Origin of the sequence: Devosia sp. Root685 (genome assembly GCF_001427875.1) — a bacterium.
Lineage (GTDB): Bacteria > Pseudomonadota > Alphaproteobacteria > Rhizobiales > Devosiaceae > Devosia.
The window spans coordinates 224,193-454,878 of sequence record NZ_LMHK01000003.1 but is presented as its reverse complement, the minus strand read 5'-3'; the positions used below and the strand labels follow the sequence as shown (position 1 = coordinate 454,878).

203 protein-coding genes, 1 tRNA gene and 1 pseudogene (1 of these 205 running past the window's edge) are annotated in these 230,686 nt (G+C 61.7%); 88 read left to right on the top strand and 117 right to left on the bottom strand.

What is annotated here, in order from left to right; translation table 11 throughout:
• Positions 1-100 precede the first annotated feature (100 nt).
• Together ASD83_RS17305 and ASD83_RS17300 are read left to right on the top strand one after the other, a co-directional pair.
• Positions 101-1,009 carry an ABC transporter substrate-binding protein gene (locus ASD83_RS17305; protein ID WP_056313219.1) on the top strand — a complete coding sequence of 303 codons (909 nt, stop codon included), beginning with the start codon at positions 101-103 and terminating at the stop codon, positions 1,007-1,009.
• 72 nt (positions 1,010-1,081) lie between these two features.
• The gene (locus ASD83_RS17300) at positions 1,082-1,996 is read left to right on the top strand and encodes an ABC transporter substrate-binding protein (RefSeq protein WP_056313373.1); all 915 of its coding nucleotides are present in this window, start codon (positions 1,082-1,084) and stop codon (positions 1,994-1,996) included.
• Positions 1,997-2,039: 43 nt separating this feature from the next.
• Here ASD83_RS17300 and ASD83_RS17295 read toward each other — a convergent pair whose 3' ends face one another.
• Positions 2,040-3,047, bottom strand: a complete 1,008-nt coding sequence (locus ASD83_RS17295; RefSeq protein WP_056313371.1) for a zinc-binding alcohol dehydrogenase family protein — start codon at positions 3,045-3,047, stop codon at positions 2,040-2,042.
• 120 nt (positions 3,048-3,167) lie between these two features.
• Here ASD83_RS17295 and ASD83_RS17290 point away from each other — a divergent pair, with 120 nt between their 5' ends.
• Positions 3,168-4,157: an aldo/keto reductase gene (locus tag ASD83_RS17290; RefSeq protein WP_056313217.1), complete on the top strand. Its 990-nt coding sequence runs from the start codon at positions 3,168-3,170 to the stop codon at positions 4,155-4,157.
• Positions 4,158-4,318: 161 nt separating this feature from the next.
• Here ASD83_RS17290 and ASD83_RS17285 read toward each other — a convergent pair whose 3' ends face one another.
• Positions 4,319-6,127 (bottom strand): ABC-F family ATP-binding cassette domain-containing protein, encoded by a 1,809-nt coding sequence (locus ASD83_RS17285; RefSeq protein ID WP_056313216.1) that lies wholly within the window; start codon positions 6,125-6,127, stop codon positions 4,319-4,321.
• Between the two features lie 326 nt (positions 6,128-6,453).
• On the bottom strand, positions 6,454-6,945 hold the full coding sequence (gene rirA / locus ASD83_RS17280; protein ID WP_056313369.1) for an iron-responsive transcriptional regulator RirA: 492 nt from the start codon (positions 6,943-6,945) through the stop codon (positions 6,454-6,456).
• 191 nt (positions 6,946-7,136) lie between these two features.
• Between rirA and ASD83_RS17275 the strand changes: the two genes are divergently transcribed.
• Complete coding sequence (locus ASD83_RS17275; protein ID WP_056313214.1) at positions 7,137-7,436, top strand: HU family DNA-binding protein; 300 nt, start codon at positions 7,137-7,139, stop codon at positions 7,434-7,436.
• 66 nt (positions 7,437-7,502) lie between these two features.
• On the opposite strand, the gene ASD83_RS17270 is transcribed toward ASD83_RS17275, so the two are convergent.
• From ASD83_RS17270 to ASD83_RS17255, 4 genes are all read right to left on the bottom strand, one after another.
• Positions 7,503-8,714 carry an ROK family transcriptional regulator gene (locus tag ASD83_RS17270; RefSeq protein ID WP_056313211.1) on the bottom strand — a complete coding sequence of 404 codons (1,212 nt, stop codon included), beginning with the start codon at positions 8,712-8,714 and terminating at the stop codon, positions 7,503-7,505.
• 175 nt (positions 8,715-8,889) lie between these two features.
• A complete protein-coding gene (locus tag ASD83_RS17265; RefSeq protein ID WP_056313209.1) occupies positions 8,890-9,828 on the bottom strand; it encodes an aldo/keto reductase in 939 nt (312 codons plus the stop codon).
• Positions 9,825-10,355: a hypothetical protein gene (locus tag ASD83_RS17260; RefSeq protein WP_056313206.1), complete on the bottom strand. Its 531-nt coding sequence runs from the start codon at positions 10,353-10,355 to the stop codon at positions 9,825-9,827. The genes ASD83_RS17265 and ASD83_RS17260 overlap by 4 nt, the downstream gene beginning before the upstream one ends.
• Positions 10,328-10,720 (bottom strand): VOC family protein, encoded by a 393-nt coding sequence (locus ASD83_RS17255; protein WP_056313204.1) that lies wholly within the window; start codon positions 10,718-10,720, stop codon positions 10,328-10,330. Before ASD83_RS17255 ends, ASD83_RS17260 begins: the two co-directional genes overlap by 28 nt.
• A gap of 222 nt (positions 10,721-10,942) precedes the next feature.
• Between ASD83_RS17255 and ASD83_RS17250 the strand changes: the two genes are divergently transcribed.
• The 5 genes from ASD83_RS17250 (at position 10,943) to ASD83_RS17230 (ending at position 16,387) form a co-directional block, all read left to right on the top strand.
• A complete protein-coding gene (locus ASD83_RS17250; RefSeq protein ID WP_056313202.1) occupies positions 10,943-12,538 on the top strand; it encodes an ABC transporter substrate-binding protein in 1,596 nt (531 codons plus the stop codon).
• Positions 12,539-12,804: 266 nt separating this feature from the next.
• Positions 12,805-13,812, top strand: a complete 1,008-nt coding sequence (locus ASD83_RS17245; protein WP_056313200.1) for an ABC transporter permease subunit — start codon at positions 12,805-12,807, stop codon at positions 13,810-13,812.
• A gap of 1 nt (position 13,813) precedes the next feature.
• Positions 13,814-14,707 (top strand): ABC transporter permease subunit, encoded by an 894-nt coding sequence (locus tag ASD83_RS17240; RefSeq protein WP_056313199.1) that lies wholly within the window; start codon positions 13,814-13,816, stop codon positions 14,705-14,707.
• 4 nt (positions 14,708-14,711) lie between these two features.
• On the top strand, positions 14,712-15,560 hold the full coding sequence (locus tag ASD83_RS17235) for an ABC transporter ATP-binding protein (protein ID WP_056313196.1): 849 nt from the start codon (positions 14,712-14,714) through the stop codon (positions 15,558-15,560).
• Positions 15,557-16,387, top strand: coding sequence for a dipeptide ABC transporter ATP-binding protein (locus tag ASD83_RS17230; protein ID WP_056313193.1), 831 nt, complete (start codon positions 15,557-15,559; stop codon positions 16,385-16,387). Before ASD83_RS17235 ends, ASD83_RS17230 begins: the two co-directional genes overlap by 4 nt.
• A gap of 181 nt (positions 16,388-16,568) precedes the next feature.
• Here ASD83_RS17230 and ASD83_RS17225 read toward each other — a convergent pair whose 3' ends face one another.
• The 14 genes from ASD83_RS17225 to ASD83_RS17160 all read right to left on the bottom strand — a co-directional run bounded on the left by ASD83_RS17225 (position 16,569) and on the right by ASD83_RS17160 (position 37,512).
• A complete protein-coding gene (locus ASD83_RS17225) occupies positions 16,569-17,600 on the bottom strand; it encodes a Gfo/Idh/MocA family protein (RefSeq protein WP_056313192.1) in 1,032 nt (343 codons plus the stop codon).
• 78 nt (positions 17,601-17,678) lie between these two features.
• The gene (locus tag ASD83_RS17220; RefSeq protein ID WP_082561300.1) at positions 17,679-20,351 is read right to left on the bottom strand and encodes an EAL domain-containing protein; all 2,673 of its coding nucleotides are present in this window, start codon (positions 20,349-20,351) and stop codon (positions 17,679-17,681) included.
• 115 nt (positions 20,352-20,466) lie between these two features.
• Positions 20,467-20,892 (bottom strand): tRNA (adenosine(37)-N6)-threonylcarbamoyltransferase complex ATPase subunit type 1 TsaE, encoded by a 426-nt coding sequence (tsaE, locus tag ASD83_RS17215; protein WP_056313190.1) that lies wholly within the window; start codon positions 20,890-20,892, stop codon positions 20,467-20,469.
• Positions 20,893-23,271: a sensor histidine kinase gene (locus ASD83_RS17210; RefSeq protein WP_162249185.1), complete on the bottom strand. Its 2,379-nt coding sequence runs from the start codon at positions 23,269-23,271 to the stop codon at positions 20,893-20,895.
• Between the two features lie 573 nt (positions 23,272-23,844).
• Positions 23,845-25,887 carry a methyl-accepting chemotaxis protein gene (locus ASD83_RS17205; RefSeq protein WP_056313186.1) on the bottom strand — a complete coding sequence of 681 codons (2,043 nt, stop codon included), beginning with the start codon at positions 25,885-25,887 and terminating at the stop codon, positions 23,845-23,847.
• Positions 25,888-26,192: 305 nt separating this feature from the next.
• Complete coding sequence (locus ASD83_RS17200; protein WP_162249184.1) at positions 26,193-28,220, bottom strand: methyl-accepting chemotaxis protein; 2,028 nt, start codon at positions 28,218-28,220, stop codon at positions 26,193-26,195.
• A 197-nt stretch (positions 28,221-28,417) separates the two neighbouring features.
• Complete coding sequence (gene ahcY / locus ASD83_RS17195) at positions 28,418-29,821, bottom strand: adenosylhomocysteinase (protein ID WP_056313182.1); 1,404 nt, start codon at positions 29,819-29,821, stop codon at positions 28,418-28,420.
• An 88-nt stretch (positions 29,822-29,909) separates the two neighbouring features.
• Complete coding sequence (locus ASD83_RS17190; protein ID WP_056313180.1) at positions 29,910-30,416, bottom strand: DUF2937 family protein; 507 nt, start codon at positions 30,414-30,416, stop codon at positions 29,910-29,912.
• A gap of 40 nt (positions 30,417-30,456) precedes the next feature.
• The gene (locus ASD83_RS17185) at positions 30,457-32,277 is read right to left on the bottom strand and encodes a glycosyltransferase family 2 protein (protein WP_056313177.1); all 1,821 of its coding nucleotides are present in this window, start codon (positions 32,275-32,277) and stop codon (positions 30,457-30,459) included.
• Positions 32,278-32,287: 10 nt separating this feature from the next.
• Positions 32,288-33,004, bottom strand: a complete 717-nt coding sequence (locus ASD83_RS17180; RefSeq protein WP_156386025.1) for an acyl-homoserine-lactone synthase — start codon at positions 33,002-33,004, stop codon at positions 32,288-32,290.
• Positions 33,005-33,253: 249 nt separating this feature from the next.
• The gene (locus tag ASD83_RS17175) at positions 33,254-33,970 is read right to left on the bottom strand and encodes an autoinducer binding domain-containing protein (RefSeq protein WP_056313173.1); all 717 of its coding nucleotides are present in this window, start codon (positions 33,968-33,970) and stop codon (positions 33,254-33,256) included.
• Positions 33,971-34,087: 117 nt separating this feature from the next.
• On the bottom strand, positions 34,088-35,080 hold the full coding sequence (locus ASD83_RS17170) for an Hsp33 family molecular chaperone (RefSeq protein ID WP_082561318.1): 993 nt from the start codon (positions 35,078-35,080) through the stop codon (positions 34,088-34,090).
• Between the two features lie 170 nt (positions 35,081-35,250).
• Complete coding sequence (gene argF / locus ASD83_RS17165) at positions 35,251-36,183, bottom strand: ornithine carbamoyltransferase (protein WP_056313172.1); 933 nt, start codon at positions 36,181-36,183, stop codon at positions 35,251-35,253.
• Between the two features lie 129 nt (positions 36,184-36,312).
• Positions 36,313-37,512 (bottom strand): aspartate aminotransferase family protein, encoded by a 1,200-nt coding sequence (locus ASD83_RS17160; RefSeq protein WP_056313170.1) that lies wholly within the window; start codon positions 37,510-37,512, stop codon positions 36,313-36,315.
• A 366-nt stretch (positions 37,513-37,878) separates the two neighbouring features.
• Between ASD83_RS17160 and ASD83_RS17155 the strand changes: the two genes are divergently transcribed.
• Entirely contained in the window at positions 37,879-38,451 is a 573-nt protein-coding gene (locus ASD83_RS17155; protein ID WP_056313168.1) for a GcrA family cell cycle regulator, read from the top strand.
• Between the two features lie 74 nt (positions 38,452-38,525).
• Here the strand turns inward: ASD83_RS17155 and ASD83_RS17150 are convergent, their stop codons facing one another.
• The 7 genes from ASD83_RS17150 to cfa all read right to left on the bottom strand — a co-directional run bounded on the left by ASD83_RS17150 (position 38,526) and on the right by cfa (position 44,261).
• Complete coding sequence (locus ASD83_RS17150) at positions 38,526-39,140, bottom strand: plasmid pRiA4b ORF-3 family protein (RefSeq protein ID WP_056313167.1); 615 nt, start codon at positions 39,138-39,140, stop codon at positions 38,526-38,528.
• A 21-nt stretch (positions 39,141-39,161) separates the two neighbouring features.
• Entirely contained in the window at positions 39,162-39,428 is a 267-nt protein-coding gene (locus ASD83_RS17145; protein WP_056313165.1) for a hypothetical protein, read from the bottom strand.
• A gap of 158 nt (positions 39,429-39,586) precedes the next feature.
• Positions 39,587-40,789, bottom strand: a complete 1,203-nt coding sequence (locus tag ASD83_RS17140) for a beta-ketoacyl-[acyl-carrier-protein] synthase family protein (RefSeq protein WP_244489218.1) — start codon at positions 40,787-40,789, stop codon at positions 39,587-39,589.
• Positions 40,786-41,130, bottom strand: coding sequence for a phosphopantetheine-binding protein (locus ASD83_RS17135; protein ID WP_056313161.1), 345 nt, complete (start codon positions 41,128-41,130; stop codon positions 40,786-40,788). Before ASD83_RS17135 ends, ASD83_RS17140 begins: the two co-directional genes overlap by 4 nt.
• A 187-nt stretch (positions 41,131-41,317) precedes the next feature.
• The gene (locus ASD83_RS17130; RefSeq protein WP_056313159.1) at positions 41,318-42,475 is read right to left on the bottom strand and encodes a GDSL-type esterase/lipase family protein; all 1,158 of its coding nucleotides are present in this window, start codon (positions 42,473-42,475) and stop codon (positions 41,318-41,320) included.
• Positions 42,472-43,041, bottom strand: coding sequence for a TetR/AcrR family transcriptional regulator (locus ASD83_RS17125; RefSeq protein WP_056313157.1), 570 nt, complete (start codon positions 43,039-43,041; stop codon positions 42,472-42,474). Before ASD83_RS17125 ends, ASD83_RS17130 begins: the two co-directional genes overlap by 4 nt.
• 101 nt (positions 43,042-43,142) lie before the next feature.
• Entirely contained in the window at positions 43,143-44,261 is a 1,119-nt protein-coding gene (cfa, locus tag ASD83_RS17120; RefSeq protein ID WP_056313155.1) for a cyclopropane fatty acyl phospholipid synthase, read from the bottom strand.
• Positions 44,262-44,408: 147 nt separating this feature from the next.
• Between cfa and polA the strand changes: the two genes are divergently transcribed.
• On the top strand, positions 44,409-47,330 hold the full coding sequence (polA, locus tag ASD83_RS17115) for a DNA polymerase I (RefSeq protein ID WP_056313153.1): 2,922 nt from the start codon (positions 44,409-44,411) through the stop codon (positions 47,328-47,330).
• A gap of 32 nt (positions 47,331-47,362) precedes the next feature.
• Here the strand turns inward: polA and ASD83_RS21050 are convergent, their stop codons facing one another.
• The 4 genes from ASD83_RS21050 to ASD83_RS17095 form a co-directional block, all read right to left on the bottom strand.
• The gene (locus ASD83_RS21050; protein WP_156386024.1) at positions 47,363-48,031 is read right to left on the bottom strand and encodes a hypothetical protein; all 669 of its coding nucleotides are present in this window, start codon (positions 48,029-48,031) and stop codon (positions 47,363-47,365) included.
• 231 nt (positions 48,032-48,262) lie between these two features.
• Positions 48,263-48,553 carry a hypothetical protein gene (locus tag ASD83_RS17105; RefSeq protein ID WP_056313148.1) on the bottom strand — a complete coding sequence of 97 codons (291 nt, stop codon included), beginning with the start codon at positions 48,551-48,553 and terminating at the stop codon, positions 48,263-48,265.
• A gap of 164 nt (positions 48,554-48,717) precedes the next feature.
• A complete protein-coding gene (locus ASD83_RS17100; protein ID WP_056313147.1) occupies positions 48,718-50,514 on the bottom strand; it encodes an ABC transporter ATP-binding protein in 1,797 nt (598 codons plus the stop codon).
• A 432-nt stretch (positions 50,515-50,946) separates the two neighbouring features.
• The gene (locus tag ASD83_RS17095; RefSeq protein WP_056313145.1) at positions 50,947-51,612 is read right to left on the bottom strand and encodes an outer membrane protein; all 666 of its coding nucleotides are present in this window, start codon (positions 51,610-51,612) and stop codon (positions 50,947-50,949) included.
• A 467-nt stretch (positions 51,613-52,079) separates the two neighbouring features.
• Here ASD83_RS17095 and ASD83_RS17090 point away from each other — a divergent pair, with 467 nt between their 5' ends.
• Positions 52,080-53,321 carry an aminopeptidase gene (locus tag ASD83_RS17090; protein ID WP_056313143.1) on the top strand — a complete coding sequence of 414 codons (1,242 nt, stop codon included), beginning with the start codon at positions 52,080-52,082 and terminating at the stop codon, positions 53,319-53,321.
• A 116-nt stretch (positions 53,322-53,437) separates the two neighbouring features.
• Here ASD83_RS17090 and ASD83_RS17085 read toward each other — a convergent pair whose 3' ends face one another.
• From ASD83_RS17085 to ASD83_RS17055, 7 genes are all read right to left on the bottom strand, one after another.
• Complete coding sequence (locus tag ASD83_RS17085; protein ID WP_056313141.1) at positions 53,438-53,983, bottom strand: DUF924 family protein; 546 nt, start codon at positions 53,981-53,983, stop codon at positions 53,438-53,440.
• A 45-nt stretch (positions 53,984-54,028) separates the two neighbouring features.
• On the bottom strand, positions 54,029-54,952 hold the full coding sequence (locus tag ASD83_RS17080; RefSeq protein WP_056313138.1) for a VOC family protein: 924 nt from the start codon (positions 54,950-54,952) through the stop codon (positions 54,029-54,031).
• Positions 54,953-55,277: 325 nt separating this feature from the next.
• Positions 55,278-55,571, bottom strand: a complete 294-nt coding sequence (locus tag ASD83_RS17075; RefSeq protein WP_035079451.1) for an HPr family phosphocarrier protein — start codon at positions 55,569-55,571, stop codon at positions 55,278-55,280.
• A gap of 1 nt (position 55,572) precedes the next feature.
• Positions 55,573-55,977, bottom strand: coding sequence for a PTS sugar transporter subunit IIA (locus tag ASD83_RS17070; RefSeq protein WP_056313136.1), 405 nt, complete (start codon positions 55,975-55,977; stop codon positions 55,573-55,575).
• Between the two features lie 142 nt (positions 55,978-56,119).
• Entirely contained in the window at positions 56,120-56,590 is a 471-nt protein-coding gene (locus ASD83_RS17065) for an HPr kinase/phosphorylase (RefSeq protein WP_056313134.1), read from the bottom strand.
• 146 nt (positions 56,591-56,736) lie between these two features.
• Positions 56,737-58,428, bottom strand: a complete 1,692-nt coding sequence (locus tag ASD83_RS17060) for a sensor histidine kinase (RefSeq protein ID WP_056313132.1) — start codon at positions 58,426-58,428, stop codon at positions 56,737-56,739.
• 101 nt (positions 58,429-58,529) lie between these two features.
• Positions 58,530-59,246 carry a response regulator transcription factor gene (locus ASD83_RS17055; protein WP_056313130.1) on the bottom strand — a complete coding sequence of 239 codons (717 nt, stop codon included), beginning with the start codon at positions 59,244-59,246 and terminating at the stop codon, positions 58,530-58,532.
• A gap of 239 nt (positions 59,247-59,485) precedes the next feature.
• Between ASD83_RS17055 and pckA the strand changes: the two genes are divergently transcribed.
• Positions 59,486-61,078, top strand: a complete 1,593-nt coding sequence (gene pckA, locus ASD83_RS17050) for a phosphoenolpyruvate carboxykinase (ATP) (protein WP_056313128.1) — start codon at positions 59,486-59,488, stop codon at positions 61,076-61,078.
• A gap of 261 nt (positions 61,079-61,339) precedes the next feature.
• On the opposite strand, the gene ASD83_RS17045 is transcribed toward pckA, so the two are convergent.
• Both ASD83_RS17045 and ASD83_RS17040 read right to left on the bottom strand, forming a co-directional pair.
• Positions 61,340-62,197, bottom strand: coding sequence for a cell wall hydrolase (locus ASD83_RS17045; protein ID WP_056313126.1), 858 nt, complete (start codon positions 62,195-62,197; stop codon positions 61,340-61,342).
• Between the two features lie 492 nt (positions 62,198-62,689).
• A complete protein-coding gene (locus tag ASD83_RS17040) occupies positions 62,690-63,352 on the bottom strand; it encodes an HAD family hydrolase (protein ID WP_056313124.1) in 663 nt (220 codons plus the stop codon).
• 92 nt (positions 63,353-63,444) lie between these two features.
• Between ASD83_RS17040 and ASD83_RS17035 the strand changes: the two genes are divergently transcribed.
• The gene (locus ASD83_RS17035; protein ID WP_200946529.1) at positions 63,445-64,851 is read left to right on the top strand and encodes a protein adenylyltransferase SelO; all 1,407 of its coding nucleotides are present in this window, start codon (positions 63,445-63,447) and stop codon (positions 64,849-64,851) included.
• 166 nt (positions 64,852-65,017) lie between these two features.
• On the top strand, positions 65,018-65,569 hold the full coding sequence (locus ASD83_RS17030; RefSeq protein ID WP_056313121.1) for a gamma carbonic anhydrase family protein: 552 nt from the start codon (positions 65,018-65,020) through the stop codon (positions 65,567-65,569).
• Between the two features lie 157 nt (positions 65,570-65,726).
• Here ASD83_RS17030 and ASD83_RS17025 read toward each other — a convergent pair whose 3' ends face one another.
• Complete coding sequence (locus ASD83_RS17025; protein WP_056313119.1) at positions 65,727-67,019, bottom strand: sensor histidine kinase; 1,293 nt, start codon at positions 67,017-67,019, stop codon at positions 65,727-65,729.
• An 87-nt stretch (positions 67,020-67,106) separates the two neighbouring features.
• Here ASD83_RS17025 and ppk2 point away from each other — a divergent pair, with 87 nt between their 5' ends.
• Complete coding sequence (gene ppk2, locus ASD83_RS17020) at positions 67,107-67,961, top strand: polyphosphate kinase 2 (protein WP_056313117.1); 855 nt, start codon at positions 67,107-67,109, stop codon at positions 67,959-67,961.
• 165 nt (positions 67,962-68,126) lie between these two features.
• Here the strand turns inward: ppk2 and ASD83_RS17015 are convergent, their stop codons facing one another.
• Positions 68,127-69,038: a sugar kinase gene (locus ASD83_RS17015; RefSeq protein ID WP_056313364.1), complete on the bottom strand. Its 912-nt coding sequence runs from the start codon at positions 69,036-69,038 to the stop codon at positions 68,127-68,129.
• Between the two features lie 158 nt (positions 69,039-69,196).
• Here ASD83_RS17015 and ASD83_RS17010 point away from each other — a divergent pair, with 158 nt between their 5' ends.
• Positions 69,197-70,669, top strand: a complete 1,473-nt coding sequence (locus ASD83_RS17010) for a mannitol dehydrogenase family protein (RefSeq protein WP_056313362.1) — start codon at positions 69,197-69,199, stop codon at positions 70,667-70,669.
• Between the two features lie 226 nt (positions 70,670-70,895).
• On the opposite strand, the gene ASD83_RS17005 is transcribed toward ASD83_RS17010, so the two are convergent.
• The 5 genes from ASD83_RS17005 to ASD83_RS16985 form a co-directional block, all read right to left on the bottom strand.
• On the bottom strand, positions 70,896-72,050 hold the full coding sequence (locus ASD83_RS17005) for an iron-containing alcohol dehydrogenase (protein ID WP_056313115.1): 1,155 nt from the start codon (positions 72,048-72,050) through the stop codon (positions 70,896-70,898).
• 128 nt (positions 72,051-72,178) lie between these two features.
• A complete protein-coding gene (locus tag ASD83_RS17000; RefSeq protein WP_056313113.1) occupies positions 72,179-73,561 on the bottom strand; it encodes an aldehyde dehydrogenase family protein in 1,383 nt (460 codons plus the stop codon).
• A gap of 109 nt (positions 73,562-73,670) precedes the next feature.
• Complete coding sequence (locus ASD83_RS16995) at positions 73,671-75,029, bottom strand: glutamine synthetase family protein (RefSeq protein WP_056313111.1); 1,359 nt, start codon at positions 75,027-75,029, stop codon at positions 73,671-73,673.
• Positions 75,030-75,169: 140 nt separating this feature from the next.
• Positions 75,170-76,714, bottom strand: a complete 1,545-nt coding sequence (locus ASD83_RS16990) for an amino acid permease (RefSeq protein ID WP_056313110.1) — start codon at positions 76,712-76,714, stop codon at positions 75,170-75,172.
• A gap of 42 nt (positions 76,715-76,756) precedes the next feature.
• On the bottom strand, positions 76,757-77,527 hold the full coding sequence (locus ASD83_RS16985; protein ID WP_056313109.1) for an N-formylglutamate amidohydrolase: 771 nt from the start codon (positions 77,525-77,527) through the stop codon (positions 76,757-76,759).
• 89 nt (positions 77,528-77,616) lie between these two features.
• On the opposite strand from ASD83_RS16985, the gene ASD83_RS16980 reads away from it, so the two are divergent.
• The 5 genes from ASD83_RS16980 to ASD83_RS16960 all read left to right on the top strand — a co-directional run bounded on the left by ASD83_RS16980 (position 77,617) and on the right by ASD83_RS16960 (position 82,557).
• Positions 77,617-78,450, top strand: a complete 834-nt coding sequence (locus tag ASD83_RS16980; RefSeq protein WP_056313108.1) for a MurR/RpiR family transcriptional regulator — start codon at positions 77,617-77,619, stop codon at positions 78,448-78,450.
• A 124-nt stretch (positions 78,451-78,574) separates the two neighbouring features.
• On the top strand, positions 78,575-78,958 hold the full coding sequence (locus ASD83_RS16975) for a hypothetical protein (protein ID WP_156386022.1): 384 nt from the start codon (positions 78,575-78,577) through the stop codon (positions 78,956-78,958).
• A gap of 109 nt (positions 78,959-79,067) precedes the next feature.
• Entirely contained in the window at positions 79,068-79,898 is an 831-nt protein-coding gene (locus ASD83_RS16970; protein ID WP_056313105.1) for an amidohydrolase family protein, read from the top strand.
• 81 nt (positions 79,899-79,979) lie between these two features.
• The gene (locus tag ASD83_RS16965) at positions 79,980-80,813 is read left to right on the top strand and encodes a sugar phosphate isomerase/epimerase family protein (protein WP_056313360.1); all 834 of its coding nucleotides are present in this window, start codon (positions 79,980-79,982) and stop codon (positions 80,811-80,813) included.
• Between the two features lie 4 nt (positions 80,814-80,817).
• Complete coding sequence (locus tag ASD83_RS16960) at positions 80,818-82,557, top strand: PAS domain S-box protein (RefSeq protein ID WP_056313103.1); 1,740 nt, start codon at positions 80,818-80,820, stop codon at positions 82,555-82,557.
• Between the two features lie 7 nt (positions 82,558-82,564).
• Here the strand turns inward: ASD83_RS16960 and ASD83_RS16955 are convergent, their stop codons facing one another.
• From ASD83_RS16955 to ASD83_RS16915, 9 genes are all read right to left on the bottom strand, one after another.
• On the bottom strand, positions 82,565-83,476 hold the full coding sequence (locus ASD83_RS16955) for a LysR family transcriptional regulator (RefSeq protein ID WP_056313101.1): 912 nt from the start codon (positions 83,474-83,476) through the stop codon (positions 82,565-82,567).
• A gap of 192 nt (positions 83,477-83,668) precedes the next feature.
• Positions 83,669-84,412 (bottom strand): sulfite exporter TauE/SafE family protein, encoded by a 744-nt coding sequence (locus ASD83_RS16950; protein WP_056313099.1) that lies wholly within the window; start codon positions 84,410-84,412, stop codon positions 83,669-83,671.
• 84 nt (positions 84,413-84,496) lie between these two features.
• Positions 84,497-85,480 carry a DUF1624 domain-containing protein gene (locus ASD83_RS16945; RefSeq protein WP_056313097.1) on the bottom strand — a complete coding sequence of 328 codons (984 nt, stop codon included), beginning with the start codon at positions 85,478-85,480 and terminating at the stop codon, positions 84,497-84,499.
• Positions 85,481-85,643: 163 nt separating this feature from the next.
• Complete coding sequence (gene recQ, locus ASD83_RS16940; protein ID WP_056313095.1) at positions 85,644-87,494, bottom strand: DNA helicase RecQ; 1,851 nt, start codon at positions 87,492-87,494, stop codon at positions 85,644-85,646.
• A 56-nt stretch (positions 87,495-87,550) separates the two neighbouring features.
• The gene (locus ASD83_RS16935) at positions 87,551-87,868 is read right to left on the bottom strand and encodes a hypothetical protein (RefSeq protein ID WP_056313093.1); all 318 of its coding nucleotides are present in this window, start codon (positions 87,866-87,868) and stop codon (positions 87,551-87,553) included.
• A gap of 346 nt (positions 87,869-88,214) precedes the next feature.
• Positions 88,215-88,763: a DNA-3-methyladenine glycosylase gene (locus ASD83_RS16930; protein ID WP_056313091.1), complete on the bottom strand. Its 549-nt coding sequence runs from the start codon at positions 88,761-88,763 to the stop codon at positions 88,215-88,217.
• Between the two features lie 4 nt (positions 88,764-88,767).
• On the bottom strand, positions 88,768-89,829 hold the full coding sequence (locus ASD83_RS16925; RefSeq protein WP_056313089.1) for a D-TA family PLP-dependent enzyme: 1,062 nt from the start codon (positions 89,827-89,829) through the stop codon (positions 88,768-88,770).
• The gene (locus tag ASD83_RS16920) at positions 89,826-90,605 is read right to left on the bottom strand and encodes an SDR family oxidoreductase (protein ID WP_056313087.1); all 780 of its coding nucleotides are present in this window, start codon (positions 90,603-90,605) and stop codon (positions 89,826-89,828) included. Before ASD83_RS16920 ends, ASD83_RS16925 begins: the two co-directional genes overlap by 4 nt.
• Before the next feature lie 169 nt (positions 90,606-90,774).
• On the bottom strand, positions 90,775-91,158 hold the full coding sequence (locus tag ASD83_RS16915; RefSeq protein WP_056313085.1) for a RidA family protein: 384 nt from the start codon (positions 91,156-91,158) through the stop codon (positions 90,775-90,777).
• Between the two features lie 196 nt (positions 91,159-91,354).
• On the opposite strand from ASD83_RS16915, the gene ASD83_RS16910 reads away from it, so the two are divergent.
• Positions 91,355-92,809 (top strand): M81 family metallopeptidase, encoded by a 1,455-nt coding sequence (locus ASD83_RS16910; protein WP_056313083.1) that lies wholly within the window; start codon positions 91,355-91,357, stop codon positions 92,807-92,809.
• Positions 92,810-93,060: 251 nt separating this feature from the next.
• On the opposite strand, the gene nudI is transcribed toward ASD83_RS16910, so the two are convergent.
• The 8 genes from nudI to ASD83_RS16870 form a co-directional block, all read right to left on the bottom strand.
• On the bottom strand, positions 93,061-93,492 hold the full coding sequence (nudI, locus tag ASD83_RS16905) for a nucleoside triphosphatase NudI (protein WP_056313080.1): 432 nt from the start codon (positions 93,490-93,492) through the stop codon (positions 93,061-93,063).
• A 100-nt stretch (positions 93,493-93,592) separates the two neighbouring features.
• Positions 93,593-95,605, bottom strand: coding sequence for a beta-N-acetylhexosaminidase (locus tag ASD83_RS16900; RefSeq protein ID WP_056313358.1), 2,013 nt, complete (start codon positions 95,603-95,605; stop codon positions 93,593-93,595).
• Between the two features lie 164 nt (positions 95,606-95,769).
• Positions 95,770-96,636 (bottom strand): MurR/RpiR family transcriptional regulator, encoded by an 867-nt coding sequence (locus ASD83_RS16895; protein ID WP_056313078.1) that lies wholly within the window; start codon positions 96,634-96,636, stop codon positions 95,770-95,772.
• Between the two features lie 30 nt (positions 96,637-96,666).
• The gene (locus ASD83_RS16890) at positions 96,667-97,743 is read right to left on the bottom strand and encodes an ABC transporter ATP-binding protein (protein WP_056313076.1); all 1,077 of its coding nucleotides are present in this window, start codon (positions 97,741-97,743) and stop codon (positions 96,667-96,669) included.
• 100 nt (positions 97,744-97,843) lie between these two features.
• Positions 97,844-99,046 carry an ABC transporter substrate-binding protein gene (locus ASD83_RS16885; RefSeq protein ID WP_056313356.1) on the bottom strand — a complete coding sequence of 401 codons (1,203 nt, stop codon included), beginning with the start codon at positions 99,044-99,046 and terminating at the stop codon, positions 97,844-97,846.
• A gap of 61 nt (positions 99,047-99,107) precedes the next feature.
• Positions 99,108-99,950 carry a carbohydrate ABC transporter permease gene (locus ASD83_RS16880; protein ID WP_056313353.1) on the bottom strand — a complete coding sequence of 281 codons (843 nt, stop codon included), beginning with the start codon at positions 99,948-99,950 and terminating at the stop codon, positions 99,108-99,110.
• Between the two features lie 113 nt (positions 99,951-100,063).
• The gene (locus ASD83_RS16875) at positions 100,064-100,951 is read right to left on the bottom strand and encodes a carbohydrate ABC transporter permease (RefSeq protein WP_056313352.1); all 888 of its coding nucleotides are present in this window, start codon (positions 100,949-100,951) and stop codon (positions 100,064-100,066) included.
• A 13-nt stretch (positions 100,952-100,964) separates the two neighbouring features.
• Positions 100,965-102,119 (bottom strand): Gfo/Idh/MocA family protein, encoded by a 1,155-nt coding sequence (locus ASD83_RS16870; RefSeq protein ID WP_056313074.1) that lies wholly within the window; start codon positions 102,117-102,119, stop codon positions 100,965-100,967.
• Between the two features lie 374 nt (positions 102,120-102,493).
• Between ASD83_RS16870 and ASD83_RS16865 the strand changes: the two genes are divergently transcribed.
• The 5 genes from ASD83_RS16865 (at position 102,494) to ASD83_RS16845 (ending at position 107,500) form a co-directional block, all read left to right on the top strand.
• On the top strand, positions 102,494-102,988 hold the full coding sequence (locus ASD83_RS16865) for a hypothetical protein (RefSeq protein WP_056313072.1): 495 nt from the start codon (positions 102,494-102,496) through the stop codon (positions 102,986-102,988).
• Positions 102,989-103,134: 146 nt separating this feature from the next.
• Positions 103,135-104,334: an MFS transporter gene (locus ASD83_RS16860; protein ID WP_244489217.1), complete on the top strand. Its 1,200-nt coding sequence runs from the start codon at positions 103,135-103,137 to the stop codon at positions 104,332-104,334.
• Entirely contained in the window at positions 104,334-105,767 is a 1,434-nt protein-coding gene (locus tag ASD83_RS16855) for a M81 family metallopeptidase (protein WP_056313070.1), read from the top strand. Before ASD83_RS16860 ends, ASD83_RS16855 begins: the two co-directional genes overlap by 1 nt.
• 217 nt (positions 105,768-105,984) lie before the next feature.
• Positions 105,985-106,764: a DeoR/GlpR family DNA-binding transcription regulator gene (locus ASD83_RS16850; protein ID WP_244489216.1), complete on the top strand. Its 780-nt coding sequence runs from the start codon at positions 105,985-105,987 to the stop codon at positions 106,762-106,764.
• Positions 106,757-107,500 (top strand): fumarylacetoacetate hydrolase family protein, encoded by a 744-nt coding sequence (locus tag ASD83_RS16845; RefSeq protein ID WP_056313066.1) that lies wholly within the window; start codon positions 106,757-106,759, stop codon positions 107,498-107,500. Before ASD83_RS16850 ends, ASD83_RS16845 begins: the two co-directional genes overlap by 8 nt.
• Positions 107,501-107,812: 312 nt before the next feature.
• Here the strand turns inward: ASD83_RS16845 and ASD83_RS16840 are convergent, their stop codons facing one another.
• The 12 genes from ASD83_RS16840 to ASD83_RS16785 all read right to left on the bottom strand — a co-directional run bounded on the left by ASD83_RS16840 (position 107,813) and on the right by ASD83_RS16785 (position 123,470).
• The gene (locus tag ASD83_RS16840; protein ID WP_056313064.1) at positions 107,813-109,522 is read right to left on the bottom strand and encodes a hypothetical protein; all 1,710 of its coding nucleotides are present in this window, start codon (positions 109,520-109,522) and stop codon (positions 107,813-107,815) included.
• Positions 109,519-110,637, bottom strand: coding sequence for a protein-glutamate methylesterase/protein-glutamine glutaminase (locus tag ASD83_RS16835; protein ID WP_056313061.1), 1,119 nt, complete (start codon positions 110,635-110,637; stop codon positions 109,519-109,521). Before ASD83_RS16835 ends, ASD83_RS16840 begins: the two co-directional genes overlap by 4 nt.
• 13 nt (positions 110,638-110,650) lie before the next feature.
• The gene (locus ASD83_RS16830) at positions 110,651-111,529 is read right to left on the bottom strand and encodes a CheR family methyltransferase (protein WP_082561295.1); all 879 of its coding nucleotides are present in this window, start codon (positions 111,527-111,529) and stop codon (positions 110,651-110,653) included.
• A gap of 55 nt (positions 111,530-111,584) precedes the next feature.
• Entirely contained in the window at positions 111,585-112,046 is a 462-nt protein-coding gene (locus ASD83_RS16825) for a chemotaxis protein CheW (protein WP_056313059.1), read from the bottom strand.
• Positions 112,047-112,058: 12 nt separating this feature from the next.
• Entirely contained in the window at positions 112,059-113,861 is a 1,803-nt protein-coding gene (locus ASD83_RS16820; RefSeq protein WP_056313056.1) for a methyl-accepting chemotaxis protein, read from the bottom strand.
• A gap of 158 nt (positions 113,862-114,019) precedes the next feature.
• On the bottom strand, positions 114,020-116,329 hold the full coding sequence (locus ASD83_RS16815; protein WP_082561294.1) for a methyl-accepting chemotaxis protein: 2,310 nt from the start codon (positions 116,327-116,329) through the stop codon (positions 114,020-114,022).
• 103 nt (positions 116,330-116,432) lie between these two features.
• Complete coding sequence (locus tag ASD83_RS16810) at positions 116,433-118,517, bottom strand: methyl-accepting chemotaxis protein (protein ID WP_082561293.1); 2,085 nt, start codon at positions 118,515-118,517, stop codon at positions 116,433-116,435.
• A complete protein-coding gene (locus ASD83_RS16805) occupies positions 118,514-119,011 on the bottom strand; it encodes a chemotaxis protein CheW (protein ID WP_244489215.1) in 498 nt (165 codons plus the stop codon). The genes ASD83_RS16810 and ASD83_RS16805 overlap by 4 nt, the downstream gene beginning before the upstream one ends.
• A complete protein-coding gene (locus ASD83_RS16800) occupies positions 119,008-121,089 on the bottom strand; it encodes a chemotaxis protein CheA (protein WP_056313053.1) in 2,082 nt (693 codons plus the stop codon). Before ASD83_RS16800 ends, ASD83_RS16805 begins: the two co-directional genes overlap by 4 nt.
• Positions 121,086-121,454 (bottom strand): response regulator, encoded by a 369-nt coding sequence (locus ASD83_RS16795; RefSeq protein WP_056313051.1) that lies wholly within the window; start codon positions 121,452-121,454, stop codon positions 121,086-121,088. The genes ASD83_RS16800 and ASD83_RS16795 overlap by 4 nt, the downstream gene beginning before the upstream one ends.
• 19 nt (positions 121,455-121,473) lie before the next feature.
• Positions 121,474-121,785 (bottom strand): STAS domain-containing protein, encoded by a 312-nt coding sequence (locus tag ASD83_RS16790; protein ID WP_056313049.1) that lies wholly within the window; start codon positions 121,783-121,785, stop codon positions 121,474-121,476.
• A 626-nt stretch (positions 121,786-122,411) separates the two neighbouring features.
• The gene (locus tag ASD83_RS16785) at positions 122,412-123,470 is read right to left on the bottom strand and encodes a LacI family transcriptional regulator (protein ID WP_244489214.1); all 1,059 of its coding nucleotides are present in this window, start codon (positions 123,468-123,470) and stop codon (positions 122,412-122,414) included.
• 337 nt (positions 123,471-123,807) lie between these two features.
• On the opposite strand from ASD83_RS16785, the gene ASD83_RS16780 reads away from it, so the two are divergent.
• On the top strand, positions 123,808-124,908 hold the full coding sequence (locus ASD83_RS16780) for a Gfo/Idh/MocA family protein (protein ID WP_056313047.1): 1,101 nt from the start codon (positions 123,808-123,810) through the stop codon (positions 124,906-124,908).
• Between the two features lie 147 nt (positions 124,909-125,055).
• Here the strand turns inward: ASD83_RS16780 and ASD83_RS16775 are convergent, their stop codons facing one another.
• A complete protein-coding gene (locus ASD83_RS16775; protein WP_082561292.1) occupies positions 125,056-125,430 on the bottom strand; it encodes a VOC family protein in 375 nt (124 codons plus the stop codon).
• Between the two features lie 235 nt (positions 125,431-125,665).
• Positions 125,666-125,989: a hypothetical protein gene (locus ASD83_RS16770; RefSeq protein ID WP_056313043.1), complete on the bottom strand. Its 324-nt coding sequence runs from the start codon at positions 125,987-125,989 to the stop codon at positions 125,666-125,668.
• A gap of 219 nt (positions 125,990-126,208) precedes the next feature.
• Here ASD83_RS16770 and ASD83_RS16765 point away from each other — a divergent pair.
• Positions 126,209-126,298, top strand: a tRNA-Ser gene (locus ASD83_RS16765).
• 121 nt (positions 126,299-126,419) lie between these two features.
• Here the strand turns inward: ASD83_RS16765 and ASD83_RS16760 are convergent.
• Entirely contained in the window at positions 126,420-127,694 is a 1,275-nt protein-coding gene (locus ASD83_RS16760) for an NAD(P)/FAD-dependent oxidoreductase (protein ID WP_056313041.1), read from the bottom strand.
• Positions 127,682-128,617 carry a polysaccharide biosynthesis protein gene (locus tag ASD83_RS16755; RefSeq protein ID WP_200946528.1) on the bottom strand — a complete coding sequence of 312 codons (936 nt, stop codon included), beginning with the start codon at positions 128,615-128,617 and terminating at the stop codon, positions 127,682-127,684. Before ASD83_RS16755 ends, ASD83_RS16760 begins: the two co-directional genes overlap by 13 nt.
• A 435-nt stretch (positions 128,618-129,052) precedes the next feature.
• Between ASD83_RS16755 and ASD83_RS16750 the strand changes: the two genes are divergently transcribed.
• From ASD83_RS16750 to ASD83_RS16705, 10 genes are all read left to right on the top strand, one after another.
• Positions 129,053-130,345 carry an EAL domain-containing protein gene (locus tag ASD83_RS16750; RefSeq protein ID WP_082561290.1) on the top strand — a complete coding sequence of 431 codons (1,293 nt, stop codon included), beginning with the start codon at positions 129,053-129,055 and terminating at the stop codon, positions 130,343-130,345.
• Between the two features lie 171 nt (positions 130,346-130,516).
• Positions 130,517-131,548: a LacI family DNA-binding transcriptional regulator gene (locus tag ASD83_RS16745; protein WP_056313040.1), complete on the top strand. Its 1,032-nt coding sequence runs from the start codon at positions 130,517-130,519 to the stop codon at positions 131,546-131,548.
• Positions 131,549-131,697: 149 nt separating this feature from the next.
• A complete protein-coding gene (locus tag ASD83_RS16740) occupies positions 131,698-132,573 on the top strand; it encodes an ABC transporter permease (protein WP_244489213.1) in 876 nt (291 codons plus the stop codon).
• Positions 132,573-133,472, top strand: a complete 900-nt coding sequence (locus ASD83_RS16735; RefSeq protein WP_056313036.1) for a carbohydrate ABC transporter permease — start codon at positions 132,573-132,575, stop codon at positions 133,470-133,472. Before ASD83_RS16740 ends, ASD83_RS16735 begins: the two co-directional genes overlap by 1 nt.
• A gap of 210 nt (positions 133,473-133,682) precedes the next feature.
• Positions 133,683-135,116, top strand: a complete 1,434-nt coding sequence (locus tag ASD83_RS16730; RefSeq protein ID WP_244489212.1) for an extracellular solute-binding protein — start codon at positions 133,683-133,685, stop codon at positions 135,114-135,116.
• A gap of 218 nt (positions 135,117-135,334) precedes the next feature.
• The gene (locus tag ASD83_RS16725) at positions 135,335-136,504 is read left to right on the top strand and encodes an ADP-ribosylglycohydrolase family protein (RefSeq protein ID WP_056313035.1); all 1,170 of its coding nucleotides are present in this window, start codon (positions 135,335-135,337) and stop codon (positions 136,502-136,504) included.
• Positions 136,505-136,513: 9 nt separating this feature from the next.
• The gene (locus ASD83_RS16720) at positions 136,514-138,610 is read left to right on the top strand and encodes an ADP-ribosylglycohydrolase family protein (RefSeq protein ID WP_056313033.1); all 2,097 of its coding nucleotides are present in this window, start codon (positions 136,514-136,516) and stop codon (positions 138,608-138,610) included.
• 12 nt (positions 138,611-138,622) lie between these two features.
• Positions 138,623-139,690, top strand: coding sequence for an ABC transporter ATP-binding protein (locus ASD83_RS16715; protein ID WP_056313032.1), 1,068 nt, complete (start codon positions 138,623-138,625; stop codon positions 139,688-139,690).
• Positions 139,687-140,883 (top strand): CaiB/BaiF CoA transferase family protein, encoded by a 1,197-nt coding sequence (locus ASD83_RS16710; protein WP_056313030.1) that lies wholly within the window; start codon positions 139,687-139,689, stop codon positions 140,881-140,883. The genes ASD83_RS16715 and ASD83_RS16710 overlap by 4 nt, the downstream gene beginning before the upstream one ends.
• Complete coding sequence (locus ASD83_RS16705) at positions 140,883-141,674, top strand: HpcH/HpaI aldolase/citrate lyase family protein (protein ID WP_056313028.1); 792 nt, start codon at positions 140,883-140,885, stop codon at positions 141,672-141,674. Before ASD83_RS16710 ends, ASD83_RS16705 begins: the two co-directional genes overlap by 1 nt.
• Positions 141,675-141,852: 178 nt before the next feature.
• On the opposite strand, the gene ASD83_RS16700 is transcribed toward ASD83_RS16705, so the two are convergent.
• From ASD83_RS16700 to ASD83_RS16655, 9 genes are all read right to left on the bottom strand, one after another.
• Entirely contained in the window at positions 141,853-142,662 is an 810-nt protein-coding gene (locus ASD83_RS16700; protein ID WP_056313027.1) for an inositol monophosphatase family protein, read from the bottom strand.
• Positions 142,659-143,495: a glycerophosphodiester phosphodiesterase gene (locus tag ASD83_RS16695; RefSeq protein WP_056313025.1), complete on the bottom strand. Its 837-nt coding sequence runs from the start codon at positions 143,493-143,495 to the stop codon at positions 142,659-142,661. The genes ASD83_RS16700 and ASD83_RS16695 overlap by 4 nt, the downstream gene beginning before the upstream one ends.
• Positions 143,492-144,532, bottom strand: coding sequence for an ABC transporter ATP-binding protein (locus ASD83_RS16690; RefSeq protein WP_056313023.1), 1,041 nt, complete (start codon positions 144,530-144,532; stop codon positions 143,492-143,494). Before ASD83_RS16690 ends, ASD83_RS16695 begins: the two co-directional genes overlap by 4 nt.
• A gap of 769 nt (positions 144,533-145,301) precedes the next feature.
• Positions 145,302-146,126: an ABC transporter permease gene (locus ASD83_RS16680; protein WP_056313019.1), complete on the bottom strand. Its 825-nt coding sequence runs from the start codon at positions 146,124-146,126 to the stop codon at positions 145,302-145,304.
• 1 nt (position 146,127) lies between these two features.
• Positions 146,128-147,006 (bottom strand): ABC transporter permease, encoded by an 879-nt coding sequence (locus tag ASD83_RS16675; protein ID WP_056313017.1) that lies wholly within the window; start codon positions 147,004-147,006, stop codon positions 146,128-146,130.
• A complete protein-coding gene (locus tag ASD83_RS16670; protein ID WP_056313015.1) occupies positions 147,003-148,154 on the bottom strand; it encodes an extracellular solute-binding protein in 1,152 nt (383 codons plus the stop codon). The genes ASD83_RS16675 and ASD83_RS16670 overlap by 4 nt, the downstream gene beginning before the upstream one ends.
• A 351-nt stretch (positions 148,155-148,505) precedes the next feature.
• Positions 148,506-149,519 carry a substrate-binding domain-containing protein gene (locus tag ASD83_RS16665; RefSeq protein WP_056313013.1) on the bottom strand — a complete coding sequence of 338 codons (1,014 nt, stop codon included), beginning with the start codon at positions 149,517-149,519 and terminating at the stop codon, positions 148,506-148,508.
• A 60-nt stretch (positions 149,520-149,579) separates the two neighbouring features.
• A complete protein-coding gene (gene fghA, locus ASD83_RS16660) occupies positions 149,580-150,410 on the bottom strand; it encodes an S-formylglutathione hydrolase (RefSeq protein ID WP_056313011.1) in 831 nt (276 codons plus the stop codon).
• 152 nt (positions 150,411-150,562) lie between these two features.
• Positions 150,563-151,672 carry an S-(hydroxymethyl)glutathione dehydrogenase/class III alcohol dehydrogenase gene (locus ASD83_RS16655; RefSeq protein WP_056313009.1) on the bottom strand — a complete coding sequence of 370 codons (1,110 nt, stop codon included), beginning with the start codon at positions 151,670-151,672 and terminating at the stop codon, positions 150,563-150,565.
• Between the two features lie 140 nt (positions 151,673-151,812).
• Here ASD83_RS16655 and ASD83_RS16650 point away from each other — a divergent pair, with 140 nt between their 5' ends.
• Genes ASD83_RS16650 through ASD83_RS16640 form a run of 3 tightly spaced genes read left to right on the top strand, consistent with a single transcriptional unit; the run spans position 151,813 to position 154,035 of the window.
• Positions 151,813-152,631 (top strand): SDR family oxidoreductase, encoded by an 819-nt coding sequence (locus ASD83_RS16650; protein ID WP_056313008.1) that lies wholly within the window; start codon positions 151,813-151,815, stop codon positions 152,629-152,631.
• A complete protein-coding gene (locus ASD83_RS16645; RefSeq protein WP_056313006.1) occupies positions 152,625-153,350 on the top strand; it encodes a FadR/GntR family transcriptional regulator in 726 nt (241 codons plus the stop codon). The genes ASD83_RS16650 and ASD83_RS16645 overlap by 7 nt, the downstream gene beginning before the upstream one ends.
• Positions 153,351-153,354: 4 nt before the next feature.
• Positions 153,355-154,035: an RraA family protein gene (locus tag ASD83_RS16640; protein ID WP_056313004.1), complete on the top strand. Its 681-nt coding sequence runs from the start codon at positions 153,355-153,357 to the stop codon at positions 154,033-154,035.
• Between the two features lie 190 nt (positions 154,036-154,225).
• Here the strand turns inward: ASD83_RS16640 and ASD83_RS16635 are convergent, their stop codons facing one another.
• From ASD83_RS16635 to ASD83_RS16620, 4 genes are all read right to left on the bottom strand, one after another.
• Entirely contained in the window at positions 154,226-155,023 is a 798-nt protein-coding gene (locus tag ASD83_RS16635) for an IclR family transcriptional regulator (protein WP_056313000.1), read from the bottom strand.
• 80 nt (positions 155,024-155,103) lie between these two features.
• Positions 155,104-155,739, bottom strand: a complete 636-nt coding sequence (locus tag ASD83_RS16630; RefSeq protein ID WP_056312998.1) for a DAK2 domain-containing protein — start codon at positions 155,737-155,739, stop codon at positions 155,104-155,106.
• A 3-nt stretch (positions 155,740-155,742) separates the two neighbouring features.
• Complete coding sequence (locus tag ASD83_RS16625) at positions 155,743-156,738, bottom strand: dihydroxyacetone kinase subunit DhaK (protein ID WP_056312996.1); 996 nt, start codon at positions 156,736-156,738, stop codon at positions 155,743-155,745.
• A gap of 63 nt (positions 156,739-156,801) precedes the next feature.
• Positions 156,802-157,737 carry a dihydrodipicolinate synthase family protein gene (locus ASD83_RS16620; RefSeq protein ID WP_056312994.1) on the bottom strand — a complete coding sequence of 312 codons (936 nt, stop codon included), beginning with the start codon at positions 157,735-157,737 and terminating at the stop codon, positions 156,802-156,804.
• Positions 157,738-158,035: 298 nt separating this feature from the next.
• Between ASD83_RS16620 and ASD83_RS16615 the strand changes: the two genes are divergently transcribed.
• From ASD83_RS16615 to ASD83_RS16590, 7 genes are all read left to right on the top strand, one after another.
• Positions 158,036-158,995, top strand: a complete 960-nt coding sequence (locus tag ASD83_RS16615; protein ID WP_056312992.1) for a tripartite tricarboxylate transporter substrate binding protein — start codon at positions 158,036-158,038, stop codon at positions 158,993-158,995.
• 163 nt (positions 158,996-159,158) lie between these two features.
• The gene (locus tag ASD83_RS16610) at positions 159,159-159,611 is read left to right on the top strand and encodes a tripartite tricarboxylate transporter TctB family protein (protein ID WP_082561287.1); all 453 of its coding nucleotides are present in this window, start codon (positions 159,159-159,161) and stop codon (positions 159,609-159,611) included.
• Positions 159,612-159,617: 6 nt separating this feature from the next.
• Positions 159,618-161,132 carry a tripartite tricarboxylate transporter permease gene (locus ASD83_RS16605; protein WP_056312988.1) on the top strand — a complete coding sequence of 505 codons (1,515 nt, stop codon included), beginning with the start codon at positions 159,618-159,620 and terminating at the stop codon, positions 161,130-161,132.
• A 286-nt stretch (positions 161,133-161,418) separates the two neighbouring features.
• Complete coding sequence (locus ASD83_RS16600) at positions 161,419-163,023, top strand: glucan biosynthesis protein (protein ID WP_056312987.1); 1,605 nt, start codon at positions 161,419-161,421, stop codon at positions 163,021-163,023.
• Complete coding sequence (locus tag ASD83_RS21485; RefSeq protein ID WP_274532585.1) at positions 163,020-163,154, top strand: hypothetical protein; 135 nt, start codon at positions 163,020-163,022, stop codon at positions 163,152-163,154. Before ASD83_RS16600 ends, ASD83_RS21485 begins: the two co-directional genes overlap by 4 nt.
• Positions 163,155-163,165: 11 nt before the next feature.
• Positions 163,166-164,917 (top strand): glucans biosynthesis glucosyltransferase MdoH, encoded by a 1,752-nt coding sequence (mdoH, locus tag ASD83_RS16595; RefSeq protein WP_056312985.1) that lies wholly within the window; start codon positions 163,166-163,168, stop codon positions 164,915-164,917.
• Positions 164,910-166,118, top strand: a complete 1,209-nt coding sequence (locus ASD83_RS16590; protein WP_082561286.1) for an OpgC family protein — start codon at positions 164,910-164,912, stop codon at positions 166,116-166,118. The genes mdoH and ASD83_RS16590 overlap by 8 nt, the downstream gene beginning before the upstream one ends.
• Positions 166,119-166,229: 111 nt before the next feature.
• On the opposite strand, the gene ASD83_RS16585 is transcribed toward ASD83_RS16590, so the two are convergent.
• The gene (locus tag ASD83_RS16585) at positions 166,230-167,237 is read right to left on the bottom strand and encodes a LacI family transcriptional regulator (protein ID WP_056312983.1); all 1,008 of its coding nucleotides are present in this window, start codon (positions 167,235-167,237) and stop codon (positions 166,230-166,232) included.
• Positions 167,238-167,537: 300 nt separating this feature from the next.
• Between ASD83_RS16585 and ASD83_RS16580 the strand changes: the two genes are divergently transcribed.
• The 5 genes from ASD83_RS16580 (at position 167,538) to ASD83_RS16560 (ending at position 175,005) form a co-directional block, all read left to right on the top strand.
• Entirely contained in the window at positions 167,538-168,854 is a 1,317-nt protein-coding gene (locus ASD83_RS16580; protein ID WP_156386020.1) for an extracellular solute-binding protein, read from the top strand.
• Between the two features lie 194 nt (positions 168,855-169,048).
• A complete protein-coding gene (locus tag ASD83_RS16575) occupies positions 169,049-169,939 on the top strand; it encodes a carbohydrate ABC transporter permease (RefSeq protein WP_056312979.1) in 891 nt (296 codons plus the stop codon).
• Positions 169,939-170,748: a carbohydrate ABC transporter permease gene (locus ASD83_RS16570; RefSeq protein ID WP_056312977.1), complete on the top strand. Its 810-nt coding sequence runs from the start codon at positions 169,939-169,941 to the stop codon at positions 170,746-170,748. Before ASD83_RS16575 ends, ASD83_RS16570 begins: the two co-directional genes overlap by 1 nt.
• Complete coding sequence (locus ASD83_RS16565) at positions 170,745-173,939, top strand: alpha-mannosidase (protein ID WP_056312975.1); 3,195 nt, start codon at positions 170,745-170,747, stop codon at positions 173,937-173,939. The genes ASD83_RS16570 and ASD83_RS16565 overlap by 4 nt, the downstream gene beginning before the upstream one ends.
• 10 nt (positions 173,940-173,949) lie before the next feature.
• On the top strand, positions 173,950-175,005 hold the full coding sequence (locus ASD83_RS16560; protein ID WP_056312973.1) for an ABC transporter ATP-binding protein: 1,056 nt from the start codon (positions 173,950-173,952) through the stop codon (positions 175,003-175,005).
• Positions 175,006-175,189: 184 nt separating this feature from the next.
• Here the strand turns inward: ASD83_RS16560 and murQ are convergent, their stop codons facing one another.
• Positions 175,190-176,122 carry an N-acetylmuramic acid 6-phosphate etherase gene (murQ, locus tag ASD83_RS16555; protein WP_056312971.1) on the bottom strand — a complete coding sequence of 311 codons (933 nt, stop codon included), beginning with the start codon at positions 176,120-176,122 and terminating at the stop codon, positions 175,190-175,192.
• A gap of 261 nt (positions 176,123-176,383) precedes the next feature.
• On the opposite strand from murQ, the gene ASD83_RS16550 reads away from it, so the two are divergent.
• The 7 genes from ASD83_RS16550 (at position 176,384) to ASD83_RS16520 (ending at position 183,551) form a co-directional block, all read left to right on the top strand.
• Entirely contained in the window at positions 176,384-177,232 is an 849-nt protein-coding gene (locus ASD83_RS16550; protein ID WP_056312968.1) for a MurR/RpiR family transcriptional regulator, read from the top strand.
• 390 nt (positions 177,233-177,622) lie between these two features.
• Positions 177,623-178,687, top strand: coding sequence for an ABC transporter ATP-binding protein (locus ASD83_RS16545; RefSeq protein WP_056312966.1), 1,065 nt, complete (start codon positions 177,623-177,625; stop codon positions 178,685-178,687).
• Between the two features lie 46 nt (positions 178,688-178,733).
• The gene (locus ASD83_RS16540) at positions 178,734-179,975 is read left to right on the top strand and encodes an extracellular solute-binding protein (protein ID WP_056312964.1); all 1,242 of its coding nucleotides are present in this window, start codon (positions 178,734-178,736) and stop codon (positions 179,973-179,975) included.
• 192 nt (positions 179,976-180,167) lie between these two features.
• The gene (locus ASD83_RS16535; RefSeq protein WP_244489211.1) at positions 180,168-181,088 is read left to right on the top strand and encodes a carbohydrate ABC transporter permease; all 921 of its coding nucleotides are present in this window, start codon (positions 180,168-180,170) and stop codon (positions 181,086-181,088) included.
• On the top strand, positions 181,085-181,948 hold the full coding sequence (locus ASD83_RS16530; RefSeq protein ID WP_056312960.1) for a carbohydrate ABC transporter permease: 864 nt from the start codon (positions 181,085-181,087) through the stop codon (positions 181,946-181,948). Before ASD83_RS16535 ends, ASD83_RS16530 begins: the two co-directional genes overlap by 4 nt.
• Entirely contained in the window at positions 181,945-182,616 is a 672-nt protein-coding gene (locus ASD83_RS16525) for an N-acetylmannosamine-6-phosphate 2-epimerase (protein ID WP_056312958.1), read from the top strand. The genes ASD83_RS16530 and ASD83_RS16525 overlap by 4 nt, the downstream gene beginning before the upstream one ends.
• The gene (locus ASD83_RS16520) at positions 182,613-183,551 is read left to right on the top strand and encodes an N-acetylglucosamine kinase (RefSeq protein ID WP_056312957.1); all 939 of its coding nucleotides are present in this window, start codon (positions 182,613-182,615) and stop codon (positions 183,549-183,551) included. Before ASD83_RS16525 ends, ASD83_RS16520 begins: the two co-directional genes overlap by 4 nt.
• 276 nt (positions 183,552-183,827) lie before the next feature.
• On the opposite strand, the gene ASD83_RS16515 is transcribed toward ASD83_RS16520, so the two are convergent.
• The 3 genes from ASD83_RS16515 to ASD83_RS16505 all read right to left on the bottom strand — a co-directional run bounded on the left by ASD83_RS16515 (position 183,828) and on the right by ASD83_RS16505 (position 189,698).
• Positions 183,828-186,137, bottom strand: coding sequence for a Tex family protein (locus ASD83_RS16515; RefSeq protein ID WP_056312955.1), 2,310 nt, complete (start codon positions 186,135-186,137; stop codon positions 183,828-183,830).
• A gap of 241 nt (positions 186,138-186,378) precedes the next feature.
• Positions 186,379-188,934 carry an ABC transporter permease gene (locus ASD83_RS16510; RefSeq protein WP_056312953.1) on the bottom strand — a complete coding sequence of 852 codons (2,556 nt, stop codon included), beginning with the start codon at positions 188,932-188,934 and terminating at the stop codon, positions 186,379-186,381.
• Complete coding sequence (locus tag ASD83_RS16505) at positions 188,934-189,698, bottom strand: ABC transporter ATP-binding protein (protein ID WP_244489210.1); 765 nt, start codon at positions 189,696-189,698, stop codon at positions 188,934-188,936. Before ASD83_RS16505 ends, ASD83_RS16510 begins: the two co-directional genes overlap by 1 nt.
• A gap of 138 nt (positions 189,699-189,836) precedes the next feature.
• On the opposite strand from ASD83_RS16505, the gene ASD83_RS16500 reads away from it, so the two are divergent.
• Both ASD83_RS16500 and ASD83_RS16495 read left to right on the top strand, forming a co-directional pair.
• Positions 189,837-190,352, top strand: a complete 516-nt coding sequence (locus ASD83_RS16500; protein ID WP_156386019.1) for a hypothetical protein — start codon at positions 189,837-189,839, stop codon at positions 190,350-190,352.
• Positions 190,353-190,836: 484 nt separating this feature from the next.
• Positions 190,837-191,052: a hypothetical protein gene (locus tag ASD83_RS16495; RefSeq protein ID WP_056312948.1), complete on the top strand. Its 216-nt coding sequence runs from the start codon at positions 190,837-190,839 to the stop codon at positions 191,050-191,052.
• Positions 191,053-191,347: 295 nt separating this feature from the next.
• On the opposite strand, the gene ASD83_RS16490 is transcribed toward ASD83_RS16495, so the two are convergent.
• The 6 genes from ASD83_RS16490 to ASD83_RS16470 form a co-directional block, all read right to left on the bottom strand.
• Entirely contained in the window at positions 191,348-191,623 is a 276-nt protein-coding gene (locus tag ASD83_RS16490; protein WP_056312947.1) for a hypothetical protein, read from the bottom strand.
• Positions 191,624-191,750: 127 nt separating this feature from the next.
• Positions 191,751-191,948: a hypothetical protein gene (locus tag ASD83_RS16485; RefSeq protein ID WP_056312945.1), complete on the bottom strand. Its 198-nt coding sequence runs from the start codon at positions 191,946-191,948 to the stop codon at positions 191,751-191,753.
• Entirely contained in the window at positions 191,935-192,084 is a 150-nt protein-coding gene (locus ASD83_RS21195) for a hypothetical protein (RefSeq protein WP_200946526.1), read from the bottom strand. The genes ASD83_RS16485 and ASD83_RS21195 overlap by 14 nt, the downstream gene beginning before the upstream one ends.
• A 57-nt stretch (positions 192,085-192,141) precedes the next feature.
• Entirely contained in the window at positions 192,142-192,708 is a 567-nt protein-coding gene (gene phnN / locus ASD83_RS16480) for a phosphonate metabolism protein/1,5-bisphosphokinase (PRPP-forming) PhnN (protein WP_156386018.1), read from the bottom strand.
• Entirely contained in the window at positions 192,705-193,841 is a 1,137-nt protein-coding gene (locus ASD83_RS16475) for an alpha-D-ribose 1-methylphosphonate 5-triphosphate diphosphatase (protein ID WP_056312941.1), read from the bottom strand. Before ASD83_RS16475 ends, phnN begins: the two co-directional genes overlap by 4 nt.
• A 2-nt stretch (positions 193,842-193,843) precedes the next feature.
• Complete coding sequence (locus tag ASD83_RS16470; protein ID WP_056312939.1) at positions 193,844-194,533, bottom strand: DUF1045 domain-containing protein; 690 nt, start codon at positions 194,531-194,533, stop codon at positions 193,844-193,846.
• A gap of 120 nt (positions 194,534-194,653) precedes the next feature.
• Between ASD83_RS16470 and ASD83_RS16465 the strand changes: the two genes are divergently transcribed.
• The 3 genes from ASD83_RS16465 (at position 194,654) to ASD83_RS16455 (ending at position 197,444) form a co-directional block, all read left to right on the top strand.
• Positions 194,654-195,913 (top strand): glycerate kinase, encoded by a 1,260-nt coding sequence (locus tag ASD83_RS16465; protein ID WP_056312937.1) that lies wholly within the window; start codon positions 194,654-194,656, stop codon positions 195,911-195,913.
• A 147-nt stretch (positions 195,914-196,060) separates the two neighbouring features.
• Positions 196,061-196,420, top strand: a complete 360-nt coding sequence (locus ASD83_RS16460; RefSeq protein WP_056312935.1) for a VOC family protein — start codon at positions 196,061-196,063, stop codon at positions 196,418-196,420.
• Positions 196,421-196,505: 85 nt separating this feature from the next.
• Positions 196,506-197,444, top strand: a complete 939-nt coding sequence (locus tag ASD83_RS16455) for a Gfo/Idh/MocA family protein (protein WP_056313334.1) — start codon at positions 196,506-196,508, stop codon at positions 197,442-197,444.
• Between the two features lie 117 nt (positions 197,445-197,561).
• Here the strand turns inward: ASD83_RS16455 and ASD83_RS16450 are convergent, their stop codons facing one another.
• The 6 genes from ASD83_RS16450 to ASD83_RS16425 all read right to left on the bottom strand — a co-directional run bounded on the left by ASD83_RS16450 (position 197,562) and on the right by ASD83_RS16425 (position 205,259).
• Entirely contained in the window at positions 197,562-198,296 is a 735-nt protein-coding gene (locus ASD83_RS16450; RefSeq protein ID WP_056312933.1) for a FadR/GntR family transcriptional regulator, read from the bottom strand.
• 5 nt (positions 198,297-198,301) lie between these two features.
• Positions 198,302-199,276: a galactofuranose ABC transporter, permease protein YjfF gene (yjfF, locus tag ASD83_RS16445; protein WP_056312932.1), complete on the bottom strand. Its 975-nt coding sequence runs from the start codon at positions 199,274-199,276 to the stop codon at positions 198,302-198,304.
• Entirely contained in the window at positions 199,273-200,277 is a 1,005-nt protein-coding gene (locus tag ASD83_RS16440) for an ABC transporter permease (protein WP_056312930.1), read from the bottom strand. Before ASD83_RS16440 ends, yjfF begins: the two co-directional genes overlap by 4 nt.
• Positions 200,274-201,791, bottom strand: coding sequence for a sugar ABC transporter ATP-binding protein (locus ASD83_RS16435; protein ID WP_056312928.1), 1,518 nt, complete (start codon positions 201,789-201,791; stop codon positions 200,274-200,276). The genes ASD83_RS16440 and ASD83_RS16435 overlap by 4 nt, the downstream gene beginning before the upstream one ends.
• 186 nt (positions 201,792-201,977) lie before the next feature.
• Positions 201,978-202,949 carry a galactofuranose ABC transporter, galactofuranose-binding protein YtfQ gene (gene ytfQ, locus ASD83_RS16430; protein WP_056312926.1) on the bottom strand — a complete coding sequence of 324 codons (972 nt, stop codon included), beginning with the start codon at positions 202,947-202,949 and terminating at the stop codon, positions 201,978-201,980.
• Between the two features lie 180 nt (positions 202,950-203,129).
• Complete coding sequence (locus ASD83_RS16425) at positions 203,130-205,259, bottom strand: TonB-dependent receptor domain-containing protein (RefSeq protein WP_056312924.1); 2,130 nt, start codon at positions 205,257-205,259, stop codon at positions 203,130-203,132.
• A 195-nt stretch (positions 205,260-205,454) separates the two neighbouring features.
• On the opposite strand from ASD83_RS16425, the gene hemP reads away from it, so the two are divergent.
• From hemP to ASD83_RS16405, 5 genes are read left to right on the top strand one after another with little or no spacing between them, the layout of a single operon-like run.
• Positions 205,455-205,610 carry a hemin uptake protein HemP gene (gene hemP / locus ASD83_RS20790; RefSeq protein ID WP_082561284.1) on the top strand — a complete coding sequence of 52 codons (156 nt, stop codon included), beginning with the start codon at positions 205,455-205,457 and terminating at the stop codon, positions 205,608-205,610.
• A gap of 10 nt (positions 205,611-205,620) precedes the next feature.
• On the top strand, positions 205,621-206,676 hold the full coding sequence (locus ASD83_RS16420; RefSeq protein ID WP_056312921.1) for a hemin-degrading factor: 1,056 nt from the start codon (positions 205,621-205,623) through the stop codon (positions 206,674-206,676).
• A gap of 10 nt (positions 206,677-206,686) precedes the next feature.
• Positions 206,687-207,562, top strand: a complete 876-nt coding sequence (locus ASD83_RS16415) for a heme/hemin ABC transporter substrate-binding protein (RefSeq protein ID WP_056312919.1) — start codon at positions 206,687-206,689, stop codon at positions 207,560-207,562.
• Between the two features lie 22 nt (positions 207,563-207,584).
• On the top strand, positions 207,585-208,688 hold the full coding sequence (locus ASD83_RS16410) for a FecCD family ABC transporter permease (RefSeq protein WP_200946525.1): 1,104 nt from the start codon (positions 207,585-207,587) through the stop codon (positions 208,686-208,688).
• A 5-nt stretch (positions 208,689-208,693) separates the two neighbouring features.
• On the top strand, positions 208,694-209,506 hold the full coding sequence (locus tag ASD83_RS16405) for a heme ABC transporter ATP-binding protein (RefSeq protein ID WP_056312915.1): 813 nt from the start codon (positions 208,694-208,696) through the stop codon (positions 209,504-209,506).
• Between the two features lie 9 nt (positions 209,507-209,515).
• Here the strand turns inward: ASD83_RS16405 and ASD83_RS16400 are convergent, their stop codons facing one another.
• Positions 209,516-210,418, bottom strand: a complete 903-nt coding sequence (locus tag ASD83_RS16400; protein WP_056312912.1) for a S1C family serine protease — start codon at positions 210,416-210,418, stop codon at positions 209,516-209,518.
• A gap of 168 nt (positions 210,419-210,586) precedes the next feature.
• On the opposite strand from ASD83_RS16400, the gene ASD83_RS16395 reads away from it, so the two are divergent.
• Positions 210,587-210,991 carry a DUF4260 domain-containing protein gene (locus ASD83_RS16395; RefSeq protein ID WP_056313330.1) on the top strand — a complete coding sequence of 135 codons (405 nt, stop codon included), beginning with the start codon at positions 210,587-210,589 and terminating at the stop codon, positions 210,989-210,991.
• Between the two features lie 144 nt (positions 210,992-211,135).
• Here ASD83_RS16395 and ASD83_RS16390 read toward each other — a convergent pair whose 3' ends face one another.
• Both ASD83_RS16390 and ASD83_RS16385 read right to left on the bottom strand, forming a co-directional pair.
• A complete protein-coding gene (locus ASD83_RS16390; RefSeq protein ID WP_056312911.1) occupies positions 211,136-211,735 on the bottom strand; it encodes a dihydrofolate reductase family protein in 600 nt (199 codons plus the stop codon).
• A 222-nt stretch (positions 211,736-211,957) separates the two neighbouring features.
• The gene (locus tag ASD83_RS16385; RefSeq protein WP_082561283.1) at positions 211,958-212,722 is read right to left on the bottom strand and encodes a TetR family transcriptional regulator C-terminal domain-containing protein; all 765 of its coding nucleotides are present in this window, start codon (positions 212,720-212,722) and stop codon (positions 211,958-211,960) included.
• Positions 212,723-212,896: 174 nt separating this feature from the next.
• Between ASD83_RS16385 and ASD83_RS16380 the strand changes: the two genes are divergently transcribed.
• The 11 genes and pseudogenes from ASD83_RS16380 (at position 212,897) to ASD83_RS16335 (ending at position 224,837) form a co-directional block, all read left to right on the top strand.
• The gene (locus ASD83_RS16380) at positions 212,897-214,177 is read left to right on the top strand and encodes an aspartate aminotransferase family protein (RefSeq protein WP_056313327.1); all 1,281 of its coding nucleotides are present in this window, start codon (positions 212,897-212,899) and stop codon (positions 214,175-214,177) included.
• A gap of 66 nt (positions 214,178-214,243) precedes the next feature.
• Positions 214,244-215,740, top strand: coding sequence for a CoA-acylating methylmalonate-semialdehyde dehydrogenase (locus ASD83_RS16375; protein ID WP_056312909.1), 1,497 nt, complete (start codon positions 214,244-214,246; stop codon positions 215,738-215,740).
• A gap of 71 nt (positions 215,741-215,811) precedes the next feature.
• On the top strand, positions 215,812-217,062 hold the full coding sequence (locus ASD83_RS16370) for a Zn-dependent hydrolase (RefSeq protein WP_056313326.1): 1,251 nt from the start codon (positions 215,812-215,814) through the stop codon (positions 217,060-217,062).
• 163 nt (positions 217,063-217,225) lie between these two features.
• Positions 217,226-217,729, top strand: a pseudogene (locus ASD83_RS21510) (endonuclease domain-containing protein).
• 71 nt (positions 217,730-217,800) lie between these two features.
• Positions 217,801-219,252: a dihydropyrimidinase gene (hydA, locus tag ASD83_RS16365; protein ID WP_056312907.1), complete on the top strand. Its 1,452-nt coding sequence runs from the start codon at positions 217,801-217,803 to the stop codon at positions 219,250-219,252.
• Between the two features lie 157 nt (positions 219,253-219,409).
• Positions 219,410-220,195: an ABC transporter ATP-binding protein gene (locus ASD83_RS16360; protein ID WP_056312905.1), complete on the top strand. Its 786-nt coding sequence runs from the start codon at positions 219,410-219,412 to the stop codon at positions 220,193-220,195.
• A gap of 145 nt (positions 220,196-220,340) precedes the next feature.
• Positions 220,341-221,207 carry an ABC transporter permease gene (locus ASD83_RS16355; protein ID WP_056312904.1) on the top strand — a complete coding sequence of 289 codons (867 nt, stop codon included), beginning with the start codon at positions 220,341-220,343 and terminating at the stop codon, positions 221,205-221,207.
• Positions 221,207-222,319, top strand: coding sequence for an ABC transporter permease (locus tag ASD83_RS16350; RefSeq protein ID WP_082561282.1), 1,113 nt, complete (start codon positions 221,207-221,209; stop codon positions 222,317-222,319). Before ASD83_RS16355 ends, ASD83_RS16350 begins: the two co-directional genes overlap by 1 nt.
• A gap of 29 nt (positions 222,320-222,348) precedes the next feature.
• Positions 222,349-223,329, top strand: coding sequence for an ABC transporter substrate-binding protein (locus ASD83_RS16345; RefSeq protein WP_056312902.1), 981 nt, complete (start codon positions 222,349-222,351; stop codon positions 223,327-223,329).
• A 178-nt stretch (positions 223,330-223,507) separates the two neighbouring features.
• Complete coding sequence (locus ASD83_RS16340; protein WP_156386016.1) at positions 223,508-223,702, top strand: hypothetical protein; 195 nt, start codon at positions 223,508-223,510, stop codon at positions 223,700-223,702.
• 238 nt (positions 223,703-223,940) lie between these two features.
• Positions 223,941-224,837, top strand: coding sequence for a hypothetical protein (locus ASD83_RS16335; RefSeq protein ID WP_056312898.1), 897 nt, complete (start codon positions 223,941-223,943; stop codon positions 224,835-224,837).
• Between the two features lie 337 nt (positions 224,838-225,174).
• On the opposite strand, the gene fabB is transcribed toward ASD83_RS16335, so the two are convergent.
• Positions 225,175-226,401: a beta-ketoacyl-ACP synthase I gene (gene fabB / locus ASD83_RS16330; RefSeq protein WP_056312896.1), complete on the bottom strand. Its 1,227-nt coding sequence runs from the start codon at positions 226,399-226,401 to the stop codon at positions 225,175-225,177.
• An 87-nt stretch (positions 226,402-226,488) separates the two neighbouring features.
• Entirely contained in the window at positions 226,489-227,019 is a 531-nt protein-coding gene (gene fabA, locus ASD83_RS16325) for a 3-hydroxyacyl-[acyl-carrier-protein] dehydratase FabA (protein WP_056312894.1), read from the bottom strand.
• A 186-nt stretch (positions 227,020-227,205) separates the two neighbouring features.
• Between fabA and irrA the strand changes: the two genes are divergently transcribed.
• The 3 genes from irrA (at position 227,206) to ASD83_RS16310 (ending at position 229,277) form a co-directional block, all read left to right on the top strand.
• On the top strand, positions 227,206-227,649 hold the full coding sequence (gene irrA / locus ASD83_RS16320; RefSeq protein WP_056312892.1) for an iron response transcriptional regulator IrrA: 444 nt from the start codon (positions 227,206-227,208) through the stop codon (positions 227,647-227,649).
• A gap of 196 nt (positions 227,650-227,845) precedes the next feature.
• Entirely contained in the window at positions 227,846-228,682 is an 837-nt protein-coding gene (locus tag ASD83_RS16315; RefSeq protein WP_056312889.1) for an arylamine N-acetyltransferase family protein, read from the top strand.
• A gap of 4 nt (positions 228,683-228,686) precedes the next feature.
• Positions 228,687-229,277, top strand: coding sequence for a YdeI/OmpD-associated family protein (locus ASD83_RS16310; RefSeq protein ID WP_056312888.1), 591 nt, complete (start codon positions 228,687-228,689; stop codon positions 229,275-229,277).
• Here the strand turns inward: ASD83_RS16310 and ASD83_RS16305 are convergent.
• The gene (locus tag ASD83_RS16305; protein ID WP_056312886.1) at positions 229,274-229,744 is read right to left on the bottom strand and encodes a MarR family winged helix-turn-helix transcriptional regulator; all 471 of its coding nucleotides are present in this window, start codon (positions 229,742-229,744) and stop codon (positions 229,274-229,276) included. The two genes, ASD83_RS16310 and ASD83_RS16305, sit on opposite strands and share 4 nt — an antisense overlap.
• A 107-nt stretch (positions 229,745-229,851) precedes the next feature.
• Here ASD83_RS16305 and ASD83_RS16300 point away from each other — a divergent pair, with 107 nt between their 5' ends.
• Positions 229,852-230,686 carry the 5' portion of an HlyD family secretion protein gene (locus tag ASD83_RS16300; protein ID WP_082561281.1) on the top strand. Its footprint extends 380 nt past the window's final position, so only the first 835 of its 1,215 coding nucleotides appear in the window; the start codon lies at positions 229,852-229,854; its stop codon lies beyond the right edge, outside the window.

Sequence of the window (230,686 nt, the reverse complement as noted above, 5' to 3'; positions counted from 1 at the left end):
CGATGTCAAGAAAAGATGGGAGGGAGGATGGGGCGGCCCTCTGTGCGAGGGCTCCACGATCCGATCTCCAAAGACCGACTATCCCAGAGGAGCTTCTGCCATGTTCCACCGTCTCGTGACCGCTCTTGCCACCGTCGCGCTATTGAGCACACCGGTCTTTGCCCGCGAAATCACCCATGCCATGGGCGTTACCGATGTGCCGGACAATCCGCAGCGCATTGTCGTTTTGACCAATGAAGGCACCGAAGCGCTCCTCGCCGTGGGCATCAAGCCGGTCGGCGCGGTGAAATCGTTTGTGGGCGACCCGTGGTGGGATCACATTGCCAGTGAGATGACCGATGTCGTCGTCGTTGGCGAAGAGTCGGCCGTCAACCTTGAAGTGCTGGTCTCGCTCGAGCCCGATCTGATCCTTGGCAACAAGATGCGCCACGAAAAGATCTACGAACAGCTTTCGGCCATCGCCCCGACCGTCGTTTCCGAACGCCTGCGCGGCGATTGGCAGATCAATCTCGCGCTTTATACCGACGCTGCCGGCAAGGGTGACGAAGGCAAGGCGGTTCTCGCCGCCTATGATGCGCGCATCGCCGCACTTCACGATGCGCTCGGCGCTTCGCTCGATGAAAAGATCTCCATTGCCCGCTTCATGTCCGGCCAGACCCGGATCATGTTCAAGGACAGCTTTTCCGGCCTCGCTTTGTCCCAGCTCGGCTTCCAACGCCCCGCCACCCAGGACAAGGACGAGTTTGCCGAAGAGATCACCAAGGAGCGCATCCCCGAATTCGAGGGCGATCGCCTGTTCTACTTCACCTATGAAACCGGCAATGGCGAAGGCAACAGCCAGGCCCAGGACTGGCTGGCCGATCCGCTCTGGAACAATCTCGCCGTGGTCAAGGCGGGCAAGGCGCATGCCGTGTCCGACGCCATCTGGAACACGGCCGGCGGCATTATTGCGGCCAATCTGATGCTCGACGATGTCGAAAAGATCTACGGGCTGGCCAGCACGCGATAGGCCGCCAGCCTTTTAGCCGGGGGCGGCCCGGTCCGCCCCCGCCAATTGACCTGTGACAAAAAGGAAAGCGCCATGTTCTCGCTTCGCTCCCTTGCCGCCGCCCTCGTCGCCTCGACGCTCATCGCACCCGCTTTGGCGCGCGAGGTCACCCACGCCATGGGAACAACCGAAGTGCCGGACAATCCGCAGCGCATCGTCATTCTCACCAATGAAGGCACCGAGGCGATCCTGGCGCTGGGCATCAACCCGGTCGGCGCCGTGCAAAGCTGGGATGGCGATCCCTGGCATTCGCATCTCCATGACCTTTTGAAGGGCACTGCGGTTCTCGGCACCGAACTGGCCGTCGATCTCGAAGTGCTCGCGACGCTCGAACCCGATCTCATCCTCGGCACAAAGGTGCGTCAGGAAAAGATCTACGAGCAGCTTTCCGCCATCGCGCCCACCGTCATGACCGAAACCATCGGCGGCGAGTGGCAGGAAAATCTCAAATTCTACGCCGGAGCCCTCGGCAAGGAGGCTGAGGCGGAAGCCGTGCTCGCCAGTTTCGAGGCGCGCACCAAGGCTATCCATGATGCCCTCGGCGATCAGGTCAATGAAGAGATTTCCATGGTGCGCTTTTCGCCCAACCGCACCCGCATCTACTACAAGGATACCTTTAGCGGCTTGATCCTCGACCAGATCGGTTTCAAGCGCCCACCCGCGCAGGACAAGGACGAATTCGCCGAGGAAGTGACCAAGGAACGCATCCCCGATATGGCGGGGGATCGCATCTTCTACTTTTCGAGCGACCTCAACGACGCCGAGCCCGAAGCCAATCTCGCCGACTGGCTGGCCGATCCGCTCTGGAACAATCTTGAGGCGGTCAAAGCCAACAAGGCCCAGCGTGTCAGCGAAACCATCTGGAACACGGGCGGCGGTATCTATTCGGCCCATCTGATGCTGGACGATATCGAAGAAATCTACGGGCTCGAAAGCACGCGGAAGTAGTTTTTTGCCATCACCCCCGGGCGCCCAGGGGTGATGCGCCCCCCTAGAACTTTACCAGTATCTTGGTGAAATCACCCGGCCGCGCGTGCCAATCGGCGAGCGCTTCGGCGGCTTCCCCTAGCGTTGCGGTGCGCGTGACGATGAGATCTCCCGCATCCGGACGTTTGCGCAACTCGTCGATGACATCGTCAAAATCCAAGCGCATTGCGTTGCGCGAGCCGCGGATGTCGAGCTCCTTGGTGATGAACACCTTGGTCTCGTAGGCAATCGGGGCCTTGGCGTAGCCGATATAAACGACGCGGCCCGCGGTGGCGACGAGGTCAATGGCCTGGAGGAACGTCGCTTCGGCGCCGACCGCCTCCACCACCACGTCGGGCCCCTCCCCCGTCAGCTCGGCGACGCGGGCTCTTACATCGGTTGAGGCGTTGATGACCTCTTGAGCGCCCAGCTTTTTGGCGACGTCCAATTTTGCGTCGCTGAGATCGATAGCGATGACGCGGGCGCCCTGGCGCAGAGCGCCCAGAATGACCCCGAGGCCGATCATGCCGCAGCCGAGGACGACGACGGTTTCACCCGCTTTCAGCGCGGCACGATGGACGGCGTGAAAGCCGACGGCGCAGGGTTCGACCAGGGCCAGATCGCGCTGGGAAAGGCCTTCAACCGGGATCACCTTCGCCGCGGGGACAACCACGCGGCCGGTCATGGCGCCTTCGCGCTGCACGCCCATGGTCTGATTGTTCGGACAGGCATTGGGCCGGCCGGAACGGCAGGCGCGGCAGGTGCCACAATTGAAATAGGGCAGCACGGTCACAGCGGTGCCGGGAGCGAGATTTTCGACGCCCTGCCCCAATGCGGCAATGGTGCCGGAAATTTCGTGGCCAGGCACGCGCGGATAGCTCACCAGCGGATTGAGGCCACGATAGGAGGTGAGGTCGGAGCCGCAATAGCCGACAAAAGCCAGATCAATGGCGACTTCGCCGGGCCCGGGCACGGGCACTGGCTTTTCGGTGAGAGCAGCTTCGCCGGGACGCAGAATGGTCAAGGCTTGCATGGGTTGATCCTTCATCACCGTAACATGTTAGTGCCTTATATCTTCCATACATGGCGGGTGACAATAGAGGCTTTGGCAGGTTACACCGTGTTGAAGCCAGCAGTTTTGGAAGGACACGCGATGAAGACGCATCTGCCGACACGGGCCTTTGGCAAGACGGGATTGCAGATCACCAAGCTCGGCATCGGCGCCTGGGCCATGGGCGGCAATATGTGGGGGCCGCAGGACGATGCGGAATCCATGGCGGCGATCCGGCACGCGATTGAGAGCGGCATCAACTGGATCGACACGGCGGCCGTCTATGGCAATGGGCACTCCGAGGCCGTCATCGGCGAAGCACTGGCGAGGCTGCCGGCGGACAAGCGACCGCTGGTGTTCACCAAGGGCGGCATTGTGCGCGACGAGAAGGGCGAGAACCCGCGCCGGATCGGGGAGCGCAACCATTTGCGGCAGGAACTGGAAAACTCCCTAAAACGCCTCAAGGTCGAGGTGATCGATCTCTACCAGTTGCACTGGCCTTCGGACGACGCGCCGCTCGAAGAGTATTGGGCGAACATGCTGGAGCTCAAGGCCGAGGGCAAGGTGCGCCATGTTGGCCTCTCCAATCACAACGAAGAGCAACTGGCACGCGCCGAAGCCATGGGCCATGTCGAGACGCTGCAGCCGCCGTTTTCGATGATCCGGCGGGAGACCGCGGCAAAGATTTTGCCCTGGTGCGCTGAGCATGGCACGGGCGTCATCTGCTATTCGCCGATGCAGGCGGGGTTGCTTACGGGCACGATGACGGCCGAGCGGGTTGCAGCCATGCCGGACAATGACTGGCGCAAGGGCAGCCCGGAATTTCAGGGCGACAAGCTTGCAGCCAATCTCAAGCTGGCCGAGAGCCTGAAGCCGATTGCCCAAAAGCATGGGACCAGCGTTTCGAGCGTGGCTTTGGCCTGGTGCCATGCCTGGCCGGGGCTGACGGGGACTATTGTCGGGGCACGCTCGCCGGCGCAGGTCGATGGCTGGATCGATGCGGCGAGCCTGGAACTCGATGCGGGGGATATCGAGGTGATCGCGAAGGCGATCGAGGCGACGGGGGCTGGGCAGGGGCCGGCGCGGGGCTAAAAAGTCCGGTGCTTGCCATCACCCCCTCCCAGCCTCCCCCATCTAGGGGGAGGTGAAGGGATAGTGGCTTTGGCAACATAGTGCCAAATACTCGATGCAGCACCTCCCCCTTGATGGGGGAGGTTGGGAGGGGGTGACGGGGAGGTATCGAAGGTAGCGCTCTACCCTTCCAGTTCTTCCCGCAACATCTCCAGCTCCAGCCATTGCTCTTCGGCCTTGGCCTTCTTGGTCGCCGCTTCGCTCAGCGCTGCGGAATCCTTGGCAAAACCCTGGGGATCGCGGGTGTAATAATTGGGCTGGGCGAGCTTGCGGTTGATCACGACCATCTGGTCGTCGAGCTTGGCGATGTCCTTGGGCAGGGTTTCGAGGGCGTGCTTTTCCTTGAAACTCAGCTTGCGCTTGGACGAGGAAGCGACGCCCGACGACGCGGATTTCTGCTTGGCGACCGCCGCTTTTTCGACGGCGCGCGCGGCAACCCCTGCCCCGCGCTGAGCGACCATGTCGGAGTAACCGCCGGCATATTCGAGCCAGTTGCCATTGCCCTCGGCCATGATGATGGAGGTGGCGACGCGATCGAGGAAGTCACGATCGTGGCTGACGACGATGACCGTGCCGGCATAGTCCGAAACCATCTCTTCGAGCAGATCGAGGGTTTCGAGATCGAGATCGTTGGTCGGTTCGTCGAGGACGAGAACGTTCGATGGCAGGGCCAAAGCGCGGGCCAGCGCGACGCGAGCGCGTTCGCCGCCCGAGAGCTTGCCGATGGGGGTATTGGCCTGTTCGGGGGTGAACAGAAAGTCCTTCATATAACCAACGACGTGCTTGTTCTCGCCGTTGATCTTCAGCGTATCGCTGCCGCCGCCGGTCAGCGCGTCCTTGAGGCGCGTGTCGGGATCGAGCCGGGCGCGGCCCTGGTCGAGCATGGCAAGCTCGATGGCCGAGCCGAGCTTGATGGTGCCGCTATCGGGCTCGAGGAGGCCATTGAGCATTTTGATCAGCGTCGTCTTGCCCGCGCCATTGGGGCCGACGAGGCCGACGCGATCGCCGCGCAGAACGCGGGTCGAAAAATCGTTGACGATGGCGCGGGTGCCATAGGTCTTGGAGATATTTTCGGCTTCAACGACAAGCGCGCCCGAGGTGCGGCCCTCGGTGACCTGCATATTGACGGCGCCGGTGACGCGGCGCTGGTCGCGGCGATCCTGGCGGAGGCCGGCAAGGCGTTCGAGGCGGCCGACATTGCGCTTGCGGCGAGCGGTGACGCCATAGCGCAGCCAATGCTCTTCGCGCACGATCTGGCGGTCGAGCTTGTGGCGGTCCTTTTCTTCCTGTTCCAGCACTTCGTCGCGCCAGCCTTCAAAGGCACCAAAGCCTTTTTCGATACGGCGGGTGAGGCCCCGGTCTAGCCAGACGGTGGAGCGGGAGAGATCGGTGAGAAAGCGGCGATCGTGGCTGATGATGACCATGGCCGAGCGCATGGAATCGAGTTCGGCTTGCAGCCATTCGATAACCGGCAGGTCGAGATGGTTGGTCGGCTCGTCAAGCAGCAACACATCAGGCTGGGGCGCGAGAACACGCGCGAGCGCGGCGCGGCGGCCTTCGCCACCCGAGAGGGTTTTGGGGTCTTCGTTGCCGGTCAGGCCCAGTGCATTGAGAAGATATTGCGGGCGATATTCGTCATCGCCCGAGGTCATGCCTTCCTCGACATAAGCAAGCGTCGTCGCATAGGCCGAGAGATCGGGCTCTTGCGGCAGGTAGCGGATGGTGGCGCCGGGCTCTGCAAAGCGCCGGCCGGCATCCTGCTGGACCATGCCGGCAGCGATTTTCAGCAGCGTCGACTTGCCCGAGCCATTCCGGCCGACAAGCGCGATGCGCTGGCCGGGCGAGACGATCAGTTCGGCGGCCTCGAGCAATTGCGTGCCGCCAAAGGTCAGCTGGATATTCTGCAGGGAGAGAAGAGGAGGCGGGGCCATGGGCAATAAAAGTCCGGGAATTTGCCGCGGATAGAGCACAGGCCCGGCGACATATCAATGCGCCCAAAGCGCGCTGCGCTTCAGGCATTTTTGTAACGCCTGTCTTTATCCCGAAACCGGGACCCACTTTCGGGAGACAGGCTAGGAAAAACAAAGAGGCCGATCAGGACGTTGAGGATCCTGATCGGCCCGGGGAGACGGCAGCAGCAAGCCCCGTCGTTTTGGCGCTGCACCCCACAGGCCCCACGGGGGCGCTGCACCAATGCAGTCTAGTAATCACGGGCAAACATGATTGTCAAACTCATATTTGAGTTTCGCAGTCAGATTTAAGCCGCGACAATGTCGCCAACGATATTGCCGGCAGAATCTGCGTTGACTGCCTCGGTGGTCGAGAGGCCCAGACGCTGGCGGATGGAGCGCTTCTTGGCTGCAAGATCGGCAATGGTATAGCCGGCAAGCACCTCGAAGAAAGCGCCGAGCGCTTCGCGCAGCGCGCCATTGAGATCGCATTCCCCGATCAGCGGGCAATCAGCGCCCTCTTCGAAACATTCAGCGAGGGCGAAGTTTTCTTCGGTCAGGCGAATCGTCTCAAGCAGCGTGATCTGGTCGGCCGGCTTACCCAGCTTGATGCCGCCATGACGGCCGCGCACGGTCTGCAGCAGGCCATTTTCAACGAGCGGCTTGATCAGCTTAAAAAGAAACAGCTCGGAAATCCCATAGGCCCGCGCAATTTCGGCAACCCGGCTCAGTTCTGGATCGTTAACGGCGCAATAGACCAGGGTGCGGATGGCGTAATTGGATTGGCGGGTGAGTCTCACGAGCGGATGGTCCTTTGGCTTTGGCAGCATGCTGCCATGGCTTCGACCCATCCATGGCACGAGCGCTAATTTAAAACCATTCTAAAAAATGTCAACCATATCCTGAACCGACCGATCATATTTAAGACCCAAAAACCGGACTGGACAGCGACTTAACTTCGGAATATGAAATTATTGGGAGGAGAGCCGCCTTGTCTACTACCATTACGCGGGCCATCATCACCGCCTCTGCCAGCGAGGCCACCGGCCTGGCTAAAAACGATGTTACGGCCATTGGCCAGCGCATGTTCGAGTTGATCGGCGATGCGCTCAAGGCCGGGGAAACGGTCAAACTGACCGGCTTCGGTACTCTGGCCGTGCGCTCCCGGGCCGAACGCGTGGGGCGCAATCCGCGCACCGGCACCGAGCATCGGATCACCCCTCGCCACACAGTGACCTTTACGCCCAGCGCGCGATTGCGCGAGGCGCTCGACGAATTGGCGGACACTTAAGCTTTCGGAGCGCGCTACCAAATTGCAGCCAACAAAAAATCCCGCTTCGGCGGGATTTTGTTTGCGCTAGTCCCGGGGCTTTTCCAAAAGATTGCGCGAAAAGAACCGGTGGTAAAGCGGCAGTTCGGCGGCGCCGAGCGCGGGGGCCAGACGACCGACATGGCCGGAGGCAATGCTGACGCGGCGCCGGGCGGGCAGGCGTTCGAAATGCACGGCCAGACGTTCGACAAGGCGGGCCGTGATCGGCGCAGGCAAAATGGTATCGAGCACGACGAGGCTCGCTTCGACCACGGCATTGGTATTGAAGACGACCAGTGCCAGCGCCTCGGCGCAGTCCTCCAGCCAGGGTTCGACGACGGGTTCGAGCGCGGGCCAATCCCAATTTTCGACGGCGGCGAGATCGACGGCAAAGCCGGCGGCACCCAGCCGTTCGACAAGGGCGGAAGCCGAGGCGATGGCATGGGCCGATAGCGGCCCCTTTTCGTTGCGATCAACCAGTATGGCGCCGAGATCGGCCGAATGGCCGGTGGGCCCCTGCCAAAGCCGGCCTTCCCCGATGAGGCCGGCGGCGAGATAGGTCGAGACGAGGAGATAAATGAAGCTCGCCGGACGCGGCGCCGGCTGGGCGATCAGTTCGGCCCAACAGGCGGCATTGCCATCGTTGAACAGCGTTACGGCGAGGCCGGTCCGTTGTTCGAGATCGGCCGCGAAAGCGGCCGGCGAGGGACCGGACTTGCTGCCGGCTTCCTGTTCCAGCGGCCAGGTCGCAGCATGGATGGAGCCGGGCATGCCCACCCCGATATCGGCCAGCCGTTGGCGCTGCTCCTCGGGCCAGTCCCGGATCAGTTCGTCGATCAGCTGGGCCAGTTGCGGCGCGAGCGCGGCAAGGTCAGCCTCGGCATAGTCGATATGGCGCTGGGCGACCACTGCGCCATGAAGATTGATGGCCAGCACATCGGCATGGCGCCAGCCGATTTCCACGCCGATGGCATAGGCGCCTTCGGGTTTGAGGAAGATCGGGGTTGCCGGCTGGCCCCGGCGGCCACGCAGCACTTCGCCGCGCATAATGAGGCCGGCAGCTTCCACATCGTTGAGAATGGCCGAAACGGTCTGGGGCGCGAGGCCCGACATGCGGGCGATTTCGGCATTGGACAGACCGGGATTGAACCCCACGACGGTCAGGACGGCGCGTTCATTGGCCCGGCGCAGGCCGTGGTGCTGCAGCCCCTTGGCGCCGAGGTGGAAAAGATCGATCGTCGGGACTGCGGAATCGCTCACGCTGGTCTTTCCGTGACATAGGTCTGAAATGGCAGGGCGAATAGGCTCCCGCACCGCACCAAAAGGATGGGGCAGCCATGGGGCCGGTGCCGATTCTGGCTTGTTCGCTTACGCCATCATGGCGAAGCAGCGCGGCAGTGCAAGCTGCCATTTCGCCGCTCCGCCAATCCCCGGCTTAAATGCCGGCACTGGTCAGGCTGGCATTGGCGTCTTCGCTCAGCGTCAGGCGCACGCCGCGGGCCAGGCTTTTGACCTGTTCGACCGAGGTCGCCGAGGCAATCGGGGCGCTGACGCCGGGCTGGGCCACGAGCCAGGCAAGGGCGACTTCGGACGGCGTTGCGTCGAGTTCCTTACCCACAGTGTCGAGCGCGCCGAGGATGCCAAGCCCCTTGTCGTTGAGATATTTTTCCGCGCCGCCGCCTCGAGGCGATTTCCCGAGGTCCGCCTTGGAGCGGTATTTGCCGGTCAGGAAACCGGCTGCGAGGCTGAAATAGGTGATGGCGCCAACCTCGTTTTCGAGGAGAAACGGACGCAGGGCATCGAACTGCTCGCGATCATAGAGATTATAAAGCGGCTGGGTGACCTCGTAGCGCGGCAGCGACTTGAGGATGGCGGTGTCCTGCGCTGCTTTCATCATGGCCGCGTCATAGTTGGAGGCGCCGATGGTGCGCACCTTGCCGGCGCGGATCAGCATATCATAGGCCGCGAGGGTTTCCTCGTGGGTGCATTCATCGGCCGGCCAATGGCTGAAATAGAGGTCGACATAATCGGTCTGCAGGCGCTGCAGCGAATCTTCGATGCCGGTCTTGATGGCTTCGGCGGTGAGCCCCTTGGGCTGGTGGGACGAATTGACCTTGGTGATCACATGCACCTTGTCGCGATTGCCGCGCGCCTTGAGCCATTTGCCGATAATGGTTTCGCTCATGCCCGGCGGATTGCCCGGCACCCAGTTGGGATAACCCTGGGCCGTGTCGATGGCGGTAAAACCCTCGTCGACATAGGCATCGAGAATATCGAAGCCAAGCTTTTCATCGACCGTCCAGCCAAAGACATTGCCGCCGAGAACCAGCGGTTCGATGACGAGTTCACTGCGGCCGAGAGGGCGACGGTTCATTCTTCTTCTCCAATTTGATCGGGATCAACGTCCGGGACTGCGTTTTGTTCTGTGGGCGGCACGCGGGGCGCACACCAATAGAGCGCTTCGGCGATGGTTTGCATCGACCCCGTGAGGTCGATGAAGGCAAAAGGAGCGTGCTCGTCCCCGCTATGGCGGAGATAGACGAAAGTTCCGTGACGCAGCCGATCGAGCAGCAGATCGGCACCTTCGCTGATGCGTGCGCCATAGGGGGTGTCGGATTTTTCGGCCGTAAAACTGCGATTCTCGCGGTCGAGCGTCATCTCCCAGGTGCCGGCATCGCCGCCGAAGCGGCTCGAATGGACATGGATCCCGGTCGAGAAATCGTCCTCGCAGCGTACGACGAGACAGGTGAAATTCTCTGGAGTTGCATCACGCGCGCAGCCCATGGCCGCGCGATCGCCCTCGCCGGAGAGCGGGGAGAAATGCCAGCCCGCTGTCTGCGCAAAAGCCGGCTGGGCAAGAACCAAAAAAGCGATCAGCCCCGCGGCTCGATGAGGTCCCATTTGTTTCCATAAAGATCGGCAAAGACCGCGACCGAGCCATAGGCTTCATGGCGCGGTGCTTCGAGAAACGTGACGCCCCTTTCGCTCATGCGCGCGAAGTCGCCGGCAAAATCCTCGGTTTCAAGAAAGAGCATGACGCGGCCACCGGTCTGATTGCCGATTGCGGCCAGCTGTTCGGGGCCATCTGCCTTGGCGAGCAGCAGGCGCGCTCCCGTACTGCCCGGCGGCGCGACCAGCACCCAGCGCTTGCCTGGGCCCAACGGCGTATCAGCCACCAGGGAGAAACCAAGTTTGTCGCGGTAAAAGTGAATGGCCTCGTCGTAGTCGGCGACGACCAGGGCGATTGTGGCGATCTTCTGCGTCATGGCTCTATCGTTCATTACCGATAAGACGCGGTCAAGCCATGATTACTTGCCGAACGGATTTGGAATCATCCGTCCATTTCTGTGGAAAGCCTTTAAGCCGTCACACGATTGACCAAATGGTCAACTTCGTCGTTGCACTTCCTAAAAAACTAGGCTTTGGTGTCGCCCAAGCCTCCAGATGGGAACGCTGGAGAGCATGAATTACTTCGGGAGACAACAATCATGAAATTGATGAAAACCCTGATGGCCGCGACTGCGATGGTGGCTCTTGCCGCCGGCGCCGCTCAGGCCAAGCAGCTGGTTTACTGCTCGGAAGCCTCGCCGGCTCACTTCGATCCCGGCCCGGTAACCGGTGGCAACGACTTCGACGCCTCCGCCCACACGATCTTCGAACGCCTGGTTGAGTTCGCTCCCGGCTCCACCGAAGTCATTCCCGCGCTGGCCGAAAGCTGGGACGTCTCTGAAGACGGCAAGGAATACACCTTCCACCTGCGTCCGGGCGTCAAGTGGCACACCCAGCCCTATTTCACCCCGACCCGCGACCTCAACGCTGATGACGTGATCTTCTCGTTCGAGCGTCAGTGGAAGGAAGACAATCCCTGGCATAACTATCTCGAAGGCATGACCTGGGACTATTTCCAGGGCATGGACATGCCCAAATATATCGCCTCGATCGACAAGATCGACGACCTGACCGTCAAGCTGACGCTGACCGAACCGAACGCACCGATGCTGGCAAACCTTGCCATGCAGTTCGCTTCGATCGTGTCGAAGGAATATGCCGATCAGCTCGCCGCTTCCGGCGACATGGCCGCCTTCTCGACCCAGCCTGTCGGCACGGGTCCCTTCCAGCTGGTCGACTATCAGCTCGATACCGTCATCCGCTATTCCGCCTTCCCCGACTACTGGGACGGCAAGCAGCCGATCGACGATCTGATCTTTGCCATCACCACCGATGCTTCGGTGCGTGCGCAGCGTCTGCTCGCGGGCGAATGCGATATCATGCCCTACCCGGCCCCGGCCGATCTCGAAGCCCTCAAGGCCGACGAGAACCTGACCGTGCAGGAGCAGGAAGGCCTCAATATCGGCTACATCTCCTACAACACCACCGAAGCGCCGTTCGATAATCCCGAAGTGCGCAAGGCCCTGACCATGGCGATCGACAAGTCCGCCATCATCGAGGCCGTCTATCAAGGTGCCGGCCAGGACGCCAAGAACCTGATCCCGCCCACCATGTGGTCCTATGACGATGCGATCGCCGCCGACGTCTATGATCCGGAAGCCGCCAAGGCCGCGCTCGAAGCTGCGGGCGTCACTAACCTGACGACCGACCTCTGGGCCATCCCGGTGTCGCGTCCCTATAACCCGAACGGCCAGCGCGTTGCCGAACTGATCCAGGCCGACTGGGCCAAGGTCGGCGTCACCGCCAATATCGTGACCTATGAATGGACCGAATATCGCGAGCGCGGCAAGCAGCCCGACCGCAAGGGCCCGTTCATGATCGGCTGGACCGGCGACAATGGCGATCCGGACAACTTCTTTGCCACCCTGTTCTCCTGCTCGGCCATCGGCGTCTCGAACTATTCGAGCTGGTGCGATGAAGACTTCGAAGCTGCCATCTCGGCCGCCAAGACCTCGTCCGACCCGGAAGAACGCACCGCGCTCTACACCACGGCTCAGGAAATCTTCAAGGCTGAAGAACCTGCAATCACCCTGGCCCATAGCCGCGTGTTCATGCCGATGAAGAAGACCGTGCTCAACTATGTGATGAGCCCGCTCGGCAGCCACTCCTTCAAGGGCGTGGACGTCCAGGAGTAAGGGTTTAACCTTTCTCACGACAAAGGGCCTCGGTCCGGCAAAGGCCGGATCGGGGCTCCGCTTTTTAAGAACAGGCGGGGTCAGATGGAACGTACTTCGTTCCACCGAGGCGGAACGCGAAATACGTTCCACCGAGGCGGAACGAAATACGTTCCACCGAGATGGGCCGATAAACGGCCCACGGACGCACACCGCTAACAGGAAACGGGACCAGTGGGTTCGCCGCCTTTTGCGGCGGGCCTGCGCCCAAGGGGCAAGACCCATCCATGCTGAACTACGTTTTGCGCAGGATTGCGCTTCTGGTGCCGACCATTATCGGCATCTCCATCTGCGCGTTCGCCTTTGTGCGCGTCTTGCCGGGCGACCCCATCCTCGCCATGTCGGGGCAACATGGCGTGACGCCGGAACGCTACGAGATCCTGCGCGAGCAATTCGGCTATAACCTGCCGATCTGGCAGCAATATTTCAATTATCTCTGGGGCGTCATGCAGGGCGATTTCGGCATTTCGCTCGCCACCAAGCGTCCCGTGATCAACGAATTCATGACGCTATTCCCGGCCACGATGGAACTGGCTTTCGTCGCCCTGCTCTTTGCCGTGATCATCGGCATTCCCGCCGGCATCTTTGCCGCCATCAAGCGCGGTTCGTGGTTCGACCAGATCACCATGGGCGTGGCGCTGACCGGCTATTCCATGCCGATCTTCTGGTGGGGACTGCTGCTCATCATCTTCTTCTCGGGATATCTGGGGTGGACGCCGGTTTCGGGCCGCATTGCGCTGACGTTCTTTTTAAAGCCCATTACCGGCTTCATGCTGATCGACACGTTGCTCCATGGCAATTGGCCGGCCTTCGTCTCGGCGCTGCGGCACCTGATCCTGCCGGCAATCGTGCTCGGCACCATTCCGCTTGCCGTCATCGCGCGGCAGACGCGTTCGGCCATGCTCGAAGTTCTGGGCGAAGACTATGTGCGCACCGCCCGCGCCAAGGGCATGTCGCCCAACCGCGTGATCAATGTGCATGCGCTGCGCAATGCCCTGATCCCCGTCGTCACCACAATCGGGTTGCAGGTCGGGCTCCTGCTCGGCGGCGCTATTCTCACCGAAACCATCTTCACCTGGCCGGGCATCGGCAAGTGGATGATCGATTCCATCTCCAAGCGCGATTATGTCGTGGTGCAGTCGGGGCTATTGATCATCGCCCTCATCGTCATGTCGGTGAACCTGATCGTTGACCTCCTCTACGCGCTCATCAATCCGCGCATTCGGGTGCAGTAACATGGCCACATCAAACACTTCCGCCAATGCGCCGGCCTCGGGCCTTCGTGAATTCTGGTTCTATTTCTCCGTCAATCGCGGCGCCGTCATCGGCCTTACCGTCTTTGCCATCCTCGTTTTCGTCGCCATTTTCGCGCCGCTGATCGCCCCCTATGCGCCAGACGTCCAGTTCCGCGATGCGCTCCTCCGGCCGCCGATCTGGGACGCCAATGCCGATCCGCGTTTCATCCTCGGCACCGACCCCGTCGGTCGCGACATGCTTTCGCGCCTCATTCATGGCGCGCGCTATTCGCTGTTTATCGGCTTTTTCGTCGTCGTCGGCGCCCTGATCGTCGGCGTGGTGCTCGGCGTCCTAGCCGGCTATTTCCGCGGCTGGGTCGATGTGCTGATCATGCGCATCATGGACATTATCCTGGCCTTTCCGCCGCTGCTGCTGGCTCTGGTGCTGGTCGCCATTCTCGGGCCGGGCCTCTTCAATGCCATGATCGCCATTGCGCTGGTCTTGCAGCCACACTTTGCCCGCCTCGTGCGCGCCGCCGTGATGGCCGAAAAGAGCCGCGAATACGTGACCGCCGCCAAGCTTTCGGGCGCCGGCCATCTCCGGCTCATGATGGTCACCATTCTTCCCAATTGCCTGGGGCCGCTGATCGTGCAGGCGACGCTGAGCTTTTCCAATGCCATTCTCGAAGCCGCGGCGCTGGGCTTCCTCGGCATGGGCGCGCAGCCGCCGACGCCGGAATGGGGCACCATGCTGGCCTCGGCCCGCGAGTTCATTCTCAAGGCACCATGGGTCGTGACCTTCCCCGGCCTTGCCATCCTGATCACGGTGCTCGCCATCAATCTCATCGGCGACGGGCTGCGCGACGCGCTCGATCCCAAGCTGAAGAGGAGCTGACCCTATGTCCCTTCTCGAAATCAAGAACCTCACCGTCGCCTTCGACACCTCGGTTGGCCTCTTCAAGGCCGTCGATGGCATCGACATTGCTGTCGACAATCGCGAAGTGCTCGCCATTGTGGGCGAAAGCGGTTCGGGCAAATCGGTGGCCATGCTCGCCACCATGGGCCTCCTGCCGGCCACCGCCCGCGTCACTGCCGATGTCATGCGCTTTGAAGGCCGCGACCTTCTCACCATGTCGGACAGCGAAAAGCGCAAAATCATCGGCAAGGACATTGCCATGATTTTTCAGGAGCCGATCGCGAGCCTCAATCCATGCTTCACCGTCGGTTTCCAAATCGGCGAAGTGCTCGACAAGCATCTCGGCCTCAAGGGCCGCGCTGCGCATAATCGCGCGGTCGAGCTCCTGCAGCAGGTCGGCATTCGCGATGCCGAGGACAAGCTGAAAGCCTTTCCGCATCAGATGTCGGGCGGCCAGTGCCAGCGCGTCATGATCGCCATGGCCATTTCGTGCAATCCAAAGCTGCTTATAGCCGACGAGCCGACCACGGCGCTCGATGTGACCATTCAGAAGCAGATCCTCGATCTCCTGGTCGGGCTGCAGCAACAGACCGGCATGGGGCTGATCATGATCACCCATGACATGGGCGTCGTCGCCGAAACGGCCGACCGCGTCATCGTGCAATATAAGGGGCACAAGATGGAGGAGGCCGACGTGCTCTCCCTCTTTGAAAATCCCCAGTCCAACTATACGCGGGCGCTGCTGTCGGCCCTGCCGGAAAATGCCGTGGGCGATCGCCTGCCGACGGTTTCCGACATGCTGTTTACCGCCGCGCCGGGAGTTGCCCAATGACGACACCCGTTCTCGAAGTGCGCAATCTCACGCGCGACTACATCACCTCTGGCGGTTTTTTGAAACCGGCGAAGGTTCTGCATGCCGTCAAGGGCGTCAGCTTCACGCTCGAAAAGGGCAAGACGCTTGCCGTCGTCGGGGAAAGCGGCTGCGGCAAGTCCACCCTTGCCCGCATGATCACGCTGATCGACGAGGCGACTTCGGGCGAAATCCTTATCGATGGGATCAAGGCCAATGCCGCCCATGTGACGCGGGAACTGCGCCAAAAAGTGCAGATCGTCTTCCAGAACCCCTATGGCTCGCTCAATCCGCGCCAGAAGATCGGCGACGTGCTCTGCGAGCCGCTGCTGCTCAATACCAAGCTTTCTTCGGCCGAGCGGCGCGAAAAGGCCATGGCCATGCTGACCAAGGTCGGCCTCCAGCCCGAGCACTATAATCGCTACCCGCACATGTTCTCGGGCGGCCAGCGCCAGCGCATCGCCATCGCAAGGGCGCTGATGCTCAATCCGAGCTTTCTGGTGTTGGACGAGCCGGTTTCGGCGCTCGACCTTTCGGTGCAGGCGCAGATTCTCAACCTCTTGAAAGACCTGCAGGACGAGTTCGGGCTGACCTATGTGTTCATCAGCCACGACCTCTCGGTCGTGCGCTATATCGCCGACGAAGTCATGGTCATGTACTTTGGCGATGTCGTCGAACACCGCAGCCGCGACGCGGTGTTTTCGGCCCCGGAGCACGAATATACCAGGACGCTCTTTGCCGCGACGCCGCAGACCGACGTCGAGCATATTCGGGCGCGCATCGCCCGGAAGCAGGCGGCTGTAGTTTGACGGCAAGGCCTCTCGCGATCGTCAAGTAGCCCTCATGGTGAGGTGCCCCGGGTTTAACCCGGGGCCTCGAACCACGAGGGCGTGACGCCGGGGCATCGGGGCACGCCCCCGTCCTTCGAGGCTCCGCTGCGCTGCGCGCCTCAGGATGAGGGCTACTTTTGCCGCCAGGACGAATAGCGCCCTAAACCTCCACCCGCCTCCCCTCGCGTGATGAAGCAATCAGCGCGTCGATCAGCTTGTGCACCGCCAGCGCCGTGTGGCCGGTGGAGACCGGCTGGCGCCCCGCCTCTACCGCCTCGGCGAACTCGGCGATTTGCGCCATGTGCCAGTCAAACGGAAACGCCATAGGGTCGGCGCCGCCACCTGAATTACTCGCCTCGCCGATATTTTCCTCGCGGCCATCGAACCATTTCAGATTGAGATTGCCGCCCGCCAATGTGGCGCTGGCCTTGGCGAAATTAAGAGTGATGCTTTCCGCCCCGCCGGGGAAATTGGCCGTCGTCGCCATCAAGCCACCCACTGCGCCATTGGCGAACTCGAGCCCGCCGGCAACGAAATCTTCGGTCTCCATCTCATGAAAACCGGTGGTCGCGGCGATTGCGGTGACCGATTTCACCGCCCCGGTGAGGCTCAGCATCAGATCGAGCGAATGGATGGCCTGCGTTATAAGAACGCCGCCGCCATCCTGGGCAAAGCTGCCGCGGCCGGGCTTGTCATAATAGCCCTCCTGCGGGCGCCACCATGGCACGGTGAGATGGGCCGCAAAGAGTTTTCCCAGTTCGCCGCTCGCGACCCTTGCGGCCAGTGCCTTGGAGGCGGCGCGAAACCGGTGCTGGAAGATAATGCCCAGCGTCACCCCGGCCCGCTCGCAAATCTCGACGATGCGGGCAGCCGCTTCGGTGGTGCGTTCCACCGGCTTTTCCATCAGCACATGCTTGCCGGCGGCGGCTGCTGCCGCAACCAGCGGCTCACGCGCATTGGGCGGGGTCAGAATGAGAACCGCGTCAAGCTCGGGATCGGCCAGCATGGCTTCGTAGCTCTGGGCCGCCGGAAAATCATAGAGGTCGCAGAATTGCTTGAGGGCTTCAGCGTCACGCCGCCAGACGCCGCGCACATCGATCCGGTCACGCAGCGCATCGAGCGCCAGGGCATGCGGCTTTGCCGCCATGCCCGCACCCACCACGCCCAGCCCAAATTTCCTGCCCAGCGCCATTCGCCCGTCCTCCAAAGCCGTTCCATACAAGATAGTTCGGGAGGATTTAGCGAAATTTCCCGCGCTTGTCGCCTGTTGTCAGCTGGCGTGGCGCCAGCTTTGTTCGGCGAGGAACGCCTCGAGCGCATCGCGCGACATGGGCTTGGCGAAGGCATAGCCCTGCAGGATATCGCAGCCGAGATCGCGGAGAATTTTGGCGTGTTCCATGCTCTCGACGCCCTCTGCGACGATCTCGATGCCCATGGCCTTGCCGATATCGACGATGGAGGCAACAAGGCGGCGCTGGCCCGGCTCCCTGATGATCGGATCGACCAATTGCCGGTCGACCTTGAGGCGGCGCGGATGCAGTTTTTGCAAGGAGACGATAGAGGCATAGCCGGTGCCGAAATCGTCGATTTCAACATCGATGCCGAGCGCCTTGATCTGATCGATATTCCAGGCGATGACGCCATCGCTTTCATCGAGATAGATGGATTCAACCAGTTCGAAGGCGATACGGCCTTCGGGGAGGTCCATTTCGCGCAGCGCGGTGACGAGGTTCTCGTCGTGAAGACGGCGCTGGGAGACGTTGACCGAAACGCGCGGCACGTGAAGGCCAAGGCGATCCCAGCGCTCGAGGTCCTGCAATCCCTGTTGCAGGATGGCGTGATCGATCGCGGCGACGACGCTCAGCTCTTCGGCGATTTCCATGAAACTGTCGGGCGCGCACAATCCCAGCGTCGGATGCCGCCAGCGCGCCAGCGCCTCGACACCGACGACATCGAGCGTCTTGGCGCAGAATTGGGGCTGGTAATACGCGATAAAATCGTGGTTTTCGAGACTATTGAGGATTTCGTCGGCCACGCGCTTGGTGTTGATCACCTCGGCCTGGAGCGCGGCTGAAAAGAACTCGAAGCGATTGCGGCCGCGATCCTTGGCGCGATAGAGCGCGATATCGGCATTGATCAGCAATTGTTCGACATCGATGGCGGGCACCATGCCCGTGGCGATGCCAACGCTGACCCCGAAGCGGCATTCGTGCCCTTCATGCATGACCGGCTTGCGCATGGCTTCGACGAGCCGCCCCGCGAGCCGGGCCAGACCCTCCTCGCCATGGCTATTGCTCGACACGACGACGAATTCATCGCCGCCGATGCGGGCAACGAAATCGGTATCGCGGCAGGTGTCGCGCAGCACCTTGCTCGCATGGATCAGCATGGCATCGCCCGCGGCGTGGCCGAGCGTATCGTTGATCTGCTTGAACCGGTCGAGATCGATATGCAGCAGGGCGATGGTGCCGGAGGCGTCAAAACCCCCGGCGGCATTGCCGCGCAGCATCTCGTCGAGATAGCGCCGGTTGGGCAGGCCCGTCAGGCTATCATGGAGGGCATTGTGTTCGATGCGCACACGCGCCGCTTCGAGCTCGGAATTGCGCGCTTCGGTCAGCGCCTTGGCGCGGCGCAGGTCTTCGTTCAGCGCCACATCGGCGGTCACGTCCCAATTGATGCCCATGACCCGCTGGACCTCGCCCGATGCTTCGGCGAGCACGGCGATGGAGCGGATGTGGCGCAGCGTGCCGTCGGGCAGGATGACGCGATAATCCGATTCATAACGGCCATTGACGATGGACTGGCGGAATTCGGCCTCGGCTCTGGCCTGATCCTCGGGGTGCACGACCTTTTGCCAATGGTCATGCGTGCGCCCGCCGGCATCGCCCGACATGCCGTAAATCTCGTTGGTGCGCGCGTCCCAGACTTCCTCGCCCGAGGCGAGATCCAATTCCCAGAGCCCGACCTTGGAGGTTTCGAGGGCCAGGTTCAGCCGCTGGGTCTGTTGGGTCAGCGCTGCCTCGCGCATCCGCAAGAGGCCGATATAGTCGTGCCGCTGGCTGATCATGCGGCCGGCGATGATGAAGGGCAGAAGGATGAGGCAGCCGGCAAAGATGATCGCGGCGCGCATCAGCCATTGGCCGGTCGTGCCCGAATACCAGCCATCCCTGGGCACGGCGGCGATCTGCCAGCTGCCGCTGGGCAAGGTGACATTGGCGAGAACCGGCTGGCGTCCGCCCAGGCTTTCGCCATAAAAGAGTTTGCCGTGGCGGCCGAGGCTGTCCTGGCCGGTAATGGAAATATCGAGATCGGCGACCGATGCGTCGTAAAGGCCGCTATCCTTATAGAGCCGGTCGGTGTCGATGACGGCGGACACGACGCCCCAGAATTTTCGCCAGCCATCTTCGGTGGTGTAGACCGGGAAGCGGCCAACAAAGCCCTGTCCGCCCTGGACGAGGTCGACCGGGCCGGCCAGCACCATCTTGCCGGTGAACAGCACCTGCTGCACTGCGTCCCACTGATTGGGTGTCTGGCGATAATCGAGGCCGATGGCCTTCTCATTGCCCTTGAGCGGATAGGTCATGCGAATGACCAGATCAGGCGCAGCGGCAACCGAGCGCAGCTGGCTGTCCGCTTCGAAGAGATTGTCCACCAGCGCCTCGAAACGCGCCTGGTTCATATCCGGTTCGGTCGAAATGACCGAGACGAGGCCCCGCACCAATTGCACATTGCTCGCGACATGGCCTTCGAGCTTGGCGCGAATAACGGAAATGCGTCCGAGAACTTCGGCACGCACCCGTTCCTGATTGATGGTGTCGGCCTGGCGGTCCAGCACAAGCCCGGCAGTGATGACCACGAGGAAGGCAAAAAGGGCCGGCAGGAAGCTCGCCCGCCGCCATTCCCGGTTCTTTTGATTTGCCCCGCCGAAACCCATACTGCCCATATGCCTGAACGGACCAATACTGGTCTTGGGGTCATACTAGGCGGTCGGAATTGACCAGTTCCTTACCGGACATACGCAATTGAACGCTTGGTAAATATCTGACAAAGCCGGAGGGTCAGCCCACGCGGCGGGTCATCACCAGATTGCGTCCCGAGCCGCCGGGCGGAATGGAAAGGGCAATGACGATAGTGGCCGCTGCGGCGACATGGGCGGCGCGCTCGGCCCATTCGACCAGCACGAAACCGCCGCTCGTATCGAGAAGGCCCAGTTCGTCGGCCTCGGCGGCATCCCCCAGGCGATAGAGATCGGCATGCAGCACCTGCCCGCGCGGCGTGTCATAGGGCTGCACCAGGGCAAAGGTCGGTGAAGGCACTTCGAGATCGGGATCGCCGGCGAGCGCCCGGATGGTGGCGCGGGCCAAAGCCGATTTGCCGGCACCGAGTTCGCCCTCAAGGCTGACGATATCGCCCGGTTCGAGCAGGCCTGCCAGTTCCCGCCCAAAGGCGAGGGTCGCCTCGTCATCGGGCAGGAAGCGTTCCATCTACTCGGCGACGCCGGCAAGCGCGCTGTCGCGCGGCAGGTTGACGGTGATGCGGCTGCCGCGCGGCTCGCGCTGCTGGGCCGAAATCGTGCCGCCATGGAGATTGACGAAGGTGCGGACGATGGAGAGCCCCAGCCCCGCGCCGCGGAGGCGCCCGCCGGCGCTCGGCGTGTCAAGCCGGCTCAGGATGGCCGAGCGCAATTCGTCGGTCAGGCCCGGACCTTCATCCTCGATGATGAAAAGCATGCGATCGGCGCGGTGCGATACCGACAGCCGGATTTCGCCACCGGGTGGAGAGAAGCGCGCCGCATTGGAGAGGAGATTGTAAAGCACCTGCACGATGCGGGTGCCGTCGGCGATGAATTCGGGCAGGTTCGGCTCGACCTCGACCACGAGATTGGTGGAATTGCCCGAGACTTCGGGGAAACTGGCCGAAAGGCCGGCCCGTGCCTTGTCGATCAGCCCTTGCACACTGAGCGGCTCGGGATTGAGTTCGGCAATGCCCGCATCGACCGACGCCAGATCGAGAATATTGTCGATGAGAACGCCCAGCGTCACCGACGAAGCGCGGATATATTCGATATAGGCCTTTTGGCGCTCATTGAGACTGTCGCCCTCGGTGCCGGCCAGCAGATCCGCAAAGCCGATGATATTGGTCAGGGGGCTGCGCAGTTCGTAGGAAACGTTCTCGACGAAAGCGTCCTTGAGCCGATCGGCGGTGACCAGCGCATCGTTGCGTTCCTTGAGGACCTTTGAATAGCTCGCGCTTTCGGTCACATCGAGGAAGGTCATCATGGTCTGCCCGTCGGGCAGGCGGGTCGTCGCATAATCAAGCAGGCGCCCGTCGGTGCGCTCGATGCGGCCGGCCTTGTCGGTGCGGGTGGGGTTGAGATCGATGATATTGCGCTTGAGATCGGACCAGATTTTTGCGCCATCGGGCAGGACCTGCGCCGAAGCATCGGCGATCTGGTCGATATGGGGATTGGCACCGAGCGTATTCATCGGCAGCTTCCAGAGCGCGGAGAGGCGCGGATTGGAGAGCGCCAGTCGGCCATTGGTGCCGAACACGGCAACGGCTTCGGAGAGTGAATTGATGGTTTCGCGCTGCACATTGGTCATGGCCTTGTTGGCCGATTCCAGTTCCAGACGCTCGGTGAGGTCTTCAAAGACGTAGATCACGCCGCCCTGCGATCCGGCCGGGGCCGAAATGACCTTGATGGTGCGGCCATCGGGCAGGTGCCAGGGATCGGCCTCGAACGGGGCTTTTCGCGTGTAGCTTTCGAGGTGTTTGGCCCGCCAGGTGTGATAATCGACCTGGCTGGGGAGCATGCCCTCGGTGCGCAGCTTATCGAGAATGGCGCGCTCGTCGAGGCCGGGCGTGAGGAATTTACGATCGAGATCCCACAGTGCGGCATAGGCGGGGTTGAACTGGATCAGTTCGCGGCGCGCGTTGAAAATGGCGATCGGGGTCGCCAGCGCATCGATAATGCCCGCGATATGGGCAAAGCTCGGCTCGCCGGCCTCGCTGCCGCTCAGCGGGTTGAGATAGCCTGCGCGCCCCTCGGCCACCGGCACTTCGACCAGTTCGAAGTCGCCGCCCTTGCCCAGAGATACCTTCTGGCGCACCGGCTCGGTACTGGCGCGGCATTGGGCGAGATGGGTCCGCAATTGTTTAGCGTCGAGCAATTCGGCCGGCGCTTCGGGATTGACGGGTTTACCGAGGCTCTCGCAGAGGTCGAGATAGGGCTGGTTGGCAAAGACCAGGCGCTCGGCCCCATCGCGGAGGAAAGCGGGCCCATTGGAATTCTGCAACAAGGCGAGGACGCTCGACCGGTCATTGCCGGCAAGCGGCTCAGTCAGATCGGCGTCGGGCTGGAGAAAGGCGGGGCGCAGGCGCAGGGCGGCGCCGCCACCAGCGAGCCAGCCCGTGGCGCGGATGAGCCGCCCGTCGAGCGCCTTGACGCTGGCATTGAAGGGACGCCCTTCCACCCGCAGTTTTTCGACCAGCTGCGCCAGATTGTCGGCCTCGCTGCCCGAAAGCCAGGTATCGAAATTCAGGACGCTCTGCGGCTGGCGCCCCGGCGGCAGCACCGCGGCGGCCTGACCGAGAAGGCGCGGCGGCGTGCCGGGTTGTTCGGGCCAGATGACGGTCAGCTCGCGGCTGCCGCCGATGAGATTTTCATAATCGTCGACGAGGGCCCGGAGATCGGCGATCTGCCCCCTGGCCTGGCGTTGGGCCAGACGTCCGTCGCGCAAAAGCGTGCGCAGCACGGTCACCGCGAAAAGGGCAAAGCCGCCCGCGCCGATCACGACCGCGACAGGAACTATGCCGCCCAGACTTGCCGTGGAAGCGCCCTGCGCGAAGGCTGGGACAGCCATCATCAGGGTTAAAGGAGCACACGCAGCAACTGCGAATCTCCAATGCTTCCGGAGTGGATCCGGCGCCATAGACAGCCCTCTCTTCTTTTGTTTCGCTGCAAGTCCGGCAGAGCCGGTACGCGTGCACATGAGACAGGCGCCCAAACGCGAAATCCCCAAATCAGGATTTCTGGTGCCCTCGAGCCGGCGACGTGTCCCCCGACAACCGAATCGCTTCACCATACCGAGGGTGCGAATCGGGAAAAAGAGTCCTTATGGCTGTGCTTTGCGGGCAAAGCGCGAAGGAAGCGCTTGACCCGAGAACGAACTAGAAACGATTTGTTAACCAATCGGGCTGTTCGGGCTCGACAGGTCAGCTTTTTGCTACCGATCGCATCCGGCCAGCGGTTGATTCTGCCACTCCGCGGCCCAAACGAAAACTCCCCAGCCATGGGCCGGGGAGTAAAGTGATCGACTAGAGTGCTTCCGACCCTCGATTGTCACCCCGGCTCAAGGCCGGGATGACAGCCTGTGGGTAGGCACGCATCCCGCAAAGGCGGTGCAATGGAGCAATGAAGCGTTCCGCAGCAAAAATCAGAATTCGGACCAGTCTTCCTTCACCGCGGCATTGCCGTGGCTGAGATAGGCTGATGCGGCCTGCTTGACCTTGCCCTGAATGGCCTTGATACCGCTGGAGCGAGCAGCCGGAGCGGGCCTTGTGGCAACCGCAGCGCGGGCGGCGCGTGCGGAATCGATGGTGAACACATCGACGATCTGGTCGAGTTCGGTCGCCTGGGCCTCGGTCTGTTCGATGGCCGCATTCACCTCTTCCACCAACGCCGCATTGTGCTGGGTCATTTCATCCATCTGGCGCACCGCGGTGTTGACCTCGTCGATCGAGGAGGCCTGCTCGCGGCTGGCCCCGGCGATATCGTCGAGGAGCGCACTATTGGCGCGCACCGCTTCGAGCATGGCGGAGAGCTTGTCGGCGGCACTGGCAACGAGCCTCGAGCCGGTGCCCACTTCCTGGGCGCTCTGCTCGATGAGCAGTTTCACATCCGAGGAAGCCGTTGCCGCGCTCTGGGCGAGACGACGCACTTCGACGGCGACCACGGCAAAGCCCTTGCCCGCTTCGCCAGCGCGCGCCGCTTCCACCGAAGCGTTGAGCGCCAGCAGGTTGGTCTGGAAGGCGATGTCGTCGATCATGCCGATGATGTTGGAAATCTTGGCCGAGGACTGGGTGATCCGTTCCATGGCCTGATTGGCCTGGCTCATGACGCGGCCGCCATCTTCGGCCACCAGCGACACGGCACTGGCCTTCTGGCTCGCGTCGGCCGCCTTCTTGGCGTTTTCGGTCACGGTCTGGGCAAGCTGCTCCATGGTGGCCGAGGTTTCCTCGATGGTCGCTGCCTGACGCGTGGTGCGCTCGGAGAGATCATTGGCGCCGGAGAGGATTTCGCTCGTTGCCGATTTGAGCGTGCCCGAAGTGCCGCGCAACTGGCCGACGATGGAAGTCAGCTTGTCGGCCACTTCGTTGACGTCGGACTGCAGTTTCGCAAAGGCGCCGCGATGCTGGCCTTCCATGCGGCGGGTCAGATCGGTATTGGCGAGCGCGGAAAGCACCGAGCCGGTTTCATCAAGGCCGCGATCGACGCTGTCGACGAGGTTGTTGACCGATTTGGCAAGCCCGTTGAGTTCGGCATCGGGGAAGGTTGCCGGCACGCGCTTGGTAAAATCGCCATCGATGGCCGAATCCACCACATCGCCGAAGGCGCGCTGCAGTTCGACCATCATCTTCTGGCGCTCGTCGGAATCCCGGATGATGCGCGCGGCTTCCGCCTCGGTCATCTGGGTAACCTTGAGGCCATTTTCGCGGAAGACTTCCACGGCGCGCGCCATGGCGCCGATTTCGTCGCTCCGGTTAGCACCGACGACGTCGGTCTCGAACTGACCATCGGCCACCTTACCCATGACTTCGGTGAGGCGGGCGATCGGGCTGGTGATGGTGCGGGCGATAAGGAAGGCGACGCCGGAAACGACGAGCGCCACGACAAGGGCAATCAGCCCGGTTTCGATCAGGCTATGCTGTGCGGCGGCGCGAAGATCGTCGATATAGACGCCGGTGCCGACGACCCAACCCCAGGGTTCGAAGAGCTTGACATAGGTGCGCTTGTCGACCGGGTCGCTGTCCGGGGTACGGGCCCATTGATATTCGATAAAGCCCGAACCGTTCTTTTTGGCGAGGTCGATCATCTCGGCGACGAATTTCTTGCCGGTGGGATCGGCCATTTCCGACTGGTCCATGCCGACCATTTCGGGTTTGACGCCATGCATGAGCATGATCGCGTCCATGCCGTTGATGAACATATATTCGTTGCCGCGATAGCGCAGGGTCTGAAGGGCGCTCAGTGCGCCGGCCTTGGCGGCATCCTCGGTAAATTCGCCAGCCAGGGCGCGCTTATGGAAACCATCGATGATGGAGACCGCCGAGTCAGTAATGGATTGCAGTTCGGCGGCGCGCAGCTGGTCGCGCGTCGCGTTGATCTGCTGCACGTTCATCCAGCCCATGACGGCCAGCGACACGACAGCGAGGCCGACCAGCAGATAGATGCGGGCCGCGATATTGAGCTTAAACATTCCTATGCCTTCTCACACCTTCTGGTGTGTCGTTATCCGCAACGCTTGGGGCGCGGGGATAAAGGCATGCGAAACCGGGACGCGATTTCTTCGCGCCGTGTCCGAACCGATATGCCCCCGCATTTTCGAGCTGTGGCCGTCCATCCACCTCTCTGACGTCCACTATGCGCAAACACGGTAAAAATTCCGCTACTGCAGACAGACGAAAGGGGCCCTCGGGCCCCTTTCAAATGCACAAAATTCCTGGGTTCCACCTGCGCCTCGACCACCGGGACGGGCCCGGTGGCGACGGCGCATGGCGGTCCTTAGAACTCGGACCAGTCTTCCTTGAGCGCCGCATTGCCCTGGGTGAGATAGGCAGCAGCAGCGGCCTTTACCCTGGGCGCTGTCTTGGCCGGCATCGACCGCGAGACCGAGGTGGAGCGGGCAGCGGGAGGCGCATCGAGGGTGAAGACATCGACGACGCGATCGAGTTCCCCCGCCTGCGTCTCGGTCTGCTCGATGGCGGCATTGATCTCTTCCACCAGCGCCGCATTGTGCTGGGTCATCTCGTCCATCTGGCGGACGGCGGTGTTGACCTCATCGATGGAGGAAGCCTGCTCGCGGCTGGCGCGGGCAATGTCATCGAGAAGGGCGGTATTGGCGCGCAGCGCATCCATCATGGCGGTCAGCTTGCCCGAGGCGTCGGCCACAAGCCTTGAACCTGCGCCGACTTCCTGGGCGCTCTGCTCGATCAGCACCTTCACCTCGGAAGAGGCATTGGCGGCAGACTGGGCGAGGCGGCGAACTTCGACGGCGACCACCGCAAAGCCCTTGCCCGCCTCGCCGGCGCGCGCCGCTTCCACCGAAGCGTTGAGAGCCAGCAGATTGGTCTGGAAGGCGATGTCGTCGATCATGCCGATGATATTGGAGATTTTTGAAGAGGATTGGGTGATCCGCTCCATGGCCGAATTGGCCTCTTCCATCACCGCGCCACCTTCCTCGGCAGAACGCGAGACGAGACCCGCCTTCTGGCTGGCATCGGCCGCCTTCTTGGCATTTTCGGTCACGGTCTGGGCCAGTTGTTCCATCGAGGCGGATGTTTCCTCGATGGTCGCGGCCTGACGGGTCGTGCGCTCGGAGAGATCGTTGGCGCCGGCCAGGATTTCGCCCGTTGCGGATTTCAGAGTGCCCGAGGTGCCGCGCAGCTGACCGACGATATCGGTCAATTTGTCTGCCACCGCGTTGATGTCGATCTTGAGCTTGCCAAAGGCGCCGCGATGCTCGCCCCGCATGCGCTGGGTCAGGTCGGTATTGGCAAGGGCCGAGAGAACGGATGCGGTTTCGGTCAGGCCATTATCGACGCTGTCGACGAGGCGATTGACCGAATTGGCGAGATCGTTGAGTTCGGCATCGGGGAATTGAGCCGGCACGCGCTGGGAGAAATCGCCGTCGACGGCGGAATTGACCACATCGCCGAACGAGCGCTGCAGTTCCACCATCATCTTCTGGCGGGCTTCCTCGTCGCGGATGATACGGGCGGCTTCCGCCTCGGTCATTTCGGCAACCTTGAGGCCATTTTCGCGGAAGACTTCCACGGCGCGCGCCATGGCGCCGATTTCATCCCGGCGGGCCGTGCCGTCGATGAGCGTGTCATAGGCACCGTCGGCAACCTGAACCATGGCCTTGTTGAGAGAGACCATGGGCCGCGCGATCGACCGGGCCACGACGACACCCAGAGCCAGAATGGCGAAGATGCTGATCAATGTGATCACGCCGCCTTCCAGCGCCGACTGCCAGAAGATGGCGTCCACCTGGTTGAACAGGATGCCCGAAGCAATGCTCCAGCCCCAGGGCGCAAAGCCCTGCGCGTAGGAAATCTTGTCCGCCTCGCCGCCTTCAGGCTTTTTGAAGAGATAGGTTTGGAAGGCCGAGCCATTGGCCTTCACATTCTCCACCATTGCCTTGATGTAGAGCGTGCCGCGACCGTCCTTCTCGATAGAGCGGTCCGAACCCTGCTTTTCGGGCTTGGTCGGATGCATCAGCATGACGAGATCATAGGTATCGACGAAGAAATACTCGCCGCCCTGGTAGCGCATGCCGCGCAGGGTTTCGAGCGCCAGGGACTTGGCCTGGTCTTCGGTAAATTCGCCGGCCTGCGACCGGTCATAAAAGCTCTGGACCGTCGAGACCGCAGTCTGCACCACGCTCTGCAGTTCGGTGCGCTTGAACTCTTCGAGATTCATACGCTGATTGTAGAGCTGATAGGAAACGACGCCCATCATGCCGACCGCAAAAATCGCCAGCAGGCCATAGAGCCTCCGCGACAAACTACCCGTTAGCCAACTCAACATTTCGGATTTCCTATCCAATGCATCCAAAGCTGACGGCATTCGCAACGGCAGTTCGGTGTTCAATGGGCATAAAAATGCGGGTTTGTGATTAAGCACCCGTAAAAGACCGGCCGGGCGCCGACTTATTTTGCGGCCAACGAAAAAGGGGCTCGCGTGAGCGAGCCCCTTGGTTTGAAACCGGCCTTTTGGACGGAGGATCAGTAGCGGTATTCGTTGGACTTGAAGGGACCGTTTTCGCTGACGCCGATATAGTCGGCCTGGGTCTTGGTCAGCTTGGTCAGTTTGGCGCCAAGCTTGGCGAGGTGCAGTTCGGCGACCTTTTCGTCGAGGTGTTTTGGGAGCACATGCACCTTCTTTTCGAGCTTTTCGCCCTGGGTCCAGAGTTCGATCTGGGCCAGCGTCTGGTTGGCAAAGGATGCCGACATGACAAAGCTCGGGTGACCCGTGGCATTGCCAAGGTTCACGAGACGACCTTCGGAGAGAAGGATCAGGCGCTTGCCGTTCGGCTGTTCGATGAGATCAACCTGCGGCTTGACGTTGGTCCACTTGAAATTGCGCAGGCCCAGCACGTCGATCTCGTTGTCGAAGTGGCCGATATTGCAGACGATGGCCATGTCCTTGAGGTTGCGCATATCGTCGACCATCAGCACATCCTTGTTGCCGGTGGCGGTGACGACGATGTCGGCGCGAGACGCGGCTTCTTCGAGGGTCACGACCTCAAAGCCTTCCATGGCGGCCTGAAGAGCGCAGATCGGGTCGACTTCGGTGACGAGCACGCGAGCGCCGGCGCCGCGGAGCGATTCAGCCGAACCCTTGCCCACATCGCCATAGCCGCAAACGATGGCGACCTTGCCGGCGAGCATCACGTCGGTGCCGCGACGGATGGCGTCGACGAGGGATTCGCGGGTGCCGTACTTGTTGTCGAATTTCGACTTGGTCACCGAGTCATTGACGTTGATGGCCGGGAACGGCAGTTCGCCCTTGGCGTGCAGCTGATAGAGACGCATCACGCCCGTGGTGGTTTCTTCCGAAACGCCGCGGATGGCGTCCTTGATCTTGGTGAAGAAGCCGGGCGTCTCAGCCAGGCGCTTCTTGATCGTGGCGAAGAAGATTTCCTCTTCTTCATTGCCCGGCTTGTCGAGGACGGAGATGTCCTTTTCGGCCTTGGCGCCGTTGAGGATATACATGGTGGCGTCGCCACCATCGTCGAGGATCATGTTGGGGGTGAGGCCATTGCCCCAATCCATCATGCGGTCGGTAAAGGCCCAGTACTCTTCGAGCGTTTCACCCTTATGGGCAAAAACCGGGATACCAGCAGCGGCGATTGCAGCAGCGGCATGGTCCTGAGTGGAAAAAATATTGCACGACACCCAGCGCACTTCGGCGCCGAGCGCGACCAGCGTCTCGATGAGAACAGCAGTCTGGATGGTCATGTGCAGCGAGCCGGCAATGCGGGCGCCCTTGAGCGGCTGGGCCGCGGCATATTCCTCGCGGATCGCCATCAGGCCCGGCATTTCGATCTCGGCGATCTGGATTTCCTTGCGGCCGAAATCGGCCAGCGAAATGTCCCTGACCGCATAGTCGGTGGCTGGACTGGTCATGTTCGGTCTCCGGAAGAGTTTTGGTTGCTCTTCCTATACGCAACTGATCCCGCGCATTCAACCGGGCATATAAAGGTATGTTTATGTCTTATGAGCGAACATAGAGCCGGCGACGGCGGAAGGGCAGCGCGCAAAAGCGGATAAGCCCGGACAGTACCAGATAGCCAAGCCCGAAGCCGGCCGCGGCATAAAACAGCCCTTCCATGGTGACGGGCACGGCCGGCTGGTAGTTTTCGAGCGTGCGGCGGCCGATATCGGTGTCGAGGAAAGCGGGCAGGTTCTTGAACCGCTCGATGGGATCGGCGCCCTGGACCCTTTCCAGCGTTTCGCTCAATTGGCCGTAGCGCACAAAAGTGCGCTCCATGCTCTGGCCCCGATCGGCAAGGAAGGCATCGCTGGAGGTCTGATAGCGCTCGAGCGCCCCTGCCCGGTCGAGCCCCGCCTCTTCTGCCGCATTGTCAAAGTCAGCGGTAACGATGCGCAATTCGTCCACCGCCCCGCCAAGGCGCTGGGTATATTGCTGTGCATATTCAGGAAACTGGCTCAGCATGACCGCCAGCCCGACCCCACCGACACTGGCCAGCATGCGCCGCATCGCGTTCCCTCCCGTGCTGCACCATAGAGTGCACGACCCGCTATTCGGCGGCAACCTGCCGCCGCTGCGTGTCAGAAACGGGGCGATGGGCCGTCTTGATCCAATCAAAGGGTTTTAGGGTTAAATCAATGAGCGCCCAGAGCGTCGCCCAGGCCACGGCGATCCAATAGATGGGCAGCAGCGCCTGAAAAGGGAGAAGCCGCGTCTGGCCGGTGCGAATGAGCCCCAGAATATGGATGGCAAAGGCGATGCCATAGCCGAGGGCAAAGACAGAGAGGCAGCTCGCCGTCCACAGATCGAGCCGCAGCAATTCCATATGCCCGGTAAAGAACGCGAAGATGCAGGTAAGCATGAAGCCGGTATGGAGGAGCGGCGACAGGATCATCCCGAAAACCATGATTTCGAAGATGAGAAAGCGCCACCAGCCGAGATCGCGGATCAGTTGGGCGGGATGACGATTGTGGACCAGCACGGTCTGCATCCACCCCTTCATCCAGCGCCGTCTTTGTCCTATCCAGACGCGCAGCGTCTCCGGGGCGTCCTCCAAGGTTGCCGAACTGCTGGTGCCGCAGCTGAGCCGGCGCCGCGCCAGCCGCACCCCGAGATCGGCATCTTCGGTCACATTATAGGCGTCCCAACCACCGGTTGCGCGAAGGCTCGCGAGCCGAAAATGGTTGGAGGTGCCGCCGAGGGGCATCACCATGCCCCAGCGCCCCAAGGCCGGCAGGAAGACGGAAAAGAGCGCCGCATATTCCCCGGCAAACAGGGCCGGGAGCGCACCTTTCTCGCCATTGGCGATGACCAGCCTTGCCTGAATGCAATGAAGATGCGGGGCCCGGCGAAACTGATTGACGACCTGCCGGAGCTGGCCCGGCTCGGGGCGATCCTCGGCGTCGAAAACGACGACGAACTCGCCCCTGCAAAAGGGCAGCGCGAAATCGAGCGCCTTGGGCTTGGTCAGTGGCAGCGCGTGCGGCACTTCGACCAACGAAAAGCGCGCATCGCCCAGATGCCGGCGCACCGCCGCCACGGTTTGGGGCGAGCGCTGTTCGACAACGAAAATGATATCGAGCCGATGCGCTGGATAGTCGAGCGCCCGAAGGCCGCGACACAGCTGATCGACCATATCCGCCTCGTCGCGCAGCGGCACCAGCACCGAATAGAGCGGCAGGTCCTGTGGATCGACCCGCGCTTCGGGCGCCGTTGCGTGATTGGGCATGCAAAGCGCCGCAAGCCGAATGAGCGCGGGCAGCAGCATGACGGCGGCCCAGGCCGGCATTGCCCAGGCGGCGGCGAGATAGGGCAGAGCCAGAAGCGTGGCGACAAGGACCAGCACCAACGCGCCAAAGGCGAGGCGCACGCTCAACGTCAGCTCAAGACTGGCCGTGGCGGTCGGCCAATGCCGCACGAGCCCTTGCCGCGCCGCCACGAGCAGATCAGGCGCCGCCTCGGTGGCGAGATATTGGCGCAGGGCCGCGCCCGGCACGATACAGAGCCGCCTTGTCAGCGCCGGATCGGTATCATAGAGCGCGCCGAGCCGCATCAGCCCGTTGAAATCAGGCGCGGCATAGGCGACTTCTTCGCCAAGGGTCATTGCCCGGACGAAGTGGACATCGGCCAGACGTTCGACCCGCAGCGGCCCCGCCGAACTGCTGCCGGCTGGAATGACGTCGAAAAAAGTCAGCCCGAACGCCGTGGCGCCCCGCTCCATCGCCGTGCCGATATCGATATTGAGCGAAAAGGCGGCGTGGAGGATCGGATCGATTTCGGTCAGCAGCGCTTCTTCGAGCAGCCGCCTCGCCGTCGCGTCGCCGCCGTCCGGCCCGACAATGGCCCGCATGAGTCTGGAGGCGCGCGGCATGGCGCTACCGTCAGGCCGTCACAACCCCGACCGAACCTCGTCGCAGCGCGGAGGCCGGGATGAGCGCTTGGCTCATCCCGGTGGCCCGCCGCACATTGTAGAGGGCCTGCTCGGAAACCTCGATCCAGGCGGCGACAGTGGCCTTGCCGTCGACCAGGACCGGTGCTCCGAGCGGGGTAATCCTCCAGCCCACACTGGTGCCGAGCTCCACCATGGACAGAGAGGAAACGAAGGTGATGAAGGTAAAGCCCTCGGAAAGGGCATATTCCATCATCGCGCAGAAAAGGGCTGCAGACTCGGGTGCGCGCCGCCGGCCTTCGCGTCGATCGGGACGAACATAAAAGCGCGTCCAATCGGCCCCAAGCGAGGGGTCGGCGGGGAGGTTTCCAAGCACAAGACCGTTAAAGACTGTCTGCAGCAAGTTTGGTCTGTTGAGCGGGGTGATACGCGAGCCGCCAACGAGTTCATCACCATCGGTGAGAAGAATATGGGTGGCATCCGCATTGTCGAAATCATCGACATCGCGCCCGTCGGGCCGGCGCAATTCGCTCCAGCCCTGTAGATCAACGAAAATCCTGTGACGCAGGCGAAAATTCTCCTCGAGCAGTGGAGAAGCGCCACCGCTGACCGGCGCGCGGATGATATGCACTTGCATTCCCTTGCCCCCAAGCTGCCTGCATCGTTGGGCAGCATTTGGCACGCCGGCTGCATGGCTGGAAATCGGCAAATCTCCCAATAGCCAGGGGGGCGTTTCCGGCGAAAATATGCGGCTTTTTTCGAAAATTGAGTCGCTGCCGGACGCCCAAAAGCGCGGACCGCCGGTCCCGTTTTCTAGGGTGTGTGGGGATTTAGGTCAGGTCTGAGCGAAAACGGTGCCTTTCGAGACCCGGACCGGAGCGTACGTTTGGGTACGTGAGGACCGGAAGCGCGGAAAGGTGCCGTTTGCAGCCAGATATCACCTGAAGCCCCACACACCCTAAAGCACGATGAGGTTCTGGCGCAGCGCTTCGACGACGGTGTGGAGGCGATTATTGGTGCCGAGGCGCCGCTGGGCATTTTCGCAATGCTGATTGACCGTGCGCGGGGACATGCCGGTGATATCGGCAATCTCCGAGGCAGTCTTTCCCGCCGCGACCCATTTGAGCACTTCGGCTTCGCGCGGTGTTATCAAGCGCCGGACGGGCGGCTTGTTGAGGGTATTGAGGAAGCGCAGCCGGCCATGGGCATAGAGCGCCAGCATATGCAATTCGAGGCGCTGCTTTTCATCGAGCCAATCGGTCCGCCCGACGAGCGAGACGACGCCCTGCATGCCGCCTTCGAGATGAACCGGGACGCAAAGGCCCTCATCCATGCCGAAATCATGCGCTTCGTTCATGACGCGCCGCGCGGCGATATCTTCGGCCCGATCATAGGGCGCGGCTGACCAGTCGAAAGGCAAGGTGGTGGCAAAGCAGTTGCGCGCCACCGGATCGAGGTGAACATAACCAAGATCGGTATAGCGCTGGTACCATTCGTCATCCCAGCCCGAGAGCAGCACGAAGGGCCGCACGTCCATGCCGCGATCGGGCAGGCCGGAAATGATGAACCGTTCAAAGCCATAGTGACGGATGGCGTCGAGCACCACCGCATGAACGCCACCCTGGCTTTCCTCGTTCTGCAGCGCTTCGATGGTCAACATCAAATCGGCATTCATTTGGATGCAGCTCTCCCCCGTGCTGACCCTATGAGAGCAATTTTGCCGAGGCTCGAAAAAAATTCAAGTCAGGCGCCGAAGAATAGATGGCAAATATATTCTTGGCGCCTGAAAGGTTTAGTGCTTCACTTGAAACTGATGCGGGTTAAACCGATAGGCCGACGAGCAAAACTCGCAGACCACTTCGATCTCGCCGTTGACGGCCATATCGCCGCGCTCTTCATCAGTGAAGTTATTGGCGAGCATTTCTTCGATCCGGTCGGCCGAACAGGTGCAGCGCTCTTCAAGCGGCATGGGCGGGAAAACCCGCACGCCGGTTTCGTGGTAGAGCCGGAACAGCAGCCGTTCGGGCGAAACCTCGGGATCGGCCAGTTCAACGTCCGCGACCGTTGCCAGCATGGAGCGGGCTTCGGACCAGCCGTCGGCTTCCTGAAAGTCGTGGTCCGGATTGTCGAAATTGCCGTCGCCCGGGAGATCGGCCATGCGCGCCTGGCCGCCTTCGGGCAGATGCTGGATCAGCATGCCGCCGGCGCGCCAACGCGGCCGGTGATCGCCCTTGACCGACATCTGCGCCACGGCGAGCCGCAGCTGGGTCGGGATCTGTTCGGACTGCATGAAATAGGTATGGGCAACCTCTTCAAGATTATGCCCATCGAGCGCGACGATGCCCTGATAGCGCTCGGTATGGGCCCCCTGATCGATGGTCATGGCCAGATGCCCCTTGCCGAGCATTTCGGCGGGGCTGGTGCGGCCTTCCTCGGCTGCTTTCAGCACCATGTCATGGTCAAAGCGGGCATAGCCGCGCATGCCGTCGGGCGCGTCGAAATCGACGACGATCAGATTGACCGGACCATCGGTCTGGGTTTGCAAGATCAGCTTGCCTTCGAACTTGAGCGACGAGCCGATGAGCGCGGTCAGCACCACGGCCTCGCCGAGAAGGCGAGCGACGGGAGCGGGATAATTGTGGCGCGACAGGATAGCGTCGAGCGAAGGGCCCAGATGCAGGATGCGGCCGCGGGTATCGAGCTTTTCGAGCGTGAAGGGCACCACGGCATCATCGCCGGTTTCGGGGCGATCAAGGCCCATGGCGGAAAGGAAGCTATCGGTCATGGTCGTCGGTTCCGTGGTCATCGGTCAGGCTTTCAGGTGAGGCTACGCCCCGGGAGCGAAACGCGCCACTCTCCAATCCTGCAACGCCACCATGTCCGCCAAAGCGGAAATCCCCGCTTACGCGGGGATGACACGATGCAGAAAAGGAACGGCGGCGCGAAAAAAAGCGCCTAGTTCGTTTCGACCCCGAAGGCCCAGCACAAAATGGCTTTCTGGGCGTGCAGGCGGTTTTCGGCCTCGTCCCACACGACCGATTGCGGCCCGTCGATGACCTCGTCGGTCACCTCGTCGCCGCGATGGGCTGGCAGGTCGTGCATGAACAAGGCGTTCTTGTCCGCCAAGGCCATCAAATTGGTGTTCACCTGATAGGGTTTCAAGACCCGGCGGCGCTCGGCCACGTCCACATCACCCATCGAGACCCAAGTATCGGTGATGACGAGATCAGCCCCGGCCACGGCTTCGCGCGGATCTTCGATCAGCTTCACATATTTGCCGGCCCGGTTGATGTCGAGCATCAGGTCCTTTTCCGGGCTATATTCGTCCGGAACCGCAATGGTCAGCTCGCATTCGAAAAGCTCGGCCGCGTTCACCCAGGAGTGCAGCACATTATTGCTGTCCCCGACCCAGGCGACCTTCGCGCCCTTGATCGGCCCGCGATGCTCTTCGAAAGTCATGAGATCGGCCATGATCTGGCACGGATGCGCGCGGCGCGTCAGGCCATTGATCACCGGCACGGTGGCCGCTTCCGAAAGTTCGAGCAGATCGGCATGGGAAAGGATGCGGATCATGATCGCATCGACATAGCGGCTCAAGACCTTGGCGGTATCGGAGAGGGTTTCCTCGCGCGAAAGCTGCATTTCCTGGCCCGAGAGCATGATGGTCTCGCCGCCGAGCTGGCGCATGCCGACATCAAAGGAGACGCGGGTGCGGGTGGACTGGCGCTCAAAGATCATGGCCAGCACCTTGTCCTTGAGGAGCTGTGGCCGGTCGCCATCCCTAAGGCGGGCTTTCAGCGCGTTAGCCTGGTTGAGCATGCCGCGCAGTTCGGCATAGGAAAAATCGTCGATCGAGAGAAAATGGTTCGGAGTACCGGTCGTCTTCATGGGCCGGGTGCTTTCATGACGCATATAAAGAGGGGCGGCCGCAGCCGCGGTTATCGACGCTCCGCTAATCAGGCGGAGGAAACAAACCGCGTCGCCGCCGTCCAAAATGATAAAACGTCAACATGGTGCTCAGCTCGCAGCGGGCGCGGCAGCCGCTTCCGCCTCGATGGCGTCGAAGGCCGCTGAGATCTTTGCCATGGCCAGTTCGATATCGGCCTCGGAAACGATCAGCGGCGGCAAAAGACGCAGCACATTGTCGCCCGCACCGATGCAGAGGAACTGATGGTCGTCGCGCAGACGCGTCACCATATCGCGCACCGGGGTCGAGAGCTTGATGCCAGCAAGCAGGCCCTTGCCGCGCAGCTCCAGCACATAGTCGGGATATTTTTGCGCCAATTGCTGCAGGTGCCAGGCGAGACGCTGGCCCATGACGTTGACATTGTCGATGAAACCGGGCGCCAGCACGCGGTCGAGCACGGCATTGCCCACGGCCGTCGCCAAGGGATTGCCGCCATAGGTGGAGCCATGCGTGCCGGGCACCATGGAAGCTGCCACATCGCCCTTGGCAAGGCAGGCGCCAAGCGGGAAGCCGCCGCCGATAGCCTTGGCCACGGCCACGATGTCGGGGGTGATGCCGCTCCATTCAAAGGCAAAGAAGCGCCCGGTCCGGCCAAAGCCGCACTGCACTTCGTCGAGAATGAGCAGCATGTCATTGTCGTCGCAAAGCTTGCGCAGACCCTGCATGAATTCACTGGTCATGGCGGTCACCCCGCCCTCGCCCTGCACGGGTTCGATCAGGATGGCACAGGTTTGCGGCGTGATCAGCGCTTTCACCGATTCCAGATCGCCGGGCTTGGCATGCTTGAAGCCGGGCGCCGGAGGCCCAAAGCCTTCGAGATAGTCGGGATTGCCGCCGGCCGCGATCGTGCCGAGCGTGCGGCCATGGAAGGAGCCGGAAAAGGCGATGACTTCGAAGCGTTCGGGCTGGCCCTTGGCCCAGAAATAATGCCGCGCCGTCTTGATGGCGCATTCAATGGCTTCAGCGCCCGAATTGGTAAAGAAGACCGCGTCGGCAAAGGTGGCGTCAACCAGCCGCTGGCCGAGCCGTTCCTGCTCGGGAATGGTGAAGGTGTTGGCGGTGTGCCAGACCTTGTCGGCGGCCGCCTTCAGCGCGCTCACGAGATGCGCGTCGCCATGGCCCAGGGCATTGACCGCCACGCCCGAATGAAAGTCGAGATATTCTCGTCCATGCTGGTCGAAAAGGCGCATGCCTTCGCCGCGCTCGAACGAAACTTCGGAACGGGCGTAGGTGGCATAGAGCGCAGACATGGATATCTTCCCTTTCAGGTTCGGGAGGTTGGACGAGAAAGCGTGGCAAACCTGCCACACAAATCAAAAACGCTGCTCAGGGGCAGCGCGTTTGGTGCGAAGAAATAGGCGGTTTTTACCCGCTAAGTCAACGCTCTCGGGCCCAAGTGCCTGATTTGACTCAATGATTGTTAGCGCAAAATTAACCACTGATTTTTGGGGGGAAAATGCCCCCGACTCTTGATCCTGATTCCTGCCATAGCGTAATGTCTAACTCGTTGGGGAACACGAGATATCGTGTGGCGGGCCCACTCAGCATACGAGCTGTAGAGTCGAAAAAGGCTGCCAGGCCACTTTGGCGGCATAGAAAAGGATTCTAACTTGACGATGGTTTCCGGAGCGCAACCCAACGGTTGGACCGACGAGCGTGTCGAGCTTCTCAAGAAGCTTTGGATGGAAGGCTTGAGCGCCAGCCAGATCGCCGGCGAATTGGGCGAAGGCGTCACCCGAAATGCCGTCATCGGCAAGGTGCACCGCCTGAAACTGTCCGCCCGCGCCAAGCCCACCAATACGACCCCACGTGCCCGCCCGGCCCCGCGCCAGGCGCCGCGCCGTCCTTCGGGTCCCAGCATTTCTGCCGGTGCCAGCACCATGGCAGCGGCTGCCAAGCCGCGTCCTTCGGTGATGCCGCGCCCGCAGGTCATGGGCGCGACCGCCCTTGCCATGTCGCCGCAGATGGACGCCGAGCTTTATGTCGCTCCGGCGAGCCAGGAGCTGTTCATTCCAGAAGACAAGCGCCTGTCGCTGCTGCAGCTCAACGAGCACACCTGCAAGTGGCCGATCGGCGACCCGCTCAGCAAAGATTTTTATTTCTGCGGCCAGCATAGCCTCGAAACCGGTCCCTATTGCGATTTCCACTCGCGCCGGGCCTATCACCAGCTGGACAAGAAGAAGCGCTGATTTCCGGCAGCTTCACAAAAAAACAAAGGGCGCCCGCGAGGCGCCCTTTTTGTTTGTGCTCTATCACCACGCGTCTAAACCTTGCGCCGCGGCTGATGGCGGGGACGCTTCACGTCCGGCTCAAGCGCGTGGCTCAGGTCGAGATTGATCCGATCGATATCGAACCATTTCGGATCGAAATTCCCGCCGCTCCAACGCTTGAGGTGGGCATAGTCCTCATGCTTGGGATCGGCCATGACTTCGAGGAACGCCTCGTAGCCAAGCGCGCCACCAACATCCTCAGGCGGCCTTGCCTGCGCCCCGGCGACACAGACGGCATGTTCGGGCGGAGCGTCCAACGTCACCAGCTTGTCGATGGTCACCGAGTGCTGCCAATCGTCGCCGAAATCGTAGCGATAGTAGAACGGACCTTTTTCGAGCAGGTTCGCGACGGGAAAGCCGATATATTCGACGATCCCCTCTTCACCCTCATCTTCGAACCCGTCATCGTCGAGCAGCGCCCTGTCGCCGTAGACAACGTCGTCAATCTCGAATTGACTGAGATGGGAATTGCACCAGTTGAAAGCCGCCTGAATGGCAAGGTGCAGCTTTTCAAGGTCCCAATCGAGCGGCACGAGCAACCGGCGCCAGACTCTGGGCTTCACATCATCGAGCGAAATGGTGACTTGCAGGGCCTTTGGATCGGGCATAAGCCAATCTGAACCGCCGGTTTAGCACCGGTCAAGCATGTTTTGGTTTCCGTCGCGGCCAACCACCACCGGCAGGCCGTGCCGTTCAGCAATGATGCGGCGTCCGAGATGGGTAAGTTTCAAGCCTCTGGGCGTGATTTCGGCCAGGCGGTGGAAACAGAGCGTCCGCTGGATCAGCCATTCGACCTCGGCTTGCGGCTCGACTGTCATGGAGAGCATGACAATGTGTTCGGGCAGCGTCAGTTGCCACCAGCCGATCCGCTCCGCCCTTTTGCCAAAGATTGCCACGTCCCGCTCCACAACAGCATCGAGATGAATGCCAAACGTGCAGGGGTCCGGGGTGGTTGCCGGCCAATTTCGTTACAATTTTGCGCGGTCCGGGTTCCCCGGAAAAACAATGGGCGCCACGAGGGCGCCCATTGCAGTTTGTCATCCTGCGCCTGGCCTTAGACGGCCGACAGCACCAGCGAGCAATTGATGCCGCCAAAAGCAAACGAATTGCTGATGCCGATCTTGCCCGAGATCGGCTGGGCCGTGTTGGGCACGCAGTTGATCGGATGCATGGCCGGATCGGGCTCGAGGAAATTAATCGTCGGGGGGGCGATGCCCTCGTTCAGCGCCTTGACGGTCACGATGGCTTCCACCGCGCCCGCAGCGCCGATCAGGTGACCATGGATCGGCTTGGTGGACGACACTGCAAGCTTGGGAAGGTGTTCGCCGAAGACCAGCGACAGTGCTTCGGCCTCGGCCGAGTCGTTGGCGATGGTGCCCGTGCCATGCGCATTGCAATAGGCGATGTCGGACGGGGCGACTTCGGCATCGGCCAGAGCCCGGCTGATCGCCGCGGATGAGCGCACCGGATCGGCGCGCAACAGGTCCTTGGCATCGCTCGTCGTACCATAGCCGCGCAGCATGCCCACGATCGGCGCGCCGCGCTCCTGGGCAAGATCAAGACGTTCCAGCACCATGACGCCGGCGCCTTCGCCCATCATCATGCCATCACGGCCCTTGGAGAACGGGCGCTGCGCCGTTGGCGTCAGCACGCGCAGCATTTCCCAGGCGAGCATGGACGATGGAATGACCATGGCTTCGGACCCGCCCACAATGGCGCGGTCAACAATACCGGCCCGGATCAATTGCAGCCCCAGGCCGATCGCCTGAGCCGAAGACGAGCAAGCGCCCGCCGTCGCCAGCAGCGTGCCGGTAATGCCATAGGTCATGGCGACCTGGCAGGCGGCCGCATTGGGCATGATCTTTGGGATCGCCATCGGATCGCCGCGCGTTCCGGATGTGAACGAGCCATACATCGAAGCCGTGGTCTCAATGCCGCCAATGCCGGTGCCGATGATCAGCGCCACCCGGTCGCCCCATTCGCGCGGTTCGGCTTTGGCCGCCGCGATGGCTTCGCCAGCCGCCACGATAGCGAGCGCTGAAAACCGGTCCAGCGTGCGCGCCTGATTGGGCGTGAAGTGATCGGCCATGTCAAAGGGCGCACGCGCCGCGATCTTGACGTGGCTGCGGGCGAACTCGTCGCCGTCGAGCCGGGAAACCTTGGGGTCGCCATCGCGCGCCGCCTGCCAGAGCGCATCGACGCCCAGACCTGCGGCCGTCACACAGCCCATGCCGGTAATGGCGACCTGTACGCTCACTGTGCAGCGCCTCCGGTGGCAGCCTTGGGTGCCGTGGCGGCAGAGGCCGGCTCGGCGGTCTTGATGCGGGCCACGAGCAGGTCGAGCAGTTCGGAGAGGGTGTTGACCGTGCTCAGTTCGCCGTCGATCGGCAGATAGACGCCGTACTTTTCCTCGACGCCCATGAGCAGCATCACCACATCGAGCGATTCAAAGCCCAGCGAGCGGAAACTGGCTTCGGGAACCAGCTTGTCGCGTTCGACATTGCGCTCGGTCATGATCAGCTGAATGATTTCTTCGCGCAGCACGTCGTCCGACGGCAGGGCGCGGGGGGTAGAAGCGGGGGTAACCGTTTCGCTCATGATAGCTCCTCAAATAGATCCGGCTCAGCCCCAGATGTGGGAACAGCAAATGCCAAGGCCTCAGGCATATATATGGGCGGCGACGAGCGCCTCGATCAAGATACTGTCGCCGGGTGCGTCCACACGGTCAATAGGCTGGTGCTGAGGTTACGGCAAGCAGAACTCGGCCCGGCGCGTCACGAAGGTGTCAGCCCCGCCCGATTTCGGAAAAGACGCCGGAAAACGCCGCCTGCGCGAACCGCTGCCCCATAAGCGCATGAATGGCGCCATCGGGATGGAGCGCATCGGGCAAGGCCAGACGCGCATTGTCGGCTTCGCCATAGAGCGCGAGGCCGTCGAGATAGTGGATGTTGGGGTCGCTGGCGGCCCTTTGCGCCACGATCTCTTCCATTTTCCGGCGGATGGCCACGAGCGTGAGCTTGCCTTTGGCTGCCTCTTCCGGATTGCCCTCGGCGCGGAACAGCAGCCGGCCTTCGGCCAGCGCCGCGAAATCGAACTGGCCCGGCCCAGGCGTCGTTTCGTGGATCGGGCAATAGATCGGCGAGACCACCAGCAACGGGGTTTTGGGATGCCCCTCGCGGATCGTATCGAGAAAGCCGTGCAGTGCCGGCCCGAAGGCGCGGAGGCGCATCAGGTCGAGATTGACGAGATTGATGCCCATCTTGACGCTGACCAGGTCGGCTTTGGTGTCCCGCATCGCCCGTGCCGTAAAGGGATCGAGCAAGGCATTGCCGCCAAAACCCATGTTTATCAGGTCGACCTCGCCCAGCGCCGCCGCCACAGCCGGCCAGATGCCGGTCGGCGATGTGGCATTGGACCCCTGGCTGATGGAACTGCCATGATGGAGCCAGATTTTTCGCGCCGGGACGGGCAGGAGATCGGCATCCGCCCGCAGCGCCACCAGTTCGGTCATCTCATCGTGCGGCAGCCAGATTTCGACGAGCTTTTCGCCTGCCGGCAGGTTTTCGAAGCGCAGCACCTGCACCGCGCCCGGCTCCAGCACCATGGATGGCGGCGCCATGCCGATGCGCATGATCCGTCCCCCGAGGGCGCTCTTTTGCTGCATCAATGCGCCATCGACCACGAGATCATAAACGCCATCGGGACGCTCGGGCATGCCGGTATAGACCCGCTTGGTCGGCAACACGTCGAGTTCAATCGCGCTTGCCGCCGTCCGGAATTTTAGGCGCACGCCCGAGGGTTGACGCTCGGCCATGGAGAAACCGGCATCTTCGTTCTGCCGCCGCGCGCTCGCGGGCAGGCGATGCGGTTGCAGGCCGGTTTCGGTCCGTTCCAGCGCCTGCGCGCCAAAGACCAGGCTCTCGGTAATGGGAAAATTCTTCATTTTTTCATCCAGCTTTTGAGCGTCAGGTCGAGCGCATCGAGCCCGCATTGCCATGAAAGATCGGGCTCAGGCTGGCTATGGCTAAAACTGCCGCCCCGCTCCAGCAGCGAAAAGCCAAGAAAGAAAGAACCGAGCAGCCGCACCGCATGCACCTGATCGGCCTCGCTCAGGCCATAGTCCCGCAGCGCCGCCAGCATGGTTCGTGCCAGTCGCACCCCACCGCTGCCCGCAGCCTGTTCAGGGGACAGCGGAAACCGCGCCGCCTCGAACAATCCCGGATGGTCGCCGGCAAAACGCCGATGCACCTCGGCAAGGGCCACCACGGCTTCTTTGCCCGCGCGCCCGGCCACGGCCTCATCGGCCTCGTCGGCCAATGCATCGAGCGCCCGCAAGGCCACGCCGGCCTTGAGATCATCGGAATTGCGCACATGCGCATAAAGACTTGCGAGCTTTACGCCGAACTGCCGGGCGAGCGCCGCCAGTGTGAGGGCGGCAAATCCCTCGCTATCGGCGAGGACAGCACCTGCCTCAATGAGCTTTTCCCGCGACAGTCCCGCCCGTGGCATACGCTATATCCTAATGATATTAGTTTTTTACCTAATACCATTAGTTTTTATGAGATGGCAAGCCTCTGCCTGCGCTCACGTCCCAACTGGCGAGAAAAACGTCAGCGCATGCTGCGATACCCGCCGGTGACACCGCCGGGCGAGAGCACCAGTTGCCAGAGGTTGATCTGGCGGGCCCGGAACATGGCGGCAAAACTCGACAGGTAGTAGCGCCACATCCGCCGGAATCGCTCGTCGTATTTCCCGCCCTTCAGCGCCGGCCAGGCGGCATCGAAATTGTCGCGCCAGGCCAGCAGCGTCCGGTCATAATCGGCGCCGAAATTGTGCCAGTCCTCCATGACGAAATAGCCTTCCAGGGCCCTGCCGATCTGAGCAATCGAGGGCAGCATGCCATTGGGGAAAATGTATTTTTCGCTCCACGGGTCGCCATGGGCCGTCGAATGATTGCCGCCGATGGTGTGGAGCAGGAAGAGCCCATCGGGCTTGAGCAGACGAGAGGCCTTGTCGAAATAGGCGCGATAGTTCTTGTAGCCCACATGCTCGAACATGCCGACCGAGACGATCCGGTCGAACTGCCCGTCGAGCGCCTGATAATCGAGCAATCTGGTTTCGATCGGCAGCCCCCTCGCCCGCTCGTTCGCGAGCGCTGCCTGTTCCTTGCTGACCGTGACGCCGAGCCCGGAAACCCCATATCGCTCGGCCGCGAATTTGAGGAGCCCGCCCCAGCCCGAGCCGATATCGAGAATATGCATGCCGGGCGCGAGACCGAGTTTTCGGCAGATGAGGTCGAGCTTGGCCTCCTGGGCGGCTTCGAGATCGGTCGCGCCCTGCCAATAGCCGCAGGAATAGATCATGCGGCTGTCGAGCATGGCGGCATAAAGATCGTTGCCGATGTCATAGTGCTTTTCCCCCACCTCGGTTATCCGCAGCCGCTGGAGATTGAGCAGGCGCCCCTTGGCCAGGCTCCACATGACGGCGAGATCCCTGGGGAAAGCATCCTGGACATTGCCGCTGACGAGACGGAAGAGAAATGCGTCGAGCGCCTCCGCATCCCACCAGCCATCCATGTAGCTTTCGCCCAGTCCCAGCGTGCCATCGCGCAGGAGCCGCGCCCATAGACGCTCATTGTGAACCTGCGGCGCCCACGGCTCGGGGCCGTTGATTTCGATACCGATGGCATTGAGCCGGCCGGTGATGAAGTGCTTGGCAGAACGGGACATGGCAACACCAGAACGGGTCGGCAGTAGGATAAGGTTATCTCTATCGTTGATTAACGATCAAGCCCCAACACAACCCACGCAAAATCCGGGTACCCTCTTTGTTCCCAACCCTTTAAAGTCCCGACCGGACTGAAAGGGAATCGTCTCATGCATCTGCTGCTCGTCGACGGCTCGGGCTATATTTTCCGCGCTTTCCACGCCTTGCCCCCGCTTAGCCGCAAGTCCGATGGCCTGCCGGTCGGCTGCGTGCAGGGGTTCTGCAATATGCTGTTCAAGCTGACGCAGGACATGGAGGGCGACGAGCGGCCCACCCATATGGCCGTCATTTTCGACGCCAAGGGCAAAACCTTTCGCGACGATCTCTATCCCGACTATAAAGCCCAGCGCCCGCCGGCGCCCGAAGAACTGGTCCCGCAATTCCCGCTGACCCGCTCGGCCACCCGCGCCTTTTCCATTCCTTCCATCGAAATGGAAGGCTGGGAGGCCGACGATATCATGGCGACCTATGCCTGCATGGCCCGCGCCGCCGGCTTCAAGGTAACCATTGCCTCGTCCGACAAGGACCTGATGCAGCTTGTCGAGCCCGACGGCTCCATTCGCCTCCTCGACACCATCCCCCGCCCCGGCCAGCCGCCCCTCAGGTGGATCGGCCCCGACGAGGTTTTCACCAAATTCGGCGTCACCCCCGACAAGGTCATCGACGTGCAGGCGCTCTGCGGCGATAGCGTGGACAACGTCCCGGGCGTGCCGGGCATCGGCGTCAAAACCGCCGCCGAACTGATCAATACCTATGGCAATCTCGAAACCCTCCTCGAACGCGCCACCGAGATCAAGCAGAACGCCCGCCGCGAAAAGCTGATCGCCAATGCCGATCTCGCCCGCATTTCCAAAAAGCTGGTGACGCTCGAACAAAAGGTGCCCGTCGAAATCGACCTCGATGGCCTCATCCGCCAGCCCATGGCGCCTTCCGCCCTTTTTCCATTCCTCAAGGCAATGGAATTCGCCACCATCACCAAGCGCATGGCGGGGCTGCTCGACGCCAATCCGGATGATTTCGAAGCCGATCCCGAGCTGAAAGCCGGCGGCGACACCCCAGTCCCCGGTGCCCCACAAAAATCCACCTCGCTCTCGGTCGCCAAGGCAAAACTCGCCGCCAATGTCGTCCCCGGCACCGGCCCCGCCCGCTTTGCCGCCGAAGAACATGCGCGCGTCAAAGCCATTCCGGTCAATTACGACGACTATGAAATCGTCAATTCGCCCGAGCGCCTCGCCGCCTGGGTCGCCAAAATCTGGGATACCGGTCTCGTCTCCATCGACACCGAAACCACCGGCCTTGATCCGCAGGTGGCCGATCTCGTCGGCATCTGCCTTTCCACGAAAATCGGCGAAGGTTGCTATATTCCCGTCGGCCACGCCCTAGCCGGCGATCTCCTCTCCGGCGGCGGCCTGGTCGAAGGCCAATTGCCCATTCGCGACGTGCTCGACGCCCTGAAGCCGGTCATCGAGGCGCCCTCGATCCTCAAAATCGGCCAGAACGTCAAATACGACATGGAGATTTTCTGGCGCTACGGCCTCTCCATGGCGCCGATAGATGACACCATGCTGATTTCCTATGCGCTCGATGGCCCGCGCTACAATGGCATGGACGTGCTCGCCGACCATTGGCTCAACCACAAGTGCATCACCTTTTCCGAGCTCGCCGGTACCGGCAAAGGCCAAAAAACCTTCGACCAGCTCGAAATCCCCGCCGCCGCCCGCTACGCCGCCGAGGATGCCGACATTACCCTCAGGCTCTGGCACGTCCTAAAACCGCGTCTGGCGGCAGAAAACGCCACGACCCTCTACGAAACCCTCGAACGCCCCCTCGCTCCGGTGCTCGCCCGCATGGAAGCCCGCGGCATTACCGTCGATCGGCAAATCCTCGCCCGTCTCTCGGGCGATTTCTCCCAGCGCGCCGCCGCCTTCGAGGCGGAAGCCTATGAACTGGCCGGCCAGAGTTTTAATCTCGGCTCGCCAAAGCAGCTCGGCGAAATCCTCTTTGACAAGATGGGCATCGAGGGCGGCAGCAAAACCAAGACCGGCGCCTGGGCCACCGGCGCCGATGTGCTCGAAGACCTCGCCCTCAAAGGCATTCCGCTTGCCCGCACCATCGTCGACTGGCGCCAGCTGACCAAATTGAAGGGTACCTATACCGACGCCCTCCCCACCTATATGAACCAGCGCACCGGCCGCGTGCACACGTCCTATTCGCAGGCCTCGGTGCTGACCGGCCGCCTCTCCTCCAACGATCCGAACCTCCAGAACATTCCGGTTCGCACCGCCGATGGCCGCAAGATCCGCACCGCCTTCATCGCCGCGCCCGGCAAAACCCTCATTTCCGCCGACTATTCCCAGATCGAGCTGCGCGTCCTCGCCCATATTGCCGACATTCAGGCGCTCAAGGACGCCTTCGAGGAAGGCCTCGACATTCACGCCATGACCGCCTCGGAAATGTTCAACGTGCCGGTGGAAGGCATGCCGAGCGACGTGCGCCGCAGAGCCAAGGCCATCAACTTCGGCATCATCTACGGCATTTCCGCCTTCGGCCTCGCCAACCAGCTCGGCATCCCCCGCGGCGAAGCCGGCGACTATATCAAGACCTACTTCGAACGCTTTCCGGGCATTCGCGACTATATGGACGCCCAAAAAGTAAAGGTGAAAGCCGACGGCTACGTCACCACCATTTTCGGCCGCAAAATCCAGTTCCCCAATGCCAATTCCGGCAATCCCTCGGAACGCAGCTTTGTCGAACGCGCCAGCATAAACGCCCCCATCCAGGGTTCTGCTGCCGACATCATCCGAAGAGCCATGATCCGCATGGAACCGGAGCTGAAACGCGCCAAAATCGACGCCGACATGCTGCTGCAAGTGCATGACGAACTGATCTTTGAGGTGCCGGAGGGGACGGAAGAGGTGGCCATCCCGGTCATTAAGAAGGTGATGGAAAGCGCGGCGGAGCCGGCGGTGCGGTTGTCAGTGCCGATCCAGGTGGACGCGCATGCGGCGAAGAATTGGGATGAGGCGCATTGACCAGCGTGCCACCCTCCCGCTGCGCATGGAAACTAGTACTCCATGCGCAGCCGATCCCATTCGGATAGTATGAAAGCATAGCGCCGTTCGAAAATTTGCTCCTCGTCACCTGTAGAACGCACATCAATCGCCCCCCATGACGCCCCTCTTTGGATGTCGAGTATTCGCATATCCTTGGGATCGTGTTTTGTACCTAAGGAAGCCGTGAGCGCCCAAAGACCTAAGCGCGCCGCTTCTTCATTGATATGCGGCTCTTCAGCAAAGTATGGATAGATTAGACGGTGAAAGCTTGAACCGCTGTCCAACGCAAAAACGTTTTCGACTTTCACCACGCCGCCGACTGATGCGATAGGTAATCGAGCTTTTGCAGGTATCGGAGTTGGTTGAATAGGTTCATTTCGCCAACGACGTTTGTCATCCCACCAACTCAGAAATCCATCCTGGCACGCTTGGTAGAGCCTCTTTCTTCCTCCGTTTGAAGAAACACGCTCTTCAGTTAGCAAACGAAGATCGGCAGTGCCGAACATATGCGCTTTAGCGTTAGCCCAAAAGGGACCGTAGAAGTCCCCTCCATCACCTGAGCGTCCGGACTCCTTGCGAATTTCGGATCGGATATCATCGCGAATAATTTTGGTTCGTAGATTAGGCGGCGCGTAGAACAGCGCAAGCAATTTCCGCAAATGTACAAGTCGCACAGACATAACAGCCTCGACGCCAATTTCTAAAATTATTTAACGATTCGTTGAAAACTGCGAATCTTATTTTCGGCGGTTGATGTTGTTTTGGCGCTAGCTAGAAAACTGCGCTTCTTAGGTCTGCCTGATGTCTTAATTCGTCGTCAGGCGGTCGCATACGATATCTCAAGATGGGCCCCGGCCTGCGCCGGGGTGACAGCCGGTGGGTGGGCGTAGTGCGCGGCAAAACGGTGTGCCCTACACCCCCTCCCGCATCACCTCCGCCGCTCCCTTCAACCTCTCCACACTCGCCTCATTCCAGCTCTCCACCGCCTGCCGCGCGGCCACTTCCCGCCGCACAAACGCCTCTATCCGCTCGTGCCCGATCTCATCGAGCAGGTGCCGGATCGGCGCCCACATGGCCCAATTGGGCCTGATCATCCGCATATGCAGGCGATCCCCAGTAATATCGAAGGTGACATTGGCCGAGCGCGCCAAGTCCAAAAATTCGGCAACATAGGCGTCAGGCATCGGATCGGAATAAGCCATGGGGCTGCCTCGTATTTGATACAAATACAATGCACCTTCGCGTGGCTGGCTCCGCCGGGCTGTTGGCATGGTGAATGAAGGGTTAAAGCGCCGTCCCGCGCTGAGTCAGCCTTCCCAAAACCAAAAAGCCCGCAGATTGCTCCGCGGGCTTCCATTGCAAAAAATTACGCCACCAGACCCTTGGTCAGTTCCAGCGCCTGCCGCTCGAACAGCCGGCGATAGATGCCGCCTTGCAGGCGGATCAGCGAAGCGTGGTCGCCTTCTTCGACGATTTTGCCCTTGTCGAAGACCAGCAACCGATCAAGCGCGCGGACCGTCGAGAGCCGGTGCGCGATGACCAGCGTCGTGCGGCCGACCATCAGCCGTTCCATCGCCTCCTGGATCATCACTTCGCTCTCGCTGTCGAGGCTCGAGGTCGCTTCATCAAGGATCAGCACCGGCGCATCGGCAAGGAACGCCCTTGCAATGGCAACGCGCTGCCGCTCGCCACCCGAAAGTTTGACGCCGCGTTCGCCGACCATGGTTTCAAAACCCTTGGGCAGCGACATGATGAAGTCATAGGCATTGGCCTGTTTCGCCGCCTCGACGATTTCGGCCCTGCTCGCCTCCGGCCGGCCATAGGCGATGTTCTCGGCCAGCGTCCGGTGAAACAGGATCGGCTCCTGCTGCACGATGGCGATCTGACCACGGAGGCTCGCCTGCTGGAACTCGGCAATGTTCTGGCCATCCACGGTGATGGCACCATCATTGATGTCATAGAGCCGCTGGATCAGCTTGACGAAGGTCGTCTTGCCCGAGCCCGAATGGCCAACAAGGCCCACCCGCTCGCCCGGTTTGATGGCGACCGAAAAGTCGCGATAGAGCGGGGTCGGATGGCTGCCATAGCGGAAGGTGACGTTCTCGAAATTGATCGCGCCTTTCCCGATCGCAATAGCCTTGGCGCCCGGCTTGTCCTCGACACCGAGCGGCATGGTGGACAGGGCCACCAGCTCTTCCATGTCGTTGACCGAGCGCTGCAGGTTGCGGATATGCATGCCCACATCGCGCAGATAGCCCTGCAACACGAAGAACATGGCGAGGACGAAGGTGATATCGCCGGCCGAAGCCAGCCCCTGCGTCCACATATAAAGACCCGTGCCCAGAATACCGGCCTGCATCAGGGTCATAAGAAGACCCTGAATGGTGCCGTTGAGCGTGCCGCGCTTCCAGGTCCGGCGGGTACGGGTGTCCCATTTGGACATGACATGGCGCAGCCGGTCTTCTTCGCGCGTTTCGGCGCCAAAAGCCTTTACCACCGAATTGCAGCTGACGGCATCGGCCAGCGCGCCGCCAAGCCTTGTGTCCCAGGCATTGGCAAGGCTGGCGGCCGGGGCGACATAGCCCACCGACATCAAGACGGTGAACGCGATGTAGATGATCGAACCACCGGCAACGACAAGCCCCATCACCGGCCAATAAGAACCGAGGAGGATCGAAGCACCCACCAGCATGACGAAGCTTGGCAGCAGCGCCACAAGCAGGATGTCGTTGAGCGCATCGAGCGCCCACATGCCGCGCGTCACTTTTCGTACCGTGGAACCCGCAAAGCTGTTGGCGTGCCAATCGGTCGAAAAGCGCTGGACCTTGTAAAAGCCATCCTCGACGACCCGCGCCATCATCTGCAGCGTCAGCTTGATGATGGTCTGGAACACGAAATAGCGCAGCACGACGCTCGTCACGCCCAGCGCCGCAACCACGGCAAAGGCGCGCAGTGCATCATTGAGCGCGGTGCTCTGGCCGCCCGAAATGGCGTCGACAATGCGGCCCGAAAACATCGGCACCAGCACTTCGGCAATGGTCGCAACCATGACGATGCCGGCAATCAGGGCGATGCGCTTGGGCTGGCGGGCCCAGTGGCGGAAGGTAAAGCCGAGCACGTGCCTGAAAGCATCGGCGCGGAAATCGAGTTTCTTGCGACTCATTTGGCAGTCCGGCCCCGTTCTCCGGCAACCGGCTCCTCAAAAAGGGCTATGAAAGGCACAAAACTGACCGGGCGAGACAATGACCCTCAGGGGCCGGTCGGGTCTGCAAAAGCGAAGGGAAGAAAAACCGCGGGCGGCTGGCCTAAACGGCGGGCCGCGGTTGGCAGGGACCTAAGGTCGGCCGATGCCAAACGGGGAAGCGATCATAAATGCTGTCATGCAACGCCTCCCATGGTTCGAAAAAAATGAAGCGGCGAACGGTTGATAGCCAAACCGTTCGCCTTTGCCAATAGGTTTTTGCGACAGAATGCCGCCGTGATGCCAATGGGGCACAGTCGGTCGCCGGCCTGCCCCCAATGGAGCATCAACAAAAAGGCCCCAGCACAAATGCTGAGGCCCTATTTGGCTGACGCTTTGAGTAAAGCCGCGTCCTTAGAACTTGAAGTTCACGCCGCCGCGCACAATGCTTGCCTTGGCATGGACGTCAGCGGCTATCGCGCCGACCGGGCCGGTATAGGTCGCCTTGCCAAAGTCGGCATAGAGGTATTCGGCCTTTATCGTGATGTTGTCGGTCGCGGCAAACTCGACACCGGCACCAATCGTCCAGCCGATATGGGCTTTATTTTCGTCATAGGTCGTAACGCCATCGGAAATGTTGATGTGGCCATTGGCGATCGCAACGCCGCCCGTCACATAGGGCAGGAAGCGGTCGACAGCCGCGCCCGCACGAGCGCGAATGGTGCCAAAACGATCGATACCGTAGGTGCCTGTCGTAGCGGCGATGGTCCGCGTGTACTTCACATCGGCAAGCTGAACATCGCCCTCGACACCCAGCACGAAACCGCCAAAGTCATAGTTGTAGCCAACCTGGACGCCGCCAAGAATACCCTTGAGCCCGTCAAGTGGGGCGGCCCCTGGCGCGGAAAACTCCGCCCAGCCATAGCCACCATTCACGCCAGCGTAGAAGCCGGACCAGTTGAACGCGCTGGCTGGCGAATAGGCCACCGTGCCCGGCTGATAGGCCACAGCCAGATCGGCAGCGGAAACAGCAGTGGCGGAAAGAACGCCAGCGACGGCGGCGAGTATAAACTTGTTCAATATAGCCTCCAACAAAAAGTCATCTTCCTCATAGACTAAAGTACTGATATGAAAATACTTTAAACGCCGTTTGATTGATCGGGCGGCTCTGCGTGGTTAAAATTTTCTATAGAGAATCACTTCGGTTGCCGGATCTGCAAGGCGGATCAGCATACGCAGACCGCCGTCTTCTGGGCTGCCATCGGCCCGGCGATCAGTCCAGTGGACGTCCTCCCGGCGCGACGATCCCGCGCGTTTGAACCTGCGCATAGGCGAGTGCGGCGGCGAAAGCCCCAAAAATTCCGAAGACGGCGATGAGAAGAACAGTCATGGAAACCTCCTGTTGTGTTGGCCTCCATATCCGCCCGCGCCGGACGCAGAACCTTGATTGAGATCAACGGATTTTCCGATTTGCGCGGGTGGCGTGGCAGGCCCCGGGCAGGTAGGCTCGCGGCCAACCGATTCAACAAAAACAAGGCTTGGCCCCGATGAGCAATTCTCCCATCGATCCCACAAAACTGGACAAACTCGGCGAAGTGGCGATCAAGGTCGGCCTGCAACTGGCCGAGGGCCAGGATCTCATCATCACCGCCCCGATGGTCGCCGCGCCGCTGGTGCGCCGCATCACCGAGCATGCCTATAAGGCCGGCGCGGGCCTCGTCACCTCGATCTATTCGGACGAGGAAGCGACCCTGGCGCGCTACAAATATGCCAATGACAAAAGTTTCGACCGCGCTGCCGGCTGGCTCTATGCCGGCATGGCCGAGGCCTACAAGAACAATGCCGCGCGCCTCGCCATTTCGGGCGACAATCCGCTGATGCTGGCCGGCCAGGACCCCGAAAAGGTTTCGCGCGCCAACCGCGCCAATTCGGCCGCCTATCGCCCGGCGCTCGAATTGATCACCGGCTTTGATATCAACTGGAACATCGTTTCCTATCCGACGCCCGCCTGGGCCAAACTGGTTTTCCCCAACGATGCCGAAGACGTGGCGATCGCCAAATTGGCCGACGCCATCTTCAAGGCAAGCCGTGTCGATCAGGACGACCCCATCGCCGCCTGGAAGCAGCATAATGCGAACCTGAAAGCGCGCTGGACCTGGCTCAACGGCAAGAAGTTTGCCTCCCTCAAATACAAGGGCCCCGGCACCGATCTCACCATTGGCCTCGCCGATGGACACCGCTGGAAGGGCGGCGCTTCGGAAGCCAAGAACGGGGTCACCTGCAATCCCAATATCCCGACCGAAGAAGTTTTTACAACGCCGCATCGCCTGCGCGTCGAAGGCACGGTTGCCGCAACCAAGCCGCTCAGCCACAACGGCACGCTGATCGAGAACATCCAGGCGCGCTTTGAAGGCGGCGTTCTCGTTGAGCTGAAAGCCACCAAGGGCCAGGACGTCTTCAACAAGGTCTTGGACACCGACGAAGGCGCGCGTCGCCTCGGTGAGGTGGCGCTCGTGCCCCATTCATCGCCGATCTCGGCCTCGGGCATCCTCTTTTACAACACGCTCTACGACGAAAACGCCTCGTGCCACATCGCCATGGGCCAGTGCTATGCCGACTGTTTCGAAGGCGGCAAGGAGCTGACCTCCGACCAGATTTTTGCCCAAGGCGGCAACAAGAGCCTCATTCATATCGACTGGATGATCGGCTCGGCCGAGATCGACATCGACGGCATCCACGCCGACGGCACAGTCGAGCCAGTCATGCGCGGGGGTGAGTGGGCGTTCTGAACGCCCACTCCGTTCCCTTCCCAAGCACTACGTCATCCCCGCGAAAGCGGGGATCTCTGTTTCAAGCAACGGATTCCCGCTTTCGCGGGAATGACGTCGCGGGCAGGTTGCAAAAATTAAAACTTCCGCTCGGCCTGCTCTTCCATATAGGCCAGTTCCTCCGCCGTGCTCTCTCGCCCCAGCGGCGCGTTGCGGAACGGAAAACGTCCAAAGCGGTCGACCGTCTCGCGATGCGCCAGCGCATATTTCAGCTGATCCTCATCGCCCAGCGCCTCATAGAGCCGCACCGAGGCCGACTGGATCGCCGCCGACTCCGCGTGCATGAACGGCAAGTAGATAAAGCCGCGCTTGGGCTGCTCGAACTGCATGTCGAGCCCCTGCCCGACCATTTCCTGCGCCAGCACCAAAGCCATCTTGTCCTGTTCGAAGGCGAGAGGCGAATTGCGGAACAGCTGGCGCGAAAACTGGTCGAGCACCACAATCTCGGCCAGTCGCCCCGAGGGTTTGGCCCGCCATTCCCAGGCCTCGCCCTTGGCAACATGGGCGTGGGTCTGGCCGAACCCCTGCGCAATTTTCGCGTCGAATTCGGCCTTGCCGGCAAACCAGTCTTCCGGCCCGTGCTCGACGAACCAGAAATTTAGGACATCATCTGCGGCGCGCATGGCTTCCCCTCGCTTGGTTTGGAGCAGAACGCGGCAGCCCCGGCTTTAGTTTGCCAGTTCGACGCGAATGCGATTGCCGAAGGGATCCTGCGTTTCGACGCCCTTGTCCAGCCGCTCGATCGGCGCTCCGGCTTTTTCCAGCCGTCCGACAAGCGCATCGAAATGCTCGGCGCCCGGCACGGCGATGGTGAACCAGCGGAGGCCCGCTGACCCGGCCGGGGGCAGCGCCGCATTGGGGCCAGACCAGATATTGAACGCCACGGTGTGCGGCATGTAGTCGAGCCCGACATCGCCCATGCCGAAGGAATTAATCAGCAGGAAACCGGCAAAGCCGACGACATCGCGATAAAAATCCATCGCTATCTGAAGGTCATTCACATGCACATGGACATGGCCAATCCGCGTCCCCGCCGGCATACGCGCCGCCAGCACCGGGTTTTGGCCCAGTTCACCCAGCAGACCATCGAGATCGATCGGCTCGCGCCCCGAATGGGGCGTACCGTCGGCCGTCTTGGCGTAGGTTTCGCCCTTTTCCGGATCGCCCAGCGTGCCGCGCCAGGGCGTTTCAAAGGTGATCTCGATGCCATTGCCATCAAGATCCCAAAGATAGATGGCCTCGCTGACGAGGTGATCGGTGGGCGAAATCCGCACATTGCGCTGCAGCGCCCGCACCGCCATCTGCGCCAGGTCCACCCGCGTGGGCACATGCACCGCCACATGGTAGAGCCCGATGCTGCGCGGCACCGCGGGACGTACGGCCCCGGTTTCGAGCACAATCAGCACCTTGCCGCCGGCCCCAAGCTGCAAGAGATTGCCGCTCTCGGCGATCAGTTCGAGCCCAACCACGTCCTGCCAGATGGCAAGCGCGCGGGCACGATCGGTTACAGCGATATGCACCGGACCCAGCGTCGTCGTCAGCGGCAGTACCGGCTTGGATTTTACGACTGTCTGAACGGATGTGTCGATCATGCCGACCTCCTGAAAAAGCGCTAAACTTGAACTGACCTCAATTTAGGCTCTCAGCATAAAGACTTCTATGGAAACGATGCTGAAGGCTTTGTTCGCTCCGGGCGACCCAATCGACCGTCTTCCGGCGCTCGCCAGGCGAACTTGTGTAGCTGAAGCCAACCGCAATATAGCCCTCATGGGTTACCACACCCCACCGGCGGTCACCCCGGCGCAGGCCGGGGCCCATCCTGAGATATACCCAATCGGCTATCGGGGCTCGGCGGGCCGTGGAGATGGACCCCGGCCTTCGCCGGGGTGACATCGCGTGTGCGGGCGCAACTACGCCTCACACCCCCTCATTATCCTCGTCAAAACCGTTATTCACCAGCTCGACAATGGCTTCCAGCGCCTCGCGGGCCTGCTTGCCGGTGGCCTGTACCAATATCGTCGAGCCCGGCCCTGCGCCCAGCATCATCAGGCCCATGATGGAATTGCCGTTGACCGACTGGCCGTCCTTGATGACGTGCAGCGAGGCATCGAAACACTCGGCCGTGCGCACAAAGCGCGCCGAGGCGCGCGCGTGGAGGCCCTTGCGGTTGACGATGGTCAATTGCTGGGCGACGGCACGATCACCATCCATTTCAGGAGGCTCCACCGAGGATGGAATTGGCGACGGTGATATATTTACGGCCCGCTTCCTGCGCCAGCGCCACCGCATCGGCCAAAGCGAGATCGCCGCGCACGCGCCCAAGCTTGACCAGCATGGGCAGGTTGACGCCCGCGATCACTTCGACATTGCGGTTCTGCATCACGGAAATGGCGAGGTTGGATGGCGTGCCGCCAAACATATCGGTGAGAATGATCACCCCATCGCCGGTATCGGCCCGGTCGATCGCCGCCAGAATGTCCTCGCGCCGCGTTTCGGCGTTGTCGTCAGGACCAATGGCGATGGTCTCGCACTGCTCCTGGGGTCCAACCACATGTTCCAGCGCCAGCTTGAATTCATCCGCCAGTGCGCCATGCGTCACCAGAACCAACCCGATCATGCATTCTCCCCAGACGATGGCTGCGCCCTTTTCACGACGTAACCCCATCCCAGTCCGATAAGCCCCCGCTCCCTGCCTCGGGTGCATTTGGGAGCGGGCGCCAGTCTTGCCCCCGTGGCTTTTGGTTGCAAGTGATAAATTGTCACCCTCCAGAGGGGATAGCGATTGCGCCCAGCGCCTCTTCGATCAAGAGGCGCTGGTGTTCGATTCCAATGACGCCCGCCTGCGGCACCGGGCAACGGGCGATTTCCACCCCTAACAGGGCACGTTTAAAATCGTTGTTTTCGGGCATGCGTTCAAGGGCCGGCACCAGATCAACCACCAGATCGAGTTTTATGCCAGTCCGATAAGGCCGTCTGACAATGCCGTGACCGCGCAATTCCATAAGGCCGGCAATGGTGGCGGGGGCATGGAGAAGGATGGTTTTGCCGTCAGATTCGATATCGACACGATCATCGGAGATCAGCACAGCGTCCCTGCCACGGGCGTCGAAGACATCGAGGAGATAGAGCGCCAGCAGCGATTTTCCGGAGCCCGACGGACCACGGATGAGGAGACCCTTGCCGTCGAGCAGGATCGCGGTTGCGTGGATGTTTTCGGGGGTCAACAGCATTGCGCAAACACCCCCTCCCAACCTCCCCCATCAAGGGGGAGGTGTAGATCGCGTTTGGGGCAAGATCTCAGCCGAAAACTGGATGCATCACCTCCCCCTTGATGGGGGAGGAAGGGAGGGGGTGTGGGAGCCACGATGCCCAAAAATTACCGCCGCGTCTTCGGCAGCGACACCGTGAACAGCGCCCCGGACCGATCCGTCCGGTTCTGCGCCTTGATCGTACCCTTGTGCGCATCGACGATCTGCTTACTGATCGACAGCCCCAGCCCGGAATGATTGCCAAAGCTCTCCGTGTCCGGCCGGTCGGTATAAAAGCGCTGGAAAATCCGGCCGAAATCGCCGGTTATGCCAGGCCCTTCGTCGCTCACGGTCACGACGATCATGTCACTTTCGGTCGAAACCGCCACCGTCACCGTGCCGTCGACCGGCGAAAACGACACGGCATTGTCGATGAGATTGGCCAGAACCTGCGCCAGGCGGCTTTCGTGCCCGGTGATCACCGTCGAGCCGCGCCCCAGGCGCTTGCCCATGACGACATTGACCTGCCGGCCGGCCGCCACGTCCTTTTGGATGCCGACCATGGCTTCGGCCAGCTTTTCGACATCGACCAGTTCGGCGCTTTCGCGCGCCAGTTCCGCGTCGAGCCGGCTGGCACTCGAAATATCGGTAATCAGCCGGTCGAGCCGTTTGACATCGTGCTGGATGATGTCGTTGAGCCGGGCCCGGTCTTCGGGCTTTTTCGCCAGCGGCAGCGTTTCGACGGCCGAACGCAGCGAGGTCAGCGGGTTTTTCAATTCATGCGCCACGTCGGCGGCAAAGCGCTCGATGGCCTCGATGCGATTATAAAGCGCATCGGTCATGCGGCGCAGCGCGCCCGAGAGATGGCCGATTTCGTCGGGCCGGTCGGTCAGATCGGGAATTTCGGCACGCGCATTGCCCGCGGTCTGCACCCGCTCGGCCGCCGCCGAAAGCCGCCGCATCGGGCCGGCAATGGTGCCGGCGAGCAGCAGCGACAGCGCGATCTGCACGCCCGCTGCAATCAGCGCGATGCGCAAAATGCTCCAGCGCTCCTGCGCCACCACCGAGTCGATATCGCCCGGTGCCGTCGATAGGAGAATAGCGCCCACCACGGCGCGCACGCGCTGCACCGGCACGGCGACGGAAACCACGAGCTGGTTATGATCATCGGCGCGCACGAAATCGGCCGATGCCCCCTGCAGGGCCGAAGCCACTTCGGGATAGCGCGTCCCCTCGTCGGCTCCATATTCCTGATATTTCGAAAAATTATCGCCCGGCGCCCAGGCGATGACCGCGTTCCACCAATCAAAGAGAAAGAAAGAATTGGTCTTTGACGTGTCGATCTGCTGCCGGATGACCTCGCCGCGCCCGATGATATTGTCGCTGTCGAGAATGAGCAGGCCCTGCTGATCATAGATGCGCGCCCGCGTCCGCGTCGGCGTGATCAGGTTCCTGAGGAGCGGCGCGACGCGCTCGGGACTGATGGGAAATTCCAGCGACGGATCGAAATAGGACAGGGGCGAAACATTGCCGGCCTGCAGTTCGATCAGCCGGTCGGGATTGATCGAGATGACATCGCTGTCGACGGTCGCCGAAGCCGCAATGGCCGCCGCGATGATTTCGCCCTGCACGCGGAGCGATTGCACGCGCGCATCGATCAGCCCGGCCCGCCACTGGTTGAGGTACAAGATCCCCACGACCAGCACCAGGAGGCCGGCGAGATTCAGCACCATGATGCGGCGCGTCAGGCTCGAAAAAATGGTGAAGTCAATGAAGCGCCGCAGCGCCACGATCACCTGGCCAAGTGGTTTTAGCGCCATGCGCCAGCCGCGCCTGCTCCCTTTTCCAATGGGGGCAGGCTCAGCGTCCCGATCGGGTCGCGTTCCCTCGAATTGAGGATCGATCGTGGCCACGAAGTTCCTTATTGCTCCTTGAAGCGATAGCCGACGCCATAGAGCGTTTCGATCATTTCAAAGTCGTCATCGGTCGCCTTGAACTTCTTGCGAAGGCGCTTGATGTGGCTGTCGATGGTGCGATCATCGACATAGACCTGATCATCATAGGCCGCATCCATCAGCGCGTTGCGCGATTTTACGACGCCGGGACGCAGGGCGAGGGCCTGGAGGATCAGAAATTCGGTGACAGTCAGGGTGACGCGCTGGCCCTTCCAGGTGCAGGTGTGGCGCTCTTCGTCCATCACCAGCGAGCCGCGCTCGATCAGCGCCTTGCCCGGCATGGCTTCCCCGGCAGGGCCGGTGGCCGCCGACGGATCGCGCGGGGCCGAACGGCGAAGGATCGCCTTGACCCGCTCGACCAAGAGACGCTGGCTGAACGGCTTGGTGATAAAATCGTCGGCGCCCATCTTGAGGCCGAACAGTTCGTCGATTTCCTCGTCCTTGGAGGTGAGGAAGATCACCGGCACGTCCGACTTCTGGCGCAGCCGGCGCAGCAGTTCCATGCCATCCATGCGCGGCATCTTGATGTCGAGAATGGCGAGATCAGGCTTGTCCGTGGTCAGGCCTTCGAGACCCGAAGCGCCATCGGTATAGGTCGCCACCTGATAGCCTTCCGCCTCGAGGGTGAGGGAAACGGAGGTTAGAATGTTCCGGTCGTCGTCCACGAGGGCGATCTTGGGCATATTCTGCCTTTCTAGTTGCGACGCTTGCATCTTGTCGGGGCCGCGGCCCCTCACGCGACGTTGCAGGCGACAATTACGCGTTAAATAAGGCGGGGCCAAGCCTCTAACCAGTCCCTCACCCCCTACGAAATACCTGCGACTTCCGTCTTACGACCGATTTCGGGATGGTTTGCAGGGCCTTGACCTCCCTATTTTCGGTCCCATCCGCTGCCCTTTGCGGCGCCTGATGGAGACGAATTATGAGTGTCGAGGACCACAGCGCCCTGCGCCAGGCAATCGCCGAAGCCGCACTTTCGCTCAGTGCAAACGCCATCGCCCCCACACTGGTTGCACGAGCCCTGAGCGAAAGCGATGCGCGGCTCACCGCCCATGGCGCGCTCTCGGTCGAAACCGGCGCCTTTACCGGCCGCTCGCCCAAGGACAAGTTCATTGTCCGCGATAGCCTGACCGAGGAAAAAGTGTGGTGGGACAATGCCGGCGCCCTCACGCCGGCTCAGTTCGATCTCCTCCTTAGCGACATCACGGCGCACCTCGCCGGGCAAAACCTCTACCGCCAGGACCTTCTTGCCGGCGCCGATATCAGGCACCAATACGGCGTCACCGTCCTCACCCCCAGCGCCTGGCACGCCCTCTTCATCCGCAATCTGCTCATTCGCCCCGGCGAGGGTATCGCAACGTCGGACACCGCGACGCCGGTGACCATCATCCACGCGCCCCTGTTCACGGCCGATCCAGCCCGCCATGGCACGCGCAGCGAAACCGTCATCGCCCTCGACATGAGCCGCAACCTGGTCCTTATCGGCGGCACCCGCTATGCCGGCGAAATCAAGAAGAGCGTTTTTTCGCTCTTCAATTTCCATGCCCCGGCGGACAATGTGCTGCCCATGCACTGTTCGGCCAATCTTGGTCCCGAAGGCGAGGCCGCACTGTTCTTCGGCCTCTCGGGCACGGGCAAGACGACGCTCTCCAATGACCCCGCTCGCCCTCTGATCGGGGATGACGAACATGGCTGGAGCGATGACGGCGTCTTCAACCTCGAAGGCGGTTGCTACGCCAAAACCGTCAAGCTCAGCGAGGCGGCGGAGCCGGAAATCTATGCCGCCACACGCACTTTTGGCACAGTGCTCGAAAACGTCGTGCTCGACGGTAACAGTCTGCCAACGTTTGATGACGTTTCCCTCACCGAAAACACCCGTGCGGCCTATCCGCTTCACGTCCTGCCGGCCCTCGCCAAAGGCAGTGTCGGCGGCACGCCAAAGACCGTCGTCTTCCTCACCGCGGACGCTTTCGGGGTCCTGCCGCCCCTCGCCAAACTGACGCCGGAACAGGCCGTCTACCATTTCCTCTCGGGCTACACCGCCAAGGTCGCCGGCACCGAACGCGGCGTCACCGAGCCGCAAGCCACTTTCTCGGCCTGCTTCGGTGCGCCATTTATGCCTTTGCATCCAACGGTTTACGGCGACATGCTGGCCGAACGGCTGCGCTTGAGCGGCGCCCAGGCATGGCTCCTCAATACCGGCTGGATCGGCGGCGCCTATGGCCAGGGCAAACGCATCGACATCGCCTCGACCCGCCGCCTCCTCACCGCCGCCCTCGACGGCTCGCTCGACAATGCCCCAACCCGGATCGACCCGCTCTTCGGCTTCGCCGTCCCTATCACCGTCGCCGGCGTCGATCTCCGCCTCCTCGACCCCCGCCAATGCTGGGCCGACCCCGACGCCTATGATCTTCAAGCAACGAAACTGGTCGATCTTTTCCGCAACAATTTCAAGAAGTTCGGCCCCGCAGCCGACGCAGAAGCCGGCCCGCAATTGCTTGAGGCAGCGGAGTAAAAACAAAGGGCGCCGCTGGCGCCCTTTGTGTTTTCTTCCATGAAAAATGCCGCCGTAGCCCTCATGGTGAGGTGCGGAACGCAGTGTAGCCTCGAACCACGAGGGCGTGGCACTGCAGCATCCGGGCACGCCCTCGCCCTTCGAGGCTTTGCTACGCAAAGCACCTCAGGATGAGGGCTACTTCACCGACGGCCCACGCCCACAAACGAAAATTCCCGCTTGCGCGAGAACTCACCAAGCCACTGAAACCAAACCTAAAACTCAGTTCGGCGAATAGAAAATGTGCGCCCCGACTTCAGCCACGCGGCTAAAGGTATAGGACCAGGACGGGCGGACATTGGTCGTGTGGTAGAACAGCGCCGAATCCGGAATGGCACCGATTTCTGCGCCAGTCGCATATTCGGCGTAGACATCCTTGGCGAGCGCCATGGAGCGGGCCCAGGCCTGGCGTTCGCCCGGCGCATCGCCGCGGCCATCGCAGGCAAAGGTGAACTGGCAGCGGTAGCGGCCCTGATTGGCGCCCTGATAGATCACGCCGCAGAGCGAGGACGGATACTTGTCCGAACGGGCGCGGTTGACAATGACATTGGCCACGGCGAGCTGGCCGGCAGCGCTTTCGCCGCGCGCTTCGTGGTAAATCGCCTGGGCGAGGCAATCGCGCTCGGCATTGGCGACTTCGGCGCGCTTGGCGGTGGGCTGATAGCCGCTGGCGATATAAGCCGCGAGCAGGTCCGGCGTCACGGTCGGCTGGTGCCCGGCGACAGGCTTCATAAAGCTGTCGATCGCCGAAAGGGCGGTATTGCCGCCATTGAGCGAGCCGCGCGCGATATAGCCCATCAGCATTTCGGTCGAAAGCGGCGCCTGCGGGCCGGCTTCGGTCACATCGACGGCGCGCAGCTGCTGCTGGCGCGCGACATAATTGGAGAGGAGAGCGTCGGTCAGGTGCTGCTGGCCCGGCGCGAGCGGCACCATGGTGGCGCCGAGAGCGGGCTGCGTACGGAGCTGGGCAACGGGAGCCGGAATAGCGAGTGGCAGAACGAAGTCGGATTCATTGGCATGGACCACGAGAGGCGAGGCAATCACGCCGGCAACGAAAACCGTCGCGGCAAGTGCAGCCACTTTGAAAGCGGCGCGCGAGAACCTGTGCCCCCAGCTTGAAGTCAATGCCCCGTCCTTGCCCCTGAGCCCATCCGTTACCTCCGGCGGGCCTTCTGGTTGGATCGCATTCGCAATCCGTCTTTGCGGGGGCACACTAGCCAAGCCCGTAAAGAGATGGAAGCCAAAATTTACGGCTGGTTAACCATAGGCCTTAGCTTCTTAAAACACGGTTAATCGCCAAAGCCGTTCTTGAAAACCCATGAAATCCATGGGCTTGCAACGTGCTGAGCAAAGGTTTTCGGAAGAAATTAGAATTTTATGCGCTTTTTAGCGCGTCTGTTTCTTAACAGATCGATGCGATGGGGGCACAGCTCCCGCGCCTGCCGTATACGTCACCCGCAGGCTGTCATCCCGGCTAAGGCCGGGACCCAACTTGAGATGTCAGGATGGGCCCTGGCCTAAAGCCGGGGTGACAATCGCGTGTGAGATTGCGCTGGAAATCAGAGCAAAAGCTCAGTGCGGAAACGCCGCCTTGTGCACGTGGACGAGGCTTTCCATCACCGAAATGCCGAGTGCCAGCACCTCGTCATTGGGATGGACGAGATCGGGCACCATCACGGTCTGCATGCCCGCGGCATGGGCGGCGCGTACCCCGGCCAGGCTGTCTTCGAGCGCGAGGCAATTTGCCGGGTCGATCTTGAGGCGGCTTGCCGCCGTCAGATAGGGCTCGGGATGCGGCTTGGGGTGGGTCACATCATCGCGCGTCACCACGGTCTCGAACAGGTCGAGCAGACCGGCAGCGCTCAAATGGTGCTGGGCATGGGGGTTTCGCGAGGAGGTCGCGACCGCCGTCGGAATATTGTTGGCGTGAAGCGCGGCAATAAACTCGTGCACGCCGGGTTTTACCGGCACGCCGCCATGCGAGCGCGCCCGCATGGTGACCCGGCATTTTTCGTCGAACAGTGCATAGGGAAAACTGACGCCATAGGCTTCGAGCAGAAGCCGGTTGGTGTGCTCGTGACTGCCCCCGACCATGGAACGATGCACGTCGTCGGTCATTTCGAATCCGAGATCGGTGCAGACTTCGAAGACGATGGTCTTGAAGACCGCTTCAGTGTCGAGCAAGGTGCCGTCCATATCGAAGATGGCGGCCTGAAAGGGTGCAAGCTGTATCATCTTGCGTGATATAGGCCGATTTGACCCCGGGCGCCAGACGTGGCGCCGCAAGCAAGCCTTGCGAAAAGCGGGCGCGGAAACGTTGAATACTCATGACCCAGTTTATGCCCGCCCGCCGCCATGAAGAGCTCGGCACGGACTTTTTCGATCCCGTCGATCCCGCCGATTTTCCACAAACCATTCTGCGCCATCGCGACCAGCGCTGGGCCGACCGTATCGGCCTCGGCGACCTGACAGACGAGGAATGGCTGAAGCATTTCGGCCGCTTCGAGCCTCTGCCCGGCTCGCTCCCAAAACCCCTGGCGCTGCGCTATCACGGCCACCAATTCCGCACCTACAATGCCGATCTCGGCGACGGCCGTGGTTTCTTGTATGCGCAGTGCGAGGACCCTCTCGATGGGCGCCTCCTCGATTTCGGCACCAAGGGTTCAGGCAAAACGCCCTGGTCGCGCGGCGGCGACGGGCGGCTGACGCTCAAGGGCGGTGTGCGCGAAGTCTTGGCCACCGAAATGCTCGAAGCGCTGGGGGTCTATACCTCGAAGAGCTTTTCATTGGTCGAAACCGGCGAACAGCTTTATCGCGGCGATGAACCATCACCGACCCGCTCGGCGGTGCTGACCCGCCTCAGCCACAGCCACATTCGCATCGGCACCTTTCAGCGCCTCGCCTTTCTCGATGACACGGAAAACCTCCGCCGACTCGTTGATTATTCTATTGCGAATTATTACCCGCACCTCGTCGGCACGGACGACCCAGCCGCGGCCCTCCTCGAAGCCGTGGTCGAAAAAGTGGCCATTCTCGGCGCGCAATGGATCGCGGCGGGCTTTGTCCATGGCGTGCTCAATACCGACAATATCAACATAACAGGCGAGAGTTTTGACTACGGGCCCTGGCGCTTCGTGCCGGTCTACGATCCCGATTTCACCGCCGCCTATTTCGACGAGACCAGCCTTTATAGTTTTGGCCGCCAGCCCGACACCCTCGCCTGGAACCTCACCCGCCTCGCCGAATGCCTGCTTCCCCTCTCCAATCTTGAAACATTGGAGCCGGCGCTCAACACGGTCTGGCCCATCTTCCGCACCCAACTCCCCCTCGCCATGCTCCGCCGCCTCGGCCTTTCGCCGCGCGACGAGGACAGCAACAATGCTTTTGTCACCGCGCTCTTCGGCTTCCTCTCGGCCAGCAAGGCGCCCTATGAGCAATTCTTCTTCGACTGGCGCGGCGGCAGCCTCAGCGCCGAACGGGCAGCGCGCAGTCCCTCGGCAGCGTTCTATGCAACCGAAGCCTTCCGCCCGCTCGCCGATCTCCTCGAAACCTTTGGGCCCGCGCCGGACGTCAATCTCGATCACCCCTATTTCGCCCGCGAAAAACCGCGCACCATGCTGATCGAGGACATGGAAGCCATCTGGACCCCGATTGCGGAAAACGACGACTGGGGGCTGTTTCACGAGACGCTAGGCGAGATTGCCGAGATGCGCGCGGCCTATGGTGTGATGTAGCACCCCCACCTACCCCCCCCCTGGTAGGGGGAGGGATCTGCCGGTGGCCCACAGCCATCGCACCAAACTCGATACGTCCCTCGCCCTGCCAGGGGGAGGCTAGGTGGGGGTACCGGCACCCACCACTCTCAACTATCATGCCCCCAAACGACCCTCGGAGCACCCCATGCCCATATACGCCCTCGACGGGATCACCCCCGACATCTCCCCCGACGTGGGCTGGATCGCTCCGACCGCCGTGCTGATCGGCGATTGCCATATCGGCGCCGAAGCCGGCATCTGGTTCGGCGTCGTCGCCCGGGGCGATATCGAACCCATCACCATCGGCGCGCGCTCCAATGTGCAGGAAAATTCTGTCCTCCACACCGACAATGGCTTTCCCCTCACCATCGGGGAAAATTGCACCATCGGCCACAGCGCCATCATCCATGGCTGCACCATTGGCGACAACACCCTGATCGGTATGGGCGCCACGGTGCTCAATGGCGCAAAAATCGGCAAGAACTGTCTTATAGGCGCCAATGCCCTCATCACCGAAGGTAAGGAAATCCCCGACAATTCCCTCGTCGTCGGCGCGCCCGGCAAGGTCATCCGCACACTCGACGCGGAAGCCATCGCGGGTCTGACCGCCTCGGCGGATCGCTATGTGAAGAATGCCAAGCGCTTTGCGGCGGGATTGGTAGAAGCGCAAAAGCCGGGGGATTTCGATCCGGCCTAGGCAAGCGGTCACCCCCTCCCAGCCTCCCCCATCAAGGGGGAGGTGCCGGGCTGGTGATAGGCGCGCGATCCAGCCACAAACTCGATGCAGCACCTCCCCCTTGATGGGGGAGGCCGGGAGGGGGTGGAGCCACACACGCTGCACCCCACCTTCGCCCCTATGGCAGCATAACATCCACGCGCAGCCCTTCGCCGGGGCGGCTCTTGATGGAAATCTGCCCGCGATGGCGCTGCACGATGTGCTTGACGATGGCGAGCCCGAGGCCCGTACCCTTCTTCTTGCGGCTGGTTTCGACTTCGATGCGATAAAACCGCTCGGTCATGCGCGGCACGTGTTCGGGCTCGACGCCCGGCCCATGATCGACGACGCTGATAAGATGCCGGAAACCGCCACGGTCCACCGCGCTCAGCGACACATCCACCGTCTTGCCATCGGCGCCATATTTGATGGCATTATCGACGAGATTTTCGAACACTTCATAGAGCTGGTTGCGGTCCCCCGTGACCATCACCGGCCCCTCGGGCAAGTCCATCACCACATCGATCTCGGCCGCCTTGGCCTGGGTCTGCAACCCCTCGCGCACTTCGCGCAGCAAGCCCGCCAGATCCACCGAGCCGGTCGGGCGCACATGCTGATACATTTCAATGCGCGACAAACTCAGCAAATCATCGATCAACCGGCTCATGCGATCGGCCTGGCCGCGCATGATGGCGAGGAATTTTTCGCGCGCCACCGCGTCCCGCGCCGCAGGCCCCAGTAGCGTATCGATAAAGCCCAGCAACGAGGCCAGCGGCGTGCGCAATTCGTGGCTGGCGTTGGCGATGAAGTCGGTGCGCATGGCATCGACACGCTTGAGTTCGGTCAGGCTCTGAAAGGTCACCAGCAGATGCCGGTCGTCTGCCTCCAGCCAATCGCTGCCGGGGCTGCGAATGGGCGCCACGGTGACCCGATCCCAGGTTTCGCTCGGCAACGTCTCGTGCAGCTCAAAACTATGCGGCGTGCCGGTGCGCAGAGCCGCGTCCACCGCCGCGACCAGTTCGGGATTGCGCATGACGAGGGTGAGGACCTTGCCCTTCTGCACATTGGGATATTGGCCCGCCGCAGCCTGATTGCGATAGGCCACCGCGCCGCGCCGGTCGAGCACCAGACACGCTTCGCCCAGCGCCTCGGCAAAGGCGGCCATGACATCGTCATCTGCCCCCCCGGGCGGCGGGGCAATCGCCGGCACCTCGAGGATCCGCGTAACCGTGCGCACCGGCATAGGCAGGAAAGCAACGAAAGCCAGCGCCACGAGATAGCCAAGCGCGGCAAAATCGGGCCGCAGATCGCCGAAAATCACCAGCGCGACAAAAAGGCCGGCAAGCCCCAAAAGGAGCCCCAAATAACTGGTAACGCGCGCCAGGACCGCCCGGCCGCGCAGCGATGTCTGGGGTGATTGGGAATCGTCCATTTTTGGCCGCCGAATCAAGCGCTTGCTCCCGCCTCTTGCGCGGGATCGAAACTTCTAGCACGCTGGCAATGACAATGGAGCGACAGTGTGAGCGATCCCCTGACTGGCTTTGATATCGAAAATCCCGAACTGCCCGCTGCCATCGACAAGGCGGCGCTCAAATCGGGCGGCTTTCCCTATGACAAGAAGCTCGACCGGGACGAGTATGACACGCAGCTCTATGCGCTGCAAAAGCAGCTGGTGAAACTGCAGGCCCATATGGCCAAGGCGGGCGAACGCATTGTTTTGGTCTTTGAGGGGCGCGATGCCGCCGGCAAGGGCGGCACGATCAAGACCATCCTCGAAAATCTCAACCCGCGCTACAATCTGATCGCAGCGCTCCCCAAGCCGAACGATCGCGAGCGCACCCAGTGGTATTTTCAGCGCTATATCGACTGGCTGCCCGCGGCTGGCGAAATGGTGCTGTTCGACCGCTCCTGGTACAACCGCGCCGGCGTCGAACCGGTGATGGGATTTTGCACGCCCGAGCAAACGGCGCTGTTTCTCGAGGAAGCGCCGGAATTCGAAAAGCGCATCACCCGCGACGGCATTCGCCTCTTCAAATTCTGGCTCTCCATCGGCCGCGAAATGCAGCTCAAGCGTTTTCACGACCGGCGGCACGATCCGCTCAAAACCTGGAAGCTGTCGCCGATCGATCTCGAAGCGCTCAACAAGTGGGACGACTATTCCAAGGCCCGCGACCGCATGCTGGAAAAAACCGACAGCAAGCACGCCCCCTGGACCGTTATCCGCGCCAACGACAAACGCCGCCTTCGGCTCAATGTCATCCGCACCGTGCTCAACGGCTTCGATTATGACGGCAAGGACAAGAAGGCGATCGGCAAGATCGACGATGAGATTGTCCTCAGTGCGGATGCATTTTTGAAGATGGATGGGGAGTGAGGGCTAGTCCCTCTCTCGCTCCGTCCCCAGTAGACCTCATCCTGAGGTGCGGAGCGTAGCGTAGCCTCGAAGGACGAGGGCGTGGCACGAAGCCGCCACTCGCCCACCCTCGTGGTTCGAGGCGGCGCTATACGCCGCACCTCACCACGAGGGTTTCATGGAAATTCACCTCAAAAACTTCGGCTCCACCAAAGCCCCCTTGTGGCCAATAACCACCCCTGCCACCCGGTGCGCCTCTTCCGCCGCCTCGCGGATCGATTTTCCGCTCAATCGCGCCGAGAGATAACCCCCGTTAAAACTGTCGCCGGCCCCGGTGGCATCCACCACCTTCTCCGCCGGTTTCGGCGCTATCCGCACATGCTCGGAGGCCGTCGCAATATAGGCTTCCTTGGCCCCATCCTTGACCACAACTTCTTCGACCCCAAGCTCGAGATAGCGCTCCGCCGTCTCCTCAGCCGACTTGTCGCCAAACAGCGGCGCCTCGTCCGTATGCGTCGGCAAGACGATATCGCAAAGGCTCGCCGCCGCCGTCAGCACCGAAGCCATGACCCGCGGGCTCGACCACAAAGCCGGCCGCAAATTGGTATCAAACGCAATTTTCGCGCCGCTGTCCCGCGCCTTGACGATGGCGCCAAGCAACCGCCCGCGCGCCTTCGGCGCCAGAATAGCCAGCGTAATGCCGGAAAAATAAACGAGACTCGCGCCCTCCACGGCCTTTTGCAGCGCCGATTTGTCATCGGCCAGGAGTTTGGCCGCCGATTGATCGCGCCAATAGGTAAAGTGCCGGTCGCCCTTGTCCTGGTGGATCATATAAAGCCCCGGCCGCCGCTCAGGGATCGTGCCGATATGATCGGTACCGATATGGTTTTCCCTCAGGAACCCCCGGATATCGTCCGAGTATCGGTCTTTCCCCAGAGCCGTCACATAGTCGACGTCCCAGTCTTTCCCCAGCAAGGCGCGCAAGTACCAGGCCGTATTGAGCGTGTCGCCGGCATAGCCCAATCGATAGCTGCGGTCCTCGCCGCCGCTCATTTCGATCATGCATTCGCCAATGCTGACGATCCGCTTGCCGGTCATGACCATTCCTCCCCAGTTCCCACAAAGGCTTATGCCGGGCACGTCTTGCCTCGGCAAGCCCGGCGCCCATAAACAGTGTACCCAGCCTCCGCGCACTCTTCCATACAAGATTGGAAGCCACTATGCTGCGCCACAAAATTCTTCTTCCCGGAGCCGACATGACCAGCCCGCGCCTCAGCCCCGCCACCCTCGGCTCCCTCAAGCCGGGCATCGGCGTGCCGAATTATGACCGGTCAAAAGTAACCCCCGGCATCGTGCATCTCGGCATCGGCGCCTTCCACCGCGCCCACATGGCCGTCTATGTCGATGATCTCCTCGCCGCAGACCCAAGCTGGGGCATTGTTGGCGCCAGCCTCCGCCGCCCAGATACCAAGGAAGCCCTCGAACCCCAAGGCGGGCTCTACACCATCGCCGTGCGCGACGCGGCCGGCACCCATCCGCGCGTCATCGGCTCGATCCTTGCCGTGATGGACGCCAATACCGAACGCGACGCGCTGCTCGATCTGATGGCATCGCCCAACATCCGTATCGTGTCGCTCACCGTGACCGAAAAAGGCTATTGCCACGATCCGGCGACCGGCGAACTCGACCAGAAACACCCCGACGTGGTTCACGACCTCGCCCATCCCGGCCAGCCGAAATCGGCCCCCGGCATGCTGGTGGAAGCCCTTGCCCGCCGCAAGGCCGCCGGCATCGCGCCCTTCACCGTGATGAGCTGCGACAATCTCCCCTCCAATGGCGAAACCGCCAAGCGCATCGTCACCCGCTTCGCCGCGCTGCGTGACGCCGATCTCGGCGAATGGGTCAAATCCACCGCCTTCCCGTCCACGATGGTCGACCGCATCGTGCCCTCCACAACCGATGCCGACCGCGCCGAAGTCACTGACCTCATCGGTGCCGAAGATTTTTGGCCGATCATGACCGAGCCCTTTACCCAGTGGGTGATAGAGGATCATTTTCCATCCGGCCGCCCGGCCTTCGAAACGGTCGGCGCGCAACTGGTTAAAGACGTCGAACCGTTCGAGCTGATGAAGCTCAGGATGCTCAACGGCGCGCACTCCACCATGTCCTATCTCGGCTATCTCGGCGGCTATCAATACATCGCCGAGGTCATGGGCGACCCGGCCTATGTCAAACTCATCCATGGCCTGATGACCGAAGAGGCCATGCCGACGCTCGACATGCCGGGCACCGACCTCGGCGCCTACCGCGATCAGCTGCTCGAACGGTTCCGCAACCCGGCCCTAAAACACCGCACTTGGCAGATCGCCATGGACGGCAGCCAAAAACTCCCCCAGCGCCTCCTCGGCACCATCCGTGATCGCCTGAAAGCGGAAAAACCCATCACCCGCCTCGCCCTCGGCGTCGCCGCCTGGATGCGCTACGTCACGGGCGTTGCTGAAGACGGCAGCGAAATCGACGTGAGGGATCCGCACGCGCTCAAAATGATGGCGATATCGGCGGATGCTGGCGATGACGCAGAGGCGCTCTATGAAGGGCTCGTGTCCCTGAGCGAGGTGTTCGGCACCGATCTCGCGGGCAATGCAGTGTTCCGCGATGCGGTCGTGGGCCATCTCGAAAGCCTGTTTGATGAGGGTGCCAAGGCGACAGTGGCTGAGGTCGTCGGCTGACAGTGAACCACCAGCCTTCCCCTCGCCCCTTGAGGGAGAGGGACAGACCAAATCCGCGTTCAGCGGATTTGGTCAGGGTGAGGGGTATCTCTCCTCCGCAGGGGAGTGGGTGAGGGTGCCGCAAATACCCCTCATCCCAACCGAATTCGCAAACGCGAATTCGGTGACCCTACGGGGCACCTTCTCCCTCAAGGGGAGAAGGGTAAGCCGGTGGCTGGGAAGCCTCCTAAACCACGCCCTCCAGCGCCCGATCAAAAATCATCAGCGCCCGCTCCTTCGTCAATTCCACCGGATTGCCACCCGCTGTCGGGTCAACAATCGCCATATCCCCGATCTTGTCGCGCTGCGCCCCATCCACACCAAATTCCTTCAGCGTATGCGGTACTTCGAGCCTTAGCCGCAGCCCGATCACCGCATGCAAAAACGCATCAAAGCTCGGCGCCAATCCGATATAGGCCGCCAGCCGCGCGATCTTGCCCTCGATGGCCGACTTATTCGCCACAAGCACATAGGGCATGAACACCGCATTGGTCATGCCGTGATGCGTATCATAAAGCGCGCCCACCGGATGGCTCAGCGCATGAATAGCGCCAAGCCCCTTCTGAAACGCCGTCGCGCCCATGGCCGCCGCGCTCATCAAGTGCCCGCGCGCCTCGATGTCATTGGGGTTGGCCGCCACCTTGGGCAGGTTTTCAAACACCAGCCGAATACCTTCCACCGCAATGCCATCGGCCAGCGGATGATAGCCCGGCGCACAATAGGCCTCCAAACAATGCGCCAGCGCATCCATGCCCGTGCCAACGGTGATGAACTTTGGCATGCCCACGGTCAGTTCGGGATCAACAATGACAACCTTGGGCATCATCAGCGGATGAAAAATCACCTTCTTGGTATGCGTCGCCTCGTCGGTAATGACGCCAGCGCGCCCCACTTCCGAACCCGTCCCGGCCGTTGTCGGCACGGCGACAATGGGAAAAATCCCTTGCGGCTCGGCGCGCGTCCACCAATCGCCAATGTCCTCAAAATCCCACATCGGCCGGGTCTGCCCGGCCATGAAGGCAATCACTTTTCCCGTGTCGAGGCCGGAGCCGCCGCCGAAGGCGATGACCCCGTCATAGCCACCCTCGCGCAAAACCTTGATCCCCGCCTCGACATTGGCCGAGATCGGGTTGGGTTTTACGTCCGAGAAAAGCCCAACCGCGATCCCCGCGGCCTTCAAATCCGCCAGCACCTTCTGCGTCACCGGCAAAGCCGCCAGCCCTGCATCGGTCACCAGCAGGGGCTTTTTTATCCCCGCCACTTTCAGCGCATCGGGCAATTCGGCAATACGCCCCGGCCCAAAGCGGACGGCAGTCGGATAATTCCAGTTGGCTTTGGTCATTCTTTTGGTCCCTCGGTCTTGCCAGCCCCACAGGCTGTCATCCCGGCGAAGGCCGGGACCCATCTTGAGATCTCAGGATGGGCCCCGGCCTTCGCCGGGGTGACAATCGCGTGGGGCGACGTGTGTCGTTACGCTCGCCGCAGATGAAAACTCTTCGGCTGGGTCAAATTATGGTAGCCGATCTCGCTCAATCCCCCGCCCTTGCCGGTGTCCTTCACCCCCGTCCAAACGAGCGCGGGATCAAGATAGTCGCAGCGATTGGCGAAAACCGTGCCGGTCTCGACATCAGCGCCAATCCGCGCCGCCGCGTCGAGGTCTTCGGTCCAGATAGAAGCCGTCAGCCCATAGGGACTGTCGTTCATCAGCGAAATCGCCTCGGCGTCGTCAGCCACCTTCATGATGCCCACGACCGGCCCAAAGCTTTCCTCGCGCATGACGCTCATCTGGTGGTTGACGCCGGTCAGCACTTCCGGGGCCAGATAGGGCGAGCCCGCCACATCGCGCGAGTCACCCCAATTGAGGTGCCGCACCGCCCCGCCGCGCACCGCTTCTTCGGTCTGCCCGCGCACATGGTCGGCAAAATTGCCACGCGCCATCGGCCCGACAATGGTTGCGGGGTCGAGCGGATCGCCCAGCGTCCAGCCGCGCGCCTGCCCGATAAAACGATCGACAAAGCCATCATAGACATCGCGGTGCACATAGATGCGCTCGACCCCGCAGCACGATTGCCCGGAATTGAAGAAACTGCCATCGGCGAGATTTTCCGCCGCGAAATCGAGATTGGCATCGGCACGGACATAGGCCGGGTCCTTGCCGCCAAGTTCGAGGCCCAGCGTCGCAAAAGTCCCGGCCGCCGCCCTCTCGATCCGCCGCCCGCCTTCCACCGATCCGGTGAAATTGATGTGGTCGATCTCGCCCGAGCCGACGAGTTTTTCCGTGTCGGCATGGCCGAGCACAAGGTTCTGGAAAATGCCCTCCGGCAATTCGCCCGCTTTCGCCGCCGCCGCAAAGCGCTCGCCGGCCAGCAGCGTCTGGCTCGCATGTTTTAAGAGCACCGCATTGCCCGCCACCAGCGCCGGCACGATGGAATTGACCGCCGTGAGAAACGGATAATTCCACGGCGCAATGACCAGCACCACGCCCAGCGGTTCGAGCGAAATATAGCGCTCGAACCCCTCCTTTTCGGACCGTTTCGAGGGCGCCAGCGTGGCCTCGGCAATGCCAAGCATATGCCGGCTGCGCTCTTCCACCCCGCGCTTTTCCGCGCCAAAACGGATGGGCCGGCCCATTTGCCAGGCCAGTTCGGGCACGATATCGTCGTTCATGGCGAGCAGCGCATCGACCATGCGCCCCACCGCCGCAACCCGCTCGGCCACCGGCACCGCACGCCACGCCCGCTGGGCGGCTTGCGCCCGCGAGACCGCCGCAGCAATACCCGCCCCATCCAGCACCTGCCGCTCGGCAAACACTTTTCCGTTCACAGGAGAAATGATCTGGACCGTTTCGGTCATAAGGCCTCTCAATAGTCCTCGGCGTCATTCCCGCGAAAGCGGGAATCTCACTGCCAATTTAGGGGGATTCCCGCTTTCGCGGGAATGACGTCGTGTGTGGGCGGCGCTCCTAGCTCCGCTCGAAGCCACGCTTGCGCTCCCAATCGGTGACGCGGCGATCATATTCGAACTGTTCCCAATTGCCCGTGTGCACATAGTGCTCCACCACCTCGGCCCCAAAGGCCTCGGTGAGCATTTTTGAACCCGCCAGTGCCGCCACGGCATCGCGCAAAGTCTTGTGCACCTCACGCAGTTTTTCGCCCGAATAGGCATCGCCCGAAAACGCCGGTTCAAGCACCAGCTTGTCCTCGATGCCCTTCAACCCAGCCGCCAAGAGCGCCGCAAAGGCCAGATAAGGATTGAGATCGGCGCCACCAATCCGGCACTCGACCCGCACCCCCTTGGTGTTTTCCCCGCACAACCTGAACCCCGCCGTGCGATTGTCGCTCGACCAGATCGCCTTGGTCGGGGCAAAGGTGCCGACCTGAAAGCGCTTATAGGAATTGATATAGGGCGCGAGGAAATAGGTGATCTCGCCGGCATAGGTGAGAAGCCCGGCCATGAAGTGCTTCATCAGCGAGGACATGCCCAGCGCATCGCCCTCGTCGACGAACTGGTTTTTCCCGTCCTTCGCCAGCGACATATGGATATGTGCCGAAGACCCGGCGAGGTCATAGGCCCACTTGGCCATGAAGGTAACGGCCTTGCCCTGGCCGAAGGCGATTTCCTTGGTGGCGTTTTTGATCACCACATGCCGATCGGCCATAACAAGCGCCTCGGCATAGCGCACGTTGATTTCTTCCTGGCCCGGCCCCCATTCGCCCTTGGAATTTTCGACCGGAATGCCCGAGGCGTGCAACTGATTGCGCAGCGTGCGCATCACCCCTTCTTCCTTGGTCGTCTGGAAGATGTGGTAGTCCTCGATGTAGTAGCCGGCCGAAGTCAGGTTCTGGTAGCCCTTGTCATGGGCCGAGCGGAACGTCTCGTCGAACAGATAGAATTCGAGCTCGCTGGCGAAATTGGCCGAGAGCCCCATGGCTTCAAGCCGCGCCAGTTGCTTTTTGAGAATGCTGCGCGGCGCGTGCGGAATGGGTTCGTGATGATGGTGATCGACGAGATCGGCCAGCACCAGCGCCGTGCCTTCGAGCCAGGTGCATTTCATCAAGGTGGAAAGGTCAGGCTTCATGACGAAGTCGCCATAGCCCTTGCCCCAATTGGCCGCCGCATAGCCGGGCACCGGCTCCATGTCGATATCGTCGGCGAGCAGATAATTGCAGCCGTGCGTTTCCTCCAGGGCGCCATCGAGGAAGAATTCGGCCTGAAACCGCTTGCCGATCAGCCGCCCCTGCATGTCGGGAAAAGCGACCAGCACCGTATCGATGCGTCCGGCGGCGATGTCTTCACGCAGATTTTCTAGTGAGTAAGTCAAAGTGCCCTCATTCTATTTCCCCAACCACCGCGTCATTCCCGCGAAAGCGGGAATCTCCCTTGCGGGTGAAAGGGTTTCCCGCTTTCGCGGGAATGACGTCGCGATAGGCGGCGCGGAACGTATCCCGCGCCGCTCAGGTTTTAAGCCTTCGGCGCCACGGCCGCGGCCACCGCTGCGTCGCCGCGATGCTCAAGCGCGAACTCTTCTTCAGGCGAGAGGATCAGCTTGTGCCGGCCAACCAGCGCGAAGTAGACGACGCCCACCGCACACCACAGCACGACCCAGATGACACCCTTGTAGAAGTTCGGGTCCTGCAACTGGTAGAACAGCGTCACCGCGGCGATGAGAATCGTCAGCACCGCGCCCGGAATGCCCACCGGCGAGCGGAACGGCCGCTCGATATTGGGCTGGTTGCGCCTGAGGATGATAAAACTCAGTGCCTGCATGATGTAGCTCAGCATGGCGCCGAACACGGCCATATTGAGCAGCACCGAGCCGATGATATCGTCGCCAAGCTGGGTTTCACCCGGCCCACCGCCGCCATTGACGAACCAGATCGAGAGCATGACGACGAGGCCGAGCGCGGCGCCCGAAATCATGGCCAGATGCGGCGTCTTGTATTTTTCATGCGTCACCGAAAGCGCGGACGGAAAATAGCCGGCGCGGCTCAGCGAATAGACCTGACGGCCCTGCGCATAAAGGATGGTGTGGAACGAGGCGATAAGCCCGATCAGCGCCACGACGCCAAAGATCGGCGCAGCGGCATCGCCATAAATGGCGCGGATACCGTCGAGCGCGGGTTCAAGCGAAGACCCCAGCGCAAAGCTGCCGACACCCGGAATGGATGGATTGAGCAGCACAATCAGGAAGGCCGAGAGCAACAGCGTGCAAAAACCGAGCAAAATACCGCGCGGCATGTCCCGCTTGGGATCGACCGATTCTTCAGCCGCCAGCGGCACCTGCTCGATGGCAAGGAAGAGCCACACGGCGAAAGGCAGCGTGGCAAGCACGCCCTGCCAGCCAAACGGGAACCACGATCCATTGCCCTCGGGCAATTCCACCGCCGCACCGTCCGGCCCAACCCCGATATTGAGCGCCCAGCGGCCAAAATCGATGTTTGGAAAGGCGCTGACCCAGAAGAAGGCCAGACCCGCCAGAGAAATGAGCGTAACGACCAGCGTCACTTTGTAGGAAAGCGCCACGCCATAGATATTGAGCGCCAGGAATATGACGAAGAACACCACCCAGAGGAGCGGATACCAGGCCGTATCGAGCCCGGTGATCGAGCCGAAATAGCCCGAAATAAAGGTACAGATCACCGCCGGGGTGAGCACATATTCGACGTTTTCAAAGAGCCCGGTGATGAAACCGCCCCATGGCCCCATCGAGGTTCGCGCGAATGAATAGGCCGCGCCCGTATGCGGCAGTGCCGGGCTCATTTCGGCGATGGATGATACGAGGCCGAGATACATGATGGCGATGATGGCGGCGGCAACCACCATGCCGCCCCAGCCGCCGGTCATGAAGCCAAAGTTCCAACCGGAAAAATGCCCTGAAATCACCGCGCCGACGCCGAGCGCCCAAAGCGACCAGATGCCAGCATAGCGCTGCAGCCCCCGCTTTTCGAAATACGACTTGTCTCGTGTCGCATAAGCGACACTTCCCACCTTCTTGGTATCAGCCATCGTCCCTGTCCCCTTGGTTATGCTGAACCCTGTGTGTCTCGCCTAATGCGTTCGGGCCTGCCGTCGCGCCTCGCGCGCATGTTGCAGGCTCCGCGCGACGAGCCCGGCCCATTGGCCGACCCCTTCGGGCGAGAGAATTTCGTCGTTGCGGATTTCGATCATGGTGGCTTCGAGCCCGCGCCCGTCGCCATGCTTTTCGAGCGTCAGGGTGACCCCATTGAGCGCCGCATAGGGCTCGTTCCAGCCGATATTGAGCTCGGGCCGTTCGGCCGCCATGGCATCGCGGAAGGCGGCAGTAAAACGCTCGTCGCGGCCATGGATGACCCCGATTGGCCAGGGCCGCTTTTTGCCCAGGAACACGGGGGTAAAGGAGTGCATGCAGACGACAAAGGTTTCGACGCCGGCATGGCGGCGCGCTTCGAGCAGAACGTCGATGGCGCCGTGAAAGGGTCGGTGAAACCTGTCGATACGATAGTCCCGCTCTTCAGGGCTGATATTTTCATTGGCGGCAATCCGCGTCCGCTCGGACAGTGTCCAGATCAGGTCCGGCGCGTCGATGGCGCGATTGCAGTCGATGATGAGGCGCGAGACGGTCGATTCCACCAGCGGCGCATCGAGCAGGTCCGAGAGCACCCGGCTGACCGCCAGCGCGCCGGGGTCCCAGGCGATGTGGCTCAGCCGCTCGGTCGCCGAGAGCCCGAGATCGCCATAGCGCTCGGGAATGCGGTTGGACGCATGGTCGCAAAGAATGACGAAGGGCGAAGCCCCCCGCGCATTGGTCACCAGAACCGATTTTTGCGCCTCGCCGTCCACTTTCCCTCTACATAGCCGGTTAACTTCTGTAACAGTAATTCCACAAATCCAACATGTGTCAATCATGAAACGAGAGGTTCAGAAAAGAGATGGAGGGGAAGACGGTTGCCGGACGCATTCACGACCTCGACGAGGGCCTGACCTCGGCCGGCCGCAAGGCGGCGCGCGGGCTCCTGGGCAATTATCCCATGCTGGGCCTTGCGCCCGTCGCTGAGTTCGCCGCGGGGGCCGGCGTCAGCGCGGCGACCATCGTCCGGTTCGTGGCGCAACTGGGCTTCAAGTCCTATCCCGATTTCCAGCGGGCCCTCCGCGAAGAGCTCGAACAGCGCTCCAAATCGCCCTTGCAGCGCGGCGCCATGCTGTCCACCGAGCCGGGCGAAGCGCCGTTCCTTGCAACCTTCCTCGCGCAATCCGCTCAGCGGCTTGAAGAAACCGTCGCGCTGATTTCGCCCGGCGAATTCGAAACCGTCTGCCGCCGCCTCTCGGAAACCAAGCGAAATTGCTACCTCGCCGGCGGCCGTTTCACCGATTTCCTCGCCGGCTATCTCGAAGCCCATTTGCGGCTCGTCCGCCCCGGCATCCGCCGGCTCGATGGCCGCCCGGCCACCTCAGCCGACCAGCTCATCGACGTCAAACCAGGCGATCTCGCCATTCTCTTCGACGTCCGCCGCTACGATCCGGCCATGCTCGACGTGGCCCAGACCCTTTCCCAGCGAAAAGCCCATATCGTCCTCATCACCGACGAATGGCTCAGCCCCATAGCCCGCCACGCCCGCTATTGCCTCCCCTGCAGCACCCAAACCGGACGAACATGGGACGCCAACGCCGCGATCCTCGGCGTCGTCGAAGCGATCATCGCGCGGGTGACCGAACTGAGCTGGGAAACGGCCAGCGAGCGCATTGGGGCGCTGGAGGGGGAGTAGGGATCACGTACTGGTCCGAAAACACCAATTATTTGCATCCCGACCGCCAGTATTCTTGTCGTTTTTTTCTATTGATTATAGACATTTCTCCGCACGAATCCAAAAACACCCATCAGAGCACAATATGTTCAGATCGCTGATAGCATTGACCTGCACATTTGCGATGGTCTCCAGTGTTTCTGCCAATGAGTGCCCCGACGGCCATTTCGACAGCATCTTGGCGGTAAAGACCTGGAAAGCCGATCAATTGGACAGCCAATGGACACGCGTACGGGCCACATTGGAAAACGTGTCTGGGGAAAAGATTGACACTGCCATCGGTCGACTTTTCGTAAAAGGATCTCCAAGGTCGGCTTACGATACCGTGGGAATGGTGATCGTGGAAAGAAGCCTGCAGCCAGGCGAGGAGCTCACGATTGAAGTGCAAGGGACCAATCAAGACTACCTTGCAAACGGCGATAGGGCTGGTCTGCACTTGTATGTCTGCATTCAATCCATGAACCGCTAACCAAATATGGGCTGGTCCTTCTAAAGCCTTGGGCCAGTCCCCTTGGACAGCTAACCATCCCCCTGTGATCGCCCCAATTTTCTGATACCCAGATGCGCAGGAGGCCCCAATGCGCATTATCGATACCCATCTTCACCTCATCTATCCCGACCGCCTCTCCTATCCCTGGCTTGGCAACGCCCCCGCCATCAACAAGCCCTGGACCGCGGATGCCTATTGGGCCGAGGCCAAACCGCTCGGCATTGAGGCCGCCCTCCACATGGAAGTCGATGTCGCCGAAGCCGATATTCTGCCTGAGACCGAGTTCGTTCTCACACTTCCCGGCATCACCGGCGCCATCGCCGCCTGCCGCCCCGAACATCCCGATTTTCCGGCCCAGCTCGAAAAATTGCTCGCCATAGGCAACGGCCGCATCAAAGGCCTCCGCCGCATTCTCCACGAAGTGCCGGACACTGTCAGCGCCCCAGACCTTTTCGCCGAAAACCTGCGCCGCCTCGCCCAGCACGACCTCACCTTCGACCTATGCCTCCGCGCCGACCAACTGCACCTGGGCGTGGCGCTGGCCCAAAAAATTCCCGAGGTGACCTTCATCCTCGACCATTGCGGCAATCCCGATATCAATGGCATCGGCCTCGACCCATGGCGGCAGCGCCTCAAAGAGATCGCCGCCCTCCCCAATGTCATGGGCAAAGTCTCGGGCATCGTGAACCATTGCGATCCCGATTGGACGCCGGAAACCCTCCGTCCCTATGTCGAACATGTCATCGAGAGCTTTGGCTGGGATCGCGTCGTCTGGGGTTCGGACCATCCGGTCGTGACCAAGACCGGCTCGTTGACCCGCTGGGTCGAGGCCACCCGCGAAATCGTCGCGGACGAAACCCCGGAAAACCAGGAAAAGCTGTTTTTCCGCAATGCCGAGCGCATCTATCGGCTCGCCTAATCGTTTGGCGCTATAACAAATTGTATTGCAGCCCCTCCAAGTGCGTGAGACTCTGCCATGGAGGAATTGGGGAGAATTTTCATGGCAGAGAGTGCTGATCGCATCGCGGTCTCCACCTGGTCGTTGCATCGCCTGTTGGGCACGACCTATCCGCATGATCTGACCACCACCGCCATCGGAGCGGGCGAGGACACCTATGGCGAAGGCACCGAGTCCCTGCTCGGCCTGCCCTCGGTCTTGGCCAATCATGGCTACCATCGGCTCGAAGTGGTTTCTTTCCACATGCGCAGCCGCGATTCCATCTATCTCGCCGAACTCAAAGACCAGCTTGCTCGCGCCGAAGTGAGGCTACAGACCCTGCTTATCGATGCCGGCGACATCACCCTTCCCGAATATGGCAGCCGCGACGAAGCCTGGATTGCCGGCTGGATCGAGGTTGCCAATGAGCTGGGCGCGGAAAATGCCCGCATCATCGCCGGCAAGCAGAAACCGACCAAGGTCAATATCGACCGCTCGGTTGCAGCACTCAAACGCCTGGCGGCCAGCAATGCCGGTTCTTCCGTCCGCCTCGTGACCGAAAACTGGTTCGACCTGCTTTCGACCCCAGCAACCGTCCACGAAGTGCTCGATCGGCTCGAAGGCAAGGTCGGCCTTCTCGGCGATTTCGGCAATTGGACTGGCGATACCAAATACGAAGATCTCGCCGCGATCTTCACCCGCGCCGAACTGTGCCACGCCAAAGCCAGCTTCGTCGCCGGCCAGCTCGACGAGGCCGATTATGGCGCCTGCGTCGGCGCCGCCGAAGAGGCGGGCTACACGGGGCCCTATACGCTGATCTTTGACGCCGAGCAGCCGCACGAATGGGCCGGTCTGGCGCTGGAGCGCGATTTCATCCTCTCGCTGATCGAGACATGAGAGCATGAGCCTGGCGCGGGCAGCGCAACGGCGCGCGATCCGGTCCCGGCGTGCCCCGCATGCCGTGCCGGTGCTGTCGCGCCTTGCCGAAATAGCGCCGGTCGGCATGCTGGTCACCGGGCTCGACGGGGCGGTGCGCTATCTCAATCCCGCCTTCACCCGCCTTCTCGGCCACACCTTGGAGATCGGCCAAAGCCTTGATGGCTTCAGCCTTATTCATCCCGACGATACCGGTGCCGCGCGGCAACATCTGGTGCGCCTGGCCCGGGGCGAAAGCGCGCATTATCGCGGCGAACATCGCCTCCGCCATGCCGATGGACATCCGATCTGGGTCATGTTGGCGGGTGCCCTGTCGAGCGACGAGGATGGGCATCCAGATTGCCTCGTCCTGCAAGTCACCAGCATCGAGTTGCAAAAGCGCGCCGAAGAGGCCCTGGTCTATTCGGAAAACCGCTGGAACTACGCGCTCGAAGGCGCGCGGCAAGGCGTCTGGGACCACGATATCCGCACGGATACGATGTTTTATTCGCGCATGTGGCGAAAGATGCGCGGCATCCCGGTCGATGAAGAGGTCGATGGCGACCAGCAGAAATGGTTCGAGCGCATCCATCCCGACGATCTCCCGACCGTCATGGCCAATGTGCACCGGCAGGATCAGGGCGATGATAGTCTAGACGCGCTCGAATATCGCGAACGGACCCGCGAGGGCAATTATATCTGGATTTTGAGCCGTGGCCGGCCGGTCGAATGGGACGAGAACGGGGAGCCCCTGCGCACCATCGGCACCGATACCGATATTACCTATTTGAAGACCATCGAGCAGGAACTGGCGGCCGAAAAGGAACTCTTGCGCGTCACCCTCGAAGCCGTTGCCGATGGCATGATTGCCACTGATGCTGAGGGAAAGGTGACCTTCATCAACCCGGCCGCCGAGCGCTTTACCGGCTTTTCCGCCGATGAGGCCCGAGGCCTCTTTGCCGAAGCCGTCTTTCCCCTGCGCCATGCCCATTCGGACGAGGCGGCGCCCTGCCCGGCCATTGCCTGCCTGACCCATCGGCAGGCCATAGAGGTAGAAGACGAGGTTGTCCTCGTCGCGCGCGACGGACAGGCGCGCGATATTCGCTGCTCCGCCTCGCCTGTCATCATGCCTGATGGCACGGTATCGGGTGCGGTGCTGGTGTTTCAGGACATTACCCAGAGCCGGGCGCTACAGCGCCAGCTCGTCCATTCGGCCAGCCACGACGTGCTGACGGGCCTGCCCAACCGCGCCGCCTTTGACCGGGCCATGAGCCTTGCCATGGGATCGGCCCGCGATGGGCAGCGGCAGCATTGCCTGCTCTATGTCGATCTCGACCGCTTCAAGCCGGTCAATGACACGGCCGGCCACGCAGCCGGCGACGCGCTTCTCAAACAGGTCGCCGAAACCATTCGCGGCGCCTGTCGCGGCCATGATCTGGCCGCCCGTCTCGGGGGCGACGAATTTGCGGTGCTGCTCGAGGATTGTCCGCTCGCCTCTGGCCGCAAGGTCGCCGAAAAGATCGTGCGGGCCATCGGCGCCCTCGCCTTTTCCTGGAACGGCCGCCTCTACCGGATCGGCGCCAGCGTCGGTGTCACCGCCATCAAATCGCGCTCGGAATCGGGGCTCGGCTATCTCGGCGAAGCCGATGCCGCCTGCTACGCGGCCAAGGCCGGCGGGCGCGGCCAGGTCGTGTGCTTTGCCGACATGACCGCAGATTTGCGCTAAGTCATTTTCACAGCGAGGGCGCGTAGGTCTCGGCGCAGAGGGCGATAAAACTCTTCATTGCCGCCGATTGCGGGCTCGACTTGCGCCGCGCCACGAGCAATTGGCGCATGGCCCAGCTTTCAGCCAGCGGCGCGCAGACGAGATCGGTTCCGGCAAGCAGGTGCAGGCTCGTCGAGCGCAGGAAGCCGATACCGAACCCGGCCTCGACCATACGCACCAGCGCCGGAAAACTTTCGACCCGCAGCGTTTCGGTCAGCGTCTGCCCCTTGCCGGTCGCGGCTTCGGAAAGCAGCCGGTCAAGTGAGCCGGTATGATGGATCCCAACCATGGCGTAAGGCAGCGCCGCATCGAACGAGATCGCCTTGCGCGGCTCGATCATTTTGGCGAGCGGATGATCGGGCGGCGCCACGACCCAGACCCGCTCGTCTTCGAATGGTTTGATGTCGAAGCGGCCGAAATCATAATTGTCCGAAACAATGGCGACATCGGCCCGGCCTTCATCAAGCGCCAGCAATGCCTTGGCCGCGCCCATTTCGGCGATGGCGATTTCGATGCCGGGAAATTTTTGCGCGTAACGCGCCAAAAGTTCGGGGAGGCGCCCGGTTAGCGCCGAGCCGGTCGAAGCAAGCCGCAGGCTGCCCCGGAGCCCCGAGCCGAATTCGGCCATGACGGCATCGAGATCGGCAATCGAGCGCAGGACGGTGCGGCAGCCTTCGGCATAGGCCTCGCCGGCGCTGGTCAATTTGACCCCTTGCGCCGAGCGGTCGAACAGCACCACGCCAAGCCGCGCTTCGAGATCGGAAACCCGCCGGCTGACGGCCGAAGAAGCGATCCCCTCGCGCTCGGCGGCGCGCCCAATCGAGCCGGTTTCAGCCAAAAGCAGGATAAGTCGCGCGGTTACGCTGTCGAAAGGTGCCATGTCATCTCCCCCCCGGCACCATAGAGGGCAAGCCCGAGAGTTCAAAACGGCTCGGCGCGATTTGCGGCATTTGTTTGTGCGTAAGCCCAGGCACCCCCCTCAGCAGCCCGCGCGACCACCCCAGTAACCCTCATGGTGAGGTGCTTTGCAGAGCAAAGCCTCGAACCACGAGGGTGTGGCACGATGCGTCCCTCAACCCGCCGCCAGCGCCATCAACCCGCGCACCAGATAGAACAGCCCGATCCCGGTGACGATGAGCCGCGTCCATTTGCGGAAATTCTCATCGGTCAGCCGCTGGAGGATGCGATAGCCGACATTGGTGCCAAGAATGGCAAAGGGCGCCGCGATCAGGGCAATGGTCCAGTCACCTACTCCGACGGCCGAGGCGACGATCCCGTAAAAGACGATTTTTGCGCCATGCGAGAGCACCTGCGCCGCCGCCTTGGTGGCGATCACCGTGCGCCGATCCATCTCGGTGCGGATGAAGAAGATGTCGATGGTCGGCCCGGCAACGCCCACCGCCAGATTGAGCCCGGAGCCGAAAAAGCCGCAGAGAAAGCCATGGAGGGGCTTACTGGCATCGAGCGCCAGCCAGTCCTTGGGGATCCATACCAGGATCGGCATCAGCCCCACGGCAAGACAGACGGTGACGAAATCGGGCGTATAGCGCACGACGAACAGCAGCGCCGCCGCTGCCAGCAGCCCGAGGCAAATCGTGCCCAGAATGCGCCAGTCGATATAGTGGCGCGAGAAAATGGCGCGCGAACCATTGGCCACGAGCTGAATCACCCCCTGCACGGCAATGGCCGTCGCCACCGGCAACACGCTCATCAGCGCCGCGAGGAGGATCATGCCCCCGGCCATGCCAAAAATCCCCGAGAGGATCGAGGTACAAAAGGTCGCTAAAGCAATGATGGCGAGAAGCAGTGGGGACATGACACCTGAATGACGGAGGCGAACGCCACCCGCCAGCGCCACTTTGGCAAGGGGGCATGCCGGACCTCAAACCCCTTTGCGGTCCTATTGCGCCGGGCTATCGAGCAATTCGGGATAGATCAGCGCCGAACATTGCCGGTTGTTGGCATCGAGCTTGGCCTGTTGCTCGGCGTCCAGCAGGCCGGAATAGACCCCTTCCCAAAGCCCGTCCCGATCGAGCCCCTCGAGCCCGCACTGGCAATAGGTCGTGCACATCTCGGCCGAGGTGCCGGCGGTCTCGCAGGTCGATTGGCACGAGCGCAGAAAATCCTGCTCGCGCAGCGTATCCTGCGTGCCGAGCAACATCGAGAGTGGCACGATCACCGCCAGCAGCACCGGCTGGTGGATGAGATAAAATGGCAGGCTCCAGCGCCCGAGCCAGGCAAAAGCACGCGGAATTTTCCCGGCCGGCTGGATGGTCGCGAGTTTGGGTAAGAGCGCAGTCTTGCCCAGCCGCGTCACCATAATGCCTGATAGCACCGCCCCGAACCAGGGGAAAACCGGCACGAGGTCATTGGTGACAGGCGGCACGACCCAGAAGCCGAGCCAGGAGAAAATCTTCTCGTCGAACAGCATGTTGGAAAAGAAGAAGGGCGGCAGGATAAAGGCCAAAGCCACGACGGCAACGACCACCACCGGCACGAAGAGGAACGGCAGAGCCATCAGCATGAAGAGCGCAATGGCATGCAGCACGCCGAAATAAACAAAGCTCTCGGGAAAGGCGATCAGCGTGCCAAGCGTAATCGCCAGCGCCCCGCCAAAGGCAAAAAGCCAGCGCCGCCAGAAACTCTTCCAGCGAACGCCCTCGCCATGCCCAAGGGTCAGGCCCACCCCGACCAGAAACAAAAAACTCGCAAGGATCGAGCGGGCAAAAAACACCCAGCGCGGATCAAACCCCACATCGGCGGCCAGAAAGCCAAAATACCAGAGGTCCCAGCAAAAATGATAAACCGCCATGGCCAGAATGGCGACGCCGCGGGCAATATCGATGGCCGGAAGACGGGGGCGTTTAGCAGTTATGTCCGCCATCGCGGCTCCTTGCGTATCCCCCTCCCACTCGCCCCATCAAAAGGGAGCGAAGGAAGAGCGGTTATGATGAGATGGTGCCCCAAACGCGATGCAACACCTCCCCCTTGATGGGGGAGGATGGGAGGGGGTGGAGCCGCCCGCACAAAACGCGGCCCCATATGCTTCAAGCCCCATCATACCCCACCACCACCGCCAAAAACGCCTCGCCATAGCGGTCGAGCTTGCCCTGCCCGACGCCGGGCAGGTTGAGCATATCATGGGGATGGGTCGGCCGCGCCAGCGCCATGGCGCGCAAAGTGGCGTCGTGGAAAATCACATAGGGCGGCACGCCCTGGCTTTTGGCAATTCTGAGCCGCTCCGAACGCAGCGCATCGAAAAGCCCCCGCGCATGTTCGGGAATATCAATCGCCTTCGACAGCTGCCGCCGCACTTCCACGGCCTTCTTCGGCCGATCTTTTCTCAGCGTAACGCCGCGTTCCTTCTTGAACACCGCCCGCGCGCCCTCGCCCAGCGTCAGCGCGCCATGATTGGCGTGATCAACCACGATCAGCCCCATGGCCGTCAATTGTCGCAGCACCGATTGCCAGGCTTTGGCATCGAGTTCGCGCCCCTGGCCAAAAACCGGCTGGTTCTGGTGCCCGAAGCGGGTGACCTTTTCGGTCTCCTTGCCCACCAGCACATCGATCACATGCGCCGCGCCAAAGCGCTGCCCGGTACGAAAGATCGCCGCCAGCGCCTTGATCGCCGCTTCCAGGCCATCCCAGCTTTCGACCGGCGAGCGGCAGGTATCGCAATTGCCGCAATTGCCGGCATGCGCCTCGCCAAAGTGGTTGAGGATGGCCTTGCGCCGGCATTCCGCCGTTTCGCAAACCCCGAGCAGGGCATTGAGCTTGCCGTGTTCGAGGCGCTTCACCTCGTCGGGCGCCCCGCCCTCGTCGATCATGCGCCGGCGCTGCACCACATCGGCCATGCCATAGCTCATCCAGGCGTCCGCCGGCTGCCCATCGCGCCCGGCGCGCCCGGTTTCCTGATAGTAGGCTTCGATGGAAGAGGGCAGATCCATATGCGCTACATAGCGCACATCGGGCTTGTCGATCCCCATGCCGAAGGCCACGGTCGCCACGAGACACAGGCCTTCTTCTTTCAAAAACGCATCCTGATTGGCGCTGCGCACATTGGCCGGCATCCCGGCATGATAGGGTAGCGCCCTGATCCCCTTGCCCGACAGATACTCGGCCATATCCTCGACCTTGGCGCGGCTGAGGCAATAGACGATGCCGCTCTCGCCCTTATGACCGGCGAGGAAATCGAGCAATTGCTCGCGCGGTTTGTCGCGTTCGAGAATGGAATAGGAAATGTTGGGCCGGTCGAACGAGGTGGTAAAAACCTTGGCCTGTTCGAGCCCCAGCCGCTCGATGATATCTTCGCGCGTCGTCGGATCGGCCGTCGCCGTCAGCGCAATGCGCGGCACGCCGGGAAACAGCTCTACGAGGTGGATCAGCTCGCGATATTCCGGCCGGAAATCGTGCCCCCATTGGCTCACGCAGTGCGCCTCGTCGATGGCAAAAAGCGCGATATCGACACCACCGAGCATATTGGCAAAACCCGGTGTCGCCACGCGCTCGGGCGCCACATAGAGGAGGTCCAGTTCCCCGGCCCGCAATTGCCGGCGCACCACGCTCGCTTCTTCCGGCGACAGCGAAGAATTGAGCGCCGCCGCCGCCACCCCGGCCTGCTTCAGCGCCTCGACCTGATCGCGCATCAGCGCAATCAGCGGCGATACCACAATGCCGACGCCCGGGCGGCAAATGGCCGGGATCTGGAAGCACATGCTCTTGCCCGCGCCCGTCGGGAACAACACGACGGCATCGCCTCCGGCAACGATCTGGTCGATGACCTGATCCTGCTGGCCGCGAAAAGCCTTGTGCCCAAAGATATCGCGCAGCACTTCGAGCGGGGTCGGCCGCTCGGCGCGGTGCGGCGAAAACAGATCAATGGAATCGAGCGCTTGCACGCCCCTCTTGAATCACGCTGGCCACCGGCGCGCAACTCACCAATCGGCACTATCACCTAGTGATGCGCGTGATGCTCGGCATTGCGTTTGCGCGTCGCCGCTGCCTTCTTGGCGGAAGCGGACCGGTCAGCCGCCGAACGGCTGGCCGAGGCCTCGCCGCCCTTTTCGCCGCCCTTATGCGCTGCGGGGTGCCCGGTATCCTTGCCGCGGCCGGAGCCCGATTTCTTGCCGCCGCCATCGTCCTTGTTGACCGTGGCCCAGGCGCGGCGCTCGGCCTCGTCCTTGCCCACGCCCTTTTTTTCGTAGCCATCCTCGATGGCCGCGGCCTTGCGTTTCTGCTTGTCGGTATAGGCCGATTTATCGCCCTGGGGCATTTCTGCCTCCTCTCTTCGGAAAATACGAAGGCGTAGCGCGGGTGGGACAAAGGCTCGGCTGCCGTTTCGTTGGCCGGGCGGGAAACCGGAAAAACCTGCCCGTTCCTCATACCACCGCGTCCGGTTGACGCGCGCTACCCTTCGCAGGGAGGGAAACGGGGAGGAGCAAGAGCGGTTGCGCGAGAGGCGATCACAAAGCGTGCCCGATACCGCCCCAACCACCGTCCGACACCTCCCCCTTGATGGGGGAGGATGGGAGGGGGTGCGGGAGCCACGATCCCTGAGGTTGCGAACACCCCTCCCCAGCCCTCCCCATCAAGGGGAGGGTGCCCCATCCAGTTCAAGACTATTTCAGCGGCTTACTCAAATAAGCCGATCCGCGCTCGACAAACCGCCAGGGCGTTTCGACTCCCTTGGTGATGCCGATCCGCAGTCCGGTCGCCACCTGCCGCGGCTCGCTCGCCGCGATGAGCCGAAACGGCGCCTCATCGAGCGCCATGCCATTCTGCCCGAGATCCAGTCCCAGCGCCTCAGCCAGCTTCCCCGGCCCGGAACAAAGCTGCTTGTCGACGACGCCACCCCGCCGCTCATGCATAGCGTCAAAACCCGCCGTCGGCCGCAAGGCCCGGATCAGGATGGCGCTACCCGGCTGACAGACAAAATTGAGACAGAAGTGAATGCCGTAGATCTTATAGATATAAGCATGCCCCGCCGGCCCGAACATGGCCGCATTCCTTGGCGTCGGCCCCCGAAAACTATGCGAAGCCGGGTCGCTCTCGTCATAGGCCTCCACCTCGACGATCTCGCCACCCACCCCGTCAACGAGCAAAGTCGCGCCGATCAGGTCCGGCGCGACCTCAAGCACGGGTCGATCAAAGAAGGCGCGCTCAAGCACCGGCTCAGTCCACCCGCCCCCGCGCCGCCACCGGCACGGTTTCGATCACCTCATCCCCCCGCACCAGCGTCACCGTATCGAAGAGATTGCTCACCGGGCAGCAGTGATTGGGCACGATCCGGATGACATCGCCAATTCTCGGTTTTACCGCACAGGCCGACACATCGAGCGTGCCATGCTCCTCGCTCAGCCCCACGATTTGGGCATCGGGAAAATCCAGCACATAGCCATAGCCCTGCATACCCAGCAAATCGCTGGTCAGCGTCTTGCTCCCGGCATCGATAATCGCCCGCCCATCCGTCGGTCGCGACACCACCGTTGCCAGCACCGTCAGCGCGCATTGCTCGAATGTCGCCGCGCCCGCCACCACCTGCGAGCGGTCCATATAGATATAGGTGCCGGGCCGATATTCGGTCGCCACCCCGGCTTCGCTCATATGCCAGATATCGGGCGTACCGCCCGTCGTGATCTCGGGCAGCGCAACGCCCGCGCCATCAAACAGCGCCTTGGCATCGGCCAGCCACTGCCCTGCCTCCCGGTATTTTCCGGCCGCCGGATAGGTCATCAGCCCGGCAAAACGCAGCCCCGGCGCCGCCGCGATTGTCTTTGCCAATTCCAGCGCCGCCAAAGGCGATTGCACCCCGCAACGCCCCATGCCGGTGTCGCATTCGACGAACACGCCCAGCGGCTTTGCGGCATCGACAAACGTTTCGGCGAGCCCCGCAACCGTCTCGGCACTATCGGCCACCACGCGAATATCAACCCGATCATGCAGCGCCTTGAGCCGCGCGCGCTTCTTTGCGCCCACGATATTGAAGGTAAGCAGCAGATCGGTCAGCCCGGCATCGGCCATGACCTCCGCCTCGCCCAGCTTTTGCACCGTGATCCCAACCGCGCCCAATTCCACCTGGCGCCTGGCAAAGCGCGGCAGCTTGTGGGTTTTTATGTGCGGCCGCAATTTTATGCCGGCCTTGTCGGCCGCATCCTGCGCGTTTTTCAGGTTCGCTTCGGCCTTGTCCACATCGACAAGGACAACCGGGGTTTCGAGTTCAAAAATCGAGGTCATTTGCCCCTCAGCACTTCATCGACAAATCTGAGATTACCCGCCGTCAGCCCGGCATCGACCGGCAGCAGTGTCCCGGTAATGCCCGAGGCCGCATCCGAACAAAGGAACAGCGCCGCATTGGCCACCTCAACCGGGGTCACCATGCGCCCCAGCGGATAATGCGGCAGCACATTGTCGAGCAAACTCGCGTCAGCTGCCAGCCGGTGATCCCAGGCCGGCGTCCGCACCGAACCAGGCGCAACTACATTGGACCTGACCCCCTCGCCACCGCGCTCGACGGCAATGGCCTTGGAATAGGCCACGAGCCCCGCCTTGGCCGCCGAATAGGCGGGATTGCCATAATGGGCCACGGCATTGACCGAAGAAATGAACACCAGCGCGCCCCGCCCCTTTTGCGCCATGGCGGCAATGATCGGATCGGTCAGCGCATAGGCGCCATTGAGATTGATATTGAGCTCACTGGCCCAAACCGCATCATCGACCATGCCAAAATGCTCGGCGCGGGTAAAACCGACATTGGCCACCACGGCATCGTAAACGCCATGCGCCGCCATATCGGCCGAAACCGCCGCCCGCGTCCCCGCCATATCGGCCTGATCGAACAGCACTGTTCGGACAAGCGGCAAGCCATCGAGCAGCGAAAGCTGGCGGTCCGCGCCAACGACATTGGCGCCCGCCTCATGAAACACGGCCACCAGCGACCGCCCAATGCCGCCACCAGCGCCGGTAATAAGCACGGTCTTTCCGTCGAGGCGGAATGGAGAGGTCTCTGTCACGGGCAATTCCTTTCGCTTGGGGCTCCCATCACCCCCTCCCAACCTCCCCCATCAAGGGGGAGGTGCCGCATCGCGTTTGAGGCACAATCTCGTTCCGACCACCGGCCTGAAACCTCCCCCTTGATGGGGGAGGTAGGAGGGGGTGATCTTCGATGGGCTCAAAAAGACCTCACGGCCCCTTATACGCCACGCAGTCTATCTCGACCTTGCAATCCACCATCATCCGGCTCTGCACGCAGGCCCGGGCCGGCGGATGCTCGCCAAAATAGCTCTTATAGACCCCATTAAAGCTCCAGAAATCCCGGGGATCATCGAGCCATACCCCAACCCGCACGATGTGCTCCGGCCCATAGCCAGCCTCTTCGAGAATGGCCAACACGTTCTTAATCGTCAGATGCGTCTCCTCGACGATCCCGCCCCGAACGATCTCGCCATCCTTCATCGCCACCTGGCCCGAAACGTAGAGAAAGCCACCGGCTTCCACGGCGCGGGCAAAAGGCAGGTTCTGGCCACCGGCGCCGGATTTATCGGCGCCATAACGCTTGATGGGCATGAGGCCCTCCTTTGAGGCAAAATGAAATTCTATTACTCTTTTGACCCAGAGCAGGGCCAAAATACACCCAAAATCCCCATTTCGCAGGGGCTAAAATGTAAATTTCTTACGTGATGCACGTTAGTCGATATGCTAATGTCACAATTGCCGCTGTCTCTCGCGGCGCTTTCATTGGTTCATTTGCTGGAAGTTTCTCGTGCGCGTTTTCACAGCCGCCCTCGCCACCGAGACCAATACGTTTTCCCCCATCGCCGTCGACAAGCGCGCCTTCGAAGCCTCGCTCCATGCCGGCCCGGGCGAACATCCCGCGACCCCGACCCTTTGCACCGCGCCGATCACCGTCGGCCGCGAAGTCTGCGCCCGCGAGGGGTGGACCCTGATCGAAGGCAGCGCCTCCTGGGCCGATCCCGCCGGCCTTGTCGCCCGCTCCACCTATGAAGAATTACGCGACGCCATTTTGGACCAGCTCCGCGCCGCCATGCCGGTGGACGGCGTGGTTCTCGGCCTTCACGGCGCGATGGTGGCCCAAGGCTATGACGATTGCGAAGGCGACATTCTCGTAAAAGTCCGCGACATCGTCGGCCCCGACATTCTGGTCTGTGCCGAACTCGACCCGCACAGCCATCTTACAAAGAAACGCGCCGAGGCCGCCGATTTCTTCGTCTATTTCAAGGAATTCCCGCATACCGATTTCGTTGATCGCGCCCGGGATCTCTGGGATATCGCCGTCCGCGCCCTCAAAGGTGAGATCAAGCCGGTCATGACGGTGTTCGATTGCCGCATGATCGACGTGTTCCCCACCTCGCGCCAGCCGATGCGCGGCTTCGTCGACAGGCTGCTAACCCTCGAAAAGTCCGAACCGGGGCTTTTGTCCCTTTCCGTGGTCCACGGCTTCATGGCCGGCGACGTGCCCGAAATGGGCACCAAAGTCCTCGCCGTCACCGACAACGATCCGGCAAAGGGCGCGGCGCTGGCCGAAAAGCTCGGCCGCGAACTCTATGCCATGCGCGGCACCTTCATGGTTGCCCAGGTCGATGAGAAAGTCGCCGTCGAGGCCGCCCTCCGTGCCGAAAAGGGGCCCGTCGTCATCGCCGATGTCTGGGACAATCCCGGCGGCGGCACGGCGGGCGATGCCACCGTTCTCCTCGCCGAGCTGATCGCGAAAAACGCCACCGACGTCGCCGTCGGCACCATCTGGGACCCTATCGCGGTCCAGATCTGTTTTGCTGCCGGCGAAGGCGCCGAAATCCAGCTCCGCTTCGGCGCCAAATCCGCGCCCGACACCGGCAGTCCCATCGACAAGCGCGTCACGGTCAAAAAACTCGTCCGCGACGCCCAAATGCGCTTCGGCGAAAGCTTCGCCCCCTTCGGCGACGCCGCCTGGATCACCTTCGACGGGATCGACGTCATCCTCAACTCAACCCGCGCCCAGAGCTTTGACCCAAGCCTTTATTCGGCCTTGGGCATCGACCCGAAATCGAAAAAGATCCTGCTGATCAAATCGACCAACCACTTCTACGACTCGTTCTCAAAAATCGCGTCGGAAATCATCTACTGCTCAGCCGGCAAACCCTACCCGAACCGCCCGGCGGAAACGAACTACCGCAAAGCCAGAAAAGACATCTGGCCGATGGTAGAAAATCCGTGGTGAGCCACCGGCCCCAACCGAATTCGCTATGGCGAATTCGGTGACCCCTCGCCCCTTGCGGGAGAGGGACAGACATTTTCTGCGTTCAGCAGAAATGTCAGGGTGAGGGGTTCTCTCCTCCGCAGAGGAGTGTGTGAGGGACCCCCGGCAAGAATACCCCTCAACCCGACCGAAATTCGCAAATGCGAATTCGGTGACCCTTCGGGCACCTTCTCCCGCTAGGGGAGAAGGAAGAAGGCCGATGCCCCTCGGGCCTATTCGGCCAAAAATCCCTTCGCCGCAAACGTCACGCGTGTCGCCGCGTTGAGGTCATAGCCGGCCAGATCTTCCGGCCGCACCCAGGCGTATTCGTCGAACTCTTCATTGATCACCACGTCCCGGTTTGCCGCATGGCAATCGAAGATCAGGTAGATCATGTAGATCTCTTCCGTCCGCCCATCGGCGTAGGTCTTCACCCGCCGATCATCGCGAAACCGGAATGGGGTCACCGTCTCGATCACCAGCCGGTCACCCAGTTCCTCGCGGATTTCGCGCCGCAGCGCTTCTTCCATCATCTCGCCCGGCTCCATGCCGCCGCCCGACAGCGCCCACTGTCCCGGAAAGACGCCGCGGTCTTTCGGCATGCGGCAGAGCAAAACTGCACCGTCGTTTTCGATGATCGGGCAAACAATCGTGCGCTGCTTCATGAAATTCCCCACTTCGCCCCAAGGTTATGCTCGAGGGTAACAGTCTGCTAACAAAAAGCCGCCGTTTCACAACGGCAGCTTCGCATTTTCCCGGCCTTTGCTACTCGGCCGCCCAATTGCCATACATGATCGGCATCAGCCCAACCATGGACTTGAACCGCTCCCAGCTCTTGCGCTCCGGCAGCGTCCAGCCCGCCTCGGCAATAGCCGAAAGCCGTGGAAAAACAAGGCGATCGAAGATGGCGCGGTCGGTCATCGATTCCGACCAGATGCAGCTCTGAATACCCAAGAGATGCTTCAACCCCTCTTCCGAAAAGCCGGCCCGCGCTTCGAACTCATAAGTCTCCTGCGGACCCGACCAGCCGGCCCAGCCTGCACCCGGCTCGGCCCAGGAAATTCCATTAGCCATATCAAGGTAGTAGCGCTGGCCGGGCGAGACGACGATGTCGAATCCCCTCTCGGCCAGCGCCGCGTTGATCTCCACATTGCGCCAGCCGATGACATAGGATGTCTTCTTATCCACGGCATCGCCATGCGCCGCTTCCTCCCAGCCGCCGGTGATGGCGCCCTTCGAGGCAATATACTTGTGCACACGCCTAATGAACTCGGCCTGGAGGATCGCCGTGGGCGAACCTTCGATCTCGTCGGCGCCGTGGTGATTGCCCAACTGATTGAATTGCTTGGTATGTTTCTCGCGCATCGCGGGGCCGGCAAGCTTTTCGATCATGTCGAGCGCCAGGGGAGAACCCGACCATGCGGCCAGCGGCACCTCGTCGGCGCCGAGGTGAAAAATGCCCGCCGGGAACAGTTCCAGCACTTCGTCGATCACCGTCTCGACGAACTTATACACGGGCTCATGCGCCGGGTTTAGACTGTTGTTCGGAAAGCCCTGGACCGACTGGTATTCGCCCGTCTCGCCGGGATCACGCAGTTCGGGAAGGGCCTGCAATGCCGCATAAAAATGTCCGGGCATATCGACTTCCGGGATCACTGCAATGCCGAGGCTGTCGGCCAGCGCGACGATCTGGCGGATGACAGGTTTGGAATAGAAGCCCCCCGTCGGCTGCGGGCCCGAGCCGAGCAGCGGCGGTAGGGCCTTGCCGTGGCCGCGCCACGCCGCGACTTCCGTCAGCGCCGGATAGGCTTCAATTTCGATGCGCCAGGCTTCGTCCTCTGTCAGGTGCCAGTGGAACTTGTTCATCTTGTTCCAGGCCATGATCTTGATGAGCTGGCCGACTTCGCCACCGGTATAGAATTGCCGCGCCACGTCCAAGTGACTGCCACGGAAGGAAAATCCCGGCGCGTCGGTGATCATTCCACCCGTCGGAAAGCTAAAGGTATGCGGGTATTGCCTGGCCCCACGCAGGATATGGCCCAGCGTCACAAGGCCATAGAACATGCCCTGACGGGTGCTGGCCGAAATGCTGGCGCTGTTCTCGGTAAAAGCCAGTTCATAGGCCTCGGCACCCATGCCGGACCTTTCGGCAATGTGCACCGGCATGCCGGCTTCGGAAGCCGGACGCACCAGCGCTTCGACGGCAAAGAGATCGTGCACAAGCCCCGCAAAAGCGGCCGCGGCGCGATTGGCCGCCTCGCCCTGCGGCTGCAAATCGAGCCCGGCTGGCGCAATGCGTTCGCCCGTCGTCGCGACCGATTTCGGCCAGGGAATAATCGAATGCGGCACAGCCGCCTTGGCGGGCACCGGGAACTTTGCTGTGCCTTTCAGCAGCGGCGAATTGTGGCCCTTGCCTTGAGTAGGCTTGGTCGGAATGGTGACCACGCCGCCATCGGCAAGCACGACATAGGCCGAATTAGCGCCATCGCTCCAATGCCTTAGCCCATAGGAAAGTCCCCGCGCCGTCGCGGTCCAGGTCGCGCCGGGCTCGAGCACAAAGCCATCGGGTGGCGCGATCAGAGTGTGATTGGAGAGGCGTTTGAGAAGCTTGCCATTTTCCAGCGTCGCCTGCGGATCGACGCGCGCGGGCCCCGAAAAACCCAGCTGAAAATTAGAGATCGGCTCATCGCCAGCATTGGTCAACTCGATCCCATACCCCAGCGGCTCGCTGCCCGAGGCCGGGGTCCAGGTGGTAACGAGGGAAAATCTGGCGGTCATGGTCAACTCATTGCAGTTCGCGCCACGCCCTCGTGGTTCGAGGCTCGTGACGAACGCGCACCTCACCATGAGGGCTACTGGAAAACCGCACCAGGAGTAGCCCTCATGGTGAGGTGGGAGCGAAGCGACCCTCGAACCACGAGGGCGTGCCGCTTGCTTGATAATCAGTCCCCGAGGGGCTGGCCGTCGTCGCCGTCACGATTGACGACAAGCTGATGTTTTATGCGGCGCATGCTGGCGACGGCCGAGGGGCCGAGGCGCGTGGCAACGGTCTGGGCGAGCACGTCGACCGTGGCGAGAAAAGCATAGCGGCCGGGCGTCGGGCGCAAAATGTCAGCGTTTTCGTGCCAGTTGACCGGCAGCAGGATGTCGGACTGGGCCGAAACCATCGAAGCCGAGCGGGTCGCGACGACGCGCGTCAGCCCATATTCCCCGGCCACCGTCAGCGTCTTGGCGAGCTGCGCATTATTGCCCGAAAGCGAAAACGCCACGATCACCGTGCCCGGCGGCGCAGCGGCAACGCGCATCAGTTGCAACTGGTGATCATCCGTCGAAGCGACCTTCAAACCAAGCCTGAAAAACCGCGTCTCAATTTCGCCCGCCATCATCGAGGAAGCGCCGCCCGAGCCGAAGGACAGAATGAAACTCGACTTGGCGATGCTCTCGGCCGCGCGTTCTACGGCGCCGAAATCGAGGTGCTCAAAAGTTTCGTATATGATCGACTGGATGCCGTTGACGACGCCCTGGGCGATTTCGTGCACCGAAGTCGGGCTCGCCGCCGGCGAAAAATAGCGCTGGCCGACAAAGCGCGACTGGGCCAGCCGCACCTTGAAATCGGCATAGCTGTCGCAGCCGAGACGCCGGCAAAAACGCGTCACCGTGGGCGGGGACACATCAGCCTGGGCGGCGAGATCAACGATGCTCATCTTGAGCACCGAGTCGACATCGGCAAGGACGATATCAGTCAACGCCCGCTCGGACCGGGTAAAGCCGTTCTTCTCGGTCTGTAACAGGCCGACGATGTCGAGCATTTTTCCCTCTCCCCAGCACGCCCTTCGGGCTTAGTAGACGGCCAGCCCCCGGGCGTCAAAGAGGTGCACATTGGCGGTGTCAAAGCCCATGCTCAACGCCTTGCCGTCTTCGATCGTGGGATTGCCTTCGAAGAGCCCGATAAAGGGCTCGCCGCCCGGTAGGGTCGAATAGGCGATGGTGTGGATACCCAGATGTTCGACGATGTTGGGCGTGATTTCGAGCGTAAATTCCCCGGTGCCAAGCTGCATATGCTCGGGGCGAATGCCCACGGTAACGTCCTGACCGGCCACTTCGGTGCTGGTGCGCGGCAGCACCAGCGTGCCGAGCGCGCCGAGGTCGACGGTGACTTTCGCCCCATCGGCGCTGCGCACCTTACCGTTGATGAAATTCATCTTGGGGCTGCCGATAAAGCCGGCGACAAAGAGATTGTCGGGCTTGTGGTAGAGTTCGAGCGGCGAACCGACCTGGGAAATTTCGCCTGAATTGAGCACGACGATCTTGTCGGCCATGGTCATGGCTTCGATCTGGTCGTGGGTCACATAGATCATGGTCGAGCCCAGGCGCTTGTGCAGCTCCATCAGTTCGATGCGCATTTCCGAGCGGAGCGCCGCGTCGAGGTTGCTGAGCGGCTCGTCGAAGAGGAAAATCTTGGGCTGGCGCACGATGGCGCGGCCGATGGCGACACGCTGGCGCTGGCCGCCGGACAGCTGGCCGGGTCGGTGCTGCAAACGGCTTTCGAGCTGGAGCACTTTCGCCGCGGCACCGACGCGCTTGTCGACTTCGGCCTGGGGAAGTTTTTCGACGCGTAGTGGAAAGGCGATGTTTTCGTAAACGCTCATATGGGGATAAAGCGCATAGGACTGGAACACCATGGCGATGCCGCGCTGCACCGGCGGCAGGTCATTGACGACCTTGCCCGCGATCTCGATGTCGCCGGCGCTCACGTCCTCGAGGCCCGCGATCATGCGCAGCAGGGTGGATTTGCCGCAGCCCGAAGGCCCGACAAACACCACGAACTCACCATCGGCGACTTCGAGGTCGATACCTTTGATGATGCGCGCTTCATTAAAGCTCTTTTCGAGGCGCTTGAGGCTCAGTTGCGACATGGTTCGCATCTCCGGTCGGCGGGGCGGTTCCCGCGGGCAGGTATTCTTGGACTTTTAAGTGCCGCCGCCCCAAACGGGCGGCGGCGGGATCAGGAGAGGCTTATTTGTACTGCTCGAGTTCCGAAGCGGCCTTTTCGAGGGCAGCCTGCGGTTCGGCAGCGCCGGTCACGACCGACTGAACCATTTCGATCATCACGTTCTGCAGACCGATATAGTCGGTGAACAGCGGCTCGGGACCACCGAATTCGATACCGTCGAGGAACGGCTTCCAATACGGCTTTTCGGCAAGCAGTTCGGCAGTCTGGGGTTCGAGCGGACGAAGCGGGGTCAGGCCCTGCGCCATTTCGGCATCCCACTGGCGCTGGCCGGTGGTGATGAACTTGGCAAGGCTGGTGGCCTGTTCTTCAACGCCGGTGCCCTTGAAGATGGCGAGAGCGTCGGTGATCAAGAGCGTGCCGGGACCCTTGGCATCTGGGCCGAGCGGCAGGTTGGCAACACCCCAGTTCATGCCGGCCTCTTCAGCGCGGATGGCAGCGCCCGGCGAGGCTTCGATCATGGCAACGCCACCATCGAGCCAGATGGCGCGCACTTCGTTCTGTTCGTAGGCGGTCGGGCCTTCCTCGCCATAAGGCACGATGTCCTTGAGAGCGGTGAGTGCAGCCAGAACCTGCGGCGAATTGAGGGTGATGTTGCCATCGGCGTCGATGACGAGGCCGTCATTGGTGTAAACCCAGTGGAGGAACTGGTGCATGGTGTTGTCAAAAGTCTTGGCGACAACGCCGTAGCCGGCTGCATCGGTCTTTTCGGTGATCTGCTTGGCGAAAGCGATCTTTTCTTCCCAGGTCTTGGGCGGGGTTTCCGGGTCAAGGCCAGCGGCCTCGAACAGGTCTTTGTTCCAGAACAGCGCCTTGGTCGAGAAGGCAACCGGAACGCCCCACTGGGTGCCGTCGAAGGTCACGGTGTCGGGCACGTAGTTGTAATAGGAGGCCTTTTCTTCGTCCGTCATCGGGACGGGAACGATCAGGTCGTTCTGGGCGAACTGCTTGAGCGTGCGCGAACCGACATAGGCGAGGGCGACGGGCGTGCCGGCAGCGGCGAGCGTCGTCACCTTGTCCTGGCACTGGCCCCAGCCGACGATCTCGGGAACGACCTTGAAGCCGGGATTGGCAGCTTCCCATTCCGCGAAGGTTTCAGCGTAGCCTGCAGTCAGCTCGTCGCCGCAGTTGATGAAGGAGATTTCCTTCACGTCCTGGGCGAAGGCACCGGTCGATGCACTGGCTAAAGCCAGCATCGATACGGCCATCAAACCGATAGTCTTGTTCATTGTAGTCTCCCTTGAATTGGGTCCCCTCGGACCCTTCTCACTACTGCTTCACGGCTCCGGCGGTCAGGCCGGCGACGAGATAGCGCTGCAGGAAAATGATCACGATCATCACCGGCAGGATTCCGACGAACGAGGCTGCCATCAATTCATTCCAGACCACTTCCTGCTTGCCGAAGAAGGCGAAGAGCCCCACCGGCAGCGGCATGAATTCGGTCTTGGAGTTGAAGGTCAGCGCAAAGATGAACTGTTGGGCATAGGCGCCGATGAAGGTCATGATCGAGACCACGACGATACCAGGCATGGCGAGCGGCAGGATGACCCGGCGCAGCGTATAGAGACGCGAGGCGCCATCGACCCAGGCAGCCTCGTCGAGCTCGCGCGGAATGCGCAGCATATAGGTGCGCAACAGCCAGATCGAGGACGGGATCAGGAAAGCCGCGCCCGGCACGATCATGGCGAAATAGGTGTTGAGCAGACCCATGGCGCGCATCAGGCGGAACAGCGGGATCAGCAGCACGGCGCCCGAAAACATGTTGACCGCGAGGAACATGCCAAGGAGCGCCCCGGCGCCCACAAAATTGAAGCGCGCGAAGGAATAGGCGGCCGGCACCACGATGATGACGACGATCAGCGTCACCACCGAAGAGATGAAGAAGGAATTGAAGATGTGAAGGCCAAGCGCGGGGACCGAGGTCCACATATTGACATAGGCGTCGAACGACCAAGTCTTGGGAATGAAGCTATAGGGCGTCGAAAAGAGCTGGGCCAGCGGCTTCAATGACACCAGGAACCCTTCGATGAAGGGCGACAGCACGAAGAACAGGAAGACCGCGATCCCCGCATAAAGCGCTGTTATTTCGTACCACTGGTAGCGATCGATCATCGCCTTGGTGGAACGGGCCTTGGTCTTGGGTTTGCTGAGCGTGGCGACCGAGCTGGCAGTGGCGGCCAGCGGATTGGCGCCGGGGGGAAGGGTTGCCTTGGCGTCGTGAAAACTCATTTGGCTTCTCCCTGCTGAAGCTTGCGGACGGCACGGAAGTAGACGAGGCAGAAGATCGACACGAAGATGCAGATCACCACGGCGCGCGCGGCGCCTTCGCCATATTTGCGGCTGCCCATGGCGGTCTTGTAGGTGTCGATGATCATGGTGGTGGTCGAGCCCGAGGGGCCGCCCTGGGTCAGGATCCAGATGATATCGAAAGAGTTGAACGTGGCGATGAGCGAAAGCAGGCTCATGGTGATGATGGCGGGCACCATCAGCGGCACGGTGATGCGGCGGAAGCGATAGCCGCGGCCGGCGCCATCGGTCCAGGCGGCCTCATAGAGATCCTTGGGGATCGACTGCATGGCGGCGAGGAAATAGATGGTCACCATGGGGACGCCAATCCACACGTCGGTGACGATGGTGGCCCAGAAAGCGGTATGGCCATAGGCGAGCCAGGCAACCGGGCCGCCGACCAGGCCGAAATTCTGCAACAGGCCGGAAATCATGCCGAACTGGCCGTTATACATCCAGCTCCACATATAGATGCCGATGGCCATGGGGACGATCCAGGGCGGCATGGTGAGAATGCGGAACAGCGCCTGGCCGGGAATAGCGGCATTGAGGAGGACCGCGCCGGCCATGCCGATGACCATCTTCAGCGAGACCGAGAAGAAGGTCCAGATGATGGTGCGGAGGATAACCTCGGTGAAATTGCCGACACCGAAAATGCGCTGGTAATTGGCCCAGCCGACAAAATCATAACCCGCCTTGAGCGAGGCATTGGTGAAGCTCAGAAGGATCGTGTCGAAGAGCGGATAGGCAACAATGATCAGGATATAGATCAATGCCGGAGCCAGAAGGGCGAGGGCGAAGATGGTGGCGCTACGCGTACTGGTCATCGGCTTATCCTCCTCAGCCCTGTCGTCCGAGGGCAGCATCGAAACGCTGCCAGATGGGGGCCATGTCGACCACGGACTTGTTGCGCATCGCCTCGTCCATGGAGAGTGCCAGAAGCCCGGCCTCAAGCGCATCGACCACCGAGACCGGCAGCGGCGCGCCATCGATGAGATGCTTCAAAATATCCTCGGCCATCTGCTCGTCGGCGCCATAATGGCTCGAGAGCGAACTGACCTCATAAGTCTTGTCTTCGAGCCGATCCGAGGTGCGGGCATCGGTGACCTTGAAATAGTTGCGGACGAAATCGCCCTCCGCCATGCCCTTGGCGCCGATCACGGCAAAGCGCCGGAAATCGTCAGCCACGTTGAGATTGGTGTGGAAGGTCAGCGCCGCGCCATTTTCGTACTGCACGAGCGCGGTCTGGAAATCGATGATGTCGCCATCGCTGTCGAACACCTTGTCCGTGCCCATCCAGCCTGAGGGCTTGCGGTGATAGACCTCAAGATCGTTGATACCCGACACCTGCGGGGCATTTTCAGGCGTGAAACTGCGGCGGCCGCCAAAACTTGCGACATAGCGCGGGCGGCAGCCCATGACCCCATTATAAAGATCGAGATCGTGGCAGCACTTTTCGAGCATGAAACTGCCCGAATATTTGCCGTAGCGACGCCAGTCCCGCATGAAGAAGGCGCCATGATAGGGCGGAATGGTTTCCGAGGCTTCGATCGAAGCGATATTGCCCAGTTTGCCTTCGGCCTGCGCCTTGCGCAGATCAACATAAAGCGGGGCATAGCGCAGCACGAGGCCCACCATGACATTGTCCGAGCCATATTTGCCGATCAGTTCGGCAATGGCCATGGTGTCTTCGATCGAGGTCACGACCGGCTTTTCGGCGAACAGCTTCATGCCGCGCTCGAGGCCGATACGGATATGCTCGAGATGCATGTGATTGGGCGACCCGACCATAAGCAGGTCGAGATTGCCGTTGTCGATCAGCGCTTCGAGGCTGTCATATTGCTGGCCGACGGAGACGCCATGCTCCTTGGTATAGGGAAGGCCCGCGGGGGCCGGATCGACATAACCGACGACCTCGAAATCACTCCGGGCAGCGGTAAAGACCCGCGCCAGATAAGCCAAGCGATAGCCAAGGCCGATAATGCCTACCCGCATATTCCCTATACCCTGTTTTCCGCCAATCTCTTCCGGATTAGTCGGCATTTCTGTAAACGATTTTCAAGACTAGGCGTCTTTATGACACAATGTCAACACAGATTCAGAGTGTTGACAATACCAATTTAAGCCACTTTTCGATGGCGCCTTTTTGGGCGGCTATTTGCCGTATTTCTAGGCGTTTGGCAGTGGTTTGACTAAAAAATCCGTGTGGACAAGCCTCCGGAAAGCGCGCAGCATGTCGCAATTGGTATCCATGTGGCCTCTTTCATGAGCGTCACCAGAGATGACATGCCTGAAAATTTCATACAGAGTGCATCGCGCGGCCCAAAATGAGGAGCGGACCGCGCAAGAGATCACGAAAGACCCCTGACATGAGCCTTTCCACCAACCCCTTCCCCAATGATGCCGACCGCTCCGATATCTGGACCATGCTGGTGCCGCGCGACATCGCCGCCTATGTGGCCGCCGATTGGTCCATGGTCGAAGGCGATTTCGTCGCCGAGGATTTTGTCGGCATCAACGGCAACAAGAACGACAATCCCGATGGCTGGACCATCAGCTATCCCTCGCTCGCCGACTACAGCGCCGAATGGCTGCGTCAGGCGCATGAGGGTCAGAAGCAATCCTATGCCGAAGACGTCGAAGCCGGCATTCACCGCGCGACGAGCCTCACCGAGATCGAGATCACCGGCGACCGCGCCATCGCCCACAAGAAATTCAACGGCGAGATCAAGCTCTCCAATGGCGGCGTCGATCGCCTCAATTGGCAGACGCTCTACTTCTGCCGCAAGGTTGCGGACCAGTGGAAGCTGACCGGGTTTGTTGGGTATCTGCCTTATCCAATGGGAAAGCCCACGTCCCGCTAGCCCCCTCATCCGGCCCTTCGGGCCACCTTCTCCCCAAGAGGGAGAAGAATAAACCGGCGATCTCCTCTTATTCCTCTCCCCCTCGGGGAGAGGGTGGATCGGCCAAAGGCCGAGACGGGTGAGGGTGCCGCGACGACATTCATTGAATGGCAGACACCATGTCCTTCCTCTCCCCCCAGCGCCTCGTCATGCTGGTCTTCTTCCTCCAGCCCGTGGCCTTCGGCTCCTGGCTGCCGCGCATTCCCGAAATCCAGGCCGGGCTCGGCCTCGGACCCGCCGCGCTGGCGCTGGCCCTCCTCGGCATGCCCTGCGGCACCCTTATCACCCTGCCCTTTGCCGGGCCGCTGGTGGCAAAAATCGGCGCCCGCAGCGCCATCATCTGGGGCTTTGTGTTTTATTCCATCGCCGCGAGCCTCCCGGTCCTCGCACCGCACCCGATCGCGCTCTTCATCGCCCTGATGCTGGCCGGCTCCGCCATTTCCTTTGTCGAACTGGGCCTAAACGTCCAAGCCGATCTCGTGGAAAAATCGAGCGGCAAGATGATCATGAACACCTCCCATGGCTGCTGGTCGCTGGGCATCATGGTGGGCAGTCTCATCGGCTCAGGCTTTGCCGCAATCGGCCTCGCCCCCCAGATCGCCGTGCCGCTGCTGGCAGCGCTGGTGCTGCCGGTTGCAATGATCACTGGCTCTGCCCTGCCAAGACTTCATGACGCCCCCACCGAGGGACAGGCGCAAAAATCGGCCTGGTCGCTGCCAAGCCCGGCCCTGATTGGCATCTGTCTTTTCGTCTTCGGCATCACCATGACCGAAGGCGCCATGGCCGATTGGTCAGCCATCTTCCTCCGCGACGCGCTCTCGGCCGAAGGCGGCCTTGTCGGTCTCGGCTATTCGTTCTTTGCCTTCATGGTCGCCGCCGGCCGTTTTGGCGGCGACACCCTCAAGCGCACCTTTGGCGCCGTCAACACCGCTAGGATCTGCGGCGCCCTCGCCGTTCTCGGCGGTGTTTTGCTCTATTTCGCTCCCGGCGTCGAACTGGCCCTCGTCGGCTTCGGCATTATCGGCGTCGGCGTGTCCGTCGGCTTCCCGCTCGCCGTCACTGCCGCAGCCGGGATCGGTGATCGCGCCGCCTCGGCCAATGTCGCCGTCCTCTCCTTCGTCGCGCTGACCGGCTTTCTCATCGGCCCGCCGCTGATCGGCTTTGTCGCCGAACATTTTGGTATCCGCTTCGGCATCGCCTGCGTCGTGCCATTCCTCCTGATCAGCCTTTTCCTCACCGGACGCCTCACCCCGCGCCCGGTTAAAACCAATCACAATCCAGAAGCCGACGTTCCAGGAGTGCTCTGATGCGCATTGCCGTTGCTGGCCTGCATACCGAATGCAGCACCTATAATCCCGTCATCGCCCGCGAGGCCGATTTCCGCGTCTTGCGCGGTCCCTCGATGCTCAAGGACCAATATTTCGATTTCCTGACGCATTTTCCGGCCGAGTTCGTCACCGTGCTCCACGCCCGCGCCATTGCCGGCGGTCCCGTTGAAAACGCGCTCTACCAGAAATGGAAGGCCGAAATTCTCGCCGGTATCAAGGCCGCGCTCCCACTCGATGGCGTCTATCTCGCCATGCACGGCGCCATGTTCGTGGAAAATATGTTCGACGCCGAGGGCGACTTCATCGCCTCCGTCCGCGATCTCGTCGGCGCCGACGTCGTGATCGCCTGTAGCTACGATCTCCACGGCAATGTCAGCCAGAAAATCATCGATGGCCTCGACATTTTTTCCACCTACCGCACCGCGCCCCATATCGACGTACCCGACACCATGCGCCGCGCCGTGACCATGCTGGTCCGGGCCCTGCGCACCGGCATCCGCCCAAAGCTCGCCTGGGCCCCCGTCCCGGTCCTCCTGCCCGGCGAGCGCACCTCCACCCAGGATGAGCCGGCGAAAAGCTTTTACACTCAGCTCCACGAGATCGAAGAACCAACCGGCATCTGGGATGCGAGCTTCCAGGTCGGCTATGTCTGGGCCGACGAACCCCGCTCCACCGCCTGCGCCGTCATTACCGGCACCGACACGGCAGCGATGGAAAAAGCAGCAGCCAAGCTCGCCCAGGACTATTGGAACGTGCGCGAACAATTCGTCTTCGGCATGGAGGTCGGCTCCATCGAAGAATGCGTCACCCGCGCCATTGGCAGCACTACTAGCCCGGTCGTGCTCGCCGAATCCGGCGATAACCCTACCGGCGGCGGCGTCGGCGACCGCGCCGAAGTGCTTGCAGCCCTCATCGCCCGCAATGCCCAAGGTGTCATTTTCGCCGGCATCGCCGACAAGGCGGCGACGGAAGCCGCCTACGCCGCCGGCGTCGGCGCCACCCTTCCCCTCCATATCGGCGCCAGCCTCGACACCGCCTCGACACCGGTCGACACGACAGCGGAAGTCGTCTTCCTCCTCGAACACGAAAATCCTCTCTTCCGCGAAGCCGTGGTCCGCATCGGCGGCGTGGACCTCGTCCTCACCGTCCGCCGCCGCCCCTTCCACAATATCGCCGACTTCACCAGGCTCGGCCTCGATCCGCGCAGCGCAAAGATCGTGGCGGTGAAATCAGGCTACCTCTCGCCCGAGCTTGGCCCCATCGCCAATCCCGGCATCATGGCCCTGTCGCCCGGGGTCGTGGACCAGTTCGTCGAACGCACCACCCGCAACCACACACCGCGCCCAAGCTTTCCATTTGATCGCGATTTTGCGTTTGTGCCGCAAGTGAAGTGGTCGGCGCTGGCAAAATAATCCCGCGCTTGCCGTCACTCCCTCCCATCCTCCCCCATCAAGGGGGAGGTGTCGCATCGCGTTTGACGCGCGATCTATTCACAATCTCCGCCCTGCACCTCCCCCTCGATGGGGGAGGCTGGGAGGGGGTGGAGCCACACACACCAAACCACCCTTCCCCCCGCCGCCGCTTTCGTTTACTCAAAACCGAAAGCAACGGCTCCCAATGAACCCTCAAATGCGACAGGCTCAGATCGTCGAACTCGCCCGCAAAAAGGGCGGGGTCACGGTGGAGCAGCTCGTCGAGGCGTTCGACGTCACCCCGCAAACCATCCGCAAGGACCTCAATCTCCTCTGCGACCGCGGCGCGTTGAAACGCACCCATGGCGGGGCCATGCACCCCTCGGGGGTGGAAAATGTCGAATATGAAGCCCGCCGCCAGATCGCCACGGATGAAAAACAGGCCATCGGCCGCGCCGCTGCCGCGCTGATCCCCAACAATGCCTCGCTCTTCATCAATATCGGCACCACGACCGAAGCCGTCAGCCAGGCCCTGGCCGAGCATCGCGGCCTGATGGTCATCACCAACAATATCAATGTCGCCAATCGCCTGCGCGTCGCTCCCACCATGGAGGTGGTGATTGCGGGCGGCGTCGTGCGCTCGTCAGACGGCGGCATTGTGGGCGAGGCAGCGGTCGATTTCATCCGCCAGTTCAAGGTCGATTTCGCCGTCATCGGCGTTTCGGCCATCGATGCGGATGGCGCCCTTTTCGATTTCGATTTTCGCGAGGTGAAGGTCGCGCAGGCCATCATCGCCAATGCCCGCCACGTCATTCTCGTGTCGGATTCGAGCAAATTTGCTCGCACCGCTCCGGTGCGCATCGGCCACCTTTCCCAGGCCCATACGTTCATCACCGATCACTGCCCCTACGATTCGATCAGAACACTCTGCGCCGAAGCGGGGATCACGCTGATCGAAACTTCCACTTCCAAACTCGACAGGACCAAAAATGACTGACAGCCAAGAGACCCTGGTAAAAGCCCTAGTCGCCGCCCATGACGGCGGCCCGCTGGTGGGCCCGGTCGATGCAGCCCTGGTTCCTGCCGATATGGCGGCCGTCTATGCCATGCAAAACAGCGTCATTGCCGGCATCGGCCCCGTGGGCGGTTGGAAGATCATGGCCGGCGCCCAGGGCGACCCGATCTGCGCGCCCATTCCCGCCAACCGCTTCTTTGCCAATGGCGCCGCGCTCGATGCGAAAACCCATCGCCATTTCCTCGCCGAAGTCGAAGTCGCCGTCCTCCTCGGCGCTGATCTCTATGGCGCGCCCAATCGTTTTGAAGTCGAAGCCGCCATTGCCTCGGTCAATCCCGCCCTCGAAATGATCGCCAATCCCTTCACCGATCGCGATGCGACGCCGCGGAACCTGCAGCTCGGCGATCTCCAGAGCAATGGCGCCGTCGTCGTCGGCCCAGCCCTGAGCAATGACATTCGCGCGACCCTTGCGGCCCTGCCCGTGTCGCTCCTCCTTGATGGCAAGAACGCCAAGGACACGGCGACCGGCGCCTCCTGGGACGACATCGTGGCCGCCCTCGTCTGGCTCGCCCCCCATGCCGAAGCCCGCGGTTTCCCCCTCAAGGCCGGCCAGACCGTGATCACCGGCTCCCGCGTCCTCGCCCCGCTCGCTGGCGCCGATTTGGTCGAGGGACGCCTTGGGGACTGGGGCAAGGTAAGTGCACGCTGCACATATTGAGCGGGTCGATACCCAATACGAAGCCACGACGCCCCAGCAGCCCTCATGGTGAGGTGCTTTGCGGAGCAAAGCCTCGAACCACGGGGGCGTGGCACTGAACCATCGGGACACACGCTCCCCCCCCCCACTGGACGTCACCCCGGCGCAGGCCGGGGCCCATCCCGAGATCTCAAGATGGGTCCCGGCCTTCGCCGGGATGACAATCGAGTTTGGGGCGCCATTCTGCCCCAACCAAAGCCGCGGAGCGGGTGAGGGGGCCTTTCTTCAACCGCTCCCAAAACAAAAGGCCCGCTTTCGCGAGCCTTTGCATTTTCAAAACATCAGCGCTTCGAGATCCATATCGTCACTCGCCGGTTCTTCCACCGGCGCCGCGCTGGCGCCGCCGAAGAGCCGGGTGTGGATCTGCCGCTCCGCTTCCATCGTATACGTCTTCCGCAGGCGTTCGAGCACCGGCAGCAGTTCCGCCGTCAGCTCGTTCGGCATGGCTTCCAACGAAAGCGCGGCAATTTGCAGCGCAATGTCGTCCATATTTTCGGCCAGGCGCGATTGGCCATCAATGCCCCGCGCCGCCGCCTGCAACAGACCGATGACCTTGGGGCCATCGGCATTGAGGCTTTCCATGGCCGCCGACAGGCCCTCGTCGAGCCGGGTCAGCAGCGTCATGGCGTGATTGGCCTGCTGTTCGAGCCGCCCGATCTGGCCGGCATTGTCCCCGCCTGCCGCCGCCCCAAAGGCACCGGCGAGCGCCGAAGCTTCATCGAGCTGGGCCATGGCCGCTTCCGCCGCCACCACGGTTTCCGTCGTCAGTTCGCGCAGTTGCGAAGCGATCACCGTCAGCGATGCGCCGCGCGGACCCAGTTGGGCGCAGCGTACCGCCGCGTTGAGCGACACGAGCCGCATATTGGATTCGATATCCTGAACAGCCGCGACGTGGCCCAAGAGGATCGAAACGGTCTGCTGCACCGCCGCCGCCACCGCTTCGAGCTTGCTGCGTTCCATTTCGCAGTCGCGCAGGATTTCCGTTGCCACGCGCAGTTGCGCCGATAGCACCGTCAGGGCCGATGCTTCATTGTCGCCATCGCCATAAAGGTTGCGGCTGCGCGCCATGATGGTGCCGGCGTCGCTCGCCAGCGCCTGCAGCGCCTGTTCGGCCTCACCGACTTCGCCGGCAAAGTCGGCGGCCGTGGCGCGCAATTGTTCCTGTTCGAGCAGGCTTATTGCGGTCAGCGCCTCAACACTGAGAGCCTCATCGCCACCGACGATTTCGGCGAGGCAATCGAGCCCGGCTTCCACATGTTCGAGCCGCTGGCGGGTGGAATCGCCCACCTGCAAGGCCATGACCGCGCTGCCGATCCGGCCGACAATCTGGCGCGACACGCGACCGGTCTCGGCCGAGCTTTCAACGGCCGATTGCCGCTGCCGGTCAAGCGCTTCGAGCGTCTCGTCGAGATTATGCGCCAGTTCGGTCAGCGTATGGGCATGGGCCGCATCAAAGCGATCGCGCTGGCTCGCCGCCTGATCAACCTCGCTCACCAATTGCCGATAGACGGTGCTGAAGTCGTGGATGGTCGTGCGCGCCGAATCCGAAAGCGTCGAAATATCGGTGGTAAACACCTCGAAATCGTCGCTATCGCCGACGATGCCGGCCGCCGTCACCCGCGCATTGATCGAAACGATGCCGATCATTTTGACCGTGCGGCGCAAGACGCTGATCGGGCCATTGGCCGCAGAAACCACTTCCACGAGACGCGTCAGGTCGGCCTTTTCCTTGGCAAAATCCTCGGTGAGCTGCAGCGCGGTGCGGGCAACGGCGCGCAACTGGCTTGAGGCTTCGCTGACCTCCTCACCCTGCAAAGCGGCGGGCAGGGCTTCGAATTGCCGCGTCAGCTTGTTGAGCATGGCCGCGCCTTCGGACAGGCGCGAACCGACGGAAACGAAAGCCTCCTCGATCTCCTGGCGCGGCTTGGCGAGCGCCGTGGAAAGTGCGGAAACGTCCCTGGCTTGGGGCTTATTATTGGTCATGCCATGCCTCCGGTTGGTTTTGGAGCGTTACGGGCAAAGGCGACGATCTCCGTCGCCATGCGAGAAAGGGGCAATACGCGCACGGCGGCGCCGCGCTGAATGGCTTCCTTGGGCATGCCGAAGACGACGCTGCTCTCTTCGTCCTGGGCGACGGTCGGGCTACCCATCTGCCGCATTTCGAGAAGTCCGCGCGCGCCATCATCGCCCATGCCGGTCAGGATCATGCCCAGCGCATTGCGCCCCGCCGCCTGCGCAGTCGAGCGGAACAGCACGTCGACGGATGGCCGATGGCGCGACACATGCGGGCCCTCGACGATTTTCACCGTATAGCGCGGGCCGTTGCGCACGAGTTGCATATGCACATTGCCCGGCGCGATCAGCGCCCGGCCTGGGATCACCAGGTCGCCATCTTCCGCTTCCTTGACGGTGATGGCGCAGGTGGTGTCGAGCCGGCGGGCAAAGGCACCGGTGAATTTTTCGGGCATGTGCTGGACGATCAGAATGGCCGGACTGCCTGCGGGCAATTCCTCCAGCACCTGACGCAGGGCCTCGGTGCCGCCCGTCGAAGCCCCGATCGCAACGATCGGCTCGGTCACCGGCAGGCGCGCGATCAGGCTATCGCGGCGCGTGTCCGAAATCGGCGGCATCACGGCGTCGGCGGTCAGCTTGGCTTCCACCTTCAATTCGGGCGCGGCCTTTTTGAGGCCCTTCATCTTGGCATGCGCGGCCGCCTTGGCGGCGTCGCAGATGCGCATGCGCGACTCTTGCAGGAATTGGGCGGTATCGACGCGGGGCTTGGTCACGACATCGACGGCGCCGGCTTCCATGCACTGCATCAGCGTATCGGAGCCCGCTTGCGCGAGGCCCGAACAGATAACGACCGGGATCGGGCGCTGCGACATGATCTTTCTTAAAAAGGTCAGGCCGTCCATGCGCGGCATTTCCACATCGAGGAAAATCACGTCGGGCACTTCGTGCCGGATTTTTTCGACCGCTACATAGGGGTCGGCCGCCGTCGCCATGACCTCAAGGTCAGGGTCGGCGGCGATGATTTCGCTCAGCGTAGTGCGGACCGAGGCGCTGTCATCAACGATCAGCACGCGGATCTTACTCATGACTAGTCAGCTCTCACACGCGCTGGAAGACGGCCGGCGCAACCTGCCGGACGGGGATCGACGTGCCGATCATGGACTCGGAATGACCAAGAAGTAGATAACCGCCGGGCCGCAAGTGGCCAACGAGCCGGCTGATCACCTTGGCCTGGTCCGCCTTGTCGAAATAGATCAGCACATTCCTGAGGAGAATGATGTCGACATCCCGGTCGAAGGGATATTTTTCATCCATCAGGTTGAGCCGGTGAAACTGCACGAGGCGCCGCAATTCAGGCACGATGCGCACATCGGGCCGCAGGCCGGCCTTGCGCGACCACATCAGATATTGCGCCTGCATCGACTGGGGCACGGGCACGATCTGTTCGGCGGGATAGACCGCGCGCCGGCCGTGATCGAGCACATCGGTCGAAATATCGGTGCCAAGGATCGAGAAGCGGAAATTGCGCTGTGCCTTGGCCATGTCGGCCAGAACCATGGCGCAGGTAAACGCCTCCGCCCCGGTCGAAGAGGCGGCGCTCCAGATTTTAAGCACCGGATTGCGCTCGCCATCCCGCGCCGCCAGCAGTTCGGGCACCATCCGCGAGCGCATCAATTCGAAATGCTCGGGCTCGCGGAAGAAGTCCGTCTTGTTGGTGGTCACCACATTGATGAGAAACGGCAATTCGGCCTTGAGCCCATCACGGCGGAAAACATAGTCGCAATAGCTATCGAAGGTTTCGATCTGCAAGGCGCGGAGGCGCCGGCGCAACCGGCCTTCCACCATCAGGCGCTTGGCTGGCGGCAGGCGGATGCCCGCCTCGGACCCGATCAGCGCCGAAATCTTGGCAAAATCGGTATGGCTGAGATGGTCTTCGCCATCGGTTTCAACAATTGGGGCACGCGCTAATAAAGCCACACTGGTCTCCAGGGGGAGAGGGGCCCGCGCCAAACAAAGCGCGGGTCGGAAATGTTCAGGCGGCCGAGAGGGCCATAGCCCCCTCACCCAGGAGCTTGTCGAGATCGAGCACCGTCACGAAGGCGCCATTGCGCCGGCCGATGCCCTCGATGCAGTGATCCTGCCAACGCGCATTGAAGCTCGGCGGCGGATCGAGCGTCTCGCTATCGAGCACCGTCACCTCAAAAACGCGGTCGGCACGAAGGCCCAGCGTTACCGGACCCGCCGCACTATTCACCGACAGCACGACGATGCGCGTCGTCTCGGTGTCCGCCGCGGGCTCCATGCCGAGCGTCAGCCGTAGGTCGAGCACCGGCACGCCCTGCCCCCGCACATCGATGATGCCGAGAAAATTGTCCGGAGCCCGCGGCAGGCGCGAAATGACGCGCATGTCGAGGATTTCCTGCACCTTGGTGACGGGGGCGGCGAAGAGTTCCTCCGCCACGCCCAGGGTCACATATTGATTGTGGTCAGCCATGGTACCCTCTTGTCAGGCAGAGATACGGGTGAAGCCTTCGTCGATTTCGTCCGAAGCGCTATCGAGCGACAGGTCGAAGCCGCCGGCATTGGCCTTGGTCCGGCCGGCCGCCTTGTGCATGTGCGGCGCCGAGGCCATGACGGCGGCCTTGAAATCGCGCTTGGCCCTGGGTGCCGCTGCCAGCTTGGCGGTCGCGGCAGTGCCGAGACGGAAGTAGCTGATCGCGGTCTGGAGCTGTTCGGACTGGCTTGCCAGTTCTTCCGCGGTTGCCGACATTTCCTCGGCCGCCGAGGTGTTTTGCTGGGTCACCTTGTCGAGCTGCTGAATGGCGGTGTTGATCTGGGCGGCACCGGCATTCTGTTCGCGGCTGCCGGCGGAGATTTCTTCCACCAGTTCCGCCGTGCGCTGAATATCAGGCACGAGCTTGCCGAGCATTTCGCCGGCCGATTGCGCGGCCTTCACAGTCGTCCCCGACAGCGTCGAGATTTCCGCCGCCGCAGCCTGCGAACGTTCAGCAAGTTTTCTCACCTCGGACGCCACCACCGCAAAACCGCGCCCATGTTCGCCGGCACGAGCCGCTTCCACTGCTGCGTTAAGAGCGAGGAGATCGGTCTGGCGGGCGATTTCCTGCACCACCATGATCTTTTCAGCGATGGTTTCCATGGCGCTGACCGCATTGGTCACAGCCTGGCCCGAAGCGATGGCATCGGCAGCGGACTGTCGGGCGATCTTTTCGGTCTGGCTGGCATTGTCAGCGGACTGCTTGATCGTGGAGGCCATTTCTTCCATCGAAGCGGACGCCTCTTCGGTCGAGGACGCCTGTTCGGTTGCGCCCTGGCTCAGCTGTTCGGCCGTGGCCGACATTTCCTGAGCACCGGCAGAAACATTGTTGGCCGAGGCAATGGCGTCGGCGATCACTTCGCGCAGTTTTTCGACCATGCGCTCGAGCGCCATGCCCAGCGTATCCTTCTCCGAGAGCCGCTTGGGCTCGACCGTCAGGTCGCCCCCGGCGATCTGGTCGGCAATGGTGGCCGAGGCGCGCAGGTTGTCGGTCATGACCGTGAGCGAATTGGCGAGATCGCGGATTTCGTCATTCGCCTTGTGTTCGATCTTCTGGTTGAGATCGCCAATGCTGATGGCGTCAGCGAGGCTGATGGCGCGGCGGAGACCGGCGCTGATGCTCATGGAGATCCAGACAGCCACGGCGATCGAGAGCACCAGCGTCAGGCCGGTGGCCGCAAACAGCATGCTGCGCGAGTTTTCGTACTGAACGTTGGTTTCCTGATCCATCACGGCCATGTCTTCGGTGACGAGACCATTGAGGTCGTCGAGCAGCCCGATCATGGCATTATTGACCTCGGCCCCCTCGCCCATGGAAAGGGCGGCAGCGCGCGCATTGGATTCGGTGGTGTTCTGCTTGCCCAGATTGAGGATCTGGTCCTGCAGCGAGATCCAGCGCGGCAGCAGCTGACGGAAGGCCGACGCTTTTTCGCGGATCGTGGGATCGGTGTCCTGCTCGAGATTGGCAAGCAGGGGCTCGATTTCGCCGCGATTGGTCAGGACGGTATCGACATAGCCGGCAATTTCCGAGGCATTGCCGTTCATGATGAGATTCTTCTCGGCGCGGGTGGCCAGCAGCACCGCATTGGCGAGGTCGTTCGATTCCCGCAGATTGGCCGCCGGACCATCGACAAGCCGGGTGATCGCATCGTTGAGCGATCCGAGATTGGAGATCGAGAAGGCCGTCATCAGGCCCGAAATCAGAATGACCGCGGCAAAGGCCAGGCCAAGTTTCAATTTGATAGTGAATCTCATTCGAGATCGTCCTTGTCCGAAGACGCTCCTGCGTCCCTTACTCATCTTGTTACCGGCAAAGCCGGCGGGTTGCTTTGGGGTCGGGCGCAAGTCCGGCCCCCAATTTGAAGCGTTGCGTATCGGCAAAGGACGCGAAGGACTTCTATCCCTCAGTGCCGTTACGCTGCGCCGGCGCGGGAGAACTCGCTGTCGAGATCGTCCGAAGCGCCGTCGAGTTCGAGGTCGAAACCACCGCCACCCGCCTTGGAACGGCTGGCCGAAGCGCTCATGTGCGGAGCGGAGGCGGCAACAGCGGCGCGAATATCGCGCTTGAGTGCGGGCTTGCGGGCCGCAGCCGTTGCCGTCGCATTGAGGCGGAAGTAGCTGATCGCTGCCTGCAACTGATCGGCCTGGCTCGCCAGCTCTTCGGAGGTCGAGGACATTTCCTCGGCCGCCGAGGTGTTCTGCTGGGTCACCTTGTCGAGCTGCTGGATGGCGGTATTGATCTGGGCCGCGCCAACATTCTGCTCGCGGCTGCCGGCGGAGATTTCTTCCACCAGTTCCGCCGTGCGCTGGATATCGGGCACCAGTTTCGAAAGCATTTCGCCCGCCGACTGCGCGGCCTTCACCGTTGTGCCGGAGAGGGTCGAAATTTCGGCAGCAGCAGCCTGCGAGCGTTCTGCAAGCTTGCGAACTTCCGAAGCCACGACGGCAAATCCGCGACCATGTTCGCCGGCACGAGCGGCTTCCACCGCGGCGTTGAGCGCAAGGAGATCGGTCTGGCGGGCGATTTCCTGCACGACCATGATTTTCTGCGCGATGGTTTCCATGGCAGCAACGGCATTATTGACCGCTTCGCCCGAGGCAATCGCATCGGCAGCGGACTGGCGCGCGATCTTTTCGGTCTGGCTCGCATTGTCGGCCGACTGCTTGATGGTGGAGGCCATTTCTTCCATCGAAGCGGAGGCTTCTTCGGTCGAGGATGCCTGTTCGGTGGCGCCCTGGCTCAGCTGTTCGGCCGTGGCCGACATTTCCTGGGCGCCGGCCGAAACATTGTTGGCCGAGGTAATGGCATCGGCAATCACGTCGCGCAGTTTTTCGACCATCTGCTCGAGCGCAATACCCAAGGTATCCTTGTCCGAAAGGCGGCGCGGTTCGACGGTGAGGTCGCCGGCGGCGATCTTTTCGGCAACCGTGGCCGAGGCGCTGAGCCCTTCGACCATGCGCTGCATGGCAAGCCCGAGCACGTCCTTGTCGGACAATACCTTGGGCTTGGCCGAAAGGTCGCCATAGGCCACCTGATCAACGACTGCTGCCGAAGCGCGCAGATTGTCGGTCATGACATTGACGGTGTCGACGAGATCCTTGATTTCGTCATCGCTCTTGATGTCGACGCGCTGATCGAGATCGCCGATAGCAACGCCGTTGACGACCTGCTTGACGCGATTGAGGCCACGGCTGATGCCCATGACGATCCAGGTGGCGGCAATACCGGCGATCACAGCCGAACCGATCAAGAGGCCGATCAGCAGGACCATGCTGTTCTGATAGGTTGCATCAGCTTCGGTCGCTGCTCCGGTGAGAAGCGCACGGTTATGATCGATCATGGCCTGCAGCATGGCAGTCGCCTCGATGCGGACCGTATTGGCCGCATCGACACGGCTCGCCGCGAGAAGGTCGGCGCGGGTCATGCTCATGGCCACGGCCTTGTCCATGGCCGCGACCATTTCACCATAGGCGGCCTCGGCCGTGTTGAGGAGCGTGGTCTCGCTGGCCGGAATCGAGCGGGCAAGGACCGGCATCTGTTGGGCGATGGAGGCAAGGCCCTCGAGATAGTCGGCGTGCCATTGTTCCTGCAATTGCGGGTCAGAGGAGGCGAGCAGGATATTGCGCTGCTGGCGGAAGATGTCCGTCATGGTGAGGAACATGTCCGAGGCCTGCTGATAGGCGGAGAATACCGGCACATCCCCGCTCGCGACGCGGTTGGCGAGGACCTTCTTGAGCGCGCCCATGCTGTCTTCGACCTTGCCCAGAGCGCCGCTGCCTTCGCTGCGGCTAATCGCCAGCGCCTGCGTGTCGCTATTGATCTGGGCGGGCTCTTCCGCGTCCTTCACCGCACTCCAATATTCATCGAACTTGGCGATGAAGAGGTTGAGGTCGGCAATTTCCGCGGCATCGGTGACATTGCCGCGCAAGGTGTTGATGTCGTCGATGGCCTCGGCGTGGCTTTCTTCCACCAGCGCGACATAATTGGCGACTTCGGCGGGATCGTCGGTCAGGATCAGAGCGCGGGTACGCGACCCCATGGCCTCCATGCTGGCTTGCAACTCGGACATGGACATGGAGTTGGCTGCACGGGTGTTGACGATGGTTTCGAGCGAGGCATTGAGCTGGCCGAGGTTCTGAATCGCGATCAGCATGCTACCGGCCGAAAGTGCCACGACTACCGCGAAGGTCGCCGCCAGCTTGGCCTTGATGGTTATTCTCATAGTATAGCGCCCCTTCTAGGCAGATCGATATTGCGTCGCCTTCCAGCGATCGTCGTGGGATGCCGCGTCGTCCACCGCGACATCCGTGGTTCAGGTATTAGTTTCAGGCGGCGCCGCGACGAGAGAACTCGTCGTCGAGGTCGTCCGAAGCCCCTTCAAGATTGAGATCGAACCCGCCTGAATTGGCCTTGGCGCGGGCAGGTGTCTTGCTCATGTGCGGGGCCGAGGCCATGACGGCCGAGCGCAGATCGCGCTTTGCCTTCTTGGCCGGCGGCGCGGCATGGAGGGCGGCCGCCGAGGTGGCGTCGAGCCGGAAGTAGCTGATCGCGGCCTGAAGCTGCTCGGCCTGGCTCGCCAGTTCTTCCGCCGTCGAGGACATTTCCTCGGCCGCAGAGGTGTTCTGCTGGGTCACCTTGTCGAGCTGCTGGATGGCGGTGTTGATCTGGGCGGCACCGGCGTTCTGCTCGCGACTGCCGGCGGAGATTTCTTCCACCAGTTCGGCCGTGCGCTGAATATCGGGCACCAGTTTACCGAGCATTTCGCCCGCCGATTGCGCGGCCTTCACGGTCGTGCCGGAGAGCGTCGAGATTTCCGCCGCCGCAGCCTGGCTGCGTTCGGCAAGTTTTCTCACCTCGGACGCCACCACCGCAAAACCGCGGCCATGTTCACCGGCACGAGCCGCTTCCACCGCGGCGTTGAGCGCGAGGAGATCGGTCTGGCGGGCGATTTCCTGCACCACCATAATCTTTTCAGCGATCGTCTGCATGGCCGAGACGGCGTTATTGACGGCTTCGCCCGAGGCGATCGCATCGGCAGCGGACTGGCGCGCGATCTTTTCGGTCTGAGAAGCATTGTCTGCCGACTGCTTGATCGTGGACGCCATTTCTTCCATCGAAGCGGAAGCTTCTTCCGTGGACGACGCCTGTTCGGTGGCGCCCTGGCTCAGCTGTTCGGCCGTGGCCGACATTTCCTGGCTGCCCGCGGCGACGTTGCGGGTCGCAGCGGTCACTTCGGCAACCACTTCGCGCAGTTTTGCGGTCATGGCGTTGAGCGCCTTGATCAGGTCGCCGACTTCGTCGTCTCCCTTGATCGAGACGGTGGCATTGAGATCGCCGCCGGCGACCTCATTGGCCAGCGACACGGCACTCGACAATGACCGCGAAATCGACAGGACGATCCAGGTGGCGGCGATAGCGGCGATCACAGCCGAGCCGACCAACAGGGCGATCAGCAGCATGCGACTCTGCTCGTAAAGTGCATCGGCATCGGCATTGGCTTGCCGCATCTGCGTGTCATTGAGCTCGATGATGGCATTGAGGGCGTCCACCGAGACCAGGCGTGCCTCGCGGGCGGCGCCATTGGCCAGTTCGGCTGCCTTGTGATCGCCATTTTCGAGGGCCGCCACTTCCGCCGCTTCGACGCCGCTCAGCCAGGCCGTTACCTTTTGCTGATAGGCGGCGAACGCCGCGCGGTCGCTGGCGGGCAGCGCCTTGGAGACGTTCTCGATTGCGGCGAGCAGGGCGGCCTTGCTCTGGGCCAGTTCACCGTCATAGACGGCCTGATCCGCCGGATCGTTCATGCTCAGAATGACATTGCGGATATCGCGCGAGATGACGAGCATCTGCGCGTCCAGCGCCTTGAGCGCGGCATAGGTGCCGAAATCCGTGCCCTGGCCGCTCGACAGCGCGGCTTCAAGACGCCGTTCGATGGCTTCAAGGCCGTTGAGCGCGTCCTGTTGCAAAGCACCGGCAGCGCTGATGCGCTCGCCCGCCACGATATCGGAATTGAGGCTCGCAAGGCGGTGGACTTCGCCGTGCTGGACCAGATAGCCGTTCCAGGCCTCAAGGAAAGCCTCGACCTTCTGCTTGCCCTCGGCGCTCGAGAGGTCGCGCAGCTGGGTCAGCTGGGCGGTTATGGCGGTCTTTTCGGTATCGATCTGGCCGGAAAACTGCTCAAACGCGGTTTCGTCCGAGGCCAGGATCAGGTTCTTTTCGTCCCGGGCGACGCGCAAGGTGCGGGCATTGATATCGGCGGCAATCTGGATGCGCTGGACATTACCCTCGACCATGGCTTCCATGGAGCCGCTCAGCGCGGCGAGGTTCTGTATGCCCATGAACATGCCGATGGCTGACATGGCAACCACGACCACGAAAGTCGCGGCGAGTTTGGTCTTGATGGTCAATCTCACGATGCAGGCCTTTCTTCTGATGCTGCCGCGGACGGACTTCTGCCGCCCGATGTTTCGAAAATCCGCTCCATGTCGGGGATGATGATGAAGCCGCCATTGCGCTTGCCGATGCCCTTGACGAATTCGGGGCGCCAGCGCATGCCGACCTTTGGTGCCTCTTCGATCGAGGCGGTTTCGATATCGGTGACATCGTGCACCTTGTCGGCGAGAATGCCGGCAATGGTGGGCTCGCCGTCGATATCAACTTCCATGACGACGATGCGCGTATCCTCGTCGGGCTCGGGCCGTTCCATGCAGAACATGACCCGCAGATCGGCCAGCGGCACGACGCGGCCACGCACATTGATCAGCCCGCCGACGAATGCCCGCGCACTCGGCACTTCGGTGATCGGCACGAGATCGAGAATTTCGCGCACCCGGCTTGCCTCGACCGCAAAGAGCTCGTCTTCGAGCCGGATGGTCAGGGCCGTCATATAGTCCTGGTTCTCGCTCATGCGGCCCTCCCGAGATTACGTTCGACATAAGACTGGCCGGAGGCCACGAGGTGGGCGGTATCAAGGATCAGCGCCACGGTGCCGTCACCGAGAATGGTGGCGCCCGAGAAGGATTTGATGCCCGAATGCAGTTTTGAGAGCTGCTTGATCACCGTCTGATTGTTGCCGATGATCTGGTCGACCACGAGCCCGACGCGGCCTTCGCCCGAGGAGACGATGACGACTTTTTCATGCGCATCGCCCTCGCCCTTGAGGCCAAAAACTTCGCGCAGCCGCAGGTAGGGCACGAGCGAACCGCGGATATCGAGGAAGTTGCGGCCCTTGGCGGACGCTTCGAGGCCGGCGGGCAGCTCGACGCATTCCTCCACCGCCGCGAGCGGGATGGTGTAGCGGCCATCCCCGACCCGGATCAGCATGCCATCGATAATGGCGAGGGTCAGCGGCAGGCGCAGGGTAAACACCGAGCCCTTGCCCGGCGTCGTCGCCACATCGATCGTGCCGCGCAGCCCGTCAATGGTGCGCTTGACCACATCCATGCCGACGCCACGGCCGGAAAGCGAGGTGACTTCGCTGGCGGTCGAAAAGCCCGGCGCAAAGATCAGGTGGTTGAGTTCCTGCTCAGTCAATTTGGTATCGGGCGTGATCAGCCCGTTCTCTTCAGCCTTGGCGCGGATGCGCTCATGGTTGAGGCCGGCGCCATCGTCGATCACCGAAATCGCAACCTCGGCACCCGAATAGACCGCCGAGAGCCGCACCGTGCCCTTGGGCTCCTTGCCGGCCGCGACGCGCTTGTCCGCGCTTTCAAGGCCATGATCGACCGAGTTGCGAATGAGGTGCACCAGGGGGTCGGCCAGGCGCTCGATCACGGTCTTGTCGAGTTCGGTTTCTTCGCCTGTGGTGATGAACTCGATCTGCTTGCCAAGCTCGCCGGACAGATCATGCACAAGGCGCCGGAAGCGCGAAAAAATCGTCCCGATCGGCACCATGCGGATGCCCATGGTGGTGTCGCGCAGGCCCGAAGACAGGCGCTCCAGTTCCTCGGCAATGGTCTTCAATGCCGTGTCGGACGATGAATTGGCGATCTGGCTGAGGCGCGCCTGGGCAATCACCAGTTCGCCAACGCGGTCCATCAGCTCGTCGAGCCGTTCGGCCGGCACGCGCAGGGAGGTCGCAGCGGGCTTTTCCGCCTCAGCCTTTTCGGCCTTGGCTTTCTTGGCTTTCTTGGCAACCGGCGGCTCTGGCACGAAGGGCGCCTCGGGCATGGCATCGTCGGCCGGTGCCATAACAACCGGCGCCGCCACAGCTTCAATCACCGGGGCGACGGCACCTGCCGTCAGCGGGGCGACGGCATCCGCCGTCACCGCGGCCAGCGTCAGTTCCATATTGTCGCGCAGGAACAGGAAGACATCGTCGATCGCCGCTGTCGGGTCCTCAGACGTCTCGATATCGACCTGCCAGCCGATATAGCTGACCTCGGGATCGATGATGTCGAGATCGGGAATGCGATCGGTCAGCGCCAGGACCGTTGTCGGGCCAATTCCGGCCAGTTCCTTGAGCAGCAGTTCGGGATTGGTGCCGTAGATCAGCGCATCGTTCGGCAGATAGAAGGTCAGCCGCCAGCGCTTTGCGCCCGTGTCAGCCGGCTTTGCCGGTTCCGCAGCCACCACCGCAGGCGCCGGCGCTGCTTCACCGTGACCGTCCACGGCCGCACCATCAACGATGGCGCGCAGCTGCACGAGAATCTCGGCGCCGCCATCGATAGGCGCATCCGGGTTCTCGATCAGCAGGTGAATATGGTCCTTGGCGTCGAGCGCCACGCCAATAAGAGCGGTATTGGCCTTGCTCTGGCCCTTGCGCACACGGTCAAAGGCCGTCTCGAATTCGTGGACGAATTCGGCGACAGCCGTAAAGCCGAACATGGCCCCCGAACCCTTGATGGTATGGAGGGCCCGGAAGGTGGAATTGATCAGATCGTCATTGGAGGGGTCTTGCTCGAGATCGAGCAGGCCGGCCTCGAGCTGATCGAGCAGCTCGCGCGCCTCCTGGCGGAATGTCTCGCTCGGATCGGAAATGTTCATGCCCCGGTGACCTTCTTGATAACGGCCAGCAACTGGTCCTGCTTGAACGGCTTGACGATCCAGCCGGTGGCGCCCGCTTCCTTGGCCTGACGCTTGAGTTCCTCGTCGGACTCGGTGGTCAAGAGGATGATCGGGATGCCCTTGCTGGCGGGGTGCTGGCGATATTTGCGGATGAATTCGATGCCGTTGAGAACCGGCATATTGAGGTCGGTGATGACGGCATGGACCGTATTGCTGGTGGCCTTGTCATAGCCGTCCTGGCCGTTGACGGCTTCGATCACATCGAGGCCGGCGGCAGTCAGGGTCATGGCTACCATCTGGCGGATGGAGGCGGAGTCATCGATGGTGAGGATTGTCTTGGTCATGCCGTCGCGTCCCGTAGCGTTAGATGTGTTCGGTCCAGAAGCGGGCCGTGGGCTGGGCGGGGTCGAGGAACCCCGCACCCTCGAGAACAGCCTGCAATTTTGGGCCCGGCGGCCCCTTCAATGTCAGTGATTTGCCCAGAGCCTCGGCCTTGGCCCGCGCCGACAGCAGCGTCTGGACGGTGCTCACATCGGCCTGGGCGATGTCCCTGGTGTCGAGGGCGATCGCGGGATGCGCGGTAACTGCCTCCTTGAGGCGGCCAAGCATGTCCTGGGCGGACTTGATGGAGACGTCGCCGGTCAAAACGAGCGTGAAAGTGCTGCTCCCGGTCATGGCAGCGACCTGGTCGGAAAATGTATCAGCGATGTCATAATGCTCTCAGGCTTGGACTAGTTAACAACCGGTGAACGGTGCAAAGTATTCAGGCGGCGGCGCACCCGTCTGGATAATGAATTGACGATGTCTGCAGCCGTATTCTTATCCGGCCTGAATATGATCATTCCTTAAATGGCTTAATCATTGGTTACAGACATAGGTTTTTTACTAGTCTCGATCGTCACTCGTTAGTATAACGCCTCAGTAAATACAGTCTCTTTGAAAGAGTATCTCGCCGCACGATTCTGAGTCCAACCCGAGGAGGGCGGAATCGTGGCAAATAGACTCTTGAACGATTCAGAGTCCTGCGCCCGGCAATACTGATTGATTCATTAAGGCCGCTACTGTGCGGCGGAGCGGAAACGTCGAATTCCCAGCAATTTTATGCAGTGCAGCGGCGCATGGGCGCCCGGTAGGCCCTGCCTTTATTTCGCCCCGATTGTGGCAGTGCCCAGTCGAACCTTTGCTGCTGCCACGCTCACGAAGTCGCGATTTGCGAATTTTTTCGTCTGATCTCAGTCACTTCCGCACGGCAAGCGGCGGAACACGATTTTTTTGCCCCAACGCGATGCTGGCTCACAAAGTCAGGACGCGACGGGTTCCGACCAGTGGAAATCGGGCCGCGTCACATGGGAAAGCCCCTCGCTCTCCCCGGCAATGCGGCGCAACACGATCTGTCCGAGGCGCCGCCCGGCTTCCACGAAATCCTCGGCCACCGTTTCGGCCGCCGGCTGGAACTGCATGAACATGGAAGAGGACTGCTTGGTCACCACATGCGCGGTGCGCCCAACCACATGCCCTGCCTCGGCCAGGCCGCCGAGAATGGCGAGCGCGGAAACTTCCGAGGCACAGATATAGCCATCCGGACCATCGGGGCGCTTGGAGCGCTTGATGACATAGTTGCGAATGGCGTCGGTGGGGCTGCTGAGGTTCACGTCGGCGGCAAACTCATAGGCAATGCCGGTTTGGCGGGCGCCGCGCTCGATGCCGGCCTTGAGGTGCTCGGTATAGGTCAGCGCGCTGTCGGGCAAGACGATGGAGACCTTCTTGCAGCCCTGCGCCGCGAGGCGGAGCGTCGCGTGATAGGCGTAGTCCTCATTGTCGAAATCGACGAAGGGATGAAATTCCGGCCAATGGCTGCGGCCATGGCTGACAAAGGGAAAGTCATTGTCGAGGAGAAAGCGGATGCGCTCGTCGAAGGTTTCCGCCTTGGAAAAGATCACGCCGTCGGCCATGCGATTACGCACGATGTGCCGGATCGGCTCGATTGGCTGCACATTGCGGAACAGCGGCGTGATGACGAGATGATAGGACGTGTCGCGCAGTGATTCGGTGATGCCGGTCACGAGCGAAGTGCCAAAGCCGTAAATCTGCTCGTCGGGCTCGAGCACCAGCGAAATCACATTGGTACGGCCGGTTTTGAGCCGCAAAGCCGCCCGGTCCGGCAGGTAGCCGATTTCGGCGGCGATGCGCTGCACCCGGTCGCGCGTTTCCTGCGCCAGTTCGGGCGCATTGTTGAGCGCGCGTGAAATGGTGGTCACCGCAAGGCCCGTCATCTGCGCAATGGTCTTGAGCGTCGGCTTGCCGGAAGGCTTCACGCCGCGCTTGCTGCGCCCGGCGGACGGCAAATCGTCTTGCGACACGGAAATATCCCCTCATCCGTCCTTAGGCGGACGACTTGTGAAGGAAAACAACATCAGATTGGGGGCCAGAGATCAAGATAAAGCGGAAAACTCCCAACAGGTCAGGTGCCCATGGGATGCGCTCAACGCCCGGACGGCGTTCGATACCGCCTCATCGGCGCAGTAAAGTCCGCGTGAGGTACGTATGTCAATATACTGATGACAATATTTGCCGTGCCCCGTCTTAGCCGTTGTCTTGACCTCGGCGCACATGTCAAAAGCGAGATAGGGATGCTGCCATACAAGGCGGCGAGGCGTGTTTGGCGGCGGCGATTTCCGCGGCAAGAGGAGGCAGAAGATGCGCAAGGTCGGCATCGGCATCGTTGGTTTGGGTAATATTTCGGCGGCCTATCTGAAGGCGGCGCAGAGCTTTCCGGTTCTCGACATCAGGGCTGTCGCCGACCTCAATCCGGCCACAGCTGCGGCGCGCGCCGCCGAGTTCGGCGTCAAGGCGGTCAGCATGGACGAGATCTTTGCCGACCCCGCAATCGAGATCATCCTCAACCTCACCATTCCCAAGGCCCATGTCGAGGTGGGCCTCCGCGCCATTGCCGCGGGCAAGCATGTCTATTCGGAAAAGCCGCTCGGCGTGGTCTTTGCCGAAGGCAAGAAACTGATCGAAGCCGCCCGCGCCAAGAACCTCCGCGTCGGTTCGGCGCCGGACACCTTCCTTGGCGGTTCGCACCAGACCGCCCGCCGCATCGTTGACGAAGGCCAACTCGGCCAGGCCGTCGGCGGCACTGCCTATTTCATGTGCCCCGGCCACGAGCGCTGGCATCCCAATCCGGCCTTCTATTATGAAGCCGGCGGCGGCCCCATGCTCGATATGGGTCCCTATTACATCACCGACCTCGTTAACCTGCTCGGTCCCATCGCGAAAGTTTCCGGTTTTGGCACCATGCTGCGCGATACGCGCACCATCACCTCGGAAGCGCGCAATGGCGAGGTGATCCCGGTTCATGTCCCGACCCATGTCTCGGGCACTCTGGTCTTTGCCAATGGCGCGCTGGTGCAGGTTTCCATGAGCTTTGACGTGGCCGGCCACAAGCACGTGCCGCTCGAAATCTACGGCACCGACGCCACCCTGATCGTTCCCGATCCCAACAACTTTGGGGGCCAGGTCGAGATCTTCAAAAAGGGCGGCGCATGGGAAAACGTCGATACCGACCAGCCCTATGCCGACGGCAATTACCGTTCCATCGGCCTTGCCGATATGGCGCATGCCATTGTCGAAAACCGCCCGCACCGCTGCAATGGCGACCTGGCCCTCCACGTCCTCGAAGTCATGGAAGCCTTCGAAACCTCCTCGCGCACCGGCCAGGCCGTCGAGATCACCACCCCCGTCACCCGCCCTGCCCCACTCGGCACTTCCCTCGTGGATGGCAAGCTCGGGCGGTAAGCGTTTTGCCAATCAGCTGCGACGCCTCCTGCTGAAGGGCCAACCCACCCACCGGATGTCATCCCGGCGAAGGCCGGGACCCATCCTGAGATCTCAAGATGGGCCCCGGCTTAAAGCCGGGGTGACAACCGAGTTTGTTTTTCGCCCTCACCCCCGCTTCTGCGCCATCAGCGCCAGCGGCCTGCCTTCGAGATCCTTAAAAAAACCCATCCACTCCTCCATCCCGTCTTCATGCCGGTGAATGAGGCGTGGCACTTCCATAAACTCCACCCCGCGCGCCGAAAGCGCTTCGTGGGCCGCCCCTATATCGCCAACGCGAAAATAGAGAACCGATTCCGGTCCCGCCTCGGCGCTTTCCTGCAGATAGAGCCGCAATCCGCCGCAATCGAAAAAGCTCAGGGCGCCGAACTGATAGAGATGCGCCAGCCCCAGAACGTCGCGATACCACGCCGTCGAGGCCTCGATGTCCCGCACCTGGCGCGACACCTGTCCTAGCCCCTGCAATAGTCTTTCATCCGCCATTTTCTCCTCCCGCCCCGGCCCCGCCTAAATTGGCGCATCGAGGGGGAGATGGTCCAGTCCCAATTGCTGGCGCAGCGTCCTACTGAGTTTTGCCGACCGAATCGTCGCGCCACGTCACAGCGAGAAACGCCCCGACGAAGGTTTCGACACCTTTGCGTCGCATGATGGGGGGATAGGTGAGGGTCGATGTTAACAGTCTGCTAACGAAAGGGCACCGCAAACAGCCGGTTTGAGGTCAGATATCCTCGGTCCGCAAGAACCGTTCACGCCGTGGTTTGCGCCCCAAAAGCGTCAGCACCACCCCCGGCACCCCGATCACCGCGAAGGCGGGATAGGTCAGCAAGGCATCGAAAACCCGGTCGAGCAGATTGGCGAAAAACCGGCCATGGAAAAACTCTCGAACGATATCAAGGCTTTGCGCATGAATTTGCAGCCAGATATCGCCCAGCGACGTCATGACGACGCCATTGGCCGCCAGCGATTTGGTGCCATCAATGACAAGCAAGACCAGCGCCAGGCCAATCAGCCAGGTGCCGACAATTCGCAAGGCTATCCGCATTCACCCGTCCCGTGCCCAGAAGCGCCAAACCGCCCCGCACCCCCTCCTTTTGCCACGTGCACCGGCCGTTTCACAAGAGATCAGCCCGATCACGAAAAACATACGGGACAGGGCGAAACTCACACTTGCGCCGGAGACGTTCATCAGTATATTGCGCAACGCTCGCAACGGCATAACAAGGCCGTGCGCTACCTGGTTCCAGGGTTGCAAAGGCGATGCGGAGAGATGGCCGAGTGGTCGAAGGCGCACGCCTGGAAAGTGTGTAGGCGGGGAACCGTCTCGAGGGTTCGAATCCCTCTCTCTCCGCCATTTTTAATCCATTGATTTTGTTTGATATTTTACGCTACGGCAGTGATGGCTGACGTTAATCTTCGACCGCGTTTCAGGTATGCTCGGGCGCGGCCTCAATGTGAGACCGCGCTCATGCAGCCTATCTGAAAGGACCGGAGAGGTTCGGCACCGCTGCTGGACGTTCGGCGCCTGGAGCCGCACGAGTGCCGGCGACGGGGCCGGCTGCCGCGCCCCACAAATTCCCCGATAGGTGGGAAAGAACCGAGAGCGCACCGCGACGCGACGGCATGAACCAGGCGAAGAACAGCACGCGGATCACCCAGGCGAGACGTCCGGTGAACTGCATGCCCCAAAGTTCGGTAATGCCGCGCCGGCCGGCAAGACCAGCCGCCTGCCCGAGACCGCGGAAATTGAAGCCCTTGACGGACTGACCCTTGATCGCGCGGGAAATATTACGCCCCACGCAATCGCCCTGCTTCATGGCAAAGAGAGCGTTGGCCGGGCAAGGCTCGCCAGTGCCCGGATGCGGCACGGCGGCGATATCGCCGGCGACCCAGATATTGTGGCTGCCGCGGACGCGCAGGTCGTCACTGGCGATGATCTGGCCCGCGGCGTTGCGCGGCAGAGATTCGGTACCGGGCAGAACGCTGAAGCTCACCCCGGCGGCCACGACCGACAGGTCGGAAGCAACTGTCCTGCCATTGGCAAGCTCGACGTGATCCCTGTCGATGCGCGAGACACGCACGCCCTGATGGATCTGCACACCCTGACTGACGAGCTGGCGTTCCGCCGTCTCGGCGATATGGTCGAAGTCGGGGCGCAGCGAGGGCAGCAGTTTTTCGCTGGATGACACCAGGTGCACATTGACCTTGGCCGAGCCGGCGCGGCCGTAGCGGGCAGCGAGGGCCGAAGCGGTCTCGACGCCGGCCAGCCCACCGCCAACCACCACCACATTGCGCGTTTCCTGCGCTGAGGCGTCACGGCTTTCGAGCTCGCCAACCAGCTTCTGCATGTCCCTCGAATTCTTCACGCACCAGCCATTTTCGGCAAGGCCGGGAATGCGATCAAACGGATCGACTGATCCGGCAGCGATGACGAGGTGCTCGAACTTGAGTTCCCGCATTGCGCCAGCGCTCTGGACAGTCAGCGTGCGGCCGGGAAGGTCAGCCGAAACGACCTCGCCCTCCACGAAGCTATCGCCCACGATCGGCCCGATCGGGGTCAGCGTGCTGCCGACTGCGAGATCGCCGGCCAGCACTTCGCCTGTCCAGCCATGATAGGTGTGGTGCCCATCGCGCGACACGAGCGTCAGTTCGACCTCGCCGCGCGCCACAAGCGAGCCAAGACGGGAACGCAGAACGGAAAAGGCGTGGAGGCCAGCATAGCCGCCGCCAAGGATGACTATGCGGCGCATATGACCTGCTCCTCTGCCGGCGTTGCAAATGTGTGGGACGGCCCGCCCTCGATCAGTTTTCCGAAAGACCGGAAAGGGGCGAGATGGAAGCCGAGATGCTCGTGCTCTTTGGCGAGCTTTAGAATGTGCTCTGCCTGATCGAGCTGAGCGTCACCCATGCAGAAATGCCCCTGATGGCCGGAGAGGGCCAGCAGCATGGTTTCTGCAAGGCATGCATAGGCCAGCTTGGGAGCGAGGGCGATGGAACCGCGCAGATCAAAGCCGGGAATTTCGACAAGGCCGCCATCGACGATGAGAACGTCAGGGCGTTCGGTCAACAGGCGCTCGTCGGTATTGCGCGGCACGGTGTCGTCGAGAACGATAGCGCCGCGCTTGAGGTGCTCGCTGCGGAGCAAGGCATCGGGAGAAGAGGTCAGCAGCACAACGAGATCGGCCTCGGCGACATCCGCCATATCCACGCTAACTCTGGCCTCGACACCCTCGCGGCGCACATCTGCGGCCAGCGCTTCAAGGCGCTTCTCATTGCGCGCCACGAGCAAGAGCCGGCCGGGATGCTGGCGGGCATAAAGCCGGGTCAGGCAAGAGCCCACGCTGCCGGTCGCGCCGACAATGGCGATCAGCGGGTCGCGGCCAAGCGAGCCCATCAGTTTTTCAATGGCCTGCAGCGTCATGGCGGCGGTAAAGGCATTGCCATTGGTCACGCCGATATCCCTGCGCTTGGCAAAGGCCCTGCCGCCAACCGAAGCAGGCGCGGTCAGCGCGCCCAGCCCCACAACGGAGGCGCCGAGATCGCGCGCCTTGTCGATCGCCGCAGAAATGCGACCCTGCACCTGCGATCGCGGCAATGTAAGCAACTGCGTCGGCGTCAGAGGAACAGTAATGATCCGGCCGACGATCTTTCCGGGCAGATCAACCCGGGACATTTTTCCGGTCACCATCGGGGGAACCGGAAGATGCTTCAACGCACTTCGCCAGATGACTTCAGGAACCAGCGAGAACGGCTTACCGAACAGTATACCCATATCTGCACGCAGCGTATTTCTCGGGTGTACCAAGAACGCAAACTCAGACTGCATAACAACCCCGCCATGGTCGCGCCGCTACTGGCGACGCCGCAGTCAGGGTTTTAGCACAATTTTAAGAAAAGTTTAACGGACTGTTAAGATTGTTTAAGACTTAGTTAACGCCCTCCATCCAAATGCACGAACACATGGCAACACACGTTTAAGCCTTTGCCCTTATGATGTTATCTTGGAGTATCTCCGTAGCGCCTAGCGTCAGGCCTGTTGCGAATGGCAGGAACCCTGCCTCTCGCCTGAAAATTCTGGGTCTTGTAGGGCGGGAAGCAGGGGTTAGTCATGAGTGCAACCGAGCCAGATATTTTCGACCTCAAGGGCCTGACATCGGCCCTCGACGACAAGGCGGAATATTCGCTGAGGCGGGCTCTCGAAGCGGTCCGCGTGCATCTCGGGATGCAGGTGGCCTACGTTTCCGAGTTCGTCGGCGATCGCACCTATTTTCGCGAAGTGGATGCGCCCGGCCTTGAACACGTGGTCAAGCCCGGCGATTCCATGCCGCTCGACTATGTCTATTGCCGGCATATTCTGGAAGGCCGCTTGCCCGAACTGATGCCCGACGTGCTCGACGAGCCGTTCGCCGCCACCATGCCCTTTACCACCGATATGGGCATTCGCGCCCATATGAGCGTGCCCATCAAGCTCCAGGATGGGACAACCCACGGCATGTTCTGCTGCATCAGCACCGAGCCGCAGCCATCGCTCAACATGCGCGATCTCAAGATGATGCGGGCCGTTGCCGAACTGGCGGCCGTGCTGATCGGGCGCGAAATCGATGCGACGACCGAGCACCGGACCAATCTCGAGCGGATAGAGCGCGTGCTTGCCGGAGACGAGCTTTCGATCGTCGTGCAGCCCATTTTCCGGATCGCCGATCATCGGCTGGTCGGGTTCGAATGCCTGTCGCGATTTGCCGGCCCGGAGGGTTGGACGCCTGATATCTGGTTCAAGATGGCGGCGTCGGTCGGGCTTGGCGTCGAGCTTGAAATGATGGCCGTCAAGAAGGGTCTGGCGCTGCTGGATCTCTTTCCAAAGGACATTTATCTGACGCTAAACGTCTCGCCTGACACGGTTATTTCGGGTGCCGTGGCCGAGGCCATTAAGGGCAAGGATGGGCGGCGGGTCGTCGTCGAAATCACCGAACATGCCAGCGTTTCGGACTATGAAGCGCTTGGGCACGCCTTGAGCCACGTCCGTGTCAAGGGCGTGCGTCTGGCGGTGGACGATGCGGGGGCGGGCTATGCGAGCCTGCGGCACATTCTGGCGCTGCAGCCCGATATCATCAAGCTCGACATCAGCCTGACCCGGAACATCCAGGACGATCTGGCGCGTCACGCGCTAGCCGCGGCGCTCGTCCATTTCGGACGGGAAACCAAGAGCCAGATTTTGGCGGAAGGCGTTGAATCTGCTGTTGAATTTGAAGCCTTGCGCAAACTTGGCGTCGACACGGCACAGGGTTATTTTATCGGCCGGCCGATGCCCTGCGCCGAGGCCTGTCTACTCATTGCACAGCAGCAGATCGCAGCCCGGCCACGCCCGACCCTGGCCACTCCGAGCATAAAAGCCGCCATTTAATGGGGTAAACACGATATCTGCCCCGACCCGGGCGGACCGCCTGACCGTGTCAACCAAAGGCCCGCTGAAGCCGCGTTCGGTTGCGGATTGGCTATGGGGTGGTTGACATCTGGGTAACGCGTGGTAACGTTCCCATGAGAGCCATGGAAATGGCCTAGGGAGGATCTGCCGTTGCGCAAGCGCCGGCCTACCATCATCGATGTGGCTGAGCGGGCCGGGGTGTCGAAGAGCACCGCGGCGCGTGCCCTTGCGGGTGCGGAAAGCATTCTCGGTGAGACGCGCGAGAGGGTGCTCGCGGCGGCCAAGGCTGTGGGCTATGAGCGCAACCACCTGGCGGTAGGGATGCGCTCGGGGCGCTCGGGCATGCTGGGCCTCGTTATTCCCGATATCACCAACCCGTTCTGGGCCGATGTGGCGCGGGGCGCGCAGGACCGGGCGGCGGAGGCGGATGTCTCGTTGCTGGTGTTTTCTTCGGACTGGGACCCGGCCAAGGAAGAGAGCCATTTGCGTGCCTTGCGCCGGGCGCGCGTCGATGGGGCGATCGTCAATCCGGTTTCCGATGCGCTCGATGATCTCGACAGGTTCGGCCTGCCCTTCGTGCTCATCGGTTCGAGTGCCGAGCGGTTTGCCGATGTATCGAGCGTTGGCTCCGACATCACTCAGGCGGTGGAAATCGGGCTCGACCATCTGGTTGCCAAGGGGCATCACGCCCCGACGCTGATCGTCGGGCCGAAATCGCGCCTGGCGCGGACGCGGTTTTTGAATGCCGTGCAACGCCATAGCATCAAGCGCGATGTCGATCCGGGCCAGCTGGTAATCGAAGATGGCGAATATACGCTCGAGGGCGGGCGGCAGGCGATGTTGCGGCTGCTCGACAGGCCGCATGTCGGACACACTTGCGTTTTTGCCGCCAATGACATGATGGCCATCGGCGCGATGATGGCGGTGCGCGAGCGCGGGCTGCGCTGCCCCGAAGATGTGTCGATCCTCGGGTTCGACGGCATCCCCTCGGGGGCGTTTACTTTTCCAGGGCTCACCACCATTGCCAAGCCCGGCCGGGATATCGGCACGCGGGCGGTGGAAAGCCTGTTCGACGAAATCGAAGGACGGCCGGAACACGGCCGCGTCTATATGCCTTGCCGGCTGATCGATCGAGCCTCGCTCGCCGATCTGTCGCGCGAACCCCGCAAAATGGCGGGGTAGGGAGGATCTGATTGATGGCGGAACCGATAGAGGGCCGTGTTGCCGTATCCAGCAATGGGAACGTTCCCACTAGAGATACGCATGCGCGTAACGTGGGGCGGGAGTCGGTTAGCAGACTGTTACCGTCGAGCGCAACCTTGAGGGCGCAAGTGCGACAATGGTGGCCCTATTACGCGATGATGGCGCCGGGGCTGATCTTTTTCATCATCTGGCACTATGTGCCGATCTGGGAAGCCAAGATGGCTTTCGAACAGGTCCGCATCATTCCGCCCAATATCTGGGTCGGGCTGAAGAACTTTCAGGTGCTGTTCTCGTCGCCGATTTTCTACCAGGTGCTGGCCAATACCCTGATCATTTCGGGCATGAAGATCCTCTTCGTGTTCCCCGTGCCGATCATCGTGGCGCTGCTGCTCAATGAAATCCGTAGCGGCAAGCTGCGCGGCACGCTGCAATCGGCGATCTACCTGCCGCACTTCCTGTCTTGGGTCGTGATCTCGGGCGTGTTCATCGCCCTCCTCTCCCCCACAGATGGTGCGGTCAACCAGATCCAGACGGCGCTCGGGTTTCAGCCGGTGAGCTACATGACCAATACCGGCACCATTCGCTGGGTGCTGGTGATCTCGGAAATCTGGCGCTCGGCCGGCTGGGATAGTCTGCTCTACCTCGCCGCCATCTTCGCGATTGATCCGCAGCTTTATGAGGCCGCGGAGATGGACGGGGCCAATCGCTGGCAGAAAATCTGGCACGTCACCATTCCCGGCATCGTGCCGACCATCGCGACGCTCTTCATTCTCAATATGGGCATGTTTCTCAGCGCCGACCTCAACCAGGTCATCAACATGCAGAACGACGTCAATGCTTCGACGATCGATATTCTCGACACCTATGTCTACCGGCTGGGCCTCTCCACCGGCGAATATGCGCTGGCCACGGCTGCCGGGCTCTTCAAGGCCGTCATCGGCATGATCCTCGTCGTCACCTCGCATCTCGTCAGCAAAAGACTGACCGGCAAGGGAGTGTGGTGATGGCCAGTTCCGTGCGCCGTTCTCCGCTGGAGCGGGTCGAATATGTGCTCATTGTTTCAACTCTCCTGCTGTTGGTGGTTTTTACGCTCCAGCCGCTGTTGAACCTGCTTGCCCTGTCCTTCACCGAACAGGGCAAGGTGGCGGGGTTTTCGGGGCTTTCCATCGTGCCCGATGGCTTTTCGCTCGATGTGTGGACGCTGCTGTTGCAGCATCCCAATGTGCAGCGCGGGTTGTTCAACTCGATCTGGATGACGACGACGAGCGTTCTCATCGGCGTCATGGGGACGGCGCTGATGGCCTGGGGTCTGTCGCGGCCGGGCCTGCCGGGGCGGCGGCTGATTTTTCTGATGGTGCTTGTCACCATCGTTTTCGAGCCAGGCATTATTCCAGACTACTTTCTTATGAAGCGCATGGGGCTGCTTAATTCGCCCTGGTCGGTGATCCTCTATAAGGCGGTCAGCGCCTGGTACCTGATCATCCTCGTGCGCTTTTTCGAGGAAATTCCGAAGGAACTGCTCGAAGCCGCCGAGCTCGATGGGGCCAATCCGTTCCAGACCTTTTTTATGGTCGTGCTGCCGCTGGCCAAACCGGCGCTTGCCACCATTGCGCTGTTCTACTTCGTGCTGCACTGGAACGAGTTTTTCCGCTCGATGATCTACCTCAACGACCAGACCAAATGGCCGCTGCAGGTGGTGCTGAGGCAGTTCGTGATCGAGGGCGATAAGATCGCCATCGTCGGGGCGAACAATGCCAATAACAATATCGGGCTGGCGCAGATCAATATCCGCGCGCTCAAGGCGGGGATGATTTTCATCACCATCCTGCCGATCCTGGCGCTCTACCCCTTCATCCTCAAATATTTCACCAAGGGCACCATGTCGGGGGCGCTGAAGGGATGAGGATTTTTTCGACGCCGGCGCGTGTGGCTCCACCCCCTCCCATCCTCCCCCATCAAGGGGGAGGTGGTGCATCGAGTGTCTGGCGCGATCTCGCCCAATCCACTGTCCCTTCACCTCCCCCTTGATGGGGGAGGTCGGGAGGGGGTGGTGGGAGCCACCGACAAAAATTCCGCGCAAGCGGTGTGACTAAAAACAATGGAGGAGACTAAAATGACACTGAAGAAATTGCTCCTGGCGACGACGGCAATTGCCATGCTGGCGGGGCTCGCGGCCCCGGCTATGGCGCAGACGACGCTGCGTCTCGTCAGCAAGGACCTGCTCTCGACCAATCCCGATGACATGAAGGAAATCGAGGCGATCGAAGCGGCGCTCAAGGCGCAGGGCGTGGATGTCGATATCCAGACCGTTGACCTGCCGGGTGGCACCTCGGCCTATGTCGAGGCGCTGGGGATCATGCTGCTGTCGGGCGATATTCCCGACATCATGTATTTCCAGGGCGGCGACCAGAAAATGGCCGACCAGGGAATTCTGGAAGACCTGACGCCCTATATCGAAGCTTCGGCCAATGTGAAGGCAGCGCTCTGGCCGCACAATGTCGACCGGCTCGCGAACTATCCCTACCTCCTTTACATCTACCCGCCGCGCGCGCCGCAGCCGGTGATCCGCCAGGATTGGCTGGAAAAGCTCGGGCTCGAAGCGCCAAAGACCGTCGAGGAATATGAGGCCTTGTTCCAGGCCATTCATGACGCCGATCTCGACGGCGACGGCACTGCCGGTAATACGCTGGGGCTGACCGGCTTTGGCAATACGGGTGAATTGGATTCCATCTTCAACCAGGCCTTTGGCGTGACCGGAACCTGGATGAAGAATGCCGATGGGCAATGGGTCAATGCGCGCGTGACCGACGCGGAAAAGGCAAAGATCGAGTTCTATGCGCGGCTCGCGGAAAAGGGTCTCTTCGACAAGGAATATGTGACCAACACGTTCGATGTGAAGGAAGACAAGTTCTACACCGGCAAGGCTGGCGTGGTGTTCGGCTCCTCGCCCGAAGTGATCGACATTTATGCCGGCAAGATGCGCCAGGCGCATCCGGGCGAGGATATTTTCCTCACCTTGCTGCCGATCCCCTCAGGCCCGGGAGGGCGGGGTCTGGCAGCAGTCGACGTTTCCAAAGAATCGCGCGGCTGGGCCATTTCCTCGCTCTCCGAGCACAAGGAAGAGGCTTTTAAGGTGCTCGACTTCATGGCTTCCAAGGAGGGCCAGGATATCGACCGGCTCGGCTTTGAAGGCACGCAATATACCAGGAATGACAGCGGCCAGGTTGTTTTCAACGACGCGATCTCGACCTGGTACGCCCGCTTCTTCAACGCCGCCAACTGGACCCCGCCGACCCCGCTGCTGTCGCCCACGGCACAGGAAGCACTCGACACGATCAAGGCGAATTTCGTCGCGGACAATGCCTTTGTCTGGCCGGCTGAATTTGCTGCCGATGTCGATGCGACCGAGCAGGTCTATCGCTCGTGGGTGGCCAAATTCATCACTGGGGAAGCCGGGCTTGATCAGTGGGATGCGTTTGTCGCCGAATACAATGCGGCCGGCGGCGAGCGCATGGCCGAGCACGCAAGGACAGTGCTGGGCGAGTAACCGAAGACCGGTCTGGCGGGATGTCGTCAGGCCCACAGGACGGCACCTCCCCCTTGATGGGGGAGGTTGGGAGGGGGGGCTGGGAGCCGCGATGTCGTGGCTCACACCCCCACCCTTGATCCCTCCCCACAAGGGGGAGGGTGTCGACTGATAGAACGCGGCAAGCGCCGGACCAAAAATCCGGCGACAACTAAAATGACAAAAGAGTCGGATTCGACATGACCCCATCCTTCCAGTCCCGCATTCGGGCCATGCTCTATGGCATTGCCCTCGGAGATGCGCTGGGCGCGCCGGTGGAAAAACTATCGGCGGCGCAGATCAGGGCGCGCTATGGCCGCGTGACATCGGTGATGACGCGCTGGCACAAGATGGACCTGCCGCCTGCCGAGCGAAATCATCGGGTGCGCGGGGATGGCGTCATCACCGACGACACGCTGATGACCCTGGCGCTGATGGACATCTTTGGCGACACCGGGCGGCATCTCGACGCCTGGGACATGGCCGACGGCATGGTCAAGCAGATCGCCTGGACGCCGCGCTGGGTGCCCGAATTACAGCGCGAAGCCATGTTGATCGACCGGCTGTTTTATCCCGAAAAGTGGATTTTCCAGCGGCACCAATTGTCCAATTGCGATCCGCGCCAGGGCGGGATCGGCAATATGGTGAACTGCGGGGCGGCCATGTATATCGCGCCCATCGGGGTCGCCAATGCGGCCAATCCGCGGGCGGCTTATGATGAGGCGATCGGTTTTGCCGCCGGGCATCAGGAGAGCTATGGGCTCGAGGCCGCCGGGGTGATGGCGGCGGCGGTGGCGGCGGCTTTCGTGCCGGGCAAGACCATCGAGGGCGTGGTGGAAACCGTGTTGGGGCTCGCCAAGGACGGCACGCGCGATGCCATTGCCGAGATCGCCGATGTGGCGACCCGGCTGCGCGGCAGTGGGGCTGAGCATGCGGAAATTTGCGACGCGTTTCACGCAGCAATCGCGCCCTTCTCGGTGATGGGCGACGACGTCAATCACATGCCAGAAAAGGTCGGGCGGCTGACCGATGCCTATCGGCCGAGCCGGTTGCAGGCGATCGAGGAATTACCCCTGGCGCTGGGGTTTTGTCTCCTCAATGGGGGGAATTTCCGGGCCTCGATCGAGGACGGGATCAATTCGGGGCGCGATACCGATTCCATCGGGGTGATGGCCGGGGCCATTTTGGGGGCGCTGCATGGCGAGGCCGTCATTGATGAAGCCGATCTCGCCCAGATCGACGCGGCCAATCGCCTCGATCTCATGAAATCGGCCGACGCCTTTGCGGCGGTGGCTGCCAAAATCATTGCCGCTGATCGCGCCGCTGCCCGCGCGCGCGAAGAGGCTTTTATTCAACTCAATCTCGCCTGAAAGTTGCCCATGCTGACCGAAACGGAAATCCTCGAAAAGATCTATGCCGGGTTCATCGCCAAGGCCATCGGCGTGCGGCTTGGCGCGCCTGTGGAGCCGACTATCTGGAGCTATGATCGTATCCAGAAGACCTATGGCGAGGTGACGCAATATCTCCGCGATTTCAAGAATTTTGCTGCTGACGACGACACCAATGGTCCCGTCTATTTCATTCGGGCGCTGCGCGATTATGGGCTGAATTGCACCGCCGAGGACGTGGGCAGGACCTGGCTCAATTATGCGGCTGAAGAGCATGGCATGTATTGGTGGGGCGGGTTTGGCGTTTCGACAGAACACACCGCCTACAAGAACCTGCAGGCCGGGATTCCGGCGCCGCATTCGGGCTCGATTGCCACCAATGGCACGACTGTTGCCGAGCAGATCGGCGGGCAAATCTTTATCGATAGCTGGGGCTGGGTGAACCCGGGCAATCCCAAGCGCGCGGCCGAAATGTCGGCCATGGCAGCGTCAGTGGCCCATGATGGCGACGGGCTCAATGGCGCGCGGTTCTGCGCGGCGGCGATTGCGGCGGCTTTTGAAGCCAAGTCGATCGACGAGATCATCGAGACGGCGATGGCTGAGATCGACGCCAATTCGACCTATGCAAAAGTTTGCCGGGCTGTAATCGATTTCCATAAGGCCAATCCGGATAATTGGCGGCTTTGCCGCGATATGCTGACGGCGGATTGGGGCTATGATCGCTATCCCGGCGTCTGCCACATCATCCCCAATGCCGGCGTGACCATCATGTCGATCCTTTATGGCGCGGGTTCGCTGCCGCGCACGGCCGAGATCGCTACCATGGCGGGCTGGGATACCGATTGTAACGCTGGCAATGCCGCGGCGATCGTCGGGACGTTTCAGGGGCTTGATGCGAGCTGGGACAAGTATCGCAAGCCGATCAGCGATTTTCTGATTGCCTCGGGCATCGTGGGCTCGATCAATATCGTCGATATTCCGAGCTTTGCGCGGGAACTGACCGTCTTGGCGCTGCAACTGGCCGGGCGGGACGTGCCGGCGCTGTGGCTGGAAGATTTTACGCGTCGCGGGCTTCGGTTTGATTTTGACCTGCCGGGTTCGACCCATGGGTTTCGTACGGAGGGTTTTAACCAGATCAGCCTGAAGCATTCGGACGAGCGGCATGTGGAAGGGTCGCGCGGGTCGCTGGAAATTCAGCTTGATCGGCTGGAGCGTGGTCAGGGCGGGCGGATTTTCTGGAAGCCGTTCTATCGCCGCAGCGACTTTGACGACGAGCGTTATCGCCCGATGTTCTCGCCGGTGGTCGACGCTGGGCAGGTGGTCAAATTCAAACTCTGGCTTGATCCGTGGAATGGCGACGGCAATCTGCGGGTGGCGCCCTATGTGCGGCGGGCCATGAGCGGGGCAATCGAGGAAACCGGGGCCTGGCATGTGCCTTCCCATGATGGCTGGCAGGACTATGAATTCGTGGTGCCCGATGGGGTTGAGGCGATCGACGAGATCGGCATTTCGGTCGAGTATTTTGGGCGGTTGAAATTCCTCGGGCGGTTGTTCCTCGCTGATTTCACCGTGTCGGGGCCGGGGCATCTGGAGATCGAACCGGCGACGGAAATCCAGGAATGGGGCGCGATTTCGCGCTTTACCTGGAACCGAGGGCACTGGACCAAGCAGTTTGGCCGCATCCATGGGCACGCTTCGAGCGATGCGGATATGTGGACCGGGCACTATTATAGCCGCGATGTGACAGTGTCGGCGGATCTGGAAGTGCTGGCTGGCCAATCGCAACTTGTCACCACGCGCGTACAGGGCACCGGGCGGTTTTATGCGGCTGGGTTCCAGAATGGCGCAGCCGTCATTGTGAAACATGACTTTGGGCAGACTGTGCTGGCGAGCGTGCCGTTCAAGCCTGAGGCCGGGCGCGTCTATCGCGTGGAGCTTAGCGTTGAGGGCGACACGCTGGCGCTTGAGATCGATGGCAAGGCGCTGGCGTCCGCAACTGACAAAACCTTTGCCTATGGCATGTCGGGGTTGCGGCTTGGATCGGCGGGCCGCATGGCGGTTGACCGCTTTGCCGTGACGGAAAAGTAGGAGGCAGGAAAGATGCCGGAAATCGAGCTCCGCAATGTCAGCAAGAGTTTTGGTAGCGTCACGGTCATCAATGACCTGTCGCTCTCCATGGAAAAGGGCGAGTTCGTGGTGCTGGTCGGGCCTTCGGGCTGCGGCAAGTCCACACTTCTACGCATGATTGCCGGGCTGGAGCCGATTTCGGGCGGCGAGATCACCATTGGCGGGAAAGTGGTCAACAACATGCCCGCCAAGGAGCGGGACCTAGCCATGGTCTTTCAATCGTATGCGCTCTATCCGCATATGAAGGTGGCGGACAATATGAGCTTTGCGCTGCGGCTTGCTGGTGTTTCGAAGGCCGAGCGCGACAAGCGCGTCGCGGACGCGGCGGCCATTTTGGGGTTGGAAAAGCTGCTCGACCGGCTGCCCAAGGAGCTTTCGGGTGGGCAGCGGCAGCGCGTGGCAATGGGGCGCGCTATCGTGCGCAATCCGCGGGCGTTTCTGTTCGACGAGCCGCTGAGCAATCTCGATGCGAAACTGCGCGTGCGGATGCGCGCCGAGATCAAGGCGCTGCACCAGCGGCTGGGGAAGACCACGGTCTATGTGACCCACGACCAGACCGAGGCCATGACCATGGCCGATACGATTGTGGTGCTCAATGGCGGGAAAATCGAACAGGCCGGCGCGCCGCTCGATCTCTATAATGATCCCAATAATCTCTTCGTGGCGGGATTCATCGGCTCGCCGGAAATGAACCTCGTTGAAGTTTCCACGCTCGGACCTGAAACTTCGAGCGTGGCGCTGGCGGGCGGGGAAAAGCTCCCAATTGCTCGTCCGCTGCCGCTGCCTGCGGGTACGCCGGTGATCTATGGGGTCAGGCCGCAGCATATCGGGCTCAACGCTGGTGGCGTGGCTGCCGAAGCGCTGGTGGTGGAGCCGACGGGCGAGGCGCAGGAAGTGCGGGCGCGGATCGGGGCGACCGAGATCAGCGTCGTCATTCGCGATGCGGACTTGCTGGTGCCGGGCCAGAAGATTGGGCTTGGTATCGATCCGGCAAAGGTGCTGCTGTTTGACAAGGCGAGCGGGGAAAGGCTCGGACGGTGAGTTTTTCGCACGCCCGGTTTGACGGCACGGCGACGGGGCCGCTGGAGGGCATTCGCGTTGTCGACCTGTCGCGGCTGATGGCGGGCAATATGTTGAGCCTGCAGCTGGGGGACTTTGGCGCCGACGTCATCAAGGTGGAGCCGCCCGAGGGCGATCCGCTGCGCGACTGGACGGAGGAGGGACACTCCTTTTTCTGGAAGGCCTATGGGCGGAATAAACGCTCGATTTGCCTCAATCTGCGCGAGGCGGCGCAGATGGATGTGCTGCTCAAATTGATCGATACGGCCGATGTGTTCATCGAGAATTTTAGGCCGGGGACGCTCGAAAAAATGGGGCTGGCGCCGGAAACGCTGCTGGAGCGCAATCCGCGGCTGGTGGTGGTGCGAATTTCGGGGTTTGGGCAGACCGGGCCCTATGCGCATCTGCCGGGGTTTGGGACCATTGTCGAGGCGATGAGCGGCTTTGCCGATCGGACGGGGTTTGCGGATCGCGAGCCGGTGCTGCCGCCGCTGGCGCTCGCCGACATGATTGCCGGGGTTTATGGCGCTTCGGCTGTGATGACCGCGCTTTATGCGCGGGATGTGCGCGGCGGAAAGGGGCAGGTGATCGATCTGTCGCTGCTTGAATCGATGTTTTCGGTCTTGGGGCCAGAGGCGGGGATTTTTGCCAAGACCGGGAAAATCAAGGAGCGGGTGGGGAGTGCGTCCAATACCGCTTCGCCGCGCAACGTTTATCGCTGTGCCGATGGGGGCTATGTGGCGCTGTCTGGATCGACGCAGACGGTGGCGCGGCGAATTTTCGAGATTATTGGGCGGGCGGACATGAACAGTGATCCGCGCTTTGCGAGTAATTCGGATCGCGTAAAGCATCGCGATCTGGTGGATGGGGCGATTTCCGAGTGGTTCGCGACGCGGACGCGCGATGCTGCTTTGGCAGAGATGCGGGCGGCGGGGGCGACGGTGGGGCCGGTCTATAATATCGGCGATGCGATGGGCGATGCGCATTTTCAGGAGCGGAAAATCGTCGTGGCGCTCGATGACGACGAGTTCGGTGACATGCCGATGCACAATGTGGTGCCGCGGCTTTCAGGGACGCCGGGTGGATTTCGGCGACCGGCGCCCGGCTTGGGCGAGCATGGGGCTGAACTTTTAGCCGAACTGGGGTTTGACGCGGAATTCCGGAGGCGTGGGTGATGCGCTCGCTGCTCTATGTGCCGGCCGACCAAGAGCGGTTTATTGCCAAGGCGCATCTGCGGGGGGCGGATGGGGTTATTCTCGATCTGGAGGATGCCGTTGCCGAGGAGCGCAAGGATTTTGCGCGGGGTAATCTCGGCGAGGCGGTGAAGAGTTTGCGGCAAGGTTCCGGTCTCGTGGCGGTACGGGTGAATGCTGGGTCGGAAGCCGATGTCGCCGCGGCACTGGCGGCAGGGGTGGACCTGCTGGTTTTTCCTAAGGCCAACTCGGTCGCGGTGGTGGATGAACTCGATGCGATGATACGGCGGCATGATGGGGCAGACACCCCGGTGCTGGCGACGATTGAAAGCCCGGCCGGGGTACTCGATGCGGCAGCGATTTGCCGGCATCCAAGGCTGGCGGCGATCAATTTAGGTAGCGAGGATTTTGCGCTGGAACTGGGCGGGGTGCCGGACCCGGATGTGCTGCGCCTGCCGAAATTGCTGGTGCATTATGCGGCCAAGGCGGCGGGGAAGCGGTCGCTGGGGCTGCTGCGGTCAATTGCCGATTATGCCGATGTTGAGGCGATTGGCGAGGCGGCGCGGGAGGCGCGGCGGCATGGATTTGATGGCGCGACGTGTGTGCATCCATCGGCGGTGGCGTTGCTCAATGAGGCTTTTGCGCCTAGCGCTGCTGAGGTCGAGTGGGCGCGGGCGGTGGTGGCGACCGAGGGGACGGTTAGTCTGGATGGGAAGATGATCGACAAGCCGTTGCGGGATCGCGCGGCGGCGATTTTGCGGCAGGTGGAGTAGGGCCGGAGAGACCTCATGGTGAGGTGCGCAGCGGAGCGCAGCCTCGAACCACGAGGTCGGGGGAGTGGAGGCTTTGTGCCACGCCCTCGTGGTTCGAGGCTTTGCTCTGCAAAGCACCTCACCATGAGGGCTACGGGGGGTGGGGTGACGCACACCCGTGGGTGGGCACCCTCGCAGACTAGACCGGATTCTTCTTCGGCACGTCGCGGAGGTGGTCGAGGAGGAAGGCGTGCGTGGCTTTGTTGGCGACGATGAGGACGCCGGTTTTTTCGAACACTTCGGGGCCGCGGTTCCACCAGTCGGTGACGAGGCCACCGGCTTCTTCGACGAGCAGGATGCCGGCAGCGGTGTCGACAAAACCGGTTTCTTCAAAATAGCCGGTGAGGCGGCCGCAGGCGACCCAGGCGCAGGAATTTGCGGCGCTGCCGACGATGCGGACGGCGCCGATGGGCGCGCGGATTGCGTCGAGGCGGGCGTAAGCCCCTGGATGTAAAGAGAGATTTGGGGTGGGCAGGCCAGTGCCGACGCACATCATGGCCACGTCGGTGGAGCGGCTGACATGGAGGCGGGTGCCGTTGAGAAAGGCGCCCTGCCCTTTTATGGCGGTGAACATTTCGTCGGCGACGGGATCGTAGACGAGGCCGCAGATGGTTTCATTGCCGCGGCGCAGGGCAATGGTGATGGTATAGTGCTGGCCGTTGAGGAAATTGGTGGTGCCGTCGATGGGATCGACGAGCCAGCGGTGGGTTTCGTCGTCGCGCTCGGCGGGGGCGAATTCTTCGCCCGTAAGACCCCAGGGATAGCGGGAGAGAAGGCGGTCGCGGATCAGGGTTTCGGATTCGCGGTCGGCATCGGAAACGAAGTCGCCGGGGCCTTTGACGCCGATTTCGAGATCGCGAAAACGCTTGAAATGGTCGAGGGTTAACGCGCCGGCCTCGCGCGTGGTGGCGACCATATCGGCGAGGATGGCGTTGTAATCGTGGCTCATGATGCTAGGGCCGCGATGAGCCCCTCCGGGTCGTCGGTGGTGATCTGGTCGACTTTGAGCGCCAGCAGGCGCCGGACTTTGGGGAGCGTCGTTTGGTCGACGGTGCGGATGGTCCAGGCGTCGATGCGCCGTCCGGCCGCGTGAATGGGGGCGACGATATCGAAGCCGGCGGCGTCGGCTTCGAGGACAATTTCGTGGGCGAGATAGATCATCTCGGCGTCGGGCGCGGTTTTGAGCGCGTCGTTGATGAAGGTTTTATAGTCGCCGGTGGTCTGCAGGCGGGCGAGGGAGGCGCCGTAGCAGGGGTCGTAGCCGGTGCGCAGATTGGGCGCCGAATTGGCTAGCAGACTGATAGCATCGAAGTCGCCGCCCGAGAGAATGAGTGAACGCGCGACGGGGCCCACGGCGGCGCCGAAATTGGCGACCACTTCCGGGGTGAGGGCGGCGGAAACTTCCTTGAAATCAAGCTGCAGCAGCGCATCGGGATGCGGCTGATTTTGCGCGAGGAGCGCGCAGAGGTCTTCGAGCAGCATCACCTTATCGGCAATGGGCTGCCCATCGGTGCCGCGCAGGTGCAATTGGCGCAGGACCGCGGCCGGCGTTTCGCGCACGAGGCCGGAACCGGTGGTCTCCTCCTCAAGCGAGAAGTTATGAAGAATAGCACAGCCGTGGTCGGCGTGGATAACCAGGTCCACCTCGACGCTGGCGCCGAGCCGCATGGCTTCGAGGATGCGGCTGCCGGTGAAGACCGGGTCCGACGCCTTGCGGCGGCCGCGGTGCCATTTGAGCCAGGTGCGGTGGCCGCCCTGTTCGATATAGAGCGGGTCGCTCATGCCTCGCTCCGGAAAATCTGGGTGTTGTCGCGATAGGCGGCAACGGCGCGAGGTTGCAGATTGACGCCCTGGCCGGTTTTGAACTGGCCGGGGTGGGAGACCATGGCCTTTAGGCGGGTGCCATCGGGGAGGTTGAGGTCGAGAAGGCCGTGGGTGCCGTAATCGGTGACGCGATGGACTTTTGCAGCGCCCGGTTCGGCGGCGACGAGATCGAGGGCTTCGGGGCGGATGGCGAGGGTTGCGGGGCCATCGGCGACGGCGAGGGGATGGGTGAAACTGGCGCGGGTGAACTGGCCGTTGGCGACCGTGCCTTCGATGAGGTTCATGGTGCCGATGAAACCGGCGACGAAGGGGGTTTGGGGATCGCGATAGACGACGTCGGGGCGATCGATCTGCTCGGTGCGGCCATCGCGCATAACGACGATGCGGTCGGCCATGGAAAGGGCTTCGTCCTGACCGTGGGTGACGAAGAGCGTGGTGATGCCGACGCGCTGCTGGATGTCGCGGACTTCTTCGCGGAGGCGCTCGCGCAGGTGCTGGTCGAGGCTCGCAAAAGGTTCGTCGAGGAGGAGGATTTTGGGTTCGAGCACCAGCGAGCGGGCGAGAGCGACGCGCTGCTGCTGGCCGCCCGAAAGCTGGGTAACGCGGCGGGTGCCATAGCCTGAAAGGCCGACGAGTTCGAGCACGGCGTCCACTTTGCGCTTGATCTCGTCGGATGGAAGGCGGCGCAGTTTCAGGCCAAAGGCGAGGTTTTTGAAGACGTCCATATGGGTCCAGAGGGCGTGGCTCTGGAACACCATGCCGGTAGGGCGCTTTTCCGGCGGCAGGTGGGTGATGTCCTGGCCATCGATGGTGATGAGGCCCGAGGTCGGCTGCTCAAAACCGCCAACCATGCGGAGGAGGGTGGATTTGCCGGAGCCCGAGGGGCCGAGGAGGCAGACGAGTTCGCCGTCGGCGACTTCGAGCGAGAAATTGTCCACGGCCTTGGTGCCGCCGGGGAAGAGCTTTGAGACGTCTTTAATGGTCAGGACGGACATTTTTATTCCTTTACCTCTCGGGCGGCGGCGAGATTGGCGCGAGGGGCATCGGCCGGGAAGCGGGCGTGGGATGGGGTGGAAACACTGGAGTGAAAGGAGCGGCGGAAGGCCCCCTCACCCGAATTGCTGCGCAATTCGACCTCTCCCCCTAAGGGAGGGGTGAAGGGTTGAGAGGGCGGGGCTTGACGAAAGGCCCCCCACCTAGCCTCCCCCTCTAAGGGGGAGGGATCTGCCGGTGGCTCACCAACGGCGAGGCAAACTCGATGGGTTTCTCTCCCTAGCAGGGGATTGTTCACTTTGGACTTCGCTGGTTCATCCTCTTTCACCGCGTCATTCCCGCGAAAGCGGGAATCTCTGTTTAGGTGCAAGGGGATTCCCGCTTTCGCGGGAATGACGCCGAGTTTGTTAAGGGCGCTGAGCAGTCCAAAGTAAACAGTCCCCCCTTGAAGGGGGAGGCTGGGTGGGGGTGTTTGGGCGCAAGGGGCGTCGGTTATGAATTGGACGCTGTGTGGGGTGGAGTGGGATGGCCGGACGGGCTTCTCGCCCGAATTGCTGCGCAGTTCGAGCTCTTCCTCGGAGGGAAGGGTGGAGTGGTCCCGCACGTTTTGCGTGTGCCGGCCCCCCCTCCCATCCTCCCCCATCAAGGGGGAGGTGCTGGATCGCGTTTTAGGCTGGAATTGTTCAAGACCACTGGCTCGACACCTCCCCCTTGATGGGGGAGGCTGGGAGGGGGTGTCGCCGCTGCCGATGGCGAAAAAATCCAAAAACATCATCCGCCAAAGCCCTTGGCGAAGGAGCCGGAATTGACGACGCGGCGGGCAAAGAGCAGGGCGATGAAGCTGGGGACCCAGAGGAGGACCGAGAGCACGGCGCCGTATTGGATGACGGGCTGATTGTTGATGAAGGAGATCATCAGGACCGGCAGGGTGCGCACTTGCGGGGCGCCGATGAGCCAGGCGCCTTCGGTTTCGTAGAAGGTGCCGACAAAGCTGAGGAGGAGCGCGGCGGCGATGGTTGGGCCGGCTTGCGGCAGGGTGATCGACCAGAAGACGCGGAAGGGGGAGGCGCCGACATCTCTGGCGGCTTCTTCCATGCGGCGGTCGACGGCCTGGAAGGCGGCGACGGGAATCCAGATCATGAACAACAGCGTGCCCACGAGCTGGATGAGGACGACGCCCCAAAAAGTGCCGATGAGGTTGAGTTGCAAAAAGATGCCAGCGATGGCGACCAAGAGGCCGAACTTCGGAAAGGCGTGCCCGGCTAAGAACGAAAAAAACAAAATGTCGCGGCCGGGGAAGTCGAGGCGGGCGAAGGCATAGGCGGCGGGGAGGCAGATGACGGCGGAGAGAAGTGTCACCGTGGTGGCCAGCGTCAGGCTCATGGTGATGGAGCTCCAGACGTCGGCTCTCGCCAGGGTCTGGTACCAGAATTTCAGGCCAAATTCCTGCGGGATGACCGAGGGGAAGCGCCAGACATTGGTGAACGCCCAGGTGCCGACGACGAGCAGCGGCACGACGATGACGAGCGTCAGGACGGCGGCGAAGACGATGCCGGTCCAGTCTATGGGTTTGGCGATTTTGACAGCGGCGCTCATGTCAGGGCGTCCTGTTCTTGGCGACGGAGCGCACATAGAAGAGCCCGAAGAGAATGCAGAAGGCGAAGGTGATGACGGCCTGGGTGAGGGCATTGGTGGGATCGAAGAGATCGCGGAAGGTGCGCTGCATGAAGGGGCCCATCATTTCCGGCGCGGCGGGACCGAGCACATAGGGCAGGGTGAAGGCCGAGAAGATGCCGAGAACGGCAAAGGAAATGGCGACGAGGATGGAATTGGAAATGCGCGGCAGGATGATGTGCCAGAGGAGCGCAAAGCGCCCTGCCCCGACGTCGCGCGCCGCTTCGATAGCCTGATTGGACACATTGCCGAGGCCGGAGAGGAGGATCAGCACGGTGAGCGGGATATTGTCCCAGACAAGGCCGATGACCGGACCCCAGGGGGTCAGGTAAGGCGACTTGATCTTGGGGAGGCCCACGGAATTGAGCAGCAGGTCGACGGTGCCATTGGGGCCGAGAACGCGGATGAAGGCAAAGCTCAAAATGATCGAGGGCACGAACATCGGGAAGATGGCGAGGCCCTGCACATAGGCGGCGATGCGCGAATCGGAAAAGCGCAGATAGAGCGCGATGGGCAGGCACACGACCAGCAGCAAGGCGGCGCAGACGCCGGTGGTCCAGAGCGTGATGGCGAGGTTCGAGCGGCTATAGGGGTCGCTGGCGAAGAACTGATAGCTCGAAACCGAAAACCCGCGACCGCCATCTGATGTCGGCAGCCAGATGGTCTGGATCATGGCCGCGATGATGGGCCAGATGATCAGCCAGAGAACCAGCAATACGGGGACGGCCACGAGCAAGAGGCCAATCGGCCTCTTGCGTTGCGCGGGTGCGGGCGCCAGGGCGCCCGCTGCTTGAGTGGTCACGAGGCGGGATCCACGTTGGGAGCAACGGCGCGATACCAGCCATCATTGATGGCGGTTTCCCACTTGCCGCTTGGGAAGTTGGGAATGGTCTGGGGAATGATATCGGCGAATTTTTCGCGCAGGTCGGCCGAGACATAATCCCAGGAGACGCCGGGGAAGCCACCGAGTTCGGTGAGGACGGCGGACTGGATTTCCTCGGTGAGGAGGAAGTCGGCCAGCTTGAGGGCGGCATCCTTGTTGGTGCCATTGGAGAGCACGGCAAGCTTGGTGAAGCCGCCGGGGAGGCCAAGGTCCTGCAACTGCACGAGGCCGGTGGTTTCGGGCAGAACGCCCTGGGCGATGGCCGAGAGCGCCTGATCGGACCAGGCCGGGATCATGGTGACGGCCGACTGGCCGAGCAGCTGCAGGGACTGGGTATTGCCCGAAGTATAGGCGCCGCCATCAAACAGCGAAGGGGCGAGCTCGAGCAGCATGTCGAAGGCCGGCTTGAGCGCCTCGGCGCCGAATTCGGGCGTAAAATTATCGACGGTAAACTTGCCCGGATCCTTGCCATTGACTTCGTAAATGGCGCGGCGGACGAAATTGCCACCCGAACCGCCCTTGTTGGGACGGTTATAGATGAACTGGCCGGGGTTTGCCTTGATCCAGGCGACGAGATCGGCCCAGGTTTTTGGCACATTGGCCGGATCGAGCTTGGTGGTGTCGTAGGCAAGGAGAACCTGGCTGCCGCGATAGGGCAGATTGGTCGGGATGTCGAAGGCCAGCGGGTTGATCTTGGAATAGTTCGAGAGACCAGCCTTTTCGAAATCGACGTAGAGGCCCTTGGCGATACCATCAACGGTGACGCGGGTATCAAAACCTTCGAAGAGGTCGGCCTGCGGATCGGTGCCGCTGGCAAGGGCGGCGAGAGCGCGGTCGCCGATGGCGGCAACACCGGCGCCATCGCCACCATCAACCAGGTTCAGCGTCAGGCCGGCATTAGCGGCTTCGAATTTGGGCTTTACCACATTGGTCCAGAAATCGATGACGTTCTGGTCCGAGGTGAAATAGACGTCGATCACGCCTTCGGCAGCGAAGGTCATGCGCGGCATAATCGTTACGCCGGCGGCAATGCTGGCGGCGGAAATCAGGAAATGGCGGCGTTTCATCGTGTTCTCCCAAATGGGCAGCCCCTGCGGGCACCCTAGCTGCGCTGGCGACGGAGTCCATGAGCCGGCAGGCCGACAAGCAGATGCGCACCAGCTCGCATCCGCAAACTCTATGGAACTCCCCTCCTCTGCTGCAGAGCACGGCGGGCAATTCCGAATTCTTTGTCGGATATTGCCGAGGCCGCGCAGAGCGCATGCATAGACAACACCGAATGAGACTTGCACACAAGTGCATTTGCATCTCTTTCGGTGACGCTAGATATTTGGCTTCGATAACGCTTTCATGACAGCAATGATGTTGCGACCGTGTGCAATGCTGTGCAAGGGCGGGAAGAGGCCGGCAAACGCGGCTTAGTCCGCTGATGGCCTTACGCTTTTTCGCCAGATGGGGACGGGCTCGAAAATGCGTCTTCCGGCTTCGGCTGCAACGGGCTGACCGAGCAGTTCAACCAGATGATCGGCCATGGCGGCGAAGGGCTGGGCGAAGGTGGTGAGCTTGTAGGATTGCCAATCGCCCTCGTCGATATCGTCAAAGCCGACAAGGCAGAGATCGCGCGGCAGGGAGAGGCCGAATTCGTGGCGGGCGGCATCCATGAAGCCCAGCGCCAGGAGATCGGTGACGCAGAAGACGCCGTCGGGACCATCGGAGCGGCCGAACAGGCGACGCGCACTTTCGTAGCCCGAGGCGTAGCTGGTGGGGCCGGAGGCCATGACGGTGACGGCCATCCCGGCTTCTTTCGCGATCTCGACGAAGACGCGTTCGCGTTCGAGGAGGCTCGCCGTGCTGGCGGTGGAGGTGACGAGAGCGAGGCGCCTGCAGCCGGCGCGGCGGAGCAGGAAGAAGGCTTCGCGCCCGGCCATTTGATTGTCGACGCTCAGATTATGGCAGCCGGTGAGCGGATCGTCGCGATTGATCAGCACCACCTGCTGGCCATTGGCGAGGCTGGTTTCGATCAGTTTTGCCGAAGGGGTGCCGGAAAGGACGACGGTGGCGTCGGCGCGATAATTGAGCGTTTGCCGCAGGGCCGAAGCGACGCTTTCCTCGTCGGTGCCGGTATTGATGATCATGATGACCTTGCCGGCGGCTTGCAGCTTTCGCGTCAGGACATCGACAAGCCTGGCGCGGATGGGGGTGGTCATATCGGCAACGACGAGGCAGACGATATTGCTGCGCTCGCGGAGGCCCCTTGCGAGGTGATTGACGTGGTAACCGAGCTCGCCGGCCGCTTCGAGCACTTTGCGGCGGGTTTCCTCGGAGACGCTGGCGCCATCGGTAAAAGTGCGCGAGACGGCCGAGCGTGATACGCCGGCGCGTTCGGCGACGGTGCGGGCACTGACGAAGGGGCGGCGTTCCGGCTCGCTCATGATGGGGCCCTTGGTTGACGGCGCGATAGTGCTTTCTATGCGGCCGCCGTCAAGGGGGCGTCAGGCTTTGAGCGCTGCCGCATGGTGGGCGATGTGCTCGCCGATGAAGCTCGCGATGAAATAGAAGGAGTGATCGTAGCCGGGGCGGAGGTTGAGCGTCACCTTGTGGTTGTGGCGCGCAGCTTCGGCGGTGAAGAGTTCGGGTTTGAGCTGGGTAAGCAGGAAATCGTCGGCATCGCCCTGGTCGATGAGGATCGGCAGGCGTTCTGTGGCCGAGGCGAGGAGCGCGGTGGCGTCGTATTGTTTCCAGGTGTCGCGGTTGGGCCCGAGATAGGCGGAGAAGGCTTTTTCGCCCCAGGGGACCTGGCTCGGGGCGACGATCGGAGAAAAAGCCGAGACGGCGCGATAGCGGCCGGGGTTTTTGAGCGCGATGGTCAAGGCGCCGTGGCCGCCCATGGAGTGGCCCATGATCGAGCGGGTTTTGTTCGCAGGGAAATTGGATTCGATGAGGGCGGGCAGCTCCTCCACGATGTAGTCGTACATGCGGAAGTGGCTGGCCCAGGGGGCTTCCGTGGCGTTGAGGTAAAAGCCGGCGCCCTTGCCGAGGTCATAGGCAGAATCGTCGGCGACGTCATCGCCGCGGGGGCTGGTGTCGGGGGTGACGAGGATGACGTTGCGCTCGGCGGCATAGGCCTGGGCGCCGGCTTTGGTGATGAAATTCTGCTCGGTGCAGGTGAGGCCGGAGAGCCAATAGATGACGGGCATTTTCGTGCCCTCGGCGTGGACGGGGATGAAGATGCCGAAATTCATGTCGCAGGCGAGGGTTTTGGACGTGTGCCGGAAAACGCTCTGCGTGCCGCCGAAAGAGGCGTGTTGTTCGATGAGGTGCATTTTTGGGGCCTCTATTCACCCAACGGCTGTCATCCCGGCGAAGGCCGGGAGCCATCTTGAGATCTCAGGATGGGCCCCGGCCTTCGCCGGGGTGACACTCGGTGGGTGGGGAACTGGGTGCCAGCAATGGGCGCCGATACCAAATTGCAAAATTAATACTTGATGACCGAGCGGATCGATTTGCCTTCGTGCATGAGATCGAACGCGGTGTTGATGTCGTCGAGGCCCATGGTGTGGGTGACGAAGGGTTTCAGATCGATCTTGCCGCTCATGGCGTCTTCGACCATGCCGGGGAGCTGGGTGCGGCCTTTGACGCCGCCGAAGGCGGTGCCCATCCATTTGCGGCCGGTGACCAGCTGGAACGGGCGGGTGGAGATTTCCTGGCCGGCGCCGGCGACGCCGACGATGATCGACTGGCCCCAGCCGCGATGGGCACTTTCAAGCGCGGCGCGCATGACGTTGACATTGCCGATGCACTCAAAGGAGTGATCGACGCCCCAGCCGGTCATTTCGACGATGACCTGCTGGATCGGTTTGTCATAATCCTTGGGATTGATGCAGTCAGTGGCGCCGAATTCCTTTGCGAGATCGAATTTGCCCGGATTGGTGTCGATTGCAAAAATACGGCCGGCCTTGGCCTGGCGCGCGCCCTGGATGACGGCGAGGCCGATGCCGCCGAGACCGAAGACGGCGACGCTATCGCCTTCCTGAACCTTGGCCGTGTTGTGGACGGCGCCGATGCCGGTGGTGACGCCGCAACCGAGCAGGCAAACGTGCTCGTGATTGGCTTCGGGGTTGATCTTGGCGAGGGAAACCTCGGCGACGACCGTGTATTCGGAGAAGGTGGAGCAGCCCATATAGTGGTAGAGCGGCTGGCCGTTGTAGGAAAAACGCGTTGTGCCATCGGGCATGACGCCCTTGCCCTGCGTGGCGCGCACCGACGTGCAGAGATTGGTTTTTCCCGACTTGCAGAAAAGGCACTCGCCGCATTCGGCGGTATAGAGCGGGATGACGTGATCGCCCGGCTTTACCGAGGTGACGCCTTCGCCGACTTCGACAACGACGCCAGCGCCTTCATGGCCGAGGACAACGGGGAAGAGACCTTCGGGGTCATCGCCCGAGAGGGTGAACGCGTCGGTGTGGCAGACGCCCGTATCGGTGATCCTGATCAGCACTTCGCCCTTTTTGGGCGGGGCGACGTCGATCTCGACGATTTCCAGCGGCTTTCCGGGTGCGAAGGCAACGGCTGCACGGGATTTCATCTTGGGCTCTCCTTTTGGGCGTCAGTTTCCGTTGGGGTACAGGCGGATCCCCACCGGTGCAAGAGTGCGCGAAATCGGCCTTGCCAATTCCTAGCCTCGACCTTATGACATATGACTTATGACATAAGTTGGAGCGATAGATGTCTGAGCTTTTCAGCGTCGCTGACAAAGTGGTGGTCCTGACCGGTGGTCTGGGGCAGCTTGGTCGCGAATTTACCACTTCGCTGGCCAAGGCCGGTGCCAAGGTGGCTGTTTATAGCCGCCGTTCGATCACCGCGGAAAAGTTCGAGGAGCTGTTTCCCGGCCTCAGCGCGAATGTGCGCATCTATGAAGCCAGCGTGACCGACAAGGCCGCGATCGAGGCGGCGACGGACAAGGTGATCGCTGATTGGGGCGTACCGGATGTGCTGGTCAACAATGCCGGCATCGACTCAAAACCCGATGGCGGGGCCGAGCAGAATGCGCCGTTCGAAGTCTATCCGCAAAAATTCTGGGACGAGATCATCGACACCAATCTGACCGGGGTCATGCTCTGCAGCCAGGTGGTTGGCGCGAAAATGGCCGAAAAGGGCCGTGGCAGCATCATCAATATCGGCTCGATCTATGGCTTGGTATCGCCCAACCAGGCGCTCTATGCCTATCGCGAAGCGCGCGACGGCGTGCCCTTCATCAAGGCGGTTTCTTACGCTGCGTCAAAATCGGGTCTCATCAACCTGACGCGCTATGTGGCGACCTATTGGGCGGAAAAGAATGTCCGCTGCAACCTGATCTCCTTTGGCGGGGTCAAGACCGGCAGCTTCGACAAGGAATTCGTCGACAACTTCCTCGAGCGCGTGCCGATGCGCCGCCAGGCCGAGAAGGGCGAATATAACGGCGTCATCCAGTTCCTCGCTTCGGACGCCTCGACCTATATGACGGGCTCCAATGTCGTGGTCGATGGCGGGTTTACCGCATGGTGATCCCAGGCGCGTCAGACCGGGAAAAACTCCACGCTTCGGTGGTTGCCGCCATCGAAGCGGAAATTCTCTCGGGCGAATTGAAGGTGGGCGCACGCCTGCCTTCGGAAGCCGAGCTGGCGCGCCGCTTTTCGATTTCGACGCGCTCGGTGCGCGAGGGGCTGCAGATCCTTGAAACCAAGGGTCTGGTCCGCCGCCGCCACGGCGAGCGCGCCGAAGTGGTGCGCGATGACGTAGACCAGTTTCTCGGTTCGCTCGCGACCACCGTAAAAACGCTCTTTGCCGAAGACCCGGCCTATCTCGTGCAGCTGATGGATGTGCGCCGCATGTTCGAGCTGGAAGTCGTCGGGCGGCTGGCGGGGGGCGAAGGAAAAGTCTCTGAGGAGGTCGAGACGGCGCTGGCCGATCTCGCCGAAGCCAAGGACTTTTCGCACTATGCCGAGGCGGACGCAAAATTTCACCTCGCGCTGGTGCAGTCGCTGGGCAATGAAATTTTGTCCAGCGTCTATGCCAATCTTTATGGGCTGATCACCGATGTGATCCGGCTGACGAGCCGCGTGCCGAGCAAGACGCAGGCCGATGGCGTCGCCGAGCACCAGGCCATCTTCAAATCCATCCAAAGGGGCGATGTCGAGGGGAGCCGCGCGCTGATGCGCGAGCATATCGACAATTCCACCACCTATCTCGAACAGGCGATCGACGCCGCAAAAAAGGGACGCTGAGACAATGGCGGCTTATGACTACAACAACACCGATTGGGCAGCGATCAAGCGGCTCTCCAACTGGTATTCGGGCGATATCCACGACGTGCTCGATGGCCGTGGGCCCTATGGCTATCTGAAGGGCATTTCGCAGTTTGGCGTGCTGGCGCCCGGCCAGGTCGTCTGTGGGCCGGTATCGACGGTGCTCTACGAAAAGAGTTCTCGCGTGGGCCAACCGCAGGACGTTTATCACGGCGCCATCGATGCTGTGACCAAGGGCGGCATTCTGATGGTCGACTCGTCCTGCGCCGAGGGTTCGGGCACGGGCGAACTGATGTCGAGCGGCGCCAAGACCAAGGGCGCGGCAGCGACCGTCGTCAATGGCACGGTGCGCGACCTCGCCGAGGTGCGCAAGCTCGACTATCCGCTCTTTGCCAAGGGGATGAGCCCGGTGGGCGTCTCGGGCCGCATGGAAGCGACCTATTTCCAGACCGAACTGAATATCGATGGCGTGCGGATTCGTCCGGGCGACGTGATTTTTGCCGACGTCACTGGTGTCGTGGTCATTCCCTCGGATCTGGTTGGTGTGATTGCCGATGCGGCCGATGAGCTGGGGAAGAACGAAGTCGCCTGCCGCCAGCGGATTTTGGCGGGTGAAGACCTGCAGAAGATCTGGCCGGTTGGGAAGACTGGCGGGCCGGTCTGATTGTGAAGTGAACACCCTCAGCAGCCCTCATGGTGAGGTGCTTTGCTCTTGCAAAGCCTCGAACCACGGGGGCGTGGCACAAAGCCTCCACTCGCTCGACCCCGTGGTTCGAGGCTCCGCGCCTCACCATGAGGTCTCTTAGGGAAAAGCCCAAAAACACGCTGACCGGAGGAGGGCGGCGATGATGCAGTTAGCGCACGTAGCCCAGACGCTGGGAGATCAGGTTGGCGTGGTAGATGACGACCTTGTTAAGCTCCTCGACCTCGGCCATGGGCAATTGCCAGGCGGGGGAGCTGATGCTGATGCCGGCAAAGACCGCGCCCGACTGGTTGCGGATCGGGGCGCCGATGCAGCGCAGGCCCGGCTGGTGCTCGCCATTGTCGATCGCGTAGCCGCGCTGGCGGGTCAGGTCGAGTTCGGCGCGGAAGGCGTCGGGTTCGGTAAAAGTGGTTTCGGTGAAGCGCTCGAGGCCGGCGTCGATAACCCTGGCGATGATGTCCTCGGGCTGGTGGGCAAGGATGGCCTTGCCGACGCTGGTGCAATGGACCGGCGAATTTTCGACCATGGTGTTGGAAAGCATGGGCTCGGCTTCGGTGCGCTGGATGACGACAGCGCGATGGCCGTCGAACACCGCCAGATGCACGGCGCGGCTCGTCAGGCGATGGAGGGCATCAACGATGACCCGGCCTTCGCGATTGAGTTCGAGATTGGCGAGAACGGTGTTGCCCAGCTCGAAAAGGCGCAGCCCCAGGCGGTAAGAGTCGCGCTCGCGATCCTGCTCGATGAAGCCAACCTCGCGCATGGCGGCAAGAAGGCGATGGGTGGTGGAGCGCGGATAGCCGGTTTTGGCGCAGATTTCAGCGAGGGTCAGCGCGCGGTGCGCGGTGTCGAAGCAATCGAGCACGCGCGAGACTTTGGTGAGCGACTTGAGGCTCTCGTCGCTTCTTGCCGGCTTGGCTGGGGCCAGTGCTTGATCGGTATCGGTCATATTCTGGGCCTCAACGCTGAGATTGAACAGTCACGCGCGACCGCCAAGCTGGGTTCTATTAGTTCACTTCGCAAGGACGCTCAAGCAACCGGGCTCGTGTCATGCTGAGGGTTTTGGGCAAGACTGCGCACAATTTCGGCCAGAGCCAGCATGCCGGGATCATCGAGCCCGATACTCTTTTCGGCAAACATGCGGGCGCGGCCCATGGCGGAGGGGCGATTGCGGAATTCGGTCAGCACGGCATCCATGGAATTTTGCGCGGCGATAGCGATGCTGGCGGCGTCGGTCTTGCCTTCGAGGCCGCTGGCGAGCGCGTCGAGGCCGTCGATGATGGTTTTGGCGCCGAGTTCGGCTTTGCCGCGGGCCATGGCGGCGTAGCGGATGGCGGCGAGCAGGCCCGAGAGATCGGACCAGGCGAGTTCGGATTTTCCGGTCGTGGCTTTGCCCGCGGTCATCATGGCGGTGATGATGAGCGTGCCGAGGCTCGAGCCGGTCGAGGCAGCGCCGGCCTTGGCAAGGGCCATGAAGCCCGCACCGAGATTTTCGGCGTTGCGAACGTCCACCGCGGCAAAAGTGCCGATGAGGCGCGCGAGCATGGTGCCGGTATCGCCGTCGCCGAGCTTGGCATCGGCGGCGTTGAGCGTGTCGGTGAGGCCGGACATGGCGTCATTGGCGCGAGCAATGGCGTCGGCGAGGGTTTCAAGCGTGATGGCCATGGTTCAGCCGACCTTCCAGAAGGGGCAATCGGCGGGAGCCGCCAGCAGGGGTTCGATTTCGTCGTCAAGGAAGCAAAGGCTGATCGAGGCCCCGCCCATTTCCATGGACGTCACATAGGGGCCGATCAGCGGGTTGACGATGGTCAGGCCAGCAGCGCCAAGCTGCTGGGCCGCGCGGCGATAGAGAATAAAAAGTTCTTCGAAGGGCGTGGAGCCGAGGGAATTGACGAGGACCGCGACGCGGGTTGCGCCTTGCGGCTTTTCTTCAAGGATCAAGGAAATCATTTCGTCGACGAGGGCGTCGGCGGGGCGGATTTTGTGGCGCCAGATGCCGGGTTCGCCATGGATACCCATGCCGAATTCGATTTCGTCATCGGCGATGGTGAAATTGGGGCCGGCGGCGCCGGGGATCTGGCAGGAGGAGAGCGCGACGCCAATGGTGCGGGTGCGGTCGACGGTCTTTTGGGCGATAGCCGCGACCTCCTCGAGGCTTGCGCCCTGTTCGGCGAGAGCGCCGGCAGCTTTATAGGCAAAGATCAGGCCGGCGACGCCACGGCGCTTTTGCCATTCTTCGGGCCTGGCGCTGGCGATATCGTCGGTGCCGAGCACGGTGCGGGTTTCGATACCGTCCATGGCGGCGAACTCGCTGGCCATTTCAAAGTTCATCTTGTCCCCGCCATAGTTGCCGAAAAGGCAGAGGACGCCTGCGCCACCATTGGCGGCGGCAATTGCGTCCTGACAGGAATTGATGGTGGGGCCTTCAAAGACATTGCCGATGGCGCAGGCATCGAGCAGGCCCTTGCCGACATAGCCGGTGAAAAGCGGCAGATGGCCCGAGCCACCGCCGGAGACAACGCCGACCTTACCCTGACGCATCGTGGTGCTGCGGGCGACGGCGCGGCGCATTTCGCCGACGCGGACAAGGCCCTTATGGGCGAGGCAGAGACCGTCGAGCATCTCGTCGACATAGTTGGCGGGGTCGTTGATCAGCTTTTTCATGTCGTCCTCCCAGGCGTCGTGGTGGAAGGCGGGCCGCTGTTTTGGCGACCCGCCTCAGATCGATCAGGCGGCCGACTTGGCGCGCACGCTGGTCAGTTCGAGCACCGGGCCGAGGACGGCATCGATGGCGGCCTTCTGGGCATCGGTGACGCGTTCCATCGGGGCGCGCGGGTGGAAGAGCGGCAGACCCTGGCGGTGCTGGATGTATTTGACGCAGGCCGGCAGGTTGTCGTGGCGCAGCGCATTCCACAGTGCGTTGAGGCGGAAGTGGATGTCTTTGGCGGTCTTGTGGTCGCCCGCCTGAACGGCGTCGAAGAGTTTTACGGTCACGCCGGGGACGGCGCAGGTGAGCGCGCTGATGGCGCCATGCGCGCCGAGGGCGAAGCTTGGGTAGAGCAGCGCGTCGATGCCGGTGAGGACGATGTTTTCGGGCTTGGAGCGCAGCATCAGGTCGGAGACCGACTTCACGTCACCCGAGGACTGCTTCATGCCGACAACGCCGGGCACCGCGTCCATGATGGCGAGCATGTCGTCGATGGAGAGGTAGTTCCAGGGAATGACGTTGTAGATCAGGATCGGCACCCGGGTTTCTTCCCAGATGACGCGGAAATGCTCGATGGTGGCTTCGCGGCCGGGCTTGAAGAGATAGTGCACCGGGGTGACCTGGAGCGCGTCGATCTTGATGTCGCCCAGCGCCTTGACGCGATCAACGGCTTCGCGGGTCGACTGCACGATGAGGCCGACGACGAAGGGTACGCGGCCGGCATTGGCGTTGTGGGCCTCGATCATGGCTTCGGTGAATTCGGTAGCGGAGAGGGTGTGGCCTTCGCCGGTCGAACCGCCGACGACGAGACCGCGCACGCCCGAATCGATCATGAAATCGACCTGAGCTTTCAGCGCGGCTTTGACCAGGTTCCCCTTTTCGTCGAACGGCATGGAGAGGGGCGGCAGGATGCCCGTCAGGGTGTTGCGCAGCTTGAGCGCGATCTCATTGCTCATCGAATTCCTCCAAGGCGTGGACGGAAGCCACCATGGCCTTCCTCGTCCGAAATTTTTCCAGCACGCGAGGCAGGCTTAACGCCTCGCATTGATGAAATTCCACAATACGGAACATCATTCCTACATTTGATAGGAGTGATCATGCTATCGTGTCAACATATTTGGGCTCAAATGCGTATAAATGCACATTTTGCGCGGCGGGAGTTGACATGTTAGTTCCGGAATGTGGTACAGAAGTTTGCAATACGGCAAGCAATGTTCGTATGTCGGAAGACCCGACTTTCCCTGGGAGGACAAAATGACCCCTTTGAAGACGCTCGCTGGCGCTCTGGCGCTTTCGGTCCTGGCAATTGCTCCGGCAGCTGCGCAGTATCCTGACCATGCCATCAACCTGATCGTGCCATGGGCTGCCGGCGGCGGCACCGACGCGACCGGCCGCATCATCGCGACCCTCCTCGAAAAGGAACTGGGCCAGCCGATCAACGTCATCAACCGCACCGGCGGCGGTGGCATTGTCGGCCACACCGAAATTTCCTACTCGCCGCCCGATGGCTATACGCTCGGCGTGATCACCACCGAACTCTCGATGTATCACTGGACCGGCGTGTCGCCGCTCAGCTACGAAAACTACGAACCGATTGCTCTCTTCAACGCCGATCCGGAAGCCGTGTTCGTGCGTGCCGATGGCCCGACGATCGAAGACCTGCTTGCCGAAATCCGCGCCAATCCCGGTTCGGTGAAGGCTTCGGGCGCCAATCTTGGCGGCATGGCGCATCTCGGTTGGGCCGGCGTGCTCGTGACCAATGAGATCGATCCGGCTGCCGCTCCCTGGGTGCCGTCCGAAGGCGCTTCGGCCAGCCTGCAACTGCTCGCTTCGGGCGCCATCAGCGTCGTGACGACGACCATGCCGGACGCCCGTCCGATGGTCGATGCGGGTGAAGTCAAGCCGCTGATCGTTGCTGCCAATGAGCGGGCTGCCGCTGCCCCCGACGTGCCGACCGCCGAAGAAGCGCTTGGCAACAAGTGGGCCGCCTATGCATGGCGCGGCATTGCCGCTCCCAAGGGCCTGCCTGATGACGTGAAGGCCCGTCTCGCCGAAGCCATGGACAAGGTCGTCAACTCCCAGGAGTTCAAGGACTTTATGGCCCAGCGCAATTTCGGCATCGACTATCGCGATGCGGCCGGGTTCGAAGCCTTCCTCAGCGAAGCTGACGCATCCATCGGCAAGGCCCTCGTGGCCGTCGGCCTCGCCAAGTAGGCATCTCGCTTACCCCGACGGCCGGATGCACCTCCGGCCGTCACCTCGCCAGAGCGCTCGATCTCCCTCCCTCAATGATCGGGCGCTCTGGATTTCCCTTTTGCGCGGCGGTTCTGCCCCGAACCGCCGCGTCCATCACACCAGGTGCTTTTAGGAGGAGCGCATGAGGCAGTCATTTCCAATGGATAGCGCGCTGGGCGTGGTCTTTGCGCTGGGCGGCGCTGCTGTGCTGCAGCAGGCGCTCACCATGCAGGCCCTGCCCGGCATGAATGTAGGCCCCGGCCTCTTCCCCTCGATCGTCGGCGCCGGCATGGCCATTATGGGTGTAGCGCTCACCATCCAGGGCTGGATCGTGCGCGACACGTCCGAGGACGAAGCCCAGCCGCTCGTCACCTGGTTTGCCGTGGGCGTGGTCGCGGCCCTCGCTGCCGCCATCCTCGCCATGCCCTATCTCGGCTTCCTCGTCGTCGGCACGGTGTTTTCCGTGATCGTGGTGCTGATGAGCGGGGGCAAATGGCTCTCCGCCGTGATCTTCAGCCCCATCGCCACGGCAGGCATCTACTACCTCTTCATGTCGGGCTTCCGGGTCCCCCTTCCACGCGGCATCCTGGGATAACCGATCATGGACGCATTCGCTCTGGCCGTCGGCCTCGTCTTCAATGCCGAAACGCTGATCACCATTTTTCTCGCGGCCGTGTTCGGCCTCTTCGTCGGGGCCATTCCGGGCCTGACCGCCACCATGGCGACGGCGCTGCTGGTGCCCGTCACCTTCTATATGGCGCCCATTCCCGCCATTGCCGCGATCATCTCGTGCACCGCCATGGCGATCACGGCGGGCGACCTACCCGGCACGCTGCTGCGTATTCCGGGCACGCCGGCTTCGGCCGCCTATGTGGAAGATTCCTATCGTCTCGCCCAGAACGGCAAGGCGGGCCTGGCCATCGGCATCGGTGTCGTCGGCTCGGTGCTGGGCGGTCTCTTCGGGTTTTTGTTCCTGCTGTTTACGGCGCCGATGCTAGCGAAAGCGGCCTTGGGCTTTTCGAGCTTTGAATATTTCTGGCTCGCCGTGCTTGGCCTTTCCTGCGCCGCCCTCATCTCTTCGGGTGGTCTGGTGAAAGGCGCGCTGGCGCTGTTGCTGGGCCTCTTCATCGCCCAGGTGGGCATGGACCCGCTGACGGCGACACCGCGCTTCACTTTTGGCAATCTCGAACTGATGGGCGGCATCAGCTTCATCCCGATCATGATCGGCATGTTCGCCGTGTCCGAAATCATGCGCGCCGGCCGCCGGGCCATGGCCGAAGTGCCGCAGATGAACCTCAAAAACCCCTTTGAGGGGACGCTGGCGGCCCTCTGGAAATATCGCAAGAACCAGGTGCGCGGCTCGGTCATCGGCTCGCTCCTGGGCGCCCTGCCCGGCGTCGGCGGCGATCTGGCGGCATGGATCACCTATTCGCTCGCCAAGCGCACCTCGAAAGAACCGGAAAAGTTCGGCAAGGGACACCCCGAGGGCCTCGTCGAAGCCGGCGCGACCAATAATGCGGCGCTCAGCGCCTCGTGGATCCCGGCCATGGTGTTCGGCATTCCCGGCGACGCGGTGACGGCGATTGCCGTGGGCGTCTTGGTGATGAAGGGGCTCGATCCCGGGCCGACGCTGATGACGCTGCATCCGGAAAATTTCTATGCGGTGATGATCGTCTTTGCGATCGCCAATGTGCTGATGCTGCCGCTCGGCTGGGTGGCCGCGAAATCGGCCCGCTGGATTTTCGAAGTGCCGCGCGCGCTGCTCAATGCCGCGATCCTGCTCTTTTGTATCGTCGGGTCCTATTCGATCAACAATTCCATGTTCGGCGTCTGGCTGATGCTGGGGGCGGGGATCGTCGCCTATGTGCTCGAAGCGCGGATGATCGCCATTGCCCCGATCATTCTGGGCATCGTTCTGGGGCCGCTGGTCGAGACCAACTTCACCACCTCGATGATGATCGCCGATGGCAATCTTCTGGGCTTCTTCGGGCGGCCGGTGGCCGCGTTCTTCGGGGTCGCCACGCTGTTGATCTGGAGCGTCGCCATTTTCGGGACGGTTCGGGGTCTGATCAAGCGGGACGGCACGTCAGGAGGCGCGAGCCAGCTCCCCTCCTGAGCTGCGACACTTTCGCGCCGCACGCCCCGGAAGTCATTGGCTTCCGGGGTTTTTTCTTTTTGCCATGTGACAGTTTTTTAACGATTTCTTCCCGTGCCAGTCTTTCGCCCCATTTGCCCCTTAGCCAGACCTCGCCTGCTCATCACGAGACGGTGAAGACGGTTTCAAGGCGGTTTTTAGGCAGCATTGCGCCATGCGTTTGCTGCATGCCCGCCATGCGACAACTTTACCGGCTTGGCGACGTTGCCGGAAATTGATGGATAGCGAAGAACAACAAGCGTCACAAATGCTCACCGCCCCAAACAATCGACTGTCTCGCCGCGCTTTTCTTTCCGGCGCCGCCGCTTCCATCGCGCTTTTATCTTCAACGTCGCTGACCCAAGCGGTTTTCGCGATCGAGCCCATGTCGGGTGCATTCGACTATGACAGCTTCTCCCAGCGCATGAAGGACCTGGCGGCTCAGCCCTATCAGAGCCCCGTCCTCATCGATTCCCCGGCCTATACGGACCTCAACTATGACGGCTACCGCCGCGTGCAGTTCAATACGGACAAGGCGCGCTGGCGGGGTGACGATCACGGCTTCCAGATCCAGGCCTTTCCGCCCGGCTGGTTGTTCAAGGAAACCGTGTCGGTCTACGAAATCACCGATGGCGATGCGCATCCCTTCGCCTTTGACAGCGACGATTTCATCTATCACTTCGATGACGATGCAGAGCGCAAGGCGATCGAGACGGCAGAGTTTCCGGGCATTGCCGGCTTTCGCATCAACTATCCGATCAATACGCCCGATCTCGCCGACGAACTGGTCGCCTTTCTCGGCGCTAGCTATTTTCGCGCCCTGGGCCGCGGTAATATCTATGGGTCGAGCGCGCGTGGCCTGCTCATCAATTCCTGGCGTGAAGGCCCGGAGGAGTTTCCGCGCTTTTCCGAGTTCTATGTGGAACGCCCGACCGGGGATGGCCCGCTGACGGTTTATGCAGCGCTTGAAAGCCCGAGCGTCACCGGGGCCTATCGCTTCCTGATCTCGCCTGCGAACGAGGACAGCCAAGAAACGGTGATGGATGTCACGGCGCGGCTTTATTTCCGCAGCGATATCGGGGAAATCGGCATTGCGCCTTTGACCTCGATGTTCCTTTTTGCCGAAACCAATCGCCACGCATTCGACGATTTCCGCCCGCAGGTGCACGATTGTTCTGGGCTGGTGTTCGAGCCCGAGGCCGGTCTGCCGCAATGGCGCCAGCTCAACAATACGCCGCAACTGGGCAATTCCTTTTTCTGGGATGCCAATATGCGCGCCTTCGGGCTTTATCAGCGCAATCGCAATTTCGACGACTATCAGGATGCCGGCGCGCATTACGAACGCCGCCCCTCGATGCGGGTCGAACCGACCCATGATTGGGGCCAGGGGCAGGTGCGGCTCATCGAAATTCCGGCAAAATCGGAAACCGATGACAACATCGCCGCGTTCTGGATTCCGAACGAAGCTCCCAAGGCGGGTGGGGAACGCGAATATGGCTATCGCCTGATCTGGGGCGACCTCGTTCCCAGGGACGACGCCGAACTGGCCCATGTGGTGGAAACGCGCATCGGCCAGGGTGGCGTCTCTGGCGTCGAACACGCGGCAACCCTGCGCAAGTTTGTCATCGACTTCGATGGCGGGCGTCTCGCGGATCTGTCGCCGGACACAATTTTTGAAGTCGATGCCAAGGCATCGGCGGGTGAAATCACGTCGTCGACCTTCTCGCAGATCGACGCCAACGGACTTTGGCGTCTGGTCCTCGATGTCGAGACAGAAGGTCAGAACCTTATCGAGCTGCGGGCCAGCATTGGCTCAGGCGGCGAACCGCTGACGGAAGCCTGGCTCTATCAGTGGCGCGGAGAGATCGTATGAAGCATCAGCCCTTTCAGCCTATAGACGGCCTGCCCAATGCCCCGCTCGCCATGCCCAAGCAGACGCTTGAGCGCGGGCCGGCCTTTGGTGGTTTCTTCCGGGCTTTTCTCCTTGTTTGGCAGCGTAGCTAGGGCTCTCGCGGATGGATGAACGGCTAATCACGGGGCGGGCTGGGTGGCTACGGCTGCTCACGCTTGGCTTCGCCGCGGCCGTGAGCCTGACCGCCGGCTATGCGTTTCTCGATCTGATCGGGGGCAATCGCCCGGTCTTTCTTGACTGGGTGCGGACCATTCTGCTGGTCCTGACGGGGTTTTGGCTCGTCTGGGGCGGCACGATCGGGCTGCTTGGCGCCCTCTCGCCCAAACCAAAGCGCCTGCTCGACCTGACGCGGCCGGAGGGCAAGACGGCCGTTCTGGTGCCGATCTACAATGAAGACCCGGTTGAAACCTTTGCCCGCATCGCGGCGATGAACCGGCATATCGTTGCCAAGGGGCTCGGCGAGCATTTCCATTTTGCCATTCTCTCGGACACGACCTCGCTCGAGGTTGCGGCCGAAGAGGTGAGCGAGTTCGAAAGGTTGATCGTCGAGCCGGAAGCCCCGGGGCGTATCTTTTATCGCCGCCGCGAGCGCAATATCGGGCGCAAGGCGGGCAATATCGAGGATTTCATCGCCCATTCGGGCGCGGCCTATGACTATGCGATCATTCTCGACGCCGACAGCCTGATGGAAGCCGACACCATGCTCGCCATGGTGCGGCGCATGGATAGTGATCCCCGGCTTGGGCTGTTGCAGACGGTGCCTGTGGTGATTGCTGCGCGGACGCTGTTCGGGCGGATGATGGCTTATTCGTCGGCCTATTTTTCGCGCTATTTTGCGCGTGGCGCTGCATTGTTGCAGGGCGAGGACGGGCCCTATTGGGGGCATAATGCCATTGTGCGGGTGCGGGCCTTTGCCTCGTGCTGCGGGCTGCCGGTGCTGTCCGGAAAACCGCCTTATGGCGGGCATATCCTGAGCCATGACTATGTCGAGGCGGCGCTTCTGGCGCGCGGCGGCTGGAAGGTCGAAGTCGATCCCGGGCTTGGTGGATCGTTCGAGCAGGGGCCGGAAAACCTGATCGAATATGCCAAGCGCGACCGTCGCTGGTGTCAGGGCAATCTGCAGCATCGCCGGCTGATTGCGGCGCCGGGGCTGAAATTCTGGAGCCGGTTTACTTTTGTTCAGGGCATCATGGCCTATCTCGCCTCGCCGCTCTGGCTGCTGCTGATGGCGGCGAGCCTTTTGTCGAGCCTCATTCCCGATAGCGGCGGGGACCGGTGGGGGGCGACGCCGTGGATCATCGGCGTGGGCGTTCTGACGACGCTCCTCCTGCCCAAATTTGCCATTGCGTTGCGGGGCGCCATTGATGGCACCAATGCCGCCTTTGGCGGCTGGCGGATCATTCCGTCGGTTTTGAGCGAGATCGTCATTTCGACGATTATGGCGCCGGTCTTGCTCGGGTTTCAGAGCCGGGCTGTGTTCCAGATCCTTTTCGGCATGGATGGCGGGTGGCCGGCGACGGAGCGCGATGCGCGGGCTGTGCCGCTGCGTACGGCCTTTTCGGCCAGCTGGTGGATCGTGCTGACGGCGCTCGCGGCGCTGGTGTTCATGGCCTATGCCGGCCCGGCTTTCCTTCCCTGGCTGCTGCCTGTGGCGGGGCCGGCACTCCTCGCGCCCTTCGTCATCTGGGCGACGGCGCGAGGCGGGGATCGCCCGGTCAGCTCCTGGCTGTTCTCGACCGCGAACGAACGCGCACCGAGCCCGATCATCGTCGAGGCCAATACAATCCTCGCGAGCTGGCGCGCTACCGAGCCCGTCTTGACCACGAGCCTTGCCGAAGTCGCCGTCCATGCTTGAGCGCAAGCCGAGCGTCTGGGCGCGTATCCCGGGGCTGCGTGCCATTGCGGCGGGCCCTGCCCCTCTGCCCCCGGGCGGGCGTGACGAGCGGCTCGACATGTTCCGGGGCCTGGCACTGGTGATGATTTTCATCAATCACGTGCCGGGCACGGTGTTCGAGGCGTTTACCAATCGCAATTTTGGCTTTTCGGACGCGGCGGAAGCCTTTGTTTTCATGTCGGGCGTCGCGGCGGGGCTCGCCTATTCGGGCGCGTTCCTCAAAAAAGTGCCGCTCTGGCTCGCGATCGCGCGGCCATGGGCGCGGGCACGGCAGCTCTATTTCGTGCACCTGACGCTGACCTTTATCTTTCTCGGCACTTTTGCGGCGGCGGCGCACTTTTTTGGGCTGTTCGAGCTCCTTGAAACAAACAATTTGAAGGCTTTGGCGCGGGAGCCGCTGGCGGTGCTGATCGGGGTTCCGCTGCTGACGCATCAGTTCGGCTATCTCAATATCCTGCCGCTTTATCTGACGCTGCTGCTGGTGGCGCCGGTACTGCTCGTCATGGGTCTGAAAAAACCCTATTGGCTGGTGGCGGGCTCGGTTCTGCTCTGGTTCCTCGCCGGCACGTTCAGGCTCAATTTTCCCAATTACCCCAATTCTGGCGGGTGGTTTTTCAATCCGCTTTCCTGGCAGCTGGTCTTCGTGATCGGGCTGGTGGCGGGTATGGGAATGAAACTGGGGAAGCGTGCTTTTCCGGCGCACCCGATCGCCTTTCTCGCAGCGCTCGGCTTTCTGGTGCTCTCGATCCTCTGGATGAAGGTGTCGCCGGTTGGCGCCATGGGCAATGGCGTCTTGCGCTGGTTCTGGCAGATGGGCGCGCCATTCCATATCCACTCCTTCGATAAGACCTTTTTGTCGCTGCCGCGGCTGTTGCATGCGCTGTGCCTGTTCTATGTGCTGGCGTGCATTCCGGCGATGCAGGGGATTGCCGCCTCGCGCTGGGTCTCCCCGCTTCGGGCCATGGGGCGGCAGGGCCTGGCGGTTTTTGCCACCGGCACGGCGCTGAGCCTCTTTTTCCAGGCGGTGAAGGCCGGGGTGCCGGAGAGCGCGCTGACGGACGCGGCGATCCTCGTCACCGGGCTCTCGATCCAGATCGGGCTTGCCTATGCGCTCAACAAGACGGTCAGGATGAAGGGTGAGTTGGCGCGGGCCAAGGCTTAGATTGGCGCTGATGCAAAGTCGGCTCCACTCGCCCGCCCTCGTGGTTCGAGGCTGCGCTACGCTTCGCACCTCACCATGAGGACTTCAAGCTGACCGCGGAAGAAGCAAGGGCTACCCGCTGCGCCAATGTGGCTGGGGTTCGGCGAGGGTCTGCAATTCCTTGATTGGCGTGCCGTCGATGCGCTTCAAAAGCAGGCGGGTGAGTTCACCGCCGGCGGCGAAGACGTCTTCGCGAATGCTGTCCATCTTGGGGAAGAGCGTGGGCAGAATGCCTGAGGTCTGCTTGTAGATCAGCTGGACTTCGCGGCCGAGGGTGACCCCGCCTTCGGTGAGGCCACCGACAAGGGCAATGGTGCGCATTTCGCTGTCGGAAATGATGCCATCGGGACGGTGGGGATCGGCGGCGAGATCCATGCCGACGCGGCGCATTTCGGCGGGGCTCAGTTTTGCCGTGCCTTCGAGCACCCGCGCCTCGACGCCGGCGCGCGCCGCCTCCTTGCGAAAGCTGGTGACGATGTTGTGGTAGTTGGTGGTGCTATCATCGCCAATGACCAGCAGCACGTCCTTGCAGCCCTTGGCGGCGAGGCGCTTTACCGCGAGCCCCGCGAATTCCTCGGAATGAAAGTCATGATAGGCGTGGGGGGTGTAAAACTCCGTGCGCCCGTGGCTGACGAAGGGAAAATCGGCATCGATCATCATCTGCACGCGCGGATCACGCGGACCGGTATGGGTGATGATCACCCCGTCGGCGGTGCGATTGGATAGAATATAGTTGATCGTCTCGGTGCTGTTGTGGCGCTCGAATTCGGGGATCACCGTCAGGTGGTAGCGCGTGCCGGTAATGGCGTGGCCGATGCCCTGGATCATGTTGCGGGCAAAATCGATGGAATCTTCCGAGCCATCGAGCACCAAAGCAATGACATTGGTTTTGCCGGTCCGCAGGCGGACGCCGGCCCGATCGGGCACATAGCCGAGCGCCTTGGCGGCCTCGTTGACCTTGTCGCGCGTTTCCTGCTTAAGCGTCGTGCCGCCCCGCAGGGACAGCGATACGGTGGAAAGGCTGAGCCCGGTCATTTCGGCGATGGTCTTGAGCGTCACGCGCCTGATGCCGCTAGCCATTTGTTCGAAGTCGTCTTGCTGCTCATTGCACTATCGCGCCACTTTTACACGGCCCGGCGCTCAAACCAATGCGGAAAATTTTGCAACGTTTTACTTGAGTGCCACGCCGATGAAATCGATGCAAATTTTACGATAGCATTGATTTAAAACGATAAAAATCCCGATATGTCAGCACTGATGACGAAATGGCAAATACATTTGCAACGTTGCATCACATGTGATTACGTTTGATGCGTCGAGGATGTGGAGGTCTTCGGCAATGCCGCAGAGATAAGCGGCAAGCGAGCAGAGGAGGAGTTGATGCTCAAACGTGGTTTTCTAACGACGGTTGCCGCTGTTTCCCTGATGGCCGCGGCTGCGCTGCCGGCCAAGGCGGAAATCTCGATTATGTACATGGAATCCTTTGGCTCCCTGATCGAGTCGGGCATCGCCAAATTCGAGGCCGAGACCGGAGAAAAGGTCAACGCCATCAAGCTGCCGGGGCAGGGCTATGACCAGCGCATCGCGCTCGACCTCAGCGCCGGCACCGCGGCCGACGTCAACCTGATCGACAGTTTCATGGTCAGCGAACTGGCTTCGGCGGGCTATCTGCTGCCGCTCGACGAGCAGCTCGCGGGCTGGGACCAGTATCAATATTACCTGCCGGGCTTGCTCGAAGTCGCGTCTTATCAGGACCAGGTCTATGCCCTGCCCACCGATACCGACGTGCGCATGCTCTGGTATGATCTGAGCAATTTCGAGAAGGCCGGTATTCCGACCCCATGGGAGCCCAAGAACTGGGCCGACATTCTCGATGCCGCGCAAAAGCTCAAGGATGCGGGGGTGCAATACCCGTTCCAATTGCCGGCCGGCACCAAGCAGGCGGAAGCTGCCACCATGCAGGGCGTCTATATGGCGCTACTGGGGGCCGACGTGCCGGAAGGCGATCGCAATCGTCTTTTGAAGCGCGACACCAATCAGTGGATCGGCGACAGCCCGGCACTGCGCCGCACCTTTGAGCTCTATCATCAGGTTTATTCCGAAAAGGAACTGAACCCGGCCGATCTCAACTACGCCACCGATATCGGCGCAGCGGTGCGGGCGGCGCTTGCCAATGACCAGCTTGGCATTCTCGCTTCCGGCTCCTGGGAAGATGCGTGCCTTTGGGATTGCAACAATCCCCCGAGCCGCGAAGAGCGCGACGCCCAAGTCGGCTGGACGCCATGGCCAGGCTCGGGCGAACCGGGCACCAAGGCAACCACCAATATTTCGGGCGGCTGGACCATTGGCGTCAATACCAACGCTTCTGACAAGGACCTGGCCTTCAAACTCGTCACGACCATTTTCGACGAAGCCAATTTCAAGGCCTGGACGCTCGCCAACCACCGCATGGCGGTGCGTACCGACATTTCGGAATCGCCCGAATACACGGCCGATCCGTTCCTTGCCAAGGCAACGGCGCTGGCTGCGGATACGACCGGCCGCGATACCATTCCGGGCTATCAGACGGTTTCGGCGCTGATCCAGCAGGCAACGTCGGATCTGGTCGATGGCGTATCGGTCGATGAAGTGGTGCAGACCTATCATGACGCGCTGGTCGATGAGTTCGGCGAAGAGAAGGTCATAACCTACGAATAAACTGACCTCCCGACGCGGCGGCACCCGAAATGTCCTCCGGGTGCCGTCGCGACGGGCGTTTTTTTTGGCCACTCGCCGTTTTCCTTGTCCGCCGGCCAAGGCCGTGGACCACCCTGAGATCTCAAGATGGGCCCCGGCCTTCGCCGGGGTGACGTCGAGCGTATGGACGACCCTGTGCCAGTGAGAAAAAACCCATGAAAAATCAGGCCAATCCCTGGCTCACCGGCAATCTCTTCGTTCTGGCCCTTGGCATGTTGCCGGCCGCGATCCTGATTGGCGCCCTGCTCTATTTCACCGCCTGGGCTTTTGCCTTTTCCTTCACTGATCTGGCGCTGGTGGGGAAAAAGAGCGTCGAATGGAGCTGGGTCGGCCTCGAGAATTTCGAGCGGCTGTTTACCCGGCGCGGGTTTCTCGAATCGCTCTGGACTACCGTTATCTTTGTGTTTTTCTCGGCCATTGTCGGCCAGTCGGTGCTGGGCTTTCTGCTCGCCGCAACCTTGCGCGGCACGCAATCGACCATTCGCAGCGTCGTGGAAGTCTGCATCATGCTCGGCTGGCTGCTGCCCGATATCGTGGCGGCGTTTTTGTGGTCGGCGACGACGAGCCAGACGGGGCTGATCAACCAGCTGATCGTCGTGCCGCTCGGCTTTCCGCCGATCAATTTCATCAACAGCTATGCCCTGCTCGTCGTCACTATTGCCAATATCTGGAAGGGCACAGCCTGGTCCTATCTGCTGTTTTCCGCTGCGCTCGACTCGGTGTCGCGCGAAGTGGTCGAGGCGGCAAAGGTCGATGGCGCGACCCCGTTCCAGCGCATCTGGCTGGTGCAATTGCCGATCATAAGGCCGCATATCGCCACCAATATGCTGTTCATCACCATCTGGACCTTCACCTATTTCCCGCTGATTTTCGCCATGACCGGCGGCGGGCCGGGGCGGCAGACGGAAACCCTGGCGGTCTTTCTCTACAATCAGAGTTTTTCGCGCGGCAATCTTGGCTTTGGCTCGGCTATTTCGGTCGCCATGCTGCTCATTGTCGGCGTGCTCTCGCTGTTTTATCTGCGCCTGTTGCGGGAGCCCAAATAATGGACAACCAACCCTCCCGCCTGACCGCCATTGCGCTCGCTTTCATGGCGGTCATCTGGGTCAGCCCGTTTTCCTGGCTCATTCTCAACGCCTTCAATCCGCTCTCGACCGGCCAGCTCGAAATCCCCAAGGCTTTTGGCTTCGATAATTTTGGGCTCGCGGTCAGCGGCAATGCCGGGCGGCAGTTTTTCAACTCCATCATCATCGCAGCAGGGACGGCGACGCTGTCGGTGGTCGTGGGGATTTCGGCGGCTTACCCGCTGTCGCGGCTGCGGATACCGGGGCGCAATGCGTTTTTGTGGACGCTGGTGCTGCTGCGCATGCTGCCTTCAGCGGGCGTCTTGGTGCCGCTCTATTTTGCGGCGCAGCGCTCGGGGCTGCTCAATCAGCTTGGCGTTATCGTCGCGCTGACGATTCTCAATCTGCCGTTCACGCTGCTGCTCTTGAAAAATTTCTTCGACACCGTGCCGATCGAACTTGAGGAAGCGGCCTATGTCGAAGGCGCCAGCCTTCTTCAGATCGTCACGAAAATCGTGTTGCCCATGTCGCGGGCGGGCATCGCGGTGGTCTGGTTCTTCAGTTTTACGGGAGCGTGGAACGAGTTCCTGCTGCCGCTGATCTTTGCGCGCGTGCAGGACGCTTTCCCAATGTCGGTGGGGCTTTACGCCGCCTTCGGGCAGCAGGGCGCCATCAACTACGGCTTCCTCACGGCCTTTTCCATTCTCTACGCTGCGCCGGCGATCGGCGTCTATTTCTTGTTGCGGCGGAACATGAACACAGGGTTCGCCGGTGTCGGAGTCAAAGGATGACCTATTCTAATCCCCAATCTGCAAAACTTGGTCTTCTCGACGACGACCTCAAACAAGAGGGGAAACTTCTGAGGCTTTGCAAGGATCTCGAAAAGAAGATCCGCACGCCGCTGAAAGACGTGCCGTTTCAATGGCATGTGCAGCGCGCCGATGGGTTTTCATCGGCTGACGCGCTGAAGGCCGATTGGCGCAAATGGGAGCAGTTTGGCCGCCATTCGGTGTGGGCCAAGCATCAGGAACACACCTGGTTTGCCGCCGAAATCACCGTGCCGGAAGAGGCGCGGGGAAAAGTGTTTGTCGCGCATTTCACCAGCCAATGGCAGGATCGGCCGGGTTCGACGGACCCCCAATGTCTCGCCTATCTCGACGGGAAAATCGCGCAGGCACTGGACGGCAATCACACAGAACTGGTGATCGAGCGCAATGCCAAGCCGGGCAACAAGCACGTCATTCTGGTCAATGCCTTTACGTTCTTTGACCGGCCGCTGGTTGGGTTTGAGGTCGATTTCTTCGTGCGCAATGAGCGCGCCGAGAAGCTTTATTACGACCTGCAGACGCCGCTCGATGTGGCGGTGCGGCTTTATCAGAACGATCCGCGGCGGCAGGCGATTTTGAACATTGTCGAGCGCGCCTTACGGTCGCTCGATCGGCGCGATGGGCATACGGCGGCGTTCGAGGCTGGGCTGCCGGCGGCTGAGAAGATCGCCAAGGAGATTTACGATCTCGTTGATACCGAAGTGCAGCCGCAGATCACGGCGGTGGGCTCGACCCATCTCGATGTCGGTTGGCTCTGGCGCGTGATGCATACGCGCGACAAGACGGGGCGCAGCTTTGCTACCGTGTTGAATCTGATGGAGGAATATCCGCAGTTCGTCTTCATGTACAACCAGTCGGTGCTGTTTGATTTCCTGAAAAAGGACTATCCGGAAATCTGGGAGCGCATGCTCAAGAAGGTCAAATCCGGGCAGTTCGAAATCGAAGGCGCCATGTGGGTGGAGCCCGATGTGAACATCGCCTCGGGCGAGTCACTGGTGCGCCAGATCATGCGCGGGCGGAAATTCCACATCGAGCATTTCAAGGTGACGCCGAAGACGGTGTGGCTGCCGGACACCTTTGGCTATTCGGCCAACCTGCCGCAAATCATGGAGAAATCCGGGCTCGAATATTTTGTGACGTCAAAACTGAGCTGGAACGATACCGACCGGCATCCCTATGACACGTTCTTCTGGCGCGGCATTGACGGGACCGTCACCAAAGCGCAGCTGATCACTGCGCAAAAGTATGACAGCGAAGAGATTTTTACGACCTACAATGGCGACCTTTCGGTCTCCGAGACCATGGGCGCGTGGAAGCGCTATGAGCCGAAGGCGGCCTATAACGAGGTCGTCATGTCCTATGGCTATGGCGATGGCGGCGGGGGGCCGACGCGCGCCATGATCGAGCGCGGCACGCGATTGGAACGCGGTATTCCCGGCGCGCCGAAGGTGAAGCTAGAGGGGATCGTGCCGTTCCTCGATCGGCTTGGGGCGGCGATGGATGCGACGCCGGCAAAATTCCCGACGTGGAATGGCGAGCTTTATCTGCAATATCACCGCGGCACGCTGACTTCGGTTGCCAAGAACAAGGCCAATAACCGCAATGCCGAGCGGCGCTTGCGGGAGCTGGAATTTTTGGGTGCCATGGCGCTGAGCCAGGCGGGGCATGCTTATCCCACTGAAACGCTTGCCGAATTCTGGGAGCTGGTGCTCATCAACCAGTTCCACGACATTCTGCCGGGCACGTCTATTCCCGAAGTTTATGTCGATAGCGACGGCGAATATGCGCAGATCTTCTCGACGCTTTCCTCGCAGAACGGGCCCTGGCATGCGGCGGCGCAGGCTTTTGCCAAGCCTGGGACGGATCAGTTGAGGGTGCTGAATTTCACCAGCCAGAGCCGGTCGGAATTGGTGCGACTTGGTGATGTTGGCGCGGGCAATGGCTTGGCGAGCGCTGGCGGTATCGAGCCGATCCAGAAGACTGTCCGGGCTGACGGCACCGCGGAAAATGTCTCTGCAATCAATGATATAGCGGCGCTTGGCTGGACGGCGGCGCAGGTTGTCGCTTCGGCGCCGAAGACCAAAAATACGCTGTCGGTTTCGGAAAAGCACCTTGAGAACGAACTCATAAAAGTGAGTTTTGATAAGGCGGGGGAAATTACCTCGGTCTTTGACAAGACGCGGCAGCGTGAAGTGTTGGCGCCGGGCGCGGCGGCCAATCGGTTGATTGCCTATGAAGACAAGCCGATGGAGTGGGATGCCTGGGACATCGACCGCTATTTCGAGGAGCAGTTCTGGCCGCTGGCGGATAGCCCGACGAAGATTTCCGTTGTTGAAACCGGGCCGCATCGTGCGGCGATCCGGGTGGAACGAAAGTACCAGAAGTCATTGATCGTGCAGGTGATTTCGCTGGCAGCGGGTGCGCGGCAGGTGGAATTCGACACCTTTATCGACTGGCAGGAGCGGGCGCAGGTTATCAAGGCGCAGTTCCCGTTCGATCTCAACATTTCCGAAATCCGCTCGGAAATTCAGTTCGGTCACGTCAAGCGTCCGACCCACCGTAACACGACCTGGGACCGCGCGCGGTTCGAGGCGTCGATGCATCGCTGGGTCGATATTTCGGAGGCCGATTTCGGCGCGGCGCTAATCAATGACAGCAAATATGCCTATGATTGCCATGAGCAATCGGTACGCCTAACGCTGGTGCGCGGCTCGACCTTCCCCGCGCCCGATGCCGATCTTGGCGAACATCGCATCCGTTATGCGCTGTTTATCCACGAGGGCGTTGCCGATCTGGCGCAGGTGCATCGGGCGGCGGAGCGGTTCAACAATCCGGTTGCCGTCATCGGCTCGACCTCTTCCCAGGCGCAACCGAGCGCCGAATTGGGCCATTTTAGCCTGGCTGAAGTGAGCGGGGATAACGTCACCATCGAGACGGTGAAAAAGGCCGAAAAATCGGACGAATTGGTGCTGCGCGTATTCGAGCACGCCAATATCCGGGCAGAGACGACGATCTCATTTGGCGTGAAGGTCAAGCGCGTGCGCATGGTCAACCTGATGGAAGAGGGGCCGAGCAAGCCGTTGGATATCAAGGATAATTCGATCACCTTGAACCTGCGGCCGTTTGAAATCGTCACACTGTTGGTAGAGATCTGAGGAGGCTCCCATGGCCGATGTTTCGCTGCGACAGGTCAAAAAATCCTATGGATCGCTTGAGGTGGTCCATGGGGTCGATCTCGACATCAAAAGCGGGGAGTTCGTTGTTTTCGTCGGGCCTTCGGGCTGCGGGAAATCGACGCTGCTGCGGATGATCGCCGGGCTCGAACCGATCTCGGGCGGCGACATTTCGATTGGCGGGCGGGTGGTCAACGATGTGCCCTCGCCGCAGCGCGGCATTGCCATGGTTTTTCAGTCCTATGCGCTTTATCCGCATATGAGCGTTTATGAGAACATGGCCTTTGGGCTGAAGCTCATGAAGACGCCGAAAGAGGAAGTGGATCAACGGGTTAGGGAAGCGGCCCGGATCCTGCAGATCGAGGCTTACCTTGATCGCATGCCCAAGGCGCTGTCCGGTGGACAGCGCCAGCGCGTGGCGATCGGGCGGGCGATCGTGCGCAATCCAAAGGTGTTTTTGTTCGACGAGCCGCTGTCGAATCTGGACGCTTCGCTGCGCGCGCAGACGCGCGTCGAGATTGCAAAACTCCACGATACGCTAGACGCGACAATGATTTACGTGACGCATGATCAGGTCGAGGCCATGACGCTGGCGGACCGGATCGTGGTGCTCAATTCAGGCGTGATCGAGCAGGTGGGGACGCCGCTGGAGCTTTATCGGAACCCGGTCAATACGTTTGTCGCGGGGTTCATTGCCAGCCAGCGGATGAACTTCATTCCCGTTACCCCCGAGGCCGACGGATTGCGGCTTCCGGGTAACAGACTGTTAACGTTTGAAGGCACGGATCTCACGCAAGTGCGAACGATTGGTGCACGGCCGGAGCATCTGGAGCTGGCAAGCGCGGAAACGGCGCATCTGAGCGGCAAATTGGCGGTGATCGAACAGTTTGGCGAATATGCACTGGCCTATGTCGAGCTGCCCGACGGGGAGATGGTGACGATCAAGCTCGATGGGGCCCCGGCGCTGGAATTGCATCAGGAGATGCATATCGGGCTGCCGGAGGGAGAGGTGCATTTGTTTGATGAGGCGGGGCGGGTGATACGCTAACGCGGCGCGTGGGGCCCCACCCCCTCCCGGCCTCCCCCATCTAGGGGGAGGTGCGCATCGAGTTCTTGGCCCGATTTCTTCTGCCCACCGATTGTCATCCTCGCGAAAGCGGGGATCTCCGTTTTGAAACAGGGATTCCCGCTTTCGCGGGAATGACGCCGGGTGGGGGGCTGAGTCGTGGGGATCAGCCGGCAGCCCTTGGCTGGATGCCGGCGGCGCGGCGGAGGAAGCCTTCGGACTTTTCGAGGGCCAATTCGGCGGTTGGGCGGTCCATGCCGGTGAGGGCCATGAGGATGGCGAGTTTGACATTGTTACCGGCGGTGACGAGCAGGTGCTCGGCTTCGTCGGTGCTGCAATTGGCGACTTCGACGAGGATGCGGATGGCGCGGGCTTCTAGTTTTTTGTTCGAGACCGAGAGGTCCACCATCAGGTTCTGATAGGTCTTGCCGATGCGGATCATGCTGGCCGTGGTCAGCATATTGAGGACCAGCTTTTGCGCCGTGCCGGATTTGAGGCGGGTCGAGCCGGTGACGGCCTCGGGGCCGACGACCGGCGAAATGGCGATTTCGGCCTGGCGGGCAATGGTGCTGTCGGGATTGCATGAGAGGGCGACGGTGGTTGATCCAACCGATTTGGCATAGTCGAGGCCGCCGATGACATAGGGGGTACGGCCGGAAACGGCGATGCCGACGACGACGTCGCGGGCTTCGAGTTTGATGCGCTCGAGATCCTTGCGGCCTTCTTCGGGGGAATCTTCGGCCCCTTCAATGGGGTGGCGCAGGGCGTGGTCGCCGCCGGCGATGAGGCCGACAACCATTTCGGGCGGTACACCAAAAGTCGGCGGGCATTCGGAGGCGTCGAGAACGCCCAGACGACCGCTGGTGCCGGCGCCCATATAGATGAGGCGTCCGCCATGGCGGAAGGCGTCGACGATCTTGTCGACGGCCGCCGTGATTTCGGGCAGAACCTTTTCGACGGCTTGCGGGACCTTGTTGTCTTCTCTGTTCATGGCCGCGAGAACGTCGCGGGTCGACATGAGATCGATCCCGACCGTATCGGGATTGCGGGCCTCGGAAACCAGCGTTTCCAGCTCCGCCATCAGAGCGCTTTTTGCCATGGGTAGTCCCCTCTGTTCGCGCAAAAATGCTAGAAGCGAATATTCCTCTTGTCAATGAAATGCGGAATAGAATATTCCTGTTAGCGTGGGATAGCAGGAAATCCTGCGAGACCCTATCGTTCCCGATTGCGGCGTCATTCCCGCGACAGCGGGAAACTCACCCTCGGAACGAGGATTCCCGCCTGCGCGGGAATGACGCGGCTCTCAGGGAGGGAACGGTTGAGGCCTTTCCGCGAGAAGGCGCAGCTCGAGGGTTAGTCGATGTCCATCCTGAAAATTATCAGCGCCAAGATCGACACCATGACCCAGGCGGATCGCCAGATCGCCCGGTTCATTCTCGATCATCCTGAAGAGATGCTGGCCATGTCTTCGGCGGCACTGGCCGAAGCGACCGGGCGCAGCCAATCGAGCGTCGTCAAATTCAGCCAAAAACTCGGCTATGAGGGCTATCAACAGCTCAAACTGGATGTGAACAAGGCCAAGGCGCAGGAATTTCATGCGCCAGCCGGGGTCATTCACGGCACGATCGACGCCAGCGACAGCTATATGACGATCCTGCAAAAACTGATCGGCTCGAAACTGTTGTCGATGCGGGAAACGTCGGCGGTCAATACCGAAGCGATGATCGATTCCGCGCTCGATGCGCTGATGGGGGCGCGGCGGATCCAGTTGGCCGGCGTTGGCGCCTCCTCGCTGGTGGCGCGGGATTTTTCCTACAAGCTTTTAAAACTTGGGCGGACGGTGCTGGTCGATAGCGACAGCCATATCCAGATTTCCAATGCCTCGGCGCTCAATGACCAGGACCTGATCATTGCGCTGTCGCATTCGGGGCGGAGCATGGAAACGCTGCGCATTGCCGAACTCGCGAAGAAGCGCGGGGCGACGGTGTTGTCGGTGACGGGATTGCAGCCCAATCCGCTGCTGGAGATTGCCGATATCAGCCTTTTTTCTGTGGCGGACGAGGAGCGGGTGCGCTCTTCGGCGATCACCTCGCGCGATGCGCAATTGATGCTGATGGATATGCTGTTCATCCTGCTGCTGCGGCGTCAGGCCGATGCTTACGACTATATCCACCGCAGCGAGGCGGCGGTGACGGTGCTGAAGGCTTAGAGCCGGCCCGCAGGGCAAATTCGCTGGCGGTCGGCATAGCCGATGAAGGGCTCCAGTGGAGCCCTTCAAGCCAAGAAGGCCATGAGAGCGGTGCTCGAATGGCGGGTGAGCTGGATTGCCCGGTAGTCCTCATGGTGAGGTGCTTTGCAGAGCAAAGCCTCGAACCACGGGGACGGGCGAGTGGAGGCCGCATGCCACGCCCTCGCCCTTCGAGGCTCGCCCTTGGCGAGCACCTCAGGATGAGGGCTACTTGTACATGCCAGCCTGAGGACAGCGCCCTCCTGTCATGTAGATGTAATTTTCTATTCTTGACATGATCAAATTTTGGAATTTAGTATTCCATCCCAAGGTGCTCATGAGGGGGCATCGCGGGATTAGCGGAGAGGCATCTTGGCTCGACTATCGCTGCGCGGCATCAAGAAGCGCTTCAAGACCACCGATGTGCTCCATGGGATCGATCTCGAAATCGGGGATCGCGAATTCGTTGTCTTCGTCGGCCCCTCGGGTTGCGGCAAGTCGACCCTGTTGCGGCTGATTGCCGGGCTCGATCCGATTTCGGACGGCGACTTTTTCCTCAACGACCAGCGCATGAACGATGTGGCGCCCTCGCGGCGCGGCATTGCCATGGTTTTTCAGTCCTATGCGCTCTATCCGCATATGGACGTCTACGAGAACATGGCCTTTGGCGCGCGCCTGATGGGGCTCAGCAAGGACGAGGTCGAAAAGCGCATTGCCGATGCGGCGCGCATGTTGCGGCTGGATGAACTTCTTAAACGCAAGCCGCGCGAGCTCTCGGGTGGGCAGCGCCAGCGCGTTGCCATCGGCCGGGCGCTGGTGCGCAAGCCCGATGTGTTTCTGCTCGATGAGCCGCTGAGCAATCTCGATGCGGCGCTGCGCAGCGATGTGCGGCTCGAGATCGCCAAGCTGCACCGCGATATCGGCGGCACGATGATCTATGTGACCCATGATCAGGTCGAGGCCATGACGCTGGCCGACAAGATCGTGGTGATGAATGCCGGGCGCATCGAGCAGGTGGGTTCGCCGCGCGAGCTCTATGAAACGCCGGCCAATACGTTTGTCGCGACCTTTATCGGTTCGCCGCGCATGGCGTTGGTCGATGTGACGCGGGATGGCGAGCGGCTGGGTGTTACCAATGGCGGGTCGATCGCTACGGGCGCCCTGCCCGCTGGCCAGACCTACAAACTCGGGCTGCGTCCCGATGCGGTGAAACTTGCCAAGGGGCATGGGGGCGAGGGGTTTTCGGCCAGCGTCGTCTACACCGAATATCTGGGCGACAACGCCTATGTCTATGTGCGGCTCGCCGACGGCACGCTCGTTTCGGCGCGGACGGCCCCCAATGATCTCTATGCGCCCGACGAAGCTGTGACCGTGACGGTCGAGCCGGGCTCCGCGCATTACTTTTCCGCCGAGGATGGCCGGCGGCTGGCCCCATAGGGGCCGGGACAAACTATCCAGACGTTTTCAAGGGAAGGGAACACACATGAAGACCAATCTGATCCGCATCGGCGCCGCGCTGAGCGCCGTGCTCGTCGCAGCCCCGGCTTTTGCCCAGGAGCTGACATTCTGGAGCTGGCGCCAGGAAGACCGCGCCGCCTATGAAACGTTTATCGATACGTTCGAGGCGGCCAATCCGGGTATCACCGTAAAATTCGAGACGTTCGAAGCGGCGAACTACAACACGATCCTATCGACGGCTCTCGCCGGTGGCGTTGGTCCCGACGTGATGATGGTGCGGGCTTACGGCGGCATGGAGAACGTTGCTTCGGCAGGTTATCTCGAAGCGCTCAGCAACGAGAGCGTTCCGGCGCTGGCGGATTTTGCAGCCCCGGCGATCGCGGCGGAAAGCATGCGCTCGGACGGCACGATCTATGCCGTGCCCTTTGCCAGCCAGACCCAGCTCGTGATCTATAACAAGGCCATTTTCGACGCCAATGGCATCGAAGAGCCGCAGAGCTGGGACGAGCTGAAGGCGGCGAGCCAGAAGCTCAAGGATGCCGGCGTCATCCCCTTTGCCAATGGCACCGCGACCGCCTGGCAGAACGAAACCGTCACCTTTGGCCTTGGCTCTTCGCTGATGGGCAAGGATTTTTATGATGCGCTGATGGCTGGCGACGCCGACTTTACCGACGCTCGCTTTACCGATGCGCTGGGCGAAGTCGCCGCCGTTGCCGCCGAATATTTCCCGGATGGCTTTATCGGCCTCGATTACCCCTCGGCCCAGCAGTTGTTCTCTTCTGAGATGGCCGGCATGTTCGTCGGCGGTTCCTATGAACTGGCGACGTTCAAGACGCAGAACCCCGATATCGAACTCGGCGTTTTTGCGGCGCCGGGCAAGACGGCGGAAGATGCCAAGCTCGTCGGCCTATACTTTGACGGTGGCTATGCGGCCAATGCGGCCGGCGCCAATAAGGAAGCTTCGGTGAAATTCCTGAACTATCTGGCGAGCAAGGAATTCGGCCAGGCTTTTGCCAATACGCTGAACAATATCTCGACCATTCCGGGCGTCACCTTCGACAATCCGCTGCTGGCTGAAGTCAACGACCTCAACAAGTCCTCGATCCCCTACCTGATGCTCGCCCACTTCCGTTATGGCGAACCCTCGGGCTCGGTGCTGATCCAGGCCGAGATGCAGAAGCTGTTTGCCGGTGAGACGACGCCGGTGGCGATTGGCGAAGCGCTGACGACGGGTCTGGCTGCCTGGTACGAGCCGTTCAAGAAGTAAGGCGGATCTCCCTCCGCCTTGTCAGGGTGGCTCCCTCACCCCCTCCCAGCCTCCCCCATCAAGGGGGAGGTGCGGGACAGTGGGTGTGACGGGAACCAGCCAGAAACACAGAACTCCACCTCCCCCTTGATGGGGGAGGACGGGTGGGGGGTGGCGGCGAGCGCTGACCCCAAGATCAAGCGAGCCCTAAAAGTGCCCCAACTTCGGATGACAGGCCGCGGCCTCTGGATATCAGCGCTCATCGTGCCACCGCTGTGTTTTGTGGCGCTCTTCATTGTCTATCCCATTGTTTCGGCTTTCGCTTATGCCTTCTTTGACTGGCAGGGTTTGAAGCGGCTCGACTTTGTGGGGCTCGAGAATTTCCATACGGTGCTGTTCGTCGAGCCCTATCGCAGCTGGACGATCAATGCCTTCAAGAACAATGTCATCGTCTTCTTCGCGCTAATGGTACTGCAGAACGGGCTGGGGTTCATCCTCGCCTATGCGCTGTGGCGCGAGTTGCCGGGCGCGCGGTTTCACCGGATCGCGGTGTTTTTGCCGGTGGTGCTGTCCACCATCATTGTCGCGTACCTGTTCAAGCTTTTTTACCACCCGCTTTTTGGGGTCGTGAACATCACGCTCAAGGGGATCGGGCTTGGGTGGCTGGCGCAGCCGTGGCTGGGGCAATCGGGCACGGCGCTGGGCAGCATTATCGTCGCGCAGGCCTGGCATATGGTGGGTTTTCCGACGCTGGTTTTCCTTGCTGGCATGCAGAGAATCCCGAGCGAAATTCTCGATGCCGTGCGCATGGAGACGGAAAGCGAGTGGGTGAAAATCACGAAAATCGTGTGGCCACTGGTGGCGCCGAGCGCGACGATTGTGTTCACGCTGCTGTTCGTCGGTGCGTTCAACTGGTTTGAGCTGCCCTATATCATGGGCGGTCTAGATGGGTCGCCGTTCGGCTCGACCGACGTGTTGGGGCTTTATTTCTACCGCACGGCTTTTGGCAATGTGTCGTCAGGCCAGCAGGACTTTGGGCTCGGTTCGGCGCTGGCCGTGATCATCTTCATCTTTATCGCGATCGTTGCCGGGGTGATCACCACGCGGCTGCGGGCTCGGGAGATCCAGCTATGAGTGCGGCTGCGACGAACTATTATGACCGCAAGGGGCTGTTCGCGACTTTGGGGCGCGACGGCATGCTGCAGATCATCCTCATCGCCAATACCGTGCTGATGCTGGCGCCGATCGTCATCATGGTGTTTTCGGCGTTCAAGACGACGCCTGAGATCTTCAAGTCGCCGTTCGGCATTCCGGATTTTTCGCAGGTTGCGAATTTTGTAAAAATCTGGACGGAGACGAATTTTCTTCGCTATCTCCTGAACTCGTTCGTCGTGACCGGCGCCTCGATGGTTCTTATTCTGACGCTCGGGACCATGGCGGCCTATGCGCTGGGGCGCTATGCCTTTACCGGCGCGAACTTTATTCTCATGTTCTTCCTCGCGGGGCTGACGCTGCCGCTGAAACTGGCGATCATTCCGCTGTTCATGCTGATGCGGGATCTGTCCATTCTCAACAATCAGCTCTCGCTGATCTTCGTCTACACGGCCATGGGCCTGCCGACGACCGTGTTCATCATGACCGGCTTTATCCGCAGCCTCCCCAATGAACTGGAAGACGCGGCGCGGATGGATGGGGCGAGCGAGGCGCGGATCATGTGGGCGATCATGTTGCCCCTGGTGCGCCCGGCCATGGTGATCGCAGGCATCCAGAATGTGGTACCCATCTGGAACGACTTCTTTTTCCCGCTGGTGTTCATCCAGAACGATAGTTTGAAGACGCTGCCGCAGGGGCTGACGACCTTCATGGGCGAATATACGACCGACTGGGGCGTGCTGTTCTCGGGCTTGACCCTCTCGGCGGCGCCGATCATTCTGATCTATATCGTCCTCTCAAAGCAGTTCATTGCCGGCATGACTTCGGGAGCGGTGAAGTGAATCTTGCGCTACCCAAGGGGCTGATCGTTTCGTGCCAGGCGCGGGCGGATAATCCGCTGCATGGGCCCCTGTTCATGGGCGCCATGGCGCTCGCCGCGCGCGATGGCGGGGCCAAGGGGCTGCGGGCCAATGGGCCCGAAGACATTCGCGCCGTGAAGGGCGCGGACCTGCCGGTGATCGGCATTCACAAGGTGTTTTCGGACGACTATCCGGTCTACATCACGCCCGACTTTGACGCTGCGGCGGCGATTGTCGAGGCGGGGGCGGAGATCGTGGCGCTCGATTGCACCATGCGGCCGCGCAATGGCGAAAGCCCGGAAGTGCTGGTGCGGCGTATTCGCGAGGAGTTGAAGGCGGAGGTTTTCGCTGACATTTCCACCTTCGAAGAGGGCGTTGCGGCGGCCGATTGGGGCGCGACTTATGTGGCGACGACGCTCTCGGGCTATACCGAATATACCGAGCCCAAGCCGGACTATCCGGACCTCGAATTGTTGGAAAAGCTGGCGCAGCGGCTCAGCGTTCCCGTGGTGGCCGAGGGGCGGTACAATACGCCTCAATGGGTGAAGCGCGGCTTTGAGGCGGGGGCGCATGCTATTGTGGTGGGCACGATGATCACCAATCCGCGCGAAATTACCCGCATGTTCGTCCGGGATGGCGTGCCGGCATGACCCCGGTGCATCTCGGGGTCGATGTCGGTGGCACGGCCAGCCGCTGGGTGGCCTGTGACGATTTTGGGGTGGTGCTGGCGCGGGGAAAAACCTCGGGCGCGACGGGGCATCTGTTCAATCCGGTCGAGAAAGAGCGGCTGCGGGTGGCGCTAGGCGCCATTGCCGCGGATTTGCAGGCGCAGGGTTTTGTGGCGAAATCGGCGACGACGGGGCTGACGGGGTTTGGCGCCGGGGTTTCGGGGCTGATGCGTGAGCTTCTCGGCGAGCTTTTTGGTGTGGCGGCGGAAGGCTGCATCACGGTCGATGATATGACGCTGGCTTTTGCCTCGATTTTCAAGCCGGGCGAAGGGCACCTGATTTCGGCGGGAACCGGTTCCATTGGGCTCCATATCGGGACGGGCGACACCTATGTGCGCGTCGGTGGGCGCGGAATTCTGATCGACGATGCGGGTTCGGGGAGCTGGATTGCGCTCAAGGCGCTCGACACGCTGTTTCGGCGGCTCGATCACGATGGGTCGTTTGATGGGGTTGCGGTGCTGGCCGAGGAAGTGGCGGCACGGACTGGCGGGGTCGACTGGCCGGCGGTGCGCGAATTTGTCTATGGCGGGGATCGTGGGCGGATCGGGACGCTGTCGGTGGCGGTTGGTGCGGCGGCGGAGCGCGGGGATTTGGTCGCGCGGGAAATTTTGGTTGGTGCTGGGCGGGAGCTGGCGCTGTTGGGAACGGCGCTGAAGGGGCGGGTTGGGCAGCGGCCAATTGGGTTTGTTGGCGGGGTGCTGGCGTTGCCGGGGATTCGTGAGGCGATTGTCGCGGCGCTGGCGGGGCACGAGGTGATTTTTCCCGAGGCGGATGCGGCGCTGGCGGCGGCGCGGATGTGGACGAGCGCGAGTGTCGAGTGGCGGGCAGTGCTGGTGGGGAATAAGGGGCTGGCCTAGGTCGGAATTTGCCGGAAGGCCCCCTCACCCGGCCTTCGGCCGACCTCTCCCCCAAGGGAGAGGTGTCGCTTCGCGACTTTGGCAAACTCTCACCTCTCCCTTTGGGGGAGAGGTCGCCGCAGAGCGGCGGGTGAGGGGGCCTTCGGTAGGCTTAGTGCCACGCCCCCGTGGTTCGAGGCTTTGCTCTGCAAAGCACCTCACCATGAGGGCTACTGGGGGCGGGCTATGGGGAATCGGGCTGACAGCCGAGGGGCTTGAGCGCCGCAGCCTCCAATTCTACTTCTTCTTCATTGCCGCACTGAGCAGCGCGCCGAACGCGCCCTGGTCGGCACCCTTGGGCTTTGGCTCGGGGCGCTGTTGGGGTGGGCGGCCGTTGGTTGGCCTTTGCTGCTGAGGGCGATCCTCACGCGCCGAAGCGCCGCCGTCGCGGCGCATGGTGAGGGCGATGCGTTTGCGGGGGACGTCAACTTCGACGACGGTCACTTTGACGACGTCGCCGGCTTTGACGACTTCGTGGGGGTCTTTAACAAATTTGTCGGCCAGTTGGGAGACGTGCACGAGGCCGTCCTGATGGACGCCGATATCGACGAAGGCGCCGAAGGCGGCGACGTTGGTTACCGTGCCTTCAAGCTGCATGCCGGGTTTTAGGTGCTTTATCTCGTCAATGCCTTCGGCGAAGGTTGCCGTTTTGAAGGCGGGGCGCGGGTCGCGGCCGGGTTTTTCCAATTCGCCGATGATGTCGCGGACGGTGGGGAGACCGAAACGCTCGTCCACGAAGATGCGTGGGTCCAATGCCTTGAGGGCGGAACCGTCTGACATGAGTGCGCGGACGTCGCGGCCGCAGGCGGCGACGATCTTTCTTGCGACGCCATAGGCTTCGGGGTGAACCGAGGAGGCATCGAGCGGCTCGGTGCCGTTGGGGATGCGCAGGAACCCGGCGGCTTGCTCGAAGGTGCGCTGGCCGAGGCGGGCGACCGAGAGCAGGTCTTTTCGCGTTTTGAAGGGGCCATTGGCATCGCGGTGCAGAACGATGGCTTCGGCGATGGAAGCGCCGAGGCCGGAGACGCGGGAGAGGAGCGGGGCGGAGGCGGTGTTGAGATCGACACCGACAGCGTTCACCGCATCTTCGACGACGCCATCGAGCGATTTGGCGAGGCGGTATTGATCGACATCGTGCTGGTATTGGCCGACGCCGATGCTCTTGGGTTCGATTTTTACGAGTTCCGCCAGCGGGTCCTGCAGGCGGCGGGCGATGGAGACGGCGCCGCGGAGGGATACGTCGAGGCCGGGGAATTCGGCGGCGGCAAGGGCGGAGGCCGAATAGACCGAGGCGCCGGCTTCCGAGACGATGACTTTCATCGGCTTTGGGGCGGGCATGTTGGCCAGCATGTCGGCGACGAGCTTTTCGGTCTCTCGTGAGCCGGTGCCGTTGCCGATGGCGATCAGTTCGACATTGTGGGCGCGGATGAGTTTTGCGAGCTCGACCTGCGTGCCCGAAACGTCGTTGCGCGGGGGGAAGGGATAGACTGTCGAGGTGGCGAGGACTTTGCCGGTGCCATCGACAATGGCGACTTTCACGCCGGTGCGGATGCCGGGATCGAGGCCCATGGTGGCGCGGGAACCGGCGGGAGCGGCGAGGAGCAGATCCTTCAAGTTGCGGGCGAAAACGGCGATGGCTTCTTCGTCGGCGCGTTCGCGGAGGTCACGCATCAGATCGAGCGAGAGGTGCACATAGAGCTTGGTGCGCCAGGCCCAGCCGGCGACTTCGAGGAGCCATTTATCGCCGGGAAGACCGCTGCCGATCTGGTAGGCGGAGGCGACGGTGCGCACGGCAGGCTTTACCACCGAGGTGTCGTCGGCATCGACTTCGATATCGACCGAAAGCACCTCCTCGTTGCGGCCACGCAGCATGGCGAGGGCACGGTGGCTGGGGGCCGTGGCCCAGCGCTCGGTGTGGTCAAAATAGTCGGAGAATTTGGCGCCGGCGTCTTGTTTCCCGTCGATGACTTTGGCGCGGAGTGTGGCGCGGTCCTTCATATAGGTGCGGAGGCGGCCGACGAGGTCGGCGTTTTCGGCCATTTGTTCGACCACGATGTCACGGGCGCCATCGAGGGCGGTTTTCACGTCGGGGACGTCATCGTTGAAATAGGCCGTGGCGAGATCGGCGGGGACGAGGCGGCGGTCGGCGAGGATGGCTTCGGCCAGAGGGCCGAGGCCCCGCTCGCGGGCGATTTCGGCCTTGGTGCGGCGCTTGGGCTTGAAGGGGAGATAGATGTCCTCCAGTTCCGCCTTGGTGGGGGCGGCGGCGAGGGCGGCTGATATTTCGGGGGTGAGTTTGCCCTGTTCGGTGATGGATTTGACGATGGCGTCGCGGCGGGCGTCGAGTTCGCGCAGATAGGAGAGGCGCTCTTCGAGATTGCGGAGCTGGGTGTCGTCGAGCCCGCCGGTCACTTCCTTGCGATAGCGGGCGATGAAGGGGACGGTGGCGCCGCCATCGAGGAGTTCGATGGCTGCACTGGCCTGGGCCGGCTTGGCGCCGATTTCCTGGGCGATGCGGGTGGCAAGGTTTTGGGTGGGAAGCGCCATGGGTCTGCCAGTCTGAGTCGAGTTGGCGCGACCATAATGGGGATTTTGGGGATTGCCCAATTTTGGGGGTGAGAGGGTGTGGAAAGGTGGGGGCGCTCACACTGGACGTCGTGGCTCCCAACACCCCCTCCCTCCTCCCCCATCAAGGGGGAGGTGTCTGGCCGGTGGGTTCGAACATATCCAGCCTCACGCTCGATCTGCACCTCCCCCTTGATGGGGGAGGTTGGGAGGGGGTGCCCCCCTAGACGCTCGACATTTCGCGCAGCAGCAAAGCAGGGCGGATGGAGAGGACGCGCAGCAATGTGGTGGCGCCGAGAATGGCGGTCATGCCGATAAGGCCGGCGACGACGACGGAGATGGTGGCGGGATCGACGGCGAAGGCGACGTTGAGGAGGACCTGGGTGAGGAGCCAGGCGGTAAAAATGCCGGCGGGGACGGCGATGATTGCGGCAAAGACGGCGAGGAGGAGGAACTGGATCAATGCGCTCGTCAGGATTTCGCTGCGCTTGGCGCCCAAAACCTTGTTGAGCACGGCGTCGGATTCGCGTTGCCTTCTTCCCGCGGCAAGGCTGCCGATGAGGATGAGGAGGCCGTTGAGCACGGCAATACCGCCGACGGCTGCGACGGCGAGGGAGAGTTGGCTCAGCGCCTCGGTGATGCGGGTGAGGGTGGCGCCGATCTCGATGAATTTGATGTCGATGAATTCATTGGCGAGGAAGCGCTCCACTTCTTCTTCGCGGCCGGGTTCGGCGGTGACGGCGGCAAGGATGGTCGAGGGGTAGTTGTCCAAAACGCCGGGCGAGAAGGAGACGAGAAAGTCGATGCCGCCCTGCCAGGCATAATCGCGGAAATTGCCGACCGTGGCGGTGACGGTTTCGCCAAAGATTTCAAAGCCGATTTCGTCGCCGAGTTTGACGCCCAGCCCCTGACGGAGGCTTTGGTGGAGGGAGACGAGGGCGGGGCCGGTATAGTCGGGAGCCCACCATTGGCCTTCAACGAGGCGCGAGGCGGGGGGGAGCACCGCGCGATAGGTCATGGGGATTTCGCCCGAGAGCAGGAAGGCGGCTTCGGGGCCATTGGCGGCGAGATTTTCGATCGGGGTGCCGGCAATGGTCATGACGGTGCCGCGCAGCATGGGCGTTGATGTGACCAGCTCGATGCCGTGTTCGGGGCCGACCGATGCCTCTAATGTTTCCATCTCGTCGGGGAAGAGATCGGAAGCGACGAGGGTCGGGGCGTCGAAGACCGAGGCGCCCAAAAATTCGTTGCGGAGATTGATGGCGAGGACCTGGACGACGACGAGGATGACCATGGCAAGGCCGACGGCGGTAACGACGGCGGACGAATTGCGGGTGGTGCCGATAATGGCGCGGAGCGACTGGCGCAGCGGGCGCCAGCGGGCGGCGGGGAGTTTTGAAAGGCCGATAAGGGCTAGGCGGCTGCCGATTTGGAGGAGCACGGCGGCGCCGATGGCGGAGCCGGCAAAGGCGAGGACAAGAGTGAGGTCGCCGGTGAGGATGACCGCAAGCCAGAAGAACAAAAGGACGGCGACGGCGAGGGGCAGGAGTTCGCCTGACGCCAAAAATTTGCGCCAGTCGATGCGCGGAGCGCCAAGGCCTTTGGCGCGGAAGAGATTGGCCGGGGAGACCATCTGCGCCTGAACCAAAGGCAGATAGGAGAAGGCGAAGGCGGTGAGCAGGCCGACGGCGCCGGCGACGAGAATGGCGAGGACGTCGATATCCCGGGCGAGTGGAATGCCGATGGCATTGCCGACGGCGGGGAGGACGACGAGGCCGATGGTGACGCCGACGGCAATGCCGATGCCGACGCCGATAAGGCCGAGGGCGAGGACCTGAACGAGGAAGTGTATCAGTACGCGCCAGCGGGCGGCGCCGAGACTGCGGAGGACGGCGATGACGCCGGAGCGCTCGCCGATATAGGCGGACATGACGCTCCAGACTGAGACGCCGCCGATGAGCAGCGAGCCGAGGCCGACGACCATCAGGAAGCCGGTGAAAAGCTCATAATAGCGCAGCATGGGGCCGAGGCCGTCGAGGGCGGAGCGGATTTCCCAGCCGGCATCATTGAGCTCGGCAGCAAGGCGGGTGCGCTCGGCTTCGGTATCACCCGAGGAGAGCAGCAGCTTGTAGCGGAAATTGGTGCCGAGACCCGGAAGGGGCGAGGTGCGGTCGGAAACCTTGGCAAAGCCATCGGTGCTGAGGAGGGCCGAAAGGCCCAAGCGGAAACCGCGGACGGGGCCATCGGGGAGGCCGGTCAGGGTGCCGCGGACGTCGAATTCGGTGCCGCCAATGGTGATGGTGTCGCCGGTTTTAAGGCCAAGCTGGTCGAGCATGACCGGATCGACGAGAGCGCCGAATTTTTCGTCGCGTTCTTCGAGGGCATTGAAGGGGGAGACCATGGCTTCAGCGTCGCTGGTGCCGACGCCGCCGAGGAGCGGGTAACCGGGACCGGCGGCGACGAGATCGACAAAGGCTTCGCCGGTGGGGGATTCAGCGCCAAGATTGGTTTCGATGACGCTGGCGATTGTGCCGGCCTGTTCGAGAATGGCGAGTTCGCTCGCATTGGCGGCGCGGTCGGAGCGGGTGAATTCGAGATCGCCGCCCATGAGCATGGCCGCGTTCTGATCGACGGCGCGGGTGATGGCCGAGGAGACCGAGGAGACGCCGGCGATCAGCGCGGTGCCGACGGCGAGGCAGATGATGAGGAGGGAAAAGCGGGCCCAGTCGCCCGCCATTTCCTTGAGGCCCACGCGGGCCGCCGCGAAGACGGCGCGCATCAGCGAGCGACCGTCGTTTCGGTCAGTTGACCCTGTTCCATGGTGAAGGTGCGGTCGGTGCGTTCGGCGAGATGCGCGTCATGGGTGATCATGACCACCGCAGTGCCGTTCTGGCGGGCGAGGTTGAACATGAGTTCGACGACGACGGCGCCGGACTTCTGATCGAGATTGCCGGTGGGTTCGTCGGCGAGCAGCAGACGCGGTTTGGTGACGAGGGCGCGGGCAAGGCCGACGCGCTGCTGTTCGCCGCCGGAGAGGGCCGAGGGGCGATGGTCCAGGCGCTTGCCGAGACCCACCGCGTCGAGCGCGGCGGCGGCTTCCTGGCGCACGTCGCTGAGCTTCATGTCGGGCCGGGCGATTTCGAGCGCCAAGCCGACATTGTCGAGGGCGGTCAGCGAGGGAATGAGATGAAAGCTCTGGAAGACGATGCCGAGGGTATTGCGGCGGAAGACAGCCATGGCGTCTTCGTCGCGCCTAGTGATGTCGGTGCCACCAACCTCGATGCTGCCGCCGCTGGCGCGTTCGAGGCCGGCGAGCAGCATCAGCAGCGAAGTCTTGCCGCTGCCCGAGGGGCCGACAATGGCGACGACCTCGGCCGGGTTCACCGTGAGGTCGACACCGCGCAGAATGGTGAGCGGCTTGCCGGCGACATCGACGCTATAATCGACCTTGCTGGCGATGATGATCGGAGTGCTGGTCATGCGCGCCGCTTTCTTCTTGGCAAGAGGGGCTTCGGAAAGCGGGGTGTGTTCGGGCGCTGGCACGCTGCCTCCGGCGATAGTGGTTTACGCAGCGTAAATGCCGCATCTTTGCGCAATCATATTAAACTGGCATTGTTGGATGAAGTACTAAAGAAGTCATGCCCGCAGGGCGGACAATTATGACAAAGAGGATATGACGTGGTGAAGGGTGGGACGAGCGCCATTGGCATGGCGATGATGCTGGTTGGTCTGGCCACGGCGCCGGCAATGGCGGGGCCGGGCGAGCAGGCATTGCTCGCTTCCTATGTCGGCAACTGGCGCGGCGAAAGCATCCTGCAGGGCGGCGACAAGCCCGAACCGTTCCGCTGCCGCCTGGCCGTAACCCCCGGAAATTCCGGCAAAATCAATTATACCGGCCGCTGCACGCTGGTGAACATGAACCTCTCGGTTTCGGGCACGATCGGCTATGCCGACAACAATGCCCAATATGAAGCGGTGATGACCTCCAATGCCGGGTTTTCCGGTCTTGCCGTGGGCAAGCAGAGCGGGGGCGAAATCGGCTTCGATCTGGTCGAGCGGCAAAAGGATCGCGGCGGCAATGACGTTGCCATCGGCTCGCGTATTTTTCTCGTGGGCGATTCGATTCGCGTCGAATTCCAGGTCGAATTCAACAATTCGGGCAAGCTGCTCACCACCAGCGTGCCGTTCGCGCGCTGATCACAAGGTTTTGCCCGGCCTTTCATTATGAGGGCGGGGCAGGTTTTTGTCGCCGGGCTCCAACGCCCGGCGGATAATATGAACGACTTCGTCATGTTTTTCGTGCTTCGACGAAAGTCGAGCACGCTTTTTCGTTTTTTTCTGCGCTAACGCACCATCTGACACTGGCGAAAACGCAAAAGCTCGCCTATCTTGCCTTGGCTGCGCCGCAAATGCCGCGCATTCATACGTTCAACACTCGCAAGGAGAGGAATGACGATGACTACATCGCCGACCATTACCATCCATGCTCTGTGTTCGACCGTAGTAACCCGACTTCATGACGCCAAACGCTGGCAAGGGTTCTGTCACTCGAAACGAATGTGACCTCAGTCACATCTCCGTCTCACAGTTTCGATAAGACCCGCAGCGAAATGGCCTCACCGGCGTGGACAGTTCCACCGCCCGTGTTTTCCCATTCGTCGCGCAAGTGGAGGTTCCTCCCATGCAGGAAAACAGTTTTTCTAAGGCCGAAACGCTTCGGCCAACCGTGATCGAAGTTGGCGGCGAGCCGCAGGGCGTCGTCGTGCCGACCGAGGGCGGCTATCGCTTCCTCGCCGTGAAGCTGCCAGCCTTCGTGGTCGATGGCCAGCACTTTGCAACCGTCGAAATCGCCCACCGGGCGGTGCGTGACGCCGTGCAGGGTGCAGCCGAAATTTAGGCGCGGCCGGCCCTGGCCGCGCTCGCTTTTGTGCCCCCAAGGTCCCCGCGTGAGCGGGGATTTTTGTTTGGGGTCCCCTGCCCTGCGCGAGAGCGTTTCATCTCCCAAACTCGATTGTCACCCCGGGCTCGACCCGGGGCCCATCCTGAGATCTCAAGATGGGTCCCGGCCTCCGCCGGGTGACAGCAAGCGGAAGGGAAACCATTGTGCCAACCTGCATCAGCCAAAGCATGAAATGCCTAAAGCCGGGGTGACAATCGCGGTAGTGGGCGCATCGGACGAAAAGTGAAATGCGTCAGGCGCCGCGGAGGAGAGGAAAGGATTCGGGCCAATAAGCCTGGGATTCGAGGACGACGAAGAGGTCGGCGTCGGCGGGCATGTCGGCCATCATCGCGCAGATGCCGAGAATGAGGTCGGAGGGGGCGGGATTTTCGGGAACGAGACGCTGCAGGTCTCCGTCGGGGCCGTGTTTGAGAACACCGGCGCAGAGGCCGCCATCGTGGATAAAGAGAAGCAGGGCCTTCTGGCCGGTCCGCAACTGCTCCGGCGCGATGCGCACATATCCCGGCATTTCCGCCCCGCAAGTTGTTTTCGCAATGCTGGGCGGATGATCGGACCGGGACGGTTGGAAGCGCCTTTCCGGCATGGCGCGCAGAAATGCGGAGGCCGGTCAGGGTTTTGACGGAGAGAGGGCCGCGTCAGCCGTCATTGCTCGAATTGAGCTCTTCCGGGCGTTGGCCTTCGGCCATGGGCGGTTGTGGATCGAGCACGCGCAGCACCGCGTCGGCCAGCGCATCGACATCGATCCGCTGGGCGCCGGCCTCGGCCTGGCGCTGCAATTCGGCTGATATGGCCGTGGCGATGGCCACCCGATGGGTTTCGCTAGCCGTTTCCATCGATGGACACTCCCTGCTCATCTATGCGCACTTCGACCCCCGGGCGGGCCTGCTGCTGCTGATAGGTATAGATGGCAAAGGCGACGACGGCCACGGCAAGCACCGCGACCACGGCGTAAAGCCCATTTCGGCTCATGAAGAACTCCTGACGCTTGTATAGTCAGGCTTCAAACGCACAGCCGCGGAAAGGGTTTCACTCTTCGGCGAGGCGGCGGAGGGCCATGACGAAGGCGGTGACGCCGATGCCGACAGAGCTCGAATTGTCGATCACGACAGGCGACACATCGGCTGGCAGGGCCGCGCCTTCGCGGGCGAGGCGGGCGGTGATCTGATCGCGATTTTCGCGGCCGCGCCGGACGAGGCGATCGGCGCGGATCGAGATTTCGGCGGTGATCATGACGACGTGGCAATTGGGATATTTGGCGATCGCCACCGGCACGACATGGCGGGACACATTGGCGACGACGATGCGGCCCAAGGCGAGGTCGGTATCGACGCCGATGGGTAAAGCATAATTGAGGCCATGGGCCTCCCAATGGAGCGCCAGGCGGCCATTGACCAGCGCCTCGGCAAATTCACCGGGCTCGATGGAGAGATGGTCTTCGAGATCAAGATCGGTGGGACGGGTGACGAGACGCCGCACGAAGCTGAAGCGCTTGTCGGCATCGAGCGCCTGGCGGGCGCCCGTGATCAGCGTGTCCTTGCCGACGCCGGAAGGACCAATGACGAGAACCAGCATTCCGGGCGGACGTTCGTTCAACTGACCCTGATCCCCTCTTTCCAGACCGCGCGTACCGCGGGCACGCGCGTCTGCCCCGAAACTCGCACCAGATCGGCCCTTTTGCCAATGGCGATCTCGCCGCGATCGTGGAGGCCGGCGGCTTCGGCCGGGTTTCTGGTCACGGTGAGAAGCGCCTGGGGCAGGCTCACCTCCTCTAAACGCTGGGGCAGGATGAAAACGGCCTGTAGCAGCGCAAAAGGCACATAATCGGAGCTGAGAATATCGAGAAGGCCGGCGGCGACGAGATCGCTGGCTGAAATATTGCCCGAATGAGATTTGCCGCGCACGACATTTGGCGCGCCCATCAAGACGGCCTGACCGGCATCGTGGGCGGCCGCGGCGGCTTCGAGGGTTGTGGGGAATTCGGCGATGGAAATGCCGTCTTCGGAAGCTTCCTCGACCTGGGCCAGGGTCGCGTCGTCGTGGCTCGCCAGGGCCAGGCCAAGCGCGTGGGCGCGGGCGACGATAGCCTGGCGATTGGGGGCGGAATAGCGGTCGTGCTCGGCCTGACGGGCTTCTATATAGGCCAGCATCTGCGCTTCGTTCTGGCCCATATGTTTGGCGTAGAAGCGCTTGTAATCATCGAGCGAGCGGAACTGGCGCTGGCCCGGCGTATGATCCATGACCGAGGCGAGGCGCGTCTGGGGATGATCGGCAAAGGCCTCAAAATGCTCGACCACATCGTGGCTCGGCAGTTCGCAGCGTAGGTGTAAAAAGTGCTCGGCGCGGAGCCAGCCTTGTTCCGGACCGGCACGGACAGCATCGACCAGATTTTTGGAATGCTCGAACATGTTGGGCAGGTCGATATCGGAGCCGATGCGCACGGCATCGAAGACGGTGGTGATGCCGGAGCCGGAAATCTGCACGTCATGCGCATGGAGCGCGGCCAAGGGGTCCCAGAAGACGCCGGGGCGCGGGCGATAATGGTTTTCGAGATGGTCGGTGTGGAGTTCGACGAGGCCGGGGATCAGATAGTCGCCCGCAAAATCTTCGCCGACGCTAATATTTTTGGTGTCGATATCGGCAATCTTGCCGTTCCGCACGAGGACGCTGCCGGTGACGACGCTATCGGCAAGGACCACGCGGGCGTTGGAGAGGACGAGTTCGGACACCTTTATGCTCCCAACTTATAGTCTTCGAGGCGGCGGAAGGGCTGGCCGCTGGCGGGTTCGTGGAAGAGGACCAGACGATCGAAAAGGAGGGGTTCGGCGATTTCGGGCGCGAACCAGGCTTCGAGAGCCGTGGTGATTCCAGCGCGCTCGGCTTCCGGGAGGCGATCGGTCAAGGTCATATGGAAGCGGAATTCGTCGAACACATAGGGATAGCCGTAGGAATCGAGCAATTCCTCCTGGCGGGGAGAGAGGCCACGCGCGGCGCGGGCAGCGCGATCCTTGATGCTGAGCGGGGCACGGAAGGGTTCGAATTCTTCGACAACATAGGCCGCAAAATCCTGCAGGGCTTCGTTGGGCGCGGCGGGGATAAGGGCCAGAAAACCATCGAGCGAGGCGACGCGCAGATGGCCGAGGGAGAAGGGCTGCTGGCCGCGGGCGAAATTGCCGAGGGCGGCGCGCAGCTCTTCGATGCTCGTGCCGTCGGCCAGCGCCATGGGCGGCTTGATGGTGGCGTGGAAGGCGTAGCGATTGGCCGACTGGGTGAGATTGAGCAGGCGATTGCGCTCGATGCCGGCCACGGTGCCATCGAAAAGCTCATTGGTCAGGGGATCGCGGCCAAGCCAGGCGGCGGCGCGGTCCCAAAGCGGGCTATTGGCGGAGGGCGCGTAGTAGATGGCGAATCGTTCGGTCATGAAAACTCCAGAAGCGTGCCGCTAGCGCTTCTATGTGTCTGCCTTTTGACATGACGGCAAGGCTGGACAAGGCGCCCCCCGCTCGCCACAAAGGCGGCAAGAAAAATCCGGGCCTGGAGGATGACTATGGATCGCGCGCTGCTGCAAACCCTGTTTGAGCTTGCCGTGGACCGCGCGCAGCCGGCATTGGCGGTTTCCCGGCACCTGCCGCAACCACCCAAGGGCCGGACCGTGGTCATCGGGGCGGGCAAGGCTTCGGCGCAGATGGCGCGGGCTTTTGAAAAGGCCTGGCCGGGGGAAATTTCCGGGCTCGTCGTGACCCGCTACGGATATGGAGAAAAATGCGAGCGGATCGAAATCGTCGAGGCGGCGCATCCGGTGCCGGACGCGGCAGGTTTTGCGGCGGCGAGGCGGCTGAAGGAAATTGTCAGCGGGCTCACGGCAGACGATCTGGTGGTGGCGCTGATTTCGGGGGGCGGTTCGGCCTTGCTGCCGGCGCCGGCCGAGGGGATGACGCTCGAGGATGAGCAGGCGATCAACCGCGCGCTGCTGGCCTCGGGGGCGCCGATCGGAGTGATGAACCTGATCCGCAATCAGTTTTCGACCATCAAGGGTGGGCGGCTCGCGGCACTGGCAGCACCGGCGCGGGTGGCGACGCTGGTGGTTTCGGATGTGCCGGGGGACGATCCGGCGCTGGTGGCCTCGGGGCCGACGATTTCGCTGGCCGGCACGCGGGCGGATGCGCGCAAATTTGCTGCGCTGTATCGGCTGGACCTGCCGGAGGCAGCGTCGCGGCTACTGGCGAGTGAGGACAATCCGGCGCCGCTTGCGGATGATCCGCGCTTTGTCGGCAATTCGGTGGTGACGATTGCCTCGGCAGCTTTGTCGCTGACGGCGGCGGCTGAGGAAGCGCGCAAGCGGGGGATTGCGGCGGCGGTACTGTCGGATTCCATCGAAGGCGAGGCGCGGGATGTGGCGCTGGTGCATGCGGCCATTGCCAAGGAGATTTCTCAGCGCAACCAGCCGTTTGAAAAGCCGGTGGTTTTGCTCTCGGGCGGCGAGACGACTGTCACCCTGCGCGGCAAGGGGCGTGGGGGGCGGAATGGGGAGTTTTTGCTGGCGCTGGCGATTGCGCTCGATGGCGTCGAGGGGGTGACGGCGCTGGCGGGGGATACGGACGGGATCGACGGGTCCGAAGATAATGCCGGGGCGTTTGTCGATGGGACTTCGGCGCGGCGGATGCGCGAGGCGGGGGTGGACCCGCTGGCGGCACAGGCGAACAATGACGCCTATGGGGCGTTCGAGGCGATTGGGGATTTGTTGGTTACGGGGCCCACGGGGACGAATGTGAATGATTTTAGGGCGATTTTGATCCGGTAGGTCGGTGCTTGCCGACACCCCCTCCCGGCCTCCCCCATCAAGGGGGAGGTGAAGAGACAGCGATTATGATCAGATGGTGCCACACACTCGATCCGCACCTCCCCCTTGATGGGGGAGAATGGGAGGGGGTGATCACGGGAGGACCACATGGCAAAGGCGCTTGGCATTGGCGGGATGTTTTTTCGTTCGCGCGACACATCGGTGCTCGCGGCCTGGTATGAAACACATCTCGGCATTTCCCAGATGTGGAATCAGGAGGCGGGTATGACGGTGTTTGCCCCGTTCAAGGAGACCACCGATTATTTTCCGGCCGACAAGCAATGGATGATCAATTTTCGGGTCGATGATCTCGATGGGATGATGGCGCAATTGCGGGCGGCGGAGATTGCGGTCGAGACGCGGCCGGAGGAATGGGATACGCCGGAGACAGGGCGATTTGCCCGGATTCACGATCCTGAGGGCAACCAGATCGAGTTGTGGGAGCCTCCGGCGCCACAGTCGGAATAAAATCATACTTTTGTTGTGAAAAGGCCTTGGCAGGCGGGGGAGAGGTTTGCTCTAACACCGGGCAAATTCGGCTCGGGAGATGCATATGGCCAAGCGCAAAATTGCGGTGATCGGGGTGGGCAAGATTGCCGTGGACCAGCACCTGCCGGTGATCGACGCTTCGGACGATTTTGAACTGGCCGCGACCGTTTCTACCCGCGGCGTGGGCCATGGCTCGGTGCCGGTGTTCAAGACGCCGGGCGAACTTTATGCGGCCATGCCCGAAATTGGCCTCGTTTCCATCTGCACGCCGCCGGGCATTCGCCACACCTACGTTCGCGAGGCGCTCGACGCGGGCAAGGACGTGATGATGGAAAAGCCGCCAACGACGACGATTTCGGAACTGGATGACCTGATCGCGCACGCCAAGCGCCTCGACCGGGTGCTGTATCAGACCTGGCATAGCCAGTTTAATGCGGCGGTCGATCGGGCCAAGGTTTTGCTGGCGGACGAGGGCGTGGTTTCGGCGCGCATCGATTGGCGGGAAAGCGTGCGCAAGTGGCATCCGGGGCAGGATTGGGTCTGGGAGCCCGGTGGGTTCGGCGTTTGCGATCCCGGTATCAATGCGTTTTCGATTTTTACCAAAGTCATGCCGTTTCCGGTTTTCGTTGCAAGCTCGAAGCTGACTTTTCCAGCCAATCGGCAGACGCCGGTCGATGCCGATATCGTCTTCAAATCGAGCCAGGCGCATCAGCCGAAATTGTCGTGTGGGTTCAACTGGCTCGAAGAATCAGGGGAAATCTGGACCATCCGGTTTGAGACGGGGCGGGGTAACGAGATCAAGCTTGAGAATGGCGGGCGGAAGCTCGTGGTCAATGGCGAGACCGTGCTCGAGCATGGCGACCTTGAATATTCGGCCATGTATGACCGGTTTGCGGACCTGCTCGACGGCCACGAAACCGATGTCGATGCGGCGCCGCTGCGGTTGATGGCGGATGTGTTTTTGCTGGGCGCCCGGGTCAATGGGCCGGAGTTTGAGTGGTAGGCGCTCCAACACCGGGGCACGCCCTCGTGGTTCGAGGCTACGCTGCGCTTCGCACCTCACCATGAGGGCTACTGGGGAGTCGGTGGCTTGGGCTGAAGCTTGGGGCTTGGGCTTGGGCTAAACGCCGTCCAAAATCCGCTGGTGATCCAGCTCCAGACACGCAGTCAGATGTTCGCGAGCGTCTTCGACATTGCCGGCTTCAATCGCCAAAATGACCTTTTCCAACTCGGCGGCTGTTGCTTCGCAATAGGCCATCACCGTGTCGCTGCGGCGGGTGAGCGCCACCGCAAGCAGCAGTTCGACGACGCTGACGACGCCGCGAAGCAGGGTGTTTTGCGAGCTTTCGGCGATGAGGCTGTGGACTTCCAGACACGCGAGGCCGAATTGTTCGAGGCTGTCGCCGGCCGTCGCGGCCTGGTGCAGCCAGTATTTCATCAGGCGGACATGTTCGGCGGTGCGGTGGCGAGCGGCGGCGGTGACGGCGGGGAGTTCGAGGGCGGCGCGGACTTCGAAGAGGTTTTCGTAAAAGCGCCGATCATGCGGGGCGTGGAAATGCCAGGCGAGGACCTGGCTATCGAAGAAATTCCAGCGGCTTTTGGGCGACACGCGGGTGCCGACTTTGGGACGCGCCTCGACGAGGCCCTTGGCTTCGAGGGTTTTGACCGCCTCGCGCAAAACCGTGCGGGAGACGCCATAGGTTTCCATCATGACGGCATCGCTGGCCAATACGGAGCCGACCGGGAACTCACCGCTGACGATGGCCCGGCCGATTTCGTTGATCACGAAAGTATGGAAATTGCGCGCAGCATGCCGCCCCGAAAGGGACCGGATGAGGCTGCCAGCTTCGATCATGATTTCTAGGCCTTGGCGGCTTTCTCTCCGGGTGCGGACGCCACGAATATCAGGCGCTGCAGCACGATGAACAGGAACAATAGAATGCCAATGACGATTTTCGTCCACCAGCTGGAAAGCGTGCCATCGAAGATGATGTAGGTCTGGACGAGACCCAAGAGCATCACGCCGATGAAGGTGCCGAGGACGAAGCCATGGCCCCCTGTGAGAAGGGTGCCGCCGATGACCACGGCACTGATGGCGTCGAGCTCGACGCCGACCGCGGCCAGCGGATAGCCGGCAGAGGTATAAAGGGAAAAGACGATTCCCGAAATGGCGGCGAGAACGGACGACAGCGCATAAATGGCGACCGTCGTGCGGGCGACCGGCACACCCATCAGGGAGGCGGAAACCGGATTACCGCCGAGGGCATAGACATAGGAGCCGAATTTCGTGCGGTGGGCGATGAGCGCCCCGATGATGAAGATGGCGACCATGGTGAGGCCGATGAAACTGAGCCTGCCGCCACCGGGGAGGCGAATGGTGAGGTCGGAAATCCAGGCGTAGAATTCGTGATTGATGGGCACGGAATCGCGGGTGATGACCGAGGCGCCGCCGCGGGCGAGGAACATGCCGGCGAGGGTGACAATGAAGGCGGGCACCTGCAGATAGTGAATGGCAAGGCCCATGGTGGCGCCGAATGCGCCGGCAACGAGAATGGCAATGGCGAAGGCCAAAAGCGGGTGCATGCCGGCCCAGGCGATGAGCACGGCGACAAGCACGCCGGTAAAGCCGATGACGGCGCCAACCGAAAGATCGATGCCGCCCGACAAGATCACAAAAGTCATGCCGACGGCGGCGATGCCCAAAAAGGCATTATCGGTGAGGAAATTGCCGAGGACCCGTGTCGAGAACATCGAGGGGAACTGCATGACCGCCAGGGCATAGGCTATCGCAAAAATCAGCGCCGTGGCGAGTAGGGGGCGAAGGGAGCGGTTCATTTCGCTGGTACCTTGGCGGCTGGCTGCAAACGGGGCGGCGCGAGGCGGCTCGCTAGGGGAGACTGGATGACGAGGACGATGAAGATCAGTCCGGCCTTGACGATGAGGTTGAATTCGGGCGGGAAGCCGGAGACGAGAATGCCGGTGTTCATCGCCTGGATAATGAGGGCACCGATGACGGCGAGGGGCACAGAGAAGCGGCCGCCGAGGAGCGAGGTGCCGCCGATGACGACGGCGAGGATGGCGTCGAGTTCGAGCCAGAGGCCGGCATTGTTGGCATCGGCGCCGCGAATGTCACCGGCAACAATGATACCGGCAATGGCAGCACAGAAGCCCGAGAGCGAATAGACCAGCAGCAGCAGCATGCGGCTGCGGATGCCGGCAAGGCTCGCTGCGGCGCGGTTGACGCCGACGGCTTCGATGAAGAGGCCGATGGCGGTGCGCCGGACGATGAGAGTGACCACCACCATCAGCACGAGGGCAATGACGGCGGCCATGGGGAAGCCGAAGAAGGAGCCGGTGCCGATATAGATGAGCAGGGGATCGTTGAAGGTGACGATGAAACCTTCAGTGATGAGCTGGGCGATGCCGCGACCGGCGACCATCAGCACAAGGGTGGCAATGATCGGCTGGATATCGAGAACGGCGACCAGGATGCCGTTCCAAAGGCCGCAGAGGAGGCCGACGGCGAGCGCGGCGACGACGGCGATGGGGGCGGGATAGCCAGCAACGACCATCGTGGCAGCCACGGCGCCCGCGACGGCCATGACGGCGCCGACGGAGAGATCGACGCCCTTGGTGGCGATGACGCCGACCATGCCGACGGCCAGAATGGCGACCGGGGCGCCGCGATTGATGACGTCAATCAGCGAGCCGAAAAAGCGGCCATCCTGCCAGGTAACGCGGAAGAAATTGGGGAACAGGAGCCAATTGATCAGCAGCACGCCGATCAGGGCGAGGAGTTGGGGATTGGCGAGTTTGAGGAGCGAGCGGCGGATCATGCTGGCGCTCCGTCCCTGTGATTGGCGATGGCCTGCACGATGACCCCGGGATTGATGTTTTCGCCATTAAGCTCGGCGACGAGTTCGCGATCGCGCATGACGACGATGCGGGAGGAATAGGCGACGACTTCGTCGAGTTCGGAGGAAATGACGACCAGCGCCAGACCTTCATCGCGCAGGCGATTGATGGTGCGGACGATTTCGGCATGGGCGCCGACATCGATGCCGCGGGTCGGCTCGTCGAGAATGAGGAAGGCCGGATCGGTGGCGAGCCAGCGCGACAGGATGACCTTTTGCTGATTGCCGCCCGAAAGCAGTTTGACCGGCATATCGAGCGAGGCGGCGCGGATATCCATGGCTTCGCCGAAGCGGCCGGCGATTTCCATCTGTTCGTCGCGGTTGAGGGCGCTGAACCAGCCGAGTTTTCCCTGCAGCGCGATGACGATGTTTTCGCGTACCGAGAGATCGCCGAAAATGCCTTCGGCTTTTCGGTCTTCGGGGCAGAAGCCAAAGCCGTGGGCGATGGCGTCGGTGGGGCGGGAGATGGAAGTTTGCGTGCCGGAGACGGAGACGGTGCCTTCATCGGCTGCGTCGGCGCCGAACATGATGCGGGCCATTTCGGTACGGCCGGAGCCGAGAAGGCCGGCGACCCCGACGACTTCGCCCTTGTGGATGGTCAGGTTGAAGGGGTGAACGCTGCGCTTGCGGCCATAGTTTTTGAAATCGAGGAGGACTTCGCCAAGGGGGCGGTTTTCTTCGAGTTTGGTGGCGCCGGAAAAGGCGATGTCCTTGCCGAGCATGAGGCGGACGACATCGGTGCGGGTCAGGGTATCGAGGGATTTTGTGTCGATCAGTTTTCCATTGCGGAGGATCGTTACGCGATCGGCGATGGCAAAGACCTGATCGAGGAAATGGGTGATGAAGACGACGGCGAGGCCGGATTTCTTGAGGTCGACGATGATCTCGAAGAGACGTTCAACCTCGTTGCGATCAAGGCTGGCGGTGGGTTCATCCAGGATCAAAACCTTGCCCGAGAGTTCGACGGCGCGGGCGATGGCGACGATTTGCTGGACGGCGACAGAATGAGCGCCGAGTTCGCTCGAGGGGTCGATATTGAGGCCATAGCGGGCGAGGACTATCTTGGAATCGCGCTCCATCTTGCGGCGATCGACGAAGCCGAAGCGGGTGGGCTGGTGGCCGAGATAGAGGTTTTCGGCGACGGAGCGATTGGGCAGGAGATTGACTTCCTGGTAGACCGTGCCGATGCCATAGGTCTGGGCGTGCTGGGGATTGTTGAGGGTCGCGGGGACGCCATCGACAAGCACTTCGCCAAGGGTCGGCTGGTAGGCGCCGGTCAGGATTTTTATCAGCGTCGATTTGCCGGCGCCGTTTTCGCCAAGGAGGGCATGGACCTCGCCGGGTTTTAGGCCGAAGTCGACTTTGTCGAGCGCGACATGGTTGCCGAAAATCTTGACGATTCCGCGCGCTTCGAGCGCGTAGCCGGTGTCCGTCATTGCCCCTCCCCTGCCGCCTTTGGGGCGGTCTAGTCCATTCAGTGTCGCCCGTTCCGATCGCCGTGTCATCCCCGCGAAAGCGGGGATCTCCGTTTCGAAAAGGGGGATTCCCGCTTTCGCGGGAATGACGTCGTGGGTGGATGGGCGGCAGCGGAGTGTGCCGCCGCCCGTTCCTAGCGGAGGTTCTTAGTAGCCAAGGCCCTTGCGGCGGTCGTATTCGCCGGCCGGGTCGTCAGCAGCGGTGTAGAGCTTGGACTCGGTGATGATGAACTTTTCCGGTTCCGTGCCGTCGGCGAGGTAGGCGGCGAGAACGTCGAAGGCGGGGCCAGCCATGTTCGGGGTCAGTTCGACCGTAGCGTTGGCTTCACCGGCCGCGATGGCGGTGAAGATATCGGGCACGGCGTCGATGGAGACGACGAGGATGTCGGTGCCGGGCTTCAAGCCAGCGTCCTTGATGGCCTGGATGGCGCCGACGGCCATGTCGTCATTATGGGCATAGACCGCGCAGATATCGGCGCCGCCATTGGAGGATTTCAGGAAAGCCTCCATGACTTCCTTGCCCTTGGAGCGGGTGAAGTCGCCGGTCTGGCTCTGGGCGATCTTGACATTGGCGTGGCCGGCAATGGCTTCTTCAAAACCCTGCTTGCGGTTGATCGCCGGGCTCGAACCCACGGTGCCCTGGAGTTCGACGACATTGCAATCCTTGTCGCCAACGGTCTGGACCAGCCAATCGCCGGCAACGCGGCCTTCCTTGACCTGATCGGAAGCAACCGAAGTCAGGTAGAGGTCTTCCGGCGCGTCGACGCCGCGGTCGAGCAGGATGACGGGGATTTCGGCTTCCTTGGCTTCCTTCAAAACGTCGTCCCAGCCGGTGGCAACCACGGGGGCAACGAGGATGGCGTCAACGCCCTGGGCGATGAAGCCGCGAAGCGCCTTGATCTGGTTTTCCTGCTTCTGCTGGGCATCGGCAAATTTCAGATCGATGCCGCGTTCTTCAGCCTGCTGCTTGGTCACGGACGTTTCGGCGGCGCGCCAGCCCGATTCCGAACCGATCTGCGAAAAGCCGATGACCTTGCCGGTCAGGTCCTGCGCCAAGGCAGCGCCGGACAAGGCGGTAGCGAGGCTTGCCGCGAGGGCAAGCTTGGTAATGATGCTCACGATGGATCCTCCCAAATGACCACCCGGCGTATTCGCTTCGGGCGATGAGGGGACGCTATATAAAGTACTATTATATGTAAAGAGGGTTCGAAGCGGAAACGAAAACGGCGACCCCGAGGGATCGCCGTTTCGGTCTTGAGCTCTCCAGCATGGGACGAAAAGCTCTTGTTTGCGCGTGACTTAGTAGTCGAACTGCTTTGAGAGGGTCAGCTTGAAAGTACGGCCCTTGGAGTCCGAGTTCGAGAGGTTGTCGCGATAGTCGGCGTTGAAAATGTTTTCGACGGAGGCCTGGAACTGGGTCCCCTCGAATACGCCATAGTCGGGCTTCCAGGAGGCGAAGAGATCGTAGGTCTGGTAGCCCTTGCCGGGCACGATGGCCCGACCATTGGCAGCGGCAATGCTGTTTTCGGAGTTGGCGACGAACTTGGCGCGAGCGCCGAATTCGACATTGTATTCGGGAACGCGCATGCCGGCGGAGAGAACAACACGGTGCGCGGGGATCGTACGGAGCGGATTGCCCGTATTGTTGTCGTAGCCCCAGGTGGCCGTATAGGCCGCGTTGGCGAAGAACATATCCGAATTGTAGGCCGCTTCGACTTCGACGCCATAGATGCGGGCGCGGTCGATATTGGCGTACTGGAAGGCCGTCGGATAGCCCGTGCTGCTGGCGCTGGTGCTGCTGGCGATGAAGTCATAGAGGTCGTTGTAGAAGCCGGTGGTCTTGACCGAAGCCTGATCGCCCGAAGCGAGCAGATCATAGCCCGAGACGGTGAAACCGGCCTCGTAATTGATCGCCGATTCCTTGCGCAGGTTCATGCTCATGCCAGCGCCGGCAGCCGTCGAGACGCTATAGAGTTCGTCGATCGTGGGAAGGCGTTCGGTGCGGGCGATGGAGCCGAACACGCCAAAATTGTCGTTGATCTCATAAAGGGCAGCGAGCTTGGGCGAGTAGGCTTGATTGGACACATCGCGCGCGCCAGTGATGGCGGCATCGGGCGAGATGTGGCTGAAGTCGGCACGGACGCCGCTGATGATCGTCAGGCGATCATCCCAGATGAATTCGTTCTGAGCAAAGAGGCCAAGCTTGCTCTCGACGCCTTCCGGATGGGACAGAAGACGGGGGCGAGCAACAGAGGTCCGTTCAGCCAAGCGGTCCTGGTGGCTGGCCTGGAAGCCGAAGGTGAAGAAGTTCTCGAAATTGTCGCCCGTCCACTCGACGGTATTGTCAGCCTTGAGCTGATAGGTGCGGTAAATGTAGTTGGTGTCGTCGAGGATCCACATGCTCGGCGCGTTGCGCGGCAGCGTGGAGGTCGAGCCAGACTGGTCGTTCGACGTGTTCGAATAGGAGAACTGGACGTTGAGGTCGACCCATGGATTGGCGCTGTCCGGGTTCTCATAGGCGAGGACGAAGGTGTCGTCGGTGACCTTGCGATTGATCAGGCCAAAGGCGGCGTTGTCATTGAGGCCGGCATTGATCTGGGTCTGCACATAGGGCTGATCTGGATCGTCCGAGCTCCAGCGCTGATAGGAGGCGCGCAGCACCTGCTCATCATTGTCACCAAAGCGCGCCGTGCCCTTGATGAGGCCCGAAAGCGAAGTGAAATCGGTGCCCGGAGCGACCGAACCGTTGGCATAGGTGAATTCGTTGGCGCGGCGCCAGTTGCCGGCGGCTAGAATGTCAAAAGTGTCGTTGACGGTGTGGGCCCAGATACCCGAAGCCAGCGTGCCATTGCCGTTGGAATCATAGGAGGTCTTGAGGCGAACCGCGCCGGTATTGCCATCCTTGATGAAGTCCGAAGCATCCTTGGTGACGAAGTTGATGACGCCGCCAATGGCGCCCGCGCCATAAAGCGTCGAGGACGCAGGGCCGCGCAGAACTTCGACCTGCTTATACAGTTCGGTATCGGAGAAGAACGAGCCCATGCGGTATTGCTCGTTGAACTTGGGCACGCCATCGACATTGACCACGATACGGGCCGCATCGGCGGTATTCTCGGTGATGCCGATGCCGCGGATATTGAAGGCCTGACCGAGCACCTGGTCCGAGCCGAGCATGGTGACGCCGGGAACGCTGGTAAAGACATCTTTGATCGTCGTCGCCTGCTTGGCGTCCAGATCTTCCTGATTGAGCACCGTCACGGCCTGGGGCGTGTTGATCGCCACTTTCGGCGCGCCGGCGCCGATGACGAGGCGCTCGAGAAGAGTGATATTGGTTGCGTTGACATTTTGCGCGACAGCCCCCTGTTGCGCAACGATTGTCAGCGCGACGCCGCCCAAAAGCGCGGCCGCGCGTGACCTGACCAGCCCCATGTCTGTCTCCAGTTTTTAAAGGTCTTCTTGTGATCGGCTGGCTGGCAGAGGGCTGGCGGACCGGCTGAAAGAATGCTGACTCTTTCAATCACCTATTGCGCAGATAATTTATTATGGCTAAAGAAGTCAAGTTTAATTCTCCTGCCGCGACGTCTCTTGGGGACGTCTTAACGACCTGACTTCATTGGATAAATTATGCCCGCGAATGACCTCCCTGCCACAGAAAACCAGACGAAAATCGTCACGAGTGACGAGATCCTGGGTGGTGGGAACGAGATTCAGATCGAGCACAAAGGCATGATCTATCGATTGCGGGTTACGCGGCAGGACAAGTTGATCCTCACAAAATAGGCCCTTTCCCGTGACCGAAACCGCCGCCAAAACCGCCGAAGATATCCGCAACCTCCGCGCGCTCCACCCGCAGATGCGCGAACGCGATTTTGCCCGTATCCACGGCATTGCCGAGGGGCAGCTCGTGGCCGCCGAAGTCGGCCTTTCCGCCATTCGCATCCGCGCCGATGTCGAGGCCGTGCTCACGGGATTGACGAGCGTCGGCGAAGTCATGGCGCTGACGCGCAATGAAAGCGCCGTGCACGAAAAGATCGGGCCCTATGAAAAGGTCTCGTTCAACCCCCATGCCTCGATCGTGCTCGGCGAACAGATCGACCTCCGGATTTTCCCCAGCCGCTGGGTACATGGCTTTGCCGTTGAAAAGACGGCGGAAGACGGTTCGACCAAGCGCTCGCTGCAGTTTTTCGATCGCGCCGGCAATGCCGTGCACAAGGTGCATGGGCGCCCGGCGACCGATATTGCTGCATGGAATGCGCTGGTGGAAACGCTGCGCCACGACGAGCAGGCCAATGTCATCGCGGTGACGCCCTACGCGCCGGCCGTTATCGAGGGCGAAGCGGCCGGCGTTGACGCGCTGCGCGATGCCTGGGCGGCGATGACCGATACGCACCAGTTTTTCGGGCTGCTCAAGAAGCTGAACTTTGAACGCCTCAACGCGCTTGAAACCGTGGGCGCGGACTTTGCCTGGCAGCTCGACCATGCCGCCGTCGAAAGCATGTTCCGTGGCGTCGCCGGCACTGACCTGCCGATCATGGCCTTTGTGGGCAATGACGGCTGCATCCAGATCCATGCCGGCCCGATCAGCAATGTCAGCCCCATGGGTCCCTGGCTCAATGTGATGGACGAGACTTTTCACCTGCATCTGCGGCTCGACCACGTGGTGGCGGCCTGGGCGGTGCGCAAGCCGACCAAGGACGGGCACGTCACCTCGGTCGAGCTCTATGACGAAAATCGCGAGCTGATCATCCAGTTCTTCGGCAAGCGCCATGAAGGCGAAGGCGAGCGCGCGGAATGGCGCGCCGTCGTCGAACAGCTGCCGCTTTTCGCAACCTCCAACGCCGCTTGAGATTTTTCACATGCATATGCGCACAATGACTTCCCTTGCTGCAGCCCTCATGGCGGCGGCGTTTGCGGCGGCGCCGGTTTCGGCCGAAGACCTCCACAAGTTCGCCGACACCGCGCGTCTTGTTTCGATCGGCGGTTCGCTGACCGAGATTTTCTATGAACTCGGCGCCGAAGATTCGCTGGTCGCCCGCGACCAAACGGCGCTTTATCCCGAGGCGGCGCTGGCGCTGCCGGACGTGGGTTATATGCGGGCTCTTGCGCCCGAGGGCGTGCTCTCGGTCAATCCGAGCGGCCTTCTCGTCATCGAAGGCAGCGGCCCGCCGGAAGCACTCGAAGTGCTTTCGCATGCCGGGGTCGAATACCAGACCGTGCCGGAAGGCTATTCGGCAGAAGGCGTGCTCACAAAAGTGCGTGCCGTGGGGCAGTCGCTGGGTCTTGAAGATAAGGCCGAAGAATTGGCGAGCAAGCTCGAAGGCGAATTCGCGGCGCTCAAGACGCGGACCGATGCCATTGCCGAGCCGAAGACGGTGCTGTTTATCCTTTCCAATCAGGGTGGCCAGATCCAGGCTTCGGGCGTGGGCACGGCGGCCAATGGCATTATCACGCTGGCTGGCGCTGATAATGCCGTCACCGAATATGAGGGCTATCGCCCGCTTTCCGAGGAAGCCATTACGGCGGCTGCGCCTGACGTGATCCTGCTGATGGATCGTGGTGGTGACCACAGCGCCAATGAAGCCGAGCTGCTGGCCAACCAGGCCATCGCGCTGACCCCAGCCGGCCAGAACAAGGCGATCTATCGCCTCGATGGCGCGTATCTGCTCGGCTTTGGCCCGCGCACGGCGGCGGCGGCCAATGAACTGGCCGACCTCGTCTACGGCGCGCAGTAACGGACGTCCTATGGCCAGCACCATGTCTCTTCCTGCCAGAGCCCTAACCCGCCCCGCCGGCGAGGCCGCTGCTCGGCCCGCCGGGGATCGCAGCCATATTGGACGCATCACCGTCATTGGCCTCGGTTTTGCGCTGCTGCTGGCCATGGTGCTGTCCATGACGACCGGCGCCTCGGGCGCCTCGGCGATCAATCTGATCTTGCATTGGCTGGGTTTTGGTACGGACGACACGGCGGCGCTCAGGGACTATGCCGTGATCGTCAATATCCGCATGCCGCGAATGATCCTCGGGGTTCTTATCGGCGCGGGGCTGGCGGTTTCGGGGCTGCTGATGCAGGGGCTGTTTCGCAATCCGCTGGCCGATCCCGGTCTTGTCGGGGTGTCGAGCGGGGCGGCGCTCGGCGCCGTCGTCATTATCGTGCTCGGGGGGACGGCGCTGGCGCCGTTCACCACCGCGCTCGGCATCTGGTCGCTGCCCGCGGCGGCGTTTGGCGGCGGGCTGGTGACGACCTTTGTTCTTTATCGCGTGGCGACGCGGAGCGGGCAGACAGCGATTGCCACCATGCTGCTGGCGGGGATCGCCATCGCTGCGCTGGCTGGTGCTTTCAGCGGCGTCCTCACCTATCTCGCGAGCGACAACCAGTTGCGCGACCTGACATTCTGGGGCATGGGGTCGCTGGCCGGGGCCACCTGGATCAAGGTCCTGTCGGCGGGGCCGATCATTTTCGTGGCGCTCGTTGTGGCCGGGTTTCTGGGCAAGGGGCTCAATGCCATGACGCTGGGGGAGGCCACCGCGTCCCATCTCGGCGTGCCGGTGCAGCGGTTCAAGCGCGTCACCATCGTCGCCGTAGCGGCGGCAACTGGCGCCTCGGTGGCGGTCAGCGGCGGCATTGGTTTTGTCGGTATCGTCGTGCCGCATCTGCTGCGTCTCGTGATCGGGCCGGACCACCGCTATCTGCTGCCGGCCAGCGCGCTGCTGGGCGCAACCTTCCTGCTGTTTTGTGACGCGCTGAGCCGCACTATCGTGGCGCCGGCCGAATTGCCGATCGGCATCGTCACGGCGGCCTTTGGCGGCCCATTCTTCCTCTGGATCCTGCTGCATCGCCGCAGCGCTTTTGCCTGGTGAGATCAATGATTGCCTTGGACAGCGTGGACGTCTCGGTGGGTGGCCAGAAAATCCTTCACGGCGTTTCCATGGAAGCGCCGGCCGGAAAATTGACGGCTATTATCGGGCCCAATGGCTCGGGTAAATCGACGCTGCTCAAGGCGCTGTGCCGGGACTATGACTATTCGGGCACGATTTTTCTCGACGGGCGCGATATTGCGAAGATGAGCCCGGTGGAGATTGCCGGTCTCCGCGCCGTGCTGCCGCAATCGAGCAATCTGCCCTTCCCTTTCACGGTGCGTGAAGTGGTTGCCATGGGGCTGACGGCGGGACGGCCGGGGGTACATCCGCGCGCCTTGCAGCATCTGCCGGAAGAGGCGCTGGCGCGGGTCGATCTCGCCGGGTTTGGCGCGCGCTTTTATGGGGAGCTATCGGGCGGCGAGCAGCAGCGGGTGCAATTGGCGCGGGTGCTGTGCCAGGTGTGGGAGCCTGTCATTGATGGCGTGCCGCGCTATCTCTTCCTCGACGAGCCGGTTTCGAGCCTGGATATAAAACATCAGTTGATGATCATGGATGTGGCCAAGCGCTTTGCCCGCAGCGGTGGCGGCGTCATTGCCGTGTTGCATGATCTCAATCTGACGGCGCTTTATGCCGATGGGATAACGGCGCTGCGCGAGGGCAAGGTGGTGGCGAGCGGGCGGCCGGAGACGGTGCTGACCGACCGGGTGCTCGAAGCGGTGTTCGATGTGCCGCTGAAGGTCGGGGCCGCGCCGAGGCCCGGCACGCCCTTCGTGCTGCCGCAGTCTGTGCATTTGTCAGGCGCGATGCACGTCGCCTGATTTGCTGCCCTATTGCAGTTGGGGCTTACTTAGAAAATCGTTGCGATCGGCGGTCTTCACCCGCAGCCAGGATTCGCGGCCGGAGCGGACAATGCGCAGGGCGAATTCGGAACCGGCGGGGGATTTGGCCCAGAGCTTTCGGTAGAAATCGCCGAGGCCCTCCACCTCTTCGCCATCGAGTTCGGAAATGACGTCGCCACTCCTAAGGCCGGCTTGTTCGGCCGGGCCGCCATCGGACACATTCATCACCACGACGCCGTTGTTGCGCTCGGCCGAGAAGACGCCGAGCCAGGGGCGGGCTTCGCGCTGTGCCTGGCCCCGGGTGATCAGATCGTCGAGAATGGGTTTAAGGAGATCGATGGGGACGACCATGTTGATATCGGTGGTGTCGCCCGATTGCAGCATTTGGAGGCGCAGCGAGCCCACGCCGATCAGATTGTCATTGTCATCAAGAAGCGCCGCGCCGCCCCAGGACGGATGAAAGGGCGAGGTGAAGAGCGCCTCTTCGAGCATATATTCCCAATAGCCGGCGAATTCCTGCTTGGCGACGATTTCGTTGACGACCTCTTCCCCTTCGCCGTCAATGATGCGGCCGACATCGCGCACTTTTGCCCCGGTCGAGCTACCGAGGCGCAAAGCGGGCAGATCGAGGTCGCCCATGGCCTGAACGAGACCAAAACCGGTTTCCTGATCATAGGCGACGACATGGGCCGGCACGACGCGCTCGTCGTGGGTCGTGAGCCAGACTTCTTCGGCCTCGGTGATGAGATAGCCGATGGTGACGACGAGGCCTTCGTCATTGATCACGGCGCCGCTGCCTTCTCGGACAGTGCCGAGGGTCGCAGCGGTGAACGCCGTGTCGGGAACCTGAGCCCTCAGGGCAACGATGGAATGGCGCGCATTGATGGGCATGGTGCATCCCCTGTTTGTGCTTTCCCCCATTAGATATGGCGCATCGCGGCAGAAGCAAGACGAGGGTGTTCAGCCATTCATAAATGAATGATTATCGCCGGATTTTGGCGAATTCTATTCGCCTGTGATGAAGCTTAGGTTTTGCTCAACACGGAAAGGAATTTTGCCATGAACGGTATTGCTTCGACGAAGAGCCCTGCATTCAGCCTCAATGCTATTGCGCTGCAGCGCCTGGAAGGACTGGTGGCGCTTGGATTTGGCGTCGCCGCCTATGCCTGGCTGGGGCAATCCTGGCTGGTGTTCGGTCTGCTGTTCCTGGCGCCCGACCTTTTTATGCTGGGTTATCTGCGCTCGGCCCGGGTCGGGGCGATGACATACAATCTCGCGCACACCTATGTGGCGCCGGCGCTACTGGCTTTGCTGGGACTTTTTGTGGGTCCATTGGCGTTTGGACTGGCGGCGATATGGGTGGCGCATATCGGGTTTGATCGCATGCTGGGCTATGGGCTCAAACTTAATGGCGGTTTTGAGCAGACGCATCTGGGGCTGATCGGGAAGGCGCGGCGGAAGTAGGGGAGGCCAAGGCCCCCTCGCCCGGCCCTGCGGGCCGACCTCTCCCCCAAAGGGAGAGGTGCCGCTCCGCGACTTTGGCACACTCCCACCTCTCCCTCTGGGAGAGGTCGACGGCAAAGCCGGCGGGTTAGGGGGGGGCTTTTTTCACTTCGCCACGCGATAATCCATGTGCGTCACGTAGCGCGTGGCGCGGGCAGCGATGGGTTCGAGCGTGGCAGTCATGCCATCCCAGAGACTTTCGCCCTGTCCGGCGATGAGCGGGACAATCTTCAAGTGCAGGGTGTCGACGACACCGGCATTGAGATAGTGCCGGAGGGTGCTCACACCGCCGGCGATGGCGACGTTGCGTTCGCCGGCAGCCTCGCTCGCCCGCTGCAGAGCGACGTCGTAGCCTTCGGTGACGAAGTGGAAGCTATTGCCGCCCTCCATGTGCAGGGGCTCGTGCTGGTAATGGGTGAGGACGAAGACGGGGGCGTGATAGGGCGGATTGTCGCCCCACCAGCCGGTCCATTCCGGCTCCCAGACCGTATCGCCGGGCGCTGCGAACATGTTGCGGCCCATGATATAGGCGCCGTAATCGGTTATGGCGGCGACCTCGGCCTTGTTGTTCTCCCGATCCTGGAACATCCAGCGGGCAAGCTGCTGCGGGTCTATGGTGCCGAAGGGTTTTTCGCGCGATTGGTTGAGGCCGGTGCCGAAACCGTCCAGCGTCAGCATCATATGGGCAGATACGGTCTGGGGCATCTTTTGGGCCTCATGATTGTTAAGTTGTTAGTTTAGTATTTGACGTCGAGGCTAGTTTGTCAATGGGGTACCGGGCTCCCGACACCCCCTCCCATCCTCCCCCATCAAGGGGGAGGTGAAGGGACGGTGGACTTGGCAAGGCAGTGCCACACACTCGGTGCAACACCTCCCCCTCGATGGGGGAGGATGGGAGGGGGTGACCGCGTGCGTGTGGGGGCAGCCCTACGCCCGCGGTTTTGGCGTCAGGCCGTGCAGGAACAGATGTTCGAGATAGCGCGCCGCGTCTTCAAACCGGCCTTCGCCGCCGCGCGCCTTGCCGAGGACGGCGCGGACCTGCACGTCGAAATCGGCATAGTGCTGGGTGGTCGCCCAGATGGAAAAAATCAGGTGATAGGGATCGGTGCGGGCGAGCTTGCCCTCGTCCATCCAGGTAAGGAGAACCTGGGCCTTTTCATCGACCAGCGCTTTCAGGTCTACCTCGATCATGTCGATGATGTGGGGCGCGCCGCGCAGCATTTCATTGGCAAAGAGCCGGCTCTGGCGGGGAAAATCCCGCGCCATTTCGAGCTTGCGGCGGATATAGGAGCGGATTTCGACGAAGGGGTCGCCGTCGGCGCGCATTTCTTGAAGCGGGGCCAGCCAGGTGACCAGCAGCTCGGACATGAGACGACGGTGAATCTCTTCTTTCTTGGGAAAATAGTAGAGCAGGTTCGGCTTGCTCATGCCCGCGACCTCGGCGATCTGGTCGATGGTCGAACCGCGGAAACCGTGGGCGGAGAAGACTTCGAGTGCCGCTTCGAGAATGATGTCCTGCTTTTCGCGCTGGATGCGCGTCAGGGGGCGGGCCTTTGCCGGTACGGCAGCCTTCGCATCCGCCTTGTGCTGGCGCTTGGCGGGGGACGGAGAAGGCTCTGCCGCGATCACCTTCGATGACGCTGGCGCGATCGCCTTTGGCGACGCTCGTGAATTCAGCTTTCTGGGCGCCATTTTCGCCTTGCGGGAATGAACAGGAGTGCTAACATTTTTCCAACTGGTCAAAAATCTTGGTTCCGCGGGTGCGTGTCAAGCGCAATCGGGCCGGAAGCGACCGGGTAAGAAAACGGGAGCGTTTTAGCCGTGTCCACCTCCAATGTCGTGCCGAACGATCTCAATGCGTTCTGGATGCCGTTTACGGCGAACCGGCAGTTCAAGAAGACGCCGCGCATGTTCGTGGCGGCCAAGGATATGCACTATACGACATCGGACGGCAGGCAGGTGCTGGACGGGACCGCGGGCCTCTGGTGCTGCAATGCCGGACATGCGCGGCCGAAAATCGTCGAGGCGATCGCCAAGCAGGCAGCGGAATTGGACTATGCGCCGGCCTTTCAGATGGGGCACCCCAAGGCGTTCGAGCTGGCCAACCGCATCGTCGATATTGCCCCCAAAGGGCTCGACCATGTGCTGTTCACCAATTCCGGTTCGGAATCGGTCGAGACGGCACTGAAACTGGCTTTGGCCTATCACAAGATTAGGGGCGAGGGTTCGCGCACCCGCCTCATCGGGCGAGAGCGCGCCTATCACGGCGTCAATTTCGGCGGCATTTCGGTGGGTGGTATCGTCACCAACCGGAAAATGTTCGGGACGCTGCTGGCCGGCGTCGACCACATGCCGCATACGCATAACCTGGCAAAGAACGCGTTTTCCAAGGGCGTGCCGGAATATGGCACCGAACTGGCGGACGAGCTGGAGCGCATCGTTACGCTCCATGATGCGTCCACGATTGCCGCTGTCATCGTCGAGCCGGTGGCGGGTTCGACCGGCGTGCTGATCCCACCGCCGGGCTATCTGAAGCGGCTGCGCGAAATCACCAAGAAGCACGGCATTCTGCTGATTTTTGATGAGGTCATCACCGGCTATGGGCGTCTCGGGACACCGTTCGGTGCGGACTATTTCGATGTCGTGCCCGATATCATGGTCACCGCCAAGGGTCTGACCAATGGCGTCATTCCCATGGGCGCGGTGATCGTCTCGGCCGAGATCCACGACGCGTTCATGAACGGGCCGGAACACGTCATCGAATTTTTCCACGGCTATACCTATTCGGGCAATCCGATCGCTTCGGCGGCGGGCCTCGCGACGCTTGAAACCTATAAGGAAGAGGGGCTGCTTACGCGCGGCGCCGAACTGGCGCCGAAGTTTGAAGCGGCGCTCCATAGTTTGAAGGGCCTGCCGCATGTCATCGATATCAGAAATATCGGGCTCGTTGGCGCGATCGAGCTGGAGCCGATTGCCGGGCAGCCGACCAAGCGAGCTTTCTCGGCATTTTTGAAGGCGTTCGAACAGGGCGTGCTCATTCGCACCACCGGCGACATTATCGCGCTCAGCCCACCGCTGATCGTTTCGGAAATCCAGATCGATCAGATCGTCTCGACGCTGGCAGGTATCCTCAAAACGCTTGAGTGAAATAGAACGGATATTCTACATACTCAGATATAGAATATTTGTTCCCAACAAGGAGGGGAGGCCGAAATGCTGACAATCGAGAATGCCGTGGGCGGCAAGCGGTATGTGTCGAACTCGACGCGGCGCGTGCCCGTGTTCAATCCGGCAACCGGTGAGCAGAGTGCGGAGCTGCCGCTCTCGACGCTGGACGAACTCAATGCGGCCGTGGCCAGCGCCGTCAAGGCGCAGGTCGCCTGGGGCAATACCCCGCCGATGAAGCGCGCCCGCGTGATGTTCAAATTCAAGGCGCTGCTCGATCAATATGCTGACGATCTCGCCCGCGAGATTTCCAAAGAACATGGCAAGGTGCATGACGATGCGCTGGGCGAAGTGGCGCGCGGCATTGATTGCGTGGATTTTGCCTGTGGCATTCCGCAGCTCCTCAAGGGCGAATTTTCGCGCAATGTCGGGCCGTCGATCGACAGCTATTCGGATCGCCAGCCGCTGGGCGTCGTCGCCGGCATTACGCCGTTCAACTTCCCGGCCATGGTGCCGATGTGGATGTATCCGGCGGCCATTGCCTGCGGCAATGCCTTTATCCTCAAGCCCTCGGAGCGTGATCCCAGTGCGCCGATGCTCGCCTGGAACCTCTTCATGGAAGCGGGGCTGCCTGAGGGCATTCTCAATGTGATCCACGGCGACAAGGAAATGGTCGACGGGATTTTGGACCATCCCGATGTGAAGGCCGTGTCCTTCGTTGGTTCGACCCCGATTGCCGAATACGTTTATCAGCGCGGCACCAAGGCGGGTAAGCGGGTGCAGGCCCTCGGCGGCGCCAAGAACCACATGATCATCATGCCCGATGCCGATCTCGACCAGGCGGCCGATGCGCTGATGGGCGCGGGTTATGGCTCGGCCGGCGAGCGCTGCATGGCGATTTCGGTAGCGGTGCCGGTGGGCAAGGCGACGGCCGATGCGCTGGTCGCAAAGCTCAAGCCGCGCGTTGAAAGCCTCAAAATCGGCCCTGCGACCGACAAGGATGCCGAAATGGGTCCGGTGGTCACCAAAATGCACCGCGACAAGATTCTCGGCTATATCGACTCCGGCGTCGAACAAGGCGCCGAGCTGGTGGTCGATGGCCGCGGCTTCTCGCTGCAGGGCTATGAGAACGGCTACTATGTCGGCGGAACGCTGTTCGACAATGTCGAGCCGGAGATGAAGATCTACCGCGAAGAGATTTTTGGGCCCGTGCTTTCCGTCGTCCGCCGCGACAGTTTTAAGGACGCCGTCGACCTGATCCATGGGCATGAATATGCCAATGGCACGGCGATCTTTACCCGCGATGGCGACGCCGCGCGTGAATTTGCCGACAAGATCGAAGTGGGCATGGTGGGCATCAACGTGCCGATCCCGGTGCCGGTGGCCTATCACTCCTTCGGCGGCTGGAAGCGGAGCCTGTTTGGCGATCACTCCATTTATGGGCCCGAGGGCGTGCATTTCTATACGCGGCTCAAAACCGTCACCACCCGCTGGCCGGCCGGCATCAAGGGCGGGGCGGAGTTTACCTTCCCGAGCCTCAAATAGCATACTTGGCCCCGCCTCGCATTGCGACGGCGGGGCCTTTTCCATGACCAACCAGAATTATGAGCAAAACCATGACCTCTCCCGGTGAAAACCTTCGTATCAATGGCGATCGGCTCTGGGAGAGCCTGATGGACATGGCCAAGATTGGTCCGGGCGTGGCTGGCGGCAATAACCGGCAGACGCTGACCGATAGCGACAAAGAAGGCCGCGAGCTCTTTCAGCGCTGGTGCGACGAGGCGGGGCTCACCATGGGCGTCGACAAGATGGGCACCATGTTCATGACGCGGGCGGGGACCGATCCCGACGCGCTGCCAGTTTACATTGGCAGCCATCTCGATACGCAGCCGACCGGTGGCAAATATGACGGCGTGCTGGGCGTCTTGGCCGGGCTCGAAGTCGTGCGTTCGATGAATGATCTCGGGATAAAGACCAAGCACCCTATCGTCGTGACCAACTGGACCAATGAGGAGGGCGCGCGGTTTGCGCCGGCCATGGTCGCTTCGGGGGTTTTTGCCGGGGTGCATAGCCTCGACTATGCCTATGGCCGCAAGGACATGGACGGGAAACTCTTTGGCGATGAGCTGAAGCGGATCGGCTGGGTGGGCGAGGAAGAGGTGGGCGCGCGGAAAATGCATGCCTATTTCGAGTATCACATCGAGCAGGGGCCGATCCTCGAGGCCGAGGAAAAGCAGATTGGCGTCGTCACCCATTGCCAGGGGCTGTGGTGGCTTGAATTCACGCTGACCGGGCGGGAGGCGCATACCGGCTCGACGCCGATGACCATGCGGGTGAATGCCGGGCTCGCCATGGCGCGGGTTTTTGAAATGGTGCAGGCCGTGGCGATGAGCGAACAGCCGGGGGCTGTGGCGGGTGTGGGGCAGGTGAAATTCTCGCCGAACTCGCGGAATGTGCTGCCGGGGACTGTGGTGTTCACAGTGGATTTGCGCACGCCAAGCCAGGAAAAACTCGATCGCATGCGCGCCACCATCGAAGCCAAGGCGGCGGATATTTGTGCGGAACTGGGGGTTGGCTGTTCGGTCGAGGCCGTGGGGCATTTCGATCCCGTGACGTTTGATCCGACGCTGGTTGGCCGGGTGCGTTCGGCGGCGGAGAAGCTGGGATATTCGCACATGAACATCATTTCTGGTGCCGGGCATGATGCGTGCTGGGCGGCGAAAGTGGCGCCGGCGACGATGGTCATGTGCCCGTGCGTCGGTGGGCTGTCGCATAACGAGGCTGAGGATATTTCGATGGAATGGGCGGCGGCAGGGTGTGATGTGCTGTTCCATGCGGTGGTGGAAACGGCGGAGATTGTGGAGTGACCTTCGTGCACTCTATCGACCTCCCCTCACCGACTTGGCTTTGCCAGGCCTTGGTCGCTGAAAAGTATCCCGAAGGGGGAGAGGAAGGATGTTTGAGGCTGCGTGGTTCTTCTCCCCATCGGGGAGAAGGTGCCCCGGCAGGGGCGGATGAGGGGGCGCGTTGGTGAACACCCGGCCCCGCCAATTGCGTCGGAACGCTACGGATGCCGAGAACCGGCTCTGGTATGCGCTGCGCAATCGCTCACTCGGTGGCTGAAAGTTCGTGCGGCAGTTTCCAGTGGGACGGTACATCGCCGATTTTGCCTGTCGTGAGGCTGCACTGATTATCGAGCTTGATGGCGGGCAGCATGCCGACAATGCCAACGATGTGCTTCGGACGACATATCTGAATGCGGAAGGCTATGGAGTGCTGCGTTTCTGGAATGGGGACGTGCTGCAAAGTCGTGATGGTGTTTTGTTGTCAATCCTGAGCGTCATTGAGGGCTCCCCCTCACCCGACCTGCGCTACGCTCCGGCCACCCTCTCCCCGAGAGGGAGAGGAATAAGAGGTGTGCGTGGCGCGAACGGTGCCAACTTTCTCAATCAGGCACGATCTGTTCTTCTCCCTCTTGGGGAGAAGGTGGCTCGCCCGCAGGGCGAGACGGATGAGGGGGCTGCGCGTCCGTAGGAAAAACAACAATCCCACCAAAAGCGCTGAGGGGTGCGGGGTGGGCTGAGGGAATGCAAGGGAACGAAGATATGAGCAAAGTTATTAGGGGCGGCACCGTTGTCACGGCTGATCTCAGCTACGTGGCTGATGTCAAAATCGACGGCGATGTCATTGTCGAGATCGGGCAAAACCTGTCTGGCGACGAAGTATTGGATGCCAGCGGCTGCTACATCATGCCCGGCGGCATCGATCCGCATACCCATCTCGAAATGCCTTTTATGGGCACCTATTCGGCGGACGATTTTGAGAGCGGCACGCGGGCGGCGCTGGCTGGCGGGACGACCATGGTGGTGGATTTCTGCCTGCCCAATCCCAATCAATCGCTGCTCGAAGCGCTGCAGATGTGGGACAACAAAACCAGCAAGGCTTCGACCGATTATTCGTTCCACATGGCGGTGACCTGGTGGGGCGAGCAGGTTTTTGATGAAATGGCCGAGGTGGTCGACCGCGGCATTACCTCGTTCAAGCATTTCATGGCCTATAAGGGCAGCCTGATGGTGAACGACGACGAGATGTTCGCCTCGTTCCAGCGCTGCGCGGCGCTCGGCGCCCTGCCCCTGGTGCATGCCGAAAATGGCGACGTCGTTGCGGCGATGACGGCCAAGCTCTTGGCCGAGGGGAATAACGGGCCAGAGGGGCATGCCTATTCGCGGCCGCCGGAGGTGGAAGGCGAAGCGACCAATCGGGCCATCATGATTGCCGATATGGCCGGGGTGCCGCTCTATGTCGTGCACGTTTCCTGCGAGCAAGCGCACGAAGCCATTCGCCGGGCGCGGCAGAAGGGCATGCGCGTTTATGGCGAGCCGCTGGTGCAGCATTTGACGCTTGACGAAAGCGAATACTTTAATCCCGATTGGGACCATGCGGCGCGGCGGGTGATGTCGCCGCCATTCCGCAACAAGGCGCATCAGGATTCGCTTTGGGCGGGGTTGCAGGCGGGGTCGCTGTCTTGTGTGGCGACGGACCATTGCGCCTTTACCACCGCGCAGAAGCGCAATGGGGTGGGGAATTTTGCCAAAATTCCCAACGGCACGGGCGGGCTTGAGGATCGGTTGCCGGTGCTATGGACGGCAGGGGTCAATACCGGCCGGCTGACGCCCAATGAATTCGTGGCTGTCACATCGACGAACATTGCCAAGATTCTCAATATGTATCCGAAAAAGGGTGCGGTGATGGTTGGTGCCGATGCCGACCTGGTGGTCTGGGACCCGAAGCGGAAGAAGACGATCACGGCAAAGAGCCAGCAGTCGGTGATCGACTACAATGTGTTTGAAGGCTTTGAGGTGACCGGCATGCCGCGCTTTGTGCTGAGCCGCGGCAAGGTTTCCATCGTCGAAAGCGAAGTGAAGGCTGAGCCGGGCCATGGAAAATTCGTGGCGCGCGAGGCGAAAAATCCGGTCAATCGGGCGCTGAGCCAATGGAAGGAAATCGTCGCGCCGCGCAAGGTGGAGCGGACGGGTATTCCGGCGACGGGGGTTTGATGGTGAATTTCTTGATCGAGGCGAGCCCCCCCTCATCCGGCGCTGCGCGCCACCTTCTCCCCGAGAGGGAGAAGAATGGTACGGTGTTCGCTATTCCTCTCCCTCTTGGGGAGAGGGTGGATCGCCCAGAGGGCGAGACGGGTGAGGGGGCCTTCTCATGATCCCCGTCGTCTCCGCCCAAAATCTTGGCCTGACCTTTTCCACCAATGACGGCGATGTCGTTGCGCTGAGCGACGTCAACCTGACTATCGAGAAGGGTGACTTTGTTTCCTTCATCGGGCCTTCGGGCTGCGGCAAGACGACGTTTTTGCGCACCATTGCCGATCTTGAACAACCAACCTCTGGCACGTTGCGCATCAACGGACAGACGCCGGAAGATGCGCGCAAGAATCGCGCCTATGGCTATGTGTTTCAGGCGCCGGCGCTTTATCCATGGCGGACGATCGAGAAGAATATCGCCCTGCCGCTCGAAATCATGGGGCATTCGCCTCAGCAGCAGGCGGAACGGATCAAGCGGACCATGGACCTGGTGAACCTTTCCGGGTTCGAGAAAAAGTATCCATGGCAGCTGTCGGGGGGCATGCAGCAGCGGGCGTCCATCGCGCGGGCGCTGGCGTTCGATGCCGATTTGTTGCTGATGGACGAGCCGTTTGGCGCGCTCGACGAGATCGTGCGGGATCATCTCAATTCCGAGCTGCTCAAGCTTTGGGACCGGACGCAGAAGACGATCTGCTTTGTGACGCATTCGATTCCGGAGGCGGTTTATCTGTCGACGAAAATCGTGGTGATGTCACCGCGGCCGGGGCGGGTGACCGATATCATCGAGAGCAACCTGCCCAAGGAAAGGCCGCTCGATATTCGCGAGACGCCGGAGTTTTTGGCGATTGCGGCGCGGGTAAGGGATGGATTGAGGGCTGGGCATTCTTATGAGGAGGTGGTGTGATTTATCGTACTCCCGAGAACAACCCCCACCTAGCCTCCCCCTGGAAGGGGGAGGGACCGACTGGTGGGTTGGGCCAGATCGCGCGTAGGCCACAGGCGCCACCCCTCCCCCTTCCAGGGGGAGGTTGGGTGGGGGTGTTCCCGTCATGAGCCGCGTCCTTCCAATTCTCACCATCCTCATCGCCATTTTTATCTTCTGGTACGCGGCGGCGATCTGGATGAATGCGCCTTGGCAGACCATTCTCAATGAGCGCGCCAATCTGGCCGATGTGCCGTTTTTCGAATTTGCCCAGCAGACCTGGGCGCAGGACAAGCCGATCTTGCCGGTGCCGCATCAGGTGTTTTCCGAAATCTGGAATGCGACCATGGGGCTTGAATTTACCTCCCGGCGGTCCCTGGCGCTGCATGCCTGGATTACGCTGTCGGCGACGCTGCTCGGCTTTGTGCTTGGGACGGGGCTGGGTGTCGCGCTGGCGGTCGCCATTGTGCACAATGATGCGGCGGATCGCTCGCTGATGCCGTGGATCATCGCCAGCCAGACCATTCCGATCCTGGCGATTGCGCCCATGGTGGTGGTGGGGCTCGGGGCGATCGGGCTGACGGGGCTGGTGCCGAAAGCGCTGATTTCGATGTATCTCAGCTTCTTCCCGGTCGTTGTCGGCATGGTCAAGGGGCTGCGCTCGCCCGAGGCGATCCAGCTCGATCTGATGCGGACTTATGACGCTAACCCCTGGCAGGTGTTCTGGAAATTGCGCTGGCCAGCGGCGCTACCGATGCTCTTTGCCTCCATGAAGGTGGGCATTGCCATTTCGCTGATCGGTGCGGTCGTCGCGGAACTCTCCAATGCGGCGGGTGGCGGGTTGGGAGTTCGGCTTCTTACAGGCTCCTACAATGGCCAGACGATCCAGATCTGGGCAGCGCTGTTTCTGGCGGCGGGGCTGGCGGCGGTGCTGGTAGCAATCGTTGGGGCGGCGGAGAAATGGGTCAATGCGCGCAATGGGGTGCGGGCATGATGAAATCCGGTCTCAGTCTCCTGCAATCCGTTCTGGCGCTGCTGGGCGGGCTCACGGCGCTTTGCGGTCTCGTTGGCGCCGCGATCTCGGCGGATGCGGACATTCTCCTCACCGTGGCCGTCGGACTTGGCGCGCTGACGCTGGTGCGCTTCGTGTTCCGCCCCATCAGCTTCTGGCTCGACGGATTGGCTGCCGTGCTGATCGCCGTGGCGCTGGTGCTGGCCCTGCCGAGGGGCAGCGCCATGCCGGGGCATTACTGGTTTGCCATGGTGAGCGCCTGGGCTTTTGCCTGGCTGTTTGTCGATCAGCTTTCGGGCGAAATTCGCAAGGGCACGGTGCCGCGCAAAACCATGGGGCTGCTTATTCCGGCGGTCTTCGGCATTTCCTTGCTGGTGATGTGGGAAATCGTCACGCGCGGCGCCAATGTGCCGCCGGTGCTGCTGCCGGCGCCTTCGGCCATCGGGGCACAGTTGGAGAATTCACGCGGGATTCTCTGGGCCGATTTCGTGCAGACTTTCGTCAAGTCCGTCATTCCCGGCTACATCATCGGCTGCCTTGCGGGGCTCATCGTCGCCATTGCGGTCGATCGTTCGCCCTTCCTCAAAGCCGGGTTGCTGCCGATCGGCAATTTCATGTCGGCGTTGCCGATCATCGGCATCGCGCCGATCATGGTCATGTGGTTCGGTTTCGACTGGCAATCGAAGGCTGCCGTCGTCGTCGCCATGACGTTCTTTCCCATGCTGGTCAATACGGTGGCGGGGCTCAACGCAGCCTCCACCATCGAGCGCGACCTGATGCGGACCTATGCTGCCAACTATTGGCAGACGCTGGTTAAACTGCGCCTCCCCGCTGCGGGGCCGTTTATTTTCAATGCCCTCAAGATCAACTCGACTCTGGCCTTGATCGGCGCAATCGTAGCGGAATTCTTCGGAACGCCTGTTGTGGGGATGGGCTTCCGGATTTCGACCGGGGTGGGGCGTCTCGCCATCGACCTGGTCTGGGCGGAGATCGCGGTTGCCGCGGTCGCGGGGTCCGCCTTCTACGGGGTGATCGCTCTCATAGAAAGGGGCGTCACCTTCTGGCATCCGTCTGTCCGTGGTGGACGGGCGTAGTTAAGAAACAGGGAAAAGGGAACGACAGAATGAAAACTCTTATCACCGGTCTGATGGCGGGCACGATGGCGCTGGCGGCAATGCCGGGTGCCTTTGCGGCCGATGCTTTGACCCTGCAATTGAAGTGGGTGACGCAGGCCCAGTTTGCCGGCTATCTCGTTGCCGAAGCCAAGGGCTTTTATGACGAAGAAGATATCGACCTGACGATCCTGCCCGGCGGCCCGAACATTGCCCCCGAACAGGTGATCGCCGGGGGCGGCGCCGATATTATCGTCACCTGGATGGCGGCTGGCATGGCGGCCCGCGAAACCGGCGTGCCGCTCGTCAATATCGCCCAGCCGTTCAAGCGTTCGGGTCTGATGATGATCTGTCCGGTCGAAAAGGAAATCAAAACCGTCGCCGATTTCCCCGGGCACACGCTGGGCGTCTGGTTCTTCGGCAATGAATATCCGTTCTTTGCCTGGATGAACAAGGAAGGCATTGCGACCGACGGCTCGGCCGGCGGCGTCACCGTCCTGCAGCAGAGCTTTGATATCCAGCCGATGATCCAGGGCCAGGCCGATTGCATTTCAGTGATGACCTATAATGAATATGGCCAGGCGCTCGATGCCGGCTATGGCCCGGATAATCTGACCATCTTCAACTATACCGAGATGGGCAATGATCTCCTCGAAGACGGCCTCTATGTGCTCGAAGACTCGCTCAAGGATCCGGCCAAGGTCGATGCCTATACGCGCTTTGTCCGCGCCTCGATGAAGGGCTGGCAATACGCGCTCGACAACCCGGAAGAAGCCGCGCAGATTGTCGTCGATAGCGACGAAACCGGCGCTGCGGAACTGGCGCACCAGCTCTATATGGTCGGCGAGGTGTCCAAGCTCGTCGACGCGACCGACCCGGCGCTGAACATGGAAACCTATGATCGTACCGTCAAGGCACTGCTGGATCAGTCGATCATCAAAGCTCAGCCCGAAGGCGCCTACACCACCGTCGTCACCGACGCGTTGAAGTAATTTTCAAGCGTTTTAGAATTGGCGGGCGGGGAGCGATCCCTGCCCGTTTTTTTGGTTTTTTGGCACTCTTCTTTCCTCCCCGTTGTCACCCCGGCGAAAGCCGGAAACGGGGACCAATGGCGGGCTTGAAATTGCCACTGATGCCCTGCAAAAGGCGCAAAAGGCCGAGGAGACGAAAATGCCGACAGACCCGCTTACCCTTATGGGCTTCGGCACTGGCGCCGTTGTCATTATCTGGCTGATCTTTTCGGTCGTCAAAAAGGTCGTTGGCATTGCCATCGTGCTGGCGCTAGCGGCGGGCGGCTGGTTCTTGTGGACCAACCCGCAGCATCTGGCGCCGATCATTGCCTATGTCAGGCAATATACGGGCTAGAGCCGCCCAATCAGGTTCTCGCGCTTTAGTTCCTTGTTTTTGGGCATTTCTTTGCCGAAAAACCGGCCCCCGCTTTCGCTTCGCGACCGGAACGAAATCGCCCTTCCGCCAGTTGAGATGTCACATTTCAATTGCCGGAGTGCATTTCATGAATTCCATTATTTATCTCGTTGGCCTCGTCGTCATCGTCATGGCAATCCTGTCCTTCATCGGCCTCGCGTGAACGAGGGCCAGCACCATGACCATTGTACAACCAACTGAAGTCGCCGTTGTCGACGCATCGTCCACCCGCGAGGGCGCGAGCTATGTCGATTGGTCCGCAATCATTGCCGGCATCATCTTCGCCTCGGCCATTTCCCTGCTGTTCATCGCCTTTGGCACCGCCATTGGTCTGAATTTCGTCGATTTCCATTCGCGCGAAGGCGCTCCGGGCATTCTGATCGGCATTGCCGCGGCAAGCTGGTTCCTCTGGGTGCAGATTTCGAGCCTGATGGCCGGTGGCTATCTGGCAGGCCGCCTGCGCCGCCGGCATTTTGATGCCACGGAAGACGAAAGCGATGTGCGCGATGGCGCTCATGGCCTGATCGTTTGGGCTGGGGCTACCGTGCTCGGCGCGATTATCGCCGTGGGCGGCGTGGGTGCAGCGGCAAACATGGCCGGTTCGGCGCTGGCTACGGCCACCACCGCAACCTCAAACGTTGCCGAAGGCTCGGCGGACCTGATCGATCCCAATGCCTACTTCACCGATCAGCTGTTCCGTGCCGAACAGCCGGTGGCTGGCGACACGACCGCAAGCCGGGCTGAAGCGGCGCGTATCTTTGCCCAGGCCGCCCTGGGTGACGGCACCGTGCCGGATGCCGATCGCACCTATCTTGCCTCGGTGGTTGCGGCCAATACCGGTCTGACGCCGGAAGAGTCCGCGGCCCGGGTCGACCAGGTGATCGTCTCCATCGAAGGCGCCAAGCAGGATGCGCTTGAAGCAGCGCGTATTGCCCGCAACACCGCTATCATCGCCGCCTTCCTTCTTGCCGCAACGACGCTCGTGTCGGCTATCGGCGCCTATTGGGCGGCCCAGAAGGGTGGCAATCACCGCGATGAGAACACTGTGCTCACCGACGTCTTCCGTCGCTTTTAAGCACTGAGAGAAAGGAAAATACCATGTTCAAAGGTCTGGCTCTCTGGCTTCTCGGCATTCCGATCTGGCTGATTATTATTATTTTTCTCGTGACGTGACGAAGCGGGGCCGAAAGGCCCCGTTTTTCCTTCGCCGCCATTTCAGTAGCCTCATGGTGAGGTGCTTTGCACCGCAAAGCCTCGAACCACGAGGCGTGGCACAGAGGCATCGGGGGCACGCCCTCGTGGTTCGAGGCTCCACTCCGTTCCGCACCTCACCATGAGGGCTACTTTGGTGGTGAAGCTACAAACAAAAATCCCCGCGAAAGCGGGGATTTTTTGTCACTTGAACGAAAGCCCTAAGCGTCCGGATGCTTGAACACCAGGGCCGCATTGGTGCCACCAAAACCGAACGAATTGGATAGCACGTGGCCGAGATCGACGTTGTCGCGGCGCTGGCGGAGGATGGGCATGTCTTCGAAGGCGGGGTCCAGCACTTCGATATTGGCGCTTTCGGCGATGAAGCGATTGCGCATCATCAGGATCGAATAGATCGCTTCATGGACGCCCGTGGCGCCCTGGCTGTGGCCGGTCAGCGATTTGGTCGCCGAGATCGGCGGGCACTTGCCTTCATTGCCGAAGACGGCGCGGAGGGCTTCGATTTCCTTGAGATCGCCAACCGGCGTGGAAGTGGCGTGGGGGTTGATGTAGTCGATCGGCGCCTTGATGTTTTTAAGCGCCATGCGCATGCAGCGCTCGGCGCCTTCGCCGGAGGGCGCGACCATGTCGACGCCATCCGAAGTTGCGCCATAGCCGACAAGTTCGGCCCAAATTTTTGCGCCGCGTGCCTTGGCATGTTCGAGCTCTTCGAGCACCAGAACGCCGGCGCCGCCGGAAATGACGAAGCCGTCGCGGGCCGCGTCATAGGCGCGGGAGGCCTTTTCGGGGGTGTCGTTATAGTTCGAGCTCATGGCGCCCATGGCGTCGAAGAGATTGGAAAGGGTCCAATCGAGATCCTCGTGGCCGCCGGCAAAAACCACGTCCTGCTTGCCGAGCATGATCTGTTCCATGGCATTGCCGATGCAATGCTTGGAGGTCGCGCAGGCGGCGGTGATGGTATAATTGACACCCTTGATGGCAAAGGATGTGGCCAGCGTCGCCGAAGCCGTCGAGCCCATGGCCTTGGGGACGGCAAGCGGCCCGATGCGTTTTGGCGACTTCTTTTCGCGCGTCACGTCAGCGGCTTCGACGATGGTGCGGGTGGAGGCGCCGCCAGACCCCATGACGATGCCGGTCATGGGATTGGAAATGTCAGCTTCCTCGAGCCCTGCATCGGCAATGGCCTGCTGCATGGCGAGATAGTTCCAGGCCGCGCCCTTGCCCATGAAACGGGTGACGCGACGATCGAGCAGTTCGAAGGGATCAAGGCGCGGGTCGCCCTTGACCTGCGAACGGAAACCCAGTTCGGCGTAATCTTCGGCAAAGATAATGCCGGGCTTGGCCTGGCGCAGGCTGTCGGTGACTTCGTCGAGCGAGTTGCCGATCGAAGAAATGATACCCATGCCGGTTACCACTACTCGTCTCATAGAATCCTCGCTCTAGTCTCGTGACGTCGCCATGGGGCCCGGCGCTTCACTCTATATAGTTTCAGTTCGGTACGGCATTAAGGCCGCTCAGGCCGACTTCTGCTCGTGGAGCTGGGCATCGGTGAAAAGACCAACGCGCAAGTCCTTGGCTTCGTAGATCAATTTTCCGTCAGCCTTGACCCAGCCATCGGCGATGCCGAGGGTCAGGCGCGAGCGCATGACGCGCTTGATGTCGATGCCGTATTCGACGAGCTTGACGTCATTGGTCACCTGGCCGGTGAACTTGATCTCGCCCCCAAGAGCGCGGCCACGACCGGGCTGGCCGATCCAGCCGAGGAAAAAGCCGGTCATCTGCCAGACGGCATCGAGGCCGAGGCAGCCGGGCATGACGGGATCGCCGATAAAATGGCACTTGAAGAACCACAGATCAGGGTTCACATCGAGTTCGGCGCGCACGAGGCCCTTGCCGAAATCGCCCCCGGTCTCGTCGATTTGAGTGATGCGGTCGAACATCAGCATGGGCGGCGCGGGCAGGCGCGCGTCCATCTGGCCGGGCAATTCGCCGCGGCCATGTGCCAGCAACTCTTCATAACCAAATGCGTGTTGGCGGTCCGACATTACCTTCCCCACTTCGCTCAAGCCTTGTCTCGTATAGAGGTGCGGAAAAGGGGTCAAGCCAGCCCAAAGGCCAAGGGGCGCAAGCGTGTGCGGGCTGTGACAGTTCAGCGACTTGTTTCAAACCTCTGCCGCCCCTATAACGAAGGTCAGATTTTATGGACCAATGAGACGAGTAGCACTGGCCCAATGACCGATTTTGACCTTGCCGGCCGTCCCGCGTCCCACACGCCCTGCCTGACGGCGGTGTTGCGTATGGCTGGATTGCGGCCCACGCGGCAGCGCGTTGCCCTTGCCGAGCTGCTGTTTGGCGGCCCACATCGCCATGTCAGCGCCGAGCAGTTGCATTCTGAGGCCAATTCGGCCGATGTGAATGTGTCACTAGCCACCATCTACAATACCCTGCACCAGTTTCATGAAGCCGGGCTCCTGCGCGAAGTGGCGATCGATGCGTCGCGCTCCTATTTCGATACCGACACGTCCGACCACCATCATTTCTTTGTGGAAGACGAACAGCGGATGATCGATATCCCGGCCTCATCGGTCGAATTCAAAGCCCTGCCCAAGCCTCCAAAGGGCATGGAAGTGGCCCATGTCGACGTGGTGATCCGCGTGCGCAAGGCGGCGGTCTGAGGCTTTTCCGCCACGCACTTTCAAAGTGAACAAGCGTCATTCCAGCGAAGGCGGGAATCCCCTCTTGCACTGACGAGATTCCCGCCTTCGCGGGAATGACGCCGTGGTTGTGGTCAGCCTAGCGTCTCTACCCCGTGACAAATGCTAACCCTTTCCCCATATAGTGGGACCCAGGAAACAGCGACGAAGGTGGTCGATGCCCGAAAAGGTCAATCTCAATGCCTATTTCGAGCGAATCGGCTTTGCCGGTTCGATCGCGCCTACTATCCAGACATTGGAATTGCTGCATGCGCTGCATCCAGCCGTCATTCCCTTTGAAAACATCGCGCCGCTGATCGGGGAACCGGTGCTGCTCGACCAGCAAAGCCTTGAAAAAAAGCTGCTCATCGAGAGGCGTGGCGGCTTCTGTTTCGAGCACAATTTCCTCTTCATGCGGATCCTCCAAGACCTCGACTATGAGGTGCGGCCGCTGTTGGCACGGGTGATCTGGACCAATCCCGAAGCCATTGCCGCGCCGCCGAGCCACATGCTGCTGCTCGTCGATATCAAGGGCACCAATTATATCGCCGATGTGGGCTTTGGCGGTCTGAGCCTGACGGCGCCGCTGCGTCTGCGCGCCAGCTCCGAACAGGCGACGCCGCACGAAACTTTCCGACTGACCGGCAGCGATCCCGATTGGACGCTCGAGGTCAAGATCGGGGAAGAGTGGCGCGGGGTCTATGTCTTTACCACCGAGGCGGTGGACGAAGTGGACCTTTGGGACCTCAACCGCGACCTTTCGAGTAATCCCGCCTCGCCCTTCACGCTGCAATTGCGCGCGGCCCTCGCCCCGAGCGGGCGGCGGCTGAAGGTGCACAATGACCTGTTCACCGTGCAGCCGACCGGGGAAGCGGCGGAAAAGCGCACCCTGACTTCGGTTGAGGACATGCGCGCCGTGCTGACTGAAGAGCTGGGCCTGACCCTGCCCGAGAGCGAAAAGCTCGACGCAAGGCTGGCCGGCTTCCACCCCATCCCACCCGAAACGGCCGAGTAGCGCCATGGCGCCTGTTACGGTGCCGCTGGAGGCGCTGCGTGAGTTTCCCGATTTCCAGTCGTTTTACGACTGGCTGGCGAAAAACCACGACAGTGCGCCCGAAGTCTGGATCCGGATTTTCAAGAAGGCCTCGGGCAAGCCGACGATCACGCCCGTCGAGGCGATCGACGCCGTGCTTTGCTGGGGCTGGATCGACGCCATCAAGAAGAGCTGGGACGACGAGAGTTTCGTGCAGCGCTATTGCCCGCGCCGGCCCAAATCGGTGTGGAGCCAGATCAATCGCGACAATGTCGCGCGGTTAAGCGAGGCGGGGTTGATGACCGGGCACGGTGAGAAGCATGTCGATCTCGCCAAGGCGGACGGACGCTGGGACGCGGCCTACAAAACCACGATGGGTCCGCCCGAGGACCTGCTGGCCGCAATCAAGGCCAATGCGGATGCGCTGAAGACCTATGAAGGCCTGACGGCGCAAAACCGCTTCGCGCTGACGTTTCGCGTGCACAATCTCAAGACCGAGGCGGGGCGGAAGAAGAAGATCGCCAGTCTGGTGGAAATGCTGGCGCGGGGCGAAACGATCCACCCGCAGGGGTCCTAGGCCCCCTCTTTCCCCTTCACGGCCAAATCCTCCTCCAGCGTCGCATTGCGCAGTTTCAGCGCCGCGACGATATCGGAAAGGAACCGCTCGATGACCTCGATATCACCACGCGAATAATCCGCCAGCACGGTTTCGCGCAGGCGCTTGGCGCTGCGGGTTAGGGGCAGCGCCATCTCCTCGGCCCCCGGCCCGACCCGCAGCAGGGTGGCGCGGCGATCGTTGGGGTGCTGCTCACGCAGCACATAGGCGTCTTTTTCCAGCCGGTTGATCAGGATGGCCGTCGCGCCCGAGGTCATGCCGAGATACCGGCCGAGCGCCGTTGGCGTCGCCTGACCCTCCTGATCCCTGACGAAGCGGATGGCCATCATGTCGGACATGTTGATGCCCGCCGCTGCCGAGAAGGCGCGATAGCCGCGGCTCATCTCGTCGGTCAATTCGCGCATCAATGGTTCGATCCGATCCTGCATGCCCCCTCCTTTATCCAGTTTTTACTATTTTGCAAAGATACTTTCTTGCAAAGGTACTTTTTCGGGACTAGATAGCTGCCAACACACCAGCAATCGAAGACACCGAAATGGCCAAGCTTTCTCCTATGACCGAAGGCGACATTCAAGCCGCCAATACCGCCCGCGCCGAATCCCGGCCTGCCGTGATCCCGCCCGTTCCGGCCGAAGCCGCGCCTGTCGCGCCCGCGGAAATTGCCGGGGAACCAGCAAAGCCCTCGCGCAGCCGCAAGAAGGCACGGATCGTGGGCCTCAGCCTTTTCGTCATTTTGGGCGGCGCCATTGCCTGGTATCCGCTCTCGGACCATAACGCGCCTTTCGCCTCGGGCGGTTCCGTCATGGGCAATGTGACCCAGATCGGGCCTCGCGTGGCGGGCCCTGTCGCCGAAGTGCTGGTCACGGACAATTCGAGCGTCAAGGCGGGCGATCCGCTGTTCCGCATCGACGAAACCACCTTCAAGATGGACGTGGCGCAGGCCGAGGCACAGCTCGATCTGACCTCGACCAATATTTCCTCGGCGAGCGCCGCTATTCCCGCGACCCAGGCCAAATTGAGCCAGGCCGATGTGGCACTGGTGACGGCGAAAGATGCCGTCGAGCGCACGCGGCAGATGTATGACCGCGGCCTTGTGACCGACGCCCAGAAGACCCAAGCCGAGGGCAATTTCCAGACGGCCGAGCTCAATGTCGCGGCCGCCAAGGCGGAACTCGATCGCGTCACCACCTCGGCCGGTGCGCTTGACGATACCAATCCCAATTATCGCGCCGCGCTGGCCGGCGTCGAAAAGGCGCGCTTTGCGCTTGCAAGCACCACGGTGGTGGCGCCGACCGATGGACACGTGTCCAATCTGCTGCTGACCCAGGGTCAGTTCGTCGCTGCCGGTTCTCCTGTTATGACCTTCATTT

Bases quoted from the DNA above. Each gene is read 5' to 3' on its own strand.
- ASD83_RS16340 (WP_156386016.1), top strand. From the start codon at position 223,508: ATGCCGACAGACCCGCTTACCCTTATGGGCTTCGGCACTGGCGCCGTT.
- fghA (WP_056313011.1), bottom strand. From the start codon at position 150,410: ATGCACCTCATCGAACAACACGCCTCTTTCGGCGGCACGCAGAGCGTT.
- ASD83_RS17080 (WP_056313138.1), bottom strand. From the start codon at position 54,952: ATGATCGACACATCCGTTCAGACAGTCGTAAAATCCAAGCCGGTACTG.
- ASD83_RS16835 (WP_056313061.1), bottom strand. From the start codon at position 110,637: ATGAGTAAGATCCGCGTGCTGATCGTTGATGACAGCGCCTCGGTCCGC.
- ASD83_RS16600 (WP_056312987.1), top strand. From the start codon at position 161,419: ATGCTCACCGCCCCAAACAATCGACTGTCTCGCCGCGCTTTTCTTTCC.
- ASD83_RS16615 (WP_056312992.1), top strand. From the start codon at position 158,036: ATGACCCCTTTGAAGACGCTCGCTGGCGCTCTGGCGCTTTCGGTCCTG.
- ASD83_RS16950 (WP_056313099.1), bottom strand. From the start codon at position 84,412: ATGTCCCCACTGCTTCTCGCCATCATTGCTTTAGCGACCTTTTGTACC.
- ASD83_RS16520 (WP_056312957.1), top strand. From the start codon at position 182,613: ATGACCCCGGTGCATCTCGGGGTCGATGTCGGTGGCACGGCCAGCCGC.
- pckA (WP_056313128.1), top strand. From the start codon at position 59,486: ATGAGTGTCGAGGACCACAGCGCCCTGCGCCAGGCAATCGCCGAAGCC.
- ASD83_RS16490 (WP_056312947.1), bottom strand. From the start codon at position 191,623: ATGCCGGGATATGTGCGCATCGCGCCGGAGCAGTTGCGGACCGGCCAG.
- ASD83_RS16820 (WP_056313056.1), bottom strand. From the start codon at position 113,861: ATGAGATTCACTATCAAATTGAAACTTGGCCTGGCCTTTGCCGCGGTC.
- ASD83_RS16590 (WP_082561286.1), top strand. From the start codon at position 164,910: ATGCTTGAGCGCAAGCCGAGCGTCTGGGCGCGTATCCCGGGGCTGCGT.
- ASD83_RS16400 (WP_056312912.1), bottom strand. From the start codon at position 210,418: ATGCCCATCAATGCGCGCCATTCCATCGTTGCCCTGAGGGCTCAGGTT.
- ASD83_RS17105 (WP_056313148.1), bottom strand. From the start codon at position 48,553: ATGGCTTATTCCGATCCGATGCCTGACGCCTATGTTGCCGAATTTTTG.
- ASD83_RS17250 (WP_056313202.1), top strand. From the start codon at position 10,943: ATGAAATTGATGAAAACCCTGATGGCCGCGACTGCGATGGTGGCTCTT.
- ASD83_RS16855 (WP_056313070.1), top strand. From the start codon at position 104,334: ATGCGCATTGCCGTTGCTGGCCTGCATACCGAATGCAGCACCTATAAT.
- ASD83_RS17285 (WP_056313216.1), bottom strand. From the start codon at position 6,127: ATGGCCCCGCCTCCTCTTCTCTCCCTGCAGAATATCCAGCTGACCTTT.
- ASD83_RS16790 (WP_056313049.1), bottom strand. From the start codon at position 121,785: ATGACCGGGAGCAGCACTTTCACGCTCGTTTTGACCGGCGACGTCTCC.
- ASD83_RS16315 (WP_056312889.1), top strand. From the start codon at position 227,846: ATGCCCGAAAAGGTCAATCTCAATGCCTATTTCGAGCGAATCGGCTTT.
- ASD83_RS16655 (WP_056313009.1), bottom strand. From the start codon at position 151,672: ATGAAATCCCGTGCAGCCGTTGCCTTCGCACCCGGAAAGCCGCTGGAA.
- ASD83_RS17175 (WP_056313173.1), bottom strand. From the start codon at position 33,970: ATGAATGCCGATTTGATGTTGACCATCGAAGCGCTGCAGAACGAGGAA.
- ASD83_RS16485 (WP_056312945.1), bottom strand. From the start codon at position 191,948: ATGGAAACGGCTAGCGAAACCCATCGGGTGGCCATCGCCACGGCCATA.
- ASD83_RS16635 (WP_056313000.1), bottom strand. From the start codon at position 155,023: ATGACCGATACCGATCAAGCACTGGCCCCAGCCAAGCCGGCAAGAAGC.
- ASD83_RS16970 (WP_056313105.1), top strand. From the start codon at position 79,068: ATGCGCATTATCGATACCCATCTTCACCTCATCTATCCCGACCGCCTC.
- ASD83_RS17260 (WP_056313206.1), bottom strand. From the start codon at position 10,355: ATGGGACCTCATCGAGCCGCGGGGCTGATCGCTTTTTTGGTTCTTGCC.
- ASD83_RS16395 (WP_056313330.1), top strand. From the start codon at position 210,587: ATGAACGGTATTGCTTCGACGAAGAGCCCTGCATTCAGCCTCAATGCT.
- ASD83_RS16540 (WP_056312964.1), top strand. From the start codon at position 178,734: ATGAAGACCAATCTGATCCGCATCGGCGCCGCGCTGAGCGCCGTGCTC.
- ASD83_RS16640 (WP_056313004.1), top strand. From the start codon at position 153,355: ATGGCGGCTTATGACTACAACAACACCGATTGGGCAGCGATCAAGCGG.
- ASD83_RS16360 (WP_056312905.1), top strand. From the start codon at position 219,410: ATGATCCCCGTCGTCTCCGCCCAAAATCTTGGCCTGACCTTTTCCACC.
- ASD83_RS16840 (WP_056313064.1), bottom strand. From the start codon at position 109,522: ATGACCAATAATAAGCCCCAAGCCAGGGACGTTTCCGCACTTTCCACG.
- ASD83_RS17035 (WP_200946529.1), top strand. From the start codon at position 63,445: ATGACCCAGTTTATGCCCGCCCGCCGCCATGAAGAGCTCGGCACGGAC.
- ASD83_RS16650 (WP_056313008.1), top strand. From the start codon at position 151,813: ATGTCTGAGCTTTTCAGCGTCGCTGACAAAGTGGTGGTCCTGACCGGT.
- ASD83_RS16890 (WP_056313076.1), bottom strand. From the start codon at position 97,743: ATGTCGCAACTGAGCCTCAAGCGCCTCGAAAAGAGCTTTAATGAAGCG.
- ASD83_RS17190 (WP_056313180.1), bottom strand. From the start codon at position 30,416: ATGCGGCGCATGCTGGCCAGTGTCGGTGGGGTCGGGCTGGCGGTCATG.
- ASD83_RS17295 (WP_056313371.1), bottom strand. From the start codon at position 3,047: ATGCAAGCCTTGACCATTCTGCGTCCCGGCGAAGCTGCTCTCACCGAA.
- ASD83_RS17265 (WP_056313209.1), bottom strand. From the start codon at position 9,828: ATGAACCGTCGCCCTCTCGGCCGCAGTGAACTCGTCATCGAACCGCTG.
- ASD83_RS16720 (WP_056313033.1), top strand. From the start codon at position 136,514: ATGCTGACCGAAACGGAAATCCTCGAAAAGATCTATGCCGGGTTCATC.
- ASD83_RS17170 (WP_082561318.1), bottom strand. From the start codon at position 35,080: ATGACCGATAGCTTCCTTTCCGCCATGGGCCTTGATCGCCCCGAAACC.
- ASD83_RS16845 (WP_056313066.1), top strand. From the start codon at position 106,757: ATGACTGACAGCCAAGAGACCCTGGTAAAAGCCCTAGTCGCCGCCCAT.
- ASD83_RS16690 (WP_056313023.1), bottom strand. From the start codon at position 144,532: ATGTCCGTCCTGACCATTAAAGACGTCTCAAAGCTCTTCCCCGGCGGC.
- ASD83_RS16390 (WP_056312911.1), bottom strand. From the start codon at position 211,735: ATGCCCCAGACCGTATCTGCCCATATGATGCTGACGCTGGACGGTTTC.
- ASD83_RS17060 (WP_056313132.1), bottom strand. From the start codon at position 58,428: ATGGCGCTAAAACCACTTGGCCAGGTGATCGTGGCGCTGCGGCGCTTC.
- ASD83_RS16455 (WP_056313334.1), top strand. From the start codon at position 196,506: ATGGCCAAGCGCAAAATTGCGGTGATCGGGGTGGGCAAGATTGCCGTG.
- ASD83_RS17200 (WP_162249184.1), bottom strand. From the start codon at position 28,220: ATGTTGAGTTGGCTAACGGGTAGTTTGTCGCGGAGGCTCTATGGCCTG.
- ASD83_RS16775 (WP_082561292.1), bottom strand. From the start codon at position 125,430: ATGGCGGATGAAAGACTATTGCAGGGGCTAGGACAGGTGTCGCGCCAG.
- ASD83_RS16750 (WP_082561290.1), top strand. From the start codon at position 129,053: ATGAGTGCAACCGAGCCAGATATTTTCGACCTCAAGGGCCTGACATCG.
- ASD83_RS17155 (WP_056313168.1), top strand. From the start codon at position 37,879: ATGGTTTCCGGAGCGCAACCCAACGGTTGGACCGACGAGCGTGTCGAG.
- ASD83_RS16345 (WP_056312902.1), top strand. From the start codon at position 222,349: ATGAAAACTCTTATCACCGGTCTGATGGCGGGCACGATGGCGCTGGCG.
- ASD83_RS17000 (WP_056313113.1), bottom strand. From the start codon at position 73,561: ATGACCGAAACGGTCCAGATCATTTCTCCTGTGAACGGAAAAGTGTTT.
- ASD83_RS16515 (WP_056312955.1), bottom strand. From the start codon at position 186,137: ATGGCGCTTCCCACCCAAAACCTTGCCACCCGCATCGCCCAGGAAATC.
- ASD83_RS16355 (WP_056312904.1), top strand. From the start codon at position 220,341: ATGAGCCGCGTCCTTCCAATTCTCACCATCCTCATCGCCATTTTTATC.
- ASD83_RS17305 (WP_056313219.1), top strand. From the start codon at position 101: ATGTTCCACCGTCTCGTGACCGCTCTTGCCACCGTCGCGCTATTGAGC.
- ASD83_RS16825 (WP_056313059.1), bottom strand. From the start codon at position 112,046: ATGGCTGACCACAATCAATATGTGACCCTGGGCGTGGCGGAGGAACTC.
- ASD83_RS16620 (WP_056312994.1), bottom strand. From the start codon at position 157,737: ATGAGCAATGAGATCGCGCTCAAGCTGCGCAACACCCTGACGGGCATC.
- ASD83_RS16760 (WP_056313041.1), bottom strand. From the start codon at position 127,694: ATGCGCCGCATAGTCATCCTTGGCGGCGGCTATGCTGGCCTCCACGCC.
- ASD83_RS16310 (WP_056312888.1), top strand. From the start codon at position 228,687: ATGGCGCCTGTTACGGTGCCGCTGGAGGCGCTGCGTGAGTTTCCCGAT.
- ASD83_RS17015 (WP_056313364.1), bottom strand. From the start codon at position 69,038: ATGACCGGCAAGCGGATCGTCAGCATTGGCGAATGCATGATCGAAATG.
- ASD83_RS17135 (WP_056313161.1), bottom strand. From the start codon at position 41,130: ATGAGCGAAACGGTTACCCCCGCTTCTACCCCCCGCGCCCTGCCGTCG.
- ASD83_RS16900 (WP_056313358.1), bottom strand. From the start codon at position 95,605: ATGACCGCCAGATTTTCCCTCGTTACCACCTGGACCCCGGCCTCGGGC.
- ASD83_RS16860 (WP_244489217.1), top strand. From the start codon at position 103,135: ATGGCAGACACCATGTCCTTCCTCTCCCCCCAGCGCCTCGTCATGCTG.
- ASD83_RS16415 (WP_056312919.1), top strand. From the start codon at position 206,687: ATGCATATGCGCACAATGACTTCCCTTGCTGCAGCCCTCATGGCGGCG.
- ASD83_RS16935 (WP_056313093.1), bottom strand. From the start codon at position 87,868: ATGCCCCAGGGCGATAAATCGGCCTATACCGACAAGCAGAAACGCAAG.
- ASD83_RS21485 (WP_274532585.1), top strand. From the start codon at position 163,020: ATGAAGCATCAGCCCTTTCAGCCTATAGACGGCCTGCCCAATGCCCCG.
- ASD83_RS16795 (WP_056313051.1), bottom strand. From the start codon at position 121,454: ATGACCAAGACAATCCTCACCATCGATGACTCCGCCTCCATCCGCCAG.
- ASD83_RS17245 (WP_056313200.1), top strand. From the start codon at position 12,805: ATGCTGAACTACGTTTTGCGCAGGATTGCGCTTCTGGTGCCGACCATT.
- ahcY (WP_056313182.1), bottom strand. From the start codon at position 29,821: ATGACCAGTCCAGCCACCGACTATGCGGTCAGGGACATTTCGCTGGCC.
- ASD83_RS16410 (WP_200946525.1), top strand. From the start codon at position 207,585: ATGTCTCTTCCTGCCAGAGCCCTAACCCGCCCCGCCGGCGAGGCCGCT.
- ASD83_RS17300 (WP_056313373.1), top strand. From the start codon at position 1,082: ATGTTCTCGCTTCGCTCCCTTGCCGCCGCCCTCGTCGCCTCGACGCTC.
- ASD83_RS16570 (WP_056312977.1), top strand. From the start codon at position 169,939: ATGGACAACCAACCCTCCCGCCTGACCGCCATTGCGCTCGCTTTCATG.
- ASD83_RS16460 (WP_056312935.1), top strand. From the start codon at position 196,061: ATGGCAAAGGCGCTTGGCATTGGCGGGATGTTTTTTCGTTCGCGCGAC.
- ASD83_RS16780 (WP_056313047.1), top strand. From the start codon at position 123,808: ATGCGCAAGGTCGGCATCGGCATCGTTGGTTTGGGTAATATTTCGGCG.
- ASD83_RS16815 (WP_082561294.1), bottom strand. From the start codon at position 116,329: ATGAGAATAACCATCAAGGCCAAGCTGGCGGCGACCTTCGCGGTAGTC.
- ASD83_RS17290 (WP_056313217.1), top strand. From the start codon at position 3,168: ATGAAGACGCATCTGCCGACACGGGCCTTTGGCAAGACGGGATTGCAG.
- yjfF (WP_056312932.1), bottom strand. From the start codon at position 199,276: ATGAACCGCTCCCTTCGCCCCCTACTCGCCACGGCGCTGATTTTTGCG.
- ASD83_RS16965 (WP_056313360.1), top strand. From the start codon at position 79,980: ATGGCAGAGAGTGCTGATCGCATCGCGGTCTCCACCTGGTCGTTGCAT.
- ASD83_RS17130 (WP_056313159.1), bottom strand. From the start codon at position 42,475: ATGAAGAATTTTCCCATTACCGAGAGCCTGGTCTTTGGCGCGCAGGCG.
- argF (WP_056313172.1), bottom strand. From the start codon at position 36,183: ATGAAGACGACCGGTACTCCGAACCATTTTCTCTCGATCGACGATTTT.
- ASD83_RS17220 (WP_082561300.1), bottom strand. From the start codon at position 20,351: ATGGGCAGTATGGGTTTCGGCGGGGCAAATCAAAAGAACCGGGAATGG.
- ASD83_RS17160 (WP_056313170.1), bottom strand. From the start codon at position 37,512: ATGTCTGCGCTCTATGCCACCTACGCCCGTTCCGAAGTTTCGTTCGAG.
- ASD83_RS16925 (WP_056313089.1), bottom strand. From the start codon at position 89,829: ATGACCTCGATTTTTGAACTCGAAACCCCGGTTGTCCTTGTCGATGTG.
- ASD83_RS17100 (WP_056313147.1), bottom strand. From the start codon at position 50,514: ATGAGTCGCAAGAAACTCGATTTCCGCGCCGATGCTTTCAGGCACGTG.
- ASD83_RS16630 (WP_056312998.1), bottom strand. From the start codon at position 155,739: ATGGCCATCACGCTTGAAACCCTCGCCGACGCCATTGCTCGCGCCAAT.
- ASD83_RS16450 (WP_056312933.1), bottom strand. From the start codon at position 198,296: ATGATCGAAGCTGGCAGCCTCATCCGGTCCCTTTCGGGGCGGCATGCT.
- ASD83_RS16370 (WP_056313326.1), top strand. From the start codon at position 215,812: ATGACCTCTCCCGGTGAAAACCTTCGTATCAATGGCGATCGGCTCTGG.
- ASD83_RS17040 (WP_056313124.1), bottom strand. From the start codon at position 63,352: ATGATACAGCTTGCACCCTTTCAGGCCGCCATCTTCGATATGGACGGC.
- ASD83_RS17125 (WP_056313157.1), bottom strand. From the start codon at position 43,041: ATGCCACGGGCGGGACTGTCGCGGGAAAAGCTCATTGAGGCAGGTGCT.
- fabB (WP_056312896.1), bottom strand. From the start codon at position 226,401: ATGAGACGAGTAGTGGTAACCGGCATGGGTATCATTTCTTCGATCGGC.
- ASD83_RS16980 (WP_056313108.1), top strand. From the start codon at position 77,617: ATGGAGGGGAAGACGGTTGCCGGACGCATTCACGACCTCGACGAGGGC.
- ASD83_RS17205 (WP_056313186.1), bottom strand. From the start codon at position 25,887: ATGTTTAAGCTCAATATCGCGGCCCGCATCTATCTGCTGGTCGGCCTC.
- fabA (WP_056312894.1), bottom strand. From the start codon at position 227,019: ATGTCGGACCGCCAACACGCATTTGGTTATGAAGAGTTGCTGGCACAT.
- ASD83_RS17030 (WP_056313121.1), top strand. From the start codon at position 65,018: ATGCCCATATACGCCCTCGACGGGATCACCCCCGACATCTCCCCCGAC.
- ASD83_RS16865 (WP_056313072.1), top strand. From the start codon at position 102,494: ATGAGCCTTTCCACCAACCCCTTCCCCAATGATGCCGACCGCTCCGAT.
- ASD83_RS16755 (WP_200946528.1), bottom strand. From the start codon at position 128,617: ATGTCCCGGGTTGATCTGCCCGGAAAGATCGTCGGCCGGATCATTACT.
- ASD83_RS16425 (WP_056312924.1), bottom strand. From the start codon at position 205,259: ATGGGGCTGGTCAGGTCACGCGCGGCCGCGCTTTTGGGCGGCGTCGCG.
- ASD83_RS16670 (WP_056313015.1), bottom strand. From the start codon at position 148,154: ATGAAACGCCGCCATTTCCTGATTTCCGCCGCCAGCATTGCCGCCGGC.
- ASD83_RS17065 (WP_056313134.1), bottom strand. From the start codon at position 56,590: ATGCTGTTGACCCCCGAAAACATCCACGCAACCGCGATCCTGCTCGAC.
- ASD83_RS16470 (WP_056312939.1), bottom strand. From the start codon at position 194,533: ATGACCGAACGATTCGCCATCTACTACGCGCCCTCCGCCAATAGCCCG.
- ASD83_RS16645 (WP_056313006.1), top strand. From the start codon at position 152,625: ATGGTGATCCCAGGCGCGTCAGACCGGGAAAAACTCCACGCTTCGGTG.
- ASD83_RS17230 (WP_056313193.1), top strand. From the start codon at position 15,557: ATGACGACACCCGTTCTCGAAGTGCGCAATCTCACGCGCGACTACATC.
- murQ (WP_056312971.1), bottom strand. From the start codon at position 176,122: ATGGCAAAAAGCGCTCTGATGGCGGAGCTGGAAACGCTGGTTTCCGAG.
- ASD83_RS16730 (WP_244489212.1), top strand. From the start codon at position 133,683: ATGACACTGAAGAAATTGCTCCTGGCGACGACGGCAATTGCCATGCTG.
- ASD83_RS16665 (WP_056313013.1), bottom strand. From the start codon at position 149,519: ATGAGCGAGCCGGAACGCCGCCCCTTCGTCAGTGCCCGCACCGTCGCC.
- ASD83_RS16715 (WP_056313032.1), top strand. From the start codon at position 138,623: ATGCCGGAAATCGAGCTCCGCAATGTCAGCAAGAGTTTTGGTAGCGTC.
- ASD83_RS16945 (WP_056313097.1), bottom strand. From the start codon at position 85,480: ATGGCGGACATAACTGCTAAACGCCCCCGTCTTCCGGCCATCGATATT.
- hydA (WP_056312907.1), top strand. From the start codon at position 217,801: ATGAGCAAAGTTATTAGGGGCGGCACCGTTGTCACGGCTGATCTCAGC.
- ASD83_RS17085 (WP_056313141.1), bottom strand. From the start codon at position 53,983: ATGCGCGCCGCAGATGATGTCCTAAATTTCTGGTTCGTCGAGCACGGG.
- ASD83_RS16610 (WP_082561287.1), top strand. From the start codon at position 159,159: ATGAGGCAGTCATTTCCAATGGATAGCGCGCTGGGCGTGGTCTTTGCG.
- ASD83_RS16990 (WP_056313110.1), bottom strand. From the start codon at position 76,714: ATGGCTGATACCAAGAAGGTGGGAAGTGTCGCTTATGCGACACGAGAC.
- ASD83_RS16530 (WP_056312960.1), top strand. From the start codon at position 181,085: ATGAGTGCGGCTGCGACGAACTATTATGACCGCAAGGGGCTGTTCGCG.
- ASD83_RS17210 (WP_162249185.1), bottom strand. From the start codon at position 23,271: ATGGCTGTCCCAGCCTTCGCGCAGGGCGCTTCCACGGCAAGTCTGGGC.
- ASD83_RS16705 (WP_056313028.1), top strand. From the start codon at position 140,883: ATGCGCTCGCTGCTCTATGTGCCGGCCGACCAAGAGCGGTTTATTGCC.
- ASD83_RS17005 (WP_056313115.1), bottom strand. From the start codon at position 72,050: ATGACCAAAGCCAACTGGAATTATCCGACTGCCGTCCGCTTTGGGCCG.
- ASD83_RS16605 (WP_056312988.1), top strand. From the start codon at position 159,618: ATGGACGCATTCGCTCTGGCCGTCGGCCTCGTCTTCAATGCCGAAACG.
- polA (WP_056313153.1), top strand. From the start codon at position 44,409: ATGCATCTGCTGCTCGTCGACGGCTCGGGCTATATTTTCCGCGCTTTC.
- ASD83_RS16405 (WP_056312915.1), top strand. From the start codon at position 208,694: ATGATTGCCTTGGACAGCGTGGACGTCTCGGTGGGTGGCCAGAAAATC.
- ASD83_RS16305 (WP_056312886.1), bottom strand. From the start codon at position 229,744: ATGCAGGATCGGATCGAACCATTGATGCGCGAATTGACCGACGAGATG.
- ASD83_RS16375 (WP_056312909.1), top strand. From the start codon at position 214,244: ATGCTGACAATCGAGAATGCCGTGGGCGGCAAGCGGTATGTGTCGAAC.
- irrA (WP_056312892.1), top strand. From the start codon at position 227,206: ATGACCGATTTTGACCTTGCCGGCCGTCCCGCGTCCCACACGCCCTGC.
- ASD83_RS21050 (WP_156386024.1), bottom strand. From the start codon at position 48,031: ATGTCTGTGCGACTTGTACATTTGCGGAAATTGCTTGCGCTGTTCTAC.
- ASD83_RS17025 (WP_056313119.1), bottom strand. From the start codon at position 67,019: ATGGACGATTCCCAATCACCCCAGACATCGCTGCGCGGCCGGGCGGTC.
- ASD83_RS17150 (WP_056313167.1), bottom strand. From the start codon at position 39,140: ATGCCCGATCCAAAGGCCCTGCAAGTCACCATTTCGCTCGATGATGTG.
- ASD83_RS16585 (WP_056312983.1), bottom strand. From the start codon at position 167,237: ATGGCTAGCGGCATCAGGCGCGTGACGCTCAAGACCATCGCCGAAATG.
- ASD83_RS17225 (WP_056313192.1), bottom strand. From the start codon at position 17,600: ATGGCGCTGGGCAGGAAATTTGGGCTGGGCGTGGTGGGTGCGGGCATG.
- ASD83_RS16680 (WP_056313019.1), bottom strand. From the start codon at position 146,126: ATGAGCGCCGCTGTCAAAATCGCCAAACCCATAGACTGGACCGGCATC.
- ASD83_RS16735 (WP_056313036.1), top strand. From the start codon at position 132,573: ATGGCCAGTTCCGTGCGCCGTTCTCCGCTGGAGCGGGTCGAATATGTG.
- ASD83_RS16335 (WP_056312898.1), top strand. From the start codon at position 223,941: ATGACCATTGTACAACCAACTGAAGTCGCCGTTGTCGACGCATCGTCC.
- ASD83_RS17075 (WP_035079451.1), bottom strand. From the start codon at position 55,571: ATGGATGGTGATCGTGCCGTCGCCCAGCAATTGACCATCGTCAACCGC.
- ASD83_RS16580 (WP_156386020.1), top strand. From the start codon at position 167,538: ATGCTCAAACGTGGTTTTCTAACGACGGTTGCCGCTGTTTCCCTGATG.
- ASD83_RS16695 (WP_056313025.1), bottom strand. From the start codon at position 143,495: ATGAGCGACCCGCTCTATATCGAACAGGGCGGCCACCGCACCTGGCTC.
- ASD83_RS16955 (WP_056313101.1), bottom strand. From the start codon at position 83,476: ATGGCACCTTTCGACAGCGTAACCGCGCGACTTATCCTGCTTTTGGCT.
- ASD83_RS17255 (WP_056313204.1), bottom strand. From the start codon at position 10,720: ATGACGCAGAAGATCGCCACAATCGCCCTGGTCGTCGCCGACTACGAC.
- ASD83_RS16350 (WP_082561282.1), top strand. From the start codon at position 221,207: ATGAAATCCGGTCTCAGTCTCCTGCAATCCGTTCTGGCGCTGCTGGGC.
- ASD83_RS16895 (WP_056313078.1), bottom strand. From the start codon at position 96,636: ATGCTCGACATCGTCGGCCTGTTACAGACCGAGAAGAACGGCTTTACC.
- ASD83_RS16880 (WP_056313353.1), bottom strand. From the start codon at position 99,950: ATGATCGATCGCTACCAGTGGTACGAAATAACAGCGCTTTATGCGGGG.
- ASD83_RS16560 (WP_056312973.1), top strand. From the start codon at position 173,950: ATGGCCGATGTTTCGCTGCGACAGGTCAAAAAATCCTATGGATCGCTT.
- ASD83_RS17055 (WP_056313130.1), bottom strand. From the start codon at position 59,246: ATGCCCAAGATCGCCCTCGTGGACGACGACCGGAACATTCTAACCTCC.
- ASD83_RS16800 (WP_056313053.1), bottom strand. From the start codon at position 121,089: ATGAACATTTCCGATCCGAGCGAGACATTCCGCCAGGAGGCGCGCGAG.
- ASD83_RS16440 (WP_056312930.1), bottom strand. From the start codon at position 200,277: ATGATCCGCCGCTCGCTCCTCAAACTCGCCAATCCCCAACTCCTCGCC.
- ASD83_RS16885 (WP_056313356.1), bottom strand. From the start codon at position 99,046: ATGGCCGTATCGATGCTGGCTTTAGCCAGTGCATCGACCGGTGCCTTC.
- ASD83_RS16770 (WP_056313043.1), bottom strand. From the start codon at position 125,989: ATGCGGATAGCCTTGCGAATTGTCGGCACCTGGCTGATTGGCCTGGCG.
- ASD83_RS16725 (WP_056313035.1), top strand. From the start codon at position 135,335: ATGACCCCATCCTTCCAGTCCCGCATTCGGGCCATGCTCTATGGCATT.
- ASD83_RS16805 (WP_244489215.1), bottom strand. From the start codon at position 119,011: ATGAGCGAGAACCAGGACTATATGACGGCCCTGACCATCCGGCTCGAA.
- ASD83_RS16495 (WP_056312948.1), top strand. From the start codon at position 190,837: ATGCAGGAAAACAGTTTTTCTAAGGCCGAAACGCTTCGGCCAACCGTG.
- ASD83_RS16960 (WP_056313103.1), top strand. From the start codon at position 80,818: ATGAGCCTGGCGCGGGCAGCGCAACGGCGCGCGATCCGGTCCCGGCGT.
- nudI (WP_056313080.1), bottom strand. From the start codon at position 93,492: ATGAAGCAGCGCACGATTGTTTGCCCGATCATCGAAAACGACGGTGCA.
- ASD83_RS16385 (WP_082561283.1), bottom strand. From the start codon at position 212,722: ATGGCGCCCAGAAAGCTGAATTCACGAGCGTCGCCAAAGGCGATCGCG.
- ASD83_RS16700 (WP_056313027.1), bottom strand. From the start codon at position 142,662: ATGAGCCACGATTACAACGCCATCCTCGCCGATATGGTCGCCACCACG.
- ASD83_RS16510 (WP_056312953.1), bottom strand. From the start codon at position 188,934: ATGCGCGCCGTCTTCGCGGCGGCCCGCGTGGGCCTCAAGGAAATGGCG.
- ASD83_RS16550 (WP_056312968.1), top strand. From the start codon at position 176,384: ATGTCCATCCTGAAAATTATCAGCGCCAAGATCGACACCATGACCCAG.
- ASD83_RS16380 (WP_056313327.1), top strand. From the start codon at position 212,897: ATGCCGTTTACGGCGAACCGGCAGTTCAAGAAGACGCCGCGCATGTTC.
- ASD83_RS17090 (WP_056313143.1), top strand. From the start codon at position 52,080: ATGAGCAATTCTCCCATCGATCCCACAAAACTGGACAAACTCGGCGAA.
- ASD83_RS21195 (WP_200946526.1), bottom strand. From the start codon at position 192,084: ATGAGCCGAAATGGGCTTTACGCCGTGGTCGCGGTGCTTGCCGTGGCC.
- ASD83_RS17010 (WP_056313362.1), top strand. From the start codon at position 69,197: ATGACCAGCCCGCGCCTCAGCCCCGCCACCCTCGGCTCCCTCAAGCCG.
- tsaE (WP_056313190.1), bottom strand. From the start codon at position 20,892: ATGGAACGCTTCCTGCCCGATGACGAGGCGACCCTCGCCTTTGGGCGG.
- ASD83_RS17185 (WP_056313177.1), bottom strand. From the start codon at position 32,277: ATGCCGCGCGCCTCCAGACTCATGCGGGCCATTGTCGGGCCGGACGGC.
- ASD83_RS16875 (WP_056313352.1), bottom strand. From the start codon at position 100,951: ATGACCAGTACGCGTAGCGCCACCATCTTCGCCCTCGCCCTTCTGGCT.
- ASD83_RS16465 (WP_056312937.1), top strand. From the start codon at position 194,654: ATGACTATGGATCGCGCGCTGCTGCAAACCCTGTTTGAGCTTGCCGTG.
- ASD83_RS17070 (WP_056313136.1), bottom strand. From the start codon at position 55,977: ATGATCGGGTTGGTTCTGGTGACGCATGGCGCACTGGCGGATGAATTC.
- ASD83_RS16625 (WP_056312996.1), bottom strand. From the start codon at position 156,738: ATGAAAAAGCTGATCAACGACCCCGCCAACTATGTCGACGAGATGCTC.
- ASD83_RS16975 (WP_156386022.1), top strand. From the start codon at position 78,575: ATGTTCAGATCGCTGATAGCATTGACCTGCACATTTGCGATGGTCTCC.
- ASD83_RS16850 (WP_244489216.1), top strand. From the start codon at position 105,985: ATGCGACAGGCTCAGATCGTCGAACTCGCCCGCAAAAAGGGCGGGGTC.
- cfa (WP_056313155.1), bottom strand. From the start codon at position 44,261: ATGTCCCGTTCTGCCAAGCACTTCATCACCGGCCGGCTCAATGCCATC.
- hemP (WP_082561284.1), top strand. From the start codon at position 205,455: ATGCCCGCGAATGACCTCCCTGCCACAGAAAACCAGACGAAAATCGTC.
- ASD83_RS17240 (WP_056313199.1), top strand. From the start codon at position 13,814: ATGGCCACATCAAACACTTCCGCCAATGCGCCGGCCTCGGGCCTTCGT.
- ASD83_RS16870 (WP_056313074.1), bottom strand. From the start codon at position 102,119: ATGCGGGTAGGCATTATCGGCCTTGGCTATCGCTTGGCTTATCTGGCG.
- mdoH (WP_056312985.1), top strand. From the start codon at position 163,166: ATGGATGAACGGCTAATCACGGGGCGGGCTGGGTGGCTACGGCTGCTC.
- ASD83_RS17235 (WP_056313196.1), top strand. From the start codon at position 14,712: ATGTCCCTTCTCGAAATCAAGAACCTCACCGTCGCCTTCGACACCTCG.
- ASD83_RS16565 (WP_056312975.1), top strand. From the start codon at position 170,745: ATGACCTATTCTAATCCCCAATCTGCAAAACTTGGTCTTCTCGACGAC.
- ASD83_RS16915 (WP_056313085.1), bottom strand. From the start codon at position 91,158: ATGCCCATCAAGCGTTATGGCGCCGATAAATCCGGCGCCGGTGGCCAG.
- ASD83_RS16435 (WP_056312928.1), bottom strand. From the start codon at position 201,791: ATGACGGACACCGGCTACGCGCTCGAAGCGCGCGGAATCGTCAAGATT.
- ASD83_RS16575 (WP_056312979.1), top strand. From the start codon at position 169,049: ATGAAAAATCAGGCCAATCCCTGGCTCACCGGCAATCTCTTCGTTCTG.